We start from the raw sequence: 230,686 nt of genomic DNA on the forward strand, positions 1-230,686 counted from the left end.
ACCGCCGTCTTCTGGCGATCGCCCTCGCCTGCCTGCTCTGGTTCTGCGGAATTTCTCCCACCCGCGCTCAGGATCTTGCGCCCGTGCTAACGCTCGACCCGCCGCCGCCCAATACGGAATTTTACGAATATCGCGTGCTGCACAATCCCGACGGCATTGGCAAATTTTACATGGGGCGAGAAATCGCGCAGGTGATGGGGCATCAGGGGGCGGCGTGGCTGGAGCGGCCGGGGCGATCGATCCAAGAGCAGCCCGACAAAGTGCTGCCCGCCCTCAACCTAAAGCCAACCGATGTGGTTGCCGATATCGGCGCAGGCACGGGCTATTTCAGCTTTCGCCTAAGTCCCCTAGTGCCCCAAGGCAAGGTGCTGGCAGTAGACATCCAGCCAGAGATGATCGATATTCTTGAATTCTTTAAGCAGGAGGCCGCAGAAGCGGGCACACCTGCCGACAACGTGGAACCCGTGCTGGGCGAGCCGGATAATCCCCAGCTTGCGCCAGACAGCATTGACCTAGCGCTGATGGTCGATGCTTACCACGAGTTTGAATATCCCCGCGAGATGATGGAAGCCATTTTCAAGGCGCTGAAACCGGGCGGCCGCGTGGCGCTGGTGGAATATCGCGGCGAAAATCCCTTCATCTCTATCAAAGGGCTACATAAAATGACCCAGCGCCAGGTAAAGCAGGAAATGCAAGCGGTGGGGTTGGTCTGGCGAGAAACCAAGGGCTTTTTGCCGCAGCAGCACTTTATGATCTTTCAAAAACCTGCATAATGCACTGGCACATCCGCGATTTGCAGCCCGATGAACCCGACACGATTCAGCAATTGGCAGCAATGCTGGTGGATGCCTTTGGCCAGATGGAGCATGGCTGGCGCGATATGCCGTCTGCGGTGGCAGAGGTGGAGGAATCGCTAGAGGGCGATCGCCTCAGCCGGATTGCCGTATTGCTGACGGGTGAAGTGATTGGCTGGATTGGGGCGATCGCCCAGTATGGCGGTTCTGCTTGGGAGCTACATCCGCTAGTGGTGCAGCGCAACTGGCGCGGGCGGGGTGTCGGGCGATCGCTCGTACAAGACCTAGAACAACAAGCCGCGGCGCAGGGTGTCCACACCCTGTATCTGGGCACAGACGACGAACTGGGTCAAACCAGCCTGTTTGGGGTTGACCTCTACTCTGACCCATTTCAGCACATCGCCCAAATTCGCAATCCCGGCAACCACCCCTACGAGTTCTATCAAAAGATGGGCTTTCAGATTGTCGGTGTGCTGCCCGATGTCAACGGGCCCGGCAAGCCCGACATCCTCATGGCAAAACGGCTAGTGCAGGATTTCCTGACCTGAAGTCGTACCTACTCAATGCCTGTGAGAATGCTCACCGTGGGAAGGCTGGTGGGAATGGTTATGCGTATGTCCGTGGGCATAACGATGCTCAGGCGGGTGAGCATGTCCAGAATCATGCGAGTGGGAATGTCCGTGGGAATGCCCGTGGGAATGCCTGTGGGAATGTCCGTGAGAATGTCCGTGGGAATGTCCTTGGGAATGCTCGTGGTGATAGTGATCTGCATAGGACTGGGCCAGGGCGATCGCCAGCGATGGATTCACCGCCAGCGCCTCTGCCTCCAGCAAGTCAGCAATCTGCCCATCAGCCCAGTCTGCTGCCATTTGCAGAAAGTCAGGGTGGTCATTGACGCAGGGCATCTGCACGCAGGTCACTTCGGGATGGCGGCGACGCAGCCCGTGGATGATGTGATCCACATCCAGCAAGGTTTCGTGGTTTTCGGTGGCAAAGCCAATGGGCATGAACACCAGCGCCGTTGCGCCCAAGTCGATTAGGTTTCTGGCAGCCAGTTCGGCATTGGGCTGGGTCCACTCGATTAGCGGTGTTTGGTGATTCAGCCAGCCCACGGAAATCAGCGGATAGCGGTGAATCAGCTTTTCGCGCACCCGCTCATAGAGCGCCTGACTTTCGTCAATGCCGGAGGTAAAGCCCTTGGCCTTGTGAGGGCAGCCGTGATTCATCAGCACAATGCCCGTCTGTGACGGCAGGTGCGCCACCGCTAGGTCAGCGTGAATCTTGTCTTCGACCAGCCGCGCCATCAGGTCGATGTATTCTGGCTCGTTGTAGAAGGAGGGAATGTAGCGCGTGCCTTTGAGCCAATGCTCGGAGCCAACAAAGGTTTTCGCCAGGGCTTTGTTAACCTGCTCCACTGCAATGCCACTGGTAAAGATTGAGTCCACCACCAGTAGTGGATAAATTAGCAGCTTGTCGAATCCCTCTGCCTGGATTTGCGCCAGCACTTGCTCCGGTAAAAACGGGGCGCAAAAGTTGAACGCCTTGAAGACCTTGATGCGATCGCCCCATTTTTCCTTCAGCCGCGCCTCGATACCCGCCCGCTGCTGCTCAAAGATGGCGTTGTGCGGCGAGATAAAGTGATCGTGCTGATGCTGCCACTCGTGTAGGTCAAACACGGCCAGCAGCTTGGCCAGCGGCGGATAGATCCATGTGGGAACGGGGGCAAATTTTGCCGTCAGCAGGTTCAGCGCCTGCTCGTTGTAATTGGCGAAGTCTTCGTAGCTCTCGACCTCGCCGTAGCCCATCAGCAACACCGCCACTCGGCTGGACGGGGCCACGCCGGGGGAAAGCTCGGTGGGAGTTTGCTCAAGTCGTTCGGGAGTAGCAACCACGCGATACACCTACCAGTTAACGTATGGGGGCAATGTGATAAGGAATACAGGGATACATTGAAGCGGTTCCCAGCATCCTCCATAGCCTAGCATCCCCCTACCGGGTATGGGCATTTTTTTCCTGCAATCTCTAACATTTTACCGCTGCGACGATCAGCGTTGCTGAATAGCGACAGGATTTACGCACTTGCAACAGGATTTCTGGATTTTGGACAATTTCTCGCGGTCGCAGATCGCGAGAAATTGTCCAACTGCGTAAGTTCTAAGCTGAATAGCTAAATATGAATTAGGACTGACCCCAAACTGCCCTCACCCGAACGCCCTCTCCCGGACGGTATTGCCGAACCATTTACGGCTCCACCCGAAAGAAAAATGCAGATTCGCTACTCAAAAAGCCCTTAATCTCTATCCGAACGTCAACACCCCAGGCGACCCAGTGCCGCCCATAGCCAGTCTTCTCCTCGATTGTGGGAACCGCGTCGGGTGGCAGGCAAAACTGCCAGGTGTGTTCAACCTGCATCAGCCCAGAGGGCAGGTCTTTGTCAGGTAGATTTTCGATCCAGAAGGGTGAAGCGCGATAAGTTGATGTCTCATCGGTAGTATCTTTCTGCACGTCCAGTCCAAAGGCCATTGCCGAAACTTTGCCGGGGTTGCTGCCCGACGGGGTTTTGAAGCGGCGAGAAAATGTCACGGTTACCCAATCGCCGGGATGGAGGGGATAGGGCGAAACCCGAAGCTCAGCGGGTTCTGCCCGCCGGGTCGCCTGAAGCTGAAGAATCATGCGCCGAATTATCCCAATGCCGCCCAGCAGGGCGATCGGCCCCAAGACGAAAAACAATCCCCGCAGCAACAAGCCAGTCCATCCGGGTCTAGTTCCCGTGATCGCCTGCCCCAGCATCCCCAGCCCAATCAGCATCACAAGCCCACCGACGAGGGCTTGCACGGTAGGTTTGATCCCTACCCGCGTGCCCAGCGGGTCAAGCAGGACGGTTTCGCCATTGCGCTGCTCCAGGCAAATCCCGTGTCGGTCGAGCTGGTCTGCCAAATACAGCGATCGCCCTGAGCCAAACCTGGCAAGTCGTTCATCGGTCATGCTTTTCCCTCCACAATCACTACGCTTCCAAGCTAGCCTTGCTGGGATCTGAGCGGCAAATTTTTGCGACGGAGGCATTAACCCCAGAGGCGGCGACGCGGCGATCCGCCCAGGCGGCGATGGGCATCGCGCAGCAGAGTGGGAATGTCTAGTGCTTCGGGACATCGCGGCAGGCAGTCGCCACAGTCGGTGCAGCGATCGCCCCGGCGACCAGGAAACCAGTGTCCCGCGTTTTCAAACATACCGTAGCGGTAGGTGCCGTATTGGGTCATGTCGTAGGCCACTGCCAGGTTTCTCAGCCGCAGCACTTCGGGAATATGGATGTCTTCGGGGCAGGGCAGGCAGGCATAGCACTGGTTGCATTGGTCGGTTCCCAAGACGGCAGATTGGTGCGATCGCAGCCGTTCCAAAATCTCTACCTCTGTGTCTGTGAGCGGGTGCGTTTGGTCTGCCATTTCCAGGGGCCAATCCAGTTCCTCTGGTCTGGCTGCGCCCAGGCTGAGGGTGGTGATGCGCGGGTCGCTGAGTAGCCAGCGATAGCCCAGGTGCAGCGGCGATTGGGGGTGGCATAGCGTGTCCAATCGTTCTGGCGGCGTGTAGAGCAGGCCGCCTTTGTCCGCTGGGGAAATGATGAACACACCCATGTCCTTTTGGTGCGCCAGTTCAACTGCGGCTGCGTTGCGCTGGAACAACCAGTTGTAGTGCAAGTTCACAAACTGGAACTGGTCGGTGGCGATCGCCCCCAAAATCACATCCAGCGGCCCATGCGTCGAAAAGCCCACCCACCGCACACGCCCATCGGCGATCGCCGCCCGCACCGCCGCCATGCAGCCCCTTTCCACCGTCAACATTGCCAGATGTTCTGCCGTATTCACCCCATGAATCGCCAAGCAGTCTATATAGTCCAGCCCTAGCCGCGCCAGCGATTCGTCAATGCCCCGCGCCATTGCATCAGCATCGATGGTGGGTGGCAGCTTTGTGGTGATGATCAGATCTTCCCGCTTTGCCCGCTCTTCCCGCCGCAGCCCCGCCAGCGCCTTGCCCAGAAAGATTTCGCTGTTGCCATAGCCCCGCGCCGTTTCGATGTGGTTGATGCCGAGGGCGATCGCCCGCTCCACCGTCTGCCGCGCCGTTTCTGCCGAGGCCAGATAGCGCATCGTCCCCAGCGAGAAGACAGACAGATGCAGATGGGTTTTCCCAAAGCGGCGATAGTGCATGGCTGCGAGTTACGCTTGCGAGTCGCCCTCATGCAGGAGCCAGTCTACTGTCTTCACTACCAGCCGCGCCGAACCGAGGAAAAACGCTGTATTGAGCGTGTCGGGGGTGTCGCTGGGCTGGTGATAGTGGGGATTGCGGAAGTTGGCGGTGTCGGTGAGCAGCACTGCGCTGATGCCCGCTTTCCAGAAGGGGGTGTGGTCGCTGCGGAGGAGGTCGGGAGTGAGGTCGCCCAGCAGCGGCACGGCCAGGCTGAGGACGGGGGGGACGGCGGCAGACGGGGTATCGGCAATCTGGTGAAACGCCTGGATGAGCGGGGGGCGATGCCCGTAGGGATTGTGTTGCAAATCGCCAAGCACCGCCAGAAAATTGCCCCGATCCGTCGGTGGGGCGATCGGCAGCATCGCCGGATAGGACTGGCAGCCCGCCACGTCGCAGCCATAGCCGATCATGTCCATCACCACCGCGCCCCGCACCCCCTGCCGCCGCGCCGCCTCCGCCACAAACGCCTCGCTGCCCTCCAGCCCCGCCTCTTCCCGGTCAAACAGCACCAGTTCCAGGCGGGCGGGCGCGTCCTGCGGGTCGAGCAGCCGGGCCGCTTCCAGCACGGTTGCTACAGCCGTCGCATTGTCGTCGGCTCCGGGGGAATTCTTTACCGTGTCGTAGTGGGCCGCCAGCAGCAGTTTGGGACGATCCGGCGGCGCGTCTGGGCGGGTGGCGATCAGGTTCTCTCCAGCGATTTCGCCTGCGCCGAAGGGCTGACGCGCTACCTGCCAGCCCGCTGCGGTCAGCGATCGCTCGATATATTCTGCTGCTCGCTGGCGATCGCCCGCTTCGTATCGCACAAAGCTGAGCGCCTGCACATCTCTCAAGAGCCGTTCGGGGTTGATGTCAGGCGTAGACAGGGCTGGTCGCAAAGCGATGGGCTGTGGGCGGGAGTGCGATTCCCCCAGAAACCCCGCTGGCAGCAGCCCCGCTACTAGCCCTACCAGCAGCGCGATCGCCAGCCACAGCCCCACCCAACGCCGTCGAATTCGCATGGTGAACGGTTCAGCGTTTTGCAAAATGAATCCCCAATCATCCTAGCGCCATTGCCGGGCCTTGGGAAATCGCGGCAGTCTTGGGCAAAACCCGCAGAATTCCTGGCCCGATTGCGGGCGATCGCTGCCATGATGGAGCAAAGCGTTTCGCAACTCCGCGCCACCCTATCATGAGAGACCGCATCGAACAGCTTGTAGAAAATTTGGGACGCACCATCGTCGGCAAATCGGAGGCGATTCGGCTGGTGCTGGTGGCGCTGTTTTCGGGCGGCCACGCGCTGCTGGAGGACGTGCCGGGGGTGGGCAAAACGCTGCTAGCCAAGTCCCTGGCGCGATCGATCGACGGCCAGTTTCAGCGGCTGCAATGCACGCCCGACCTGCTGCCGTCGGATGTCACCGGGACGAATATCTGGAATCCCCGCAGCGGCGAGTTTGTGTTTATGCCGGGGCCCGTGTTTGCCAACGTGGTGCTGGCCGACGAAATTAACCGCGCCACGCCCCGCACCCAGTCTGCTCTGCTAGAAGTGATGGAAGAACAGCAGGTGACGGTGGATGGCGTGTCGCGCCGCGTGCCCACGCCCTTCTTTGTCATCGCCACGCAAAACCCGGTGGAATATCAGGGCACCTTCCCGCTGCCCGAAGCCCAGATGGATCGCTTTGCCCTCTCGCTGAGCCTGGGCTATCCGACGGAGCTAGAAGAATTGCAGATGTTGCAGCGGCTAGATGGTGGTAGTGTGCCCACCGAAGCGCTGCGCCCCTGCCTGTCGCTAGAGGAGGTGCAGGCGCTACGACAGAAGTGTGCGGCGGTGCATGTAGAGCCGCATTTACAGCAGTATATGCTGAGCTTGGTGCGGGCGACGCGGCAGGATGAGGAGATTTTGCTGGGCGTGAGTCCACGGGGGACGGTGGCGCTGCATCGGGCCGTGCAAGCGATCGCCTTTTTGGAAGGACGCGACTACGCCATCCCCGACGACGTGAAGTATCTGGCCCCGTTCGTGCTGGCTCATCGCCTGATTCCCGCAGGCGGACGCAAAGCACGGCTAATCGTCGATCGTCTGCTGCACACGGTGGCGATTCCGTAGCAGCGATAAGGGGAGGGTTGGAATGGTGGAGGGAGGAAGAAGGAGAAATGAAGAACGAAGAACGAAGAGGGAAGAGGGAAGAGGGAAGAGGGAAGAACGAAGAGGGAAGAGGGAAGAACGAAGAGGGAAGAGGGAAGAGGGAAGAGGGAAGAGGGAAGGGGTTCTGGTTTTCGGTTTTCGATCTTTCCGTCCCTTTCGCCTGTCACCCAAATCACCCCGTCACCCAAATCTCCCTACCAGTGCGCCCAAGGGTGCCGATTCCGGCTAGATTGATGTTAAGGAATATTTTCTTTTTGGTTTTTCCGTTTCATCCTCTGAATCTGCACTGAAGGAGTCCGTTGTGCCGTACTACTACTCAAGCGCTCCGTATTTTTTGTTTGTGGCGGGGCTGTTGGCGGGGCTGGCATCGGGTGCGGCCTTTTCGGCAACCCTCAAGCAGCAAGTCAACGAATGGGACAAAAACCGCTCGACCCGCACGCTGGCAAATATGCAGGGGCCGCAGCTTTTGGTGCCGTTTTTAGGAATTTCCGGCGGCGTGTGCTTCTTTCTGGCGGCGGGGCTGGAAATTTTTGGGTTTCCCACCAAGTTGGCCTACGCGGTTGCCATTCCGCTGACGGTTCTGACTGGACTGCTGGTGTGGACTCAACTGGCACGACTGCTGGAGCAACTGGAGCGTGGCGGCTCTAAGGCGCTCGATCTGGACTCTTTTGGCTAAAGTGAAGGAGTGGCTAAAGATCGTATCTCGACCTCTACGCCAAACCTCTATTCCTTAACCCCTAAACATGGTCTACCTCTACTGGATTCTTGTTGCGGTGATGCTGGTGGGCGTGATCGGTTCCATTGCGCCTGCGATTCCGGGAATTGGGCTGATTGCGCTGGCGATCGCCGTTTGGGGACTTGTCAATGGATTTACCGGCCTGGGCATTCCCCTGACGGTGGCAGTGGTGTGCCTACTGGTGGGCACGGGGGTCGATTTTCTGGCCACCTACTTGGGCGCGAAAAAAGCTGGCGCTAGCAAGTGGGGGCAAATTGGTGCAGTGGTGGGGCTGCTGCTGGGCTTGTTTGGGCTGCTGCCTGCGCTCCCCTTTGGTGGCCCGTTTTTGGGGCTGATTATCGGGCCGATTGTGGGCGCAATTTTGGGTGAGCTTCTGTTTCGCAGAAACCTGAGGCTGGCGATTAAGGCCGGTTTGGGGATTGTGGTGGGGTCGCTGATTGGGCGGCTGATGCAGTTCATTCTGGCGATCGCCACCTTTGCGGTTTTCCTGTGGACGACGCTGCCCACTGTGACAGCAGTTCCGGGCGCTGCCTGATCTTGGCTATTGGTTAGAAGAGAGTCCTGATATTGGTTGGAAGAAATACAGCGTGTGCCTCTAGGGTTCGCGCCGCACTTCTTCGACTTGGCTGACGGACAGAATCAGCGTCATGGGTCGTCCCAACTCTCGGCTCACAAATTCTTCCAGCAGTTCCACCTGGCGCGGGGTGACAGGTTCTCGGCTCCTCACCGTCAGCCGTACCTCTGGCGGCTGAGTATACCAGTTGATGTCGCTATCGACCAATTGCACGCGCTGAAAGGTTTCTGTGCGCGTCAGCAGCGCCCGTTTTAGGGCGGTCTCAAGCTGGTTTTGCTGCACCATTTGCACAAAGCTGACCCCCAGCGGAATCAGCAACAGCCCGGTAAAGGTGAAGGCCCACAGCAAAGCTCTTTGCGCCTGTTCGATAGGCGTATAGCCCGCTAGCAAAAAGGTCAACATGCAGGACAGCGTAATCCCCAACAGGTTGGTGAGATAGAGCAGCGTCGCCCCCAGGCTGAGATGCCAGTCGCCCTGGGAGAGGCCTAGCCCAATCACGCAAACGGGCGGCATGAGTGCGACGGCGATCGCCGTTCCGGGCAGCGAGGCCGACACTTTGGGATTGATCTTGGCGTAGCCGCTCACCCCGCCAGCCGCCACGGCCACCCCCAGATCCAGCAGGTTGGGGCTGGAGCGGGCCAGCACCTCGCTGCCGAAGCTGGCAATGCCCACAACGCGCCCCAATAGCCAGGCGATCGCCATGGCCAGCAGCGTTCCCAGCAAAACCGACGCAGCCGCTCGCCGCACCAGCAGAATGTTCCCCTCCAGCGCCCCAAAGGCCAGCGCCCGAATTGGTGACATCAGGGGAGCGATAATCATTGCGCCGATGATCACAGCCGCGCTGTTGGACAGCAGCCCAAAGGTGGCGATCGCGCAGGATGTGACGACCAGCACCAAGTAGGGCGTATCCGCAACGGACTCGCTCAGCATGTCGCTGTGCAGGCGCTCCAGTTCCGAGAGGTTGATCCGCCCCCGCTGGAGCGTTTTCACCGTCTCCCAAAAGTTCGCCATGAATAGCGCTATCCGTCTTCGCCTCATCGTTCCTCCTCCCTGCTGAGCGATGCAAGCAGATGGTCATCCCCGTTCAGGAGACGCAAGTCCTTTCAGACGCAAGTTTTAGAAGCAAGTCCTTTCAGACGTAGCCTGCCGCATCGCAGATATTACGCTTACAGGGACTATCATTTCAGATGATGGAGCCAGATGATAACAGGACTTACGCACTTGCGATAAGCTCCTTGGGTTTTGGACAATTTCTCGCGGGCTGCGCCCGCGAGAAATTGTCCAACCGCGTAAGTCCTAGATAAATCAACTTCGCTACAGTCGGGCGGCTCTTACGGCGGCCCCGATCAGCCCGACCTGAGGATTCAGCACTACATGCACCGGGACTTGCTCCAGCAGGGGACTCATGCGCCCCTTGTCAAGAAACGCCTCCATAAAGCCGCCCGCCTTTAGCACGTCCAGGTTTTTGGCCGCGATGCCGCCTGCGATGTAGAGGCCGCCAAAGGGCAGTAGCTTCAGCGCTAGGTTGCCTGCTTCGGCTCCATAGGACGAGGCAAAGAGGGTCATGGTCTGCTGGCAGAGGCGATCGCCCGCATGAGCGCCCAGGGAAATCACCGCGCCCGGATCGACGGATTTTTCTGCCTTGCCCGCCTCGCGCTCCCAGGTGAGGATTTTTGCGCCGATGTCGGGTGACTCTTCGGCAAGCTGGCGATCGCGCAAAAACTGATAAATTGACACAATCCCCTGCCCCGACACAATGCGCTCGGCCGAGAGGCGATTGATGCTGAGCTTGTCTAGCAAATATTTCAGCAGTTGAAATTCCAGTTCTGAACGGGGCGCAAAATCAGCGTGTCCCCCCTCCGACGGGTAGACGTAATACACGCCCCCTTGAGGAATCAAGAAGCCCTGACCTAGCCCTGTGCCTGCGCCAATGACGGCGATGGGGGCATTGGGCTGGGGCTTGCCGACCTGGAGCGTGTAATAGTCGTCTTCACCCAGGCCTAAAATGCCGTAGCCGACGGCTTCAAAATCGTTGATCAGGCTGATATTGGGAATGTTGAGTTCGCGGCTGAGGCGATCGCCCTCCAGGGTCCAGGAGAGATTGGTCAGCACGGAGGTATTGTTGACCACGGGGCCGGCGATCGCAAAGCAGGCTTTCTCGATTCCAGGAGCGCAGCCCATGCAGCTTTCTGCATCTGCCAGAAACGCCCGCACCATCGGCACCAGGTCGAGATATTCCGCACTGACATAGCGCATCTCATGGAGCGTTTGCAGCTTAATCGGGCCGTCGTCGCTGTGGACTTCTGCCAGCCGCAGAATGGTCTTGGTGCCGCCGATGTCGCCTGCCAAAAGTCGAGTCATGATGCGATGTCATCCACAAATAGGGGGTCTAGAACGGGCTGGGGGGCTTCGTCCGCGTCGTCGTCCTCAACGTCCTCAAAATCATCGACATCGACATTGTAGGCGGGATTGTAGTCGGGTTCCAACTCGGCTGCCGCCGCTGCCCAAATTCCTTCGGAATCTTCATCGTACTCGTCGTATTCATCATCCTCTTCAGATACTGCGGCAGGGGCGATCGCCCGGTTGGCCACCGTGCCGATAATGGGCAGGTGAAATTCCTCCAGCTTTTTCAGCACCTCTTTGGTCTTGGAATAGGCCGTCTGGCGCACTGCCAGCACCAGCAAGATGCCGTCTGCCTGGGCCGCCAAGAAGTTGGCATCCACCGTGCTGCCCAGGTTGGGCGTGTCGTACAGGATCAGGTCAAACTGGGCATCAAACGCCGCCATCAGGTCTTTCATCTGGGGCGAGGCCAGCATTTTGGTCGTGCCGGGGGGCGTTTGCCCTGCGGTGAGGATGCACAGATGCTCCAGGCTGGGGCACTCTTGGATGGCATCTTCGGGATAGACTTTTTGCGCCAGCAGTTCACTCAGCCCGCATTCATTCGGCAAGTTCAGAATGCTGTGCAGCTTGGGCGATCGCAGGTTAGCATCCACCAGCAGCACGCGCTGCCCCGCCGCCGCCGCCGTCTGCGCCAGGTGGAGGGCAGTGGTGGTCTTGCCGTCGCCCGCTGCAGGAGAGCAAACGACGAGCGATCGCACCAGGTTGTTGGGGTTCAGGAACCGCAGGCTGGCGTAGAAATTGTTCACCGCGTCCAGAAACGGGAAGGCATCCTCGCTCAGTTCCCCACTGCTGGGCGCAATGCTAAGCAGGCTGCCGCAGGGGTCGGCCGTGGCGCAGGCCGGCAGCACCCCCAGCAGAGGCACGGGCACGGCATCTTTCACATCTTCTGCGCCGAAAAAGATGTTTTGCCGCTTTTCAATCAGCACTGCCGTTCCCAGTCCCAATGCCAGCCCAGCCACCATGCCCATCATCAGCTTCTTGCGAGAGCTATTCGGATCGGGAATGGCAGCGCCGCTAGGATCACGAGGCAGCATGGGTTCTGAGATTAGTTCCCACGGCACTTGCGTCTGGGCGGCTTCTACTCGCAGCGTCTCGCGCTGCCCCAGCAGTTGATCCAGCGTGCGGGTGGCCACGCCCAGCTCGCGCTGAATCTCGGCATACCGACGGGCGATCGCCGGAAACTGCTGCACCTGGCGCGAAACCTCTGCCTGTCGCCGCGCCAAAAACTGATCCCGCATCTGCAACACCTGCATCTCGTTCGCCGTCGTGATCAGTTGTTGAATCAGCCCCAGCCGCAGCGAGTCTTGATAGGTCAGCGAATCCGCCTTGCGGGCAAGCTGTGGTCCCAAAATGCGATTGGCCTGCTGCCCCAGCACGGTCGTCAAATTGGCCTGCCGCTGTCGCAATCGCTGAATAATCGGGCTTTCGTCGGTAAAGCGACTCGACTCCAGCGCAATCTGGCTGTCGATTTCATTGATGCTGCTGAGCAACTGCTGATAGCGCGGATCCTGGCTGAGGGCCGAAGCGGCGATCGCCTCATTGGGCGACAGACCCAACTGCCGTTGCAGCGTGTTATAAAGCACGCGCTGTTCTTGAATCTGCTGCTGGGTTGCGACTTGCTGCTCCGTCACCGTCTGGAGTTGCGAAAAGATTTGCCCCCCCTGCGAAGATGGATCGATGAGTTCGTAGGATTGCTGCAATTCCTGGAGTTGTTTTTCTAGCTCAGCCACCCGCCGTTGCAGGCTAGGAAGCTGATCTTCGATGAACTTCACCCCCTCACTAATGCGAGACTTGCGATCCTCCAGGCTATAGCGCAGATACTTACTCGCCAGCTCATTCAGCACCATCTGCACCAGTTCCGCATCAGAGCCAGAGTAGCCCACCTGCAAAATCTTCGTTTCCGTTGTGCGAGTATTGCCAATTCGCCCCAGCTCCAACCCCTGGATGAGCTGAGAGTAAGTAAACGCTGGGTACTTCGCCTGAACCTTTTCATACACCTCTTCCAGCACCTTGGGACTCCGCAAAATTTGCAGTTGCGTCGGATAGTCCAGGCTGAAAATGTCCCGACTGGGCACACCGCCCGCAGAACGGGTCAACGCCGTTGGCTCGGCAATCCGCGCCTCCGAGGTCACAGGCTCCACCAGCAGTTGAAAGTTGCCGCGATAGGTGGGCAGATCAGAGGCAGTGGATAACCAGGCGGCGATTGACAATGCCCCCGTCATTCCTCCAATGATCAAGATCTTCCGCTTCACCATGCGGATCAGTCCGCCGATTGGCAGTCCGCCCTTTTTCGGAGCGCTGGCTTCTCCAGGCTCATCGAGGGCTTGCATATCCAAATCCTGATCCATAGTTTTCTCGCTGTGATGTCTCTCGCAATGCGGGGTCATCCATTTGCCTATGGAAACCGCTAGGGCTTAAAGGCTGATAGGAACCCCTGAATTTTTTGCTTAGAACCTTGAGAATCCGCGCTTAAATTTCAGGTTGAACGCCCCACTCTGAAAGGCGTTTTTTGAAAGGCGTTTTTTGAAAAGCGGCTCTAGAATGCACCCCCAACCGAACCAGCCATGCGTCTTCGCCAGAAATTGCCCAAACCCTGAGCCATTTGGGTAGCTCCCCTCTGCTCTAGGGGTTCCGAGGAGACGGGGCCAGGAGATTGCCCAGCCCATCAAACACGCGAAAAATGGAAAACACGCCGTTGAGCGGGCTGAGCAGCGTATTTAGAAAATCAGAGGTAGATGCGAGGGACGATCGCCCGACTACGATAATGTCGTTACTGCGAAGCGGCGGATTGGTGGCATCGTTCAGGCTGGCCGCAAAATCAATCTCTACATCGCGCTTCGTCACGGTTCCGTCGGGATTTAGCCGGATCAGGCTGACTTCGCTCTGGCGGGCCCGCTGTCGATTGAACCCGCCCGCCGCCATGATGGCCTGATTCAGCGAGACATTCGGCGGCAGCGCAATAGTGCCCGGTCGCATCACCTCGCCCACGATGTTGACGTTAATCGTAGCGGGGGAAAAGCTGGCGGCGGCAATCTGGGCGGATTCTGCCGGGTCGATAGTGTCGGCCTGAGGAATGACCACCGTATCACCATCTTGCAGCGCAATATCTTGAGAAATGTCGCCGGCCTGCAAGAATCGCCACAGATCAACCGTAATGCTCTGCTCTCCGCTGGGCGTGGGGCGGCGTACCTCGATAGCCCGCACGTTGGCCAATTGGGTGATGCCACCTGCCGCCTGGATGGCGGTGCTGACGGTTTGCTTTTGGGAGGTTGCGCCCGTTGCTGGGTTGACGGTGTAAATTCCAGGGCGATTCACCTGACCGATAATCCCAATCCGCATGGGCCGGGGAGCCAGCAGCGTCACGGTAATCAGCGGATCGTCGATATAGCGGGCGTAGCGCTGAGCTAGGGTGTTGGCGGCCTGCTCCAGCGTCATGTTCTGCACCGATACATTGCCAATCCAGGGCAGGTTTAGAGAGCCATCCGACAGAATGGTGTACTGCCCATTCTGCCCGCTGAATTCTGGCACGTCGAAAATATCAATGCGAATCGCGTCGCCTGCGCCCAGGATGTAGGTATCGCGGCCTTGGGCGGCGGGTAGGGGCTGTTGGAGGGCGAAGGGCGAGTCCGTTTGGGGTGTGGCGGGCAGGAGCGGCATCAAGGGCTGCAACCCCGGTTGGGGCGAGGGTTGTCCCTGCGCTGGGGCGTTTGTCATCGGCGCAGCAGGAGAGGTCGGGGTTGCTGTCCATCCTGTCGAAGACGTGCCTGTCGAAGACGTTTGCGCGGCAACAGGGAGGGCAGTGGCGCTAATGACGGACAGGGCAATAGTGCTAATGAAAACTGTTAATGCCGTATTAACACGGATATTGTTGCGGTGGGCGATTGGACGGACACGCTGCGGCACAGGAGGGCAGAGAGCGTCGGGAAGATGAGTCGCAACAGTCTGGATTGGGGGTGTCATAGACGCTGATTTTTAAGTGAGACGCATCTTTGCGATCGGTGCAGTTTGAATTGGGCTTAGGTGAATGAGCGGGTTTTCAATTTTGGTGCTGTTCGGTGCTGGATTCGACTCTGGTAAAGGCAGAGCGGGCGATCGCACGCTGCGTTGATTCAGAAACTCTGGCTTTAGAATGCCCAACTGCTGGCTCTCAGTAACGCCCGCAAGTCTAGTCAAAATTGCGGAGATTGCCAGGATTTGCTTCGGCTTTGATGCATCTTGGCGTGCTTAAAACCGGGACGATATTGCCCCTCAATCCGGTTTCAGTCCAGCCGTTGGAAGTTTCTGCAACGCATACTTGGCGTGGCAAATGTTACCACCTCATCCCGGATGGGCACACTGGATTGGGGCGCAGCCTCAGCCCGCCCCTAGCACATCACCCCTGCAAAAGCAGCCATGACGATTGCGTATCTGGTGAATCAATATCCCAAGGTCAGCCACAGCTTTATCCGGCGAGAGATCCTGGCGCTGGAGGCGGCTGGCACGCCCGTTGCTCGCTTTTCGGTGCGCTCCTGTAGCGGCGAACTGGTCGATCCTGGTGACCAGGCAGAGCTACACAAAACTCAGGTGATCTTGTCGCGGGGTGTTTCTGGCTTGCTGACCGGATTAATTCAAACGGCGTTGGCTCACCCCGGACAGTTTCTAAAAGCACTTGCCTTTACGCTAAAGATTAGTCGTCGGGGTCAGCGCGGGCTGGCTCATCATCTGGCTTACCTAGCAGAAGCCTGCATTTTGCGACGCGAGTTTGAGATCCAGGGAATTACGCATGTCCATGCTCATTTTGGTACGAACTCCACAACCGTAGCCATGTTGTGTCACGCGCTGGGCGGGCCGACCTATAGCTTTACGGTGCATGGCCCCGAAGAATTTGACCGACCAGAGGCGCTGCTGCTACCCGAAAAGATCCGGCGGGCGGCAGCGGTAGTGGCGATCAGCGCCTTTGGCAAAAGTCAGCTCATGCGCTGGTGTGAGGCTGCCGACTGGCGCAAGATTCAGGTGGTTCACTGCGGCGTAGATGAAGAATTTCTCACTCAGGCGGCGACCCCGGTTCCCGAAACGCAGCGGTTGGTCTGCGTGGGGCGACTGAGTGAGCAAAAGGGACACCTGCTGTTGCTGGAGGCGATCGCCCCCCTGGCGGCCGAGGGTATTCCCTTCAAGCTCGTGCTGGTGGGCGATGGCGAACTGCGTCCCCAGGTAGAGGCGGCCATTGCTCAGTATGGTCTGGAGTCTTACGTCGAGATTACGGGCTGGGCCAGCAGCGCAGAGGTGCGGCAGCAGCTTCAGACTGCCCGTGCGCTGGTGCTGCCCAGCTTTGCAGAAGGGCTGCCCGTCGTGCTGATGGAGGCGCTGGCGCTGGCGCGTCCGGTTGTCAGTACCTACGTAGCGGGGATTCCCGAACTGGTGGAGCCGGGGCGATCGGGCTGGCTGGTGCCGCCGGGTGCGGTAGAAGACCTGACGGCGGCGCTACGGGAGGTGCTGCAAGCAGACACAAAGACGCTCAGCGCGATGGGACATCATGGGCGATCGCGCGTGGTTCAGCAGCACAACGCCGCCACCGAAGCTCGTAAGCTGGCCGCCCTATTCCAGCAGATTGAAGCCGAAGCGCGATTGTCTGAGGCGATCGCCCTACCTGACCTGTCCCAACCGATCCCCGAAGGCTAGGCATTGCCTGTGGTTGCTCCTATGCTGTCTGCCCCAACCTCATCTGCTGCCTTCGCTCAACAGCATCTAGCCTGCTTGGAACGCGACCAAACGTCTCTCTGCCCCTTCTCATGGAATTCGCATGGCCTCTTCTGCCTCTCTCAACCGACTAGCCCTCAGCGGCGTGATCTGGACTATTGCAGGCTACGGAGCCAGCCAGGTCATGCGCTTTGGCGGCAACCTGATCCTGACGCGGCTGCTGTTGCCGGAATATTTCGGACTGATGGCGCTGGTGAATATTCCCATCATCGGGCTGCAACTGTTTTCCGATGTGGGCATCATTCCCAGCATTGTGCAAAACAAGCGCGGCGACGAACCCGCGTTTTACAACACGGCCTGGACGCTGCAAATTGTTCGGGGCTTTGGGCTATGGCTGTTTTGTCTGGCGATCGCTTATCCCACGGCCCAGTTCTACAACGAGCCGCGCCTGCTCTGGCTAATTCCCGTCGTCGGGCTGACCACGATTCTCAATGGGTTTGAGTCCACCGCCGTTGCCACCCTGCGTCGCCACGTTGACCTCGCCAAAACCATCAAATTTGACGCGCTAATGCAGGCGGCCTCCCTAATTTTCATGATTATCTGGGCCGGATTCAGCCCGACGATCTGGGCGCTGGTGGGCGGCAACCTGGTGGCGGCAGCCCTGCGAACGGCTCGAAGCTTCTGGCTGATTCCGGGCTATCGCAACCAACTGTGCTGGGACAAAGACTCGCTGCGAGATCTCTTTAGTTTTGGCCGCTGGATCTTTATCTCTACCGCGCTGACCTTTCTGGCAACCCAGGCTGATCGTCTGATTCTGGGTAAATACATCTCCATCACCATGCTGGGGATTTACACCATTGCCTTTACCCTGTCGGACATTCCCCGGCAGGTGATTGGTGCATTGGGAACCAAGGTGATTTTTCCCGTGGTGTCGCGCACGGCAGATCTGCCCCGGCCTGAACTGCGGGCCAAGATTTTGAAAAAGCGCTGGCTGCTGCTGATGGGGTCGGCGCTGCTGCTGTCGGGCGTGGTGGGCTTTGGCGATTTATTCATCCTGACGCTGTATGACAACCGCTATCGGGATGCCGCGTGGATGGTGCCTGTGATGTCCTTTGGGCTATGGCACACGCTGCTGTATAGCACCATGAACCCCTGCCTGCTGAGCGTGGGCAAATCAGTTTACGGCGCTTGGGGTAATCTGCTGCGGTTTGGGGCGATCGCCCTTGGGATTCCCTATGGGTTTGATGCGGCGGGGCTATGGGGTGGCGTGCTGGCCATCACCTTTAGCGATTTGCCGATGTATGGCGTGGTGCTATACGGACTGGAAAAAGAGCGGCTGGGCTGCTGGCGGCAGGATGTGCAGGCGACGGCCGTGTTTTTGGGACTGCTGGCGGCGGTGCTGGGGCTGCGGCTGGCGCTGGGTTGGGGGCTGCCTGCCTTTGGCGGATCGGTGTAAATCCTGAGGAGCGATCGCCATGAGTCCAACAGTTGCCCTGGTGATGTACGGCTGGATTCCCATCGTGCTGTACCTGTTCACGCGCTATTCCCCCCCGCGGGCCGTCATCATCAGTTTTGTAATCGCGTGGCTATTCCTGCCGCAGGCGGCCATCGTGCTGCCCAGCATTCCCGACTACACCAAAATGTCGGCGACTTGCTATGGCATTTTGCTGGCAGTGTTTGTGTTCGACTCAGGACGATTTAGCACCTTCAAACCCGGCTGGATCGACGGACTGATGGCGCTGTATTGCATCAGTCCATTTGTCTCGTCAATGGCCAATGGGCTGGGGGCCTACGACGGCGTTTCCAGCAGCCTGGAGCAGGTCGTGAGTTGGGGGCTACCCTACTTTTTTGGGCGATTGTACCTGAGTAACCTGGCGGGCATGAAGCACTTGGCGATCGCCATCTTTGCGGGTGGCCTAACCTATATTCCCTTCACCCTCTACGAATCGCGCTTTAGCCCCCAACTTCACCGGATGGTCTACGGCTATCACGCCCGCGCCGACTTTTCTCAAACCATGCGGATGGGCGGCTATCGCCCTACGGTGTTTATGTCCCACGGGCTAGCGGTGGGAGCCTGGATGATGGCGGCGGCGCTAGTGGGCATCTGGCTCTGGAAAAGCGGCGTGCTGAAAAAGTATTGGGATCAGCCGATGAAAACGCTGGTGCCCGTCATGGTGGTCAGCTTTCTCAACTGCCGATCGACGGGAGCCTACCTACTGCTGGTGTTTGGCCTGATCATCCTATTTCTGGGCAGCAAGCTGAAAACCTACATTCCGCTCATCTTCCTGGTCGTGTTCATCGGCACGTACCTCTACATGGGCGCAACGGGCTACATCACGCCCGATCGCCGCGACAGCATCGAAGAATTTGTCACCAAGACGCTGAATGCGGAACGCGCTCAATCGCTGATCTTCCGGTTGGAAAACGAGGAACTGCTGAGCGAGAAAGCCCGCCAGCGGCCTGTGTTTGGCTGGGGCGGCTGGGGGCGGGCCCGCGTCTACGATGACTACGGCAAAGACATTTCTGTGACGGACAGCCTGTGGATCATTGCCTTTGGGAATCAGGGCGCGTTTGGGCTGATCACGCTGTTCAGCACCATGATCGTCCCGTCGTTTCTGCTGTGCGTCAGTCGCTACCCGCCAAAAGTTTGGGCCCACCCGCTGGCGGCTCCTGCGGTCTGCGTGGCAGTCGTCACGATTCTGTTTGCGCTGGACTGTGTGCTAAACGCCATGCCCAATCCCATTTTTACTCTCTCTAGCGGCGGCATTGCGGGGCTGGTGCTGAAACCGGAGCCGCTGCGAAAACGAGTGCCCAAACGCAAACCCGCGGGGCGATCGCTCCCACGTCGAAGGCAGAGCATACCGCTCGCTTCACCCTAGATTTGGGAACGCTAATTGAAAGACTTGCGATGTGCTGCGACTCACTTTTTTGCTGCTCTTGAGGTTATTTTCATGCAAAAGATGATGCCATCATCTCTGCGCGTTTTGTACGCGGCTGGGCCCGGTAACGTGATTGGTACGTATCAGCACTGGAGCCAGCAAAAAGATGACCCATCGCAGGTGTCTGTGACGTACTCCGGACAGTTCTTTGAAGTCTGTCGCGAACTCAATGCGAATGCTTATGTGATTTCTTCGTGTCGAGATAAACGAACGCTTCGGGATGGCGCATTTATCCTAGAACATCGACCCATTCCCTTTCGGAAGGCAACGGGGCTGCTCTACCACGCAGGGCAGATTTGGTATGGGCTGCGGCTGGCGATTACAGCTGTGCGGTTCCGCGCTGATGTGGCGGTTGTGGCTGATGGCACCACCCACTGGTTTATGCTGTCGCTGCTGCCCCGGCTGGGGGTGCAGGTAATCCCATCGCTGCACTGTGTCCTGTGGCGCAAGTTTTTGCCCATGCGAAAACTTGAAAAGACCGCGCTCAGGTGGGGAAAACGCTTGTTTCAGCGGGATTGTCGCGCAATTTTGGCGATTTCTGATGATATCGCTGAGCAGGTCGCCATGATCACCCATCGTCAGCATCGCACCATCTCCATCTTTACCCCTGTTTATCGGCGGGAACAGTTTGCCCTGCTGAAGCCGCCTGACGAAGCGCGATCGCCCTTCCGCGTGCTGTTTGCGGGACGCATCGAGCCAGAAAAGGGCGTGTTTGACCTGCTGGACATCGCCAAGCAAACGCGCAGCCTCAGCCCCAATATCGTATTCGACCTGTGCGGCGATGGCTCGGCGCTGGATGCCCTGAGACAGGCAGCGGCCACAGCGGGATTGGCGGATTCCTTTATCTGCCACGGCCACTGCGACCAGTCCGCTATGCGGCGGCGCTACGAAGCATCCCATGCCGTCATCGTGCCCACCCGCACCGACTTTGTGGAGGGCTTTAACAAAGTGGTGGTGGAAGGGGTGCTGGCGGGTCGTCCGGTGGTCACGTCCGCTGCCTGCCCTGCCCTGTCTGCTGTGCGCGAGGCGGTGGTCGAAGTGCCGCCAAACGATATCGCAGCCTACGCCGAGGCGCTGGTGACGCTGATGGGCGATCGCGCTTTCTATCAGCAAAAGCAGCAAGCCTGCCTCAAGCTGCAAGACCGTTTCTATGACCCCAAGCGCGGCTGGGCTGCCCGATTGAAAACGCTGCTGCTGACTTGCAAATCGCAAAACTATGGTGCGAGTGCGCTGCAACCCGAATATCGCGAAACCTGACCGCAGTCTTGGGAATCGAATCCGAACAGCGCAAATCCAGAACCAAAGCACACTAAAGCACATTACGGAGCAACCCTATGTCATCTGTCGCCCATTTGCCTGACACGCCACCGGACACGCTACCGAACACGTCTTTGCCGGATAGAACCCCGGACATCACCCCGGATATCACCTTTGTCTGCTGCGTCGAGTCGGGCTGGCTGGAAACCCAGACCGTGCGGATGGTAGAGAGCCTGCGGCGCTGGGGCGGGGCCTTTGCCGATGCGCCCGTGGTGGCAGTCACGCCCCGCTTTGGGCCGCCGCTGTCGGGCAAGACGCTGCGGGCGTTTGACCGCCTGGGTGTGGAATACCTGCGTTTTCGCGCCCCCAATCCCTACGCCTGGAAAAGCTTTTTGAACAAGCACTACGCGATGGCGGCGGTTGAGGAACGCTGCACCACGGAGTTTCTGGGCTGGTTGGATAGCGACCTGCTGATTTTGGGCGAACCCGACCAGCTCCGCCTGTCCGACGACGAAGACTTTGCCGCCTGCGCCCCCGACAAAAACATCGGCACATCGGGCCCGGACGACCCGTTTGAACCCTACTGGCGCGAAGCTTGCAAGGTAGCAGGGCTGGAGCTATCCGATTTGCCGTGGGTGGTGACGGAGCGCGAGGGCATCAAAATCCGCCTGTACTGGAACAGCGGCGTGTTTGTCTATCGCCGCGCCACGGGCTTTTCCAAAGTCCACCTGGACACGACGCTGAAGCTGCTGGATGCTCACATTGCCTCCGCCAAGGCGGGCGTGTATTTCACCCAGCACACCCTGGGCATGACGATGGTGAAGATGGGCCTGCGCTGGCGATCGCTCCCCCATTCACACAATTACGGCATGGGCACCAAAACCCATGCCCAGTGGTATGACCCCGAAAAGCTGCGGCAAGCCAAGATCTTGCACTATCACGATGCGATGTGGATGCCGTTTTGGGACACGTTTCTGCAATGCCTGAACGACACGCATCCCGATGTAGGAACCTGGCTGGCAGCGCAGGGGCCCCTGGTCAACAGCGCCCCGCCCCAGTGGAAACTGCTGAGCAGGGGGCTAAATCGGCTACGCCAGCAAAAGGCCGCCGAATATCAAAAGCTCTGTACCGTGATTTGACGGATGAGTGGATTGATACCGTGATTTTAGCCGCTGTGTGATTTAATCTCAGTGGATCGAAAAGGACGGGTTCCGGTGCATTGATCGACCCATCGCTAGCCCAAAGCAACCCAGTTGTGCGCGTTTTTGATCAACCCCTATGACTCAATCTTTACCCCTGACCCCAGCGACCCGCCTGCTGGTGGTGATTGTGAACTATCGAACGCCCGACCTGACCATCGACACGCTGCGATCGCTCGTCCCCGAAATTCAGGCCATGCCCGATACCCGCGTGGTGGTGACCGATAACCTCTCGTCAGATGACTCGGTCACAAAAATCGGAGGGGCGATCGCCGCTGAGGGCTGGGACTCTTGGTGTACCTTTATGCCCCTCCCCAAAAACGGTGGCTTTGCCTATGGCAACAATGCGGCGATTCGGCCAGCGCTGCAATCAGAACACCCGCCAGACTATGTGCTGCTGCTCAACCCAGATACCATCGTTCGTCCGCGGGCACTGCAAGTGCTGGTGCAGTTCATGGACGAGCATCCCAGCGTGGGGATTGCGGGCAGTCGGCTAGAAGATCCAGACGGTACGCCCCAGCGCTCGGCCTTCCGGTTCCACACCCTGCTGAGCGAAATCGACAGCGGGCTGCGGCTGGGCGCGGTCAGCCAACTGCTAAACCGCTGGACCGTTGCGCCGCCTGTCTCAGACGAGACGTTTCAAACCGATTGGGTCGCTGGAGCCAGCATGATCATCCGCCGCGAGGTCTTCGATGCCGTCGGGCTAATGGATGAAGAATATTTCATGTACTACGAAGAGATGGACTTTTGCCTGCAAGCCTATCGCGCCGGGTGGCCCTGCTGGTATGTGCCAGAGAGCCACGTCGTGCATCTGGTGGGGCAAAGCTCCGGCGTGACCAACCAAAAGCAAGCGCCCAAGCGTCGCCCGCAGTATTGGTTCGATTCCCGCCGCCGCTATTTCGTGAAAAACCACGGCTGGCTCTATGCCGCTGCCACCGATGCCGTATGGGCCAGCACTTTTGCTCTCTGGCGGCTGCGGCGCGTCCTCCAGCAAAAGCCCGATGCCGACCCGCCCAATTTCCTGTCTGATTTCATCGCCAACAGCGTGTTTTTGAAGGGCGCAGATATTAAGCCCGCCCGCTGTTCCTGAGATGGCTTCGGCGGAAAGTCTGGCTGGGTTTTTCAGGTAGCGTTGAAAAATAGCGTTAAAGCGCTAGTCCCCCAAAAAAACTCTTTGAAGGGCTACTGCATACACACAAGTCTTCTACGCTTGAGCGGCGATGTGTTGATCCCCCCTGACCCCCCTTGAACGATCCCCCTTAACCCCCCTTGAACAAGGGGGGAACTGAATCTCTCCTAACCCCCTTTAAATAAGGGGGGAACCGAACCTGGAGTGCCCCGAAGCAAGGAGAACTGGCTTGGAAGTCCCCCTTATTAAGGGAGATTTAGGGGGATCTTTCAGAGCCTGACGCAAAAAGATGGTGTACATAGTCGCTTGCTAAGGAGGGAGTCGAGCCGCCCGATCACAGTCCCCCTGATGAAGGGAGATTTAAGGGAGATCAAACGCCGACTTCCTAAGCCGACTGCCTAAACAGAACCCTCACTGCATACCCTAACCCCAAATTTCATCTATGGTTGCTCATCCCGACCCCTCTATCCCCTCGATAATGTCTGCTGCTTCGGATGATGCGCCGCTGTCGCTGTGGCAGCAGATCAAAGAAGACTGGATCGCCCACGGCCGCGACTGGACGAAGCCGGGATTTCGCGCAGTGGCAGTGCATCGCTTTGGCGTGTGGCGCATGAGCATCAAGCCGAAGCTGCTGCGGGCCCCCTTCAGCATTCTCTACCGGGCCATGTTTCGCCATGTTCGCAATGTCTACGGGATCGAACTGCCTTATACGGTGCAGCTTGGGCGGCGCGTGATTATTGAACACCAAAGCGCAATCGTGATTCATGGGCAGACGGTGATCGGCGACGACAGCGTGATTCGTCAGGGCGTGACGATGGGCAACCGCTATCTCGATCGCCCCACCGAAGCGCCCCGCCTCGGCAAGCGGGTGAACGTTGGCGCGGGGGCGAAGATTCTGGGTGCGGTGACGCTGGGCGACGATGCTAATGTGGGCGCAAACGCCGTGGTGTTGAAGGACGTACCCGCAGGCAAGACGGCGGTGGGCATTCCTGCCAAGATTATCGACTAGCGGGGGCAAGGGCTAGCGGGGGCAAGGGCTTGGCAGCCAAGTAAGGGACGGGCTGGTGCAACGGCGATCGCCCCTAGTCTGATAGGCTTGAGGGAATTGTTTTAGGGCTTCGGGGGCCGCTGAGCCGTGCCATCGTCTGATCTGGAAGAAAAATCTTCACTGCTGCCGCTCCAGCGCGTTTTGGGCAGCTTGCGGCACTATCCCTGGCTGACATTGGGCGGGCTGCTGAGTGCGCTGCTGCTGATTGCGGCCTACGCAGCAACACCGCAACTCTTCCGCTGGGCCATTGACCAAGGGGTCGCGCAGCGCAATCTGCGCGTGGTGCTGTACGGGGCGGGTGGGCTGGTGGCGGCGGCGATCGCCCGGGGCGTGTTCAACTTTGGGCAAAGTTTCTGTGCCGAGGCGCTGTCGCAGGGGGTCGCCTACGATCTGCGGAACCGTATTTTTCAGAAAATTCAAAACCTCAGCTTTAGCTACCACGACCAAGCGCAGACCTCGCAACTGCTGACGCGAGTGACCAGCGACATCGAGCAGGTGCGGACGTTTCTCAGCACCAGCCTGATTCAGGTGATCAGCGGCGTGGTGACGCTGGTGGCGATCGCCATCATTCTGCTGATTATGAACTGGGAACTGGCGCTGATCACGCTGACGGTCGTGCCCGCGAGTAGCTGGCTGATGGCGCGGTTTTTGCGGCAAAACAGCAGCCTATTTCGCCAAGTGCAGGAACAGTTGAGCAATCTAAACGCCGTGCTGCAAGAGAACCTGATCGGCGTGCGCGTAGTCAAGGCGTTTGTACGCGAGGACGTGGAAACGGAGCGCTATTCCCACCTGAATCAAGACCTGGTGGCGGCGAACCTGAAAACAGTGCGGTCAATTCGCAACACGTTTCCGTTTATCTTTTTGCTGAGCAACCTGGTGACAGTGGCAGTGATCGGCTATGGCGGCGCGGCTGTGATTGGCGGCCGTTTTTCGGTAGGCGAACTGGTAGCGTTTAACTCCTACCTGCTGCTGATTTTGCAGCCGATTTTGCTGATTGGCTTTGCGGCCCCGGCGATCGCCCAGGCAGCGGCTTCGGCAGAGCGCGTGTATGAAGTAGTGGATGCTGAAATCGAAATTCGCGATCGCCCCAAAGCGGTTCCGTTTGTCACCTGCGGCGGCCGCATCACGTTTGAGAATGTGTCGTTCCGCTATCCCGGCTCTAGCACGCCCGCCCTCCGCCATGTGTCTTTCGAGACCCGGCCCAACGAGCTAATCGCCATCCTGGGCATGACCGGATCGGGCAAAAGCACCGTGGTTAACCTAATTCCCCGATTTTACGACGTGACAGACGGAGCCGTGCGGATTGATGGGCGGGATGTGCGCGATTTCACGCTGCAAAGCCTGCGATCGCGCATCGGCATCGTGTTTCAGGAAACGACGCTGTTCTCCGGCACAATCTTGTCCAACATCACCTACGCCAAGCCCCACGCCACCCTAGAAGAGGCGATCGCCGTGGCAAAAACAGCGCAAATTCACGACTTTATCATTAGCTTGCCGGAGGGCTATCACACCCTCGTCGGGGAACGGGGCGTGGGGCTATCAGGCGGGCAAAAGCAGCGATTGGCGATCGCCCGCACACTGCTGACCGACTACAACATCCTAATCCTGGACGACAGCACCTCGGCCGTGGATGCCAAGACCAGCGCCGAGATTCAAGCCGCCCTCGACGACCTGATGCGCCGCCGCACCTGCACCTCCTTCGTAGTAGCCCAGCGCATCAGCACTGTCCGCACTGCCGATCGCATTCTGGTGATGGACAAGGGGCGACTGGTGGCCCAGGGCACCCACGAGGAACTGCTGAAAACCAGTCCGCTTTACGGCGTGATTTTGGAATCCCAGGTGAAGAAATCCGTCGTAGCCTCCGCCTAAACTGCCCATCTCAACTATCTTGTCCAATGCTTTTGCCCCGCCCCCCGTCCTGACACCCAGATCAATCCCAGATCAATTCTTACAGCGCTTCTCACAAGCGCCAATGCCCGGAGACCTCATCAACGCCTAGTCTGGCAATCCCCAATCCAAAATCCAAAATCCCCAATCCAAAATCCGAAATCCCCAATCCAAAATCCAAAATCCCCAATCCAAAATCTCCAACCTGTCTCCAAATGGGCATCAGCGGGTAAATTGGGAGGGCAGATAGTCGTTTGGAGCCGCGACGGATAATCGCGAAGCCGAATTGCAAGACTGGGAGGACAGGGAGCGATGGAACCACTCAACGCCGCACAGCGCAGGGCATGTTTTCAACAGGCGGGCGATCGCGCTGGGGTTCATGCGCCGCTGCTGGCGGCCCTCCACGCGGTGCATCAGGCTCCAACCCTGAGCGATGGTGAAGTCGGCCTCGGCATCTCGCCTGCCAACCAGGTGGCGCTGACAGAGGTAGAAACGCTACCTGGACAGGCGCAGGTCGTCGCCAGCACGGTTCGCAGCATCACCGATCGCCTGATTGCTCAGGGCTGGCAAAGCGCTGACCTGTGGGACGTGGATCGGGGGCGCTATGGCGATCGCTTTTTGACCGCCTTGGCGGAGGGCTATTTGCCGCCGCCCAACGACACCCACGCCGCCCAGCTCGAACCCTGCGACGGCGGGGCGCTGCTGCGGGCCTATGTCCAAAGGGTGGAAGCAGACCATCTGGCGGCGGGTTTGCCGTCTAACCTGGCGTTTGTGGATGGGGCGCTGCTGAATTTCCTGGAACAAGTGCCTGCAACCTATCGCGGGCTAAGCCACGAGCGAGACGGACTGCTGGAGGCAGTGCGACTCTGGCGGAAGTTGGACAGCCAATCAGCCGCCATTCACTCGCTCTTGCCCCGTGGGTCAACCTCTGAGCCAGACGCGCTGCCTGCTACGGACCGCCTGGACATCGCCTTGCAAGACCTGAGCCGCCGCCTGCCGCTCAACTACGCGGGCTATCCCCATCAGCGGGAGGCGCTGCTGCGGCTGGTGCAGTGCTGGCGACAGTTGCCCAGCCGAGAAGCGGCGATCGCCTCTCTAGAAAAGAAAGATCCCCTTTCCCCAGATTTGACCACGCTAGACCCGGCGCTGATGGCTTTTGTGCAGCGGCTTCCGGCGCATTACCTGGGCAAAGGGGAACAGCGCAATGCCCTGACGGAAACCTTTCGCCTATGGCAAGGCCTGGATTCGCGCACGACAGCCGTGCGGACGCTGGGTGTAGATCCAGAATCCTTGATGAGCGCCAGCCCCGCTGCGTTGCTGGATGCTGCTCGCCAGCTTGATCAGCAGCTTCTGCGATTTGTCCAGCGGATTCCCGCTGCCTATCGCCAAACCGACGCTCAGCGCGTGGCCCTGCTGCATCTGGTGCAGACCTGGCGGGGGCTGGAGACAGGCGAGACCACCGTGCGATCGCTCGTGGATGACCTGCGGCAGTTGCAATCGGCACGTCCCGGCTCTCCAGACGCAACGCCTGCACCCGTACCCGACCTGCTGCCCGTGCTGCAAACCGAGTGGACGCTAGACACGATTCAACTGCACGGGGCGATCGCCCCTGGCGGACGGCTGACCTGGGCGGAGGCGACCCAAGGCGGGCTGTACCTGCCGAAAAATCTGGCGGCGATGCGGGCGATCGTGCAGTTGGCGACGGCGATGGAACAGGTGGCCACGCGATTAGGGCGATCGCCCCATATCATCGCATGGCACTGTTCTCCAGAGGCAGCCAGAGCCTTGCCTGGCCCCAGTCCAGAGCAGCATACGCTTGGCAGTGCCCTGCTGTTCTACTGCGACGGTCTTACCGGGCAGCAGATTTACTGGACGCTCGATCCCTGGTGGACAGGTGGGCTAGGGCGGTTTACCCAATATCCAGCGCTGGTCTACCTAGAGAGCAGGGGGGCGATCGCCAGCCCAGAGCCAGATCACCGCGTCCGCTGGGTTTACTAGAATCAAGCGCTTCTAGAGTTAAGCGTTTCTAAATTAGGCTTTTCTAAATGCCCAGCATCAGGCATTTCCAGTCAACAGCACCAGCCAAAGTCAATCAGACGCTCAGGACGCTTTGGTGGACTTGGTGCTGCGCGTGGTGGATGCCGCTTTTTGGGTTGTGGACTTGGCAGGGGTGGATTTTGCTGCCGTTTTTTTGGCGGGCGCTGGTTCGGTTGGCGTTACCTCAGCTTCGGCCTCCGCCGTCGATTTAGCAGATTTGGTTGTCTTCTTCGCAGCGGCCGCCTTAGTTGTGCTGGATTGAGCCGTGCTGGATTTAGTTGTACTGGATTTAGCCGTGCTGGATTGAGCCGTGCCAGCCTTTGCGCGGGTTGTTTTGGTGGTTTTGGTCGCTGTCTTGGTGCCCGAAGTCTTCGTGCCTGCGTCGCCAGTTTTGCTGGAACGGCGCGAGGTTTTCTTGGTGGCGGCTTTTTCTGCCAGCGCTTTCAGGGCCGCTTCCATGCTGATGGACTCGGCTTTTTCGCCTTCAGGCAGGGAGGCGTTAAGTTTGCCGTGCTTGATGTAAACGCCGTAGGGGCCGTTGTAGAGGTTCACGGGTTCGCCGTCTTCCGGGTGGGGGCCTAATTCTCGAATCGGAGCCGCGGCCCGTCCGCGTCCGCGCCCTGCCTTCGGTTCTGCCAGCAGTTCCAGCGCTCGCTCCAGGGTAATCGTCAGCACGTCGTCGTCGCCTTTGATCGAGCGGTAGTCCTTGCCGTTTTTGCCCTGGTCGTGGACGATGTAGGGCCCAAAGCGACCCAAGTTCGCCTGAATCTTGCAGCCCGTTTCCGGGTGCATCCCCAGTAAACGCGGCAGCGCCAGCAGGTTCACCGCCTGCTCCAACGTTACATCTTGGGGCTGCACGCCTTTGGGCAGCGAGGCGCGCTTGGGCTTGGGGTTTTCATCCGTTACATCGCCAAGCTGCACATAGGGGCCGTAGGCTCCGATCAGCACGTAAATCGGTTCGCCCGTTTCGGGGTGAAATCCAAGCTTGTCCGGCCCTTCGGTTTTTTGACGCAGCAGCACTTCGACCCGCTCGGCATCCAGGTCAGACGGCGTAAAGTCTTGGGGAATGGTAGCTTTAACCGGCCCCTCCTCGGTTTCGGTTTCGATATAGGCTCCGTAGCGGCCAATGCGGACTTTGGCATCCAGCCCCTCCAGATCCACGCTGCGGGCTTCGGCAGGGTCGATCTGGCTCTCGCGCTGCTTCACCTGCCCGTCTAGCCCGGTTTCGCCCAGGTAAAACTGTTGGAGATAGGGCAGCCAGTCGGCTTCGCCCGTGGAAATGTCGTCTAGCGTGCGCTCCATGCGAGCGGTAAAGCTGGTATCTACCAGGTCGGGAAAGTGCTTTTCGAGCAGGCTGGTGACGGCAAAGGCAGTGAAAGTGGGCACGAGACTGTTGTTCACCATTTGGGCGTAGCCCCGGTCGATGATGGTGCCGATGATGCTGGCGTAGGTGCTGGGGCGACCGATGCCTTCGCTTTCCAGCGTTTTCACTAGGGACGCTTCGGTGTAGCGGGCGGGCGGCTGGGTTTCGTGGGCGATCGCCTCCAACTCCTGACAATTTGGATGGTCGCCCTCCCGCAGCACAGGCAGGATCACTTCCTGGTTTTCGATTGCCGCATCGGGATCGTCCGATCCTTCCACGTAGGCCCGGAAAAAGCCGGGAAAGTCAATGCGTTTGCCCGTAGCGCGGAATCCCGCATCTTCTGCCTGGATCTGCACGGTGATATTCGTCTGGCGAACTTCTGCCATCTGGGTGGCCACCGTGCGCTTCCAGATCAGGTCATAAAGCTGAAACTCGCGCCCGCTCAGGCCCGTTTCCTGGGGCGTGCGGAAGGTGCTACCTGCGGGACGGATGGCTTCGTGGGCTTCCTGTGCGCCCTTGCTCTTGGTGGAATAGCGGCGCGGTTCGGGGCTGAGGTATTCGCTGCCATACATCTGTTGAACGCAGCTTCGAGCGGCGGCGATCGCCTGTTGCGACAGATTCACCGAGTCGGTTCGCATGTAGGTGATATAGCCCTGTTCATAAAGGCTCTGAGCCACGCGCATCGTATCACGGGCCGACAGGCGCAGCTTTCGGTTGGCCTCCTGTTGCAGCGTCGAGGTGGTGAAGGGCGGCGAGGGCTTGCGTGTCGAAGACCGCTCTTCTAGTCCTGTGACAGTCCAGGTTGCCGACTGGAGGCGATCGTGCAACGCCTGGGCCTCTGCCTCACCCAGCAGCAGCACATCGCGTCCGGCGATGATTTGTCCCGTCGATTCGTCAAAATCTGCCCCCGTGGCAATGCGGCAGCCACCCAGGGTCACCAGTTTCGACTCAAAGCTGCTGCCGTCTTTCTCCAGCGTCGCCTTCAGATCCCAGTAAGACCCTTTGCGAAAAGCGCGGCGCTGCCGTTCGCGGTTGACCAATAGGCGTACTGCAACCGACTGAACTCGCCCTGCCGATAGACCCCAGGCAATTTTTTTCCACAGCAAGGGCGACAGCGTGTAGCCCACCAGCCGATCTAGAATGCGCCGAGTTTCCTGGGCATGAACCAGTTGCTCATCCACATCGCGGCAGTTTTGCAGGGCCTCGCGGATGGCTTCCTCGGTGATTTCGTGGAACACCATGCGCTTCGTGGGCACCTTGGGCTGGAGCAGTTGCAGCAGGTGCCAGCTAATGCTTTCTCCCTCGCGGTCTTCGTCCGTCGCCAGGATTAGCTCGTCGGCCTGTTTTAGAGCCTCTTTCAGAGCCTTGACGACTTTCTTCTTGTCCTGCGGCACGATGTAGAGCGGCTCAAAATCTGCGTCTACGTTGACCCCAAGTTTTGCCCACTCTTCGCCCTTGACCGAAGCGGGAATGTCGCTCGCCGACTGGGGCAAATCTCGCACATGGCCCATCGATGCCTCGACCCGATAGCCCGGCGGCAGGTAGTTGCGGATGGTTTTCGCTTTGGTGGGGGATTCGACAATGACGAGAGTTGACATGGATCTCAGTCGTGCTAAGAAAAAGGACGCAGATGGAGAACGTATCGGTAACGCTTCGATCTGGTGGGGGACGGGCGAGGACGAGACAGATAGGCGATTACAGACAGGCGATTACAGTCTGTTTGACTGATGCCTGTTCTCTACTTATAGACCATAGCCTTGAAAAGTAGGGAATCTCAAATCGTAAGGATTTTACAAGAAGGAAATCTTTTGGGGGCTATTAGGAGAAACAACGGGGATTATCGGCCGAGCCGCACGTAGCGCACAGATTTGCGCGGTATGATCCATTAGAAATGGAAGGAAATGGAACGAGCCTGACCTGCAATGCAGGCGGTTAAAAAGCAGTTTGCCCACAGAAAGCGGATTCGGCAACCACGTTTGAACGTTTTTTCGGTTTGAACTTTTCGGTTTGAACGTTTTGTCGAGTGTTTCGTTCAAGCGCTTTTGTCTAAACTGCCCATGATTCTGATAAGGTCGTCTTGTTCCGTCACGTTTTCAACTTTGCGCCGTTTACGCTAGACCCCCTATGGACTTTTCCACGCTTGTCGGCCAGCTTAATGCCGGAACCATTCTGCCGGAAGGGATTGTGATTGCCACGCTGATGGTGGTGCTGATCGGAGACTTGATTGTGGGGCGATCGTCGGCTCGATGGACTCCCTATGTGGCGATCGCCGGACTGTTGGCGGCCGTTGTGGCGCTGGTGCCGCAGTGGGATATCGCCGAACCCGTTTCGTTTTTGGGGAGCTTTAGCGGAGACACCCTGAGCGTCGTGTTTCGCGGCATCATTGCCCTGTCGGCGGCGCTGACGATCCTGATGTCGGTGCGCTACGTAGAGCAATCGGGCACATCGCTGGCCGAGTTCATCGTGATTTTGCTCACGGCGACGCTGGGCGGCATGTTCCTCTCTGGGGCCGATGAACTGGTGATGGTGTTTGTGTCGCTGGAGACGCTGAGTATCTCGTCTTACCTGCTGACGGGCTATATGAAGCGCGACCCCCGCTCCAACGAGGCGGCGCTGAAGTATCTGCTGATTGGCGCGGCCAGTTCCGCCATTTTCCTCTATGGCTCGTCGCTGCTGTATGGGCTGTCGGGTGGGGAAACGCGACTGGGGGCGATCGCCACCAACGTTGCGATCGCCGGGCTAGAAGACTCCATTGGCATTGTGATCGCCTTGGTGTTTGTGATTGCGGGCATTGCCTTCAAGATTGCCGCTGTTCCCTTTCACCAATGGACCCCAGACGTGTACGAGGGGTCACCAACGCCCGTAGTCGCGTTTTTGTCAGTGGGTTCAAAGGCAGCGGGCTTCGCTTTGGCGATTCGCCTGCTGGTAACGGCCTTTCCTGCTGTTTCCGATCAGTGGCAGTTTGTGCTGACCGCCCTGGCAATTCTCAGCATGGTGCTTGGCAACGTGGTAGCTCTGGCACAGACCAGCATGAAGCGACTGCTGGCCTATTCCTCGATTGGTCAGGCCGGCTTTGTGATGATCGGGCTGCTCGTGGGTACTCAGGCCGGCTATTCCAGCATGGTGTTCTACCTGCTGGTGTACCTGTTCATGAACCTGGGCGCGTTTTCCTGCATCATCCTGTTTGCGCTGCGGACGGGCACAGACGAAATTACCGAGTACAGCGGTCTGTACCAAAAAGACCCGCTGCTGACGCTGGCGCTGAGCATTTGTCTGCTGTCTCTGGGGGGCATTCCGCCGCTGGCAGGCTTCTTTGGCAAGATTTATCTATTCTGGGCAGGCTGGCAGGCTGGGGCCTATGCGCTGGTGCTGGTCGGCCTGGTGACGAGCGTGATCTCCATCTACTACTACATCCGCGTGGTGAAGATGATGGTGGTGAAGGAGCCGGATGAAATGTCTGAGTCGGTAAAGAACTATCCGCCAATCCGCTGGACGCTGCCAGGAATGCGCCCGCTCCAGGTAGGCATCGTCACGGCGCTAATCTTCACCTCGCTGGCGGGCATTCTGTCCAATCCGCTGTTTACGCTGGCGAATGACTCGGTTGACCGCACGCCGATGCTGCAACCCGCGCTACGGGTTGAACGGGCCCTGATGGCGATCGCCCATCCAAATCCTGTGGAGTAGGGCTGCGTCCGCACTCCGATGGAAGGGGAAGCGCGAAAGAGGAACAAGGAAGAAGGAAGAGCGAAGAGCGAAGAATGAAAAGTGGGTGGCTGATCGCTTGGCGATTGGCCACCTGCTTTTTGTGGTTACGGTTTTTCGGTTACGGTTTTGCGATCGCAGTGCGAGACCGCACAAGATCTGCAAAATACAAAAATTACACCAGGAAAATCACACGACGGTCAGGTCGCCCTGCACATCCAGCCGCTTAAAGTTGCCCAGCGTTAGGTAGCGTTCGGTCAGCGTTTCGGCGATCGCCGGGGTCACCCAGCCGATCTGCTTGAGCAGGTGAACCGCGACGGCATACTTGGCCCGCTTGGCTCCGTCCATCACCTTGATCGCCAGCCCCATGCCTTCGCCCACGCGACCAATGCACTGAATCCCCTCTGCACCCGACTTGCTCACCAGCGCCCCTTCCGACAAGCGCATCACTTCTGTATCAAATTCGCCCTCGCCTGCCACCAGAATGGGGTGATGGGTCATCGCTCGCACAATGCGTTCCAGATCCAGGCTGCTGCCCGACGCAAGCTGGGCAAACAGCGTCGCCATCTGCCCCAGTTGCATAAAGTAGGTGGGTGCGCCGCAATCGTCGTGGGCGGAGATAAATTCCGCCGCAGGCATCCGCAGCAGTTCTGATACCTTGGACAGGATCAGCGTCTGCACCGGGTGGTTGCGCTGCAGATAGTCGGAGGTGGGATAGCCAAGCTGGCGGCAGACTGCTAACATGCCCGCATGTTTACCAGAGCAGTTATGCTCTAGCGGGCTACGCTTGCCATCGGGAATGGGGCATTGCAACATTGACGGGTCAACGTCGCAACGCCAAAGAATGTTGAATACCTGACGCACCTGCTCAATCGTGCCGCGATGGGAACTGCACATAATCGCCAGATCGCGATCGCTCAACCCAAAGCGCTCCAGCGTGCCCGTGCTGGTCACTGCCATCGCCTGAAACGGCTTGAGCGACGATCGCACAAAGGAAGCCGTCTCCGCACTGCCCGCGACGGACAGCACGCGACCACGATTGTCTGCGACTGCCGCCTGCACCAGGTGCCGCGACTCGATAATGCCCTCTCGCAGCAGCCGAACTTCTAGCTCTGCGGTCTGTACTCGTTTTCCCCTAGTCATTCCTGGCCTTAGCCATTTCCAGTAAATAAAGTCCAGCGTCTTCCGCCTCTAGGACTGTGACACACTGCGTCCACCAGCGCAATAGAAACGCCATGATGTGTCATGAGATGGCTTGACAGCAGGTGTGGTGGACGGCAGATGTTTTGGATCGAGGCGATGCCAGTCAACGATTCTCGCGAGGGAGTCACGTCAACGAGCTACGATGCGAAAGAATGCCCCAGATAATGCTACTAAGAACCAGCAATAGCCCAAAGATGGCAAACGTGCGCCAGAGCCGCTTCATAATAGGCTGAATTTGGTAGCTCACGATCAGGCGATCGCGCTGCAACACCTCTTCGGGCTTCGTCCAGGTCTGTCCGTCATACCAGCCCGATTCTTCATAGAACACGGTTTCCTTGGAAAGGCGATCGCGCACATACCACCAGCCCAGCGTCAGCCGCACTAGCGCCAGCAGCGGAATCACGCAAGCCCCTACCGCCGCGCTCAGGGCAAACAGCGCTGGATATTTCGCGGGCGGAAAGCTGACCGCCGCCACAGGCCCAGACACCGCCCAACTCAAGCTCCAGAGAATCAGAATCGGCTTGATGTAGTGCCAGAGGTCGAGCGTCGCCCAGCGAAAAAACCAGGACTCCTGCAAGTCCTGAAACTCATTGATGGGTTGCTGCTCGGAGGGAACCGGGCAGACGGGCAGAGAGGATTTCATGGGCAACAGTTGGGCTGCATCCTAGCGCGAGGTGGGAAACGGTGAACGAAGTGCGCTGACTTCTCGCGTCATCCGCACTGAGTCTGGTTCCAAATCGGATTCTGAAAACAATCCTGAATGCAGTCTACTGTAATCCACGAATCTGGTGTAGCTAGGAGCAGACAGAAGGCAGGAGGCGGTGCCAAAAGTCACGCTGCACAGGGCTTTTGTGATTTCCAGGCTCCTCGCTACCTTGTTTAACCCCAGCCGCCTAGGACAGAGGGCACTCGACCCAGCGAGATTCTAGTTAAATGCTCCGGACTGAAAGACGCGGGTCAAATGCCCCTTCTCAAGGCCGGCCGTCAAACGCTCCCCTAGCCTTTTGCAGAGGGGCTTGCGCTTTGCAGTGCCGCAAAAGACAGCCGCTCGGCGTGTCCCCAAAACGCTTCCAGGTTGTAGAACTCGCGGTCTTTTTCAAGGAAGATGTGGGCAATCACATCGCCGTAGTCGATGAGTACCCAATTGCCTTCGGCTTGCCCCTCGATTCGCACGGGCACTCGCTGGAGTTTTTCCTTCACCGTTTGCTCAATGCTGTTGGCGATCGCCCTCACCTGCACATGCGAAAAGCCCGTCACCAGCACAAAATAATCTGCCAGGTAAGACACATCAGCCACCTTCAGCAGCACAATGTCGCCGCCTTTGCGGTCGTCGGCGGCCTGGGCGATCGCCAGCGCTAGGTCATCGCTGCTGGAGTCGGTTTCGAGGGTGAGGTGAGGGGCGGATGCATCGGCAGCCAACCGAGTAGAAAGCAGGGCCTCTAGCGGAGATTCATGGGTCATCAAATGTTCAGTACCTCTAGGTTTGATAGGACAGGGTTTGATAGAACCGGGTTTGATAGAACCGGGGATTCAAGACTGGCTAAATCGAGATTGCAGGCAGGATAGCAAAAAAACAAAGTTTTGCATTGTGTGATGAACAACGAAGCAGCGGGCAAAAAATCAAGTTGCGGTAAATCTTGGAACCGATCAAGTTGCAGCGCGATATGCCTCGGCAGCGGGGCTGCGCCATCGCCCCGAATCTGCCTGGAGAAACCAGTTTCGGGTTTGCAGGGCGCGGGGATGAATTAAATGTCCAGCGTCCAGCAGGTGTTTGAAGGTATAGTCGCAGGTCATCCAAACTGCTTGCGTTAAATTTTGCTGACTCACGGTTCGCAGATGACGCAGTTCGTCGGTGTTGCCGCGACCCGGTTCTAGCGTGTCTGCCAAAAACACAACACAGCTAAGGGCGCTCATGCCGGGACGACCGAGAGTATGGTTGGCGATCGCCGCCAACACGTCGGCATCGGTCACGCCAAATTCTCGCTGCGCCACGATCGCCCCCACGTCGGCATGGAGCAGGTGGGGATTGGCTTCATCTACCGGATCGAGCGGCAGCCCCGCCTCGTCCGCAATGCTCAGCAGCGTTTGGGGTTTGAAGTATTTCGCCAAATCATGCAGCAGTGCTGCCAGGGCTGCCCGCTGTGGATCGAGATTATGAACATGGGCCAGGGCGATCGCCATCTGCTCGACCCCAAGCACATGCTGCACCCGCGAGGCTGGAACCTGCGCCTCTAGCCAGCTCAGGATGCGGCTCCGCAGCGTGTCGTCGTCTAAATCAACCATGCTGGATTCATGCTGCTTGAGGATGCATAGGAATGCATAGATTTGCTCACTGTCCCCTGCCAGATGAGTCACCAGATGAATCAATTGTAGCGCAGGTTACGAGATGGCTGGCTTACCGCTAGGATTGGCGACGGGCTGGCTCGGTGGAATTCGTGGGGCTGTCAGACGTTGATCCGCTGGGCATGGAACCGTTAGCGGTTGAACTGTTAGACGTTGAACTAGGTAGTGAATTAGGCACTGAACTAGGCACTGAACTGGGTGATGAACCATTGGGCAGCAGGGCGGCGGGTGGCGTGGCAGTGGGCGTAGGGGGTGGGGCGATCGCCGCTGTTCCTGGCTCTGTCAAACCGGTCAGCGAGTGGAATAGCTGTTCATAGGCGGCGATCGCCTGCTCAAAGCGATAGTGCTGGAGGGCATACTGTCGCCCTTGGTGAGCCCACGCGGCCCGCTGCGGCGCATCGTGATAGACCGAGCGCAGCATTTCTGCCAGTTGCTCTGGCTGCTCCGGCTGCACGACCGTTCCCGCCTCGCTGTGCAGCACGAGTTTTGCCAGCTCACCCTCCATCGGGGCCGAAGCCACCACTGGGCAGCCGCTGGCCAGCAGCAGTTGAAACTTCGACGGCATGTTAAAACTCACCACATTTTTGCGCTGCACCACCAGCCCTACATCGGCCGCTGCCATCAGATGGGGCAATTGTTCTCGCGGCTGAAAGTCAAAAAACTGCACGTTGTCTGCATGGCACTGCCCCGCATAGTCCTGCAACTGCTGACAGGCTTCGCGCTCGCCCACAATCGCAACGATTAAATCGGGCAAATCGCGCAGCAGCGCTGCGGCCTCAACCACCGTTTCCATGCCCTGCGTCAGAGCAATGTTGCCTGCATACAGCACGATAAATTTTTCTTGCAAGCCGTGCTGCCGGCGGAATCGGTTCTCGGCTGGCGGCATCGGGCGAATAAAGTTTACGTCTACCCAATTGGGAATACAGGTTAACTTTTGGGGCGACACGCCCTTGTTTATCAGGTTTTGAGCAAAGCCGTCGGCAATCACGGCGATCGCCGTTGCGGTGCGGTAGGCAAATCGCTCAAGCGCCTCGAACGCGCGAATGGCCAGCCGATTTTTCACAATGCCCAGCCGCACCGCCGCTTCCGGCAAGATATCCTGCACGTTTAGCACCACCGGACAGCGGTAAATCTTCCCTAACAGCGCCGCAGGCACGCTGACGGGCAGCGGCGGAGTGGTCAGCAGAATTACATCCGGTCGAAAGCCCCATAGCGCCTGCACGACGCTCGTAATCACAAAGCTGCCATCCAGCAGCACCCGCCCCAGCAGCCCCGGTCGCGGCCGAATCCAGACATAGCAGCGCTGTACTCGCACGCCGTTTTCTACCCGCGTTTGATACAGCCGTCCGCGATAGCCAGGGTAAATGCGCCGCTGCGGATAGTTGGGCATCCCCGTCACCACGCGCACCTCATGTCCTCGCTGTACTAGGCCTTCGGCTAGCTCGGTCATCAGCGGCGCAATTCCAATCGGCTCTGGAGAATAGTTGTAGGAATAGATCAGAATTCGCATGTAGCCAAAAGCGCCAGCAGAATGAGCATCCTAACGCAGAAGCCAAGGAGACTGAAAAACTGCTGTCAGGGATAAATAGCTCTCAGGGATAGATAAATCAAGGTTGCCCACGCGCTGTATTCAGGCGTGCTTTCTGGGATTCGATACAAAGATTCAATGCAGGAAGATTCAATACAGGAAAATCAAGACTGAGGCGATCGCTAAAATCAACTTGCAATCTGGCGATTTGCCTACCGCCTTAGCTCAAAGCCCCGTAAGTGTTCCGGCGATTCATATTGCACTGCCACGTCTTTTACGACCGCTGTCGGTGGCCCCTGATGGCACCAGCGAATCATTTCCTGAACGCGATCGCCCGGCCCCTCAAACACGGCCTCAACGCGCCCATCTGCTAGATTTCGCACCCAGCCGTTGATCTTGAGCAGTGTTGCCGTATCACAGGTCGAAAAGCGGTAACCTACCCCCTGCACTTTGCCCGAAATCCAGACATGGGCCCGCACCCAGTCGCCTACAGCCCTCACAGCCCTTGGTGGTTGTGCATGTGTCATTGGTTGGTTGCTCCTCATCCAAAACCCTTGTGAGTTAGCCAGGGTTGACCTGATAAAGAACTACTTCATAGAGAACTACTTCAACCCTCTGACAACGCGCTCCTGATCCCAATCCCGAACCCTCAATTGCCCTCGCGTTAGCAATTGCCATACCCCAACCTCCAACCGCTAGTTCGGGAACCCGTACACCCCAAAAAGTTGCAGAGGGGCCCACCTGCCAGGTAAATTAGCACTCAGGAGTTGAGAGTGCTAAATTCTCGACTCGATAGCAACGGCTCGATTGCAGATTGGCATAGGGCAGACGGCTTCTGCTGAGCTTACGGAGCTTGTTTCCCGATGGGCGATCGCTCTGGCAAGTGTCCGGTTCAGCCTTTCAATATGAACGGGAATGCGGAGCGCGTCAAGGGCAAAGTCCTTGCAGCAGGTCTGTCTGGTCAAACAAGCCAGCAATTGAGCAAGATTCTTTCAACCTAACTGCAACTTTATCGTCTGGAGAGACTATACGTATGGCTGCTGTGTCCTTGAGTGTTTCCACCGTTAAGCCATTGGGCGATCGCGTGTTTGTAAAGGTCAGCGCTTCCGAAGAAAAGACCGCAGGCGGCATTTTTCTGCCCGACACCGCTAAGGAAAAACCTCAAGTCGGCGAAGTGGCGCAGGTGGGCCCCGGCAAGCGCAACGACGATGGCACCCGCCAAGAGCTAGAAGTGAAGGTGGGTGACAAAGTGCTGTACTCCAAGTACGCAGGCACCGACATTAAGCTGGGCGGCGAAGAGTACGTGCTGCTGAGCGAGAAAGACATTCTGGCGATCGTTTCCTAAATTTTGGATTTTGGGTTTTGGACAGGCGGCTGCGGTTGCAAGCCGCATGTGTTCCGAGGCCTAGCCCGAAATCGAATCTGTTCAACTGTAAATTCTCAATCGCAAATCCAAAATCGAAACTATGGCTAAGCGCATCATCTACAACGAAAACGCACGTCGCGCTCTGGAAAAGGGCATCGATATTTTGGCAGAAGCCGTCGCAGTCACCCTCGGCCCCAAAGGTCGGAACGTGGTGCTAGAGAAGAAGTTTGGCGCACCCCAAATCGTCAACGACGGTGTGACCATTGCCAAGGAGATTGAGCTAGAAGACCATATCGAAAACACGGGCGTTTCTCTCATTCGTCAGGCTGCATCCAAGACCAACGATGCTGCGGGCGACGGAACGACCACTGCGACCGTGCTGGCCCATGCAATGGTGAAAGAAGGTCTGCGGAACGTGGCGGCGGGGGCCAATGCAATCTCGCTGAAGCGCGGTATCGACAAGGCTTCTGCGTTCCTGGTAGACAAGATTGCAGAACATGCTCGTCCGGTGGAAGACTCTAAGGCGATCGCCCAGGTTGGCTCTATCTCTGCGGGCAATGACGAAGAAGTTGGCGCGATGATTGCCGAAGCGATGGACAAAGTGGGTCGCGAAGGCGTGATCTCGCTGGAAGAAGGCAAGTCCATGACGACCGAACTGGAAGTCACCGAAGGGATGCGCTTCGACAAGGGCTATATCTCGCCATACTTTGCCACCGACACCGAGCGCATGGAGGCCATCCTGGATGAGCCGTTCATCCTGCTGACCGACAAGAAGATTACCCTGGTGCAGGATCTGGTGCCCGTGCTGGAGCAAGTAGCCCGCGCTGGTCGTCCGCTGCTGATCATTGCTGAGGACATCGAGAAAGAAGCCCTGGCAACGCTGGTGGTGAACCGTCTGCGGGGTGTGCTGAATGTGGCTGCGGTCAAGGCTCCTGGTTTTGGCGATCGCCGCAAGGCCATGCTGGAAGACATTGCCGTGCTGACGGGTGGCCAGGTGATCACCGAAGATGCGGGTCTGAAACTGGACAGCGTGAAGTTGGAAAGCCTGGGTAAGGCTCGCCGTGTCACCATTACCAAGGACACCACGACCATTGTCGCCGAGGGCAACGAGGCTCAGGTCAAGGCTCGCTGCGAACAAATCCGTCGTCAGATCGAAGAAACCGATTCTTCTTACGACAAAGAGAAACTGCAAGAGCGCCTAGCCAAGCTCTCTGGTGGCGTGGCTGTGGTCAAGGTCGGTGCCGCAACCGAAACCGAAATGAAGGATCGCAAGCTGCGTCTGGAAGATGCCATCAACGCAACCAAAGCTGCGGTAGAAGAAGGTATCGTTCCTGGGGGCGGCACTACGCTGGCTCACCTGGCTCCCCAATTGGAGGAGTGGGCTAAGAGCAACCTGACGGCGGAAGAGCTGACGGGTGCGCTGATTGTGGCTCGTGCCCTGTCTGCGCCGCTGAAGCGGATTGCCGAAAACGCAGGTCAGAACGGCGCGGTGATTGCTGAGCGTGTGAAGGAGAAGGACTTCAACGTGGGATACAATGCCGCTACGGACGAGTTCGTGGATATGTTCTCTGCGGGCATCGTCGACCCTGCGAAAGTGACCCGTTCTGCGCTGCAAAACGCCGCTTCGATCGCGGGCATGGTGCTGACGACCGAGTGCATCGTGGTTGACAAGCCCGAGCCCAAGGAAGCGGCTGGCGCTGGCGCTGGCGGCGGCATGGGCGGCGACTTCGACTACTAAGTTCGTTCAACGACTCAGTTCAACGGCTTAGTTCGACGAGTTAGTTGGAACATTCCCAGGCGCTACGCTGCTGGTGTAGCGCCTGGGAGCCGGACTCAGAGTTGGAGGTCAAGAACATTCAGCGAAAAGTTCACTTATGTAATCTTAGGCGAAGCTTGTATAAACCTCAGAGTTGGAGGTCAAGAACATTCAGCGAAAAGAGCGATCGTTCCAAGCGGGCGATCGCTCTTTTCTTAGTTTTCTTCTAGTTCTCCTTTAGTTCTCCTGCCATGCCCTATTCCTGCACGCGCGGCAAACGCGAGGGCGACAGGCGCTCCACCCAGGCTTCGAGATAGGCCCGGTTGGACTGTTGCTGGGCAAGATCGGTTGTATCTAACGGATGCGGTAGCGTGCCCAAAATAGCTGCCGTCGTCACGCAAAACATTGATTTTTGGAAGCTGAGACAGATCTTCACCCGCAGGTCATCTTCGCCGCGCAGCCCTTGCTGATAAATTTTGTGCAAGTAATCAGGCAGAAAATGGCGCATATCCTGCATCAGCAGCGTGGGCGGAATGCCTCCACCCCCAATGGGCAGCGGATCGGCAAACAGCGCTCCATAGTTAAAGTCTGCCTGGTTGGCTGAAATTTGGTGCGCCTGTGCGTTGTAAGACACCGTGCCAAAGAAGGGAAACGACCGGAGAAACACCGCTTCCACATAGGGCAGCGCGGTATCGGGCAAAAAGGTCAACCCAGCGGAAGCTGGCAGCAGGTCGTAGGATTTTCCGTCAATATTGACCGCATAGGTGATCGGCAGTGCGGCTGCATCGACTAAGCCCTGCTTGACATGCGCCACAACATCGGCAATTGTCTGGATTTCTCCCCGGTCGTAGCGATCCGAAAGCGTCAGGAACATCGGACTCATGACCCGCCAAAACTGCCCTAGCCCACTGTAGTAGCAAAGCTGCCGCACCTGTTCTACCAGGAAGTCGGGAAATATCTGATTGAGGCCGCTCATCAACGGATTGGACTTGACCTTGGCGCGAATCGCCGTTTTCGCCAGGTTCACAAACTCCGGCGTGTCGAGAAATGCATCCAGCCCGCCGCCACCGTGCCAGAACATGCCTTTCATGCAATATTCGGCAAATTCGTAGTTAATCCGGTCGTGCCACCAGTGGCGCAGCAGCTTGGCTGTTGTGATTTCGCCGTTGAAATATTTGAAAAACGGAAACAGCACCAAAAACTGATGCTCTGAAATGTAAATCAGGTTGCGCCAGTAGGCATCCAGCACCACGCCATAGCTCTTGAGAATGCCCACCACTTCCACGACGTTTTCCGGGGTGTCGGGCAGCAGCGCACCGCCAGATTCAATCCGGTCCACGATGTAGGCGAGGGGATGGGCGGCGGGAGGAGGTGCGGTTAGCATAGCAGGAGCTTCAGGATCTTATAGAGCAAGGGGGTTGGGTGTGGGGTGGTGGGATGGTTGCGTAAGCTGCGTGATCCCTGATCTTTAAGGATGTTTAAGAAAATTACTCAAAAATTACTCAACGCTTCGGCGGAGGGGGCGGGGTGCCAGCGCAGCGGCGATCGCCCGGTCGTCTAGCGTGCCCAGCGACAGGGAGGTGAGTTCACTCCAGCGGGTCATCCAGTTGGGCTGAAGCCCCAGGAAGATGACCAAAACGACGACCACAATCGAAGGAATGCGGTCTTTCCAGTAGATGGCCGGCAGGTTCGCTAGGGCATCCGGCAGCCGTCCAAAGAAGACGCGGTTAATCAAATTCAGGAAGTATACGGCTGTTAGCCCAACGCCGAGCATACACAGCAGAGTCTGGATGGGGAAGACCAGCAGGCTGCTGCGGTAGATGATGTACTCAGCAATAAAGCCCACCATGCCGGGAATGCCCGCGCTGGCCATGACCCCAGCAATCATTAGGGAACCCACCAGCGGTAGACCTCGCTCTGGGGTCAGCAGGCCCCGCAGCACCGTCACATCCCGCGTCCCGGTTTTGGCATAGACCACGCCCACCAGGAAAAACAGCAGCGCGGAAATTAGCCCGTGGCTGACCATTTGGGCGATCGCCCCGGCGATGCTCAGCGGCGTGGCGGCGGCGGCGGCTAACAGGATATAGCCCATGTGCCCGATGGAACTGTAGGCGACGATTTTCTTCATGTCGGTCTGGGCGATCGCCACAAAGGAGCCATACAGCACATTCACCACCGCCAACCAGGCCAGCCACGGTGCGACGACTTGCCAGGTTTCAGGAAATAGCCCCAGCCCAAAGCGCACAATTCCGTAGGTTCCCAGCTTCAGCAGCACACCCGCCAGCAGCACCGAGGCTGGCGTTGGCGCTTCGACGTGGGTATCTGGCAGCCAGGTATGCAGCGGCACAATTGGAATCTTGATGCCGAAGCCAATCAGCAGCGTAATCAGCAGCACCAACTGAGTGGCAATCGGCAGCGCCGGGTTTTGCAGCGCCGCATAGTCAAAGCTGCCTGTCCCACTGAGCAGCGCCAGCCCGAAGAAAGCAGCCAAAATCAGGATTCCAGACAGGGCAGTGTAAATCAGAAATTTGGTTGCCGCATAGCCTCGCCGCGCACCACCCCAAATTGCCACCATCAGATAAAGCGGAATCAGTTCCACCTCGTAGAACAGGAAGAACAGCAGCAGGTTTTCTGACAAAAACGCCCCCGCCACGCCCGCTTCTAGCAGCAGCATCAGGCAGTACCAGAGCCGGGGACGGTTCAGATTCGCATCGGTGCTGTAGATTGCCAGCCACACCAGCAGGCTATTCAGCACCAGCAGCGGCAGCGACAGCCCATCCATCCCTAGCTTGTAGCTCAGCCCAAGCTGCTCAATCCACGTCAGCGATTCCTGAAACTGAAATCCAGCCGCACTCGTGTCAAACTGGCTGACCAGCACCCCAGTCCACGCCAGAACCATCGTTGCAAACACCAGCGCCACCTGGCGACCCCGCTCTGCTGCCTGCGCCTGGGGCAAGAAGCTGATGATCAGCGCACCAATGACCGGAAACCAGATTAGAACACTCAGCATGGCGAATCGGAAGGGTTGGATGCTTGGGCGAGGGTTTGGGTAGAGGGTTTGAATGAAAAGTTTGGTTAAAACGCTCGGATGACAGCTTTTTCTTTTAGACGTTTTGGCGACGGGCGTTTTGAATTCAGCAATAGCGATTTAAAACATCCAGCCCAGCCAGGCGATGCCCAAAATGACTCCGATAAACACGGTCAGCAGGTAGTGTCTGGCGCGTCCTGAGACGGTGTATTTCAGGCTCTCGCCACCAATCAGCGAGGCAACGCCAAGGAGATTCACCATGCCGTCTACCACGTATCGGTCAAACCAGGCCGTGAGCCGCGACCCCTGAGCCACAGCAAACACGACCGTCAGCTTGTAAAGCTGCTCAATCCGAAAATCGTGGGCCAGGAAATCCTGGAGCGATTTCCAGCCCAGTCCTCCTGGCTGCGGCAGGGGGCGAGATCCCATGTAAAAGAAAACACCCAGCCCACAACCTGTGATGCTGGAGGCAAATAGCGCCCCGGCGATCGCCAGATTCACGTCTCTCCAGTCGGGCAGCAGTCCCCAGTTGTGGAGCATGACGGGCACAAGCAGCGTGGCGATCGCCACCGATACCATCGGCACTGCAATCGGCCAGGGTGCTTCAGGAGCGCGTCGCGTTTTAGGCTTTACCTCACCACAAAAGACCAAACCAAACACTCTCGTTAGCCCAAAAGCCGTCAGTCCATTGACGATCAGCAGCACCGCCAGCAAACCTGGCGAAGACCGCCACACCGGCAGCGCCCACTGATACATCGCCCAAAAGCAGCCCATCGGCACCAATCCCACAGACCCTAGCGCCCCGATAATAAAAGCGCTAGCGGTTGCAGGCATCCGCGACCCCAGGGCCCCCATTTCTCGCAGATCTTGAGTGCTGGTGGTCAGAATCACTGAGCCAGTGCACATAAACAGCAGTGCTTTGGCAATTCCGTGGGTTAGCAGCAGCAGAAGTGCAGTGTCATGCTGCTGTAGCCCTACGGCCAAAAACACCAGACCCAGGTAAGCGCTCGTGGTGTGGGAAAGGGCGCGTTTGATGTCGATTTGGGCGATCGCCACCAGCGAAGCCCCAACCGCCGTCACCGTCCCCAGCACCATCAGGGTCGTCAGCGCCACAGGCGACAGCACCACGATCGGCTGCATCCGAATCAGCACGTAGGCTCCGCAGGCCACCACCACCGAGTTCCGCAGGATCGAAGCCGGGTTTGGCCCCTCCATTGCCTCATCCAGCCACAGGTTCAAAGGAAACTGGGCACACTTGCCGACCGGGCCCGCGATCAGGGCCAGACCCACCAAATTTGCCACCAGCGGCGACAAATTCGCTGTTTCAGCCCAGGCTTCTAGATAGGGAAAATCTAAATCACCCGCCAGTAGACCCACCGCAACCACGCCCATCAGCAGCAGCACATCGCCCACGCGCTTGGTCAGAAAGGCATCACGAGCCGCCGTGACCACCAGCGGTTGGGCATACCAAAATCCCACTAGCAGATAGGTCGAAAGCGTCAGCATCTCCAGCAGGGCATAGCTGAGGAACAGCGAGTTGCTCAGCACCAGTCCGCTCATGGCTCCCTCAAAAAAGCCCATTAGCGCGTAGAACCGGGCCAGCGCCCAGTCTTTCTCTAGGTATCCCAGGGCAAACACTTGGGCAATCAGGCTCAAGGCCGTAATAATCAGTGCTGCGCCAACGCTGATTCGGGATAACTCTAGCGATAGGGTAATGTCCAGATCTAGCACCGACAGCCAGGGTAGCGGCTCATACTGGGGCGGCATATCCCAAACGGCCCACAGCAGCAGCGCACAGTGAACCAGGGCCAGCAGCGTCATCAAAATATTGAAATAGGCCGCTGGCCGGGGACCCGTTCGCCGCACCGCCCCCGCAGACCAGGGCAACGTCAACAGCGCCCCCAACAGCCCATAGCCTGGTACCCACCAACTGGTTTCAATTAGAAACTGAACCATCGATACCATCCCCTACGCGCGTTACACATACCAAGATAGGTGCCAAATAGGTGCCAATATTTTGGGCTGTCTCTTGTCAACTCGTAGACATGCCATAGTGGCTCAAACGTTTCCCTAGCGAGCCTGAGGCTACTCTACCGCAGCAAACCCTATAAGCCTGACTAATTTCAGACGAATCCAAACCCTGAGCCTAGTAGGTTCGTGCCCTTGTCCAAACCAAAGTGGTCTTAGCCAAGGTTTGAACTAGCTTGAACCCATTGGTCTAGAACTATTTGAGCAACTTGAGCGATTCTCGCATCGCTGCTAATGCCAGATCAAGCGAACCGAGGATTTTCCTGGATGCTGGCGGGTTGCGACGTGCTGTTGACTCTGTTGACTTGGTGCTAAGTTGACTTGGTGCTAAAAAGGCGATCGCACTTTTCTCTAGAACGTGCGATCGCCGCTACACAAAGTTTTTGTAATAAGGACTATAGCATTACCGCCGCAAAAGCTAAAAAAAGCAAACAACTTGTTGACCCTCTGGCTTCACACGATTGACAACGTTGAAATGTAAATTATTGTGTTGATTCTCAATCAAAAAACACAAAATATTAAATCCCCTCAAGGTTTACGAACTGTTTTCCTAGAATAAAACATTGGCTCTCGCTTTCCTCATAGAATATAGGGGCCATTACAGGATAAGGAGTTAAAGGTTCAAGGATCTGGCAACTTCCGAAACAGCACTTTTCGGTAGGTGTGCCTGTCCTTGGTATTGTTCACAGATATTTGTCAGATAGTTTGTCAGATATTTTTTGTAGGTATTGCCACAATGCACAGGATGTGCGGTTCTATGTGCAGCTTTGCTCACACCACGCATTACACTACAAGCCTTTGCGCTCTGTTCTTGGGTCAAGCCTGTTAAGGAGCAGATTGCCAACGGATATAACGCTGAGTTATATAGACCATAAAAACAATTACTTTGGTTTATATTGCCAAAGCGTCCAACCCCCTTGTATTCTGACAATGGGAATTCCGTCGTGCTTTTCCAATCTATTTCTTGTGATGCAAATGCCGAGTTTGTTTGCTCATTTAGAGATTTTTTGGACATCTTGTGATATCGGCTGAATCTAAATTTCAGCACTTTATCTAAGGATTTGAAGCCGTACAGGTTGTTGACTATGGCTAGATCTCCTCAGAGGTTCCTACAGGAAACTCCAGAGTAATTGCTCTATGCCCATGTTGCACGGTTGTTCTGGTTTGAAGCACGCTGAGGATGATGGTTGCCGGGTTGGCTAACCGCAGCTTGTATAGCTGAGACAAAGCGTTATCGCTTGCGTCATTTCCCACACCTATGGTCGCTTAAGTCCATTCTGCAAGACTGATGGAAGGTTGAAGCAGAGTCGTTATATCTAAAGTCGCTGCTGGCTGTTACTTAGTTGCACATAACTTGTCATAATTAACAGTTGCAGACAGATTGACGGTGTTGGGCTGGTGAATAAGGGTTCTGGACGAGTTTGCTGGCCCAGGCTGCGAGTGGCGATGAATGGCGATCGCAGGTTGTAGTTTTGTTTGAGTACCGTTTTTTGGAAGGGAGAAAACGATGGCAATTGCAGTTGGAATGGTAGAAACTCTGGGCTTTCCTGCCGTGGTCGAAGCGGCGGACGCAATGGTGAAAGCAGCACGGGTGACGCTAGTTGGCTATGAGAAAATCGGCAGTGGGCGGGTGACCGTGATTGTCCGTGGCGACGTGTCCGAAGTGCAAGCTTCCGTGGCAGCTGGGATTGAAAACGTGAAGCGAGTCAACGGCGGACAAGTGCTGTCCACTCACATTATTGCTCGTCCTCATGAAAACCTGGAGTACGTGCTGCCGATTCGCTATACCGAAGCCGTTGAAGCCTTCCGGGAAAGCGTCAGCGGGATTCGCCCCGTCAACCGTCCGTAGTAGCCGCTAGATGCAGATTGCCAAGGTTTGCGGTACGGTCGTTAGCACTCAAAAAGAGCCTAGCTTGCAGGGGGTCAAGTTTCTGTTGTTGCAGTTTGTCGATGTGGAGGGAAACCTCTTGGCAGACTATGAGGTGGCAGCAGACAGCGTAGGGGCCGGGCTAGATGAATGGGTCTTGGTCAGTCGAGGCAGTGCTGCGCGTCAGACCCCTGGCGGAGAGTCTCGTCCCCTGGATGCCCTAGTGATTGGCATTATTGATACCGTGAGCGTGGAGAATCTCATGCTTTATCGCAAGCGGGATCAAGATCGATGATTGTCAATGGTTGTCTAAGAGGGCTGTCCAGCAGTGGTTCCGATTCTAGAGTTCTAAGTTCTAGCGTTCCGATTCTAGAGTGGTGAGGGCGATCGCCCGTTGAGTGCTGTGGGAAACCGAGAGCCTGACCATGTGTTTCAGGCTCTCGGTTTACGGCTGATCGGGGTCGATCGGGCTGTGAGGGTGGTGAAAGGTTTGGATTGACCTTGCTCGATCTGTGTCGGCCGGTTTTGCGGGTTGATCGGCCTGTTAATTTTGCCGGTCACGGTTCGAGTTTTGTTGCTGGGTCAGGAGAGCTGTGGTCATGGTTGCTCAAAGCTCCGTTGCTGCTACACCCTGGGCAAAGGGGGTAACGCAGCCCAAGATTCATGAGACTGCATACGTTCACTCCTTTTCGACAGTGATGGGAGATGTGCAGATTGGTGCAAACGTACTGATCTCACCGGGCGCTTCCATCCGAGCAGAGGAGGGCGCACCCTTTTATGTCGGTTCGGGCAGCAGCGTTCAGGAGGGGGCGATCGTTCACGGGTTGCCGCAAGGGCGCGTGCTGGGGGATGATCAGCAGCCCTACTCAGTCTGGATTGGTCAAGACGCTTCTATTACCCACATGGCGCTGATTCATGGGCCGGCCTATGTGGGCGATCGCTGCTTTATTGGCTTTCGGTCTACGGTGTTCAACGCCCGCATCGGCGAGGGCTGCATTGTCATGATGCACGCGCTCATCCAGGATGTGGAAATTCCGCCGGGTCGGTATGTTCCCTCTGGGTCGATCATCACCACCCAGCAGCAGGCCGACCGCTTGCCAGAGGTTCAGTCGGTTGATATCGAGTTTGCTTCCCAAGTCGTTGGTTTCAACGACGCAATGCGGTCTGGTGGGGGGGGCGCTGGTTCTCCGGCCCGCTCCGAATCAGCCCGCCTTCAGCAGCCGAGCGATCGCGCTGCCGAGTCCTCCTATCGTTCCAGCCAAAATCCTGAGATGCTGAATACTCAATTAACTCCAGAAGTTGTCGAACAGGTACGCCATTTGCTAGCCCAGGGCTATCGAATTGGCACCGAACATGCGGATACTCGCCGATTCCAAACCAGTTCCTGGCATAGCTGTGCGCCCATCCAGTCTTCCCGCGAGGCAGACGTGCTGGCGGCGCTACAAGCCTGTCTGACGGAGCATAGTGGCGAATACGTGCGGCTGTTTGGCATCGATACTCACTCCAAGCGGCGCGTCGGGGAACTGATCGTGCAGCGACCGGGCGATCGCACCAACGGAAACGGCGCATCGACCAGTGCTGCCAGCTATTCCAGCCAAAGCTACACTAGCCAAAGCTATAGCAAGCCTGCTGCGTCCTATGGCAGCACAAACCCGTCTGGACTGTCGGCGGAAGTGGTGGAACATGTTCGTGGGCTGCTGTCTCGCGGCTTGAAAATTGGCACCGAACACGCCGACAAGCGCCGCTTTCAAACGAGTTCCTGGCATACCTGCGCTCCCATCCTGGCAACCCGCGACTCTGAAGCGATTTCGGCACTGCAAGCCTGTCTGGCAGAGCATTCGGGTGAGTATGTCCGGCTGTTTGGCATTGATCCCAAGCTCAAGCAGCGGGTTGGAGAACTGATCGTGCAGCGTCCTGGCAATGGGCAAAACGGCAGCGCTCCTGCCCCTAGCTACAGCAGCAGTGGCTTATCCTATCAGCAGCCCGCCGCCAGCAGCTTCAACGCAGGCCATAGCTCTGCTACTTCGAGCCAGCGCCTCAGCCCCGAAGTCGTCGATCAGGTTCGCCACCTGCTGGCTCAGGGCTACAAGGTTGCCGTAGAACACGCCGACAAACGCCGCTTCCAGACTGGCTCTTGGGAAAGCTGCTCGCCGATCGAGTCGGGTCGCGAATCGGATGTGCTGGCAGCTTTGGAGCGCTGCTTGGGAGATAACCAAGGGCAGTATGTCCGGGTTTATGGAGTCGATACTCAGTCCAAGCGGCGGGTTGCAGAGACGATCATTCAGCGTCCATAGACCCTCTAGCCATTTTGTGTAGCTGCCGTGTAGCTGCTCTATGGCGTTGCGGCTCGTTGATCGGGTGGGGTCAGGTTTAACGACAGATTGGTTTATACACCTTTAGGGCAATGCAGAGGTCATCGCTATCGTCAGTTGAGGGCAGCCCTGGGCTGACAAGTGGCGATGTGGTGATTGAACCCGGTGCGGCGATCGCCCCTGGGGTTTTGCTCCAGACTGATCCTGGCAGTCAGATTACGATTCGGGCAGGGGTTAGCGTTGCGGCGGGGGCTATCTTGCACGCCCACGGCGGCCCGCTGACGATCGAGGCAGGCGCGACGATCGGTTCGCGGGTGCTAATCATTGGGGCGGGACACATCGGCGCGACAGCTTGCATCGGTGCTGAGGCGACGATTCTGAATCCGGCGATCGCCCCCGGCGAAATAGTGCCACCCAGGGCATTGCTGGGAGACACGAGCCGTCGGGTTGACCTGGATACTCCACTCGTATCCGCGATGCCAGACTTCAGCGGTGCGGTTCCATCTATACTTCCATCCATACCGCTGTCTACTCCACCCTCCACGTCTGCTGCTGGGCCCGGGCCCGATGCGCTGAGTGAGCATCGCTCTGTGGGCAGACTCTCGACCACTGCGCCGATTAGTCTGTCCACACCCCCGGTCTACGGACGGGAGGCACTTCAGCAGCTTCTAGCAACCATGTTTCCCTATCGGCAAGCGGAGACAGATGGCGCTTCGCCGCCTGATGCTGGCTGAATCATTTGGTTTAATGTTGTACAGAATTGTGCAGAAATATTGTGCAGAAATCATGCAGAAATCGCGCCAGTGTCTAGCGCAAGTTGGGCAGTGCGAGCCAAAAGACCGCCAAGCCGAGGGCGTAGTGTTAAGCTGAGAAGGCGATCGCCAATCTGAGCATCAAACCCTATGGACGCATCCGGCAAACTTCAGGTTGGAACGACCCCGCCCCGGCGAGACTTTGGAGACAGCGCTTTGGGGTTAGTTTGCACGCGCAGCTTTCCCGCCATTGTGGGCACGGCTGACATGATGCTGAAGTCCTCCGGCGTGACGCTGATTGGCTATGAAAAAACAGGCAGCGGCTATTGCACTGCCGTCGTGCGGGGCGGCATTTCCGATGTCCGCATTGCTGTGGATGTGGGTGAAGAAACGGCGCGACGGTTCGACCAGTTTATTTCTAAAACCATTATTGCTCGCCCCTCGCCCAACCTCGAAGCCGTGCTACCCATCGGCAGTCGGCTGGCAAAGTTTCTCTCCGACCGGGGCTATAGCCGCCTCAGCAAGCAGGCCGTAGGGCTTCTGGAAACACGCGGCTATCCGGCGATGGTCGGCGCAGCCGATGCCATGCTGAAGGCGGCCGAGGTGCAGCTTGCGGCGTGCGAAACGATTGGCGACGGACTGTGTACTGCAATTATTCGCGGGCGTGTGGCGGATGTGGCAATGGCCGTAGAAGCCGGGATGCACGAAGCCGAGCGGATTGGTGAACTGCACGCTGTGATGGTGATTCCGCGCCCGCTAGATGATTTGGAAGAAACCCTTCCTCTGGCTAGCTACTGGATCGAGAGGCCGCAGCCGATCGCCCTGCCGCTTGATCTAAAAGCGCCGCAGAAGGAGTTGGCGGCACCAGAACAGCCCGAAGTTGAAGTGCAAAAGATAACCGTACAAAAGACCATCGAGTCGGCGGAGCCGCTGGAACCCGAAGCGCGATCGCCCCACGCTGCTCCCCCTCTTGCCGAACCGATTCCCCTGCCAGAGCTAGCCCCCCTGGCTGATCAGCGTCCCAAGCGCCTGGAAAATCCTGAAGAATAATCAAATCAGAATCATCTGACTTTCCCCAGTTCTAAACTCGCTCTCACCTTTCAACATGCCTCCAGTTCTGGATTTGCCCACCCTGGCCCGGTGGCTTGCGGGCGAGTTTGACAATCGCGCCCAGTCGCTTGACCAGCCGGCCTGGTTTGTTCACCTGCGGCTATGGCACCGCCCCCTGCCCATTCGGATAAATGGATGCCTTGCGCTGTTTGCGGAACAGGCCAACGCGCTGTATTTGCAAAACCCCTACCGACAGCGGGTGCTGGTCTTGCAGGAGAATGACGACGGGAACACCGATGCGGGCGGTGGGGACGACGGCAAGCCTGCTGTGCAATATACCGTGCAATACTGGGCCTTTCGCCAGCCGGATCGGTTTCGGGGCGCGGGCGCACGACCGGAGCTACTGTCTGACTTAGCGCTAGACGACTTGCAGCCCCTACCGGGCTGTCGGCTGCGGCTGCGGCCTCAGGGAGACGGGGTGGCCGCAGAACCCATCGAGGGCGATCGCTGCTGTTTTCAATACAATGGCGAAACGCGCCAGGTTGTGCTGGGGTTTGAAGCCAGCCCAGGCCGCTTTCGCAGCTACGACAAAGGCGTTGACCCAGACACCGGCCAGGCGCTTTGGGGAGCGCTGATGGGCCCTTACGAATTCACCAAACAGGTGGACTATCCCCTCTGAAACGCCAGCAGGAGTGCCAAGATCGCCTACCAGGGATGACCCAAACCCCTGCAAAAGAAACATCGTCAATCTTCCCAATGCGATCGCTGAGGGCTTTCGGCTTTTGCCGCCGAGGAGTGACTTCACCCAATCAGAGGATTGTGGAGCGTCTGAAAACAAGGGTTCCTAATTGATTCTCTATAGACCCATAGAAGAAATGAATATTGCCGCCTGCATCCGGGATTTTGAGATGCAAGACTGAAGGGATGAGCTAGGATGTGTTTCGACAGATAAGTTGCTGGCTGAGTTTGAGTTGATCTGTTACCCAAGTGCGGCCGATTGAGCATCGGCTGATTGAATTGAACCGCTGGGTGCGGCTGTGGCTCCGCGCTGCTAGACTCCACGCTGCTGAGGGAGCGCTCTGCGAGGTCAGGATAACTTTTACCCTAGAGGAAATTTAACAAGTTAATTATGGTGAATCGTGTTGTTAGCCCGGATTTGCATCCGATGGTGAAATTTCAGCGTCAGGTGAAATCGCTCGTAGATTCAGATATTCTGAAGCCGAGCGATCGCCTTTGGAAGATTGCGCTGCTCTATGGCGACGAGTGGGCCTACTGGAAGCGCGAACTGGAGGACTTCGACTTTTCCATGCGAGATCCCGTAGCCGACTTGCTTGCTGTAGAGTCCTGGGACGAAGATTAATGAGCAATTAGGTTGCGATCGCCTATCCGCGCTTCATCAGGTCTAGATTTGGACGCACGCGGGCATGGATGGCGATCGCCGTGATGTTGTCATGGCCATTATGCTGATTTGCCAGGTCGATGAGCATGTTCACACCGTTATCTAGGCTCACCTGCCCGTCGAGCATTGGGTCGAGGTGGCTCTCGACATGGGTTTCCAGCAGGTCATTATCGGTCAGCCCGTCGGAACACAGCAGCAGCAGCAAATCCTCAGTCAGTTCGACAAACTGCACATCGGGATTGACGAAATGCTCGTCTCGCGGGCCGAGGGCTTGGGTTAGCTGGTAGGCATCGGGGCGACCGTAGGCGATCGCAGGCTCCACACCCCGCTGAATCTCTCGCTGCCCCACCTCATGATCTACCGTCAGCTGCTCCAGCCCACGACGGCGACTGTAGCGATAGAGGCGGCTGTCTCCCACATGGGCGATCGCCGCTTCGGTGTCCTGGATGAGCGCCAGGACTAAAGTTGTACCCATGCGACCGCTGCCCGAACTGGCATTTTCCTGGTTCAGCGTGTAAATCGCCTTGTTTGCCAGCAAAATGCCATCTCGAATGGTTGCCTCGCTGGGCAGTCCATCCTTCCAGTGATCTTGAAAATACTGCTGGAGCGTACTGGCAGCCAGGGCGCTGGCCACCTCGCCACTGGCGTGGCCACCCATGCCATCGCAGAGAATGTATAGCCCTTTCGCCTTGAGCGATCGCCCGTTCTGGCTTTCCAGCTTTTTCACGTCCACCTGGATGGCGTAATAGTCTTCGTTGTGTTCTCGCTGGCGGCCAATGTCGCTCCGTCCTGCATCTTCCAGCCCAATCAGCTTCATCGGCAGCACCACCGTTGGCAGGTCGTCGCCTTCGGTCTCGCTGTCTTCGTCGGGACTGCCCAACTCTAGGCGGGTGGGGCTGGACGACACGCTGATATCTGCCATCCGCGACACCGTGGGAAAAAGAATCTCCGTTGTTTCCGATTCAGCCGAATCAGACATCGGCAAGGCTTCTGAGTTGGTCGCCGGGGCCGGCGCAGGGTTGGCAGCAGCAGATTCTGCGGTGATGGGTTCCGCTTCCATTGCGGCAGGTTCTGCGGCGGGTTCCGACGCGACGAGTTCTGCGGTGATGGGTTCGTCTGTAACTGGTTCGCCCGTAATCAGTTCGGACGGGATTCGCTCACCGGTGATGGGTTCGTCTGTGGCTGACTTCGGAGGGGCTGTGTCAAGGAGGCTGGCGGTAACCCCACCGAGCAATACCGCTGTCGGATCGAGGGGGCGATTGGGATGATTGGCAGATGCAGCGTCGGCCGGCGCGGTGTCCTTTGCGGAAAGCGCAGGGGGAAGCACGATCGTATCTTCTGCCTGTATATCATCTGCTTGCAAATCAGGTGCTTGCAAATCAGGGGCCGTTTCGTCAGCCGCTTCAGGCTTATCGAGGGCGATCGCCTCTGTAGTCGCATCGAGGGCGATCGCCCCTGCATCAGGCAATTCCTGCTCTCCCTGCAACAGATCCGCAATCATGCTGAGGCAGTGCTGCAACACATCCACTGTGGCGATTGTGCCCAGTTCCAAATCCTGACAGACCTGCACCAGGGGATTCAGATTTTCGTGGCTGGGCTGTTGCTGCAACAGGAGTTTCCAAACGCGGCCCAGGTCGCGGAGCTGGGGGGACGCGTCGGGTTTATCCTGATAAAGCCGCTGAAGATAGAGCAACTGATCTTCATCGACCTTCAGGTTATTGAGTTCTAGCAAGCTCTGGGCATAGCCCACGGGTTGCAGTGCGTTCCACAGTTCCGTCATCTGGTGGAGCAGGTGGAGAATCTGGAACGGAGGCAGCACCTCCGACGCGCCCAGTTCTGCCAAGGAAGGTAGGCTGCTCCGGTCTTCCAGTAGCACCACAATTTGCCCATCCTTCTCCCAGGCATCGTGAATATGGGGCAGAGACGGATAAAGCTGCTGTTGCAAATCCAGATAAGTCTGGGCGATCGCCGGAATGGTGTTCTTGCTGCTCTGGGCGATCGCTTCATCACTCCGTGCTAGCCCCGCATCAGGTGCATCGGGGTTCTGGCTATAGAGCATCTCCAGCGGCGACAGGCGAAACGGCTGGCAGTCCAGTACGCGCACCTCAGCCCCCACCAAAGAGAGCGAAGTTGCAGACAGCGCCTCCAGCAGCCGATAGCGATGTTGCAGATCCAGGTAGGGCAGGGCGGGCAACACGAGCGGCCAGCCGACGGCTGCATCAACGGCGGCAATAATGGCTCGCCAGGACGTTCCCGCCGTTGCGCCGCAGGTCGGGCAAAGTTCCACATCAAAGGGCACCGACGACCCGCAGGCAGGGCAGGCGATTTCCTGGAGGGAAGCCCCACACTGCTGACAAAACTTGTTACTGTCGGGATTCTCGAATTCGCACTGAGGACAAACAAGCATGGGGGAACTTCCTTCACTCCCGTAGGCGGCAAGCCGGACTGGGAACTCTACTGAATAGCTCTTGAATCACTCTACTGAATCACTCTGCTGCCGTTGAAGCTGGCTTTGGCGACCTGACTCGGCTTTCGTGACCTGACGAATCGGCCGCTTGACTAAAAGGTTACACGATCCATTCTCGACCCGCACCCCCAACTCTACGGGCGTGGGCGCGATCTTGGAGACAATCTTGCCAATTCAGCCAATTCATCAGGTGTGAGATCGCGCCACTGGCCCGGCTGCAACCCGTCCAACCGCAGATGGGCGATCGCCACTCGCACCAGTCGCAGCGTCGGAAACCCCACTGCCGCCGTCATCCGACGCACCTGGCGATTGCGCCCCTCCGTCAGCGTTAGCTCTAGCCACGCCGTTGGCACGGTCTTGCGGAAGCGAATCGGCGGATCGCGCGGCGGCAACTCTGGCTCCTGGGACAAGATTCGAGCCTTGGCCGGGCGCGTCCGGTAGTTTTGAATTACCACCCCCTGACGCAGTTGTTGCAAGGCAGCCTCATCGGGCGATCGCTCGACCTGCACCCAATAGGTGCGAGGATGCTGAAACCTGGGGTTCGTTAAAACATGCTGCAAGCGCCCGTCGCTGGTGAGCAACAGCAGTCCTTCGCTGTCTCGATCTAGCCGACCCACTGGATACACCCTTGGAACCGGGATGTAGTCCTTGAGCGTGCGATAGGCTGGCGCAGGGTCGGGCAGTTCGCTAGGCTGCCCAAACTGGGTCAGCACATCGTAGGGTTTGTAGAACAATAGATAGCGATGAGGCACACGGTCGATCCAGGGGTGTAATCAGGCGGAGATGGGACAAGCCGATCCTAGCGAACTTCGGCTCCTGGAATGTGACTCGATCGACTAGCTAGACAGAGCAGCTAGACAGAGCAGCTACGCAGAGCAGCTAGGCAGAGCAGCTAAACAAAGCAGCCCGCTACCCAGCCCAACTGATTTCTATCAAGCTGGTTGAAGGCTCCTGGCGCGAAGGATGGCCAGAGGCGAGACTGATTCACCACTTGATGCCAGAGAATACCATCGGCGTAGCTCACCAATCCCGTCAGCAGCACCCATTCCTCATGCGGCACGACACCCCGAATGCCGTGGTTTGCCAGCCCCGGATAAGCTCGAAAGTTTGCCGCTGCCGGATAGACTGTGCCGCACTCAACGATTTGAAAGAAGCCACGTCCGTAGCCATAGCTTGGGTCTGGTGCCAGCGTGGAGGTGGAGGGGCCACCCACAGACAGCGGCAAGTTGTTGGGCCAGTCAGCGGGAAATTCTTCTGCGGGTGGCATGGGATCGGCAAGGGCGATCGCCGGGTTGATGTTGATGTCTGGCAGCATCACTTTCAGCGCCAAACTTGCGGCAATTGAAATTGTGGTGATGGTCACCACAGTCTTTCCAGCGTCATTGGAGGGGGGTGGCGGCTCCTTGTCTTTCACGAGCCGCAATTCCATATGATTTTCGTAATTCAGCATTGGGCAAGTCATGGCGTTGTGTGGAGTTCACTGGGTTATTCGCTGGGTTCGCTGGATTGCGAGTGGTATCTACTCTCCGAAGCAGAGCTACGCATGAAATGGCTGGAAGCCCCGTAGACGCTTTGGCTGGCGACCCAAAATCGCAAATCCAAAATCGCAAATCCAAAATCGCAAATCCAAAATCGAGAATTGATGGAGATCTGGAATGCAAAACGGGCGCAGCACACTGTGCGGTGTAGACGGATGTTCTACATCGTGTCAGCCGTTGGAAGCGGCCTATTCCGGTATCCCGAATTTAGATATCAATTTTTGATATTGAATTACTGATATCGTAATCTGGTATCGGAAAATATGCAAGAAAAATTCTGGGCAAAGTTTTTTGTGAATCTAGTTTAGAAATCTTCATGAAAACTAGGCATAAAATGGGGCGATCGCCCACTCTGCTGAAGATCCAGCAAAAGACGGGCGATCGCCTTGACATTGATAGCTTATCTTGATAGCGTAAAACAGGCTCTACAACCGCCCTCTCAAAGAACGTCTTAGATGTTCCGCAGCCCGTTTTTGGCTCCTATTCTGGAAGCGATCCGGCTGGCTGAATATTTGAGCAAGCTTTGTCAGGACAATGATTTCCGCTACTCTAGGTCTGGAGCGGGCTGATTTCCCTAAGCCCCAATCGGATATCCAGGGTAGGATATGGAAAATTCTGAAATCCATCCGCCAGAGGTTTCGCTCTGGTTAATGGGGTTGGGTTTGCGGTTCCAGAGTGCATCTCCATGACGGCCAGTGACGACCATCAGCAGACGTATCAGGCAATTTTTGAGAACCCCCCTCGGCCTGATATTTCATGGGAGAAGGTTTTGGATTTGCTTTGCGTATGCGGAGCGAAGCTGTTTCAAAACGGTGGCAACGACGGTCAATGGATTCAAGTCTGGTGTGAGACGCGCCGAGCCAACGCGATCTTCCATCGGCTAGACCATCAGCCCTGCCTCGCCCCATTGATGGTGATCGAAGTCCGTCGATTCTTGATCGCGTCAGGCATACAACCTCCCCGCACGAACGAGTAATGTTATGAGTACTTTGCTGAATTACCGAGGCTACACCGCAAAAGTAGATTACGACCCTGAAGCTGAGGTCCTTCATGGAACGGTTTTAGATTTGCGAGATGCTATCGTCTTTCAGGCAAAGGAAATAAAGGACGTTAAGCGCAATTTTCACGACGCGGTTGATCAGTATTTGAGTTTGATGGAGCGAACGGGGCAGGAACCCGAAAAACCGTTCAAAGGCAACATTGCGTTTCGTACCTCATCGGCAACCCATAAGAAGATTTCCCTGGCCGCCGCCCGCGCTGATATGAGCATCAATGCGTGGATGGATCAGGTATTGAGTGAAGCGGCCGATGCCGAGCTAAAGGGCTATCGCTATGAGCGGGGCAATGCCGGACATTTCAATCAGCTTGTGGCTGTGCCGCTGGAGCAGGCGGTTGCGACTTCTTCTGCGGTTTTGTTGACTGAGGTTCTGCGCCAGGATGGAGCGATCGCCCCTCAGTTGGTTAGCGCCTTCAACCCCTACGCCAGCCGCAAAGACCCCCACGCCAGCCTAGAGATTATGAAGTCTCTGGATCTGATTCTGCGAGGCATCGCCATTGATCGCGCTCAAGTTCAAGAGGGCATGGCAAAACTTTTAAGTCTCACCAAGTCGGATGATGTCGCTGAGGTGCCGCCCTTTGTGCTGAGGGCGATTTCAGATCAGATGTTGAGAACAATTAATCTAGACCCTGCTGCACCGGCGAATGTTAATTTTTCGCTGCATCCTGAAAATACACCCGTAATTAACACCTGAGCCGTGGTATTGGCATTGGAACTGCCCGATACCCTGGGCAATCTCTTTCCCGTGCTTCTCTGTTGACGCTTGAACTCTGACGCTTGAACGTCTGACGCTTGAACCCCACTTGCTGACCCAAGGCGCTGACCCAAGGCAAGGATTCTCGAACCCGGATGAGTTTGGGGCGATCGCTATGATTGCTCTGCACCAGTTGGGCGGGTTAGCATTGGCCGGGTTCATCTGGCAAAACTTCAACTGTTTACCCATCTATTGACCCATCTATGCAAGAAGCCGTTTGGGGTGCTTCAATCTTTTTAGGCTGATCAAGTAATTTTTTGAACGTTGTGCCCACACCTGGCAACTGGTGTCAGGCTTTTATCAATCGTCGCAATAGTCGCAAGAGTCGGAAGAGACAGTTCTGAGAGGGAGCGCTTTCAACCCCGCTAGGTGGAGCTTTTTCCAGGGTTTGAACCTCTAAGCTGTGCCACTTTTTAGAGTGGAACTAGTCCGGTTAAGCTACTGGCATAGGTGGCCGCATCCCCCAAATAGATGAACCTATAGACTACTACTGGTTTTAGCTCCCCTCAGGAAATTTCTCGTGAGTCCTGCCCGCCCCCCTCACGTTTCGCTGGTTTCCTCGACTAGCCTGCCCGCTGCGATTTTGGCTAGCGAGGTTTTTGCGTTCCTGTATCCAAGCGCAGAGATTGACTCTTTTATCGTCGAGCTGCAAAAGCAGGCCCACAGCATTATTCAAGAATTAATTCGCACTCGCATCCCGGTGGTGGTTCTAAAGCCAGGGCTAGATCGAGTTTTGGACGTGATTCGCAGAGAGTATCAACATCCAGAACTGGCACAGCGAATTGAAGACCTGATTGACCAAATCAACCTCTGCCTGGTGCCGCTGCCAGAGGGGCATGAGTGGGGAGAGGATCACGATTCCAAGCCACATGAGTTGGCGATCGCCCAGCGGGATAGGTTAAGCATTGTTGCATTCATACCTGGAAACTACTTCAATTTTGATGGCAGCATTCAGATCCACACGGCCAGCGACTTCCTCAAGTGGTTGCAGCAAATACCCCACCCTGTCGATGAACCTAGCGAAACGCCAGTCGCGGAAGAGTCCAGCCCGGCCCTAGAAACCGATGCTCCCACCGCTTCAAAATCGGTTTTGCCCTGGATCGGGCTGAGCGTTGCAGGGCTGTCGTCCCAATTTTTGCGATTTCACTCGGAAAGACCAGAGCAGACCGAAGCCCTTGTCGCGCTACTGTTGTACCACCTGCTGTCTACTGAGGCGCATCGCTGGAATTCTGCCAAGCCTGTGGAACTGGCCGAAAGCCTCGACTGGCTCCGCCGCTGGGCCAATTTGGATCGATTGGTCAGAGCAGAAGACGCACCTAGAGGCGGCGGAAAGTTTGACGATCTCGTAGCATTGCACGTACTAGGGCAGACAAGTGGGTCTGCTGTAGATGGGGCGCTGGATGGGGCGATCGCCCCAGGTGCGCTGCGTCCTCAAGAGACTGCTCTACCAAAACCCGCCATCCCTGCGGAACCAGACGAAGATCATAGCCCCAGTCTGCCAAAAGCTGGCGGGAAGCGATCGCAGTTTCCGATTCTTGACGGCGAAACTTGGCCCGACGACGGAGCCGGAGATCCGCCCGCGTCCGATCTAGACCCCACGAATGGCGGAGAGCCGACGCGCCCAACCCCTCCACCCATCTTTGAGTATCCAACCTTAGACCTTTCCGAACCTGGAGCGGATGGGGCAGGAGGCGATCCCGTTGTCGGCGATTTGGATGGCGACGATCCGGGAAGTCCTGGCAGCGACGATGGCGGTAGCGATCCGGGAAGCCCTGACAATGGGGGCGGCGGGGGCGGCGGCCAGCCAAAATCACCCAGAACTCCACACACTCCCCAGCCGCCCATCGATAGCCCGCCTGGAACAGATTCCCCAAACATCCCGGAACCCCCTGCCCCTCCACCAGGGCCAACCCAACCGCCACCCAATTTGGGTAATCCAGGCGATACCCCCGGTGGTGAGGTGCCAGGTAATAATGCGCCAGGTGATCATACGCCGGGTGGCAATGCGCCGGGTGGCAATGCGCCAGATGGGCCGGGTGGCAATGCGCCGGATAACAATACGCCGGATAACAATACGCCAGGTAATCACGCGCCGGGTGATCATACGCCAGGTGGCAGCAATGGTGGCAATAGCGGAAACAGTGGCGACAATGACGGACTGCCTGAGCCGCCAGGACTGGGAAATGGCGACGATGAGCTTCCTAGCCCGCCCATCGTTCCGCCCAATCTGCCAGAGCCGCCAATCGGGCCGCCCCCACCCAATTCTGGCGGCGCAGACGGGCCCCCACCGACCCAGCCGACTCCGCCGGATGAATCGGGTTTGCCCGGTAGCAGAGAGAACGACCAGCCAGGCGACGGGGAGTTACCCAACCCGCCGGACAATGTGCCTGTGTCGCCGACACCCCCTCCTGCGATGCTGGATGGCGCAAGCGGCAACAAGACTTTTGTGCTGCAACTGGGTCACCCTGAAGCCCTAGTGAGTGCTGGAAAAGAAACCCTCTCAGTCTCGGTGGGCCGCGAAGTCGTGATTGCGAACTTCAGCGGCGTGGGCACAGGCAGCATTACAGCGGCGAATCCGGATGAGCTGGATATGATTCAGCTGGTGGGTACGCCGTTCACTGCAAGAAACATGCTGCTGACCCAGGTCGGGGCTGACCTGCTGATTACTTTTGATGGCGCGTCCGATTTCACGATTCGCCTGAAGGACTTTGCGCTGAAAGACCTCGACAACTTTGTTGGGAACGGCAACCTGCTGTTTGACGGACACACGGCGATCGCCGATGACTTTGATGTCATCCACTGGCGCGAAGACCTGACTGTCTTCCGGAGTAACGTTGTCACCTTCCTCAATGACTATGACAACCGCGTTACAGGCCGCGACAACTCCAACGACACGATTAATGGCATGGGCGGCAACGATGTGCTGCTGGGGCTGAGTGGCGATGACCTGCTGCGCGGCGGCGATGGCAATGATCTGCTAGACGGCGGCATCGGCAACGATACGCTGGTGGGCGGTGCTGGGCGAGATACCTTCGTGCTGGGCCTGCGGCCGGGCGTGGATGCGATCGCCGACTTCGAGGTGGGGCTAGACAAACTGCGACTAACGGGCGGCCTATCTCCTAGCCAGTTGACCTTTAGCGCCAGCGGCAGCGATACCCTCATCCGCTATGGAAGCAGGACACTGGCAATTTTGCAGAATGTGCAACCCAACAGCCTGGACTTTAGCAACCTGTTTGATCCAACGAGCAATGCCACGGCGACCTAACCTATCGTCCTGCCCGCAACTGGTTCTGCCTGCAACTGGTTCTGCATACCAGTCGTTCCACCCACAACTGCTGACCTGCCGCGCTAAGATCGAAATCGCCTAAAAGCCTGGAATCCTCGACTTGGCGATCGCCCACAGCATGAACCATCGAGGAATTTCGAGGGTTGGGCTGTGAATCTGTCCGGGTTTCGGCGTTTTGCTGATGAAACAGACTAGAGGCGGGTGATAGCACATCTTGCAATCGAACTTCTTGGTATCTTATTGCGAAACCTGATAGGCTTTTTCAAAAGTTCATCCGGTCTAGGATAGATTCGTTCCCAAACGTTCTTTCATTAAGCTTGCTTGCAGATTTGTAAGTTTGCTTGCAGAAGTCTTTTGCTTGCTCGCGGCTGCGTTTCAGCCCTGTGGCGATCGCCCTGATTTTGGCGACCTCCCCAGGGCTGAGCCAAGATTCCCTCCTTTGAGGAACGCCACAGCAGCTAGTTCTCAACTAAGGTAGAAGCTTCAGTTGAGTCTGAGTTACTGAGTCTGAGCTGCACGAATCACGCTGATGATGGGTTTGGGTCAAGATCGACATGCTGGAATGCAAGATGTTGGAACGCAACATGTTGGAATACAAAGGCTATACAGCAGAGATTGAGGTGGATATTCAGGCCGGCGTGCTGCATGGTCGCGTCCGCGACATTCAGGATGTCGTGACCTTTGAAGCCGAGACTGCGGCTGAGCTAGAGCGCAAGTTTCGCCGCTGTATTGATGTATACCTAGAATTTTGCCAGGAAACTCAGCAAGAACCCGATCGCCCCGGTCTTCAGCTTGATTCCAAAACTATCGCCTTAAAAGCCACGCCCGATTTGTGCCGTGCCGCCGACCACGCAGGCAAAAGCATTGATTCCTGGGCGCAGGATGTCCTCTCTGAAGCTGCTCGTCGCAGCTTGGAACCCTTTGCTTAATGGGCGTACCTAAAGGTTGCATGAGAATTTAGGGAATTCTAAGTAACGCCACGTTTTACGGTAACGCTGCGTTTTATAGTGGAGTTGCTGCTCATTCCTTAAGCAATTGTGAAAGCGATTACTCTGCTTGGCTCCACTGGCTCCATCGGCACCCAAACCCTGGACATTGTGAGCCAATATCCCGACCAGTTTCGGATTGTGGGGCTGGCGGCGGGGCGAAACGTAGACCTCTTGGCTCAGCAGATTCGCCAGTTTCGCCCCCAAATTGCTGCAATTTGTGATCCGGCGCTGTTGCCCCAGGTGAAAGAGGCGATCGCCGACCTCACGCCGCAACCCATCCTGCTCGCGGGCGAAAATGGCGTAGTCGAAGTCGCCCGCTATGGCGATGCCGAGGCCGTGGTGACGGGGATTGTGGGATGTGCGGGGCTGCTGCCCACCATTGCTGCCATCGAAGCGGGCAAAGATATTGCGCTGGCAAACAAGGAAACCCTGATCGCGGGCGGCCCGGTCGTGCTGCCGCTGGTGCAAAAGCATGGCGTGAAGCTATTGCCCGCAGATTCTGAACATTCCGCCATTTTCCAGTGCCTCCAGGGGGTTCCAGAGGGCGGGCTGCGGCGCATCCTGCTGACGGCATCGGGCGGCGCATTCCGCGATTTGCCGGTGGAAAAGTTGGCCACTGTTAAGGTTGCCGACGCGCTCAAGCACCCCAACTGGACGATGGGGCGTAAAATCACCATCGACTCTGCCACCCTGATGAACAAAGGGTTGGAAGTGATCGAGGCGCACTTCCTATTTGGGCTGGACTATGACCACATCGAAATCGTCATCCATCCCCAGAGCATTATCCATTCGCTGATCGAGCTAGAAGATACCTCCGTGCTGGCACAGTTGGGGCTGCCCGATATGCGCTTGCCGCTGCTCTATGCCATGTCCTATCCCGACCGGGTGCCGACCCAGTGGGAACGACTCGACTTGGTGAAATGCGGCGATCTTACCTTCCGCGCCCCCGACCATCAGAAGTATCCCTGCATGGGGCTGGCCTATGCGGCGGGGCGGGCAGGGGGTTCTATGCCCGCTGTGCTAAACGCTGCCAATGAACAGGCGGTGGATCTGTTCCTGCGGGAAAAAATCCAGTTTCTCGACATTCCCCGGCTGATTGAGCAAGCGTGCGATCGCCATCATCCGCACAATCTGCCCCAGCCCACCCTCGACGACATCCTTGCAGCCGATCAGTGGGCGCGGCAGGCGGTGCTGTCGGCGAGTCAGCGCTTGGTAGCGTGATGGGGGATGCAGGGTGGCGGAGATTCAGAGATGATGGGATGGGGGGATAGGATGCGCGAGTGGTCGTCTGCAACACGCCAAACCCGCAATGCTCGTCCCCGTTACGCCAAAACGCTCACAGCCCAACATTCCCTCACTATGTCCAACCCCCTCCGCCGAATCAAGCAACTGCCCTGGCTGCCGCTGTTTCAGACGGCGGGCTATGCCGTGATTGGACTATTTGCGGTGGAACTGTTGCTGTGGTGGGGCGGTTCTCGACTGCCGTTTGTGGCGCGGACGAATGCCCTGATCTTTTCGCCGCCGCTGGATTTGCTGATTGTGCTGTCCATTGCGATTGGCGTGGGGGCTTTGGCGGTGCATTTGCTGGATCAGTTTCAGCGGCAGATTTTTATTAACCTGGGTGTTCTTTGGGGGCTGATTGCTTGCTTGGTGGTGATGGTGTGGGTGCGATCGCTCTCTGGCATCCCCTCGCTGCTGCCGCCCAGCCAGCCTGCATTGATGGGCTTGATTATCGGCGTGTTTTGGCGCGGCAAAAATCACTGGCGCTGGTAAACTGGCGCTGCTAAACCAGTTTGGCAAATTGAGCCTTTGGGGGCGATCGCCTTTGGTGCTGAATCCCACAGAATAGAGATAGATCTGCCCCTTCTCGCCCCAACTTGCCGCCATGCCTGCTTCTCCTCAAACTGTGGGGCCAACTTTGCCAAACGCAGCCGATAGCGCGGCTCCTGCCAAGCCCCTGCGCCTCAGTGCGGTGCTAACCCGGTTTCAACCCACGCCCGATTCCCGGCTGCTGGGGCTGGCGCTGCTCATTGGCACGGGTGCAGGGCTGGGCGTGGTTACGTTTCGCTATCTGATTCACCTAGTCAACCAACTCATGCTGGGGCGCGTGGCGGGCGTGCTGTCCGTTTGGGGACACTGGACGCTGGCGCTGCTGCCGATTTTGGGTGGGCTATTGGTGGGCGGGTTGCGCTGGGGTGTGCAGGGCTTTGGGCCGGGCCTGTCGGCGCTGATGGAAACGGTACAGGGCGGCAAGGAACTGGCCCCGCTCAAGCCCGTGAGCAAGATGGTGGCGGCCGCAGTATCGCTGGGCAGCGGTGCGTCCCTGGGGCCAGAAGGTCCGAGTGTGGAAATTGGCGCAAATTTTAGTCTGCTGTTGGGGCAGGCGCTGAAGGTGTCGCAAGCGCGGCAGTTGTTGCTGCTGGGGGCGGGGGCGGCGGCGGGTTTGGCGGCGGGGTTTAATGCGCCGATTGCAGGGGTGTTCTTTGCGCTGGAAGTGGTGCTGGGCAGCCTGTTTGCCCCGTCGTCGGCGAGTGTGGTGCTGCTGTCGGCGGTGGTGGCGGCGTGGATCGCACAGATTGGGCTGGGGGCAAAGCCTGCCTTTGCGCTGCCGGCCTATGAGGTGCGGAGTCTGCTAGAACTGCCGCTGTATGTGGGGTTGGGGGTGTTTGCTAGTCTGGTGTCCATTCTCTATCGGCAGGCAATGGCGATCGCCCAGCAGGCGTTTCAGGGGCAACTGCCGGGGACGCAATGGCTGGCGAAAATTCCCAATCCGCTGCATCCGGTGCTGGGTGGCATTGCGGTTGGGGCTGTGGCGCTGTGGTTTCCGCAAATTCTGGGCGTGGGCTACGAAACCATCGAGTCCATTTTGCAAGATGTGCAGTTTCCGCTGCGGATGGTGATCGCGCTGCTGGGGCTAAAGCTGGTGATGACGGCGGTGAGCTTTGGCAGCGGGTTTGTGGGCGGCGTGTTTGCCCCGGCGCTGTTTTTGGGCGCGTCGCTGGGGTTGGTGTATGGCAAAACATTGGCGATCGCCCTGCCCGTGCTGCATCCCTATATGGCCTCGCCGCCGGCCTATGCGATGGTGGGCATGGCAGCAGTGCTAGCAGGCAGCGTCCGCGCCCCGCTCACGTCCATCCTGCTGCTGTTTGAGCTAACGCAAGACTACCGCATCATTTTGCCGCTGATGTCGGCGGTGGGGCTGAGCATCTGGCTGGTGGAAACCCTGCAACCCACCAAACTGATGGACTCCGACGGCGAACAGCAGGAAGCCCCAGAGGAGACAATTGCCGGAATCTCCGTCCCCGCATCGCTGTTGGTGGTCGATGCTTTGCAGCCGATCGCCCTCAAGCTGTCTGCGAACCTGCTGCTGGCACAAGCCGCCCGCACCCTGATCGACCAGCGGGCCACCTGCGCCTTAGTGATGGACAACCTGGCCGGGCTAGATAACGTAGATCACCTGAATAATTTAGACTATCTGGGCGGCGACGAAACACTAGTGGGTATCCTGACCCTACGCGATATCAACCGCTTGATTCTCAAGGCTGAAGAAGCCCCCGACCTGCTCCAGCAACCCATCCGCGACCTCTGCACCACTCATGTCCTGTTTGCCTACAGCGACGAAACCGTGAAAGAGGCGATCGCCCGCATGGGCACTCGCGGCTTGCACCAGATCCCCGTCGTCGAGCGCGACCACCCCACCCACGTCATCGGCCTGCTCACGGAAGAGAGCATTACCACCGCCGCCCGCCTGGCCCGCATTACCAAAGCCCTAGGCGACAGCGAGGAGTCGTCGGAAGATTTTCAGGCTGACCTGGCAGAACGAAACGGAAAGGCGATCGCGCCGCCAGAGGAAAAAATCGAGATCGAGAGCCAAATTCTGCCAAATTCTCTAACAGTTGATGACTCTCTTGATGCCGAGAGCCTTGGTAAAGTTAGATCCTAATATCCATCATTCGCAATCCTTCCACCGCAATTTTTCCGCTATGAGCAATCGTAGTGTTATCACAATCAAGCCTGATGAGCATGGCGATACTCCATACATTCGCCACACACGTATCACGGTGTATGACGTTTTGGGCTGGCTTGCCGATGGACAATCCATCGCTGAAATTGTCAATAAATTCCCAGAACTGACAGAAACCGATATCAGGGCTTGCCTGGAATTTGCAGCCGATCGCAGTCATTACGGTTCATCTATTTCTAGACCTGAAGCCTCTAGAACTGAAACCCTCTCTTCGCCAATTCTTCACTCCATCAGCCCCGCCTATTCCGAAACCTCGATCAACGCTCAGCAGCATGTCGATGATCCAGTTTCGTCCCAAGAAATCGATCAAACTCCGCCTGCCCCGCAGCCCAGCGCCTTGCTTAAACCCTTTGTCTGGATGGAGAAGCGGATTTGGGAGCCGCTACTTTCCTGGGGAGAAAATCAGGCCTTAATCAGCCTGCTGGGGTTATTGGGTAACCTTGGTCTCATCATTGCCGTCGTCAGTTACATCGGCTTAGAAAAACAGCGGCGCGACGATCAGGTTTATGCAGCTTGGCAGACCATCACCAACGCCCAGGGACAAAGCGGGAACGGAGGACGCATCCTGGCTCTAGAGTTTCTGAATGCTTCGCCAGGGGCAAACTGGCGTTTGCATTTTCCCTGGATTTGCATCTCTGAAGATTGGCTCTGTTCCAAGTGGGAACCGGAAAGCTTGGACGGGGTGGACTTGGCAAAGGCCTACCTAGCCGGAATTCAGCTACCCAAAGCCAGCTTGGTTGAAGCGAATTTGGAAGGCGCAGTTCTATGGGGAGCCAACTTGCAGGGGGCAAATTTGGAAGAAGCGAATTTGAGAGGGGCAAAGTTGGGCGCAGCCAATCTACAGGGGACAAGACTGGATGAAACCAACTTTCAAGGAGCCTTTTATTCTGACGAAAAAACGTCCAGGAGTTTGTGTGTAGATATTACCTATCCGCCCATTTATCCCTGCCCGACTCAATTTCCAGAAGGCTTTGATCCAGAATCCGCCGGAATGAAACCGCTTCCCTAGCAGTCTATTCATAAACAGTCTATTCCAGAAGTGTTGAATTGAGACATAAAACTTTACATTCAACCCTACGAAGCTCCTACGAGTGTCTCTGGCAGCAGATCGTAGCTCCAATGGACAATCGAACAACGACGACTCAATTCAAGTTGCAAATAGCGCAACTTATCTAGTAATTGATGACCATAAAACTCTGGAATTTCTATCAATTGCAGAATCAGATAGGCAATCAACACCATGTAGATTTGAATGGTGACTCCATTGACACTCTTAGAGATTAGTTTATCTAGCTTCAAGTGCATCTTTAGAAACTTCCACAGCACTTCTATCTGCCACCGATGGCGATAGACTTCACTAATCTCTTCATTCGTCATCAGTTCTACATTGGTCGCCAGCCGAAACTCCGTTTGGCTCTCTAAGTCACAAAACCAAACCACTCGATATCGCTCATGCTCAAACTCGGTCTTCATCGTGTTCTTAAGGCGGACAACAAAGCGAGTCTGATCCTGGCTTAATTGGTCAAGGAAATCCCAACTGGCAAAGCCTCTATCCATGACGCCGATGGCATCTTCAGGAATCATTCCTGTCACTCTGTCAGCAAATTTTGCGTCATGTCCTTGACCAAAATGAATCAGGCATTCACTGGGATTACCTTGCGTTAAGTTGACTCCATTAAGCAATTTGACTTGATGATAGCCTTGCATCCAGAACAACTTGCTTGTCAATGTGATGACCGTTGAATCAATGGGAAACAGCATCTGTGCTGTCGCTGGATTTTTTTGTTTTAGCTGTCTTATGAGCTCAGCGTAGATGCGACAAAAGTGTTCATCCTGTCGAGTCTTGCAGGCTTTAGAAAAGGTGGAAATATCAACCTTGATTCCTGCTTTGTTGAGACGATAAAACAGGCTTCTCATGCTCGTTAAACCCTGGTCTAAAACGAAGGTCAACCAGATTTCAAAGAATAAGCGAGAGTTCAAAACAGGATAGTTATGTGGGCACAACTGCTTGAGTATCGGTTTGACAAGCGCAGGAAATGACACTAGCATCTTAAACATTGTTTTTGTTTGCTGGGGGCTAGAATACAATATTCTGCCCCCATTTTTTGTATGTTGAGCTATCTTTCAACACTTCTGAGTCTATTCATAAACAGCTTATTCATAAACATTCATAAGTATGTGATTGCTTTATTGCCGAATATGGATTGCCAAAGAGAGCTAATCCGAGGGGCTAAAGCGATTTGGTCTGGACTGGTTGTTATCAGTCATGGTTTGATTTTCAAAATCTTTGTGATTTCCTGGATGACGAAGCTCGAAAACGCTTGTGATTATAGAAGTGCGAATAGTGTGACTATAGAAGTGTGACTATAAAAGATAGTGGTGCTTCATTGAGAACTGGCATCACCTGTTGGCTTCACGCTTGAAAAACAGAGGTCACGATCCGAATCAAGACGCTAAAGGAGCAAACATGAATTCGTTGGGTATTTTGAAAATGGCTCAAGGGGTCGTGGAGCGATTGGGCGATCGCGCGAAGGTTTACATCGGCGCGGGGCTGGTGGGTCTTGCAGTGTTGGCGATGCTGCTGTTTTCGCTGTTCCGTCCAGCCCAGATCATGACGACTGAAAGCGTGCGAAACCTGATCTTTAGCGGTGTGGAAAATGCCAGCGAGTTTGTGGCCGCCACGACGGACAGCTATGCTACGGTCAAGGTGGAAGAAGTCGCCAAAAAGTTGGGCATTCCTATTGGAAAAACCAGCCTGATCTATGAAGGCGTGGGCACGGTGCAGGCAGGCTTTAACCTGAAAGACTTGGTGGTTTCAGATCTCGACTTCAAGAATCGCGTCATCAAAGCCGAATTGCCCGCTCCTCAGATTTTGAACATCAATCTCGACATTGCGCGGAGTTCAAAAATCGACGACTACCGCTCGTGGTTTGGCCCCGCGGCGACCGCCGATCTATACGAAGAAGCGCAGCACGAAGCACTCGCCATCATTCGCGAAAAAGCGTGCAGCGGCAACCTGTTCAAAGCCGCCAATAGCAGCGCCAAAGAGCAGATCAGGACGATTCTGAATAAAGCTGGATTTAATACCGTGACGGTTGAAGTGGAGTCTGGAAACTGCGCCGCCTAGCGTTGCAGCCGCCTTAGCTTGAATCAATCGTGAATAAACCGGCATGAATAAACCGGGCAGGCTGGATGGGGCGATCGCCCTCTCCAGCTTGTTTATTTCTCCCCTATGCCGCTTGCTTTTTCTCGCTCACCTGTGGCACAAGGGCAGTAGACCGTTCGTTATCGTTCCAACATCGCGTCGCCACCCAACCCCCAACATGCTGTATTGGCTTATCTGGCTCGGCTTTATTGCCTACGCCGCCTTCCTCGCGCCGCCCGATCGCCCCGAAACGCTTAGCCTGATTCAGAACCTCTCAACGGGCCAGTGGGATGGCATCAATCCCCTGATTATTGCGCTGTTTAATCTAATGGGCATCTGGCCGCTGATCTATAGCGCGGTGCTGTATGCCGACGGGCGCGGGCAGCGGGTGCGGGCGTTTCCCTTTGCGGCGGGTAGCTTTGCCGTAGGTGCGTTTGCCCTGTTGCCCTATCTGGCACTGCGAAAGCCGAATCCCACTTTTATCGGCGAAACGTCCTGGCTGATTCGCATCTTGGATTCCGTCTGGACGGGGCGCGTGCTGCTATTGGGGGCGATCGCCCTGCTGGTCTACGGCTTCACCCAGGGCAACTGGGCTGATTTTGTGCAGCAGTGGCAAACCAGCAAGTTTATTCACGTCATGAGCCTGGATTTTGTTGCCCTGTCGGCGCTGTTTCCGGTGCTGCTGCGCGATGATCTGGCACGGCGGGGTCTGGGAAGCCGCTGGTTCTGGGCGATCGCGCTGGTTCCCCTGCTGGGGCCGCTGGTCTACCTATCCATCCGCCCGCCCCTTGCCCGTGCCACCGAATTTGCCACCTCAGAAATTGCCCCAGAAACCGCCCCAGAAACCGCCCCGGAAGTCTCCCTAGAGGGATAGCTGCAACAATGGGCGATCGCAGCTTAATATCCCTGCGGAATGAAGTTTGCTGACATGTGATCTCGTAACATTCAACATATCAAGCAAGTTTGCAAAACTAACAGGGGATATCGAGCGATCGCCCTGTGCAGTGTTTTTGATTTTCTAAGAGCTAATTTATGAAGCAAATCTTAAGAAGCCTGAAACTCTTGGCATGTGTGGCTTTGAGGTCATGTTTGCCCAGGAAAAGCGGTTTCTCGGAAATCCTTGATTAACAAGGCTTTCAGGCTCCTTTACAAATTAGCTCTAAAGCGGGTTATGCGTTGTACCGAAATATTGGGTCAACGCACTGCTTTCCGTGAAATTAAACGCTTCTACGGACCGAGTAGGTTCGTCGGCTGTTGAGATCAATTTGTTCTTTAATTTGTTCTTTAAACTGTGGGAGAAAGATCATGGCTAATCTATTGACTTGGCTGTTGTTGGGCTTTATCGCGGGCGCGTTGGCAAAGCTAATTTATCCAGGACGGCAGGGCGGCGGCATCTTTGCCACAACGCTACTGGGTATTTTGGGTGCAATGGTGGGCGGATGGCTGGGCACGGTGCTGTTGGGAGGAGCCGTTACAGGGCTGAATCTGACCAGCATTATCCTGGCAGTGATTGGGGCAATGCTGCTGATCTTCCTGTGGGGTGTATTTACTCGCGCTGCCTAACTCATTTGAAACAGCAAGGGGAACCTCGAAAATTGATATGATTCCTGCAATTCACTTCTGTCTCATCTGAGACTGTGATCGGGTCAAATTCAATCCATCGAGGTTCCCAAAGATTCATTCAAAGTTGAATAGGCAGGAACCCCTATTTACCCAAAGGGTATGACTATCTGCGCGATCGCACGACTGGGAACATCATGCCGCCGCTGGAACAGATAGCGAAGCGCAACCGAAAGATTTACGACTTTGGCGTTTGGTCTTCCATCAGCTTTTCCCAGGCAGCTTTGGCCGCCTCCGAAAGGCGATCGCCCAGTTCGTTGACCTCGCTCACCAGCGCATTCCAGTTTTTCTCCGCTTCCTTTTGAATCGAGTCGATCGACTGCTCCAATTCATCAGGCTTGAAAAGCTGGTTTTTCTCAACGGCCTCGCGGGCCTGGCGCACCACCTTGAGATAGGTTTCGCGGGTAAACTCCCCTGCGGAACGGGCTTCCTGTTGGGCGCGGTGCGTAATGGCATCAATCAGCGCCTTGGTTTCTCGCTGAATTTCATCCAGCCCTTCCAAGGCAGAGCCGTGGTCGCCCGTAGCGGGTCGCGCTTCCAGGACGATTGGCTCTTGGTCAGACCCGTTCGGTGAATTTGGATCAAAGCTCATCGCGTTGCCTCCTAAAAACCTAAAACTATAGCGGGAGAGTCGGATTGCGGCAGGCTCAAATGACAGTCTCAGGAAATGACAGCCTCAGGAAATGACAGTCTTAGGAAATGACAGCCTCAGCGAAACGTTAGAGTCCAGACGACTTCAGCGTTGCCGAGTCTCCTGCCGCCAAAAGCTCTTGCTCGACCCGCAGCAGATTTTCGATGCGGGCTTCGGTGGTTGGATGGGTCGAAAAGAGGCTGGAGAGAAATTGTTGAGGAATGGCGTTCATAATCAGCAGTGGCTCGAACGCAGGATTGGCCCGCAGCGGCATTTGTCGGGCGCTTGCCTCCAGCTTTTGCAGCGCGCTCACCAAGGCACGGGGATTGCCCGTCATCCGGGCAGAGCCAGCGTCGGCTTCAAACTCGCGGGTGCGAGAAATCGCCATCTGAATTACGCTGGCGGCCAGCGGCGCTAGAAGAACGGTGAACAGCAGGCCCAGGGGATTGCCGCCGCCCTCACGCTCGTCGCGACTGCCCATGCCGCCAAACATCAAGCTGTACTGCATCATCTGCGCCAGCCAGGAGATTGCCCCAGCAACCGTTGCAGCTACAGCTTGGGTCAGCGTGTCGCGGTTGCGGACATGGCTGAGTTCGTGGGCAATGACGGCTTCTAGCTCCGGCTCTGTGAGCATTTGCACGATGCCCTGCGTAACGGCGATCGCCGCATGTTCTGGGTCGCGCCCGGTGGCAAAGGCGTTGGCTCCTGGAGAGGGAATGACAAAGATCCGAGGCATCGGCAGGTCTGCCCGCTCACACAACCGCCGCACCATTGCATATAGCCCCGGTGCTTCGGCTTCAGTAATCGGTTGGGCCTGATAGGCAGCCAGCGCAATCTTATCCGACGAATACCAGGACATCAGGTTTGTAAAGGCGGCGATCGCCAGTCCAATCAGCGCCCCGCTGGAACCACCCAGCATCCAGCCAATGCCAACCAGCAGCCCACTCAACAGGCTCAACAGCGCCAGGGTTTTTACTTGGTTCATATCCGGCTCCTATCGCAACTCACCCGCTATTTTGCACTCAAATTGTACGAGTCGGGGATCGCCAATCGTGAGGAAAAAACCGTTAAAGTTGGGGCGGTTTTCCGTATTGGGCAGTGTTAGGACTTACGCAGTTGGACAATTTCTCGCGGGCGCAGTCCGCGAGAAATTGTCCAAACCCCAAAGAGATGATCGCAAGTGCGTAAGTCGTGAGTGGTTAGATTTGGAGGAAAAAGGATCACGATTCTGGAGCGGAGTGCCACTGGCGGTAGGGATGCTTCACTAGCGCCGCGTTGAAATAGCGCGGGTCGTGGGAGACTTCTTCGCCAATCCAGTCGGGAAGTTGCACCGTCTGGTCGGGGCTAGAGAGTTCCACTTCGGCAACAATTAGCCCGTCGTTGTCGCCCCAAAACTCGTCCACTTCCCAAATCAGCCCTTCGTAGGGAATTTTGTAGCGAGTTTTCTCGATCAGCGGGCGATCGCACAGGGTATTCAGCAATTCTTCCGCATCCGCCAGGGGAATTTCATACTCAAACTCGCTGCGCGATACTCCTTCCGTCGCACCCTTAATCGTCAAAAAGCCCCGCGTTCCTGCAATCCGCACCCGCACCGTCCGCCCTGCCCCCGACAGCAGATAGCCCTGGCGATAGGTTGTGCCTTCCGCCAGCCCACGCCAGCGATCGCCCACCACGAGAAATTTTCGCTCGATTTCCTGCGCCATATCGATTTTGGGTTTGAGATTACTAATTTTGGAGCCAGGGTTCGGTCTCGCGTCCAGCGACTTCATGGGCAGCAGTGATCCCGGAACCACCAGGTAGTCTACGTTGAAACCCAGAACGCAGACTCGGAAGCAGCCCACGAAATGCCTGCACAGGTTCTATCACAACCAAAGATTGGCCTTGGGTTGTTCAGATTACGCTGGGGACGCAAACTTGATAGGGTTATAAAGGAGGATCGGTCGCTAGAGGTTTGCTGGAAAGAACTTGGAAACCATCCAAACCCCGCGATTGAACCTTGAACCCGAACTCCTGAATCCTGATTAAAGTCCAACGTCTACGCACCCTATGTGAGGGGTGGAACGCTTATGCAGTCTGTTCGCAACGTGGTGAATGTGGTGATTATGTTCATGCTGTTGGCGTTTATTGCCAGTAGCCTGTTTCGGCTGGGTATATTCTTTTTGGGGGATGGCTTGTCTGCGTCTTAGAGGATGTTTGAAAAGTCCTACTGTTTGTAGCAAAGCGTGCAAGATCCCCCTGAGAGCTAATTTATGAAGCAAATCTTAAGAAGCCTGAAACTCTTGGCATGTGTGGCTTTGAGGTCATGCTTGCCCAGGAAAAGCGGTTTCTCGGAAATCCTTGATTAACAAGGCTTTCAGGCTCCTTTACAAATTAGCTCTGAATCCCCCTTAAAAAGGGTGACTTTAAGGCGGTTTTCCCCCCTTTTTAAGGGGGGCTTAAGGGGGGGATCTCTGAGTGCTTAACATTACAGGCAATACCTTTTCAAACACCCTCTTAGCTTGTCTGCGTCTTCAATTAAATCTATGCCTTAATCTATTGGCGGCAAGCCAATTCCCTCAAACCTCCCTGGCAAGGAACCCTTGAGGAAAAAGGAACCTTTGAGCCAGGTTTTCCTGCTTCCACACGCACTGTTTTAACCTTTAGTTTGGACTAATGGTGAAGAGGAAGGCAGTCAATGAGAAGCACCGACTGCCGTAAGGTCAATGAAGTACAACCAACATTGACCCCATGATTTTCAACGAACTTCAGCAATTTCGCCAAACGTTGTATGCCAGCTTGGGAAACGCCAGAGATGCCCTGTTTGATCTGATGGATGCCGTGTTAGTGAGTGCGTGCATCGTGTCGTTTGTGAGGCTATCGCAGAGTCCTGTCTTTCGTCGCCAGTGGTCGAGCACCTATGAAGCGTTGCGCGATAGCCGCCTACCCCGATCAAAGGTGCTGAAGCTGTTGGTGCAGCAGATACCGACTCAGCAGCAACCGTTGTTGGCAGGTGATGCGAGTCGGTGGAACCGTCCTGCTGCCAGGCGTTTGAAAGACCGCACCTTATCAGGCAGAACAGGACATGCCCCGATAGCCGGACAAAACTACAGTACCTTAGCCTGGATTGCTGAAGACAGGGGCAGTTGGGCATTACCATTGCGGCATGAGCGCATCACCAGCTTTGAAACACCCGCCAGTAAAGCGGCATTCCAACTCAAACAAGTGACTCGGCAGTTAGCGGTGCGTCCGTTGGCGATCTACGACCGAGGGTACGGCAATGCCAGTTTTGTCAACCAAACGGCAGGGATTGAGGCAGACTTGCTGCTGCGGGTTACATCCAATCGATGTGTCTATGGCGCGCCCCCAGCGTATCGAGGGCGAGGCGCACCTGCCAAGCATGGACATAAGATGAAACTCAATGACCCTGACACTTGGAGTGTCCCGGTCGAAACCGTTGAAGTCGATGATCCCAACTGGGGACGAGTGCGGGTCAGTCGTTGGAGTGCATACCATTTCCGCAAATCCCCAAACGGGCAATGGAAGTGTTGCGCGTGGAGGTGCTGGAGACACAGAGCAGCACGCGACGCTTGGCTCCTTTGTGGTTAGTTTGGCTGGGTGAGCAGATGCCTCCGTTAGAAACCCTGTGGTTGCACTACCTCCGTCGCTTTGCCATTGAACACTGGTATCGCTTTGCCAAGCAGAGGCTATATTGGACACATCCCCAGTTCAGTTCTGTATCGGCAACCGAACAGTGGAGCAGCCTGATGCCGTTGCTCAGTTGGCAGTTGTGGTTAGCGCGAAAGGACTGTACTGACCACCCCTTGCCCTGGCAGGCACCGCAAGAAACGTTGACTCCGGGTCGGGTCGCACAAGCGTTTGCAGGCATTTTGGCAGCGATTGGCACCCCTGCTCCTGCGCCTAAACCTCGTGGTAAATCGCCAGGACGAGGCAAGGGGCACAAGCCAACTCCTCGTCCCTGCTATCCGATGGTCAAAAAACGAGCCTCGAAACGCAAGACATCCGAACAATCCCTGAACAGTCCGGTTGCAACAGCAGCTTAACTGCGAGCAGGATTGTATCCAATTCCTTAAGTTCAACTGTTATGAACGGTTGAGCAGATTCTTTATGGCATCCTGTTGAGCATTATTGTGATGCCAGTTAGTCCAAACTAAAGTTTAACCCTCCAACCCCCTTAACCTCTCATGGCCGACATCCTCTCTCCTGCAATCAGTGAGCGCATTTGCAAGCACATGAACGAAGACCACGCCGACGCGGTGTTGCTCTATGCCAAGGTCTACGGCGGGGCAGTGGCGGCCACGGCGGCGAAAATGGTGTCGATTGACCCGGAGGGCATGACGCTAGAAGCGGAACAAGCCGGGACAGCAACCCCCGTGCGCGTCACCTTTGACCATCCGCTGCAAGACTCGGAAGACGCGCATCAAACGCTGATTGCAATGGTGCGCCAAGCGCGATCGCAGACACCCGGAGAATGAGGGGGCACTGCGCCTGCTAGCCCCGCACCTTAACGCTGACTTTGCCAGCCGGGGGGCGGCGGGCCAGGCGAACGGTGTTGGGCATGACACCGACCATCAGCGCGAAGGATTCGTCAGGAATGCGAGCAATAGTAGGCGCGTCGAAGTAGGTTTCAAACTGGTTCAAAATCTTTTTGGCCCGCTGAATCGCCTCGGAGGTGTCGGTGAACTGCTGCGTCAGGCGAATCCACTGTCGCCGAATTAGGTACGCTTCTTGGCGCTCTTCGTGGGTTTCTGGAGCCACCAGCGACAAGTTGCCCACCGGGATCACCTTCTTGCAGTCTGCATCAAACACGCCGCCGACCGCTGCACCAGGCCCAGCGAACTCAGCATGGAACTGTTTGTAGAGAACGAGTCCGTTGCGCCTGCGCTTATTGACCGCAAGCACGCGCCCTTCTTGGATGTAGCGCAAAAGCTCGTCTGGATTTGTGCAGTCAATAATTTGCACGGAGGTGTTTGCAGCGGATTCGTTAGGGGATCGCTCAGCCGAGGCCAAGCCAGAGGACGATTGGAGACTCTCTTTAGAAGAATAGTCTGAACCTGTGGGATTTGTGCGATCGCCCTTCGCAATAGGCTGAGAAATCTCCGCATGATCCAGCAACCCATTCTGCTGAGTTGTCAGGCGAGGGGATGAATGGTGTAAATCGCGATCGCTGATAGCAGCAGACTCTTGACGAGCAGAATCTTGACGGTTCCCTTTAGCGGTATCTAGCATGTTCCCACGAAGCTCTGAGGACAGACGGCAGTCCGTATCTAGAGTTAATTCTAAGGGCAGCAAATCCAGAACGCATCGGAACCCACAATGGCTTTATAAAGCCCCAGTAAAAGTTGGATGCGACAATTTAAACCTCTCGTAAAGTTGCGTTAGCGCTGTCCAGCCAACTCTCCTGAAAAGTCCTCATAATCCTCAATCGCGCCGGATTGGCCGGGCGATCGCAGATCAGCCAACAAACTTCAAAGATGTCAAGAAGAGTAGATTGTTCCACCGTTGCGATCGGCACCTCTCCGCTGGCATAGAACTGAAGGTAGAACCGATGGTAGAACTGATGCGATGCATTTACTCAATACATTCTATAAGTGCTATCCCTGTAGCTGTGACCTATCCCTGTGGCTGTGACAGGCGTTTTTGCAAGAAAAGCTGCTGGGGTTGCCCCACTGCCCAAGTGAACGGATTCCACTCAGATTTACTAACGTGATAGCCTGCCTTTTCATACAGCAGTCGGGCTGCCGTATTGTTTTCCAGCGTGTGCAAATAGAGTGCTGCAAAGCCCCACTCGACCGCAATGCGATCGCACGCTTGCAGCAGTTGCAGCGCAATGCCCCGCCGCCGATAGCCCGACCGCACCGCTAGGTTGGAAATATAGAGATAGCGATCGCCCACCACATTCCAAAATGCAGGACGATGCAGATTCATCTCCAGCGTGCCCACTACACGCTCGGTCAGGGTGTTGTCGCTGCCGTGTTGTTCAACGGCGACCAGGCAGGTATAGTGTGGCGTTTTGCGATGCAGCCGGCCGCGCAAATCGTCCAAAATACCCGCTCGAAACAGCGGATAGGCCCAGCCCAGCAGCCCGTCTGGATTGTGAAAGCTGCTCGCTAGCACCTCGGCTAGATCGGGCAGGTCGCGCGATCGCGCTGTTCGGATTAAGATCGTTCCAGGTTCATCTACTTGGGATATCCCACACGGCTTATCCATCCACCCAGCCAGCAACGCCGATAAAAACACGTCTCGACCCACGGCCACGCCCGTAATCACTGCATCTCCCCATTCTAGACCGAGCGAAAACCGAGAACGAGCGAAAACGAGTCGCATCTACCCTGCCTTGTCTCATCTACCTTGTCCCATCTGCCTTGTATCAGTATTCCCCCACTATTGCGCGTCTGGCATTTACAGTTACATCTATTGCTAGATTGGGAACGCTAAGAGTCAGGTAAGTCCGTGGTGCATTTGGTGTTCACAGTTTGGCAGCACGTTGAATTCTATGCGGCACATTATTTCTAGCCGTCCCTTGAGAGCGATGAACTCCCGGCAGGAGCGCGATGCATGGCGGCGATAAATCCCAACAAGCCCAAAATTCTGGTCGTCGATGACGAACCCGATAATCTAGACCTGCTCTATCGCACCTTTCACCGCGAGTACAAAGTGCTGCGGGCAGAGAGCGGGCCAGAAGCGCTCAACATTCTGGCCAGCGAAGGTGGCGTGGCGGTGATCATTTCCGACCAGCGGATGCCGTCTATGAGCGGTACAGAATTCCTGAGCCTGACCGCAACCCAGTACCCAGACATTATCCGGATTATCCTCACGGGCTATACCGATGTGGAGGATTTGGTCGAAGCCATCAACTCCGGCAAAGTCTTCAAGTACGTTACCAAGCCCTGGGACGATGAGGAACTGAAGGGCGTGGTGCGACAAGCCGTAGACACGCACAATGTCCTGAAAGCTCGCACTCAGGAATTGCAGCGATCGCTCCGTCAGGAATCTTTGCTGAATGCCGTCACCAACACCATTCGCGGCGCGTTGAACTATCGGCAGATCCTTCAAACCATTGTGGAAACCGTCGGCCACATGTTTGAGGTGGACTGCTGCCTGCTGCGGCCGGTTCACGATAACCGCCTGGGGAGCGAGGTGTTTGTCTATCGCTCTCGCAGCGTCACCGAAGCCGAGGAACACACCGACCTGGCCCACCGACTGGATGATGTCAGCAGCCTCGCCCACACCGTCTGGGAAACGCGAGACGTGCAGATAATCTACGATGCCCGCGCCGAAGCGGAACTGCTGGCCACCTGCCCTACCGAAGCCGGACAGCAGGCCTATCGCGCTGCTAACATTGCCTCTAGCCTGGTGGTGCCGCTGATCTGTCAGCAAGAACTGATGGCAGTGCTGGCGCTGCATCAGTGCGAAATGCCGCGCACCTGGCAAGACGACGAGGTGCAACTGGTGGTGATGGTGTCGGATCAGGCAGCCCTGGCGCTGTCGCAGGCCAAGGCCTATGAACAGGTGCGATCGCTCGCTCGGCGAGAAGCGCTGGTGAACACAATCACCACTGCCATCCGCTCTAGCCTCGATCCCCAGGATATTTTCTCTGCTATTACCCAAAAGCTGGGTCAGGCGATTCATGTAGACGGCTGCGCCCTGTCGCTGTGGACGGAGGGCAACGAGTTTGTGCAATGTGTTGGGCTGCACGAGCTGACCCACGACGGCAAAGAGGTGTCCTCTGGGCTACCGCTAGATGAATGGGGGCGGAGTGACCCCAGTTCACGCCACCAGTTGCCGCTGTCGTTGGTTCCCATTTCGGGCAATCCCGTGCTGCAACGGCTGCTGTCTACCCAGGCTCCGGTGGTGATCAACGATCTCAGCCAGCATCCAGAGCTAAATGTCCCTGACCTGCCGCTGCGATCGCCCGCCCGTGCCCTGCTGGTTGTGCCGCTGCTCAGCGATGGCCAGATTATCGGCAGTATTTCACTGCGCCAGATGCACCAGCCCCGCCAGTGGTCGGCGGATGAGATTGAACTGGCCCAGGCCGTGGCAGCGCAGGCGGCGATCGCCGTGCAGCAGTCTCGCCTTTATCAAAAAACGCGCCAGCAAGCAGAACAGCTTTTGGAACTCGATCGCCAGAAAACCGAGTTTTTCCAAAACGTATCCCACGAATTTCGCACCCCGCTGACCCTCACCATCGGCCCGCTAGAGTCGGCCGTGTCCCAGCAGCAGGGCCTCAGCTTCGAGCAGTCGCAAATTGCCCTGCGAAACTCGCGCCGTCTGCTGCGACTGGTGAACCAACTGCTCGATCTCCAGCGGCTCGATGCGGGACGAATGCAGCCTAGCTTCCGCCCCTGCGACCTGCGCGACTTTGCCAGCCAAATCATCGACAGCTTCCGCCCCTATTGTGAAAAGAAGCAGATTCATCTGATTACCCACCTAGAGCCGTGTCCCCCGGTGTACCTGGATGTCGAAAAGTTCGACAAGGTGCTGTACAACCTGCTGTCGAACGCCATGAAGTTCACGCCGTCGGGCGGCACAATTACCGTCACCGTGGCTCCAGCAGGGGATCATTGCCAGATTCGGGTGCAGGATACGGGCATCGGCATCCGTGCTGACCAGATTCCGCATCTGTTTGAGCGATTCCGTCAGGCCGACGGTTCTGCTAGCCGCAGCTACGAGGGCAGCGGTTTGGGACTGGCACTGGTGAAGGAACTGGTCGAAATGCACGGCGGCCAGGTAACGGTGGAATCGGTCTATGGCGAGGGTACGTCCTTTATCGTGTGGTTGCAAACCGGACTGACCCATCTGCCGTCCGACCAGGTGATCGAGATTCCCGCTGAGTTGGAGCATAGCCGCTCTACGGTGGAACTGGCGGATATTGAGGGCGATCTAGCGCTTGCCCAGGATACAGAGCAGCGACCCGTGGCGATCGCCCCTTCCCCCAACGCTCCCCCGACCCAGATTACGGGCGCACCGGCCCTAGAGTCGCTGCCCCTTGCCCAAGCTGCTGCCACTTCACAAAGCACGGTCTTGGTGGTAGATGACAACGCCGACATGCGCGGCTATGTGTCCAGCGTCTTGCAGCAGGCGGGCTATCAGGTGATTACTGCCCGCAACGGAGCCGAAGGCTTTATGACGGCCCAGGTGCATCGTCCGCAGCTCATCCTGACCGACCTGATGATGCCGCTGGTGTCGGGGCTGGAGTTAATCCAGATGGTGCGCCAGGACGACGACCTGAGGGGCACGCCCATCGTGCTGGTCACTGCTAAGGCCGACGAAGAAACCCGCATTGAAGGAGCCGAAAAGGGAGCCGACGGCTATCTTTCTAAGCCGTTTAACGCACGGGAACTGGTGGCCGAGGTGCGGAACTTGCTGGCGCTGAAAGAGAGCGAACGGCGCGTGGCGGAGCTAAATACCTATCTGACGGAATCGGTGCTGAAGCGATTTTTGCCGCCGTCGCTGGTGGAAAAAGCGGCACGGGGCAACCTGGCGCTGGATTTGCGACCGGAACCGCGCATGATTACGGTTCTGTTTAGCGACATTATCGGGTTTACGCAGCTTTCCAACACGCTGCGATCGCGCCGGGTGGCCGAACTGCTGAACGAGTATCTGACCGAAATGACCCACGCCATTTTTGAGCATGGTGGCACGGTTGATAAGTTCATGGGCGATGCGATTTTGGCGATCTTTGGTGCGCCAGAGGAAATTAGCCCCAACGAGCAGGTGAAGCGGGCGATCGCCGCTGCCCAGCAGATGTATCGCACCCTCGACAAGCTCAACGAGCGCTGGCAGGCTCAGGGCATCAGCCGCGTCCAGTTTCGCTGCGGCATCCACCAGGGAACGGCCGTCGTCGGCATGTTCGGCGGCTCCGAACGCACCGACTACACCGCTATCGGCCCCAGCGTTAACATTGCTGCCCGCATCCAGGAAGCCGCCGAACCCGATACGATTCTGGTGTCTGCTGCCGTGGCCGATTACCTGGATCAGCACACGATTACCAAGTTCAGCCCGCTGGAACTCAAGGGCGTAGATGAGACTGTGCTGACCTTCGCCATTCGCATCGATCACCTAGACGAGGCGATTGCCAAGACACAAGGATAAGATAATCCAAGTTGTCCAGCCAAAATCGCTTATCCAAAATCACCCAGCTAAACTCTAAAATCGCCCCAGGCCTTGCCGGATTTCTTGTCCCAAGCTTGCGCCTGTGATCAGGTTTCGAGACAATATCCTAGATATTCTAGAAAGATTCAAAGGAAGAAGTCGGCTTGACCTAATCCTGACGCAATTTTTGAGACCCATTATCACATCTCATCACATGCAGATTCGGGTTCAGCCGTTTACCGTCCACAAGCGAGTCCCGCTCACCATTAGCCGGGGAACGACGGCCGAAAGCACGAACCTGTGGCTAATTTTGGAACACGACGGGATTGAAGGCTGGGGCGAAGCGTCGCCGTTTGCCGCTGGGCGATCGCCCCAGACGACCAGCACGATCGCCGCCGCCCTGGAAGCCGCCGCACCACACCTGGCAGACTATACGCCCTACGACCAGCAGGCGATCGCCGCTCGTCTGGGGGAGCTGCACCTGCCCTCGGCGGCCCGGACTGCGCTGGATCTGGCGCTGCACGACTGGCTCGGCAAACGAGCGGGGCTGCCGCTGTGGAAGTTGTGGGGATTGGAGCGCGATCGCATCGTGCCCACCTCCATCACCATTGGCATCAACACACCGGAGTCCGCCCAGCAGCGACTCCGGGGCTGGCTGGAGCTAACCCAGGTTCACGCGGTGAAAATCAAGCTGGGCAGTCCGGCGGGGCTGGAAGCCGACCGCGCCATGTTTTCGGCGGTGCTGCAAGACGTGCCGACGGGCGCAAAGGTGAGCGTGGATGCCAACGGCGGCTGGGATTTGCCAGGGGCGATCGCCATGAGTCACTGGCTGGCAGAGCGCGGGGTCACCTATCTAGAACAGCCGCTCGCACCGGGACAGGAAGCCGATTTGCCAAAGCTCTACCGCGAGTCGCCGCTGCCGCTGTTTGCCGATGAAAGCTGCTTTGACCGCGCGGATATTCCCAAGCTGGGCGATCGCGTCCACGGCATTAATATCAAGCTCATGAAAGCGGGCGGGCTGAGTGAAGCGCTGGCAATGGTACATACGGCCCAAGCTCACGGCTTGCAGTTGATGTTTGGCTGCTATTCTGACAGCACGCTGGCCAACACCGCCGCCGCCCACCTCACGCCCTTTGCGACCCACGTCGATCTGGATAGCCACCTGAACCTGCTGGATGACCCGTTTCTCGGTGCGGAGATGCAGGAAGGACGGCTGATACCGGGCGATCGCCCTGGATTAGGAGTCTACTGCTAGGGATGCACTTCGATGATGCCGCCGCCCAAGACGCGATCGCCCCTGGCCGCGTCCTGCCCGTCGCCGTCATACCACACGGCCGCTTGCCCTGGGGTAATGCCAAACTGCGGCTCGTCGAAGGTGATTTTCAGGCGAGTCGCGTCGTCGTTGAGCGGGACGAGCATGGCGGGGACGGGCGTAGCGCGATAGCGGGGCTGCACAAAGGCGCGAATCGGGCCGCTGGGCGCGGCAATCGACACCCAGTTCACCCGCTGCACGGTGCATTCTGGCTGGTGAACACTGGCGCGATCGCCCACAATCACCTGATTCCGCCCCACGTCAATGCCCACGACATACAGCGGTTCCGCCGCCGCAACCCCGATACCCCGGCGTTGACCGATGGTGTAGTGGTGAATGCCGTCGTGCTGACCCAACACGCGACCCGACTGATCGACAATATCGCCCGGTTTAGGAGCCAGATATTTGTCCAAAAAATCACGCATAGAGCCGTGTGCTTCAATCAGGCACAAGTCCTGGCTTTCGGGTTTTTCGGCGGTGTGCAGGTTAAACTCGGCGGCCACCCGGCGCGTTTCGGTCTTGGTCTGGTCGCCCAGGGGAAAGTGGACGTGGGCCAGCACGTCTTGCGGCAGGTCGTAGAGAAAGTAGGACTGGTCTTTGCTCAGGTCTGCGGCGCGGCGTAGCTCATAGCGCCCAGTTTCGGGGTTGTGGCTGATGCGGGCATAGTGCCCTGTGGCGATCGCGTCGATGCCCAGTTCCTCTTTTGCATAGCGCAGCATCGGGCCAAACTTCACCGCCCGGTTGCACTGCGAACAGGGCAGCGGCGTAATGCCCGCGCCATAGCCTTCCACCAGATAGTCCACAATATTTTCCTGGAAGAGATCCCGGCTATCGACAATGTGATGCGGGATTTCCAGTTCCTCACACAGCCGAGCCGCGTCCACCATGCCCTCCGAGCAGCACTGACCTTTGCCCTTCATCAGCCACAGCGTCACGCCCACCACCTCATAGCCCTGGTGGTGCAAAATGGCAGCAGCGGTGGAACTGTCTACGCCGCCGGAGAGGCCGACAACAATTTTGGTCATGCTTGGATATGCGGGTGAGAAGGGCGTAAAAAATATCGGGCTTGACAGCTTTTCTTGACAGCTTTTAAATTCTAGTCCAAAACGCTGGGTGGCTGGTTTGGGGTGAGGCGCGTGCTGGGGGCGCATGGTGGAGGCGTATAGTGAGGGCGATCGCCCCGTCCTTCAAACCGCAAGCGATAATGGAAAGCGTGCCAACTTTCTGCCCTCTGCCGCCCTGATGCCATCCATTCACTCCGACTCTTCCACGCTGCCCGCCGATCTGTCATCGGCTGAAGCTGCCGAATCCACTGCTGCACCTGCGGCCGACTCGCTCCAAGCACCGCTGCTGGGCCAGTCGCTCGACCAGTTGACCGCGTGGGTGCAGCAGCAGGGACAGCCCGCCTATCGCGGCAAGCAGCTTTATCAATGGCTCTATCAGCGGGGAGCGCGATCGCTCTCGGAGGTGACCGTGTTTCCTAAGGCGTGGCGGGCCGAGGTGGCAGATTATCCCATCGGGCGATCGCACGTCCACTATCGCGCCACGGCTCCAGACGGCACGGTGAAGTTTCTCCTGCGCCTGGGCGATGGGCACATCATCGAAACCGTCGGGATGCCGACCTATGCCAGCCCGCTTGATCCCCCTAAATTCCCGCGCTTACACGCCGCTCCGCTAGAAACAAAGGGGACTTCCGAGCCTCAACACCTCAGTTCCCCGACTCCCCTCTCGCGGCTGACGGTCTGCGTCTCCTCCCAGGTGGGCTGTCCCATGGCCTGCGACTTTTGCGCCACGGGCAAGGGCGGCTTTTTGCGAAACCTGGAAGCGCATGAAATTATCGACCAGGTGCTGACGGTGCAGGAAGACTTTGGGCAGCGGGTCAGCAATATCGTGTTTATGGGCATGGGTGAGCCGCTGCTGAATACGGACAATGTGCTGGCGGCCGTGCGATCGCTCAATACCGACGTGGGCATTGGTCAGCGCACGATGACGATTTCCACCGTGGGCATTCCCGGCCACATCCGCCGCCTGGCCCAGCACAAGCTCCAGGTGACGCTGGCCGTCAGCCTGCACGCCTCCAACCAGCCCACCCGCGAAGCCCTCATCCCCAGCGCCAAGCATTATCCTCTGGAAGCATTGCTCGACGAGTGCCGCGAATACGTCCAGCACACTGGGCGGCGCGTCACGTTTGAATACATCCTGCTGGCAGGGCTGAACGACGAACCCGAACACGCCGAAGATCTGGCGCACCACCTGCGCGGCTTCCAGAGCCACGTCAATCTAATTCCCTACAACCCCATCAACGAAGTCGATTATCAGCGCCCCGACGAGCGGCGGATTAAAGCATTCGTGCGATCGCTCCAGGATCATCACATCGCCGTCAGCGTCCGCTATTCTCGCGGGCTAGAGGCGGATGCGGCCTGTGGGCAGTTGCGGGCCAGGAGGGGGTAGGGGAAGAGGAAAGAGAGAAGAACGAAGAGGGAAGAGGTTTCGTTTTTCGTTCTTCGTTTTTCGTTCTTCGTTTTTCCGTTTTTCCCTCAACCTCCCCACACCTTGCTCAACACCGTCTTCGGGTCAATATCAGCCATGTTGCCTGTGGGGGATTTGATGCCTGCGAAGCGATCGCTCTTGGGCAGCAGCTTTTCGGGATCGGTGGGGCCAAACAGGGCGAGGGTGAAGACCTTCAGCGCCACGGCCAGGTGCATGGGGGCGCTGTCGGTGCAGAGCATCAGGTTTGCCCCGGCAATCATGGCGGCCAGTTTGCCAATGTCCGGCGGCGAGGTGATTTTGATACCGGGGGCTGCCTGAGCCAACGTCGCCACAAACGCCTCATCCTCTGGGCCCTTCACCACTACGATCGGCAGGTTGGGCTGCTTGGTCTGAAAGTCTTGAATAATCGCCTGCCAGCTTTCGACGGGATAAATCTTGTCGATGCCCTTAACCTTGGCAAGCTGGCTAGAGCCGCCGTGGATCAGCACATAGCCGCCGCTGCCCAGTCCCAGCCGGGCCCGCTCGGCCTCGGCCCAGTCCAGATCTTTTTTGGGAATGCTGATGGACGGATCGGGGCAGGGCGTGTCGATGCCTAGCCCCTTCAGCAGGTCGTGGTACATCGCAGCCGCATACTGGTCGGTGTTAAGCGGCACTGCATCGGTGAGAAACAGACCGCTCGAACCGCTCTGATAGCCGATGCGCTTGGGCGTACCCGTCAGCCACAGCAGCAGCCCCACGCCCCAGCGCTGCCCCAAGGAAAGGGCTACATCGTAGTAGCGATCGCGCAATACGCCCAGCAGGTTTGCCCAATCCGCCGGGCTATTGTTGTCTTTGAAGTCAAAGGACAGCACATCGCTGACTGACTTGCTGACCCGATAGGCACTTGTTGCCCTGGGTTCCACCACCACATCAATATCCGCATTGGGATAGGCTTGCTTCAGGTCATCCAGGGTGGGGAAGAACAGGATCTGGTCGCCAATTCCCCCCGGAACAAGGGCCACAACTCTCATACCACTTGGTTACTCATACATCTCCCCCAAAAGCTTACAGCAAGACGGCAAGGGGCGATCGTATCCAGAGCATCGGAGTCGCACCAGAGTTTGAGCAAACCCAGACACGCGCCGCGTCTTATAGAATGGAGCGGGATTTGCACGCGCACCCGCCTCGATCACCGTAGTTCTTCATGTCGCATATGTCGCATTAGTTCTCCTAATGCTGTGGCGCTTGATGTAGCGTTCCGAATGAAACTACCAGAAGCCCCCAGAAGCTCGACTCGGCAATCCAAAATCACACAAAATCGCAAATCCAAAATTGCAAATCCAAAATTTATGATTGACCTCTACTATTGGCCAACCCCCAACGGACACAAAATCACCATCTTTTTGGAAGAAGCGGCGCTGGACTATCGCATTGTGCCCGTCAATATCGGCGCAGGGGATCAGTTCAAGCCTGATTTTTTGAAAATTGCGCCCAATAATCGGATGCCTGCCATTATCGACCCAACTCCGTCCGATGGCGGCGAGCCGATTTCGGTGTTTGAATCGGGGGCGATTTTGCTGTACCTGGCGGAAAAGACGGGGTTATTTCTGCCGAACACCCTGCGAGGGCGCAAGACCGTCACCGAATGGCTGTTTTGGCAGATGGGCGGGCTGGGGCCGATGGCGGGGCAAAACCATCACTTTTCGCAGTATGCGCCAGAAAAAATTCCCTATGCGATCGCCCGCTACGTCAACGAAACCAATCGGCTCTACGGCGTACTCGATCGACAACTCCGGGGGCGTGAATATATTGCTGGGGACTATTCCATCGCCGATATGGCGTGCTATCCCTGGATCGTGCCCTACGAGCGGCAGCAGCAAAACCTGGAGGACTTTCCCCACCTGAAGCGCTGGTTTGAAACCATGCGCGATCGCCCTGCCGTCATCCGCGCCTACGAACGGGGGCAGCCCTTCAGCAACACGCCCACCATCAACGACGAAAGCCGCAAAATCCTCTTTGGGCAAACCGCCGCCTCGATCTCGCAACCTGGAGAGTAGACAGCTTCACTCGTTTCTCCGAACTCCATCCCGCCTCACCTCTCCAGCCAACTGGAGGGTTTATCATGGGCATAAGAGTTTGGCGGAATTGAGTATGCTCACGCGCGAAAAAACAATGCGAATTGGTGAAGTTGCCAGAGTCAGTGGCCTGCCCATTAAGACGATTCGCTACTACAACGAGTTGGGCTTGCTGAAAATCTCTGGCAGAACCGAAGGCGGCTATCGGCTCTTTGACCCAGACGTGTTGGGTCGGCTTCGCTTCATCAAACACGCCCAGAGCCTTGGGCTGAGCCTGATGGAAATCAAGGAATTCCTGGCGGTCTATGACCAGGGAAACTTACCTTGTGACCATATTCGCGAAAAGCTGGAAGATAAGTTACTTGAAATCGAGCAGCAGATTCAACAGCTTCAAATTCTCAAGCAAGAACTGGGCGGGCTGCTGTCTGGCTGGCAGGCAGCGCCAACTGCTTCGGCGGAAACCATTTGTCCAATTATTCAGCGGAGTTAAGGGGAGTTGGGGATGATAGTCTGATGTCCTTCGTTCGCGGAGATAAACGGGAAAGCCATCAAGGTCTAAAGCAGGGCTGAAGCAAGTGTCTGAACCGTCAAAAGTCGAGGACTGGTGGGGGCGATTGATCGGGCAATTGACGGGGGCGATCGCATCCCTTACAATCAACCATCAAGCTGTGATGATGCCAAGTCAGCGCGGCTTGACTTTCCCCCCGAAACTTTGGTCGTTTAGTCATTTACGGCGTTGGTAGATGTTCCTAGCATCTACCAACACCTGACCCCTGGACAGGTATAGTCTGTCTCAGGGCTGCGTCCATTTTAGGCCGCCCTGTCATCAGCGCTTCACGTCTATGGGCGGCCAACTTTTCGGGGTTTCCTACCCCTCTTTAGTTTGGACTAACTGGCATCACAATAATGCTCAACAGGATGCCATAAAGAATCTGCTCAACCGTTCATAACAGTTGAACTTAAGGAATTGGATACAATCCTGCTCGCAGTTAAGCTGCTGTTGCAACCGGACTGTTCAGGGATTGTTCGGATATCTTGCGTTTCGAGGCTCGTTTTTTGACCATCGGATAGCAGGGACGAGGAGTTGGCTTGTGCCCCTTGCCTCGTCCTGGCGATTTACCACGAGGTTTAGGCGCAGGAGCAGGGGTGCCAATCGCTGCCAAAATGCCTGCAAACGCTTGTGCGACCCGACCCGGAGTCAACGTTTCTTGCGGTGCCTGCCAGGGCAAGGGGTGGTCAGTACAGTCCTTTCGCGCTAACCACAACTGCCAACTGAGCAACGGCATCAGGCTGCTCCACTGTTCGGTTGCCGATACAGAACTGAACTGGGGATGTGTCCAATATAGCCTCTGCTTGGCAAAGCGATACCAGTGTTCAATGGCAAAGCGACGGAGGTAGTGCAACCACAGGGTTTCTAACGGAGGCATCTGCTCACCCAGCCAAACTAACCACAAAGGAGCCAAGCGTCGCGTGCTGCTCTGTGTCTCCAGCACCTCCACGCGCAACACTTCCATTGCCCGTTTGGGGATTTGCGGAAATGGTATGCACTCCAACGACTGACCCGCACTCGTCCCCAGTTGGGATCATCGACTTCAACGGTTTCGACCGGGACACTCCAAGTGTCAGGGTCATTGAGTTTCATCTTATGTCCATGCTTGGCAGGTGCGCCTCGCCCTCGATACGCTGGGGGCGCGCCATAGACACATCGATTGGATGTAACCCGCAGCAGCAAGTCTGCCTCAATCCCTGCCGTTTGGTTGACAAAACTGGCATTGCCGTACCCTCGGTCGTAGATCGCCAACGGACGCACCGCTAACTGCCGAGTCACTTGTTTGAGTTGGAATGCCGCTTTACTGGCGGGTGTTTCAAAGCTGGTGATGCGCTCATGCCGCAATGGTAATGCCCAACTGCCCCTGTCTTCAGCAATCCAGGCTAAGGTACTGTAGTTTTGTCCGGCTATCGGGGCATGTCCTGTTCTGCCTGATAAGGTGCGGTCTTTCAAACGCCTGGCAGCAGGACGGTTCCACCGACTCGCATCACCTGCCAACAACGGTTGCTGCTGAGTCGGTATCTGCTGCACCAACAGCTTCAGCACCTTTGAGCGGGGTAGGCGGCTATCGCGCAACGCTTCATAGGGGCTCGACCACTGGCGACGAAAGACAGGACTCTGCGATAGCCTCACAAACGACACGATGCACGCACTCACTAACACGGCATCCATCAGATCAAACAGGGCATCTCTGGCGTTTCCCAAGCTGGCATACAACGTTTGGCGAAATTGCTGAAGTTCGTTGAAAATCATGGGGTCAATGTTGGTTGTACTTCATTGACCTTACGGCAGTCGGTGCTTCTCATTGACTGCCTTCCTCTTCACCATTAGTCCAAACTAAAGTACCCCTCGTTTCCTGGAGGAAACCCCAAATGCTACACATTCAATATGTCTGGTCGTCCCCATTGTCGGAGGCGACCCAGTTTTCGCTGCCGCCGCTGACCTGCGAGCTGCCGCACCGTCGCCGTCTGCGCCACTACCTCGTCGGCCTGCCCGAAGATGCCCAGATGGCGATCGATCGCCTGCACCTGCTCCACTACGCCGAGCGCTTCGAGTGGACTCGCGCCCTGCAAGTCCCCCAAAACGGCATCGTCATCAACTCCCGCCCCGGCGAGGTGCTGCGATACTTGCATCGCGATGTGTGAAGTGATGCTGCGGCGAATGAGTAACTGCTGACTGAAAGCGTGGGCGATATTGCTCTGCAAGACTTTGCCCACGCTTTCTTATGCGCTTAAAGATCAAGGAGAACGATATTGCTCCGCAAGGCTTCGCCAACGCTCAACTGCATTCCATGAGTTTTCCTTATCTAAAGATTTACTGAAGTTGTCTGCCTAATTCCCGGAATCAGGGGTATTATGCAGATTATAGCGTTTTTCATTCTGGCGAGGCATAGTAACAGCAATGGGAGAACCAATTCTGTAGGTCATTCAATGACACTTGGGAGAAGGACTCCTCAATGGCTTTGTCTAGATCAAGATAGCTCCGTGCCCCAAGGGAGCGCAGAATACTCTTAATCTTTGAAAAGCAATTCTCGATGGGTGAAAAGTCCGGCGAGTACGGCGGTAGAAACATCAGTTTAGCACCTGCATCCTCAATCAACCTCCTAACTTCTTCACCAAGATGAATCGAGCAGTTATCCATGATGACACATGCCCCTTTCCACAACTTAGGAACGAGTCTCTGGGAAATGAAGGCTTCAAAGGTAAGTCCATCGACTGAACCGATGAGATTGGAATAGGTAATTACCTTTTTAAGGCTAATTGCACCAAGAATCGAGACCCGTTTCCCTCGTTTGCTGGGACGCTTACCATGGGCTCGTTTTCCTGTCGGGGCACGTGCCCGGAGTCGAGCCAAAGCCAGGTTCACTCCTGATTCGTCAATAAAGATTAAGTCTTGAGCCAGGAATCCTCGAACCAGTTGCCAAAATTTGACTCGTTCGATTTGCACCCGTTCAGTTTCCTTTTTGTCGGGATACAGCGTTTTTTTTAAGGGTTAAGTTCAGTTTCTCTAACATACGAAACATCGTCGAAACGCCAATCCGAACACCGACCCTTTGTTCCAGCAAGTCACACAACTCTGCCAATGTCGCGTCATGATTTGATTCAGCAATCGTTTTTAGGATCTCTAGTTGCTCATTACTTAATTTGGTTGGCGTTTGCTCAGTGCGGCGTTTGGGGGCAATCTCACCTGTTTCCCGATATTGTTTGATCAGCTTTCGCACGAAACTGTAAGCAACTCGAAATTGTTGAGCGATTTGACGTTGCGACGTATTCCCTTCAATGTAGACATCAATAATTTTTTGTCTAAGATCTAGTGAGTAGGGTCGCATTTGAGTTAAGGGTAAAGTAAATTCACTGAATAGATTATATCAAAATACGCCTCACTAGGCTAGAAATTGCTATAGCGTCAGCCTAATTGCCCTTCTGGAGGTAGATAGGCAGACACGATCAGTCTAATTACTAGTTAGACTACCAGTCTGTTCTACGGTTCTAGCCGAATACAAAACCTGTAATTTTTGTTTATTCAAAGGGAAATCTATAGCCCAAGCCATATAATGTTTACTGATTCCTTTCCTAATTCTTTCCGGATCAAAGAATTGGTCTTATTGAGAGGTAAGAAACATGAGCTTTGGTAAATTGCTTTTAATGGCGGTTGTTATTGGGTTCGTTTCAATATCTAAATGTGCTGATGGTATTGCTCAGGATAGGGTCAATAGTGAGCAAAGTAGCCAAGTAGATGCTGAACCCTCAGAATTGGAAGTACGCCTTTCAGGAAAAGAATTATATGATGCTTTAGTTTCTCAGACTGTCAGCGAACTTGACAGATTAGCTAGAGAACGTGAAGCATTGCGTTGGACTATTGTTAGTATTATCACAGCATTACTGGTAGGTGCAATTACTGTTGCTGGAGTTGCAGGATATAAGGATTTGCAGAAGAAGATATATGCACAACTCAAGGATGAAATTAACATCAATGAGTCGATTAAAGCAGCTATAGAAGAAAATGTACGCAAAGTTGCGTTGTCAAGAATTGATGAAAAAGTAGAGCAGCTAAACAAAGAATTTGCATTTTATAAATTCTCTAACCTAGCTTCGGATTTATCAGATAAATCTAGAGATAGTTTCTCCAATGCAGAGCGAGATGCTGTCATGGAAGTCGTTGATATCATAAAAGATTCTAAAGAAATTACGAGTAGACCTGAGTTTTTAGCTTCGTTAGAAAAAGTCGTAGATGTTTTTATCTCTGCTGATTTAGACGATTATATTGACGATTTAGAAGGGGTGTTGGAGGCGATAATAGGAAGATATCCTGGAATCGTCTATTCCTTGATGAACCAGTATGGTATGCGTGTTCTGGGTGATACTGAAGTTAGTGATGCTACTAAGGCGAGATTCTTCAAGTATGCCTATGCTTGTAAACATCACCGAATTTGGGAGATAGCCTTACCTTGGCTTATGGTGTACGAATTTAGCAACCAGCTTAATGGATGGGAAAAGAAAATCGAAGAGTACTTCATAGATGCACAACAGCTAAATCCAAATGATAAACAGAGATTCCTTGATGTTTTTGAACGATATACAGATCCTTCAAGATACAGAAGATCAACAGGGCAGATAATTCGATTTACCTGTAAATTTCAAGAATTTATCAAACACTATGAAGAGAAAATAGCTGCATTAAATCTTGCAGCTTCAACTTAGTAGAGGCTAAATATCTGCTTGACTGACAAAACTAAGAAGCTGGAATACGGCTGAGGACAGTGAATTCACGCTTTAGGGAGTCATCGTGTTGTCGCCTTGATGCGATGGCAGGTTGAGGGTCAGGTGAACAGGAGAGGAACTGATAAACGTGAATCTTCCACTGGTGAGTGATAGCCAGCCGAATCCAATTCCAGCCCAGCTTGAGATAACTCATGCCGCGCTTCCAGTGAGCATCGACTTGGCGACGCTTGCCGGATGCGACCACTTGCACCCCTTGGAGAACTAAGAACAGCATCGTCAAGGCGATTACCCCACACAACTGGGAAAGGGCAACCTTGTCTCTGAGTCTGGAGGCTTCGAGATTAAACCCGTTGGACTTCAAATCCAAAAACGACTCCTCCACCTGAAATCTCAGTCGATATTGGGCAAACGTCTGCAAGTTCGTCGGCTCATCACTCACAATTGTCCAATTCTCGCTGCTGAGTTTGTCGTGGGCAAAGGCAAGGTAAACATTGTCGTAGGGCTTTGTTCTACCCACCGACACTGCAGGCGTAAAGTAAGCTTGTCCTGGTTGCAATTGAACCGACGATACCTGGCGCCACTGCCCTTGGTGCTGAAATTGGAAGGAGCGTTTGATGCGGATGCGGAAATGCCAACCCAGATTCTCCCGGAGGTATTTCATCAACTTGCCATCGGCAAACCCTCGGTCTGCCAAACGGACAATCGCGACACCTTCGGGCATCAGCCGTTGCGCTTGCCGCAGTACCCGTTGAATCGTCCACAACCTGACGGTGCTGCTTGATTGCGCCACCACTTTCCAAGCGACCGGAACCGTTCTTCCTCGGTACACCACTGCGACCCAGACGATGCAGAAACAATTCCATACGACCGTTGTATCGAGGCTTAAGTAGAGTCGTTGGGTCTGCCAGTTGGACAGAGCCTGCCCAATCAGCGCATGATGAGCGGACGCGACATTGATCCGCCGATTCGACAACCAGCGGCGAAACCGGCGTTGGTGGGATTGAGCCATTTGAGCGCGACTCCTCACATACACCCCAAATCCATTGAGATGAACGTTTTGGCTTCCAATCATGCCAATGATCATCCAGCACAGTGTTTGCAGATGGCGAGCATCCTGCCACTGAATGTCGCATTGACGCAGAAAATCATTCAACGCATCATAAAGACGGGAAGTCGGTGACATTGATTTGACTGGTTTGTGTGGTTACTTCTCAGCCTAAATCATGCTCTGCTTCCCGCATGGCTTTCGTTCCAGCTTTAACCTGTTTTGTCAGTCAAGCAGGGCTAAATATCTCAAAGATTTAGTAGTCTAACATAGGCCCTGAGGGAGACGGAGTCAACAGTCAGCCGTAAAGAAGCACTGAGTAAATTGATGCACAGATTCTAAATGCAGCAGACCATAAGCCATCCTGAGGTTGGCCACATTGCATTCTTAAAAGCGTTCCGTTCGTTGAATTGTTGCGTGTGTTTTAGTGTGATCTAAACCCTAGAATTACTGCACTCACCTCCTGCACTCGTCGTCACTTCAGCAGCGCTTTGAACTAGCATCGCCGCTAGCGGCGACTTCTTCCGCTGGAGCGCCGCCAGATAGCGGTCTTCATCATAGGGCACTCGGTCTTGCCAGCAGCGCCAGAGAATTCGTCCCCACTTATACGCCAGAGCGCGAATCGCTTTGGGATGACTTTTGCCCGATCGCCGCTGCTGCTGATAGAACGCATTGGCCCACGATGAGTGCCGCCGCGACTGGTCAGCCCACTCTACAAAGGACTGCCGCAAGAACTTTGGACAACTCCAGCGCCAATGCGTCCAACGTTTCTTGCCACTCTCCTCTTTGACCGGTGCAATGCCGATATAGCTCATAAACGCCTGGGCGCTGCCGAAGCGACTGCGGTCATCGCCAAACGCAATCAGTAGCCGGGGCGCAAGATGGGGTCCTGCTCCGGGTAAAGCATCGAAAAACGCCGCATCTGGCAAAGACTGAAACAATTGCTCAATCGTTTGATTTAACTCATCGAGTCGATGCAACAGCGCCTTGAGCTGAATCACCAGCGTTTGCACCAGCCATTGCATCGGTTCAACAATCCCTGGGTCTTCTGTCAGGGGGATGCCAGCGGTTTGGATTTGGTGAATGCGCCGCTCAATGGCGCTCCGGCGGATGACTCGATGAGACTGGAAGAACAGAGTCAATTCCTCAGCCGAAACCGCTTGGGCAGAGTGGAGGTCAGGGTATTGAGTGATAAAGTCACAAAACACTTGAGTATCTTTATCCTCAAACCACTCCAGCACTTGAGGATAAAAGTTCTTCAAAGCAGCGGTGATGCGATTGGTCAGTCGTACCTTCTCTCCCACCAGCATGCGGCGGGATTCACTCCACTGCCGCAACGCTCGCAGTTCACAAGATGCGGCTTGCCACGGGGGGATCTTGTCTGGGTGCTTGAGCAGCAGCTCAATCAAAATCTGGGCATCTACGGGGTCTGATTTTGCTCGTGAGGGCTGAAAGGCTCGTCGATAGTTAGAAACCGTGCGCGGATTGATGGGAAACAGCACTAGGTTGTCGTACTGGCACAGCGCGTAAATCAGGGGTCCTCGCTTTTGCTCCAGGCAGATGGCAATTGGGCTGTTGCCGTATCGCTGTTGCAAGGTCGCAACCCAGTTGGCAATCTCTTGCGGTTGAGCGCCAATCACGCTGTATTCTCGCTGTGCGCTCTCGGGGTCGTACAGACAGATGTCGTGTTTGCGATCTGACCAGTCAATGCCGATGTAGGCGACAAAGGTTCTTTCCATCAGCTAAGTTGGGGATAGTTTGTTGTCTGGAACTGGGCTGCCTGCTTCTGAGCGAAGAGATTATGGAAGGTGTCTGTCACCACTCCCTGAGAATTCGTTGAAGGAAGCTGGTCAAGGTTGAGGCGATGCAATATGTTAGTAGACATCGAGATGTCTGACGTTGGATGGTCGTCCTCAATCCCTAGCCCAGTTCCTTTTCCTATTACCATTTCTCTGGCTCTTAGCGATCTCTATGAGAGGAGCGAAGCGATATGTTAGTAGACATCTGACTGTCGCTCACTGCATGGTCGTCTCCTCTCTGTTGCGGTTCTGTCTCCCCATAACTGCGCTGCAACGGACGGAGCAGAGATCTTGACTGGGACTCAAAGGTTGTCTGCCGCCGTTGAGCTTCACCGTTAGCCGTCTTAGGCTTCAGCCTCGCCCCCTCTGTCCCTCTTGAAAAAATGCTGGAGTTAAGCGACAAGCTCAGGCTATCGTGATAAACTGCTGCAAGATCATTTGTTCTTGCATGATGATGGCGAATCTACCCCACTTCATTCAATATCAAGGCAGCAAGAGGAATCTGGCAAAGCACATCCTCCAGTTTTTTCCAAAAAATCTCAATAGGCTGGTAGAGCCTTTTGCTGGAACTGCTGCGATTAGTGTTGCTACGTCTGCAAGTCAGATTACCCACAGTTTTTGGTTGAATGATCTGAACAAGCCGCTAATCGAGCTACTAGAACTGTCTATAGAAAGACCAGACGAAATAGCAAATTTTTACTTGGAGCTATGGAATGAGCAACATACTAATTCTGTAGCCCATTATTTTGAAGTTAGGTCAAAATTTAATGAGACTAATGATCCAAAATTGTTCCTTTATCTACTAGCGAGATGCGTTAAAGGTTCGGTTCGCTACAATTCTGAAGGATTGTTCAACCAAAGTCCGGACAAAAGACGCAAAGGAACACGACCTGAAACAATGAGAAAAAATATAGCAGGTGTATCTAGTTTGCTCAAAGGCAGATGCAAGTTTACGAGTTTGGATTATCGAGAAGTATTAGAGCAAGTCCAAGAAGATGATTTTATTTATATGGATCCTCCGTATCAAGGTGTATGCGGAAATAGAGATTCAAGATATCTGTCTGGGATAAATTTCGATGATTTTGTGTTAGCTCTTGAACAATTAAATCGAAAAGGAGCTACATTTGCTATCAGTTACGACGGTAAATTGGGTGATAAGGCTTTTGGCAAGATTCTTCCTAAAAGCTTAAATCTTGAAAGAATCGAAATCGAAGTTGGCAGATCTTCACAGTCTACATTATTGGGCAAGGAAGAAACTACAATTGAGTCGTTGTACTTATCGCCAAGTTTATCCAAAAGCTTAATGAATACTAAGATCATAGATTTTAGCTATGTTGGAAAGAAACCAAAGCAGCTAACCCTCTTGGAAAAGCATGGAGAATTCGCAGCAGCTACCCGATGACTTCTTAGAACTTTGTCGCTCTGTAACAGCAAAGAGACCGAAGGCAGTCATTGATCACATCTTGCAACACGGATTTATTACAACTGAGGAGTTGAAAGAAACCTACGGTTATAACCATCCTCCAAGAGCAGCTAGAGATGTCAGAGAGAATGGTATCCCGTTAGAGACTTTTCGTGTTACTGGAAGTGATGGCAGAAAAATAGCTGCATATCGGTTTGGAGATATTAGCAAGGCAAGATTCACTCGCCTTTCTGGAAGAACAGGTTTATCCAAGCAGATTAAAGAGGCACTGATTAGTAGATACGGATGTAAGTGTTTTATTTATCTTGAAGAGGTAGATGAACGCGAGTTGCAAATTGATCATCGTGTTCCTTTTGAAGTTGATGGTGAGCCGGATCTAGCCCCGGAAAACTTTATGTTACTTTGTGGCTCTGCCAACCGGGCTAAATCGTGGTCATGCGAACATTGCGAAAACTGGAACAACATTAAGGATCAGAAGTGTTGAATCTTGATGGTAAAACTTTACAAAAAGCACTCTCAAGAGGCGGATTATTGAGAATGGAAGCAATAAGTAGGTCATTACAGGCAGAATTATAGATCTTTTGTACTGGATTCAGCTATGAACTTGCCCTGCTAACATTGCGTTCAACACTTCTGATTAAGGATAAGTCTATTTGTCTATCCTGCTACTGGGCGTATCCGGAAAGCTATGAGCATATTGCAATGCGGCAAATCAGAAGAATAGATCTGCTTTGGGAAGGAGATGACATTGAGATTTATGAAAGGCTCAAGCAAAGGGCTGTTAGCGTAGAAAAGGAACTGCCTGAGTTTGTCAAAGAGATTATTGAGCGTGAGATCGAACGTAATGGCGACGGCTAACATAGGCCCTGAGGGAGACGGAGTCAATAGGTAGCCGTGAAGAAACATTGAGTCAATGGATACACAAAATCTAAACGCAGCAGATTATAAGTCAGCCTCATGCTGACTGCATCACATTCATCGCCACATTCCCAAAAGCGTTCCGTTCGTTGAACTGTCATGTGTCTTTTAGCGTAACTTGAACCCTAGAATTACTGCACTCACCTCCTGCACTCGTCGTCACTTCAGCAGCGCTTTGAACTAGCATCGCCGCTAGCGGCGACTTCTTCCGCTGGAGCGCCGCCAGATAGCGGTCTTCATCATAGGGCACTCGGTCTTGCCAGCAGCGCCAGAGAATTCGTCCCCACTTATACGCCAGAGCGCGAATCGCTTTGGGATGACTTTTGCCCGATCGCCGCTGCTGCTGATAGAACGCATTGGCCCACGATGAGTGCCGCCGCGACTGGTCAGCCCACTCTACAAAGGACTGCCGCAAGAACTTTGGACAACTCCAGCGCCAATGCGTCCAACGTTTCTTGCCACTCTCCTCTTTGACCGGTGCAATGCCGATATAGCTCATAAACGCCTGGGCGCTGCCGAAGCGACTGCGGTCATCGCCAAACGCAATCAGTAGCCGGGGCGCAAGATGGGGTCCTGCTCCGGGTAAAGCATCGAAAAACGCCGCATCTGGCAAAGACTGAAACAATTGCTCAATCGTTTGATTTAACTCATCGAGTCGATGCAACAGCGCCTTGAGCTGAATCACCAGCGTTTGCACCAGCCATTGCATCGGTTCAACAATCCCTGGGTCTTCTGTCAGGGGGATGCCAGCGGTTTGGATTTGGTGAATGCGCCGCTCAATGGCGCTCCGGCGGATGACTCGATGAGACTGGAAGAACAGAGTCAATTCCTCAGCCGAAACCGCTTGGGCAGAGTGGAGGTCAGGGTATTGAGTGATAAAGTCACAAAACACTTGAGTATCTTTATCCTCAAACCACTCCAGCACTTGAGGATAAAAGTTCTTCAAAGCAGCGGTGATGCGATTGGTCAGTCGTACCTTCTCTCCCACCAGCATGCGGCGGGATTCACTCCACTGCCGCAACGCTCGCAGTTCACAAGATGCGGCTTGCCACGGGGGGATCTTGTCTGGGTGCTTGAGCAGCAGCTCAATCAAAATCTGGGCATCTACGGGGTCTGATTTTGCTCGTGAGGGCTGAAAGGCTCGTCGATAGTTAGAAACCGTGCGCGGATTGATGGGAAACAGCACTAGGTTGTCGTACTGGCACAGCGCGTAAATCAGGGGTCCTCGCTTTTGCTCCAGGCAGATGGCAATTGGGCTGTTGCCGTATCGCTGTTGCAAGGTCGCAACCCAGTTGGCAATCTCTTGCGGTTGAGCGCCAATCACGCTGTATTCTCGCTGTGCGCTCTCGGGGTCGTACAGACAGATGTCGTGTTTGCGATCTGACCAGTCAATGCCGATGTAGGCGACAAAGGTTCTTTCCATCAGCTAAGTTGGGGATAGTTTGTTGTCTGGAACTGGGCTGCCTGCTTCTGAGCGAAGAGATTATGGAAGGTGTCTGTCACCACTCCCTGAGAATTCGTTGAAGGAAGCTGGTCAAGGTTGAGGCGATGCAATATGTTAGTAGACATCGAGATGTCTGACGTTGGATGGTCGTCCTCAATCCCTAGCCCAGTTCCTTTTCCTATTACCATTTCTCTGGCTCTTAGCGATCTCTATGAGAGGAGCGAAGCGATATGTTAGTAGACATCTGACTGTCGCTCACTGCATGGTCGTCTCCTCTCTGTTGCGGTTCTGTCTCCCCATAACCATCACATCGGGGTACGACTGCAACAGCCGATGGGCTAACCGCAGCATGGGGAGGTATCGCTTCGTGCTGACGGTGGCACTGGGATGCTCCAAAACCCGCCACAGCAGCGGCACCGCTCGTCCGCAACAGGTAACCGTCAGGTGAATCCTGCAGTAGCGATTCCACAACACCGTCGTATCGAGCGCCAGGTAAAGCCGCCGACCTTGCCAGCGATGGATGGCGGCTAGCACCAGCGGCACGTACAGACTTTTGACCCGCACCCGGCGATTGCCTAGGAAGCGCTGCCACCGGCGTTCGGTGCTTTGCGCCTGACGGGCCCGACTGGGCACATAGGCTTCCCACTGCGGCAGGCTCAACCGACCGCTGCACACCAGGGCCGTCACCATCCACGCCAGCGCTTTGAGGTGGCGCAGGTCGCGGGCATTACTGGATTGACGCAATAACGACAGCACTTGATCATAGAGGCAGGTGGTGGCTGGCATGATACAGACCCTGAGATGACGCAAATTTCAGCGTCTCATGTCAGCTCACCTTTTCCCTCTGTTGACGAGGTCTCAACTCTTTCAACCACTTGTGTCAGGCAGTCAGGTCCATAGCTCCTGAGTTGGAGCCGGAGGGCTTGGTCAGAGGAGCTTTTGGGCCAGCGTCCCCTACGAGAAATCAGGGGTTTCCAGAGATGTGTCAGGCAGTCAGCGCTGTACCTTATGTATCCTGCCGCTCACTAATCCAAGTAGTAAAACAAATACACTACAGTTGCCCAATTGTCAGACAGCATTGTTAAAGATTTGTCTATCGATAGAGTGACCTCTCTTGTCTAAGGGGTGGTTAATATACTGTTGGTGGTGTGGTGTTTCTAGATAAGTCTTGTTCTAGCTGATGTTGGTCAGGGCTGCTGAGATTTTGCATCATACGCCTCCATTACCTTAAAGGTTCGGTCGATCCTTGGGGAACTTCTTCATCAGTTCTCAGGATGCCGTCTGAACAGTTGGGTTGTCCTCTTTGCATCTGAATGGTTTTATGGTGTTTGATTCTGCTTTTCTGACAAACATTAGTACTCAGTTGGGAAGTTTTTTGCCCAGTCTGCTGGGTGCAGTCTTCATTCTTATTGCCGGTTGGGTTCTGGCGGCGATCGCAGCTTCGATTACCAAGCGAATTCTGCTGCGAACGAACCTAGACAACCGACTGGTCTCTACCTTTTTACCCGCCGGATCAACGGCTCGTCCCCATGTAGAGCAGTGGGGCGCGGCGCTGGTGTTTTGGATCATTATGATCTTTGCTATCGTGGCGTTTCTAAATGCGCTGCGGCTGGATGTGGTTTCGCAACCTTTGAATAATTTCCTCCAGCAGATTTTCAGCTATCTGCCTCGGCTGGGCGGTGCTGCAATTTTGGTGGCGTTAGCCTGGGTTTTGGCAAGTCTGGTTAAAGCCTTGGTAACTCGCGGATTGGCTCGATTTGGATTAGACGAAAAGCTAAATGTTGCCCCAAAAGAGGCAGAAACGGGGATGGCTGATCCCAATGTGGCTGCAAGAAGCGCAGAGGCAGGCGTGGTCGATCCATCCCGACAGCCCGTAGCCGAAAGCCCGTTTCTCTTGAGTGAAACGCTGGGCAATGTGCTGTATTGGTTTGTCTTTCTGTTTTTCTTGCCGCTGATTTTAGATGTGCTGCAATTGCAGGGGCCGTTGCAGCCTGTGCAGACCTTGCTCAATGACTTTTTGGTGATTTTGCCGCGAATTTTGAGCGCGATCGCCATTGGTGCGGCAGGCTGGTTCATTGCCCAGGTCGTGCGGAATATCGTTACGAATCTGCTGCGGGCAGCGCGGGTCGATCGGCTGGGCACTCAGTTCGGCCTTTCCCGCACTCAGGGGGCGCTGTCGCTTTCTAGCTTGATTGGCACGCTGGTTTATGTGCTGATTTTGATTCCGACGGCGATCGCCGCGTTGCAAGCACTGGGAATTCGGGCGATTTCCGATCCGGCAGTCGCCATGCTGAACGACATTCTGACCGCGTTGCCTCGCATCTTCACGGCGGCAGTGCTGCTGATCGTGTTTTATGTCATTGGGCGATTTATTGCAGACTTGGTGACGAACCTGCTGACCAGCTTCGGCTTCAACAATGTGTTTGAGTGGATGGGGCTGCCTAGACAAACGGTGGCCACGGTTTCGCCCTCGCCGTCCAGCTCGCCCTACGATGCAACGCCGGGAGGAGAACCCACGGTCGTCCAGCCTGCTGCGACGCTGCCTCGGCGCACCCCTTCGGAAATTGTCGGCATTTTGGCGCTGGTGGGGATTATGCTGTTTGCCGCCGTGGCAGCGGCTGAGGTCTTGCAATTCCAGCAGCTAACGGCCATTGTGAATGGTATTTTGGCAGTGTCGGCGCGGGTGCTGGTGGGGGTTATTGTCTTTGGCGTGGGGTTGTACCTGGCGAATTTGGCCTTCAATCTCATTGCGGGATCGGGCGGTCGGCAGGCGCGAATTTTGGCGCAGGCGGCTCGGATTGCGATTATTGCGCTGGTTTCTGCGATGGCGCTCCAGCAGATGGGCATTGCGACCAATATTGTGGCGCTGGCGTTTGGGCTGCTGCTGGGGGCGATCGCCGTGGCGCTGGCGATCGCCTTTGGGCTGGGCGGGCGTGAGGTTGCCGCGGAGCAGCTTCGCGAATGGCTGGCTTCCTTTAAGCAGCAGTCCTAGGGTGTGCTAAACCGTTTGATCTCCCCTAGCCTCCCTTAGATCCCCCCTAGCCCCCCTTAGAAGGGGGGGAAGCTGAGCGGCACTGCTTTAGGAAGGGGGGGACTGGGCTGCAATGCTCCGGAGGTCCCCCTTTCTAAGGGGGATTCAAGGGGGATCGACCAGGAAATTCCTGCGTGAATCGTTGTGTAGTAACGCCGCGCAACGATTCACGGCCTCAAAGAGGTCTTCGTGCAGGAGGTCTAACATGGATTAGGTGTATGGATTAAGTGCGAGTGTCTGCCAATGACTGAGCCTGTATCCAAACCTGCATTCAAAAGAGTTAGCGCCATGAATCCACTGCGATCGCCAGCAATTTCACGCTCCCCAGTCCGCAGGCTTGCGCGATCTCGGCGAGAAGTCCTTGGCTTTTTGGGCAGCGTTGCGGGTACGGCGCTGTTTGGGTGTTCCCGTCAGCCGGAGGGGTTGCCGCCCATTGCGTCTTCTGGCTCGGCGCAGGCGGAAGCCCTGCTCGATTGCATTGTGCGGCCTCAGCAAACGGCAGGGCCTTTCTTTGTCGATACGCAGCTCAATCGGGTTGATCTTCGCACTGACCCTGCCACAGGGCAGATCAGTGCGGGAGTGCCGTTGGGGTTGCTTTTTCAGGTCTTTCAGGTGGAAAGCTTTCAGCCAGAAGGCCCCCGCAGGTGTGTGCCGCTGCCCAATGCTGTGGTGGATGTTTGGCAGTGTGATGCAGCGGGCGTATATTCTGGCGTGCGCGATCGCCGGTCAGACACCACAGGTCAGGCCTTTCTACGGGGCTACCAGCGGACTGATCAAAACGGTGTGGCTGAGTTCCTGACTATCTATCCGGGTTGGTATCCTGGCAGAGCCGTTCATATTCACTTCAAGATTCGCACCGGGTCTCCCTCAGGGGCGATCGCCCCAAGCAGCTATGAGTTTACCTCCCAGCTTTACTTTGACGATGCCTTGACCGATCGAATTCATCGCCAAACGCCTTACACAGCTAGGGGGCAGCGGGCCCAGCGGAATCATCAAGATGCGATCTTCCAGTTTGGCGGAGCGCAACTTCTGCTGCCTGTAGCGCAGACCGATTGGGGGTATTTCGGCAGATTTGGGATTGGATTAGAGATGGGCTGAACCAGGGCTAAACCAGGGCTAAACTAGGGCGGGTAGGGCGATCGCATCTCTGCAATAGCTGGCTAGATGGGGCGATCGGTAGCCCTCCTGCGTCCACAGGATGGGGAAGAAGGATTCATCCAGGGTGCTGTCGTTAATCCGCTTGTAGCGACCGTAGATATAGCCGGGGGGAACGTCGCTAAACCGTGCTTCAGAACTGATCGTGTGAATGCCCAGGCTGCGGCGCGGGGTGGTTTCACTCAGGTTTTTGCCAGAGCCGTGCCACAATAGCCCGTGATGGAAGGCGCAGCCCCCGGCGGGGATTGTCAGGGGCACAATGTCTGGCTCGCTGACTCCGGCTGCTTTTGCGGTTTCCAGCATGGCCCAGCGATAGTCTTTTTGGGGCGCATGAAACTCTCCCGCGACCTCAAGCAAGGGCCAGCGGTGGGACCCTCGCACATACTGAAGCGTGCCCGTTTCCAGGCTCACATCATCCAGCGCAATCCAGCAGGTGACCATTTCGGCGGGCGTGAGATAGTTGATGTAGGCTCCGTCCTGATGCAGGGCAATCTCCTTGCCGCCACCGGGTGGTTTATACCAGAGGCTATCCTGGCCGATGCGTGCCCCTGGCCAGCCCGCCAGTTGGGCGCTGATGCGGCCGACCTCTGCTGATAGAGCGACACTGGCAATCGTGCGATCGCTCTTCCACGCATTGCAAATTTCGCGGGTCACGTCTGGCAGGCTCAGCCCTGGTCGCCAGTGCCACTCGTCGGGGTAGACCGTCGTTTCAAATTCACCCCGAAACAGCGGCTCGATGCGATCGCGCAACTGCTGCACTAGCTCCAGATCAATAAACTGCTCCAGAATGATAAACCCGTCTGTCTGAAACCGTTGAATGTCGTCCTCAGTAATCTGAAGGGGAGAATAAGCCATACCGCAGAAATTCCGAGTGAAACGTGGGGGGAATCGAGCCTGTTTGGACAACCAGCAGGACAGGCCCCCGGCATCGAGGGCCACTGTAGCGCTGCCTGCCCACTCTATTTGTGAAATTCGCTACGGTCTGCGGAGGCCAAGTTCCGCACAATGGGGTGCGTCTGTTTGTGCAGGATTATGGAATTTTCAACGCTAACGCCGGGGCATCTCACGATCGCCGCCAGTGATTTTGATGCTCGCCCAATGAGCTACCTTGAAAACGGCGAGCGGCTGGGGTATGAACCCGCTGTGGCGCGGGCGGTGTGTGCCAAGCTAGGGCTGGTGCCCGTGTGGCAAAATTTGCCCATGTCTGAGTTTTATTCCACACTGCACGCGGGCCAGTGTGATGTGGTGTGGTTTAACCAGGCGGTGACGGCAGAGCGCCTCAGCCACAGCCGCTTTACTCGGCCCTACGGGATCTATGACGAAGCGGTGATTGTGCGGGCCGATAGCCCCATCCACACGGCGACTGATCTTCAGGGCATGAAGCTGGGCGGGCTGGCGGATAGCACAAACCTGGCGCTGGGGGAGCAATTTGCCGACGTGACGCTGGTGCCGTTTCCGGGGAGCGATCAGGTGTTGCCGGAGATGCTGGCGGCGCTGCGGGCGGGCGAGATTGACGCGCTGGTGGATGATGAACTGGTGCTGATCACGGCGGCCGAGGCTGACCCGTCGCTGCGGCTGGCGTTTACGGTGGAAACGCGGCATCCGTTTGCGATCGCCCTCCGACCGACCGACGAAGACCTGCGACAGGCGCTGGATCAGACCCTAGAGGCGCTGCTCAGCGACGGCACGCTGGCGGCGCTGTGGGGCCAGTGGATTCCCTGGCGACCGTTTCCGTTTGTGTAGTGGAGGCTATGTAGTGGGGGCTGTGTAGTGGGGGCTATGATGCAGCAGGCTTGGGTGTCCGCGCCAGACCGCTATGATGACCTGCCCGCGCCCCTCGCGTCTGTTGTGGCAGAGTATCGGATTGCGCCCGGAACGGCGATCGCCTATCCGGTCAAAGCGGGTCAATTCATCCAGATTATCGACGTAGACGGCAGCCAGTGTTCAGATTTTCTGGCTTTTGCGGGCGAGGGCTATGGGGAGGAACTGGACGGCACTGTGACGCGGACGCTGCTGGGCTTGGCGATGCCCCAGGTGGGTTTGTTCGGCCACTATTTTTCTCAGCAGATGCGGCCGCTGGTGGAAGTGGTGCAGGATACCTGCGGTCGCCATGATAGCTTCATGCTGGCCTGCACTCGCCGCTATTACGAAGATGCAGGCTATCCAGGGCATCCCAGTTGCAGCGAAAATTTTAATCAGGTGCTTGGGCCCTACGGCATTGCGCCCCGGCTGGGCTGGCCTGCGATCAATTTCTTTTTTAATACTGAGGTGGATGGCACGGGCGCAATTATCGCCGGAGAAGCCTGGTCGCGTCCGGGGGATTATGTGCTGCTGAGGGCGCACCAGGACTTGCTCTGTGCTAGTTCGGCCTGCCCCGACGACATCGACCCTGTAAATGGCTGGAACCCTACGCCCATTCACGTCCGCATCTATGGGGCAGAGTCTTCGTTCCCCAGGCTGAGGGGCCATCGCGCTGCGCCCAGTCTGCCGCTGCGCCTGACGCAAGACAGCGCCTTCACGCCGCGCATTCGAGACCTGACGCGGCATCTGGCAGACTACAACGGCTTTTGGGTTCCCCTCTCGTATCCTCAGCAGGGCAAGGCGGCGGACTATTGGGCCCTGCGGGAGCGGGTGGCGGTGATGGATCTGTCGGCGTTGCGAAAGTTTGACCTCACTGGAGCAGATGCGCTGGTGCTGCTCCAGTGGGTGTTTTCGCGCAATGTGGCTCAACTGGCGGTGGGGCAGTCGGCTTATGGCTGCTTGCTGAATCCCCACGGGGGGATCGTGGACGATGGGATTGTGTTTCGCTTGGGGGAGGCGGCTTTTCGCTATGTGGGCAACTGCGACACCGATGCCCTGTGGCTGCACACCGTGGCCCAGGAGCGGGGCTTTGCGGTGGAGATTCTGCCGATGAGCGATCGCCTCCATAACTTATCCGTGCAGGGCCCCTGCTCCCGCGATTTGCTGACTCCGCTAATCCGGTTCGACCCCCAGTGGGGCCTCTCGACGCTGGCGGAACTGGGCTACTTCCGCTTTGCCACGGGGACGCTGGAGGGCATCCCGGTGTTTATTTCGCGCACGGGCTACACGGGAGAGTTGGGCTATGAACTGTTTGTAGACCCCTGCGACGGACTGGCGCTGTGGGATGCCGTGATGCAGGCGGGCAAACCTTTTGGGCTGTTGCCGATGGGGATGGAAGCGATCGACTGCGCCCGCATCGAAGCTGGGCTGCTGGCGGCTGGTCGCGAGTTTAGTGATTTGATCTCGCCGTATCAGGCGGGCATTGGCTGGAGTGTGGCGCTGAAGAGTAAGGGCGATTTTATCGGTCGGGCAGCTCTGGAAGCGCTGCGATCGCGCCCCCCCTTCGTCGCGGTTGGGCTAACCCTGGCGGGGAATGAGGTCGCCTGTGGCGGGCAGGGGGTCTATGCCGCAGGGCAGCCCTGGCGGATTGGGCAGGTGACGAGCGGGACGTTTTCGCCTGTGCTGAACCGCAGCATTGCGATCGCCCAGATTGCGCCGGACTATGCCCAACTGGGGACGGTCGTTGAGGTTGGCTTTTTGGATGGCATTAAGCGGCGCGATCGCGCAACGGTCGGCCCCCTTTCCCCCTACGACCCCACCAAAAGCCGGGTCAAAGCATAGATAGCCAGCAGACTCCGACTTTTGGTGTTCCGCAACGCTTGTATCTCTACCTCCGTCTCCACCTTTTGGCGTTCCGCAACACTTGTATCCCCATCTCCATCTACGCTGCGTTCTATGCCCCTCGCCCCCTCGACCGATCGCACGCTCTGGGACTTTGCTGGAATTGACGGGCTGCAAGTCGCCCGCCACCTGTTTGGTGAGTCCATTGCCCACATTAGCCCGTTCCAATCCCTGACCACGGCGCTGCAAGGCTATCCCTGCGCTGTGCTGCGGCTGTGTGAAAACAACTTTCGGGTTGCCTTGCCCCAGGCGTTGGCGCTGAATGAGCTGATTCGTCCGCTGCCCTGGCGGGTCTGGGTGGCGCGATCGCCCTACCTGACTGCACTCACGCTGCCTGTTGGGCCGGGCCTCTCCTGGCTCTATCGGCGGGCCACGACCAAGCCGCTGTATACGCTGCAACCGCTGCCGGGCGATCGCGCGGTTCCTGCCCGACTGGATGGCATTGCTGTTCTAATTTGGCATCACGAGTGGTTGGGGCAACCCCGGCTCGACCTCCACCTGGCCACCGCTGATGTGCCCCTGGTGCGGGCGCAGATGGCGGACGCGGGGATGGAGGAAGACCAGCGGGCGATCGCCCCTTAGAAGCGCCCTACAACGAAGCCCAGAACCCTGACCCAACGAAGCCCAGAACTCTGACCAGAGGAAAACATTTCTGCTCACCCGATCCAAACCCCATCGAACCTGGTCAAAATTCACAAAGTCCCGCCCAGCAAGCACCCCAGACCGAAGGACTGCCCCCCTCTGCTCCTGCCGACGGCATTCAGTATCCGCTTTAGCAAAATCAGCTTGTCGGAACAAGCTATAAACCCCAGTATTTGGAGCGGGCGATCGCTCTAGGCTCAGAGCGTTAATCTCAGCTCCAAACTGTCGGGCAAAAGAGGTGAAACCAAACGATGACTCCTCGCGTGGCAATCATTGGGGCGGGCCCTTGCGGACTCTCTCAGCTTCAAGCCTTCGAGCAGGCGCGGCTGAAGGGGGCCGACATTCCAGAAATCGTCTGCTTTGAAAAGCAAGCCGACTGGGGCGGGCTGTGGAACTATACCTGGCGCACTGGGCTGGACGAGTATGGCGAACCCGTCCACGGCAGCATGTATCGCTACCTCTGGTCGAATGGCCCCAAGGAATGCCTGGAGTTTGCGGACTACACCTTTGACGAACACTTCCAGCGCCCAATTCCCTCGTTTCCGCCGCGCGAAGTGCTGTACGACTACATCACCGGGCGGGCTAAGAAGAATCATCTCCGGCGCTACATCCGGTTCAGTACGGTTGTGCGGCAGGTGGAGTTTACCGAAGGACAGTTTCGCGTCCGCGTCAAAGACTTGGTGGCTGACCAGGAGCGCGTTGAAACCTTTGACTTTGTGGTGGTTGCAACGGGGCACTTTTCAATTCCCAACCTGCCCAAGTTCGAGGGGATTGAGCAGTTTCCCGGCCGCGTTCTGCATAGCCACGACTTTCGGGAAGCCCGCGAATTTGCAGGGAAGGATTTGCTGGTGGTAGGCAGCAGCTATTCGGCCGAGGACATTGCGCTGCAAACCTATAAGTACGGCGCGAAATCGGTCACCATCAGCTATCGCACTGCGCCAATGGGGTTCAAGTGGCCGGAGGGCATTGAAGAAGTGCCGCTGCTGACCAAGCTGGAGGGCAAAGTGGCGCATTTCCAGGACGGCAGCAGCAAAAAGGTGGATGCTATCGTATTCTGCGTGGGCTACCAGCACAACTTTCCGTTTGTGGAAGACAGTCTGCGGCTCAAAACCAAGAACCGACTCTATCCCGGCTCCCTCTACAAGGGCATTTTTTGGATGTCCAATCCCAAGCTGATGTATTTGGGAATGCAGGATCAGTTTTATACCTTCAGCATGTTTGATGTGCAAGCATGGTATGCGCGGGATGTGATGCTGGGGCGCATTGCTTTGCCGTCTTATGAGGAGATGGCTGCCGACATTGCCCACTGGCAGGCGCGGGAAGAGAGTCTGGCCAATCCCTTTGAGCAGATTGACTTTCAGAAGGATTACATTGTCGATCTGGCGGATCAGGTGGACTATCCTTCCTGTGATTGGGAACTGACGACGGAGCTATTTAAGGTTTGGGAACACGATAAGGAACAGAGCATTTTGGGCTATCGAGATAAGGTGTTTCGATCTCCCTGCACGGGGACGGAAGCAACGGTACACCATACCCCGTGGATTGAGGCGATGGATGATTCGCTGGCTAGCTTCTTAGGGAACTAGTTGGGGAACTAGTTAGGGAACTAGCGTCCCGGTTCCTGATGCTTCGCTGCTTGTGTCGAACTGACTTGAGACCTACCAGAACTGACCTGGATTTTGCACTAAGATTTTGCACTAAGGAGGTTGACCCGTGACTGCTCTCGTTCCCAAGCCAGAAACCCTGACCCACCTAGAAGCCTACGTCGCTCAGCCGGGGCGTGCAGACCTGGTGGCCCAAGTTCGCGCCAAGATTGATGAACTGGGTATCCAGTACATCTATTACCAGTTTGTGTCGGTGACGGGGCGGATTACGGGTAAGGGGGTTCCTGCGGCCCACTGGGAAAGCGTTGCAGAGCGCGGCATCCAGCTTGTGTATGGGGCGATGGCCAATCTGTTTCTCGACCGCTACGGCAACTATATTGGCTACGGGCCCGAAGCGTCGGAACTGGTGGCGATTCCTGACCCGGATACCTTTTGCCAGTTACCGTGGGACAAGCGGGTGGCTCGTGTCTTTTGTACGTGCTTCCGCAACCGCGAGGAGCCGGAAGCGCCCGGATCTTATCTGACGGCTGACTGTCGCGGCAATTTGCGCCGTATCCATGCCCAGTTTCAGGCGGATCATAACGGGCTGCACCTGCGTCATGGCACAGAGCCGGAGATGATGTGGCTGAAGAAGGGGCCAGATGGCAAGCCGGATGGCGGAGTGACGAAGCCCAACTGCTACCATATCCACCAGTTTGAGGAATTGCGGCCGGTGGTGCTGCGGGTGATTGAGTATGCGAATGCGATGGGGCTGGATATGATTCAGGGCGATCATGAGGATGCGCCGGGGCAGTTGGAGCTGAATTTTATGTTTGATGAGGCGCTGCGGACGTGCGATCGCCTCACGACCTATCGCCAGATCTGCGCCCAAGTGGCCCGCGAATTCAATCTGATTGCCTGCTTTATGTCGAAGCCGTTTATGGGGCTATCGGCCAACGGCTGCCACCACAACCTGTCACTATGGTATGGCGGACAGGATGAGGTCAATGCCCTGGGGCTGGATTCGCTGCCTGGAATGCCTGGTACGTTTAGCTATCGCAAGGGCGGCGAAAACACCTTCCTGCCCGACCCCAGCCTCAGCAAGACCAAGCCTGGCCCGATCGGGCTACAGTCGATTGGCGGCGTGATTGAGCATTTGGGGGCGTTGACGGCGATTGGCTGCTCTACGGTCAACTCCTATCGCCGCCTGTGGGATAAGGGACTGTGGGCCCCGGTCTATGCGGATTGGGGCTTTCAGAATCGTACCTGCGGGCTGCGAGTCTCGGCACCGGGTCGGTTTGAGTATCGCGCGGTGGATTCGATGGTCAACCCGTATTTGATGGCGGCTGCTCTGCTGAAGGCGTTTGATGATGGGATTCGGCGCAACCTCGATCCGGGTGAGCCGGAAAGCCGAAACCTCTATGAAGCGATGGAGGCTGGAAAGCAGGTGAAGAAGCTGCCGATGTCGCTGGGGGAGGCGCTGGTACGACTGGATGAGGATGAGGTGATTCGGTCTGCGCTGCCGGGTGAGATGTACAAACTCTACGCCTGGTACAAGCGAGATGAATGGGAGAAGTTTCTGGCGACGACCTCAGACTGGGATGTGGAGATGTATCTGGATTGCTTGCCGTAGGGTGTTTGTGAACCGTTTGGAACTGCCGACAGGGTGACTGGGTTTGAGGGTGTGTATCTGGATTGCTTGCCGTAGGGTGTTTGTGAATCCTTTGAAGATTAGTTACTTGAGGTACTTTACTTGAAGTAATTTACTTGAAGTAAATAAGCAAGTTTAGCCCCGGAATGGTGCGCGAGAGTGTCCACAGCAACAGGCCGGTGTAGATCAGTCCAAAGGCCCACTGATACCAGACCAGGGTGGTGATTAGCCCCGGCAGATGCTCGTCGCGCAGGCGGATGTCGTTGAACCCGAAGCGCAGCAGGTTGTTGGCGCTGAGGTCGAGATAGTTGAGCCAGTTCCAGCGGCGATCCCACAGTAGCGGTGCATAACGTTCCCGAAACATGGGGTAGCGGGGAATGGTGGGCAAGCGTCCGATGAGAATCCGCAACTGGCGCAGCGTGCCTTCTTCGACGAAGTAGCTCACGTCCATTTTGGGATGGAACCGCCCGCCGCGATAGAGCAAAAACAGCAGGATCGCCGGGACGGGAATGATGACTGTGCCCAGACAGGCGAGGGTGAGCCAGGGTGATTCTGCGAGCCGAAAGACGATGGATAGTCCGACGGTGGCCAGTAGCCCGGTGCTGCTAAGCATCCACACGGCTTCGGTGGGGGTGGGCAAGATGGGCTGGGGATGGAGCCGCCGCACGCGGTCTACTAGCCAGAATACGAGCGCAAAGTAGGCGACGGCAATTAGCCCCACGCCGAAGGTGAGTCCGGAACTGGTGCCGTAGCGGGTCAGGGTGAGCAGGAGCGCTAGCCCGACCCAGTTTAGCGCAGTGCCCAGCCAGCCAAAGATAGAGCGGGGTTCGCTGGCAACGACGCGATCGCGCACTTTGACATAGGTGGCCAGGTCGATGCTGTCGAGTTTGAGCAGGTCGCCCAGGCTGCGAAAGGGGTGCTGGGTGCGGGAAAGGGCGATCGCCTCGGCCTGTTTTGCCGAAAAGCCAATCTGCTGAAGCTGTGCCTGGGAAGCGGTGTTCAGGTTCAGGCCCCAGAGGGAGCGCTCGATTTGGCGCGATCGCAGTCGTTGCGCCAAGTAGCCGATCTGGTTGGCATCGTCAATTTGCTCGATGGAGCGGAAGTTTCGCACTAGGTTTCGCAGAATGGTTTCGTTGCCTTGCAGGGTGGGCACGGAAATGGCCCGGCCGATCTGCCCTGGACTGCCGAGGATTTTGGCGCGATCGGGGTTGAATTGTAGCCCTGCAACGTTGAGATAGGCCCCTGGGGCAAAGCTGGCATCACCAAAGTCGGTCTGCGCCTGAATGACTGCGCCGCGCAGATTCACGGGCTGCCCAAACTGCACTTCGCGGAAGGTTGCTGCCTGCTCAAACACTGCATCCGAGAGGAATAGCGACTGGGCAAACTGGCTCTGGTTGAAAATTGCCGCTGCTTCCCAATGGGTTTGGGCAAAGTCGGCATTCCCCTGCCAGCGCACCCGGCTGAAGTTGGCGACTTGCTGGAACGTCGCCCGATTGAAATTTGCTGCGCCCTGAAACTCGCTGCTTTGGAAGGTGGCTGCGCTCAGGAAGCGCGATCGCCCGAAGGTGGCTCGCTCAAAAAAGATGACGCTGCGAAACCGGGCCTCCTGACGAAAGCGAGCATCGGCAAAGCTAGTGGGCTGCCCAAAGCGGGCATCGGACCAATCTGCTTCTTGGCTAAAATCGGCTCCGGCGATGTCTACTTTGCCCAAAAAAAATGTGTTGCTGAAATCTGCTACACCCTCGATGCGCGCCTGGGCCAGCAGCAGGGGGCCGCGCAGTAGGGTCAGCTTAAGTACGGGGGGTGGGTCCTGGGTGAGCAGGGATCTGGATAGCTGGCTGAGTTGGGTAATTCGACGGCGATCGCGCTTGAGTTGGTTTTGCTCGTCTTCCGTTAGCAAATCGGATAGCTCGTCGCCAAAGACCGGAGCCTGCAAGCCCAGTTGGGCGATGTCGAGCTTGCCCTGGATGAGGCTGTTGCTGAGGTCGAGGCCGAGGGGTGTGGGCGATCGCCGCAAGGTTGCCTGCACCAGCCGATAAAACTGGTCGCGGAAGGCGATATTTTCCGGCCGCAGGTCGATCGCTACATTCCGCAGATCAATTGCTGCGCCATCGTCCAGGGTCAAGGGCTGTTTGAGCCGCTGCTGCAATAGCTCCAGCGTCAGGGGCTGCTGATCTTGTAGCGGGGCTGCGGCCTGGGCGGGAGGCATCCATCCCAGCGCAATCGCCAGCACCAGCAACGCCACCGCCCCGACCCATCCCAGCCTCCGCAAGCCTGCCCACGGTTGCTTCAGTTGCCTGCCCAGCCGCGCCTCCACGTTTTGCCTGACCCCCATCTACCGGTCACAAGGTTCGCCACAGCGTTTGCCCTTGCATCATCCCACGCACCCGCCACCAGATTTGCCATAGCCCGTTAGTCTAGCCGTGCCGCTGGATTCGGCGGTGTTCCCCGTTTTTCGCCTTTCGCCAAAATCACCAGGGCTTTTTCAATATCCTGCACTTTAATCGCCCGCACGGCCCTCAGCAAAGCGCGAATCAGTGCCACTTCATCGTCAGACGAGACCACCATTTGCTGAAGCTCCGTTGTTAGTATTTACCAAGTCTCTGCATTATTGTACAAAAGCAAATAAGCAGTTAAACGGATAAGCAATTCTGCCAAAGCGCATATTGCCCTATGACAGAATTGCAATAATGTTTATCTGTCTTCGCAATGGTTAAGGTTAAAACTGTTCAGTTTAGAGCGCAGGTTCCACAGGATATTGATTTCCTGATTCGGGCGATCGCCCCCTTCAAAAACGCAGGGAAAGACTGGACGCTCAGTGATATTGCAGTGGAAGCTCTGACAGAGTGGCTGCAAAAACCAGAAAATCGTGAGTTGGTGGAGGCTCACAACATTCTGGAAGGATTAGAGCGTAGAGGCTTGACTAGCAATATTTTTTGAACCCTCTATGCTTGAGTGGCGATGCTTTGATCCCCCCTAACCCCCCTTAAACAAGGGGGGAATCGAACCCGGAGTGACCCGAAGCAGGGAGAACTGGATCGAAAGTCCCCCTTGTTAAGGGGGATTAGGGGGATCTTTCAGAACCCGGAGTGACCCGAAGCAGGGAGAACTGGATCGAAAGTCCCCCTTGTTAAGGGGGATTAGGGGGATCTTTCAGAGCCTCACGCAAACTATCGAGATGTGTATACACAGTAGCCCGCTCTGGGAGAGGGTTTAAAGCCTTCGGCACACCAGAAAAGGGTGAGGGAGATTGGCAAAGTTGCACATTGCGTTGCACATTGCATGTGACCTTGCATTCCGAACCTCCCTTATTTCCCTGCCCGCCTAGAATAGATGCATTCGAGAGATACATTCGAGGACGTTTGAGGTTTCGCTATGCTGCCGATTGACCTACAGCATTTGCCCTCCAGCGAAGAGCTACCTTGCTCGGATGATACGCCCGTGGACAATGAAGACCAGAATCTTTTGCCCAATATCCTGCTGTTTTTGCTCAACTCGATTTGGGCGAACCGCAACGATTGGTACTTTGGCGTGGACATGGGCATTTATCACACGACGGGCAAGAGTCCGAAGGTGCCTGTGATTCCGGATGGTTTTTTGAGCTTGGGGGTTGAACGTCGCAAGCCGAGCCGCAAGGGACGAGGACGGCTCAGCTATGTGCTGTGGGAAGAGAACAATATTCCGCCGATTTTGACGCTGGAGCTGGTTTCCCACAGCTATGGCGGGGAGTATGACGAAAAGATGGACATCTACGCCCGCCTGGGAGTGCTGTACTATGTCATCTACAATCCAGAGTTTTGGCAGCGGGACGGGCATCAGCCCTTTGAGGTGTACAAATTAACCAATGGGCAGTACGAGTTGCAGATTGGGGAGCCGTACTGGATGCCGGAAGTTGGGCTGGGAATTGGGCGACATCAAGCGCTGTTTGGCAATCTGCCGCAGGAGCAGTTGGCGTGGTTTGATGCGAAGGGCGATCGCTACCTGAGTGAAGCTGAAGCCGAACGGCGGCGGCGAGAACAACTGGAGGCGTTTTTGCGATCGCACGGCTTTGATCCAGACCAGTTGCCGCCTAGCTAAGTGCCTGAACAATAGGGGCGACGGAGAAGGGGGTTTCTTCAGCAAAACCCGGTTCAAGGCCTAAGCGCTACGCCCCAGCTCCTAGCTTGGTTAGCAGCGCTTGGGTAGCTTGGGTCGGCTGCTGCGCTTGCATGATGGCTCGCACGACGGCAACCTGGGTTGCGCCAGCAGCGATTACGTCGCCCAGATTTTCGGCATCGATGCCGCCGATGGCAAACCAGGGTATGGGCGAATGGGCTGCGGCGTAGCGCACGTAGTCCAGCCCAGCAGCGGCTTTGCCCGCTTTGGTTGGCGTTTCGTATACGGGGCCCACGCCGATGTAGTCTGCGCCTTCGCTAAGGGCCCGCTGCATTTCGTCGGGGTTGGTGGTGGAGCGGCCGATGATGCGGCTGGAACCTAGGATTTGCCGGGCCAGGGCGATGGGAATGTCCTGCTGACCCAAATGTACACCGTCGGCATCGACGGCCAGGGCAATGTCTACCCGGTCATTCACCAAAAACAGGGCATCGTAGCGACGGCAGAGGTGACACAGCTTTTCGGCGATCTGGAGGCGGGTGGGGTCGTCGGCATTCTTATCACGATATTGCACCAGGCTCAGCCCGCCCTGGAGCGCGGCTTCCACGATGGGCAGCAGGTGTTCGTGGGGCGAGGTGACGAGGTAGAGAGGCGATCGCCGCAGTTTGTGCATCCGTCCGTCGTGCGATCGCCCCATTAGCTGGCTGTCCAGCGCATAGACGCGATAGCGGAGTTGCTTGCAGGCGGCGGCCATCTCTGGTCGATCGAGCTTGCCGTATTCTTCTAGCACTCGCAGCGCCTCTTGCACCCGGCAGAGGTTGGCTTGTAGCAGCGCACCCAGGCTGGGACGCTCCATTTCGGCAGTGTGGGTCAGGTCGGTGCCGGGGTCGCCGGGGGTGTCGCGGGCGGCTCGCAGGTCGGCGGTGTGCCACTGGGCGAGGTGCTGGCGCAGGTCTTTGCATTCTGCGGTCAGGCTGGCATCGTTCAGCCCAAAGCGGCACCATTCTTCTACGATTCGCAGTCCCTCGCGGGCCCGATCCAGGTTGGCATCCAAAATGCGGTGAATCGCGGTGAGGGGGCGGTCGGCTGGGTGGTTCATACGATAAGGGATGGGGGTGGAAATGATGGGCTTTAGAGGGGGGTAGGCGGAATCGGGGAGCAAGTTGCAGCAAAACAGAGCCGAGAGCCATGCCGAGAGCGATCGTAGCGAATTTGGGTAGCGGGGGCAAAGGCGGGAGGGGAAGTGTGAATGTTGCTGGGGAGAAATTGGGGCAGAGGGCGCTAGAAGGAGCGGGGGAAATGATGGGGGCGATCGCCAGAAGTTGTCTTTATTCGACCGGCTTCAGAACTTTTTTACATAGAAAAGTGAGCAGTTTTTGAGAGATTCGCTAGTATGAATGGCTGAATTTCTAAACACCATAACCCCGTCAGAATTTCCAGCTTTTTTGGGAGGGCAACGATGACTCTAAAGGGATGGGTACGGCCGCCAGTTGGGATGCGAGTGCAATCTATTCGGTCGATTCGGCAATCTCCAGCGACTCTGCACATCCAGCAGTGGAGCCAGTTGGCTGTTCTAATGTTGGGGCTGTTGGGGACGTTGGGAGCGCTGGAGGGTGTGCCTCGCCGATCTGCCCAGGCCAATGAACCTGTGGTGCAAGCGGCCGTTTCTCAACTGATCTTTGTGCATCCGGTGCTGGGCAGCGATGCCACGGGAGACGGATCGCCGCGATCGCCCTTCCGCACGATTACCCACGCGGCCCGACTTGCGCCGCCCAATACGGTCATTCTGCTTGCAGCGGGAACCTATGCAGCGGCTAACGGGGAACGGTTTCCGATTTTGCTGCCGCCGGGGGTGGCGGTGCAGGCAGACCCGACCACGGGCGGCGAGGGGGTGGTGATTCAGGGGCAAATCGCGCAGGGCGGTGCGACCCCGATGGCTGTGACTGCTGCCCCTGCTGCCCCTGCTGCAACTGCTGCCCCTAATGTTATGCCGCGCCCAGCTACGCCGCGCCCAGCCGCCCAGTCTGCTATGCCAATTGCGCCGCAGGCGAGCATCAGTGCTGAGGTTGTGGAAGAACCCGCCGTGCCGTTTCCCTTTGCAGCAGCGGGCGCAGGGTTTTTGCCAACCACGCCGACGGGCGATTTTCCGGTATCCAGCGGGCTGAACCCGCAGCGAGGAGCCACCCCGCGCACGTTTGGGCGGGCGGCTGGAGGGCGATCGCCCTCGTCTGCCAGTGCATCCGCAGCGCCGATGCCAACGCATGGGTCTATACCAATGCAGGGTTCGATGCCAACGCAGATTGCGCCCCAGTCTCTCCAGGGCATTCCCATTTCCGTTGCGCCGCCTGCGGTGATCTACCCGCAACAATCTCACGCTGGAGATGGCAACAGCCCATTGTCTAGTCAGTTTATTGGCCAGCCCATGCCTAGCCAGCCCCTTTCGTCCGGGGGCTTTGCTGCGCCGACTCCTGTGCGGCGGCCGGTTGAGCAGCGTGCCTTTCGTCCTTTGCCCCAGCGCACCTCCCAGGGTGGTGCAGTGGCGCTCTCGCCGTCTCGTCAGGAACCCGTTGCGAATTTTCAGGGCGTGATTGAGATTCCTGTACCGCCGCCAGAAAGCTCTGGACGTGTGGCTCCGCGCCAGTCTGGGGGAACAGTGCAGCGATATGAGCGGCCGCCTGCGGCGGGGCGATCGCCCGTCGCTGTTCCGCCTGCCCCTCCCTACACGCAATACACGCTGCTGCCCGTGCCCGACCCCAATGCGCCGATTGGCAATGTCGGCGGTGTGCCCAGTGTGCCTGTGTCTGGCGCTCGTCCCCGCCCCACTACGCCCGTTGCCAGCCGCGCCAGTGAGCTAGGGCTGCGCTATCGGGTGGTGGTTCCCGCTGCCAGTGCGGCTGTGCAGGATCGCGTGCTGAGCGTGTTTCCTGGCGCGTTTCTCACCTACGATCGCCGTCAGTCGGTGGTTATGCAGGTGGGCGCGTTCAATAGCGAAGCCAATGCTCAGGAAGTGATTGATATTCTGCGTCAGAACGGGGTTCGCGCCCAAATTGAGCGAGTGGACTAGGCGGGGTTTTGGATTTTGGATTTTGGATTGCCGATTAAGCTTTTGGGCAGCTTTCAGCGATTTTATTCGCAGCGCTACGGAGGATGGATTGGGCGTTTGTCTGGTTTCTGCGTCTAGATTAAACCTCATTAAACCTTGCTTACAATCCCAAATGTTTTTGCACCTGCCGCAGGGTGCGCTGCATGTCGGGGAGGCGTTTCCAGGCGGCGGCGATGCGGCGAAATTCGGTGGCGGGCATGGCGGGTGCGCCCATGATGATGCTGTTGGGCGGAATATCGGCGTGGATCATGGATTTCCCGGCAATTTGGCTGAAGTTGCCGATGTGTATTTGGTTATTGATGCCGACCTGTCCGCCAACGATGACGCGATCGCCCAGGCTGCTGCCGCCGGCCATGCCTGTTTGAGCGGCGATCGCGCAGGCTTCGCCAATGGTGCAGCCGTGACCGATCTGGACGAGATTGTCGATCTTGGTGTTGCGGCGGATGCGGGTTTCGCCGACGGCGGGGCGATCGACGGCACTGTTGCAACCGATTTCTACGCCGTCTTCGAGGACGGTGCGGCCGGATTGCTCCATCTTGAGCCAGCCGTCGCGGGTGGGGACGAAACCGAAGCCTTCGGAACCGATGACTGCGCCGCTGTGGATGACGCAATCTGCGCCGATTTGGGTGCGCTCGTGGAGGGTGCAGTTGGCATGGAGGATGGTGCGATCGCCCACGGAAACGCCGGGATACAGCACGACGTTGGGATGGATGCAAACGTGGTCGCCAAGGACGCAGCCTGTCTGGATCACCACATTTGCGCCGATGGAGATATGCTTGCCGAGGGTGGTGGTGGGGTCGATGATGGCGCTGGGGTGAATGCCGGGGGCGGGCTGAAAGGGTTGGTAAAACAGGGCGATCGCCTGGGCAAAGAGGAGGCGCGGGTTGGGGGTGGCGACCCAGGCGATGGAGCGATCGCTGGCGGCCTGTTGCAGGGCGGCATCCTGGGGCAAGATCAGGGCGCTGGCGGCGGTGGTGGCGACCTGCTTGGCAAATTTACCGCCTTCGATGTAGCTGAGGGTGCCGCTGGGGGCCGATTCGATGGGAGCGATCGCGCTGATCTCTGGGTCAAGGTCGGGCTGCTGGGGGAGGCTGCTATCCAGGGTGTGACCTGGCTTGCCAAGCTGGTAGACAATTTCGCTAAAGCGCATTTTGACAGTCTCTTCGACAGACTCTTAGGGGTGGATCTATGAAGGGTGGGCATCGTTGGGCTGCACCGGGCTGACTTTGGCTCGAAACAGCAAGCGATCGCCCCAATAGTATCCAGCAAAGCGCACCCGAATGCGATCGCCCGGTTGCACTGCTGTCCTGGAAGCCTCCATCAGCTCGTGCTTTTGGGGGTCATAGCCTGCTTCGCTGCCAATCGGCGCAATGGTGGTCACGTCCCAATCGGTGAGCAGTCGCTCAAGCGGGCGCAAGTGGGGCACGAGTTGCCGAGCTGGAAAGTCGGGGTTTTGCTCAATCACATTCAGGAAGACGGGCAGTTTTTCGAGCAACGGCTCTAGCTGCAACAGCGCGGCCCGCTGGCAGGACTGGACGGCTTCGGCGGTCTGCTGTTCGACCTGGCGCTGCAACCGCTCATACTCTTTTTGCAGAGTCGTATTTTGCAGAGTCGTATTTTGCAGAGTCGTATTTTGCAGGGTCGTAGGCGATTCGGATCGAGCAGCTTTTGAAGTGGACTGTAGGTCTGGACGTGCGACGGGCGAAGAACCCGAAAAGGTGGCAATCAGGTTGCTAATCGAGGTGTCTAAGGCGTGGCTGAGTCGGGCGATCGCTCCCACGCGCAGCTTTAGCACGCTACCGCGCCGCATTTGGTCGATTTGCCAGGTGGACACGCCTGCTTGCTGAGCTAGGGCGGCAAAGCTGGGGATGCCAGCCTGCTGCATGAGCGATCGCAACTGCGGCGTATAGGGAAACGAATCTTTAGACGAAGCCATGCGGTGAGCCAAACACGCGGTGAGCCAGACGCTATGCCAAGTGCATCTTAAGAATCGACGGAGAGGCCCGCCGCACCTTGCATAAAATCGTCTCATGTCCCAGGCGCGAACAGGCCTCAAAACGGTGGCAGCCTGAAAATCCGTAATATTGCCCGTCTACTTCTAGTACGTCAATCGGCTCCTGGAGTCCAATTTCTTGGATGGATTCCATCAGCGCCCGGACTTTTTCTTGGTCATTTTGGCGAAAGAGCGGTCGCTGGATTAAGCGAATGGGGATTGCTTCGATTCTCATGGCAGTGAAAAGGGTGGTGGAACGTCGTGTGCAGTGCAGTTTGTGCAATGTAGTTTGTGCAAGGCAGGTCTGGTGAGGCTGCATCTGCACCAGCAGCCTTGGCTGCCTGACACAAGTGCCTCAAGTGGGGGAAGTACGTAACGTAGTTTCAAGGATTTTAGGAGATGTGTCAGGCAGTCAGCCAGCAGCCTGCTTCTCTTAAGCATACTCATAACGAGTATGACTTGCAAGCAATCGCCCTGGAAACTCGCTAGACGGGGCTTTGCGGCTTGCTTAGGTGTTTTTCGGACTTTTTTAGAGCTAATTTGTAAAGGAGCCTGAAAGCCTTGTTAATCAAGGATTTCCGAGAAACCTCTTTTCCTGGGCAAACATGACCTCAAAGCCACACATGCCAAGAGTTTCAGGCTTCTTAAGATTTGCTTCATAAATTAGCTCTTAATACTTCTTCACGGATTCTTCATGATTTTTCTGCGTAAGTAGCGCTGCAGGAACCGCGTTTCTGATGAAAATATTGTAAATTATGCTAGCAATATAAAAACTTGAGAGGGAGCATCCCACTTTCGCGAAAACAGTGCGAAGGGTGAGAATGGGAGGGTAGCCCCAGGGATGACTCACCATGACACCTGAAGACCAAAAGCGATTGGAAGCTTGTACAGCAGAGATCGCCGAGATTTTGTATCGCAATAGCAACCGAGAGGGGCTCGATAGTCTAGAAGGCATCGAGCAGACTGTACGACGGCAAATGCTAGAGGAGGTGAGCCCTCGAGTTGCCCTTTTTTTGTCAACCAGAAAGCCTACCCCGCCCGAGGCCGGGTTCGCCGATTGAAGAGTTTGGTAGGTCCTTGAGATTCGTCAAAGTCAGGCAGAACGGTTAGGCGTAAAGGCTTACAGCCGTCTCAGTGGTGGCCTAGAGAAAGCCAACCTACGCTTAAGTGCCAACGAATCGTTTCAAGATGCAGAGGATGACATCGTAGCCCTGACCGGGATGCGGGTCGGGCACTCGACCCAACAACGTCTGGTGGGGCGTCAGTCGTTCGAGTCTGCCGAGGCTAAACAAGGCGTCAGTGAGGTCAGCATTGATGGCGGCAAAGTCCGTCTGCGTGACCTGCTAGAGTCCGATAGCCCGTGGCGAGACTACAAAGCGGTGCGGGTGGAGGGGATTTATTACAACGCCTTCTTCCAAGACAATGACAGCTTGATTGATTATCTCAGCGCTCAACGCTTGCTCTCCCCACTGGTCTGTCTGGGCGATGGTCACGCTGGGGTGTGGAATCTGTTTGCTCAACTCACTACCGTTGAGACCCGTTGGGAAATCCTCGATTGGTACCATCTCAAAGAAAACCTCTACAAAGTCGGTGGGTCGCTCAAGCGCTTAGCAGCGGCGGAAATGCTGTTATGGCAAGGTCAAGTGGAAGCCGCCAGGGCCCTCTTTGCCGACTGTCGGCGCAAGCAAGCCCGCAATTTTGAAGCCTATCTGAGCACCCATCGCTCTCGCATCGTGAATTATGGGTTCTACCAGGCTGAGCAACTCTGTTCTATTGGATCAGGAGCCGTAGAATCGGCTGTCAAACAGATTGGGCGACGCCTCCAAATTTCGGGTGCTCGCTGGAATACGGCCTCCGTTAATGCCATGTTGAGTCTGCGCTGTGCCTACCTCAATGGACAGCTCGCCAGTTGACTGTTTCATCGAAAGTGGGATGCTCCTAACTTGAGAACAAGGCTCTCGAATGTAACCTAATATTTCTCTGTTGGCTTTATTTAGTTAATGTTTTTCGCTTTATTAATAGCTGATAGGCCTTCGTATTGTGGCTGTAGATTGTGGCTGTAGATTGTGGCTGTAGATAGTAAGGCAACGTTTTACAGCGATGTCGTATTGGTATTCTTCGGGCTAACAATATCTTGATTTCTATCTTCTAAAACTCTTAGCTGTTGCTGTATATGGGGCTGAATCTCTACGTCTTGTCTGAAAATTCTCCTGATAATCAACATGTAGGTTGGTCAGTCAGTCAGAATCTAGAAGAAGTTCTATCCAGTGTTTTTAAGCCTGTCTTTCTCTACCCCACTCATAACCAGTCAATTCGGCTGGGTTCGCTGAAAGTTTCCGATCGCTATGTGTCTTTTACTCGACGATATCGGCATCGCCTGTTTCGCTCCTGGTATGAGTTAGAGCAGTTGCCCAGTTTGGATTCTGGGATAAATGTATTGCTTATTGTAGGGCTTGGGTCGCAGTTCCTACTGTCGATGCATACGCTCGGCCCTCTGCTGAAACGGTTTGATGTCAGAATTGGTTACCTGTTGGATGGGTTTAGCGCAAATCACCTCAATCCTGCCGCCATTTCTTGCCTGGACTATCTGTTTACAATCAGTCAGGATATGGCTGATTCTGTGAGAGAGACGCACGGCATTAATGCGATGTACTTGCCGCTTGCGACAAATACGTTGAGGGTGGAACTCAATCGGCAGCATCGCTGGATTGATATCTTGAGCTATGGTCGGCGAAATGAAGCGATCCATCGACAGCTTCATGCGCGATTTGGAGGAGCAGAGAGCGATCGCTTTTATTTGTATTCCACCTTTTCCAAGCCTGATCTGCTTGACCGAGGCGAGCATGTGATGCTCCATTCGAGGTTGCTCAATCATGCAAAAATCAGCCTTTGCTTTGAGGAGCATCCCACTTTCGATGAAACAGTCAACTGGCGAGCTGTCCATTGAGGTAGGCACAGCGCAGACTCAACATGGCATTAACGGAGGCCGTATTCCAGCGAGCACCCGAAATTTGGAGGCGTCGCCCAATCTGTTTGACAGCCGATTCTACGGCTCCTGATCCAATAGAACAGAGTTGCTCAGCCTGGTAGAACCCATAATTCACGATGCGAGAGCGATGGGTGCTCAGATAGGCTTCAAAATTGCGGGCTTGCTTGCGCCGACAGTCGGCAAAGAGGGCCCTGGCGGCTTCCACTTGACCTTGCCATAACAGCATTTCCGCCGCTGCTAAGCGCTTGAGCGACCCACCGACTTTGTAGAGGTTTTCTTTGAGATGGTACCAATCGAGGATTTCCCAACGGGTCTCAACGGTAGTGAGTTGAGCAAACAGATTCCACACCCCAGCGTGACCATCGCCCAGACAGACCAGTGGGGAGAGCAAGCGTTGAGCGCTGAGATAATCAATCAAGCTGTCATTGTCTTGGAAGAAGGCGTTGTAATAAATCCCCTCCACCCGCACCGCTTTGTAGTCTCGCCACGGGCTATCGGACTCTAGCAGGTCACGCAGACGGACTTTGCCGCCATCAATGCTGACCTCACTGACGCCTTGTTTAGCCTCGGCAGACTCGAACGACTGACGCCCCACCAGACGTTGTTGGGTCGAGTGCCCGACCCGCATCCCGGTCAGGGCTACGATGTCATCCTCTGCATCTTGAAACGATTCGTTGGCACTTAAGCGTAGGTTGGCTTTCTCTAGGCCACCACTGAGACGGCTGTAAGCCTTTACGCCTAACCGTTCTGCCTGACTTTGACGAATCTCAAGGACCCCTACCAAACTCTTCAATCGGCGAACCCGGCCTCGGGCGGGGTAGGCTTTCTGGTTGACAAAAAAAGGGCAACTCGAGGGCTCACCTCCTCTAGCATTTGCCGTCGTACAGTCTGCTCGATGCCTTCTAGACTATCGAGCCCCTCTCGGTTGCTATTGCGATACAAAATCTCGGCGATCTCTGCTGTACAAGTTTCCAATCGCTTTTGGTCTTCAGGTGTCCTGGTGAGTCATCCCTGGGGCTACCCTCCCATTCTCACCCTTCGCACTGTTTTCGCGAAAGTGGGATGCTCCCAGACGGATGCTTTTCCCAATGGGATGGTTGATGATAGAAATGGGAGCTTGTGAGGCGGGCAAGTTGCTGGATGTTCTGCGCCAAATTCCCCAATCTCCAATCCCCAATCCCTCATGACCCTACCAACGATTGAATTTTTTGAAGGCATTCCCGAAGACCTGAGCGGCGTGAGCCTGAGGCGCGATCGCACGACAGGCGCTCAGTTTGTCGTGATGACGTTCGAGCAGCTCAAGTCTATCGAGCGGTTCCAGAGCTTCACTAACCGCTTTAATAAAGCCCTCTGCCTGACAGATGAAGAAGGCCGCATCGAGATCGAACCCGACAGCATAAAGTTTATCTTTGGCGGCGACGAGGGCGACGAGCTAAAGCGGGTGGAATGCCGCTTTGAGCTAGTCCGCGAGGAACATTGGGCGCGGTTTATGCGGTTTATGAATCGCTATGCCGAAGCGAACGGCATGGAATATCAGGGCAAAGAGACTAACCGCGAAAACTAGCTGGGCGGCGATCCTCCCTGGATTCCTTTTGATACAAAAGGGCTGCGTGAATTAGCTCACTTGCTTAGCTTGCAGACCCACTAAGTCCGCAGGTTTCACCACGCCATATTCGGTGATGATGCCCGTAATTAGCTCCGCAGGCGTGACATCAAACGAAGGATTGTAGTAGTCCAAGCCCTCCGGCGCGATAATAGTTTCGCCGATTTGATAGATCTCGATGGGGTCGCGCTCCTCGATGGGGATTTTGCCACCGTCGCTGAGGCTGAAGTCCACCGTGGAGAGCGGCGCAGCGACATAGAAGGGAATATTGTGGGCGCGAGACACCAGCGCCAGACTGTAGGTGCCGATTTTGTTGGCGGTGTCGCCATTGGCGGTGATGCGGTCTGCGCCCACCACGACGGCATCCACCAGCCCGCGCTGCATACAGTGCGCCGCCATGCTGTCGGTGATCAGCGTAGTGGGGATACCTTCCTGCACGCATTCCCAGGCAGTGAGGCGGGCCCCTTGCAGGCGGGGGCGTGTTTCGTCGGCATAGAGCCGCTCCAGCCGATCTTCTCGCCACACGGAGCGCACGACCCCCAGGGCCGTGCCGTAACCTGCGGTGGCCAGGGCCCCGGCGTTGCAGTGGGTCAGCAGGCGCAGCTTGTGGGGCGTGGTAGGCAGGGCGGCTAGTCCGTGGTCGCCGATCGCCCGACAGGTTTCCAGGTCTTCGGTCTGGATTGCCTGCGCCGTTTGCAATAGCGCTGTTTTGAGATAGTCCACCGGGCCGATGGTCTGCCGTGCCACCTTCAGCATCCGCTCTGTGGCCCAAAACAGGTTAACGGCGGTGGGCCGGGTAGCCCGCAGCTTCATCGCCACAGACTCTAACTCGCGCAAAAACTGATCGCGATCGCCCGTCTCGATTTCTCTGGCTCCCAGATACATCCCGTAGGCAGCCGCCACGCCGATTGCGGGGGCCCCGCGCACGATCATGGTTTTAATGGCGATCGCCATGTCATCACAGCGGCTAATCTGCACCAGGTCATATTCAGTCGGCAGTCGGTTTTGGTCAATCAGCCAAACATGGTCGTCTTGCCAAATCACAGGATAGACCTGCGAGGTTGGGAGGTTCATAGGACAGGGTCAGGGGGGTAGAGGTCTAGCTTTGTCCTAAATTAACCCCCCAGTGGGCCGAAACGCCAGAGGCCAGACCGTCTGGGCGTAGCCCACAGAATTCAGGAACATTTTCCAAAACGAACCAGGAGCGCAGGCCCCCGGTTCTGGAATTCCCTAGCGGCGCGATCGCCGGGGTACAAGCGTCAGCGTCAGAGACGCAGGATCGACCGGGCTGGACAAGCTGCTGCTGGCGCGGATGGCGCTGCTGGTCAGGATTTGGCGCACCTGGGCATCGGTCAGGCTGGGGTTTGCCTGACGCATCAGGGCGACCACACCCGCGACGTGGGGGGTAGCCATCGACGTGCCGTTCAGGGATTGATAGCGACCGCCCGGACGAGTCGAGAGAATATTCACCCCTGGGGCTACAACATGCTGCATTCGGCTATCGGTTCCGGCGCGATTGGAGAAGGATGCCAGGTTGCCGCTGCTGTCGATTGCCCCGACGGAGACACCATACTGAATCGCAAGGCTGGCCGGGTTGCTGGGGCGGGCTGCGCCTTCGTTGCCTGCCGCCATAACCACGATCGCCCCTCTGGAAACGGCATGGGCGATCGCCGACTCAATGTCGCTGCTATAGCCACCGCCCAGGCTCAGGTTAATCACGTTTGCCCCGTTGTCGGCCGCATAGCGAATCCCCCGCGCCACGCTCAGGTTTGTGCCCGATCCGTCGTCTCCCAGCACCTTCACAGGCATAATCTGGGCATTGTAGGCAACTCCGGTAATGCCTGTGCCGTTGTTCTCTGCGGCAATCGTCCCGGCAACGTGGGTGCCGTGCCCGTTCACGTCCATCGGATTGTTGTTGCCGTTGGCAAAGTTCCAGCCGCGCACATCGTCCACAAAGCCATTGCCGTCATCATCGATACCGTTGCCCGGAATTTCCCGCGTGTTGCGCCAGATGTTGGCATCCAGGTCGCTGTGGGTATAGTCCACGCCCGTATCCACCACAGCCACCACCACGTTGCGTCCGGTGTAGCCCTGTGCCCAGACCTCTGGCGCATTCACCAGGTTATTGCTCCAGCTATGGCCTGCGTCTGCCACTGGGGTATACGGCGTGCGACCGATCGACTGCGCGACGGCCGCTGCGGCATTGACCAGGCCATAGCCATAGGTGCTGTTGAACCCGTTGGCGGGGGGCTGAGCATTGGGCGTACTCAGCGTCAGCGAGTAGTTCCCCGTTTCATTGGCCCAATAGCTGGTCACGCGGACGATATAGCCAACCCCTGCTTGCAGATTGAGCGTCAGGCGGGCGTTTGTGCCGCCGCCCCCGTCATCGTTTGCGGCGATGACCCTACCCGTGCGGCTATCGACGATTTGCAAGTACGCATCAAACGCGCCAGAGGTCAGGTCTAGCTGTACCTGTCCGCCCGTTGTGCTTTGCAGCCTGTAGTCATCTTTGTAAGTATTGGGGCGAGTGGGGTTGCGGGCATCCCAGCGTGAAAGCGATTCGTGGATGGTTTGCTGAGCATTCACGCCGCCCGATCTGCGGTTTCGGGTGGCTGTGGCGACTAGGCTTTCATCGTCTGCGAGTCCCGTGAGCGCGTCTGACTTTGAGGTATGGCGCTGGCCGGGTTGGGAATTCGCGAAAGACGGGCGATCGCCCCCCTCCTGTCCGTTAAAAGATCCGCTGAAGAGAGAGCCGGATGCAAACCGAGAACTATCCCAAATACTTGAACTCGATATGGATAAATTAAACGATAACGAACGGCTTCTTGAACCTGAGATTGAATCAATATCGGATAAGTTTTTGAACGTATCCTGATCGTATCTGGCACTGAAGGCAGTCTGCTGCGGGTATGCTTGGCTGCCGAGGCGACTGAAGCCATCGGTTGTGCCTGCTAGTCCAGACAAGTGAAAGCCTGAAGACAGGCCGGGCAAGTCAGCACTTAAGGTATCGGGCAATGAAGCGTAAGTAAGGTCTGGCATTACTAATATCCATCTGAATTAAAATTATCCGGGTCGCAGCTTAGGCTGCACAAACAGACATAATTCAGACGCAGCAAGACGTATGCAAAACCAATGCAGAGTTGACACAAAACTGTTGACACAAAACTGACGCAAAGTTGATGCAGAGCAATGCAAAGCTCTACGCCAGACCGTTGTACCAAAATGCGCTGGGCGATTGCCGTCTTTCAGCCAACGCCCGACCATCCAGAATCTTCAGCAACCTGAGCAGATGGACTTCTGGATAATCCTTAAAAACCGCAATCCGAGTTACTTGGAGTCCCCTCTGGATACAGATGCACCCTGATTTATAATCAGTTTCTACTGTGGCTACTGTGGAGCCTTACTCCCCGAATCCTAATCCTCAAAACCTGATTCCTATGAACCCAACGTGCGATCGCCCTTATACCGTAATGCTGATTGTGCCGACGGGGGTGGGCGCAGCAATCGGCGGCTATGCGGGGGATGCGCTGCCCGTGGCAAGGGCGATCGCCCAGGTGGCCGATCGGCTGATTACTCATCCCAACGTGCTGAACGGGGCACAGTTGTATTGGCCGCTGCCCAACGCGCTGTACGTAGAAGGCTATGGGCTGGATCAGTTTGCCGCCGGACAGTGGGGGCTGCGGCCGGTGCGCCAGAACCGAGTGGGGCTGTTGCTGGATGCGGGCATCGAGCCGGAACTACGCTGGCGACACTTGCAGGCGGCAGACGCAGCGCGGGCAACCCTAGGGCTGAGCCTGACGGAGTATGTCGTGACGGATGCGCCGCTGGGTGTGAGCCTGCAAACGGCAGCTTCCGGCGCAACCTGGGGCACGCTGCAACATCCCGATAGCCTGCTGCGCGGGGTAGAAACGCTGATTACGCAGGTCAGAGCAGAGGCGATCGCCGTTGTGGCCCGCTTTCCCGACGACGAGGGCAGCAATGCCTTGCAGGACTATCGCCACGGGCAAGGAGTCGATCCTCTGGCCGGAGCCGAAGCCGTCATTAGTCATCTCGTCGTCCGAACCTTCCAAGTTCCCTGCGCCCACGCGCCCGCCCTGTCGCCGCTGCCCCTCGATCCGACGCTTTCTCCCAAGTCTGCTGCTGAGGAATTGGGACACACGTTTCTTCCCTGCGTGCTGGTCGGCCTCAGCCGCGCCCCGCAGTTTGTTTGCCAGACGAATCAGAACCCACTGAGCCAGGACATCTGGGCCGATCAGGTTGATGCGCTGGTGATTCCTGCCACGGCTTGCGGCGGCAGTGCTGTCCTCAGCCTGGGGCAAACCCACACCCAAATCATCACCGTGGCGGACAACACCACGCGGATGCAGGCTCCTGCTAAGGCAATGGGCATTCGGGCGATCGCCGTCCAGTCTTATCTGGAAGCCCTCGGCGTGCTGGTCGCCCACCGCGCTGGCCTCAACCCCGCTGCTCTATCGCCAACGGTGGAGACTTTGCGGGCGATCGCCCCTTCCGCCAGCCTAGAATCCCTCACAGCAAACCTCCCCAAAATGCTAGCCTGAGAGAATTAGGCAGCAGGCAGACGGGATGGAGTGATAGAAAGAATTGGATACGGGATGTGCAACTTTCAATCTGCCCTCATCCTCCAAACCCTTCTCTCGACCTGGGAGCAGGGGAGCAAGAGAGGCTTGAAGTCCCCCTCCCGCTCTGGGAGAGGGATTGAGGGTGAGGGCGATCGGCAAAGTTGCCCATTGAGAATTGGATAGTGCGAATTGGATAGTGCGAATTGAATAGTATGATCAAGCGCAACGGAATGATCACAAGCCCCTGGGTAAACCTTACCCTCCAAAACCCCAACCCTTGAACCCCTAGTCCTTCAGCACCCTAGCCCTTCAGCACCGTGCCCACCCCCACCCAACCCCAACTCGAACCGCTCGATCGCACCCAGGTGCTAACGGCAATGGGCATTACGGCGCTGGTGCTGCTGATTGCGTCCCGGTTTTGGCTGGCGTTTGACACGGTGGACATGCTGCCCGTCAGCGTTCGTCCGTCTGCGGTAGGGCTTGGGGTGGCGCTGGCACTGGGTATTAGCCTGGCCAGTGAGGGAGCCTATCGCCTCTGGCCGGCCTATCGCACCAGTGCAGACACCTACCTGGCGCTGGTCATCAAGCCGCTGACCTGGGTTGACCTAATCTGGCTGGGGCTGCTGCCGGGGCTGAGTGAGGAGCTGCTGTTTCGCGGCGTGATGCTGCCCGCCATCGGGCTAAATTGGTTTGGTGTGCTAGTCAGCAGCCTGTGCTTCGGCGTGTTGCACTACAGCGGGTCGCAACAGTGGGCCTATGTAGTTTGGGCAACAGTGGTGGGCGCGGCGCTGGGGGCTAGTGCGCTGCTGACGGGCAACCTGCTGGTGCCGATTGTGGCGCATATCGTGACGAATCTAATTTCTAGCGGCACCTGGAAGCTGAAGCAGCTAGAGGTCAGCGGTTAGGGGCAGTCTCAACTTTAGTTTCTGTTTATGGAGTTTCTTGTTTACGGAGTTTCTAGAGCGCCTTTTGCAAGTTTTGGTAGTCTTTGAGTTCCCCTTGCACGTTCCCTAGCCCTTCCCAGCAGAAAAGATCGCGCTTGCCCGGAGCCGCAGATTTGGGAAAATGGTTGAGCTTAAGTCGTCATCTTGATGAAATAAGCGCTTTTGATAGCGATCGCCCTCTAGTTGACCAATGGTGATCGTTGGCTGCTTGGGAATTCCGATATAATCTCGACCTCCCAACCCCAGGTAATCCGCAATCCAATCCTCAGGCACTCCCAGTAGCGCGTAGTCTTCAGTCTTCCGAGCATAGTCATTTTGCCAGTTTGTACTCACTACTTCAGCAATCAGCTTAATTGCCACACCTGATGTAATTACTGCTTGATGCCGCCACAGCAGTTCATGGACCAACTGCGTCTGATCAAGAACAATTACATCTGGGCAAAACGCTGTGCTGTCAGAGATGCAGATCAGGCAACGATGGGGAATCACATAGGGCAAGTTTAGTTGGTCAATTTCAACACTGAGTTTCCGAGCGATAAAGCCAATCCCCTGTTTATGTAACCCTGTTGGCTCCAAATCAATTAGCTCTCCATCAATCAACTCATAGGAATCCCGATCGCCACACTGTGCAATAAATTCGTCTGCATGAAGTCGAGCTAAATTTATTTGAAATTTGAACCACCGATTTTCTCCTGACCTGATTCCTGAAATCTACAAAGGTCAGGACTTACGCACTTGCGATATACTTCCTGGATTTTGGACAATTTCTCGCGAGCTGCGCCCGAGAGAAATTGTCCAACTGCGTAAGTCCTAAAAGATCTACAAGTTTCCCAGGCAAAGCTGCCATTGGTTTATGTGCAGTTTACATGCAAAAGCCGGGCGATCGCCTCACCTGCGCGGTGAAAGCAAACGTCCGGCTACAAACTCGGCGGCTGACCCAATCTCCCGTCATACTCTAGGCAGTGAGCATATCCCAAGCGGTGAGAGCGGGACAACTCAAGGTGGTGGGAGCCGATTACGACCTATCGACTGGAGCGGTGGGCATCCGGGTCGATTGAGTGGAGACTAAGTAGAGACTCTGTATAGAGAGTATAGAGACTCTGTGCAAGCAGCGCCTCCTGAAAGAAAAGCGCTTAAATCAACGCTGACTCCAGATTGCCAGCCTACAGACCTTGGCGAGACACAAACTTCTCGAAGTCGGCCTGCGTCTGGTGCAACAGCTGCTGACGGCTACCATCGGTGCTGTTTAGGTTGGGAACCAGCTTACGGGCGTGCAGGGCCATGTGAAGTTGAAGATGTGCAACGTATTCGCTGAAGTCTTCCCTCAGGACGGGAGCGGCGATGGATTCAGTCGAAGAAATTAGAATGTTCTCCTTCATGTGCCTGCGATATCTCAAATACATGTGTTTAATTAACAGTATCGACCGTAGCATGATGGGTTTACACAGTTTGCGAATCGCAATGAAGTGTAATCTATGCAGCAGAGTAGCGTTGGGAATCGGGAAGGACTCGGTTTTCGGCTTGTTAGGGAGAATGGGCTGGAGGCCTCAAGGGGGTGTTTGAAAAGGTATCGCCTGTAATGTTAAGCACTCAGAGATCCCCCCTAGCCCCCCTTGAAAAGGGGGGAAACCGCCTTAAAGTCCCCCTTTTTAAGGGGGATTTAGGGGGATCTTGCACGCTTTGCTACAAACAGTAGGACTTTTCAAACATCCTCTAAGGGCCTGAGGCTGACTTGTTTGGCTTTCTTGGGGCAGGTTGTAGAACGCTATGGGGAATGGATGGTGGGCGATCGCCCTGTTTGCGCCGATAGTCATCACGCCATCTGCCGCCAGGGGTTTCGATCTGGCAGGCAGCGGGGGAACGCTCCTGCACCCGACGGAGCCAATCCATATCGCCCAGCGTTCTCGCGAGCCATCCCGGCGCGTGCCGCAAACCCGCTGTCCCGACACGATCGAGTCCTTGATGCCGCTGCTGCTGCGTGATTTGCCCAGCTATGCCAATCGCGTTATTGCGCGATCGCGCTCCCGGAGCCGCGCCACCGACCTGCCGCCCAGCTACGTGCTGCTGGCGGGGCCGCCCGACTATCGCCCCCTGCCTGCAAATCTGGAAGCACTGGGGCTGGCAGAATATCAGGCGATCGCCCCCGACGACCAACCCCAGCAGGTCTTTTTCACCACGCTAGAGCGGCAGTACGGCTACGGCGGCTATACCCGACTCCAGGGATTTTACTGGGTTTTTCTAACGCAGCAGGCAAACCAGTGGCACCTGGCAGGTGTGCTGTCGAGTGTGGGTGGCTATCCCCAGCGGCAGCCCGCCAGCCCGCCCCGCGACGGCAGCGAAGGTGTGGTCGCGCAGGCGATTCGACTGTGGCTTCGGGATTGTCATGCCGGATCAATCCGAGTCGGTCTATAAGTTGATTCCTAAATTCCTAATAAGTTGATTCGTGGGTTAATCAAACGCCCTGATTAAATGCCCAGATCGTTCAAATCAAGCTGGGGTAGGTCAGGCGGCACCACCCGGCGCGACTGGACGACCTTGCGGCTCTCGCGCTGGGTAGACATTTCGACGGCGATTGCCTCGAATTGCGTTTCCACGCAGCCAAAGGGCACCGTGACTTGGGTGTAGGCAATCTGGTAGCCCTGGCCATCGGGTGCAAAGTTCATCACCCAGCGCGGCCCGTCCAAAATCGTGCGAGATTGGCGATCGCGCAGCCACAGCTTGATGTAAAAGCGCGGCTCCAGATCGGGTAAGGCAATACCAATTTCAATACGCTGGCCAGAGGTGAGTTCGCCCTGAGGCACGTCCATCACAGGTGAGGGCACAGGCTCTTCCGCAGGCAACACCACGGGCGGCAGCTCTGGTGCGTGTTCGGGGCGATACAGGCTGGAGCGCTGGGGCGGCGGCAGGGGCGCATCTTCCACCACGATTTCGTCCGTGGTCAAGTCCAGGTCACGTCCCAGCGGCGGCGAACCCGGCTGCATCAGCGTCCCCAGCTCTCGATCGGTCGCCAGCGCCGTCAGCCGAGACAAAAAGCGACGCTGCAAGTTCAACGCCTGAAAGGCCCGATCCTCCGGCGACAAAAAGCGGGGTGTGCCGTTGGGCAAGGGCGCAGGCTGCCCCAGAGAGAATGCTTCGTGGTTCCACTCCAGCGGGGTATCTGCCGAATCGGCGATCGCCGGAGTCGGCTGCGTCTGGTCGGGCTGCGGCTCTGAAACTGTGGCTTCCAGGTTTGCAGTTTCGGAACTGCCTGCCTCCAAAGGGTCGGCTGCTGCTGGGGACACTTCTCGGACAGCGGCTCTGGGTTCGTCCGGGGGGATTTCGACGGGCGGCTTTGAGCGACTGGCGCGATTGACGTGAGTCAGGTAAATCGAAAGATCGGCATCGTCTGCTGCGGCGAGGGGCGGGGGAGGCGATTCTGGAGCTGCCGCGTCGGAGTCCGCAAAATTTGCAACCTCCTCAACCCATGCTGCTTGATCGTCGGGAAGCAGGCGATGGGTCAATTCGCCCTCGGTTTGATCCGCTGTCGATTGGATTTCGTCCGTTTGGGATGGATCGGGCGGCGGGGCGCTGCTGTCGAGGCGAGTGACGGGGGTTTGCCCAGTCGAAACGGCGGCTGCCAACTGCCAGAGGCTCATGCCGTTTTCAAAGCCAGGCAGCGGGTTGCCCCAGGGCGGTAGCTCCACAGGCTTGGCGGTCGGCGCATCGGCGGCCGCTGCTGGCTGAAAGATCTGCGGCGGTAACACCTGATCGCCTGCTGGACGGACTTCTGGCAATGGCGCGGCGGAGACGGGTGTGCCATCCACCAAGTTGAGCAAGGACAGATCTAGGTCTTCTTCATCGACAAACGGCGAGGTGAGGTCGCCTGGAAAATCGTTGGCGATCGCCTCCAGCAAATCATCCAGCGCCGCCGTCACCGTGAAGCTCTGGGCCGCCAGCAAAAATGGCTCCTGCTGTTCTCCTTGAGGCGCGGACAGCGTTGCTTCGCCCAGCATCAGCCGGGTGGTGTCTACATCGGGAATGTCGATCGCGCAGTCTATGGGGCAGGGCAGGGTTCCATCTGGCAAGTGATGCCTGACTTGCACCAGCGGTTCGCCGCTTTGCGGATCGCGCAGGATCAGATCCAGAGACAGGGCGGGAAGCTCTGGTCGGGAGCCTTCGGCCCAGTCGGGAGTCGCGGCGACCACCTGGCCAGTGATCCGCAGCGCACTGCCCCACTGCGCGGCATAGTGGTCGGGCTGTAGCACCAGGCGCAGCGGCGGCAGGTCGGCGGGGGAGAGGATCGCTGCCGCCAGAGTCGGGTCAAGTTCCGACGGCTCGGTTGGACGGTGTGAAACTTCTGCACCTGCTGCCGCACCAGCGTCTGGTAAGTCTTCCGCCTCAGCCTCGGCTACCGTTGCCCCAGATTCAGACGCTTCGGGGGGTTCCGTCTCGATCGCCTCTAATGCTGCTAGAAAGTCGTCTGCTGCCGAAACTGGCTCGGTAATGGCGGGTTCGGTAACGGCTGGCTCGATGACTGGCTCGGTAATGGCGGGTTCGATCGGAGGTGAGGCTAGGGGGCGATCGCCCAGATCCTCTAGCTCCAGGAAACCTTGGGCGAAACTTTGGGCTTCTGGCAGTCTTTCAGGCTCCAAAGGCTCATCCGCTCGATCTGGGGCTGAATCTGCCACCTGATCGGTCACTGCAATGCGGCTTTGCCAGTCCGTCGGCGACAGGTCATCGTCTCCGTCTGCCTCCATCTCATGGCTCAAGACCTGGAGCTTGACCCCATAGCCCCAGCCCTCACCCACCAAGTCAGACATGAGATCGCCAACGCAGCGCAACTCCCATGCCCCCGGCTCCAGCCGAGTAAAGGGCAACACCACCAGCAGCCCGTCAGGATTGGTCTGCCCCATCCGCTTTTGTACGCGCCGTCGGGGCGGATGCTCGGTGGTGATGGTCTGGATAATAGAAATTTCGACGGGTGTATTTACCCGGCTGGAGCGGGCCACGACCCGATAGCGCCCTTCTAGAACCTCCACATCGGGAGACTCTAGGGGCAACCAAGAGCGATCGCCCTCCTGCTGAATCAGAAATTCCCAAAACGCCATCAGAACCTCTTGCCAGGACTGGGAAACGCAAAATACTAATTTCGGTCAGCTTTCGGTCAGCTTTCGGTCAGCTTTCGGTCGGCACTCAGTCCAGCATCACGCCCTGAAAAACAGGCTGAAACAGATTTGCTGAAACATGTGCTGAAACAAATGTTTCGAGATGTCTTCAGCACTCGCCCAAGCTGGATGATCACCGTGCTTCTTTAATTACACAAATACACAGTCCAATACACGGTTTTAGTGTATCGAATTACTACAGAAGTGGAACCACCAGCCTGACTTGAGCAGATTTTGTTAAAAATTCTTAGCGTTTCGACATTGCAGCACAATTCGCAGTACATTCGGTTCTGAACCGCTTGTAGTTCCCGATAGGAAATTTGATATGGCAGCTTCTTATTTGCCTTCCATCTTTGTTCCCATTATTGGTTGGGTGTTTCCCGCTGTGACGATGGCGCTTTTGTTCATCTACATCGAGCGTGACGAGTAATTCACTCTGCCCGACTTTGCCCGATCCTATCTGAGGTTTTCTTCTCCTCATTCTCAGATATCGCAACGAACCGTTACAAATTTCTTGGAGATTCTCGAACATGACAGACGTAGTGCAGCCCGCTGGCGATCCCCAGATCGGCAACCTAGCAACTCCGATCAATTCCTCCGGCTTTACCAAAGCGCTGATTAATAACCTGCCTGCTTATCGTCCTGGGCTGTCGGCTCAGCGTCGCGGGCTAGAGGTGGGCATGGCGCATGGCTACTTGCTCTTTGGCCCCTTTGCTTACACCAGCCAGTTCCGCAACTCTGGCGTGGGCGATCTGGTGGGGCTGATCGAAGCCGTGATTCTGGTGGTGATTCTGACGGTATGCCTGTCGCTCTACAGCAGCGCTGGCGTGAAGAAGCCGATCGCCACGGTGACCACGCCCAACCCGCCGGAAGCTCTCTCTACGTCTGAGGGCTGGAGCGAGTTTGCAGGCAGTTTCCTGGTGGGCGGCATCGGCGGCGCAGCCTTCGCCTATCTCGTGTTCCAGGTGTTCAAGTCGGGCGTGTTTGAAACGTTTGGCAACCTGGCAGGCTAGAGGGTTGGGGGTTAGGCGTTTGGTTCTGGTTTGAATCTGCGCGAACCCGTGTGTTAAGCCTGCAATCGGCTTGGCCTTTCCTGGGATTCTTTGACTAAACCTCTACCTAAAATTTTCAGAGGGGGCGTGGATCGGTATCCGCACCCCCTTTTGCGTTAGAAAGTTCTACTGGATTCTGGATGTGCATCGCCGCGAAGTGCTGGTGTTTCGGGAGCCAACTCCAGACGACTATCGGCAATTGAACACGCAACCAGGGAATGCGGCGATCGCCCCCCTCGCTTTTCCAGATATTAGGATTCCGATCACTCAGTTGTTTCTACAACAGATGGGGTAAAAAGCATGGGTGCATCAGATTGCTGGGTAAATCGCAGGTCGGCAGCCCGCCAGGACGCTGTGAAGCTGGACGACGTTGCCGATGACGGCGATCGCCGGAGCCTCGAAGCCGGTTTCTTCGACCTGTTGGGCGATCGTGCCCAGCGTGCCCAGCAGTTCTTCCTGGTCGGGGCGCGTGCCCCAGCGGACGAGGGCGATAGGCGTGTGGAGGGAGAGTCCGCCAGCCTGGAGTTCTGCGACGATGTGCGGCAGGTTGTGAACGCCCATATAGACGACGATGGTTTCGCTGCCCTGGGCGATCGCCCGCCAGTTTACCTCTGGGCGATATTTGCCCGCCGACTCGTGCCCCGTGACGAAGGTAACAGAGGAACTGTAGCTGCGGTGGGTCAGCGGAATTCCAGCATAGGCCGGCGCGGCAATTCCCGATGTCACCCCCGGAACCACCTCCACAGGCACACCCGCATTTACCAAATCCTCCATTTCCTCGCCGCCCCGCCCAAACACAAACGGGTCGCCGCCCTTCAGTCGCACCACAATCGCGTGGGTCTGTGCCTTTGCAATTAGCAGGCGAGTCGTTTCTTCCTGCACCAGCGAATGCCGCCCGCGCCGCTTGCCTGCGTTGATCTGCTCCGCCTTCGGGTTGATCATCGCCAAAATCTGCGGACTCACCAGCGCGTCATACACCACCACGTCTGCATGTTCCAGCAGGGTCTTGCCCTTCAGGGTAAACAAGCCCGGATCGCCGGGGCCCGCGCCAACTAGGTAGACTTTGCCGAGGGGAGTTTGCATAGAAGAAAGAAAGGAAATGAGTGAATGAGGGGTTGGAGGGTTGGCGTAAGCGACCTGACTCCTGTTTCCGTCAGTGTATCGTCTGTCTTTGGCGAACAGAGAAGCGCCATGCGGGAATCATCGCTTTACCATGCACAGGGTGCATTCCGTACCTTTTGATACATTTTTTGATAGTAGACCGTCGGTTGGATTCGATTTAGAGGATGTTTGAAAAGTCCTACTGTTTGTAGCAAAGCGTGTAAGATCCCCCTAAATCCCCCTTAAAAAGGGGGACTTTAAGGCGGTTTCCCCCCTTTTTAAGGGGGGCTAGGGGGGATCTCTGAGTGCTTAACATTACAGGCGATACCTTTTCAAACACCCTCTTAGCCGTTTGGCTCAATACCGTTCGGATCAATTTGCATCAATCATCAATTCATCAATCATCAATTCATCAATATCGAATCATCAATATCGAATGCGCGGATCGACCCAGGCGTTGAAGATATCGATCAGGATGGAGGCGATCGCCACAATCACTCCAAAAAACACCATAATTCCCTGCACGACGGGATAGTCCCGAAATTCGATCGCTTGGTAGAGCCGATTTGCCAGCCCCGGCCAGGAAAAGGTCACCTCCGTGAGGATTGCGCCGCCCAGCAGCGAGGCCACCATCAGCCCCAACACCGTGATCACAGGAATCATGGCATTTTTGAGCGCATGTGCTGTAACGATTCGCACTTCTGGCACACCCCGCGCCCGCGCCGCCTCGACATAATCCGACCGCAGCGTCTGCTTCAGGTTGACCCGCACGATCCGCTCAAACACGCCACTGAGCAAGATCCCCAGCGTCAGGCTGGGCAGCGTCAGATAATAAATCGTGGTGAAGAAGTGCCCCAGATTTCCCTCTAGCAAACTGTCGAACAGGTATAGCCCCGTGATGCGCGGCGGCGGGGTCGCTGCCAGTGGAAAGCGCGTGCCGATGGGAAACCAACGCAACTGCACTGCAAACAGCAATTGCAGCAGCATCCCAAACCAGTACATCGGCACCGCGTAGGTGAGGATGCCAAAGAGCCGCCCGCCCGCATCCAGCGGAGAGTTGGGGCGCGACGCGGCCAGCGCCCCAATGGCAATTCCCACCAGCGCCGAAACCACCATGCTGCATACGGTTAGCTCTACCGTGGCGGGAAAATGCTGCTGGATAATCTGCCAGACGGGTTGCCCCTGCGTGGTCAGCGAGGTGCCCAGATCCAGCCGCAGCAGACTCCCCAAATAGTTCACGTATTGCAGCCAGAGCGGGTCGTTTAGCCCCAGTCGGGTTCGCATGGCTTCTTTCACCTCGTCCGGTGCCCGTGCCCCCAGGATTGCGTCCACCGGGTCGCCGGGTGTGGCCCGCAGCAGCAGAAACACCAGCGTCGTGATGGTGAGCAGCATCAGCGGAGCCAGCAGCAGGCGCGAGAGGACGTAGGTGCGGAGGGCGGAGGAACGGGACATTCAGAATCGGGGGTTCGAGTTGGGCTGGGAATAATTGAGGCGGGATAGCGAGATATCTTTATATCAGCAAATCGTCATCGGGGTCTTCATCTGCAAAGGACGGTTCTGATTTTGCGGGTTCTAGATCCTCGGTCGTTTCGGCAGCGTTGGCGTGGGAAATAGCCGCTGCTTCGTTGGGTCGCTGCTCGATGGGGTCTGCCAGCGCTGGCGATAAATCAAGGCGCTCAATGGAGACAATTACCGCATTTTCCCCAGCATTTTCCGGTTCGGGGTCAAAATCGTCGCTGAAGTCGTCGTCGAACTCGTCCTGCCAGTTTTGGGCGATCGCCCCGGCCTCGTCTGTCCAGTTTTGCAAATCTGAGTCTTGCAGATTTGGCGCTGGCAAATCCGGCGCTGGCAGATCTGGCGCTGGAGAGCCTGACCCCGGCGAGTCTAGTGACGGCAGTTCCCAGTCAAACTCCCAGGCTGCGTCTTCGGGCTGAGCAGGCAGCGGCTGCACATCGAGCGATCGCGGCGCATCCAACAATTCCTCTATAGGCAATTCCTCCATAGGCAATTCCTCCACAGGCGCATCCAGACGCGACGAACCAGATTCAGGCTCCGTTGCCAACTCGAATAACCCATCGGCGGATTCAATCAAGTCCTGAATCTGAGGCTGGGGCTGATTCTCAGTCTGAGAGTTTTCAGGCTGTACATCAGTCCGCAAATCAGTCCGCAAATCAGTCCGCACGTCAGGCTGCACATTAGCCCGAACATCAGATAAATCTGATGGATCTGATAGACCTGAATCTGGTGAATCTGGCAGAGGTGCTAGAGAACTGGGCTGCATGGTTCGCGCATCAGGCTCCAGTTCAAACGTCTCTGGCTGCCGCTCAACCCGCACTTCGGGCGCAGCCGAGAAGGGAATAGGGGTATCAGTAGGGCTGCGATCGGCAGGCACGTTAACAGACATTTCGCCCGACATTTCCCCGGTCGCTAGCTCTACTAGCACCTCGTCCAGCGTAAACGAGTCCTCGGTCGCAGGCCGGAATGCGTCTGGAGAAGCCGAGTTTGTTGAGTCTGTTGAGTCTGTGGCCAGTTCTGCCCACGCTGCTGGCTCCGAGGTTTCGTCAGCAGCGACCTGTTCCAGAGTCCTCCCAAGTTCAGCATCGGATGCAGGATCGGATGCAGCGATGGCGGTCGATGGGATAGTCGATGGGGCAGTCAATGGGACGGTGGATGGGGCAGGAGCGAGGGGATCAGATACGGCTGGTGCTGCCTCCGACTTTGTAGGCGGGGCGGTCGATGAAACGGCTTGGTCTGGCGGCTCAGCCCCTTCGACGGATGGGGTCGGCGATTCCTCAGGCATAGTTGGTGTAACGCTGGGGGCAGCGGCCGCAGGGGTGGTTTTGGCTGGGGGGCGAGGTTGTCGAGTTCTGGCAGCGGCTGGGGTAGCGAGCGCAGGGGTATCGCTGGACGCATCAGCAGGCGCGGGCTGGGGTGGAACGGTTTTGGGGCTGGCTTTGGGGAGCGATCGCGCGGGTTTGCCCGCCAGCTTGGGTGATTTGCCGACACGACTCGTCACCTGACTCATCCAGCCCGATGCTTGCTGCGGCAAAGCCTTGAACTGGGTCTGGAGGCGGCCCGGCAGTTCCTCGGCTGCCAGTTTTAGCAAATCGCCCAAGTTGCGCGATGATCCGGGCAACCGCGTTTGCTGGTCGTAGGGTGTAAGCAGTCGCCGCGATTCGATCAACTGCCAGCCCATCCAGCCCAGCAGGGCGACGCTGGCCATCTGTCCCAGCAGCACGCCGCCCGTGATGCGACCCGCGCACACCCACAGCACCAGGGCATAGAACATGCCCACGCCGCTCCAGACAAAGTCGTTTTTGCGGTAGACCTCCGGCAGAAAAAACGCCGACATATACAGCCCAAAGCTGCCCAGGGCAACGACTAGCGCCAAAATGTGGGACATTGTTTCTGCCTCCCGTTTGAGGACTACTTCTATATTTTGCGTGAGATTGGAACCTGTGCGAGATTCGGGTTCTCTGGGCCGGAGCCACGCGCTTTTTGAACCGCCGGTCTTTCTGATTTCTGCCCAGCCTGGGTTCTCGCGCAACTCGGACGATTTCTTTGGGCTGATTTTTCGAGCTTAATTTTTCAGGCTCATTTTTAAGGCTTATTTTTCAAATGTGTGACTCAAATGACGCGCGATCGCCGTAAACTAATGTAAATTTCCGAATGAAGGGTGGAAAAAAGCCTGCCCGTCTGTATTATTTGTGGTGTGACGTTTGCTTACGATTTCTGGATTCGTCGGGTTTGAGTTTGAAGTTTGATATCAGCTTCTAGATTTTTGGCTCAAATCGTGCTTTAGGCATTACGCTGAGTAATCCAGAATTAAATAACTCTTCTGGGGTTTAAGTTCTCGAAACGTTTCGGTAGTTTCTAGGCGAAAGTAGGTCGCCTTGGCTTCTGAGTCCAGGTTTTGAGGGTTTGAGTAGCAAGAAGAGGCTGTGGTGAGGAGTGAAGGCGCAAACTGTGGATGCAAAGATTTCTCCAGGTCGGTCAATTTCAGTAACGGGGCGCACCTTGCTCCTGACGTTATCCGCGATTCTGGTCTGTCTGATGGCGGCGCTGGATGTTGCTGCGGGGCGATCGCCCTGGCAAGCGGCTAGTCTGACGTTGCCCTTTGCCCTGTCTGCGGCGGGGGTCGGAGCGTTGGGCTATGCGGCCGTGCCACAACTCCGCGCATGGAAAGCGGGCCAGGTGATTCGCGAGGATGGCCCCCAAGCGCACCTGAAGAAGGCAGGCACTCCGACGATGGGCGGCATTTTCGTTGTTCCTGTTGGCGTGGCGATCGCCCTGCTGCTCTCCGGGTTTCACCCGACCGTGGTAGCGGTTGCGGGGTTGACCCTTGCTTACGGATTTATTGGCTGGCTTGACGACTGGCAGATCCTCCGCCGCAAGTCGAATAAGGGTATTTCTCCCCGCACGAAGCTGGCGCTGCAACTCGGCTTTGGGGGGCTATTTTGCCTCTGGGCTTTTAGCCACTCGTTTCCAGGTATGACCACGGTGCTGCTGCCCTTTGGACTGGCGCTACCACTTGGGGCGCTGTTCTGGCTGGTGTCGTGGTTTGTGCTGGTGGCCGAGAGCAACGCCACCAATCTGACCGATGGGCTGGACGGGCTGGCGGGGGGCACAGGGGCGATCGCCCTGCTTGGTCTGGCGGCACTCGTTGCCCCGGCTCACCCTGAGCTAGCCGTTTTCTGTGCGGCGATGGGCGGCAGCTACCTGGGCTTTTTGGTACACAACCACAACCCCGCCCGTGTGTTCATGGGCGATACGGGTTCCCTGGCGCTGGGTGGAGCGCTGGCGGCTGCGGCGATTGTCAGCCAGTCGCTCTTTGGCCTACTAATTCTGAGCGGTATCTTCCTGGTCGAAACGTTGTCCGTCATTGCTCAGGTCGGCTATTACAAAGCCACTAAAGACGAGAACGGTATCGGCAAGCGTCTCTTCAAAATGGCTCCGCTGCATCATCATCTGGAACTGGCGGGCTGGTCAGAAACTCAGGTGGTTGGGCGATTCTATCTAATTGGCGTGCTGCTGGTTCTAGTTTGCTTGTCGCTGTTTCAGGGCTAAGGCTAGGGCTAAAGCTCTGGCGCTTCCTGTAAAGAATGGTAGCGAACGCAACAAAAAAAGCCTTGGATTTCCTATGATTGAAGTGGGGCAAGTTAAGGATAGTTTATATTTCCTTTTGATTTCCGCTCTATCCAGGTGACTCGCTCCTCGTTCACTCGTTGCTGAGGCCAGCGTATATGAATCTTTTTAAGGTCATTGGACAGGCAATTCAATTCCTTACCGAAGGAGCATCGGAGATTTTCAGCCCTGACCGAGACGAATATCCCAAAACGGGCGTGCAGCCCTACGAAGGTGATCCGCTGTCTGAGCGCGTAGAATCCACTAAATAGCCGCTAGATCATTCGCCGACTGTCATTTCTGAACGAATCCGGCTGGCTAATCAATCGGTTGACTAATCGAAAAATTCCTCCTCTATGCTGTTATTGGCTAAGGGGGGATTTTTGTAGGGACGCTGCTAGGATTGAAGCGCCACGAAGCGATCGCAGGCGATCGCCCCTCCCTGCATTTTGCTCTACCCCACAAGCCATCGCCCCTATGAATGCATCGACCCACGAAGCGACGAATGGATCAACCAATGCTCCTACCGACTGGTACATCGTCAAGCAGCCCGAAGGCCACTGCGATATCGTGGCTGCGGCTGATCTGAACCCCGAACTTGCCAGCCCGTCGCAGACCGCAGAAGATACCGAAATCCAGCAGTGGGGGCCGTTTGCGCCCCAAAGCGAGGCGATCGCCCGTCGGGTGGGGCTGATTCGCGCTGGAAAATGCCTGCCGCGCTAAAAATAGTCAGATCGAATGGATCGCTGGATCGAGTAGTTGAAATCGAGTAGTTGAAATAGTTTGGAGCGCAAAGCGTCGCACTAGGGCAGCGATTCGGCTCGGCGCTGCCGATGGGCCGCAATTTCCTGCCGCAGGGCCTCCAGTGCCCGCGCATATTGCGGATCAGCCAGCGTACCGATTTGATCCCGGTTTTGGCTGAGGGTTTCCCGCTGTTCGTCGGTCAACTCGACCAGCACGTTGGGTTCGATCCCCTGCTTGTTAATATCGCGCCCGCTTGGAGTCAGATATTTGGCAACCGTCACCGCCAGCCCAGAGCCATCGCCCAGCCCCCGCACCGACTGCACCAGCCCCTTGCCAAACGTCTGCGTTCCCACCAGCACCGCGCGACCATTGTCTTGCAGCGCACCCGACAAAATCTCGCTGGCGCTAGCCGAACCGCCATCCACCAGCACCACGAGCGGCTTATCTGTCAGAGCGCTGCCGTTGGCCCGCTCCTGTTCTGCAATGCCCTGGCGGTCTACGGTAGACACGATCACGCCTTCATTTAGCCACATGCGGGCAATGTCGATGCTGGCATAGAGCAGCCCGCCTGGATTGGAGCGCAGATCCAGCACGTAGCCCGTTGCCTGCTGCTGCTCTAGATCTTGAATTGCCTCTTTCATTTCTTCTGAGGCGTTGGCGCTGAACTGGTTGAGGCGGATATAGCCGACCTTGCCCAGCGAGGAGTCTTGCAGAGAGTACCTAACTGGATGTAGCTCGATCCGGGCCCGTTGCAGCTTGAACTCTAGCTCCTGATCGCCCCGACGAATGGTAAGCGTAACCTCGGTGCCGACCGGGCCACGAATCAAGGACACCGCCTGGTTCACATCCATGCCCTCAGTCGTCTGATCGTTGATTTTGGTAATGACATCTCTAGCCAGAATGCCAGCTTGAGACGCAGGCGTGTCTTCAATCGGCGCAACAACCACCAGTTCCTTGGTTTCTTCGTCTTGGGAAAGCTGGATGCCGACCCCCGTCAGTTCGCCCGACGTATCCACCTGCATATCCCGAAACTCCGCCGGGTTCATAAATCGCGTGTAGGGATCACCCAATAGCTCCAGCATTTCGCGGATAGCGGTGTAGGCTTCTTCGCGGCTTGTGTAGTTTCGCCCTAAATACTCCTGTCGGACGGACTGCCAATCCACCTGATTAAACGTGGCATCGACGTAGGTGCGATTGATCAGTTGCCAAACCTCGTCAACTAGCTCCTTTGGGCTTTCTTGAAAGAACGCTTGGCCTTTGGACAGGTGCATCCCCGCCCCGGTAACGGTCATTGCTGCGACAGCAAATGCCGTGCTGCCCAAAACGAGTCCGCGTTTTGTAATATCCATAGCGATAGGAGGAGAAGGTCACGACGAGGGTACGCCCAATCTAGCACAGGCATCTTGAGTCGGGCTGCTTAATCATTACAGAAGCACAGAAGCATTGGCAACAGAAGCATTAACGAGAAAATCCCTGTGTCAAAGTTCGCGTGTCAAAGTTCGCCCAATCAGAGTGAGGAACTGAGCAACACCGACGTTGGCTGGGATGTCCAGGGTGGAACGAGGGCGATCGCTCTCTAGACCCTACGGCTCAACCCAGCGTCCATCTGCCTTGATCAAGTTAATTAACTCCTGCACACCCTGATCTTCCGGAACGCGCTTAATTTCTTCACGTCCCCGATACAGCGAAATGTAGCCTGCCTGCTTGCCCACATAGCCATAGTCGGCATCAGCCATTTCGCCCGGTCCGTTGACGATGCACCCCATCACGGCGATATTCAACCCAGTCAAGTGGTTTGTAGCAGCGCGAACCTTGGCCAGCACCTCTTCCAGGTTGAACAAGGTGCGTCCACAAGACGGGCAGGCAACATACTCCACCATCGTCCGCCGCAGCCCCAGCGCCTGCAAGATGCCGTAGCAAACCGGAATCTCCTTCTCCGGGGCTTCCGTTAGCGAGACGCGGATTGTGTCGCCGATGCCCTCGGCCAGCAGCGTGCCGATGCCTGCGGTGGACTTGATGCGGCCGTATTCGCCGTCCCCGGCTTCCGTCACGCCTAGGTGCAGCGGATAGTCCATGCCTAGCTCGTCCATGCGCTTTACCATCAGGCGGTTGGCAGCAATCATCACGGGTACGCGAGAGGCTTTCAGCGATAGTTCAATGTTGTAGAAATCCAGCGATTCGCAAATGCGGATGAACTCTAGCGCCGACTCGACCATGCCTTCGGGCGTGTCGCCGTAGGTGAATAGCATCCGCTCTGCCAAAGAGCCGTGATTCACGCCAATCCGCATGGACTTGTTTTGGTCGCGCAGCTTGACAACCAGTGGCTCTAGGGTTTCGCGTATCTTTTCGCCAATTTCAGTAAATTCGGCGCTGGTGTATTCCGTGCGATCGCTCTTGGGCTTTTCAAACACATACAGCCCCGGATTGATCCGCACGTTGTCCACATAGTTTGCCACTTCTAGGGCAATTTTCATGCCGTTGTGATGCACATCGGCCACCAGTGGCACGGGCTTGTAGGACTTGTAGAGGCGATCGCGGATTTCCTCCATCGCCTTGGCGTGGGCCATGCTGGGCACGGTCACCCGCACAATTTCGCAGCCAATCTCGTGCAGCCGCCGAATTGCCGCAACGGAACCCTCAATATCCAGCGTGTCTTCGTTAATCATCGACTGCACCGCCACGGGATAGTCGCCGCCGATGGTGATGTCGCCCACCGGAACCGGGCGCGTTTTGCGACGCACAATGCCTACGTTGGCATCGGCAGGGGCAGACGGAGCAGTGGGCGCGTTGACAGGATTAGGAAGCGTTTGCATACCCTTGGGCCTGAGTAGAGATGGGCGATGAAATACGAGATGGGCGATAGAGTATCCGAAGAGCCAAAGCTGCGGCTACGAAACAGCATGAGAGCCACTTAGAGCGTTACTAATAGCCACTCAGAGCGTTACTAAATAATGCTCTACAACAAGGCTCTACGTTCCAGAGTGCCATAAACGGGGCACGTTTGGCGGTTATGGACAGGTTATGGAGGTCAGGGATTTGGTGTCAGGGGATGATCGGGGTCGAACCTAAAGCCTGACCCCCGATCCCTAGCGTCTAGTCAATCTGAATTGATGTGGGGCGGTTGGCGCTACTGCTGGCGCTGGGGGTTCCGGTTTTGCGGAAGTCGGCGTAGAGGCGATCGCGCCATTCAAAAAACGGCGCAAACGTGCCCACATCGGCAATGCCCGGAACGCCTTTGCCCTTGAGCGGTTGGGGAATATCCAGGTAGTCGCCATCGGGAAACTTGACGTACATCGTCAGCCCCGCCACAGCAAAATCTGCCAGGGTGGGATGGTCGGTGATCAGGTAGGGCTGATCGAGCAAGATAAAGCAGAGCGCCGCCAGATCCCGCTTCATGGATGCTTCGGCTGCTTTGATGGCATCCGGGGTCAGTCCCACGCCCAGTTCCAGCACGCTGAATAGCTCATTGGGCATAGAGCTAACGACTGTTTTTAGAAAATCAGGAATCGTATTCGGGAGAAACGACTGGCGGAAGCTCTGGTCTTTGCCCAGTGCGCCAATCATGCATTTGCGGGCATTTAGCCCAATGGATTCGTCGGCCCACTGCTCCATTAACAAACACAGCCCGCGCTGTTTGGGATCGGTGGGAATAATCGGGCGATCGGGATAGGTCTTTTCCAGATACTCGGCAATTTCGGTGGAGTCGGCAATAGCTGTGGAGCCGTCTTTCAGCACGGGCACTTGGCGCTGGCCGGACATCCGAAACAGGTCAAGCTGGCCGACACCAGGGGTCACTTCCACCTTGCGATAGGGCAAGCCCTTGTAGTCCAAAATTAGCCGAATCTTTTCGCAGTAGTGGGATAGCTCAAATTGATAAAGCTCTAGCATGGCCTGCGTCCTCGGTGAGTAGGGCGGAGAAATGGTTGATTGTGTGAATGGGGTGCGGCAGGGAACTGGGTTGTCGAGTGGTTCAGATTGCCCCTAGTCACCATACCCTGAGTCTGTCGGCTCTACAAAGCAAGTAGGCTGCAAATCATCGGCAAATAATCGGCCATCTTGCAAATGAGCGTCCCTGAAGGATTCGCGTATGATGGCTAGTGTCTCCTGCAAATTTTCTCTGCAAATTTCTTTGCTGTATGACTGGAACCGCGATTGGTAGCTACGCGCCCGACTTTGAACTGCCCGGTGTAGATGGCGAGGTGCATCATCTCGCTCGGTATCTTGAATCCCATCGGGCGGTTTGCGTGGTTTTTATGTGCAACCACTGCCCCTATGTGCGGCTGTATATTGATCGCCTCAAGCAAATTCAGGACGACTTTCAGGGGCAGGGCGTGACGTTGATCGGCATCAATCCCAACGACGACACGCGCTATCCTGACGATAGTTTCGACAAGATGAAGTCCTTTGCCATCGAGCAGGCGATCAACTTTCCCTACCTGCGCGACGTGACGCAAGAGGTGGCGGAAGCCTTTGGCGCAGAGCGCACACCGGAGATTTACCTGCTGGATAGCGAAGGGATTCTTCGGTATAACGGGGCGATCGACGATAGCCCGCAGAATCCCGACGGGGTGCAGAAGGCCTATTTGAGGGAGGCGATCGCCAGCATTCTCTCCGGCACTGCGATCGCCGACACCCACACGCACACCATCGGTTGCTCTGTAAAATGGCGACAGCCGACAGAAGGATAGCGAGAACGTCCCGTGTCGGCCGTGGCCGATCGTTTGCCTTAGCCAATCATTATTTAGCCGAGCATTATTAGGAAATTAGGAACCGCGCTACAGCAATGCCTGAATATCAGCCTCCAGATCTTCTGGTTTGGTGGTGGGCGGGTAGCGCTTCACGACGTTGCCCTGGCGATCGACCAGGAACTTGGTGAAATTCCACTTAATCGCCTCCGTGCCAAAGATACCGGGGGCAGATTTCGTCAGGTATTGAAACAGAGGATGGGCGTTGCTGCCGTTCACGTCTACTTTTTGGAATAGCGGGAACGACACCCCAAACCGGGTTTCGCAAAATGCCTGGATTTGATCTGCTGTCCCCGGTTCCTGCTGTCCAAACTGATTGCACGGGAAGCCCAGTACCACCAGGCCCTGATCGGCGTATTTGCTGTAGAGGGACTGAAGCCCCTGATATTGGGGCGTAAAGCCGCACTGGCTGGCCGTGTTCACAATCAACAGCACCTTGTCTTTGAACGCATCGAGCGATACGGGCTTGCCGTCGATGCTGGTGGCTGAAAAGTCGTAGATAGAGGCAGAAGCGGCAGTCATAGTATTAACCCAGGATTAATCTGAAGACTCTGAAACATTACTTAACAATTTTAGCGAAATCCCTGGGGTCGAATGCAGGGTTTGCGGCCTTCGCGATACCCTTTTGCGATGCCCTTTTGCGATGCCCTTTTGCGATGTTCTTTTGCGATGCCCATCTGTCTGCTAGAGCCAGTGGCAAACCGGCCGCTTGGCGCTGACGGATTTTTCCGGTCTACTGCTATCTTGGGTTGGAAACAATTTTAAAGTTCTAGAGAATTGTCACGACCTATGGGGAATACGTATCGGCGGGTTTTGCTAAAGCTCAGCGGCGAGGCACTGATGGGCGATCTCTCCTATGGGATTGACCCGGCAGTGGTAGATGCGATTTGTGCAGAGATTAAAGATGTGGTGAATACGGGCGTAGAAGTTGCGGTTGTGGTGGGCGGCGGCAATATTTTTCGCGGCATCAAGGGCGCAGCGGCTGGGATGGATCGGGCAACGGCGGATTACATCGGCATGATTGCCACCGTGATGAACGCGATGACACTGCAAGACTCGCTGGAGCGAAAGGGCGTGCAAACTCGCGTGCTGACGGCGATCGAGATGCAGGAAGTGGCAGAGCCGTATATTCGTCGCCGCGCCATTCGCCATTTGGAAAAGGGGCGAGTGGTAATTTTTGGTGCGGGGTCTGGTAATCCTTTCTTTACGACGGACACGACGGCGGCGCTGCGGGCAGCAGAAATTAGCGCAGAGGTCGTGTTCAAGGCGACAAAAGTAGATGGCATTTACGACGCTGACCCGAAGGTGAATCCCGATGCCCGCAGGTTCCAAACGCTGACCTACAGCTATGCGCTGGAAAAAGACCTGCGGGTGATGGATGGAACGGCGATCGCCCTGTGCAAAGATAACAATATCCCTATCATGGTGTTTAACCTGGCGGTTGAAGGCAACATTCGCCGCGCCTTGATGGGTGAACCCATTGGCACACTTGTTGGAGGCTCTTGTGGAATTAGCTGAAATTGAAGGCAATATGCAGAAGACCATTGAGGCCACTCAGCGGTCGTTTAACACCATCCGCACAGGACGGGCAAATGCGAGCATTCTCGACAAGGTGCAGGTGGAATACTACGGTACGCCTACACCGCTGAAGTCTCTGGCCAACATCAGCACGCCCGATGCCAGCACCATCTTGATCCAGCCCTATGACCGGAACACGCTGAACCTGATCGAAAAGGCGATTCAGATGTCTGATGTGGGGCTAACGCCGAATAACGATGGTTCCGTGGTGCGGCTGAATATTCCGCCCCTGACGAGCGATCGCCGCAAAGAATTGGTAAAAATCGCCGCCAAATACGCCGAAGAAGGCAAAGTTGCCCTCCGCAACATCCGCCGCGATGCTGTAGACAGCGTTCGCAAGCAAGAAAAAGACGGCGACCTGCCCAAAGACACTGCGCTGGATTTGCAAGACAGCATCCAAAAGCTGACCGATAAGTACGTGGCCAAAATCGACGCGCTGCTCAAAGAAAAGGAAACCGATATCACGACGGTCTAGCGTTAGATTTACGCTAGATTTGCGTCAAATTTGCCTCCGGCTTGCATCAGGGTTCTGAGCGGTGCATCGAGGTTGGGTCGAGCTTTTGGCATCGCGCTCAGCCGTGATCTAGGTTTGATCTGCGTTTGATCCTTTAGTTTGTGACCCGCGTTCAGGAGTGACCTGTTCATGTATGACTGCATCATCGTGGGCGCTGGGCCTGCGGGCGCAAGTGCTGCCTATCACCTGGCAAAGCGCGATCGCTCGGTGCTGCTTTTAGAAAAGGAATCCCTGCCCCGCTACAAACCCTGCGGCGGCGGCGTATCGCCCCAAGTGGCCGAATGGTTTGATTTTGACTTTGGCCCGGCGATCTCGCTCAAGGTCAACACCCTCCGCTACACCTGGAACATGGACGATCCGGTGGTGGCTCAGCTTGAAAACCTAGAGCCGATTTGGATGGTGCGGCGCGACGTGTTCGACCATTTCCTGGTCAAAAAAGCGCAAGAACAGGGCGCAATGCTCAAAGACCGTACCGCCGTATCGGGTATTGAATGGCGAGGCAACGGCTGGCGGGTCAACACCGCTCAGGGCCCGTTTCTAGGAACCTATCTAATCGCCGCTGACGGAGCAAAGGGCTTCATGGCAAAGTGGCTGGGATTTGGCGATCGCAAGCGGAAGTTGGGCGGTGCGCTGGAGGCGGAGGCCCGTCAGCCCATTGCCGATGCCCAGACCATCCACTTCGAGTTTGGCATGGTCAAAAACGGCTATATCTGGAACTTTCCCAAGGCAGACGGCTATTCCATTGGCATTGGCACCTTTCGCGGTGGCGAAGCGCAAGACTTCAAGCGCATCCTAACGGAATATTCCAAGCTGTTTAACGTCGATTTTGCAACCACCGAGCAGCACGGGCATCCCCTATGCCTGTGGGATGGCGACCAGACCTTGCATACTCAAAATGCGCTGCTGGTCGGCGAAGCCGCCTGCGTGGTTGATCCCATGACAGCCGAAGGGATTCGCCCTTCGATCTTTACGGGCGTGAAGGCGGCGGAGGCAATTCATGCAGCGCTGAGCGGCGACTTGGACGCGCTCGAAGGATATACCCACACCATTCAGCAAGAGTGGGGCCAGGAAATGATCTGGGCAAAACGGCTGGCCAATGCTTTCTACGCGGCTCCCAGCCTGGGCTATCGGCTGGGGATCAAGCGTCCCTCTGCCACGGAGCGGATGGGGCAAATTCTCTGCGGCAAGCTAGGCTATCGCGATGTGGCCAACCGCGCTATTCAACGCCTCAGTGCCGGGTTGATCCCAGGAATGTAGAGCCGACTCGACGGGCAGAATTCTCCACTGCAAAATTCTCCACTGAGAAATGCTCAATCTCAACTAGAGATTGCTCAGCCGTGCCCTGCTAGCGAGACGGAATTTTGACCGTAAAGCTCGTCCAGCCGTCGGCGCTGTCGGCGCTGATCGTGCCGCTCAGTTGCTCCACCAGCTTTTGCACCAGCGCCAGCCCCAGCCCGGTGCCGCCGTGCTTGTAGCGATCGACTTGCAAGACGCGATAGAACTTTTCAAAGATATGGGGCAGGTCGGCATTGGGAATTTCGGCCTGATTCTGGAGTCGGAAAATGGTGTAGGCTGTGAACCCGTTCTCCTCGGTGGGCGGCTGGAGCGATACGTCTAGCGCAATGCTCAGCCCCTTGGGCGTATACTTGCAGGCGTTGTTCAGTAGCTCTGCCAGAATGCGCCGCAGGATGGTCGGGTCGGTCACCAGCGGCGGCAAATCTTCAGCGCAGGAGACTTCGAGGGTTTGCTGGGAGTTGGCGATGCGGGTGCGGAAAGGTTCCACCAGGGCGGGCAGCCAGTTGGGCGGGTCGATGCGCTCGACGGTGATGGGAAAGACGGATTCTTCTAGTCGCTGCAAGTCCAGCAGGTCGTTGATGAGTTCTTCCTCTCGCGCCAGTTCGCTTTCCAGGATGCTGAGATACTGTTTTTGCTTTTCTTCGCTGGGGGCGGTTTTCAGCATGTGGATCGCCATTTTGACGTTGGCGATGGGGGTGCGTAGCTCATGGGAGACGGTGCTGAGGAACTGATCTTTGAGCTGGTTGAGCCGCTCCAGTTCCGTGACCTGGGCCTGGGCTGCCTGATAGAGCCGGGCCTGGCGAATGGCGATCGCACACTGGTTGGCCACCTGCTGCACCATGCGAATCTCGAACTCGTTAAACACGTACTCTTTGCGGTGAATCAGCCAGAGGTCGCCTAGCACGGCCTGCTCCATACCCTCGGACGAGTTGGCATCGACAAAAATGGGGCAGGCCAGCATGGACACCCGTCCCCGCTGGGGGTTGGGATAGAGCGAGCAAAACTGGAAATACAGCCCCTGCTTGAGCTGGTGGTAGATATCCGGCGAGTCGTCCATCTGGGCCACACGGCCGTAGAAGGTGGGAATCGAGTGGGTATATTCGTAGCGGATGGTGGACGTGCCTTCCTCTAGGTCGTACAGCGCCGAGTTGCAGCCCGCCAGCCCCAGCACCAGCGTTAGCTCCTGCACAGCCGCCTGCAAGATCTGGCTTTCGTCGAGGCTGTCGCGCACCTTGTCGGTAATGCGCTTGAGCATGGATTCGTATTTCAGCACGCGCTCCATCTGCTCGGCGCGGCGCACGATTTGCTGCTCTAGGTCGGCATTCAACTGCTGCGCCTGTTGATAGAGGCGCGACTGTTGGAGGGCGATCGCCACCTGTTCGCTGAGATAGCGCAGCAAATCCACCTCGTGGGGCTGCCAGTGGCGGATACCAGAACATTGATGCACCGACAGTAGCCCCAAAAGCTGGTCATCCCGCAGGATCGGCGCGACCAACACCGCCCGCGTCTGCTGTTGCCGGAAGAGTTCTAGCAGTTCCGGCGAATAGTCGCCTGTTTCGATGTCATCCACAATCCGGTAGTGGCCCTGGCGAAAGTAGGCAATTCGCTGTTCGGCGATCGCCTGACTAACCCGCTCTCCCAGCAGCGATGGCCACGGGGCAACCACCGACTCTGCCACAATCACCGACCCGGCATCATCTTCAAAGCTGTGAATCACCACCCGGTCTGCCTGGAGCGCTTGCTGCACCTCGATCACCGTGCTGTTCAAAATTTCGCCCGGATCAAGCGACTGACGAATTCGCTGGGTGATGCTGGCAACCGAGTGCGATTGGGCTGACTGCTGCTGAATTTGCTCAACCTGATGATCGTAGCTATCTAGCACTCGCGATAAATTGGCACGAATCTGCAACAGCGCATCGGTCAGTCCCGCATCCTGAGAGGTGGCTGGCGCAGGAGACTGAGCAGATGACCTGGTGGATTTATCGGAGCTAGATCCGGTACGAGGAGATTTGGGATTAGAAGATCGGTCGCCAGCAGACTTCGCATTGGATGAATCATGGGATGGATCACGGGAGGGGCGATCGTCCCGATCCTCCTGCCGATCCTCCCCCTCAATAACGCGCTCTAGCGACAGTCGCGACAGCAATTGCTCAACCTGATCCAGCGCCGCCTCCAACTCTGTGTATCCTTGGGGATGCTTGTTGGCTGGGCGTGCTGAAACCGAAGGCTGCGAATTCTGAGGCAAATTCCCTTGACTCACTACACGGACTCTCCTCAGCACATAACATCGTTGCAGCCGATCGTCCAGCGAAGCAAATATGCCCAAAATCTGGAAACCCTACCGTAGTACCCAACACTCATCAGACTTCGGTAATTACGCAGGTGAGTTGACACGGGAGCACCGCGATCCCAAATCGAGCAGTGTTCAGATGGCTTGCGTGGCAAAGTGCCTGTGAATCTCAAGCTAGCATCCCTCAGATAGGGCGCTCCCAGACAGTTTCGTAATGCTCGATACAGAGTTTTCATCGGAACCCCGAAGCCGACACTCAGTTTGCCAAGAACACACGAATATCATGGTCTGGGTTAGCATCCACAAGAATAGCAGTTTTTTTGGAGGGACGCTTTTAGGGAATTGGGGTGCAGGAATAAGGCTGGGAATAAGGCTCAATCAACCCCGGCACTCCGTTACCTTGCTGCTCCTATCACCTGTGTCACCGCTGTCAACTGTGTCACCGCTGTCACCTGTGTCACCGCTGTCAACTGTGTCACCGCTGTCACCTCACCCCGTCACTCCGTTATCTCCGTTATCTTATGTATACCCCGTTCCTCTACGATCGCACTCGTCCTGTCGGCAGCTTTTGGGAAACTACAGTAGACCCGGTGGAAGGGGTGGCGCTGGCGGGCGATCGCACTTGCGACGTGGCGATTATCGGCGGCGGCATCACGGGACTCTCGGCGGCGCTGCACCTGGCGCGGGCGGGCGTGGAGGCGTGCGTGCTGGAGGCGGGAATACCAGCCTGGGGCGCGTCGGGGCGGAATGGCGGCTTTTGCTGTGTTGGGGCAACCTGGCTCGACCCGGAAGCCCTGCTGAACCAGTTTGGGCACGAGGAAGTGGGGCGATTTTTTCGGCAGCAGCGCGAGGGCACAGAGCTAGTGTGCCAGATTGCCCAGGAGGAAGGCATTGACCTAGACGCGCAGGGGGACGGCGAGATCGAAGTGGCCCATCGCCCCAACCGATGGCGATCGCTCGAAGCGGCCTACGAATTTTTTAGCGACATTGCGGGCTATCCCTGCCAGCTCTGGTCGCCCAAGGAACTGACCGAACGGGCCTACCATAGCCCCGAAGCACATGGGGCGCTGCATGTCGGCGTGGGCTTTGGGCTGAACCCGATGAAATATAGCCGGGGACTGGCGATCGCCCTCCAGCGGCAACCCGTTGCAGTCTACGCCCATAGCCCCGTTCAGCGCTGGGAAACAGACGGGCGTGGACATCGGCTGCACACGCCAGGGGGAACCCTGCGGGCCCAGCGAGTTATTATCGCGACCAACGGCTACACCGAAGACCCCCTCCACCCGGCCATGTCTGGCCGCCTGCTGCCCGTCGTTTCCAATATCATTACCACGCGCCCCCTCACCGCCGCCGAACTCGCTGCTCAGGGCTGGAAAACCGAAACCCCCATCTACGACACGCGCAATCTGCTGTTTTACTTTCGCCTGCTGAAAGATGGGCGCTTTCTGTTGGGGACGCGGGGCGGCACACGGGGCACCCCGCAAGAAGCCGACCGCTATCGTCAGTGGATGGGGCGACGGCTGGGCACGATGTTCCCCGCCTGGCGCGACGTGGAAATTTCCCACTACTGGAGCGGGCTGCTCTGCGGCTCTAGGGCGCTCGTGCCCCATGTCGGGCAGCTTGCCGATGATCCCACGCTCTTCTATGCGCTGGCCTATCACGGCAACGGCGTGGCCACCGCCACCTGGAGCGGCCGGGCGATCGCCCATCTGCTAATCGGCAAGATTTCAGAAACCGATCTGGCAACCCCCTTCCGCCAGCCTCTCCGCCGCTTCCCGCTGCCCTACCTGCGCCCGTGGTATCTGCGGGGGATGTTTAGTCTATATAGCTTGCAGGATGCCTGGTAAGCGGGCGGGAAATGCTGGTAAGCGGGCAGGAGATATTGGAGTAAAGCGACCCTATCTTTGCATTATTCGCACTACTCTAGTATTTGCACTATTCCATCGCAGCACAGGTCAGCGGCGAGCCGCCAGGATTGGTCGCAGCGCGAGCAGCCTGGGCAACGCGAAAGTCGAGATTCGTCAGCCCGCCTGCGTCGTGGGTGGTGAGTCGCAGCGTGACGCGGTTGTAGGCAATCGTCAGGTCGGGGTGATGGGCGGCGGCTTCGGCGGGTTCCACTAGGCGATTCACAAAGGCGATCGCCTCCACAAAGTTCCCAAATGAGTAAGTGCAGGAAATTTCCTGTCCTGCCAGGGCCCAGTCAGATAGATCCTGCATTTGTCGGGCTATCTCATCACTGCTGAGCAAGACTGGGAGGGCGATCGCCCCCCGCGCTCCGGTTGCCATTGCCAGCACCAGTCCCAGCCCAGCGCCCAGTATCCAATTGCGCCGGGGTGCGAGATTTCTATGCATACGAAACTCCATTTTGATGGACTTGTTTAATGGGCTTAGAGGGACTCATCTGACTGCCTCAAAACTGCCTCAAACTTGTTCTCCTAGTATCACAACCTCTGGGCGATCGCCGCGGCCCAAGGGATCGAACCGTGTTTCTTAAAAAAGCTTTACGCAGAAATTAAACAGTTCCGTAAGCTGGTACTTTTGTGGTTAAATTTTGCAGTCTTGTTTTCTAGACTGCTGCAAGCTTCGCAGCAAATATTTAAGGTTGAAACATATTGGCGCACCCAGAGGTCATCACCAATGGGCGCTTTGCTGTTTTCTTGGCTTTGCTGTTCTGATTGCTGCTTTTGATCGCGGTCGATTCAGCTTGGATCGGGCGTGATCTTGTTTCGGGTGCGCTGGAATGTCGTTTCGGCTCGCATATCCGTCTGGCAGCGTTCCAATATGAATGGTTATGAAATGCTTTTCAGCGTTTTGCAATTTCAGCGCCTTGCGTGCAGAACGCATTCTTAAAAGCATTCCTGAACGCATTCTGTAACTGTTCTGTACCTGTGGTGTGACGTAGCGTACTCTCCTATGATTCAACCAAACTCATTCCCTAACAACCCTCTTGATCCTCAAGATTTTAATCTCCAAACATTTGCCAAGCCAGTTCCCCGAATAGATGTACAAAACCTGACGCAGAGGCTGTTTCGGCAGCAGCATCTTGTACCTGGAAAGCCCGTTGTGGTTTCCTGCGGGCTGGTGGCATGAGGTGTCTAGCCTCGGAACCGATGCCGTCTGTTCGGTAAACCGATTTTGGAACGTGTTGCCGTTGTCGCGGGCGCTGACGAACTGGAGTAAGTGGCGTGTTCACTTGGGATTTGTGATGGCGATGCCTCATCTGCTGGGCAATCTGGCAGGGGCGATCGCCAGCACAGATCGCGAGCAGTCCTTTCGTAAAATCATGCAGCGGATGTGAGGAGAGAGGATGAAGTGAGAAGGGTGGGGTGATAATGGAGCAACTGTGCCATCCACACTCCATCCCTCTTAGGCTCCCCATACTCAAATCCCCACCCCCGTTATTGTGACTGCGATCGCCCCTGTCAAAACTGCTCCCCCGCGCCGCACCCGCCGTCCGGTCGGGCTATATGCCTCGCTGCTGCCGCCGCTGGTATGGACGACGCTGCTCTATTTTGTCCCTTTGGCGCTGCTGATTTCCTACAGCGTGTGGCGGCTGGAGGCGTTTGATATTGTCAAAGAGTTCAGCCTGGTCAATTTCAAAACGATTTTTACGAATGCCGCCTATCGCACGGTGATTTTGCGAACCGTGGGCACGGCGCTGGGAGTGACGCTGATTGATATCGTGCTGGCGCTGCCGCTTGGCTATTTTATTGCGCGGTTTGGCGGCAAGTGGCGATCGCTCCTGACGATCCTCGTCATCCTGCCGCTGTGGTCAAGCTATCTGGTGCGGGTGTTTGCCTGGAAAATCATTCTGGGCTATAACGGCGTGTTGAATACGGCACTGCTGTCGCTGGGCATTCTTCAGGAACCTAGCACGGTGTTCCTCTACAACCAGTTTTCGACCATGCTCACGTTTGTTCACGTCTGGCTACCGTTCATGATCTTGCCCATCATCACCGCCTTCGAGCGATTGCCCCAAGACTTGCTGGAAGCCTCCGCCGATCTGAACGCACCGCCGCTCACAACTTTTCGCCGAGTCATTCTGCCCCTGGTGAGACCGGGCGTATTTGCGGGTTCTATCAGCGTGTTTGCGCTGACGATGGGCGACTATATCACGCCGAGTCTGGTAGGCAGCCCCAGCGGCATCATGTTGGGTAACGTCATCTCATCCCAGTTTGGTGTGTCCTACAACTGGCCGCTGGGCGCAGCGTTTTCGCTAGTGGTGATGCTGATTGTATTTGGTGGACTGGCGATCGCCCTCCGCCAGGGAGCCTTGGAAGCCTAAGGTTTGAAGCCCAAGCCTGGAAGCCTGAGGGTTGAAGCTGGGTGGAATAAATGCGATTTTGGATTTTAGTTGGTGTCCCGATTGATTCGCAGTTCCCTTCGGAGAATGGAGACAAGTCATAAAGCAAGTCATAAAAAAGGCACTGACATACTTGAGAGGGTGTTTGAAAAGGTATCGCCTGTAATGTTAAGCACTCAGAGATCCCCCCTAGCCCCCCTTAAGAAGGGGGGAAACCGCCTTAAAGTCCCCCTTTTTAAGGGGGATTTAGGGGGATCTTGCGCGCTTTGCTACAAACAGTAGGACTTTTCAAACATCCTCTGAGACATCAAACTGATTGCCCTCATCCCCCAACCCCTTCTCCCCGCTTGGGAGAAGGGGAGCCAGCTATGGGTTTGAAGTCCCTCTCCCGCTCTGGGAGAGGGATTTAGGGTGAGGGCTGAAATTGCTGCGTGAAGTACATTAGTGACATAAAAAAGGGATGAAAGCATCGCTCTCACCCCCCGCAATCTCTAGGAGACATCAAATCTAGAAACGAAACATAAAGCAAAGCACAGACACTGAGCCAATCTGCCCTAGTTCAGCGGTTGGCGATCGCCCGCAGGCGGCAAGCCACGTTCCGACGCAGGCGGCAGGTAGCTATCGTCAAACACTTCGCCAATCGGGGGTGGAGTCACTTCAAACACGCCAGCCACCTGCTTGATCGTCTGCTCAAAGCGAGCCGGATCGATGCCGCCCAGACCGTTCGCCTCAGTCTCCGGAGTGACCCACAGCCGCTCTAGGGCAATCTTTAGGCGCTGCTTTTCTGACACTTCCTCCATCAGGGAATCGCCCGCCTTCATCACCGATGCCAGCCCCGCAGCCGGGTCTTTGATCACGTCCTGCATTCCTCGGAAATAGGCCCGCAAGAAGCCCCGCACCACGTCGGGATTCTGCTCCAAGAAAGACTTCTTGACCACAATGGCATTGCCATAGAGATCCAGCCCAAAGTCGTTGTAGTAGAACATTGTCAAGTCAGACTCTTGCTTGCCTGCCTTGGCAAGCGCAGGCAAGATGCTGGTCGAAAACCCGCTGACGGCATCGACATCGCCCTTAACCAGAAACGTTTCCCGTAGTTTTGGCTCCATCGTAATCCATTCCACCGAGTCGGCAGGAATGCCCACCTGTTCTGCAAACACAGGCCAAAGCTTGCGCGGCGCGTCTCCGGCAGGTGCGCCCAGTTTCTTGCCCTGGAGGGCTTTGGGATCAGCAATGCCGTTGGTGGACAACGTGGCGATCGCAAACGGAGAGCGGTTGTAAGGCACGGCCACCGCCACCACCGGATCATTCGGATTCTTCGCGTTGAACTCGATCATCGAGTACATATCGCCAAAGCCGATCTCCACCGTCCCCGCTGCAACATCAGTGATGGTCTTCGCAGAGCCATAACCCCGCTCAATCACCACGTTCAGCCCTTCCTCTGCAAAGTAACCCTTCTCGCTGGCCAGCGTGATCGGCGCATTGTCTCCTTGCAGGAGCCAAGAGGGGTTGACCTTGATCGTCCGCAGTTCGTTCGGAGCCGTCGGGGAAGAAGCCGCCGTCGTCCCTGGCAATGCCTCTGGAGCAGTCGCCTCTGGGGTAGGCGTTTGGCAACTGCTCAGCAGCATGGGGGAAGCAACCAGAGCAATGGAGAGAAATCGAGCCAGCCAATTAAGTTTCATAGTGCGCTTTGAGAGTTGATCTGCACCAAGCAATGCTTCAAGTTGTTTACTACAGGGTGTCCCTAGCAACGCTGAACCTACCTCAACAACTGAGCTTGCGCTGTCGAGAATCCTGCATCAGTCCTGAAAAGTTAAGCGCATTGCCTGCACAGATTGCCTGCACAGATTCAGTTCAGCTCAACAAATCATTTAAGCGATAGCAGGCGAAACAGCGCAAAATCAATACTCAGCAAACCTAATGAGGACACTGCTGGAAGGGCGCAGGTGAGCAGTGCCCTTGGCTTAGTTTGGTTCAGCGTAAGGTGTACTGTATACACATCCGAAGCGGCGAAACGTGACCCAGGCTACAATTTGCGATCGCCAACTTTTGAAAATTCATTAAGAACCTTGTCAAAACTGGCAAAACTACCGTCTTAAAAACTCTTTGCCTTAATTCCCAGGTTTTGTGTCAAGAACTACAGAATCCCTTCCTGCTTAGCTGCCCAAATGGAGGGCATCTTGAATGCGTCAAGGGTTTTCTCATCATGGTTCAATCCGAAACAATCGACAGCGCTGCAAAAACCGACAAGCCTGTCATTCTGGAGTTCGATCGCATTGGTCTGCAATACCAAGTCGATGGCAATCCGCGACGCATTATCGACGAGATTTCGCTGAACATTGCCGAGGGCGAGTTTGTGTCGTTTGTCGGGCCGAGCGGCTGCGGCAAAACATCGATTCTGCGGATGGTGTCGGGTCTATCGCCCGCGCCCCTGGGAGAAATCCGATTTCGCGGAAAAAAGATTACCCAACCGCTGAAAAACGTTGGCATTGCCTTTCAAAACCCGGTGCTAATGCCCTGGCGCAATACGCTGGCAAACGTGATGCTGCCGCTGGAGGTAGTGGAGCCGTATAAGCAAGAAATTCGCAATCCCAGCCGCAAGGCAATCCACGCTCGCGCTGCGGAAGAGCTGCTGGCTACGGTGGGGCTGAAGGACTTTGCGAAGCAGTATCCCTGGCAGTTGTCGGGTGGAATGCGCCAGCGGGCTTCGCTATGTCGGGCGCTGATTCACAAACCTGAAATTTTGCTGCTCGATGAGCCGTTTGGGGCGCTGGATGCCTTCACTCGTGAAGAGATGTGGGTGATGCTGCAAGAGCTATGGATGCACAATCGCTGCACCTGCATTTTGATTACCCACGACCTGCGAGAAGCGGTGTTTTTGTCTGACACGGTGTATGTCATGGGGCCGCGACCTAGCTCGATTATTTACAAAGTGGACGTATCGCTGCCGCGCCCCACTACGCCAGACATGATGCTATCGGACGACTTTAACCACATTGTGGCCGACCTGCGTCGCCACATTCATCGCAACTAGCGCAGCATCATTTTTTCTATTCTCATTTTTCTATTCTGCTTTATATTCCGCTTTGCCTCCGCAATCCCTGCTTTTACCATTCTTCTGGTTATCATGACTACGTTCGATCGCCTTGAAAAATTCTCTCGTACCAAATCTGCCAGCATTATATTTCCAGCGGTGGCAACCGTGCTGCTGTTTGTGTTTTGGGAGCTGATGGTGCGGTTGTTCAATATTCCCAGCTACAATCTGCCAGCCCCGTCTGCAATTTTGCAATCGGCGATCGCCCGCAGTTCGGCTTTGTGGGAGAATTCTATGCAAACGCTGTTCACGACCTTGGCAGGGTTTCTGCTGGCGATTCTGGCGGGTGTGATTCTCGGTTTCATGATTGGCTATTCGCGGCTGGCATACATTGTGCTGTACCCGCTGCTGGTTGGGTTCAATACCATTCCTAAGGTGGCGCTTGTTCCGCTATTTGCGCTGTGGTTTGGAATTGGCACGATTCCGGCCATCCTCACAGCGTTCCTGCTGGCATTCTTCCCAATTGCGGTCAACGTGGCGCTGGGGCTGGATACGGTGGAACCAGAGATGAAGGACGTGATGCGATCGCTCGGCGCATCTCAGCTCGAGATTTTTCAGAAAATCGGCTTTCCCCACGTCATGCCCTATGTCTTTGCATCGCTGAAGGTGGCAATTTCGCTGGCGTTTGTGGGGGCAGTGATTTCGGAAACTGTCGCTTCCAACAAGGGCATTGGCTACCTCATTGTCACCGCCAGTTCCAACTTTGACGTACCACTGGGGTTTGCGGGTCTGATGGTGCTGGCAATTATGGGGACTGCGCTCTACGGATTCTTCGCGGCGGCTGAAAAATACCTAATCTACTGGGCCCGTTAGATCGGTGCTGCTCGACCACCTGCCGAAAATGGGTCACGGTGTCCGTCGTCTCCCAGGGAACAGCGCCCTGCGGCCCAAACCAGCGCTCAAGCGACTGTGTCGCTGTCGTTTCTCCCGTCAGCACGCCTTGCATAAAGCGAATCAGGCTTTGATTCACCTGGGCACGAAACGGCAGATCCTGTTTGGGTAACAGACAACCATACACCTCGCGGCTAAAAGGCTGGGGAGGAATGACTTCATAAGCGTCGGGATCGGGGAGCGATCGCCGCAATCCCTCCAGCAAGATGCCGTCGCTGGCCAGCGCGTCAATCCGTCCCTGTTGTAGCAAAGACAGCCCCTCAGCGCGATCGCCCACGGACACAATTCGCGCCAGCGGCAGCCGCCTGCGAATTAGCTCTGCGTTAGTTGTGCCCGATACGCCGCCAACTCGTAACCGATTGCCCGAAAGCCCCTGCCCCCGCGCCAGCAAAAACTGCGTCCCTGTCACGAAATAGCCGACCGAAAAATCCACCATCGACTCGCGGCTGAGGGTAATGCTGCTTGTGCCACAGGCTACGTCCAATGCGCCCTGGCTAACCTGGGCAAACTGCTCTGCTGCCGTCGTAGGCACCAGTTCTAGCTGAATCCTCTGCCCCAAGCTGCGAGACAAATCCGCCTGCATTCGCCGCAGCAGGTCAACCGAATATCCCATCGGTTCGCCCGACTCATCCAGCGTGCCAAACGGTGCAGCATCCGTACGAACCCCCGCCCTCAGCACGCCCGTCCGCTGAATTTTCTCCAGACGCGCCTCTGCCCAAGCGGGAGCCAGCATCCCCAGCCACAGCAGCAGCCCCAAGCTCGCCAATCTACCCCGCCTCGCAGTCCTGCGTTTGTTTCGAGACATCCGCCTCTCCTAACTCCAGTCCTCAACCTTACTCCAATCCTCAACCTTTCGCCAGCTTCAAAATTTTCTGGGCAACCGCCTCGTCTACCGGCATCACCGATAGGCGATTGCCCTGGCGCACCACCAGCAGTTCCTCTGACGAAAAGGTTTGCCGCAGTTGTTCCAGCGTCACTATCTGAGGAAACTGCTCCACAAACTCGACCTGCACCGTGCGCCAGCGGGGATTGTCCTGCGGCGACTTGGCATCGTAATACTTGCTCTTGGGGTCAAACTGCGTCGGGTCTACGATATCCGGCTGCGACACCTGCATCAGCCCCACAATTCCCGGCGGCGTGGCGTTGGAGTGATAGAAAAACGCGCGATCGCCCACCTCCATTGATCGCAAGAAATTTCGCGCCTGATAGTTTCGCACGCCATCCCAAATCGTCTGGCGATCGCGCTCCAGGTCTTCAATGCTATACACATCTGGTTCCGATTTCATCAGCCAATAGCGCATCAGTGGTTCGAGGTCAGGGGTTACGGGTTAGGGGTTAGGGGAATGCAAAGCAGGGAAAAAGCGTATTCCCGCAATGCTTTGACCCTTCATGACTGCAACGCTCCCCCACGGCAACGCTCCCCGACAGCAACGCTCCCTCACGGCAACGCCCCCTCTACCCCAGTCTCCGGCAGCGGCCGCACGATGGTTCCATTGGGGGGTGCTTCAGGATTCGCGTCAACAGTGCCATCGGCAGGAGTCCCATCCACCGGAGCCTCTGCAAAGATGGCATCGAGGGCCTGCTGGAGCGTTTCCGCCATAACGATGCGGTTTCCATAGGCCACGATGACCCTTGTGAGGGTGGGCAGACGGTTTTGATCTGCCTGGAGGTACAGCGGCTCGACATAGAGCAACGAGTCCTCCACGGGGATCACTAGCAGATTACCCTGGATCGCCCGCGAACCCTGCCGATTCCACAGCGAAATCTGCTGAGAAATCAGCGGATCTTGGTTAATGCGGGCTTCGATTTGCTCTGGGCCAAAGATCAGCCGCTGCTTGGGGAAGCGATAGAGCAGCACTTTGCCATAATTTTCACCATCGGAGCGAGCCGCCAGCCAGCCAATCAGGTTTGTGCGCTGGGACGGCGTGAAGAGGCGCAGCAGAACAAATTCTTCCGCATCGGCGATGGGCAGCTTGGTAATCAGGTAATAGGGCGCAACAATTTGCGACTCGTTAGCGTAAATTTCATTCGGTTCGCGCCATTCGTCTTCGCGGTTGTAGAAGATTTGCGGATCAGTCATGTGGTAAGTCATGAGCTGGTTCGACTGCACCTGATAGTAGTCCTGCGGATAGCGAATGTGATTGCGGAGAGCCGGGGGCATGGAGTCGAACGGGCGGAACATCTGAGGCAGCAGACGGCTCCAGGACTGGATGATCGGGTCGCTGGGGTCGGCAATATAGAAGGTGACGCTGCCGTTGTAGGCATCGACGACAATCTTGACGGAGTTGCGAATGTAGTTGAAATCGTTGTTGCGCGGGTCGGAATAGGGGTAGCGATCGCTCGTCGTGTAGGCATCAATAACCCAGTACAGCGAACTGGGCGGCGAGTCGGTGTTGCTAATCTTTTCATCTAGTTCAACTGCGACCGGGTAGGGGTCACGGTCAAACCGCAGGAAGGGGGCGATCGCCTGCACCCGCTTGACGATATTGCGGCGATAGAGCAACTGCGATTCTCCCGTCAACTGGTCGCTAAACAGCATTCGCCAGTCGTTGAGATGCCGCGCAAACAGCAGTCGCCGCCAATAAGACCCGATGGGGATGCCGCCACTGCCGCTGTAGGTGTTGTAGACGTTTTCGCCGCCGCTGGGATAGTCCAACTCTAGGGCGCGAGTGCGCGTCAGCACGAAGTTATTGGTCAGTTCGCCAAAATAAATGCGGGGATTGTCGGTCGGCAGCAGGGCAGGAATGCGCGGATCGCTTACAACTTGCTCCACGCCTTCGACAAAGTAGCTGGGTAAGCCACCCTCATCGGCGGTGTTCACTGGGCTGACCGTAAAGCCATAGCCGTGGGTGTAAATGAGGTGTTGGTTTACCCAGGTTTGGGCATCGGCGGGCACGCCGCTATAGTCCAGTTCGCGGGCCGCGATCAGGACTTGCCGTAGGCCAATCGTGCCCTGAGTGGTCGGCAGCTGGTAACGGTCGAGGTCGGCATCGGGAAATTCGTAGTAGGGGCGGATGCGCTGAAGCTGGCGGTTCGTCTCCAGCAGCGGGCGCGAGTCCCATAGGCGGATGTTGTCGATGGTGAGGTTGTTAGCTTGCAGATCCTCCCGCGTCAGGTCGGTCTGGGGGTCAAAGATATCGTCCTGAATGACCTGTAGGTTAAACGCATCTCGCGTGAGGGCGATGGTGCGCTGAATGTAAGGCGTTTCCAGCGCCAGTTCGTTGGGCTGCACAACGAAGCTTTGCACTACAAAAGGAATCAGCGTCGTGGCGATCGCCGCAACAGCCAGATGCAGCATCGGCCCCCAAAACAGCGGCGGCACTCGACGCGGCAGCAGCGCCACGGTTTCCTCCGCCCCCAGCCCAGAGCGCAGCGGCAAATCAACCGCAGCCCCCGACCACTGGGCATATTCTGCAATTCGCTCTTCGCGCGATCGCCAGCCCCGGAGCGATAGAGCAGAATCCGCCGAAGCCGATGGGACGCGACCGCGAGACTGCGAAGCGAACGGTGGCAACCCTGGTGTCGCTGCGGTTCGAGAAACAAAGCCCCGATTCGGCAGACTGGCCGCCGACCCCCGCAGCGGCGCAGCCGACACCGCCGGAACCGCCCGCCAGCGCTGCGAGGCGATCGCCTGCCACAGCAAAATCACCCCCAACACCAGCGCCGCCACTGCTAAGATGCTGTGAATCGGCAGCCGCACATGGACATTGGTAAAGCCAGCCCCGTAGGCCACGCCGCTGGTGGAATACAGCAGCCCGTAGCGATTGAGCCAGTGAGCCAGGGCGATCGCCAGCATCAGCACCCCACCCAGCCCACAGAGATGACGCAACTGCGGCAGCGACCAGCCCAAAAATTTCCCCTCGCTGAGGCTGTCGCCCGCCAGCAAATAGACCAGCACCACCGACAGCAGCCCCAGCAGCGTCAGCCCCATCGCCCAATAGGACAGCAACTCCAGCGCAGGCAACCGAAACACATAAAAGCCAATATCTTGACCAAACAGCGGATCGGCTCGGTCAAAGGGCGTGGGCGAAGCGGCGAGCAGCAGTTTGGCCCAATATTCCGACAGCACCAGCCCAAAGCCCAGACTGGTGAGCAGCGCCCAGCCCCACAGCAGCACTCGCGGATACACCAGCAGCCCCACCGCCAGCCCCAGAATCATCAGCGCCAACCACGGCTGCTGAAAGCTCTGAATCAACAGTTGCCCTAGCACCTCAGCGCGAAATCGCACTGGGACTTGGACGGCAGGGGTATAGACGCTGAGGGCTGGCCGCCAGTGGCTAATCGCCACGCCCGCGTGATAGGCCAGCGCCGCACTCATCAACAGGCTGATGCCCGACACCAGCACCGCCAGTGGACGCAGCCGCAGCCCCCCAAACCGGGGAATCGCAGTCAGGTTCAGGTGTGGGTCAGAATGTCGATGGGCGATCGCCAAATTTCCCCACAGAAACACCAGGCTCAGCCCAAACCCCAGCAGCCCCAGCCCTCCCTGCACACCCAGCCGCAGCCAAAACACCCGCAGATGCTCCACCCGCTGAAACCACAGCCCCTCTGCAACCAGCAGCCGCAGCAAATCGAGCAGCAGCAGACCTCCCACCCCGGCTAGCGGGATGGCATAACGGCGCGGGAGTCGGAGCCAGCAGGGAAGGGGCATAGGAAAGAAGCGGGAGAACCGAGAGAGGCAGCAAGGGATCGGGTGTCAGAAGACTCGACCAGAATCCTGGGGTGGAATCCTAGTCTTGAACTAATCCTCATGCTGCCAGTCGAGGAGTTGTCGCCATTCGCGGACGGCAAAGGGAGGAATCGTCAATTCGAGCGATCGCCCCTCTTCTAACGGTAGCGCCAACCGCAGGGGCATGTCGGTTTGCAAGCGTAACATTGTGTCTCGAAAATCGTACTCGCCAACATTTCCTGCCAAATCATCATTCAGGCGAGACGTGCCAAAGACATCGGGAGCAGTCCACTGTTCACCGCTCCCGGTGGAAATGCTGAGCGGCTGGGCATGGGCCAAGTAGGCCGCCCCTGGATAGCCCACCAGCCGCAGCCGAAAATCCACGACCTGTCCATCGCGCACCCGCTTAAACAGCACCGCCTGCCACGCATGATCCGACTCGTCTCGCAGCGTTTGGAGCGATCGCACCATCACCTGCCCCCCACCCTCCAGATAGGGATGAATCAGGGCAATCGCAGGCAACGCCCACCCCAACCACAGCACTACGCCGCACAACAGAACCAGACCCCAACGCCCCAGCCGTTGAATTTCCATAAGCCAACCTTGCATGATGCTCTGGTTCTTATATAGCAGGGAGCCGGAGATTCCGGGGGGATTGATGCCGCCGTTCATGAATTCTCCCAACAACGGAATCTCGATTTTAGATTTCAGATTTTCGTTCTTCCTTCTTCGCTCTTCGCTCTTCCTTCTTCGTTCTTCCTTCTTCGCTCTTCGCTCTTCCTTCTTCGTTCTTCGCTTTCGCTCTTCGCTCTTCCTTCTTCCCTCTTCCTTCTTCCCTTTTCCACCAACCCCCTCCCCTCCCTCAGCCTTCCAAATACCGTTCCCACATCTGCTCGTAGGCGCGTTCCATGTCGCGGGTAAACTGGCGGGCATTCCACAGCGGCGAGGTCTGGCGCGATCGCCGCAATTTGGCCTGAATCTCTTCGCGCAATTTCGCATCCTTGCCCAGTCGCACGCCCCATTCCACATACTCTTCCGGCGTATGGGCGATGCCTTCGGTAATGCCTGCGTTCATCATCATGCCGTAGCTGTTGCGGCTGGCAAACTGTTTGCCCACCTGCGTCACCATTGGAATGCCCATCCACAGCGTTTCCATCGTGGTCGTTGCGCCGTTGTAGGGGAACGTGTCAAGTACCACATCGGCGATCGCCAGATTGGCCCGGTGGTCTAGCTCTGTCTTGTCGCGGCTGAGGAAACGGAGGCGATCGCCCGCCACACCCTCTTCTTCCGCAATCTGTAAAAACAGCGATCGCACCGACTCCGAATCCCCTGCCCCCTTAATTAAAAAGTAGCTATTGGGAACCTCGCGCAAAATTTGCATCTGCCGCCGCACCGTTTCGGGATGGCGCTTGTAGGCAATCTGAGCGCTCAGGTAAATAACGGCATGGCTGGGAATGCCCAAATCGTCGCGCCGCAGCGTCGGCACACCCACCTCAAAGCCGTCCACCGCCAAATACGTCTGCGGCAAACGCCAGATGGTCTCGGCATAGTATTCGTCGGCATCGTCAGGCACGACGTAGGAATCGGCAATGAAGTAATCCACCGCCGGTAGACCCGACGCATCCATCCCCAGCCACGTCACCTGCACGGGCGCAGGCTTCAGCGCCAGCACGCCCATGTTCAAATCAGACGTAATGCTATCTAAATCAACCAGGATGTCGATTTCATCTTCACGAATAGTCTTGGCAATGCCCAGAATGTCGCCTTCGATGGCGTAAGCGCTGTCGGCTTTGCTGGCAAACCATTCGCGCCCAAAGGCCCCTGGTTCGATTTGCTGATTAAACAAAACGTGTATGTCAAAGCGGTCGTGGTCATGATGATGCAGCAGCCAGCGGCTCAGCCAGCCGACCGAGTGCGCCCGCATACAGCGCGAGATGTATCCTACTCGCAGCTTTTTGCGCTCGACGCTCCGCACCAGCGGCGCTTGCGGATACGGGATGTAAAGATCGCTTTTCTGCTTAACAGATGCCGTGAGATCGTCTTGATAGAGCTTGGCCACTCGATTTTGCAGCGATCGCGTCTCTCTGGGCGAATCGCTAACATACGGGTAAAAGTACATCGACGCAGTTAAGATCGAAGCGTCCAAGAGCTGATCGTCTTTAAACTCGTACTCAGCGAGAAAGGTTTCTGAAAGCGCCGTGATGTCTTGCAGCGTCGCCGTCACCCGTTCCCACTGTCCGCCGCGAATCATCAGCCCCCGCAGCAGCATAGCAGTCCCCATCCAGCGCTGTAGTGTTGTTTGAGTGCCCGCCAAAAACCGCTCCGCAAAGTCGATTCCCTTGTCGTATTGCTCACTGTCCTGGTAATAGGCGCTCAGCCGCAGCAGCGTGGCGGAATGATAGGGGTCAATTTGATGGCATAATTCCGCATAGGGAATGGCGCGACTGTAGTTGATGATCTTGGAAGAAATGTTGTAGGCTGCCGCCAGCAGCGGGTCGATCCAGTCAGCTGGCTGCTCCACTCGTGGAATAAATGCCTGCACCAAGGCAATCACAGCAGTTTCGTAGGGGATGGTTTCCAGCAGTTGCTTGACGAGGGTAGACAAATGCTCCATCTCTGCGGCGGCGGGCTGCTCCGTCCGGAGCCACTCAATTAAGCCCAACTCCTCCAGACTGTTTGCCTGGAACTGCTTTAGCTCTAGCTCAAGTTCCACCAGGTGCAGCGCATTTTGCCAGTCTGCTGGATTGACTTCCCGCAGATGGCGGCGAATCAGCCAGGCCGCTTGCGCCTGTCCTTTGCGCTGCTGGCGCAGGGCCTCGGTGTGCAGGAGGTTTGATAGCTCTGTCGTCCAAGGCTCAAGCTGGTCTGGCGCTGCCTCAGACATCATCATTGTCCAAAGCAGTTGCGCTTCTTCTTCCTGTTTTTGCAACAGCCGCACCAAGCCCAAATGCCAGACTGCCGAGGGAATTGCAGCGTTTTCCTCGATCAGTTGCTCCAGCGCAACGGCGGCTGCATCATAGCGCTCAGCCCGAACCAGGGCGATCGCCTCTTGCAGCCTGGAATCGACAGGGGCGGCGCTATCAGACACAGGCTCGGAACTCAAAGTCAGCTCTGTCATAGGAATCGGGGGGTATCTTGCAAGGGAAAAAGCTGGGGCAGATGCAAACTTGCAGGGATTTAGAGAGCGATCGCAATGCTGACTCTCTGTTCGATTAGGTTACCCAATCCTCCCGCAAAAATCGAAACGCTGGCGCACTCTGACGCACTCTGACCCACCCTGACGCACTCTAAAACAAAAGGCTGTCAGGAGATTCTCCCAACAGCCTTCTGTAAAAGAAAAGAGAACGTAGCACCAGTTGCGAGTTGAGAGAAAAACAGCGCTACGGCTGACTCCTCTCCATCGCAGTCCGGCTTACATCCAAATCCTACGGGCAGACGGTACCTGCGATCGTGGGGACGCTACCAATGCCGCCTTCGCACAGCAGCGCTAGGGTGGTGGCGCTACCATCGTTTGCGGTCGCAACCCACACCTTGCCAGCGTAGCCCTTCAGCGTTGCGGTCGGGGTAGCGGTGGTGGTTGCCACAGCAGCCGCGCCCGAACCTGCGGCGCTAGAGGCGTAGGTGTAGTTCTTGGTGTTGCTGATGCCCAGTTCCAGGTTGCTCAGCGCACCAAAGGTGTTCTTCTCCAGGAAGTAGGCTTGCTGACCCCGGTTGATAGAGCCGACGTAGGTTTGAGCCTCAGACTGGCGAGCCTTGTTGGCTTGGTTCAGGAAGGAGGGCAGCGCGATGGCAGATAGGATACCGATGATGATGATCACCACCAGCAGTTCGATCAGGGTGAAGCCTTCTTCGCCGTTTTTCTTGTCGATCAGGTGCTGCAAAAATTTTGCCTTCAGTTCAGTCTTCATAGGGTAGAGTCTCCTTGAGGTTGCGGGATACTGGGTTTCTAACTCCTAGCGTTAATTTGCCCAGCTTGCGTCAGTTTCATATCAGGGGTCTCAAAAATTTTCTGGGATTTTCCGAAGGGCTGAAAGCCTTGCAGTGTCAGGAATCTAACTCAGTGAGTACGTATAAAAACGCATCGAGTCGGTTCAACAAATTTTGTACCCTGGCAAATGCCGTGTTCTCACTGAGTGGCTCCAGCGTTGCCCAGTCTGTGGGCTGGATCTGTTGCCAGCGCTGGGCTAGGGCTGCCACGGTCTGAGCGCCCTCCCAGAGGGGCAGCAGGCAGGCGGTTTCTAGGGCCGTCAGCAAGACGGGGCCCATTGCAGGCAGGTCGATGTAGCGGGTTAGCTCGAAGGGTTGGCTGGTTTCAATCTGGGCGATCGCCGCTTCTCGGATCGGCGCAGCCCGCAACACCGGATGCAGATGCACCCTTGCCTCCTGCCATGCTTCATCATCCCAGGCATCGACAGGAATCCCCGGTGGGTCCGCATCCGCCCGCACACACCAAAAATCCATCAGGCGATTGACCGGATGTAGCAGTTCATACATACGTAATTGCGCTGGCGGATCGGCGGTCATCAGGCTCATGCCCCATAGCGCGGGCAGGTCGTCGCCGTCCTTAAACAGGTCGGGCACTTGCCAGTGTCGCCAGTTCACCATGCTGAGAAATTCCAGATTAGCCGCGCCCAGCAGGTCAAACACGTCGGGAATCGTGAAGCCTTTGTCGCCCACCAGCAGATGATTCGCCAAAATGCTGCCGTCGCTTTCGGGCCGTTCATATTCAGGCTTCCAGGCGTGCTGCTTTAGCACTACGTCTGGCTTTAGGGCTTTCATCGTGTTGATCACCACCTGCACGGCTTCGCTCTGGGAGGTTTCCGGCTTCATCAGCCCGATCGCCCGAAAGAGTTCCTGCGCTCGATAAAACGCATGGCGCTGGAGGGCACTGTGCAGATTGACCCGCAGGATGCCGTCGGGCTTGAGAACGCTGGTCATGGCCTGTAATGCTGCCAGCGGATCGGGCACGAGATACAGCGTCTCATCGCAGTTGATGTAGTCAAAGTGCATCCCCAGGCTGGGCAAGTCTTCGATCAGCAGCGTATAGAACTCGGTGTTGGGAATTTGGTGATAGTCGAGCCGCTGCCGCGCCAGCTTGACCGACGCTTCCGACAGGTCAACGCCGATGATCGTGGCACCGGGATTGGCGATCGCCAGCAGATGCGCCTTATAGCCCGTCCCACAGCCCGCGTCCAGGATCACCTTGCCTACGGTATCCACTGCTCGCCGATAGCGCAGATAGTAGGGCGTGACCATGCTATGCACAAACTGCATGTCATAGTCCGCCAGGGGTGACTGGTCGAGCGGAATCCGGGGATAGGGCGCGTTGTCGAACTGGGCGCGGAGCTGGTCGAGGGTAGAAGAGGACATTGGGGTCATGGGGGAACGGGATAATCGCTCAGATGATTCAGATGAGTAAAGGGGGCGTTGATGTTGTTCGTTAATGATGTTGTTCGTTAATGTTGTTCGTTGATGTCGTGGCATCACGCCATTGCGCTAAAGCTCAACTAGGACAAACAAACACCGCTCCAGCCGCTTGATCAGTTCAACCGCTTGCCCCAAGGCAGCATCCGGGGTCATCGGTTCCAGGCTGGGCAGTTGGACGGGGTGGAAGCGCTGATACTGATGGGCGATCGCCGCGATGGAGTGCGGCCCGTCCCACAGCGGCAGCAGCGAGAGTGCCTGACTGCTGCTCAGCACCACGGGCGTTGGCGAAACCTGGCTGAGGTGGCGACTTATTTCAAACGGCTGAGAAGCCTGACACGCCGCCAATAGTGCCTGACGCACTCGCTCGGTGCGGAGTTGGGGATGCAGGTGCAGGGTCGCCCGCTGCCAGTCGCTCAGCGCCCAGTTTTGAACTGTCCGGTCTGGGCGAGAGTCGGGCGGTTCCGCTTCGGTGGCAACGCCGCACCAGGCATCCAGCAGGCGATGCACCGGATTCAGCAGTTCGTAGAAATAAAGCTGGTCTTCAATCGAGCAATTGGGCACCAGTTGATCCCACGGCTCTGGCAGCGCATGAGGATTTTGGAACAGGTCGCGCAAATCCCAGTGCAGCCAGTTCACCATGCTGACCAGCTCCAACCCCGCCTCGCGCAGCAGCCCAAACAAATCGGGAATCGTGTAACCCTTGTCGCCCACCAGCAGGTGATCCACCAGCACACCCTCTGGCTGCTGATCATAAATTGGGTGCCAGGTGGTGGTTTTCAGCACGACGTGATCCTGGAGGGCGTTCATGGTTTCATGCACCAGGCCCACCTCCAAATCCGTTGGATTGTCGTCCATCAGCCCCAGCATCCGAAACAGGGCTTGCGCCTGATAGTAGCGGCGGCGCTGATAGGCGCTGTGCAGGTTTACCCGCAAGATGCCGTCAGGTTTTAGCGCCGATCGCATTGCCTGCAAGCCTGTCAGCGGGTCGGGCAGCAGATACAGCACCTCATCGCAGTTGATGTAGTCGAACTGTATCCCCAGGTTGGGCAAGTCTTCGATCAGGCCGGCGTAGCACTCTACCTGATCAAACCCGTGATGCGCCAGCCGTTGCTGAGTCATCTCTACGGATTTTTCCGACAAGTCCATGCCGACAATCTTTGCGCCCGGATTGGCCTCCGCCAGCATCAGGCACTTGTAACCACTGCCGCAGCCCGCGTCCAAAATCAATCGATCTTGTGGGTCGATGACGCGACCATAGCGACGGTAGTAGGCCGTCACCAGGCTGTGTTTGAACAGAGAGTTTGGATCGTCCTTGGGCGACTGCTCCAGCGGCACACGGGGATAGGGCGCATGGTCAAATTGCTGGCGGATTTTGTCCAGGGCTTCGGGGGAGAGCATGGGTGGGAAGAGGGAAGAGGGAAGAGGGAAAAACGAAGAAGGAAGAACGAAGAGGGAAATAGGAAGGATTGTGGAATTTGCGATTGTGTCTTCTGTATGAGTATGCCCATCTACGAGACAGAGTTACCTGGGCAGCGTGACCTACGCGGGCGATCGCCCTTTTATCCCAAAATCACCCAACGTCCATCACTCCGACTCCTGATCGGCCAACCGCTCTTCTCGCAGCGCCCGCAAAATCGGAATCTGGCGGTATTGATCGGGCTGGACGGCGGCCCAGTCAATTCCGGCGGGCTTGGGGAATGTGTGGCGAGTGGCGATCGCCCCTTCTGGCGTGATCACCCAGTCCAGCGGCCAGTCGTGCGGCTCTACGGGCAGTTGGGCTGCGTCCACCAGTTGCAGCGCGTGGATCGTGGTGACGATTTGCGTATCGGGCTTTAGCAGGTTGAACTGTTGCAGCATCGCCAGTTCCAGGTCGGCGAAGCCCGCGCCCTTGCCCGTGCGCCCGCCCGCGGCTGTGGCGGCGACGCTGCCCACGACGACCAGATCGATGGGCTGCATCTCTTCAAAGCGGACGAGGCGACCGTGGATGAGCGCCTGACGCATGGCGGCAACCTGCTTGAGGGGAATGCCCCGCTGCTGCAAGTCGGCCGGGTCGAGTTCGACGAAACACTGGCGGCGGGTGAGGCGCGGCACGGCCATATAGAGGCGCTTGCCGTCTTGCAGCGCCCGCAACCGCACGGGGGCTTGGGGACGGTCGGGGTTGCACTTGACGACCCGGGCCTGCTGCCAGCCGGGAAGCGCGGCCAGTTGGGCAGCGGCGGCATCAGCTCCAACGAAGTGGGGAATATGGCACACCGGGTTGCGGAGGGCTGCGCCGCTGTCCTTGAGGGTCTGCCAGACTTGCATCCGCAGGTGGGCTTTGGCGGGATGGCGATCGCCCCATTCCACCGCAGGCGGGTGGGCATTTGGATCGGCGGGCGGGCCTGTCATCCGTTCAGCCCTAAGGTGATGATGATTTGGATGCCGGAGCCATCAATCTGGTCGCGCAGGGCCTTCATGGTTTTGAGGGTGACGGGTTCCACCCAGTCGGGCGCGATTTCCGCCAGGGGCCACAGCACGAAGGCGCGATCGCGCATCCGGGGATGGGGCAGTTGCAGGGTGGGCGTGTTGACCATGCGGTTGCCGTAGAGCAGCAGATCAAGATCTAGCAGCCGGGGGCCCCAGCGCTCTCGCCGCACTCGCCCAAACTGACGCTCAATTTCGAGCAGCGCGCTCAGCAGCGTGTCTGGCGGCAGCAGCGTATAGACCAGCACGCAGGCGTTGATATAGTCTGGCTGGGGCGGGCCAACGGGGGCAGTTTTGTATAGGTGCGATCGCTCGATGAGCTGCACACCGGGAACGCGGGCGATCGCCTCAATGGCCGACTCGACAATCGCGATCGAATCACCCAGGTTGCTGCCAAGGGCGATCGCCGCCCGCACCGCATTCGGCAGCTCAAATTCATCAATCATGGAAAATTATGGAAAGTAATCAGGAGAATTACCAGGTGGGATCCACGTAGAGGTTGATGGTGAGCTGGGTCGCCCCAGCGGGAACTGCACTAATGCAAGCGCACACCGACTCGTCGCCATTCACCTCCACTTCGCAAGCATGACAAGACCCCATCAAACAGCCTGTAGGAATCATCACACCCGCCCGTTCCGCCACCTCCAGCAGCGGCTCGCCGGGGTCTGCCTGCACCGTCACATTGTCGGGCAAAAAGTGAACTTCTACACTCATTTCTAAATCATGTCTAAACTCATGGGCGACGCAGATCAGCTATCCAAAGATCAGCTATCCAAACCAAAGATCAGCCATCCAAATAAGACGACAGCGCCGATAAATCCAGGTAAGACTCAAAGGCATCAGCCAGAGAGTCTAACATAGACTCCCGCTGCTCTCGATAGTTGGAGACACCCGTTGGCAGCGACTTGAGTCCGCGCTGCTGCCGCAGTCGGTTCAGCCAGGCCCGCCGCCACGCGCCATTGTCGAAAATACCGTGCAGATAAGTGCCCCAGAGCGACTGGGTAGAGTCCACCACGCCCAAATTGCGATCATCAAACAGCGGCTTGAACACGGGCCCCTCCGGCTCTTGGTCGGCATCGGCCAGATGGGTGCGTCCCTGGTGAATTTCATAGCCCAGCACCGGCAGCCCCACCTGCGGAAAATTAGACGTGACCTGTCGCTGCCGCGCCACCTTTTGCCCTGTAATTACCGTCTTAATCGGCAGCAGACCCAGCCCCTTGTAACGGCCTTCTTGACCTTCCACGCCCTCCGGATCGGCTAGCATCGTGCCCATCATTTGATAGCCGCCGCAAATGCCCAACACCGTTCCGCCCGCAGCAGCGTATTTCTGAATCGCCTCAGCCAACCCAGTGCGCTGGAGGGCAATCAGGTCGGGAATGGTCGTTTTGGAACCTGGCAGGATGACGGCATCGGGATAGCCCAGGGAATCCTTTAGCCCGATATATTTCACTGAAACGGTAGGTTCCGCCTCTAGCGGGTCAAAATCGGTAAAGTTTGAAATGCGCGGCAGGCGAATCACAGCGACCGTCACTTCGTTGCCGCCGCTCTGTTGCCCCCGATCAAACAGCGAGAGCGAGTCTTCTGCCGGAAAGGAATGCTCCATCCAGGGAATCACCCCCAGAACCGGAATGCCCGTCCGCTCCTCTAGCCAGGTGAGTCCGGGGTCGAGCAGCGCCTTTTGTCCACGAAACTTGTTAATGATGATGCCTTTCACCAGAGCACGCTCCTCTGGCTCCATCAATTCCAGCGTGCCGACAATCTGGGCAAACACGCCGCCCCGCTCAATATCGGCAATCAGCAGGGTCGGCGCGTTGAGGTGGGTGGCAACGCGCATATTGGTCAGGTCACGCTCTTTCAGGTTCACCTCGACCGGGCTGCCTGCCCCCTCACACACGACCAGGTCGAATTCTTCGCTCAGCCGCGCCAGAGATTCTTCGATCGCCTGCCAGCCTAGCTCGAAATATTCGGCGTAATAGTCAGCCGCACTGACGCGCCCGACAGGCCGTCCCTTCAGCACCACCTGCGAAGTCATATCGCCCTGGGGCTTGAGCAAGATAGGGTTCATCTCCACGCGGGGCGCAACACCCGCTGCCCAGGCTTGCACTGCTTGAGCATGACCAATTTCTCCACCCGTGGCGGTAACGTAGGCATTGAGCGCCATGTTTTGCCCTTTGAAGGGGGAAACTCGCCAGCCCCGGCGACTCAGGATGCGGCACAGGGCCGCCGTCAGCATAGACTTTCCGACATGAGACGCAGTTCCCACCACCATGATGGCTTTCATCCAAGACCTCCGAAAGAACGTAGGCGAGCAGGGGCGATGTGCATGAGCAAGGTGCGAAGCAGGTACGGGCGCAGGAATAGATAGTTTCTTTCGAGATGTTTTGACTCGCTGTTTTGATTTACAGCCTATGAAGCAAGAAAACCTGAAAGACTGGCGGAAATTTCAGAGTAGAAATGAGCTACTGAAGCCAGGCAGGTGGACGAAACCAGCGAGATAGCAAATTGGCAAGGCGATCGCCTAGGGTTGGTGCGGGAATCCAGTTGCGCTCGACCCACTGGTCTACCAGAATGCGGCCCAACGGCGTAAGCCGAAAGCTATCGGTGAGTCCCTGTCCATCGACCTCGCGCCGCAGGACACCCACATCGATGAGCCAGAGCAGCGCATCTTCAGCAGCCAGTTCCGCCAGCGGGCGGCGAGTATAGCGCTGCTGCACACCCGATGATCCGGCGATCGCCCTCAGCGACACTCCCTCCTGGCGCATCGTGGCGAACAGCGGCAGCAAAAAGGGGGAACAGGCGACTGCCCGGCGGGCCCGCTTAAGCGTAGACAGCGGATACCTTGGAGCAGATTGATCGGGGGTCGCAGCGCGGTCGGGGGGCTGAATCGCAGTCATAGGCGCAAAAAAGGCTAGACGCAAAAAAGGCAGGGGCGAAACACAGAGCAAGAGAACACGAGGCAGACTGACAAAGGTCGGAATGCGGCACTCTGCGTGAGATGACGGGCGGGCAGTAACGGGCGTGAAATCTACGAGTCTACGACTCAGGCAGGATGATGGGCTAGCAAAACCCAGAGCATCCTACCAGAACCAGGCTCGAACGTGGCTTTTGCAAACAACGCTTCGTTTATTCTAGGGCCGATAGAAAGGACGGGGCGATCGCACGACGGTCTGACTTCCAGAATGCCCCAATTTGCCCTGAAAGCAACAGAAAAACAGGACTGGCAAGTTTGGAGGGTTTCGCCACTGTAGCCCAAAAGAAACCGATTCACTCGATTCACCAGTCCTGCCAATCTTGAACTGACTACAGGCGTTCAAGCCCAGTATCAAGAGACATAAACAAAAGGGTTGACGGATTTAGTACATAAATACTATTTTGAGCTACCATGAGGGATATGCAGAAGGAAGTACTTACGTACTAACTCGGATCATCTTTAATTTTAGTGCATTTGATTTAGCGCATGATTTAGCGCATCTGAGCAAGCGCTCCGAATCAACGGAGCAAGACCTGAGCAAATCGACCCGCTCGCTGCTCTGCGCTATCCCAGGTTCTCAGACTGTCAGCACGCTTCAGGAGTTGAACGCATGAAGGAATCCCCCGCCGCCCAACCCACATCCATGCCCGCTAGCCAGGTCGAGATTCGCGCAATTCAGGAGCGGCTCCAGGCCATTCGGGCTGGACAAGTCGCTGTCTCGTCGTCCCCTGCCTCCCGCATGGTAGAAATGTTTCCTGCCAAGAGCGCAGCTCCAGGACGGATGAGCGCGAATCGCGAAGCGATCCCTACGGGAATCGCCCCTCCAGAACGCCCTCTAGAGCGCAGTCGTGCTGGTGTTGCGGCGCAAAATCGCCCTACGGATGCCGACGTGACTGCGGCCGTCCGCATAGCCGCCGCCGAAGCCCAGCAAGCCGCCGAATTGCAGCAGGCTGCCGAGTCGCTGCGGGCCATGTCAGCAGCGCTGACCTCAACCTTTGTGCCGTCGGCTCCGTCTGGTGTGCCGTCTGCGTCGTTTGCGGCGGGTGCTGCACCTGTGGCCGCTGCATCGCCCAAAACCCCGATTGCCGCTGCATCAGGGCGCAGGTCTCACCCTGAAGCGCCGACCCGTCCTGAGTTCCCGGCGGCGGAAGTGATGCGCTTGCTAGAAGTGAAGGCAGACGAAATCAACCAGCTTTCTGCTGCCCAAGAAGCCGCTATGCTGGAGCTAAAGGCGATCGCCCAAAAGCTAGAACGCGACTGGAAAGCCCTGGACACCCAGCAGTACATCTTTGCAGGCGAGGCGAGTGACCTGCCTGCCCTCTGCGAATACCTAGACCCTGAGGTTCCCCTCGTGCAGCGAGATGACAGGGGCGCATTTGTGGTCACCAAGCGTCCGGTTGACCTATTCCAGGCAGAGCGCGATGCCGAATGGATGGCCCAAAGTCTGCGGCATCGAGGTGATGGGCACAGCAGCGGGTCGGTTGGTGGGGGACGGCGACATCGCTCCACGGGGCTTGCGCCAGCGCCCTCCTCGTCGGCGATCGCAATCGCACTTACGGCGGCTCAGCGGACGCTGCGGGGCTTGATGGCGCTGGTCAGCCAGGTGCTATTGCCCAGCGATCGCCAGCGGACGGCCCGCTCGATGCAGCGGCAAAGCACCCCTGCCACAGCAGGGCGGCCCCCCATGACGGAAGCACCCTCGATGCAGACCTCTGCGGTGCTGCTGATTGGCGCGGCGATCGCCCGTATCGGCGCAGACTGGCTGCTGGCGGTGAATGCGGGCTTCTGGCTCCCCGTTGCGCTGCTGATTGTCGCTCCGGCGGCCCTGGCAATCTATCGCACAACCGTCGCCCCACACACCAGCGTCACCTGGGGCTATCGGATTTTCCTCATTTTCCTGGGGCTGTTGATCGGAGGGCGCGTGCTATGACCTCAGTTTTACTTGGAGCGATATGGCTCCTGATTGTCTTCAGCGGCCTGGTGATGGTTGGGGAGGGCGGCAACGATGAAGCGCCGTGATCTAGAGCGTCATAATCTGGAGCGTCACCCTCTAGAGCGTCACAGTCTGGATCGACCCACGCTCAACCCGGTGCTGGTCGGCGGCATGGTGATTGCGATGGCGGGGCTGCTGGTAGATTTGCGCGGCATGGTGTCGCCGGTTGCCTCCGGCAGCCATCACGAAGCCTGCCAGGGCACGGTCAATCAGCAGGTTACCCTCTCCCGTGAACAGCTTGCCCAGTTGCTCACGGTGCCCGAACGCGACAGCCGCGATCGCATTACGCAAATTGCAGGCGCTCCCTATTGCCAATTGCAAAACATTCAGGTGAGGGCGGGCGTGGCCGCCGAGCGCCAGGTCTATCCGCTCGCTTTTGACCCGCAGACTCGCCTCGTCATTCTCTACGAGGGCAACGAGTATGCTGGGTATCGCTTTAGCTTCCAATAAGCCTCCTATTAAGCCCCCCTTACAGAGGTGCTGGCGCAACGCCTGGACGAGCCTGATGGCGATCGCCCTGCTGGGGTCTGCCTGCTCCCAAGCCCCTCGCCCGGTGCGAACCGTGCCAATTCAGCAAAGCTGGGAATTGCAGCTTGGCAGTACCGTGGGCAAACACCGCATCGCGGGCGGGCTAGGCGACATCTCTATCGAGATGAAGGGCGATCGCGTCTATATTCCCTTCGACGGCGAGGTGCAGTCCAATGACATACCGGGCTGCTATATCTACTCCACGCCCGACGTGCCTGCCTACCTATTTCGCCTCTGCGGCCTCAAGTCTGGCAAAACTGGGCGAGTCCGCAGTGGCGACTCCCTTGGCTCCGCCGACTATCTCCACTTCGCCGCCCTCCGCCGCCAGCCCGACGGCACCTGGGCCCTGGTAGAACCCTCCAAGGAAATGCTGGAGCGGATGATCAGTAAGTAGCGGTAAATAGCGGGAGAGCGCGGACAGAGGCAAAACCCCTGGGATTCCAACACTCCAAACAAATCTGATTTTCCTTTTCCCCTTATGAACCGTACCCTCTTGCTGCTGGGCGCGGTGGCGATCGCCCTGGGTGACTCGACCGCCGCCCATGCCGATGACCTGGCGCTGAATTTTGAGATGGCGGTGGTGCAGCCGTCGTCGGTAGAGCCGTCTGCGAGCGCAACTCCAACGGCCATGCTGGAGCCACCGCTGGATGTGCCCCTGCAAGTGCCCGCGAATGCGACCGAGCCGCCCATGCAAGAGGCTTCGCGGGCCAATCCGGAGTTGCCGCCCCCGCCGCCGAGGGGTGGCTTCGAGGCAATTGCCCAGCCCTTTCCCCAAACCTTTCCCCAGTCCTTTCCCCGACCTGCGCCCCCCCGTCCGTCTGCGGCTCCGGCCCTGGTGGCGACGAGTCAGCCCGCCTCTCCTGAAGAATCTCTGACCCTATCCATTGCGCCATCGGGGTCAAAATCCGTTGAACTACGATTCGATGTGCCCGCTGGTCATCTGGCCCAGGCAAAAGCCGAAGAACCGCAGCCTTTCCCAGTCAATCAGGCAGTAGGTCAAGCGATAAACGGTGCAGCGCGGCTACTCGGCCTTGCTCCGCCAGTTCCAAAGCCTGCCAACGGCGAACTGGAAGCCCTGTTTCACGGCGGCGCAGACTCGCTGGTGGCGAGGGTTGTGGGCAGCGCCGAAGGGACTCGCGCCGCCGACGGCCAGCGCACCAAAGCCTACTACGGCCACACCGACCCCGGCAACGGCGTGTGGAATCTGGGCAGCTTTTCCTATCAGCACGGCGCAAGTTCCCCAGAGGAGGCCGACGAACGCCAGCTTCGACGGCTGCAAAAACAGGCCGACCTGCTCCAGCGCAAGGCAGCCAGCCACGGCATTTCTCTCACTCTGGAGGAATTGCTAAACGGCATCGACCTGGCAAACCAGGCCCCCATGGCCGCGCTCGATCGGGGCGGCTATATCGACTGGCTAGCCGAAGCGCGGCGGCAGGGAATGCAGGGCGAATCGGCAATTCTGTGGGCCCGCACCCGCGCCTTCATCGACCCCGATACGCAGCAGTGGAATGCGCCCGGACTGGGCAACACCGCCGACAGCATTTCCCGCGACCAGGATCGCCGCATGAGGGCGATCGCCCGTGCCTACGAACACTACCGCACCCAAACGAGCCAGCCCGTTGCCCTCAATTCGCCTACGCCGCCGCCCACCGCCCCAGCCACCAACCTAGCCGCCAACCTAGCCGCCAACCTAGCCGTAGGTGGCGATTTGCCCAGCCCTACCAGTCCCTCCCTCGGTCAGGCCCCACCGACTGAGAAATCGCCTGAAACATCGACTGAGAAATCGGGCGTTCTCGACTCGCTGTTCAGCATTAACCTGCCAGAATTCGCCTTTTAGCTAGTCTTAGAAGGGCTAACTTGTGGGGCGATCGCCCGATCGATTGGGGACTTGCCGGAATTCACCTCTTAGCAAATTTCGCAAGTTTCAGAAGGGGCAGACCTGGGCTGAACCCTAGCCCAAGCGGGGCTGACCCGCCTTTTCATCGCCCCAAGCTTCGCTTCGTCGCAGGGCCGCCTCCACCGCCATCTGCTGGTCGCGCCGGGTAATCCAGCGGTGATAGGTGCGCGTGTGAACGGCGACGGAGTGGCCCATCATGCGAGCGGCGACGGTATCGGGTAGCCCCACATGAATAGTTCGCACAGCCCAGGCGTGGCGCAGGTCGTAGGGCGAAAAGGGCAGGTCATAGCGGCGAAACTGGGTAGCGACCTGCTGCCCAATGCGCTGGAGCGTCGTCTGGCGAAGATCGGTGGTGATTGGCGGCAGCATTACCTCGCGCAGGCTGAACCGATCCACCCACTCTACTGGAAATGGCCAGACCTGGTGCGCTCCAGTTTTCGTGGTATCTTGCACCTCGATCACACCGCTGGGGTCGCCCTGCCGCAGCGCATCATAGTCGCAAAAAAACACCTCGTGGTTTCGCAAGCCATAGGTCGCCATGATGCCAAACACGAAGCGCCAAGCCGGGTTGGGGATTTGCTCGTAGGCGGCGAGGATATCGGCTTCGGTCGGCAACTGGCGCAGTTGGGTTTTGCTGTTGCCGTAGTTGCCCCAATAAGTTTTTAGGTCGATGGGTAGCTCGACATGCAGGAAGTCTGCCAGTGCGCCAAGGGCGGTGCAGCAGATTTGGCGGCTGCGGGTGTTGGGCTGGGTGGCTTGCACCGTGGCGTAGATGGCTTCGGCAAGGCTGAGGTTGGGGCGAGCTTGGGCGATCGCCTCTAGCTTTTTCAAATACGGCGCGTAGGCCTTCTCCCACGTCGTCCGCACCGAAGCGGGATTTGCTGCACCCTCTTGCCGCGTCCAAAACTCCTGCTGAAACGCCGCCAGCTTTTCTGACAAGTCCATCTGGCTCAGCCGTCCGCCGCCCTTCACAGGCAAATAATTGTGCCAATCGAAGCAGTTTTGCAAAAGCTGGGCAGCGATAATTTTGGCTTCGGCTTCCGCTTGCTTCAGTCCATCATGGGTGGCAGGCAGGTTCAGGCTGATGCGCTGCTGGTGCGGATTCAGCCGATGGCTGCCCGGGCGCGGCGGCAGCGTCCCCCGCAGGCTCAGCTTTTCTCCCCGCCGCTCGATTTGTAGCCCCAGTCGTGCTGCCCTGAGGCGCTGGTTGGTTTGCAGGATGCGATCGTCGAGGCTGGGCATGGGAAAGTCAGAGAGGGGAGGATTTTTGGGGTTTTGGATTTTGGGTTTTGGCAGCCGGGTGCAGTGCTGATATGGCGGTTCCGAAATCACCAAGCTAAAATCGCCAAGCTAAAATCGCCAATCCAAAATCGCCAATCCAAAATCGGTTGGACGATTGGAGCATAAGCCGCTAAGTTTCTTATATACCGTGCAGATCCAAACTGGGATTTGCAGGGGACGCTAGTTACAGCTTCAGCGACAGCCTCAATAGACAGACTTGAGACAGACTTGTTATAAACATTACGAAAGTTTAAGCTTTTGGGGTTCGGCGTAGTTGAGAAAGTCTCTCAGGTTGAATCGTTGTTAAAATCAGTAACAAATATTAAAGCCAAGGGAAGCCGTAGTCACTATGGGTCGTGTTGGGGTTTTGCTATTAAACCTGGGAGGGCCGGATCAGCTAGAGGATGTGCGCCCGTTCCTCTATAACCTGTTTTCCGACCCGGAAATTATTCGGCTACCGTTTCCTTGGCTGCAAAAGCCATTGGCGTGGCTAATCGCCAACAGCCGCACCCGCAAGTCTCAGGAAAACTATCGCCAGATCGGCGGCGGTTCTCCCCTGCGGCGGATTACTGAGGAGCAAGGGCAAGCGCTGCAAGCTGAGCTTCAGCAAAAAGGACAGGAGGCGCAGGTCTACATTGGGATGCGCTACTGGTATCCCTTTACGGAAGAGGCGATCGCCCGCATCAAGCGTGATGGGGTCGATCGGCTGGTGATCTTGCCGCTTTACCCGCAGTTTTCCATCAGCACTAGCGGTTCCTCCTTCCGCCTGCTAGAAAAAATTTGGTCAGAAGATCCCGCGCTGCAACGGATCGACCACACGGTAATCACCTCCTGGTACAAGCGCCCTGGCTACCTGAGGGCAATGGCGGATCTAATCGCTCAGCAGTTGGATCAGTTTGAGAATCCTGACGCGGTTCACATCTTCTTTAGCGCCCACGGCGTGCCGCTGAGCTATGTCGAAGAGGCGGGCGACCCCTACCAGCGCGAAATTGAGGAATGCACGGAGCTAATCTTGCGGACGCTGAATCGTCCTAATTCCCATACGCTGGCCTACCAAAGCCGCGTGGGCCCGGTGGAGTGGCTACGGCCCTATACCGAAGATGCGATCGCCGAACTGGCTGCCCAGGGCGTTCAGCATCTTCTGGTCGTGCCCATCAGCTTTGTGTCAGAACATATCGAAACGCTGCAAGAGATTGATATTGAATACCGCGAGATTGCTGAAGAGGCAGGGATTCACAATTTCCAGCGAGTGCCGGCGCTCAACACCCATCCGGTCTTCATCAACGACCTGGCCGAGATGGTGGTAGACGCGCTGAATTCTCCCAATCTGACCCTGGATCAGATTGCCCGCCCCGCCGAAACCACCAAGATCTACCCACCGGAGCGCTGGGAGTGGGGCATGACGACGGCGGCGGAGGTCTGGAACGGACGGCTGGCGATGCTGGGTTTCTTGGCGCTGCTGGTGGAGCTAATCAGCGGCCACGGCCCGCTGCACTCGCTGGGGCTGCTGTAGCTTTAAGGCGCTCAGCCGTGCAAAATTGGCGATGCAATCTCTTCTCTGAGTTCGACCTTGCGCCGACTCGCCTCGCACAGCAGATTCAGTTTGTTCTAGAAATCGACAAGCTGAAGGGCGTGCTGCGCCAGACCTTGCTAACTGATGCCTCGCGCCGTGAAAATAGCGCCGAACACTCCTGGCATCTGGCGCTGATGGCGATCGCCCTGGCAGAATACGCACCCGCCTCCATCGACCTATCGCGGGTGGTGCAAATGCTGCTGCTGCACGACCTGGTAGAAATCGACGCAGGCGATACCTTTGCGTTTGACATCCAGGCCAATCAGGACAAAGCTGAGCGGGAACAAGCCGCCGCCGATCGCCTGTTTGGTCTTCTGCCGCCCGACTTGGGGCAACCCCTCCGCGCCTGCTGGGAAGAATTTGAGGCGGCGGAGACCGTGGATGCCCAGTTCGCCCACGCCCTCGATCGCTTCCAGCCGTTTTTGCACAACCTGCAAACCGAGGGCGGCACTTGGCGGCTGCATGGCATAACGTGCGATCGCGTCTTGGGGCGAATGCAGCCTGTGAAGCAGGGCGCTCCCGCACTCTGGCCGATTGTGGAGGCTTTAATCCACCAGGCGGTTGCAGCAGGCTACTTGCTGCCAGACCCAGACACCACTCCTCCCTCTGACAGATCGTACCCCGACAGATTACATCCTGACTAATCACATCCTGACTAATCGCCCCCCGACAGATCGCCCCCCGACTGATAGAGCGACATCACCTGCGACAGCGGCAAGCGAGACTGTACGCCCAGCGTCAGCGGCGAGGTGTGCCCGTGCTTCAGGTGGTCGGCAGCGGCGCAGGCGATCATGGCGGCGTTGTCGGTGCAAAACTTGAGCGGCGGAAACAGGACGCGCAGATTTTCGCGCTCGGCGGCCTCCTGGAGGCGGAACCGCAGGCCGCTGTTGGCCGCCACACCCCCGCCAACAGCGATCGCCCCCAGTCCATAATCTTTGGCGCAGGCGATCGCCCGTTTGGTGAGCGATCGCGCCACCGTGTCTTGAAAGCTGGCGGCCAGGTCAGCCACGGGCAGCGGTTCAGACGATTCCTGCAAACTTTGGGTCAGCCGCAGCATCGCCGTCTTTAGGCCGCTAAAGCTGGAATCGTAGGGATGATAGCCGCCCTCTGGCAGAGAAATTTTGCCGTCTGGCAGCACAAACGCCATCGGATTGCCGTCTTTTGCCAGACGGTCGATCACGGGGCCGCCCGGATAGCCCAGCCCCATCAGCCGCGCTACCTTGTCAAAGGCTTCTCCGGCGGCATCGTCGCGGGTTTCGCCCAGCGTTTCATACTGGCCGCAACCTTTGACGTAAATTAGACTCGTGTGCCCACCCGACACCAGCAGACAAAGAAACGGCGGCTCTAGCTCTGGTTCGCTGAGATAGGAAGCGTAGATATGGCCTTCGAGATGATGCACACCGAGAAATGGCTTATGGTGCAGCATGGCCAGCGTTTTAGCAGCCGTCAGCCCCACCAGCAGCGCCCCCACTAGCCCCGGCGCACAGGTCGCCGCTACGCCGTCAATCCCTGCCCAGCCCAGCCCACTATCGGTCAACGTCTGGGCGATCGCCCAGTTCATTGCCTCTAAGTGCTGCCGCGAGGCCACCTCCGGCACCACGCCGCCATACTGCTGGTGAACCTGGATTTGCGACGACACCACATTGCTTAACAGGTGGCGATCGCGCACCACCGCCACAGCCGTTTCATCACAACTTGTCTCTAACGCTAAAACCGTCGGCATCTCAAGCTTGGTTCCTAACTCGAATACTCAACTTCCCGCCCAACCTCAAATCCAACCTCAAATGTAGAGTTCTTTGAACTTTTGTAGCGCCTGTACCCGCTTCAAGCTAATATCAAAAGTCGTCAAGAGCTAATCCTATCAAGGCTTCTGGCAATTGCCAGCGATTTTCCTTGAGCGCTTGTCAATTTTCTAAAAGCTTAACGTGGTCACGCTTCGCTTGCGGAGTATGATCGCTCCAAAGCGTGAATGCTGTTCTAAAAGCATCTTAATTGTTTGTAATAAGTCGTTGCATTTTGTAACAAGGGAAGCAATTCCATGCGCAAGTTGTTTGCTCAGCTATTTGCCCTCGTATTGGCGGTTTCCTTGTGGGGAGGGTTTGCAGCCCCCGCCTCCGCCTATAACCTGACTCCCTGCGCCGATTCGCCAGCGTTTCAGGCGCGTGCTGCCAAGGCTGTCACTGCCCAAGCCAAAGCCCGATTCCAGTCCTATTCCTCCGTCCTGTGCGGCGAAGACGGCCTGCCCCATCTAATCGTAGACGGCAGCCTCTCCCATGCGGGCGAGTTTCTCATTCCTAGCATTTTGTTCCTCTATATTGCCGGGTGGATTGGCTGGGTCGGTCGCGCCTACGTGATTTCGGTGCGTGGCGACAAAGAGCCTGAAATGGCTGAAATCATCATCGACGTGCCCCGCGCGGTGAAATTCATGACGACCGGGCTGCTGTGGCCGCTGGCTGCGGTGCAGGAGTTTACCACGGGTAAGCTAACTGCCCCCGACAACGAAATCACGGTGTCTCCTCGCTAGGCGCTTTCGCCTTGGTGCGGCCCGCGCATTTCGCGTTTTTACAGGATTTCAACCAAGTTTTCAACAGTCTCTCAAGCTAACGTCTCTCACGTTTCGGAGCATTGTTCATGCAGTATTTCTTGAAGTACCTCTCGACGGCCCCCGTGCTGGCAACGATCTGGATGTTCATCACGGCTGGCATCCTGATTGAGTTCAACCGCTTCTTCCCGGATCTGCTGTTCCACCCCTAGTGCGGATCTTGAGTAGAGGCCTGTGGCGCTCGATCGTTCCAGGCCTTGCTTTCGACCCGTTTGCTACTGCGGCTCGTGCGATCGCACAAAGGCTAAACCGCCCAAGATCACCCGCAGGGAACCCAACGTTGAGGCCGCTTTCTGCTGAGGAAGCGGTCTTCGTTTTTATCTGTTGCGGTAAAATCTGCATTACATCCCTGCTAATCGGCTGCGTTGCTTTGATGAGTCGTATCTAGAGTCCGCTTGCATGGCTGCACCACTGTCTTGGCTGCACTGCTGTCTTGGCTACGCTGCTGTAACGCCTTGTGGGGTAATGGGAAGCAGTCAATTTGGATGGGGGCATTTATACTGAGGTGCATGGCGCTTGTTCTGACACATCTCGCAGACTGGAGCGTCTTACCCAGAGCTTGCTTAGGAATAGTGTTCGGAGCAATGGTATGTCGGAGCAACAGTATCCGGAGTGCTGTGAATTTATCCGGAGCTTTATGCAGTCATGTCATAAAGTCAACTGGATGGACGGGTAAATCTGTGCATCCCATGAGCCAAACTGGTTAAATCAGGGAATGCTAAATCTATCGCTGAGGCTTGACTTGGGTGAATCGGTCTGGGGCGATCGCCCACTGAGGCTCGACTCATGACCCAACTGCTCTAGTGCGACACATCCTCTGCAAGGCCCGTACGTTTGACCTCCCATGTCCGGTTCTAATGTTTCTTCGGTTGGTTTTTATGCGGTCGCGGACACCCCTCAACTTATGCAGATAGACCCCCAAACCTTTATGGTCAAATTTTGGGGCGTTCGCGGCAGTGTGCCCACGCCAGGTGTCGAGATGGTGCGCTATGGAGGCAATACGCCCTGCGTAGAGATGCAAGTCGCCGGGCAGCGGATTATTTTCGACGGAGGGACGGGGCTGCGCCTGCTGGGCAAGCACCTACGCGATGAAATGCCCGTCGAGGCGCACCTGTTTTTTACCCACACGCACTGGGATCGTATCCAGGGGTTTCCCTTTTTTGCGCCCGCTTTTGTGCCGGGAAATTGCTTCTATATCTACGGGGCGGCCGGTCCAAATGGCGCGTCAATCAAACAGCGCCTCTCAGACCAAATGCTGCGCCCCAATTTTCCCGTGCCGTTGCAGGTGATGCAGGCGGAGCTGAAGTTTGTAGATATCGTGCCGGGGTCGGTGATTCCGATTGAGGATGTGACGGTGGAAGCGGTATCGCTCAATCGACCCAATGGGGCGCTGGGCTATCGCGTAACCTGGGGCGGCTATTCGGTGGTCTATGCCACAGATACCGAGCGATCGCCCGATTCGGTGGAGCAAAACCTGAAGTATCTGGCGCAAGATGCAGATCTGCTGATTTACGACGCAGCCTACGTCAGCGACCACGCTCTAGTTGACCCCGAAGCAGCCACTGGGGAGCAGAGCCACGGCTGGCAGTCGGGCATCGATTTGGCGATCGCCGCTAGGGTCAAACAGGTCATCATGTTCCACCACGACCCAGCCCACGAGGACGATTTTCTGGACAGCATCGAGCAGGATGTGCAGTCTCGCTATCCCAATGTGAAGCTAGCCCGCGAGGGCATGGTGCTGGACGTGACGCGATTCGGGAACAATCTTTCGGCGTAGATTAGAACTCCGGCATCATAAGTCGGCATAACGATCGACCGCGACGCGCAACTTTCAATCTGCCCTCACCCCCCAACCCCTTCTCCCAGGTGGGGAGAAGGGGAGTAAGAGAGGCTTGAAGTCCCTCTCCCGCGTTGGGAGAACACTTAAAGCCTTCGGTAAAGCCTTCGGCAGACCAGAAAAGGGGAAGAGAGATTAGCAAGGTTGCACCTTGCATAGTTACACCTTGCATAGTTACACCTTGCATAGTAGTTGCACCTTGCATAAAGGTGGACAACGCGATGCGCTGCCCATCCTTATGTCTTCAGGGCATCTTCACGATTGGCCCCAATCCCTAAACATGAGTCAACTGCCGCTTCATTTCGTCGGCATACTGATCCGCATTTAGCCCCACCAGCACATGTAGCTTGTGGTCGTTCAGATGCATCACGCCGTTAGCACCAGCCGCACTAAGCGCAGAGTCATCCACTACGCTGTCGTCTGCCACCTCGACCCGCAGGCGCGTCAGGGCAGCAGGTTCCACGCTACGGATATTGCGGCGACCCCCAAGGGCAATGATCAGGTTTTCAGCCTTCTCGGCGGCCATCGGGTCGCGGGCCGGAGCGCCACTGCCCACAGCCGCCTCTTCAGCAACTTCGGCTTTACCCGCCGCCGGAGTGTAACCCAGATCCGCTTCCGGGCCAGCGGTTTTCAGATACTCGATCATGTCAGTCTTGAGGTTTTCTGAGCGCGGGCCGAAAATCGCCTGCACGCTGTTGCCCACCTCCAGCACACCAGATGCACCCAGCGCCTTCAGTCGCGCCTTGTTCACCTTGCTCTTGTCTTTGACGGTAATCCGCAGGCGGGTGATGCAAGCGTCCATCACCTCGATGTTGCTGCGCCCGCCAAAGGCCTGCACCAGACCCAGCGCCATGCCGCCTGCCGCTGCGGGTGCTACGGTCATGCCTTCGGGCAATTCTTCTTCAACTTCGCGACCCGGCGTTTTGAAGTCAAACAGGCGAATCGCCGCGCGGAACACAAAGTAGTAAACCGCCGCTGCCACAATGCCGCCGCCGACAATTAGCTTCCACACGTCGCCCTTATTGCCGTTCCAGTTGCCAAGCTGGTTGAACAGGGCAAAGTCAATGAATCCCTGAGAGAAAGTGAAGCCCATGCGCCCACCCAGCGCCACAAACAGGAAGTCGCAAATTCCCGCCATGACTGCGTGAATCGCATAGAGCGCCGGAGCTACAAACAGGAAGGAAAACTCCAGCGGCTCGGTGATGCCTGTCAAAAACGAGGTCAGCGCCGCAGACACCATCAAACTGCCGGTAACGGCGCGGTTTTTGGGCTTTGCCGATTGCCAGATAGCCATAGCCGCCGCGGGCAGCCCAAACATCTTAAACCAGTAGCCGCCGCCCAGGATGCCCGCTGTGGGGTCACCTGCAAAGAAGCGGTTGATGTCGCCCCGTACTAGTTGGTTTGTCACCGGGTCGGTGTAGGAGCCGATCTGGAAAAAGAAGGGCACGTTCCAGACGTGGTGCAGACCAAAGGGTAAGAGCGATCGCTCAACCAGCGCATACAGTCCAGCCGAAAGTGGAATGTTATTTCCACTGGCGGCGGCGTTGGCAAAGCTGTTGATTGCGCCGCCGATGGGGGGCCAGATCAGGCTCATGAGGGCCGCAACGGCGATCGCCACCAGGGAAGTAATAATCGGCACAAACCGCTTGCCCGCAAAGAACCCAAGGTATTGCGGCAGCTTAATTCGGAAGAAGCGGTTGAACAGATACGCCGCAATACAGCCCATGATCAAGCCGCCAAACACGCCTGTATCCAGCGTCAAAATGCCCAGCACAGGCTTCATCCAGATGTTTGGCGTATCCTGCCCCTGCTGGATCAGGTCTTGAATCTGCGCCTCGGTGACAAAGCCCCGTGCCGAGCCAAACGCACCCAGCGCCGCAATGAACACCATAAAGCCCACCGTTGCCGCCAGCGCCGAAACGCCGTCGTTGCCTGTGTAGGCGATCGCCACTGCAATGGCAAAAATCAGCGGCAGCACGCCAAAAATCGCGTCCCCCGACGCTTTCATGATCGTCGCCAGCCACTCCGGGATAAACCCAAAGGTCGTTTTCGTAATCGTGCCGCTGGCCAGGTTCTGAATCTCAATCAGTCGGGCGCTGCCCAAACCCAGCAGCAGCCCCGCAATCGGCAAAATCGACACAGGCAGCATCAGGGCCTTGCCCATCTGCTGCGCGAGCGCGAAGAATTTTTTCCACATAGTTTTTTTGAAGAGAAGAGGGGAGGTCTATCGATTCTCGATTTTGGATTTGCGATTTTGGATTGCCAGTTTTGGATTGCCAGTCGAGAATCTACGCGGCTTCCGGCAATTTTATTCGCAGCACCATTGAGGAGAAATGGATATTCGAGGAATGGCGTTGATAGGAATGGAGGGGTAGGAAATTAGAGCAATCGGGCAATAGAGCTATGGGGGATTCAATCCCTGCGCTCCGTCCCTCCATCCGCCCAGCGCCTAATCCTCAGTCAGGGGCACGAGTTCACGCACGGCTTCGGCCGTATCTGCCGCGAGGGCTTGCTCTGCAAGGCGCTGACAATCGGCGAGGCTGAGCGTGCGGATTTGGGCCTTGACGCTGGGAATCGTGGGAGCGCTGACGCTGAGTTCTTTCACGCCCAGACCGATCAGAATCGGCACGGCCTGCGGGTCGCCCGCTACGCCGCCACAAACGCCGCACCACTTGCCGTACTTATTTGCAGCGCGGGCCGCCATGCCAATTAGCCCCAGCACACCAGGACTTAGCGCATCAGCGTAGGGAGCCAGCTTGGGATGGCCGCGATCCATCGCCAGGGTATATTGCGTCAGGTCATTGGTGCCCACGGAGAAGAAATCTACCTCGCGGGCAAACTGCTCCGCCATGACTGCGGTTGAGGGCACCTCCACCATGATTCCAGCTTCAATGGGCGCAACGCCGAGGGACTGGCGCTCCTCCTCCAGCATTTGCTTGGCCATGTGCCATTCTTCCAGTCGGGCGATCATGGGGAACATGATGCGAACCTTGCCCGCCTCGGAGGCGCGGAGGATTGCGCGAAACTGGGTGCGGAGAATCTCTGGACGATCGAACCCAAGCCGAATACCGCGTTCCCCTAGGAAGGGATTTTCTTCGTGGGGAATAGGCAGGTAGGGTAGGGGCTTGTCGCCGCCTACGTCCAGGGTGCGGATGATCAGCGGGCGACCCTCCAGCGCTCTGGCAGCAGCACTGTAGATGGCGGTCTGCTCGTCTTCGTCGGGGGCGCTGTCGCGTTCCATAAACACCAGTTCCGACCGCAGCAGGCCCACGCCCTCGCCACCAAACTTGACCGATTTTGCGCCTTCTTCAGCGTTGCTGATGTTGGCCACGACCTCGATGCGGTGTCCGTCTGTCGTGATTGCAGGTTCAAACGCAGTTGCCAGTTCTCGCTGGCGGCGTTCTTTAACGCGGGCAATCCGCTGCTGGGTGCGCTCCATTTCCTCCGTCGAGGGATTTAGCCGCAGCCGCCCCTTGCTGCCGTCCAGAATCGCCGGGGTTCCTTCCGGTAGCTCCAGCACTCGCGGCTCTGTGCCTGCCATCGAGGGAATGTCCATCGCCCGCGCCAGGATAGAGACGTGGGAGGTTGCGCCACCCGCCACCGTGCAGAAGCCTGCGATCTTCGTCGGGTCTAGCGTGGCCATGTCCGATGGGGTGAGGTCTTCGGCCACCAGGATGGTGTGTTCGGGATAGGTGACGACTTCGGCCGTAACTCCAGTGAGAATTCGCAAGACGCGATCGCCCACATCCCGCAGGTCATTGGCTCGTTCTGCCAAAAGCGCATTATCCAGCTTGGACAGCATTTCGGCTTGGCTTGTATAGGTCTGCTTCCAGGCGTAGGCAGCGCTCTTGCCCTTGTCAATGGCGCTGGCGGCCGTGTCCATTAGCTCCGGATCGTCCAGAATTTCCTGATGAGCGGCAAAGATGGCGGACTTTTTCGGATCGCCCTGGCCGTGAACCTTTGCCCGCAGCGCCTCTACATCTTGCGAAGCCTTGGCGATCGCCTGCTCCAGCTTGCGACGTTCTTCATTGGGTGCGCCACCATGCTCCGAAACAGTGATTTCTTGCTGCTGCACCCGACGCAGATAGCCGACCGCCACCCCAGGCGACGCAGCCACTCCCAGAATGACGTTCGGATCTTCCGATCGGGGCCGGGGCGCGGGCTTCGAGATTTCTGGCTGTTCGATGCTGGCCGCCACGGCCACGGGTTTTGCGCCTTCTTCGCCCAGGCCGGTGCGGAGGGCTTCGCTGAGTTCGGCGATCGCCGCTTCGGCATCGGGGCCGCTGGCTTCCAGTTGCACGGTCGCGCCATTGCCCACCGACATACCCATCAGCCCAATCACGCTGCGGGCGTTGGCCGACTTATCGCCATACTTGAGGCGGATATCGGACTTATACTTTTTCGCCAGCGTAGACAGCACCGCAGAGGGGCGGGCGTGTAGCCCCGTCGGGTTGGGAATGACGATCGGCTCCGAGGCAACCGTCACCCCGCCAATGACCGTCCCATCCTCCGAAACGTCGCCCAGCGCCAGATCCAGCGCGATGTCCTGGCCGCCCACGACCGTTCCCAGGCGTGGCTCAAACTTGACGACGCGATCGCTGTTGGTGATCACAATCTGGGTCAGCAGGCTGCGGGCGTGCGTGGCCACGAAATCTGCGTCGAAGTTGATCAGCGGGTCGCCCACCCGGACGCGATCGCCCACCCGCACTCGCGGCACAAACCCTTCACCGCGCAGCGTCACCGTGTCCAGCCCGATGTGCATCAGCACTTCCAGCCCGTCCGGTGTTTTCACCGTCACCGCGTGGTTGGACGGGTGAAGCTGGATCACCTCGCCATCGCAAGGGGCTAACAGTGTCTGGCTCGTGGGGTCAATCGACACGCCATCGCCTACCATTTTTTGAGCGAATACCGGATCGGGCACCTGCTCAATCGGAACCAACTGACCCGACAATGGGGCAACCAGCGCCACCATGCTGCGAGTCTCTGCTGGCGCTACAGCATAGCTCATTCGTCAATCTCCTGATTTGATATCCAAGATGAAATGTTTTGAACCGTAAAGAACTTCTCAGTATTCCAATCCACACAGCCCAAAGCGGGCGATCGCAACCCGATGACTCTTTGAAAGACAAAATTGCAAAGATAAAAAACTGCACTCACACCGAATACAGCCCGTGAAAAATCACACGCAAAGAATCACCCGCGAGAAATCACACGCGATTGCAGACCTGTGCAGACTTTCAACTCCTGGCTTGCCAGGAACCAAACGATAGACCTTATCCTCACAGGGATCAGCAAGGTGCTGGAATTTACGAATTAAAAATTTAAGCTTTGAGCCGCCAAACGTTACCAAACGCTTTACAAATAAGGGCGATCGCCCATTTTTGGCAGTTACGCAAAATACATCGGCAGCCAGGTCGGGATCAAGAGATTTGGGATTAGAAGCTTTGGGATTAGAAATTGGAGTTCGACCCCGAACTCTACTCTACGTGCCCACTCTATATGCCTACCCTGCGTGCCTACTCTACGTGATTAAACACCGTCATCATGAGCAACAGCGCAACCCCCACCAGCACTGCGCCCTGGAGATTGACGCGGGTGGGCGATCGCCGATAGGGCGGCTCTAGCCAAAAAGCCAGCAGCCGCGACACCAGCGGCATCACGCCCCAGGTCAGGATCGAGCTAGTAATCAGGTTATTCACCAGCATGGCGCTGCCCGGCGGCCAGTCTTGCATAATGCCCAGCGCCCCAAACACCAGCGATTGAATCATCACCGTAGGGTATAGCCCCATCACCACCGACAGCACTTGTTTCCAGGGCGCAGGGCCCAGCGCGGGGCGCTCCGTGCCCGATGTCTGCGAAAACCAGCCCTCTAGCCCTGTGGTAAAGGATTTAAAACGATATTCCTGCAAAAAGCTCTGCCCCGCGATGACCAGTTCTTTGCGATCGCTCGACTGCACCCACTCGTTCAAATGCTCTGGCGTATCAAAGTGCATCACCGAATACCACTTCACCACGCCATCCCGACACACCAGCGGCGGGCAGAGATCCGTCCGAATGTAGCCCGGAAACTGCCGAGCGCGATGCAGCAGTTCTGCGTGCCATCGCCGAAACGGCAGTTCCTTGCTGCGGGGCACAATGTGTTCAATCATGACGCTGGAATAAAAGACCGGATCGGCTTGCAGGTCTGACATGAGTCACGGTTGGGGTAGAGGGACAGGGCAACCGAGAATCATTTACGCATATCCGCAGCAGCGATAGCGTCTGTCGCAATGCCAAACTCCAAATACTCAGCGGGGTCTATCCCACTTTTGTAACCCTCACCCTAAATCCCTCTCCCAAAGCAGGAGAGGGACTTCCAATCCGGCTCCCCTTCTCTCGTTTTGGGAGAAGGGGTTGGGGGATGAGGGCAAACTTGCAGAACTGGGATGCGCCCTACTCAGTGCCTATCCGGGCACATCCTATCCCCTCACTTGCGCTAGCGTAGAGTTGATGAGTTTTCAGCCAGTGAATCAAGCCTGTGACTGTTGTGCTGAGGGGAAAACAAATCGCCATCGGGCTGCTAATTAGCACGGTGCTGCCGCTGGCGGCTTGCAGCGCCGAGTTTCAGCGTCGCCTTGCGCCTGATCCAGCGCTGATCAATGGCCCAGGGCAGGAATCGGGGCTGGCCAGTCCGCCTGCTTCGCCGGAGGCCACGCCCTCGCCTAATGCGCCAGAATCTCCAGGGGCGATCGCCCCGCCTGCCTCCCCGTCCGAATCGCCCGCCACCTCGCCATCGCCCCGCCCCGCCGCAAACTGGCGACCCGGCCAGCCCAGCGCAACGACCAGTAGCCCAGGCACACTCCGCACCGCGCCCCAGCGCTTCACCGACCTAGCCCAAGCCCCAGCCGATTTGCAGCCTTACATTACCGACCTGGCAGAGTTGGGCGTTCTCCAGATCACCCCTGCTGCGTCCGAGTTCAAGCCCGGTCAGCCCATCACTCGCCGCGAGTTTGCCCGCTGGCTGATGGCCGCCAACAACGAAATTTTTGCGAACCAGCCCGCCAACAAAATTCGCCCCGCGTCTCCCTCAGAAACACCCGCCTTCCAGGACGTGCCCAGCAGCGATCCAGATTTCGCCGCAATTCAAGGGTTAGCCAGTGCTGGCCTCGTGCCCAGCCCGCTATCGGGCAACAGCACCATCGTCACCTTTCGCCCCGACGCGCCCCTCACCCGCGAAGACCTGATTTTGTGGAAAACACCGCTGGATCTGCGCCGTTCGCTGCCCAACGCCACCCTAGAAGCCGTGCAGCAAACCTGGGGCTTTCAGGATGCCGCCAGCATCGATCCCCGGGCCCAGCGGGCGGTGCTGGCCGATTTCCAAAACGCCGATTTGTCGAACATCCGTCGCGCCTTTGGCTATACCACCCTGTTTCAGCCCAAAAAGCCCGTGACGCGGGCAGAAGCGGCGGCCGTCCTCTGGTTCTTTGGCACCCAGGGGAACGGGCTGTCGGCCCGGGAAGCCGGACAGCAGGCAACCGAACCCACCAGCAGCCAGACTGCTGAACAAGTCGGGGGACAGTAGCAAGCAATGGTCGCCCTATCGGAACAGCTTGTATTGCAGCCGTCTGCTCTGTGGCGATCCGCATGGCGGCGATTTCGGCGAAGCTGGACGGCGATGCTGGGGCTGGGGCTGCTGAGCCTGCTGGGACTGGCGGTGCTGGTGGGGCCATGGGTCTATCCCGTCTCGGCAACAGCGATTGACTTTGGACGAGCGGCGGCTCCGCCCAGCCTGGCTCACCTCTTTGGCACCAACGATCTGGGTCAGGATCAACTGGCGCGAGTGCTGGTGGGTGGCCGCATTTCTCTGGCGGTGGGCGTGGCAGCAATGGCGCTGAGCATTGGGCTGGGCGTGGGCATTGGGGCGATCGCCGGGTTCTATGGCGGACTCCTCGACACGCTGCTGATGCGCCTCACCGACCTGTTTCTGGCGCTGCCCCAACTGCCCCTGCTGCTGCTGGTCGTCTACCTGTTTCGCAGCGCCGCACAGGCGATCGCCGGCCCAGAGTGGGGCATCTTCCTCCTCGTCGTCTGCGTCATTGGTGGGCTGAACTGGATGAGTACCGCGCGGCTGGTGCGGGCCGGGTTCCTCTCCTTGCGAAACCGCGACTTTATCGCCGCAGCGCGGGCAATGGGGGCGCGTCCGGGCCATCTCATCTGGCATCATCTGCTGCCCAACGTGCTGAGTCCGGTGATTGTGTCGGCTACGCTGGCGATCGCCACTGCCATCCTCACCGAATCGACCCTCAGCTTTTTGGGACTTGGCTTTCCGCCCGACGTGCCTACCTGGGGGCGAATGCTGTTCGATGCCTACAACCGCATCGAAACCGCCCCCCACATTGCCGTCTTTCCAGGTCTGATGATTTTCCTCACCGTCCTCAGCATCAACTACATCGGCGACGGCTTGCAGGATGCGCTCGATCCGCGCCGGGAAGCATGAGGCAGCGCGTTTGAGGGTCAGAAAAAGCTCGTGAAGCCATTCCAGCCCTTGCCATCCCGTTCCTTACTTTTCGTCAACCGCAACCATCCTTCCCAAATGCCCAACCCCTACGACGACCCCTACGATCCCCAGCAGCTCAAGCGAATTCGCATGTTTGTCTATCTGGTGCCCGTGCTGGGCGTAATTCCAGCGATGTGGGCGCTGGCAGTGCGAAAGGGCGATTCGCGCGAACGGCAGGCGGCGCGACTATCCACGACGCTGGGGCTGGGCTGGCTGGTGGGCTATGCGGCGCTAGCGGCGGGGGCCCACACGGCTGACCCTTCTGCAATTCCGCTTCTCGTTGCCAACAGCGCCCTCACCTCCGGCTATTTCGTCGTCATGCTGTGGCTAATGCTGCGGCTGTGGCAGCGCAGGCCCTTGCGGCTACCGGGCATTAGCGACGTGAGCGATCGCCTGCCGTAGCCCAGTTCCAGAAATCTAGATCTACCCACAATCAACTCACACCCCACATCATCCATTCTGCAAAATCGTTGCTAAGATGCTGCATGAAGCGTCGGAACTCACCCCACCACCACAGTCGTCAACGCTTTCAGCCACGTCTTTCACCTCTAGACCCGTTCTCCCTTAGCAACCCCTCGTGACATCCCCAAAGGCTCGATCTTCTTTGTCTCCTCAAACCCAACCCCTGCCCCCTCGAAAAATCAAACTCCCCTGGCTGTTGCTAGGGTTGCTGGGTGTGGCAACCGTTTCCGCGGGGGCAGGAGCGCTGCTTGCTATGACGCTGGCCAGCACACCGCTATTGCAAAGCAGGCTTTCGCCAGAAGAGTCCAAGGTTTTTGGTCAGGGGGAAATCGCGACCGGCCTAAACTTTCGCCTGCCCCGGCTGACCCGCCCCGTCAATATCATGGTGCTGGGAATTAAGGTGCTGAGTTCTGATGTGGACAACCCGCCGCCCGAAGTTCGCGATCTGGGCTATCACGCACTGGTCAACTCCTTCGATGGGCTATCCGACACCATGCTGATGCTGCGGTTTAACCCCGAAACGGGCAAACTCGTGGTGCTATCGGTGCCGCGAGACACACGCACCCGCGTCGCTGGGCTGGGCGTAACCAAGCTGAACGAAGCCAATGCTTACGGCGGCCCGGCGTTGGCGGCTCAGTCAATTAGCAATTTACTAGGGGGTGTGCCCGTTGATCGGTATGTGCGGATCAATGTGCAGGGGGTCGAAAAGCTGATTGATGCGCTGGGCGGCGTGACGGTCTACATACCTAAGGACATGAAATATACCGATCATTCCCAGCATCTCTATATCGACCTGAAGCAGGGCGAACAGCACCTCAACGGCGAACAGGCGCTGCAATTTCTGCGGTTCCGCTACGATGCCTACGGCGATATTGGGCGGGTGCAGCGGCAGCAAATGCTGATGCGGGCGCTGGTCGAGCAGACCCTCAGTCCGGCCACACTCACGCGCATTCCACAAATCCTGTCAGTGATTCAGGAAAATGTCGATACTAACCTGACGGTTGAGGAACTAGTGGCGCTAGTGGGCTTTGCAGCGCAGCTCAAGCGGGCCGACTTGCAGATGCTGATGCTGCCAGGAGAGTTTAGCGGGGCGGGCGACTATGAAGCCAGCTATTGGCTGCCGAGTTACTCTCGCATTCAGGAGATGAGCAGCCAATACTTTGGACTCAATCCAGCCTCAAGCGAATCGGTTGCCGATCCATACGCCGAGCCAGGGGTCGATTCGGTTCCCGCAGAAACAGACTATGGCATTGAGATCGCGATTCAAGACTCCACAGGTAACCTTGCGGCGGCCGAGCAACTGATGTTCGCGCTGCGAGAGGCTGGGTTTTATAACGTTTACATTGACGAAAACTGGAGCGAACCCCTGCGCGAAACCCGCATTATTGCCCAGGGCGGCGACCTTGCAAAAGCTGAGGCGGTGCGGCGATCGCTCGGACTTGGCGAAGTGCGTGTCGAAGGAACTGGCAACCTGCAATCGGACGTGACGGTTCAGGTGGGCACAGATTGGCGGGTGGAGTAGAAGAGGGTGGAGTAAGGTAGGGTCAGCGTATCGGGGCAAGCCCATGCCATTACGCCGCTACTTCTTCTCTCCCTCTTCAAGCGCCACTAGCGTTACGTCCGGCGCAAGCTTCCGCAGTTCTGCTAGCAGGTGATGGGCTGGATAGTCGTAAAGCTGCAAATAGATCGTGCCGGGCAAGTTTTGGGCAAAAGCGTTGGCGGTGTTGAGGTTTAGCCCGGAGATGCGGTGCAGGGTGGTGCCAATCTCGCTGAGATTGCCCCGATTCAGGGGCTTGCCCATGCTGAGTCGCCAAGTTCGGGGGGGACGCATCTGCCCACGCTCAATGCGCCGCAGTCCGTCGATGGTGGACAGGACAATGAGGCGATCGCCCGCTTTCAGCATCCAGGTTTCCGACGGCATCAGGCTGTCGCTGCTGTCGAGCGTCCGCCGCTCGCTGTTGCGTTCATAGAAAATCGGCACCACACCATAGCCATAGGACACCTGCGAAAGCAGCTTGCCCACCAGCGTATCGCCCGCTTCTACCAAAAATTCCGTCACCAAGATCGTCTGTTCATTCAGCCGAAACAGGCTCAGGATATTTTCGCCAAAGGCCGAACCCACAAACGCTTCGGCGGCCAAGGCCGACACAGCCATCACGCGAGCGTTGGGAATCAGCGCGGCCAGACTGGCGCTAAACCGCTGGTTATAGGAACGAATCACCAATTGCAACGACTGCTTTTGCTGGCGGGTCAGCTCTCGCGCCGTAAGCGCCACCTCCAGATTTAAGATTTGGTCGTCCGTGACGACGACTAGGCTTTTGGCGGTTTCAATATTGGCGTGGCGGATCTGTTGAATCGGATTCCCCACGATGATCGGGATTTTGGGAAACAGCGCCAGGTTGTCCGCCACATCTGTCAACACAACAAAGGGCTGGCGAAACGTCTGAAGCCAGGTTGCTACCTGCTGGCCAACGCGCCCAAGCCCAACCATCACCACATGCCCCTGTTTGGGCATCGGCGACCGCCGCTGGAGGAAGCTAAATCGGGCGCTGAGCAAGTTATCCGCAATAATACCCACCACGCCCAACACAAACAGCAAGCTGATGATCGTGATCAGCAGGCTGACAAAATAAACCCAGCCGGGAACGGGGTCGTTCTCTAACCCGCCAAATACGTCGCCATAGCCCCCTAGCAGCAGCACTGCACCAGAGGCGATCGCCTTTGTCCAGGTTAGCTCTGGCACCGTCATCTTGAGCATGGTCGCCCCTAGCACCCACAGCACCAGTGCCGTGATCAGACCCATCGCGATGAGTGGACGAGTTCGATTGGCCTGCATCCACGCCCGCACTCGCTGAACCCACTGCAATGGCTGCTCTTTCAGCACGGCTTGCAGTCCAGCCTGCCAGCGCGATCGCCAGTCGCCGCCTGCCTGATGCTGGGTATAATCCGGCGCGTCTGCGATTTCTATGTAGGCAATGGTGTCGCCCGCCCGAATGCGGGTGTCTATCTGCCAGTGATAAAACGCCCGGTTTGGCAAGGCAGGGATTTCTGCCTGGGGGCGGTGGCTGAGCAGTCGGTAGGATTTTTTGTGCTGAGCCACCGCACGCGCATCATCAAACCGCGGATCGCGGGGCTGCACGGTTTGTTCCACCACCTGCAAGCGCGTGTCCCCAATGTTGAAGCTGCCCAGTAGCCCCACCTGTAGCCCTGCCATCGCAAAAGCAAAAGCAGGCATCTCCATCGGGTCGTAGGCGTTGAAGTTGCCGAGCCGCAGCTTGAGCAGTTCGTTGAGGCTTTGGCGAGACGAGCGCACCACCAGGCGCACCTCTGGATTGAGCCGACGAATGGCGATCGCCGCTTCGATATTCACCGTTTCGTTACTTGTGACAATTAGCGCCGCACGGCACTGCTGCACCCCCGCCTTCAGCAGCACGGGTTCATCCCGACAATCACCAATCAGCAGATCCTCCGCCAGCAAATCGGTCAGATTTTCGACCTCCCATTCTTCTGGGCGCTGTCGGTCGATTGCGGTAACAGAGACCACTGTCCCCTCGGTCGCAAACCGCTGCAAGTGATAGACGCAATATTGCCCCAGGCTACCTAGCCCGCAGACCAAAAAGCGATCTACGCGCGGCGAGGAACCCATTAGTCGCTGCACACAAAGACGCTCTCGCCATCCATAATGACGCGGCTGCACCGGGGGCTAACGCCGCGCTCACCCACCACCTGGCTAAATTCGCTGCTCTCCATTCCGGCGAGTTCTGCCGCCTTGGCAAAGGACAGCATTTCTTGCGCGTAGAGGGCGATCGCCAACTCTTTGAGCAGCGCCTGTTCAAGATGCTGCTCCGGCAACCGCATCGACTTGAGAACAGAATCTGGAATCGTCAGTTCAACACTCATGGACTGTCCCACTCGTTCACTCAACAAAATCAAAAAACGCTTAATTAACTACCTTAGCGAAACCCAGCAAACACAGCCTTGACACAGGTATCCTGGCTCTCGCTGAAATCCTGGCGCTATGAGAACCTGGCATTTTTGCGACCAGTCCAGGAAGCTCACCCCCGCCCTCACCCTGCGTGCCCCCTTAGAATCTAACGTTCCCCAGATGGAACAAAGATTACTCAGCGCTGTATCAGCCAGATGCAATCAGCGATCGCCCTATCGCCACCGCCCCCGCTCCAAAAGCCACTTGCTCCGAGCAGGTGGCGGCTGCCCAGTTTTGCCATCACACATCACTGCCCATGTAATCGGTGTCACCTCCCCCGTTGCCTCCAGATGGTGCGATCGCTGAAACGCCAACACTGCATCCTGGGTGTCACGGTCGAAGCAGTCTGTGCGACGAACCCGATAGCCATAAACCTGCAACAGCCCTTGCAGTTCCCTTACGTCTGACCCACAGTAACCCAGCCGCATCGTTCGCGCCCCTGGCTTTACCTTCGAGAGCAAAAGCGCCCAAGTGCGATCGCCCACAATGCCATCTACCCGTAAGCCATTGCGCCGCTGAAAATCACGCACCGCCGCCTCTGTAATCCAGCCAAAATCCCCATCCGTCCTCAGCTGATAGCCACAGGCACCCAAAAGCTCCTGCAAGTGGGCAACCAGCGGCCCCTGACTCCAAGGATAGAGACAACTCAGATCGATGCGGTCGTCATTAGGAGAATGTGCAAACTTTGGTGTCGCGTCCATGCGCCTTTCGCTCAGCCTTAGCTTTAATCATAGAACTTTGCCCCAAAGATGCCGAAGAGATTTAGATTTCGATCCAATTTCCCAACACTTCCTCCCCATCTCCCAAAGCAGGGTCATGCACCCAAGTTCAATCATTCAACCCAAGTCATCAATCCCCAGTTTCATTTCGACAGTTTCATTCCGACAATTTAATCGACTGTTGTGCCCAATACTTTCCATCTCTAAAGCAATCTGCGACTATCGTCTTGCCTATTGTTCTTAGAAATTAAAGAACACCTTTTTGGCTGAAATCTGTCTCCAGGTATCCCCTGGCACTCGTCCGTTCTGCAAAAAGTTGGATTACCTGTTTCTTCAAACTTTTCTGACATTCTTAAGATTTGACAGCATTTCACTATCAAGCGCTCTCAATAGCTTTCATGCTTTCACCGCTATAGAGCCTATAGAGGCTACCGAAAATCCTCTACTCCCAAACCCCTTTAGCCGCCTGGATGTTCTAAAAGCGGTGCTGTTTCAGAGAGTCGGAAAAGCAGTTGAAACATAACCGAATTGGAAAGTGGCTGGATTAGGCATACGTTTGAGTTTCAACCAATCCTCTCAGCGAAAACCTAAAGAGATGCTGTGTAATCTAACGATCCGTGGATTTTTAGCTAAGAGTTATTTCATCTGAAGTTTCGCTTGCTTTCAGATCCTCACTTGACCGTACTTGTCTTGCTTCACAGTTCAATGCGTTTGAGAGATAAACGAGATTATGGTAGCTTCCTCCGAAAGACCGACCGTCGAAACCTCAATTAGCAGCTTTGGCCTAGCCCGCTCTACGGTGCAGGGCACTCCCCTCAGCCCTGATGAGCTGTGGAAGATGCACGCCTTTTGGCGAGCCGCAAACTACTTGGCGCTGGGCATGATTTACCTGCGCGATAACCCACTCCTCCGGGAACCCCTCAAGGACGAACATATCAAGCAGCGCCTTTTGGGTCACTGGGGATCTAGCCCTGGCATCGCGTTTCTCTACACCCACCTCAACCGCATCATCAAGAAGTTTGACCAAGATATGCTGTTCATGGTCGGGCCCGGTCATGGCGCACCTGGCTTCCTTGGTCCCTGCTATCTGGAAGGCACCTATTCCCACTACTTCAGCCATTGCACCGAAGATGTCGAAGGAATGAAGCGCTTCTTCAAGCAGTTTTCCTTCCCCGGCGGCGTCGGCAGCCACTGCACTCCCGAAACACCCGGCTCCATCCATGAAGGCGGCGAACTGGGCTACAGCATTTCTCACGCTTTTGGCGCAGCTTTCGACAATCCAGACCTGATTGTGGTGACGATGCCTGGAGATGGTGAAGCTGAAACCGGCCCCCTGGCAACCTCCTGGCATTCCAACAAGTTCCTCAATCCGATCCGCGATGGCGCAGTGCTGCCCGTGCTGCACCTGAACGGCTACAAGATTAACAACCCGACCATCCTGGCGCGGATTAGCCACGAAGAGCTAGAGTCGCTGTTCCGGGGCTACGGCTGGACTCCTTACTTCGTCGAAGGCTCTGAGCCAGAATCTATGCACCAGGCGCTAGCGGCTACGCTGGATCATTGCGTGTCTGAAATTAAGCGGATTCAGCACGAGGCCCGCAGTAGTGGCGTTGCAACTCGCCCCCGCTGGCCGATGATCGTGCTGCGAACCCCCAAGGGCTGGACTTGTCCTGGCGAGATCGATGGGCACAAGGTCGAAGGCTTCTGGCGATCGCACCAAGTTCCGATGGGTTCTATGCACGGCAATGAAGAACACAAGCGCATCTTCGAGGAATGGATGCGGAGCTACAAGCCGGAAGAACTCTTTGATGAAAACGGCAAGGTCTTCCCCTACATCCGTGAGGTCGCGCCTGAAGGCAATAAGCGCCTTGGCTCGACTCCCTACGCCAACGGCGGTCTGCTGCGGCGTGAGTTAAATATGCCCGACTTCCGTCAGTACGGCATTCCGGTCGATCGCCCCGGTGTGGTCGAAGCCGAAAACACTCGTCCGCTAGGCGTGTTCCTGCGAGACGTGATGAAAAACAACATGAATAACTTCCGCATCTTTGGCCCCGACGAGAACACATCCAACAAGCTGAACGCGGTCTACGATGTCAGCAAAAAATTCTGGATTGCAGAATTCTTGCCTGAGGATTTGGATGGCGGTGAGCTATCCCCTGACGGTCGGGTGATGGAAATCCTCAGTGAACACACCCTGGAGGGTTGGCTGGAAGGCTACTTGCTCACAGGTCGCCACGGCTTTTTCTCTACCTATGAGTCCTTTGCCCACGTCATCGACTCGATGGTGGGTCAACACGCCAAGTGGCTGGAAATCTGCCGCCACATTAACTGGCGTGAAGAGGTGTCATCGCTCAATCTACTCATCACCTCCACAGTCTGGCGGCAAGACCACAACGGCTTCACTCACCAAGATCCGGGATTCTTGGACGTGATTCTAAACAAGAGTCCAGAAGTGGTGCGAATCTACCTGCCGCCGGATGTCAACTCGCTGCTGTCAGTAGCAAATCACTGCCTGCAAAGCGAGGACTATGTGAACGTCATCGTATCCGACAAGCAAATGCACTTGCAGTATCACGACATGGATGCTGCTGTTCGCAATTGCACCAAGGGCATTGATATCTGGGAGTGGGCTAGCACCGATGCGGGCGAAGAGCCGGACGTGGTGCTGGCGACGGCGGGCGATATTCCCACGAAAGAGTCTCTGGCCGCCTCGGTCATGCTGCGGGAAGCGTTCCCAGACTTGAAGATCCGCTTTGTCAATGTGATTGACCTGTTCAAGCTGACCCCTGCCACGGAGCATCCCCACGGGCTAAGCGACAGCGACTTTGACAGCTTGTTCACAACGGATAAGCCGATTATCTTCAACTTCCACGGCTACCCCTGGCTAATTCACCGCCTCACCTACCGCCGCACCAACCATGAAAACCTGCATGTGCGCGGCTACAAGGAGAAGGGCAATATCAACACGCCGCTGGAACTGGCGATTTGCAACCAGATTGACCGCTTTAGTATCGCAATTGATGTGATTGACCGAGTACCCAAGCTGAAGAATGCAGGGGCCCATACTAAGGAGCAACTCAAGGATGAGCAAATTGCCTGCCGCAACTATGCGTTTGAGCATGGGATTGACCGTCCCGATATTGTGAACTGGAAGTGGCCTTACTAGGTTCTTCGGGTTGATGCTGAACGGTCTATTGCCTACCGATTAAGTGTTCTGGGCAGTAGACCGTTTGTCTTTAGTTTTGAGATTCCGTACTGTTGGGAGTGCCATCTTGAAATGTTCTTAGAGTGAGCGATCGCCCCATCCGCAACCTTGCTTGCTAGCAGCATTTTCCGAACTTCAGGACTTCGTTCCCTTGGAGTTCCTTCTTGATCCCTACGAGCCTTAGAAATATCCAACTCATCCAGGATTTTTACCATGCAGACGTTACCCACCCCTCCTTCCGGCTCAGTGCAGATTGAAGACGATCGCACTGGGCTATCGATCGAAACCCTAAAACGGGCGTTTCTGGACAACCTGTTCTATATCCAGGGCAAGTTTCCAGCCCTCGCCAGCAAAAATGACTACTACATGGCGCTGGCCTACACCGTGCGCGATCGCCTCCTGCGCCGCTGGCTCAACACCGCCGAAACCTACACCAACACCCAGGCCCGCACCGTCTGCTACCTCTCCGCCGAATTCCTCATGGGCCCGCACCTGGGTAACAACCTGATTAACCTCGGCATCTACGACCAGATCAATCAAGCCATGACCGAACTGGGGCTAGATCTCAACGAACTACTCCAGCAGGAAGAAGAACCCGGTCTGGGCAACGGCGGTTTGGGTCGTCTCGCCGCCTGCTATCTCGACTCTCTAGCCACGCTAGAAATTCCCGCCCTCGGCTACGGCATTCGCTACGAATTCGGCATCTTCGACCAGGAAATTCGCGACGGCTGGCAGGTCGAAATCACGGACAAATGGCTGCGCTACGGCAACCCTTGGGAAATTGCTCGCCCAGATTGGGCTGTTGAGGTGAAATACGGCGGACACACCGAGTCCTTCATCGATGAGCATGGTAACTACCGCGTCCGCTGGGTTCCCTTCAAAGTCGTGAAAGGGCTTCCCTACGACACGCCGATCCTAGGCTACAAAGTCAACACTGCCAACACCCTCCGCCTGTGGTCTGCTGAAGCAACCGAATCCTTCGACTTTGGTGCCTTCAACTCCGGCGATTATTTCGGCGCAGTCCATCAAAAGAGCAACTCCGAAAACATCTCCAAAGTCCTCTATCCCAACGATGAGCAGTATCAAGGCAAGGTATTGCGGCTGGAGCAGCAGATGTTCTTCGTCTCTTGCTCTCTGCAAGACATGATTCGCATCCTCCAGATGCAAAATATGTCGCTGGAGAAGTTTCCCGAAAAATTCTCGGTGCAGTTGAATGACACCCATCCGGCGATCGCCGTCGCAGAACTCATGCGTCTGCTAATGGACGAACACGGAATGCAATGGGACAACGCCTGGAACATCACCACCCGCACCTTCGGCTACACCAACCACACCCTCCTCCCCGAAGCCCTAGAGCGCTGGCCCCTCAAGCTCTTCTCCGAACTGCTTCCTCGCCATATCGAAATCATCTACGAAATTAACCGCCGCTTCCTCGATGACGTACGCATCAAATTTCCCGACGACCCTGGCCGCCTCAGCCGCCTATCGCTTATCGACGAAAGCGGCGAAAAGTACGTCCGCATGGCAAACCTCGCCTGTGTCGGCAGCAGCGCCATCAACGGGGTCGCCGCACTCCACAGCGAACTGGTCAAACAGACCGTGCTAAAAGACTTCTACGACATGTACCCGGAGAAATTCACCAACGTCACCAACGGGGTCACTCCGCGTCGGTTCGTAGTGCTAAGCAATCCCCGCATGACCAGCCTCATTACCAGCAAAATCGGAGACAACTGGATTAAGCATCTCGACGAACTACGCCGCATTGAGCAGTTCGCAGACGATCCCGGATTCCGCTACGAATTCCGACAAATCAAACAAGCCATCAAACAAGACCTGGCAAACCACATCAAGTCGGAAACAGATGTCGAAGTCGATCCCTCATCTTTGTTCGATATTCAGGTAAAACGGATTCACGAATACAAGCGGCAGCATCTCAACGCACTCCACATCATCCACCTCTACAACCGCATTAAGGCAAATCCCAGCGCTGAAATCACGCCCCGTACCTTCTTATTCGGCGGCAAAGCAGCTCCGGGATACTACATGGCGAAGCTCATTATCAAATTCATCAACTCCATCGGAGAAGTGGTTAATCGCGATCCTGATGTCGCCGGACGGCTTAAGGTCGTTTTCCTCAAAGACTACAATGTAAAATTCGCCCAGCGAGTCTATCCAGCCGCCGACCTCTCAGAGCAGATTTCCACCGCAGGCAAAGAAGCCTCAGGCACAGGCAACATGAAGTTCTCCATGAATGGAGCGCTTACAATTGGCACGCTAGACGGCGCTAACGTCGAAATCCGTGAAGAAGTCGGAGCCGAAAACTTCTTCCTATTTGGTTTAACCACAGAAGAGGTCGCCGCCAAAAAAGCAGCAGGCTACAGACCAATAGACTACTACGAGAGCAATAACGACTTGCGCCAAGTCATCGACCGGATTGCCTCAGGCTTCTTCTCACACGGAGACACAGGTCTTTTCCGTCCGCTTGTAGACAACTTGCTCCACAAGGACGAATACCTACTCCTAGCAGACTATCAGTCCTACATCGATTGCCAAGAGCAAGTTAGTCAAGCCTATCGAAATTGGGATCACTGGACTCGCATGTCCATCCTCAACACAGCCCGCATGGGCAAATTCTCGTCCGATCGCTCGATCCGTGACTACTGCCAAAACATCTGGAAAGTGCAGCCCGTTCCCATCGAGCTAAAAGACTACACTCAAAGCTAATCAAACCCTGACAAAGCTCCCCGACTTCTTGTGGAGGAGCTTTGTTCAGAAAAACAAACACCCCCTCGGGTGATTACATCCGAGGGGGGTTGTATTATCGCCCTGGCACCGAGCTATTTTTGCAGGCAGCTACCCACCAACTATCTTCGCCGCAGGTGCGTTTCACAACTCAGTTCGGGATGGATGAGCGTGGTTCCACACCGCCATAGGCACCAGGAAACTCATTGGGCTGTCTAGACTCTCTTCCACGCGAGAAATCTTCTTTCCAGAAGACCCCGCTAAAAGAGGGAACCCAGAAGGCTGCATAGAAAATCGTCTAGACACACACTTAAATTCAAGACACGAAACAGAGGTCAAGCCCTCGGTCTGTTAGTACTCCTCGACTTCATACATCACTGCACTTCCATCTAGAGCCTATTAACCCGTGTTCTGCGGGTGACCTTACTGGCTTTTGCCATGAGAGTACTCATCTTGAGGTGGGCTTCCCACTTAGATGCTTTCAGCGGTTATCCGCTCCGCCCATGGCTACCCTGCGTCTACCGTTGGCACGATAACAGGTACACCAGCGGGGCGTTCCTCCCGGTCCTCTCGTACTAAGGAGGAATCCTCTCAATACTCTTGCGCCTGCACCGGATATGGACCGAACTGTCTCACGACGTTCTGAACCCAGCTCACGTACCGCTTTAATGGGCGAACAGCCCAACCCTTGGGACGTACTACCGCCCCAGGTTGCGATGAGCCGACATCGAGGTGCCAAACCTCCGCGTCGATGTGAACTCTTGGCGGAGATCAGCCTGTTATCCCTAGAGTAACTTTTATCCGTTTAGCGACGGCCCTTCCACACAGTGCCGTCGGATCACTAAGGCCGTGTTTCCACCCTGCTCGAGATGTTCCTCTCGCAGTCAAGCGCTCTTCTGCCTTTACACTCTACGGCTGATTTCCAACCAGCCTGAGAGCACCTTTGCGCGCCTCCGTTACCATTTAGGAGGCGACCGCCCCAGTCAAACTGCCCGCCTGAAACGGTCCCTCTCCCCGTTGAGGGGCTAAGGTTAGAATTCTAGCCTCACCAGAGTGGTATCTCACCGTTGGCTCCACACTCCCCACAAGGAATGCTTCATCGCCTCCCACCTATCCTGCGCAAGCAAAGCCCGAACCCAATTCCAGGTTACAGTAAAGCTTCATAGGGTCTTTCTGTCCAGGTGCAGGTAGTCCGTATCTTCACAGACACTCCTATTTCGCCGAGCCTCTCTCCGAGACAGCGCCCAGATCGTTACGCCTTTCGTGCGGGTCGGAACTTACCCGACAAGGAATTTCGCTACCTTAGGACCGTTATAGTTACGGCCGCCGTTCACCGGGGCTTCGGTCGCCAGCTTTGGGTTTCCCCTAACCGACTTCCTTAACCTTCCGGCACTGGGCAGGCGTCAGCCCCCATACCTCGTCTTACGACTTTGCGGAGACCTGTGTTTTTGGTAAACAGTCGCCTGGGCCTCTTCACTGCGACCCCCTCGCGGGGGCACCCCTTCTCCCGAAGTTACGGGGCCATTTTGCCGAGTTCCTTAGAGAGAGTTATCTCGCGCCCTTTGGTATTCTCAACCATCCCACCTGTGTCGGTTTCGGGTACGGGCAATAGTGAATTAACGTGGTTCGGGCTTTTCTAGGAAGCCTGACATCACACACTTCGGAGACGTATCTCCTCGTACTCACGCCTCAACTCGGAACGTTTTCACCGCTCCTCATCGCCTCGGACGCTTGAACCAGTAACCAACCTCTGGCTGTGTTAGCCTTCTCCGTCCCTCTGCACAACTACACATCGGTACAGGAATATTAACCTGTTGTCCATCGACTACGTCCTTCGACCTCGCCTTAGGACCCGACTAACCCTCCGCGGACGAGCCTTCCGGAGGAACCCTTGGGATTTCGGGGCATTGGATTCTCACCAATGTTTGCGCTACTCAAGCCGACATTCTCACTTCTGCTTCGTCCACACCTGCTTCCGCTGATGCTTCTAACTACTACAGAACGCTCCCCTACCGATACATCGATAGATATATCCCACAGCTTCGGTACATCGCTTAGTCCCGTTCATTTTCGGCGCAGGAGCGCTTGACCAGTGAGCTATTACGCACTCTTTTAAGGGTGGCTGCTTCTAGGCAAACCTCCTGGTTGTCTATGCACTCCCACCTCCTTTGCCACTTAGCGATGATTTGGGGACCTTAGCTGGTGGTCTGGGCTGTTTCCCTCTTGACGATGGAGCTTATCCCTCACCGTCTCACTGGCAGAGTGTACACGGGGTATTCAGAGTTTGACTCGATTTGGTACCGCTCTCGCAGCCCGCACCGAATCAGTGCTTTACCCCCCCGCTATAATCTCTACCGCTGCGCCTCAACACATTTCGGGGAGAACCAGCTAGCTCCCGGTTCGATTGGCATTTCACCCCTAACCACAGCTCATCCGCTGATTTTTCAACATCAGTCGGTTCGGACCTCCACTTGGCTTTACCCAAGCTTCATCCTGGCCATGGTTAGATCACCGGGGTTCGGGTCTATAAACACTGACTGTCGCCCTTATCAGACTCGCTTTCGCTTTGGCTTCGCCATTCTCGGCTTAACCTGCCAGTGCCTATAAGTCGCCGGCTCATTCTTCAACAGGCACACCGTCACCCGTTTAATCGGGCTTCGATTGCTTGTAGGCTGACGGTTTCATGTTCTATTTCACTCCCCTCCCGGGGTTCTTTTCACCTTTCCCTCGCGGTACTGGTTCACTATCGGTCACACAGGAGTATTTAGCCTTTCGAGGTGGTCCTCGATGATTCAACCGGAATTCCACGTGCTCCGGCCTACTCGGGATTCAGCTAGTATCTTTAAGCTTTCGACTACAGGACTTTCACCTTCTCTGGTGCAGTATTCAGCTGCTTCGTCTAGCCGCTAGAGTCCATGTCGCTGTCCCACAACCCCAGGAGTTAAAACCCCTGGTTTAGGCTCTTCCCGCTTCGCTCGCCGCTACTAAGGGAATCGAGTTTTCTTTCTCTTCCTCCAGCTACTAAGATGTTTCAATTCGCTGGGTTCGCTCTTTCCACCCTATGGATTCAGGTGGTAGTACTTGGGGTTGCCCCATTCGGAAACCCACGGATCAATGCTTGCTTCCAGCTCCCCGTGGCTTATCGCAGGTAACCGCGTCCTTCTTCGCCTCTGTGTGCCTAGGTATCCACCATCAGCCCTTTGTAGCTTGACCACTTTTTCGCTTTCGTCTTGCTTACATTGGTGTCTGTGATAGTGACAGCTTTAATTGACAGCAGGCTGTTATTCTTCCGCCAACTTTCGCTGTCTGCTACCTGACAATTTTCTATGCAGTTTTCAAGGTTCTGGCTGGTTTAATCCAGCAGGCTCTCTTGGTCTTCCTTAACTCGGTGAACAAGATAAGTTGCTGAACTAAGTAAGCGGACTACTAAACAAACTGCCTGCTAAGCAAGCTGCATTCTAAGCAAGTTAACTAGCTATCGCCTCATGAGGATTCAAGATTCCTCAGTGGAGGTTAGCGGACTCGAACCGCTGACATCCTGCTTGCAAAGCAGGCGCTCTACCAACTGAGCTAAACCCCCATACGAAAATCAGAGAATTGAAGAACGAAGAAAAAATAATAAAAGAACTAGAGCAAAAGCTGAAACCTAGTGCAACCTAAACAGTTCTTAAGGCTCCAAGCAAAACTTAAAGACCCGTTACAGAACAGACTTCGTTACAGAAAAGGCTTCGTAGACTTCGTTACAGAGGCTTTGCTTGCTCTTATCTCTTTTACCTCTTCATTCTTCGCTTTTCCCTTTTTCAAAGGTGGGCCATCCTGGACTCGAACCAGGGACCTCACCCTTATCAGGGGTGCGCTCTAACCACCTGAGCTAATAGCCCATAAACCGAACCAGTATAGTTTGGAAGCCTATCTGTAATCCGAACGACCTTGGGATGACCGACTTTGAATCTATTTGCACTGTGCGTTCGACTCTAAAGTGGGTAGGTCTCCCTTAAAGGAGGTGATCCAGCCACACCTTCCGGTACGGCTACCTTGTTACGACTTCACCCCAGTCATCAGCCCTGCCTTCGGCGTCCTCCTCCCGAGGGTTGGAGTAACGACTTCGGGCGTGGCCAACTCCCATGGTGTGACGGGCGGTGTGTACAAGGCCCGGGAACGTATTCACCGCAGTATGCTGACCTGCGATTACTAGCGATTCCTCCTTCATGCAGGCGAGTTGCAGCCTGCAATCTGAACTGAGCCACGGTTTATGGGATTAGCTTGCTCTCGCGAGCTTGCAACCCTTTGTCCGCAGCATTGTAGTACGTGTGTAGCCCAGGACGTAAGGGGCATGCTGACTTGACGTCATCCCCACCTTCCTCCGGTTTGTCACCGGCAGTCTCGCTAGAGTGCCCAACTCAATGCTGGCAACTAACGACGAGGGTTGCGCTCGTTGCGGGACTTAACCCAACATCTCACGACACGAGCTGACGACAGCCATGCACCACCTGTGTTCGCGCTCCCGAAGGCACCTCTCACTTTCGCAAGAGTTCGCGACATGTCAAGCCCTGGTAAGGTTCTTCGCGTTGCATCGAATTAAACCACATACTCCACCGCTTGTGCGGGCCCCCGTCAATTCCTTTGAGTTTCACACTTGCGTGCGTACTCCCCAGGCGGACAACTTAACGCGTTAGCTCCGGCACTGCCCGGGTCGATACGGGCAACACCTAGTTGTCATCGTTTACAGCTAGGACTACAGGGGTATCTAATCCCTTTCGCTCCCCTAGCTTTCGTCCCTCAGTGTCAGTTCAGGCCCAGTCACGCGCTTTCGCCGCTGGTGTTCTTCCCAATATCTACGCATTTCACCGCTACACTGGGAATTCCCGTGACCCCTACCGAACTCTAGTCAACCAGTTTCCACTGCCGATATGCGGTTAAGCCGCACGCTTTAACAGCAGACTTGATTAACCACCTGCGGACGCTTTACGCCCAATAATTCCGGATAACGCTTGCATCCTCCGTATTACCGCGGCTGCTGGCACGGAGTTAGCCGATGCTGATTCATTGGGTACCGTCAGTGCTTCTTCCCCAATAAAAGAGGTTTACGACCCAAAAGCCTTCCTCCCTCACGCGGTATTGCTCCGTCAGGCTTGCGCCCATTGCGGAAAATTCCCCACTGCTGCCTCCCGTAGGAGTCTGGGCCGTGTCTCAGTCCCAGTGTGGCTGATCATCCTCTCAGACCAGCTACCGATCATCGCCTTGGTAAGCTCTTACCTCACCAACTAGCTAATCGGACGCGAGCTCATCTACAGGCACATTAAGCTTTTACCTCTCGGCACATCCGGTATTAGCAGTCGTTTCCAACTGTTGTCCCGAACCTGTAGGCAGATTCTCACGCGTTACTCACCCGTCCGCCACTAGGCTCCGAAAAGCCCCGTTCGACTTGCATGTGTTAAGCATACCGCCAGCGTTCATCCTGAGCCAGGATCAAACTCTCCATGGTGTTGTCCATTTAGAGTTTTTTGGCTCCAGAACTCTCGTTCCGGTTTGAGATTATCTAAATAATCTCCTTGTGTTTCGTTAATTCAGAAAAGTCATTCCCTCGTCTCTCGACTCTTCAGGCAAAATCAATCCCTAAAAACTAGTTCAAGAACTAGTCCCTAAATATCAATTTCCCTGAAAAATCTCTGAAACCTCAGAAATAACTCCCCCAATATTTGCATTAACGGGTCACAGATGCTATTCTGGCTTCCAAACTATTATCTTTTCTAGGTTCGGGCGGCGAGACTTTAGCCTTGCTTCGCCTTCACTCCGCTTCGGCTGTCCTCCCGACCGCTTTACTAATGTAGCCCTATCTCCCTATAACTGTCAACTACTCTCTCAAAAAAAACTCCCAAAACTTGAAAGCCCCAACAAATAAGGGGTTGAGGAGGCTAGTACGGGGCGATCGCCCCTGATTCCCGTCTTCATCTTCAAAAAAATCCTCAAGAAATCTAGGAGCGGATAGTTAGGCTCACATTTTTTCTATGCTCTTGCCAAGGTTTTAAGCCGAGTTCCCTGAAGAAGGGATTGGGGTGAGTGGTCATAATGCAGAAAACGGCTGGATAATCCCAGAGCTTATCTGGTTCTCCAGCCGCCTCAAGCTTTGTGCAGGCAATGTGATTAGAAGAGATTAGAGCAGGCTATTTAACCGTTGCACTTGAGTATCCATCTTCCGCTGCTTGATGTAGCGATAGGTTTCTGCAAGTTCCAGGGCGAACTGATCTTCGATGGCTTCGGCAGCCTGACGATTTGGGTAGGCGATGAAGATTGCGGCTCCTCGTTCTGACTGGAAGAGTGTGGTTGACAACTCTTGAAGAAGAGGCTCGTCGAAGGCTAAGCAGCCAATCCCCATTGATTCGGCCTCTAAGACTCTCATTTTGGCTTTGTGTCGAATAAATGCTCGAACTGGGTACGAATCGCTAGCAAGTTCCATAGGGCGTGAGGAGGGTCTGTGAAAATGGCTGTCGCGTTAGGATGCAGATGCTTCAGCTTGAGAGCTAGATTTTCTATCGCCTCAGAATGAGTAGAGAATTCGCGCGAAGAAAGAGCACTCTAAAGTGCTGCAATACCTTGATCAATAGCTTAAGAGAAGCTTAAGAAGTGACTAGGATAACAGCTAGATTGCCCCGTGTGTAGATGGCGATCGCATTCAGACATAAAAATTAATAGTCATGTCTTGTATTAGTCTTTACAAAAAATTTGCTCTTATGTCGCTCCTCTCTCATGTCTGGCTCTGTTTTTAGAGCAAGGTCAAGCCTCAACCCCAGCTTTACCAATCCTTATCTACAGCCTTAAGTTCTCCGCTTGAGGTGTGGCCAATTATTCACCAGCCACAACATGTAGTTTGATCGTATGGCCGCAAAAAACTGGTAGGTCACGAAGACCTACCAGCGAGTTCAAGCTTCAGGAGTGACCCTAGAGCAGGTGGCTAGCTCACATGCTCTGGGGAAATGGTACGAACCAATCGTCGCTTAGACCTCTTTGTAGACTTGCAGCAGCGTGCCAGAGATGTAGCCGTAGCCCAAGATGAACTGGCTGCATTCGTGTTCGGCAGGGCCAATTTCGGCTGTGGCGGAAACCACATACAAACCGGGGGTGAGTCCTGCTTTTTTGGGCACTTCAGACAGCTTCACTTCGTACTCATAGACATCCTTCTGGGTTGTAATTTCCGCTAGGAGGTCAATTTCCGTAGCCTTCCGGCCTTGGCCTTCAAAGTGGAAGTTCATCGAGATTTGGGTGCCCAGGCACATCAGCAGCGATGATAGGGGGGTTCGGTTGAATACGATTTTCACGCTTGAAACGAACTCTTCATCAGCCGCGATGATGTACGGAGACTGTCCAGGAGCGACGTAGGTGGGGGGCACAGGCAGATCGGCCGTCCCTTCTACACGCAGCTCAGACAGTTCAAACATCACTGGGCCCAGAATGCTACGGGAGTAGGTTTCTGTTTCTGCGTATTGGGGAGGTTGGGCCCCGACCGGAGGCGCAACAGCCGCAGCAGCTTCAGCACGCATTGCTTTGGAGGGAGAACAAACAGTAGCCATAATTAAAGTTCCTCAACAGGTTGATAGTGTGTGGTTGAAAGCCTTGGCAGATAAACGTTCTGACGTTTTTCCTTGGCTTACTCAACTGAAACCAATATGGCACTGACGGTTGGGCGATACAGTCCCCTGGCAAGGTACTTTTTTGGGTGTGCAGTTTGGAGTGCAGTTTTAGGCGTGTAATTTTGAACGAGATTTCGTAAGCTTTCGAGACGTTTCGAGGGGGCTACTGTTTTCAATCCAGCCGAAATCGGCTAATTATTAACGAGTGTTGATCTGCGTTGACGAAAGTCAACGAGCGTGGATTAGCTTGCAGTCTGTTCCAGATTGAACTGTGATTAGCTTTAAAACTTCTAACTCTGTGGCGGCGATCGCCAGCTTTTTTCTCTCTCTGCCTGTCGCTGGTTTGGTCAACCCTCCTCTGGCCATCGCCCAGATTGAAAATTCTGGCACTACGGCCCGACAACTGACTCCTCAGCAGCGACTAGAGCAAAGTCGGCGGGTAAATGAACTCGTACGGCAGGGGCGCGACCTGATGCGATCGCGCAATTTTAGCGAGGCGATCGCCATCTACGAGCAGGCCGCAGCACTAGAACCAAACAACGCCCGCATCCACTCTGCGATTGGCTTCGCTCATGCCCAGGAGCGTAACTATGCGGCAGCCGTGTCGGCCTATCGTCGGGCGATCGAGCTAGATGGCAACAACGCCAACTTTCACTACGCGCTTGGCTTTTGTCTGGCCAACCTGGGGGACAACGCAGGGGCCGCTGAATCCTATCGTCGAGCCGTCGCGCTGGATTCTAATAACCTAGACGCGAATTTGGGTCTGGGCGTGGTTTTAACTCGCCTGCAAGACTATGACGGAGCGCTAGCCGCCTATCGACGAGCCGCGACGCTGCGCGGCGCAAACAGTGCCCGCATTTATGAATCGATGGGTGAGGTACTGCTGCTGGCTGCCCGCTATCGAGATGCCGCAGAGATGCTGCAACAAGCCGCCGATTTGGCTCCTAGGCGGGCTGAGGTACAGGCCAATTTGGGAGTGGCACTGGTCAACTCAGGACGGGTGCAGGATGGGCTGAATGCACTGCGTCGAGCCGCCGAGCTAGAACCTCGAAATGCTGATATTTATCTGCAAATCGGGGACTTGTATCGCGCCCAAGGCAATATGCAAGAGGCGATCGCCTTTTATCAACGGGCAACTTTTGCCGAGCCGAATTCAGTCGATGCCCATTCGACCTTGGGCAACTTGCTGTTGGAACAGGGGAATTATCTCCAGGCAATCATTACATTTCGGCGGCTAACAGAACTGGAGCCAGAAAGTGGAGATGCGTTTTATAGGCTTGGCGTGGCGCTAAAGGAGCGCGATCGCCGGAACGAGGCCCTTGCCGCCTTTCGCAGTGCCCTCCAGCTTTACGAGCAGCAGGGCAACGCAGAGGGCGCGGCACAAGCCGAATCTATGATCAAAAAGCTGGATTGACGCGGCGCAACGTTCTTAGTGTAAAACTTAGTCGAGTTGTCAAGCCAGACTACCTTCTCATTGCCCTGGTCACACAACAAATTAAACCTTTAATCAGAAAGGGTGGGACGCAGTGCGCCTCACCCTTTTTAACTCGTTAAGCTTAACTCGCTAAGCTCTGAATTTATCCAAGACGATGGACTGAACACCTTTGATAAATACCCAGTTTTGCCTCAAGACACCGCGCCCGATAGCACGGTCTGATCAAACGCTTCCCGATTCGGAAATACTTCAAACACCTGATCCATACTGGTCAGCTCAAACAAAATCTTAACTTGTTCGCCAATCGAGCAGAAAGACAGCCGCTTACCAGCAGCCCGCACCTTTTTGTGGGCGCTTGCCAAAGCACCCAGCCCAGAACTATCCATAAACGTCACTTTCTCTAAGTCCACCAAAATGACGGAAGCGCCGGTTTCCAGAGCCTCACCAATTTGCTGATGGAAGGCATCTACCTGGGTGCCATCTAGAATGCCAGAAAGCTCAATAACTTTAATCATGTTTCCAGTTTGACAAGGGTTTAAGGATTGAGGCGTGCGGCTGCCAGGATGTTAACCAAAATGCACATAGCCTCTGCACGTTCTATGAAGATGCAGAGCCAGGGCATTAAATTTTGGTGAACCCACGCTGCAACCCCAGCATATGCAATGGGTGAGCGCGCAGACCCATACGGAGAATACGGATCTATGGCTACGCGGCTTATTAAGCACTCCTCTAAACTGGCATAGCTGTGAACGAATTGCCACTAAGTTAGATACAGTCCCCTACGTGTTGCTACCAAAATGATTTTTTAGTGACGGTCAAATGCTTGATGGACAAGGCGATCGCTAAAATTAAAGAGTTGGTGAATAGACCTTCAAATTTATGATGTTCAAGGATGTGGTGTGGACGATTGACGCAGGTTGGAAGCGGTGGCTCAGGGCGATCGCCCTGCTTTTTTTGGTCGGCTTATTAACCGGGTGCAGCGCAACGGCTGCCTCTGGCCCAGAGTCTTCCAGCGTACACACCACCACCCGTCAGGACTCCTCTCATCTCCCATCATCCCCCTCTCGCTCCTTTGGAACATCCACACCGCTCCCGGCAGAAGTCGCAGCCCGCATCAAGACCACGCTAGCGGAGAAAACGGGTCTTTCAACAGCGCAAATGACGCTGAGCAACGTCAGCCCCCAAACCTGGAATAATGCTTGCCTGGGTGCCGCAGAACCTGACGAGGTTTGTGCTGAGGTCATGACTCCTGGCTATAGGGTCACAGTTTCCACACCTCAAGGGAAATATCACGTCCACACCGATCAATCTGGCAGCAGGGTGCGGGTTGAATGAATCTGACCTGGGAGATATGCAGAGCAGAGATATACATAGCAAGGTGCATGAGCAGCAAGGTGCATGAGCCAAACGCAGCCCATGCACCTTGTTATAGATTTATTTGCTATAGATTTATTTTGCTGGAGCCTCTTTAGGGCGTGATAGGCTGCCCGCCGTTAGACGGTGCAACAGGAACCACGTCGGGAACGGGAACGGCCGTCGTCCTCGGAGGCACAGCACTCGGATAGGCAATGTCGGGAATGTCAATGACTGGACGATCCAGCGCGATCATCAGTTGAGAATCGGACTGGGAAATCACGTTGACATGCGGGGAAAGATAGCTCGGAGCCACCACCGTCGTCACTGCGCCTGCAAACAGCGCTGCTGCCGCCGCCATGCCGCCCCAGGCCACAGTACGCTTTGGCTTACGCTCCAGCCGCTTCATCACCTGGCTGACCGTCTGTTCGACGGGGCGCTCGGCAGGAACAGGGAGGGTGCGTAGCCCATGCAACCCTTGACGCAGCTTGAGGAGGCGAGCATAAAGCTGTTGTGCAGAAGCGTCGCTGGCAAGCCATGCCTCAATCTGGCGGCGATCGCTCGCAGAGACTTCGCCATCTAGATAGGCGCTCAATAACTCAAAGCGATCGCGCTTCAAATGGTCAATCGGCTCTACAGGTGAACGATGCGCCCATTCTGGGGGCAGACCGCTCCCAGAGGCAGGGCGAGAGGCACGCTGCCGGGGAGTTTTACCGTCGTTAATATCAGGCATCATGGTCAAATCAATCAAGGACTCAGAATCGAGAGCAAACCGCTAAACCGATGAGTCAATGCACAGGGCTAGTGTGCAAAGGTTATGCACAATCGCGAGAGGATAGAGTTCCAACATTGAGTTCAGACCTTACTCAGATCATAAGGGGAATCATAAGGGAAATATAGTAAAACCAGCCTCAGCCTCTAGTTGCACACACTACATGCCGAACCAGAACTTCGACGCGATCGCCCATTGTTTCCCTCAATCCTCCACAACACGGGTGGAGAGATATCCCTCAGCTGTCCAGATAGGTCTGGAGCTGATACTGAAGCCGCTGACGCGCTCTGGCAATTCTAGACTTCACCGTGCCCAGAGACACACCCGTAATTTCAGCGATTTCTTCGTAGGCCATGCCTTCAATTTCCCTCAGCACGATTGTGGTGCGGAAGACTTCTGGCAAATCGGCGATCGCTGCCCGCAATTGGTCATAGAACTCGCGTGTAACCAAATCTTCGGAGGGCCCTGGCCCGTCCGACGCAAGCTCCCAATCCATCTCGCCATCGTCTAGCGTGCGCGGTGCGTCTAGCGAGAGAGGGCTATCGACCCGCTTCCGCTTCCGCAGTTCGTCATAAAACAGGTTGGTGGCAATTCGGCTGAGCCAGCCCCGAAACTTTTCTGGCTCTTGCAACCGACTAACGTTGCGATAGACCCGAATCCACACCTCCTGCGCCAAATCGGCCCGGTCTGACCAGTCGGGCGCAAGGTGATACAACACCTTGTCCACATGAGACTGATAGCGCCGAATTAATTCCGCAAACGCCGTCTTGCTTGGCCGTAGCCCTGCCTGACATTGCAGAATCAAATCGTAGTTCGACAGAGACTCTGCCGGAACCTTGGCCTGGGGCGCAGATGCCCCAACGGCAGACCAGGACGCAGACATAGACTCGCTCATGGGCAACGCTTGGCTTTGGGAGATGACACTTCTAGATGACGCTTGCATATCGGTGATGTTCCTACCGGAGTTGCAAAAGTTGCTTTGGCTTGGGTCAGGAGTGCAGGGTTCCACAGGCAAAGCGGTGTAAAGGGCAGCGATCGCACTGGCTTCAAAGTCCTTGTATAGCAACGACTGTCGCCTTCGCAGCCTAAATCTACCGCGATCGCCCCTGGCACAATTGGCCAGATGGACGGATTTTCAATCTGCACAACCCTGGGGCCCAATTCGCATTTCTTTTTCATCCGCACCGCTGTTTGTCAAAACCGGATCATTTTAGAGATAACGGCTTCTCTCCATTCCGCCAAACAACATCCCCCTGGAAATCGCCCCACGCCCGATAAATCGGTGAATTGGCAATCCAAAATCCAAAATTCAAAATCACCCCCAGTCCCTTCATTTCAAAGGCCCAGCTTCAGGGTTGGAGATTTTTCCTTGGGCATCGGCAACCATAGGACAGCGCCCCCCGCTGTCCCAAGGTTTAGGCGACATTCACTTCTCAGCAAAGATACCAACCATGCAGTATCAATTGCTGCGAGACAGCATGATAGAAACTTGCAGAGGGAATTTTCTATGTGTCGCCCATCTGACTCTTTTTAATAGCGCTAATAGCTCTAATAGCGTTAATAGCGGGGAATGGTGGGGTCAACGGCAATCGCATAGGCTTCGATTCCACCCGTTAGATTTTTGACATTCTGAAAGCCCTGCGACAGCAGCCAGCCGCACATCTGCGCCGACCGCATCCCGTGGTGACACATAACGATGGTTTCTGCCTCCGGATCTAAGCGGCTGTGGATATCGGTTGACCATTCGCCATACTGACTCAGCGGCAGGTTGATGAAGCCGTCTACCTGGGCGATCGCCAGTTCCTCCGGTTCGCGCACGTCCACCAGTTGCAGCCGCGCTCCCTGCGCCAGCCGTTCGGCAAGTTCCGTTGGGTGGATATGAGGCAGTTGAGACATCGAGTGCATCGTAGGATAAAGCAGTTTTGCAAAGGGGAATGACTGCATGATCCCACAAACACCGACCGACTCGCCGCTAGACAACCTGCACATTCGCCCTGCCACTGAGGCCGACGTACCTGGCATCTTGACAATCTATAACGACGCGATCCTGCACACGACTGCGGTTTACGACTACGAGCCACATACGCTGGAAATGCGTCAGTCCTGGTTTGCCGCCCGCCAAACAGAGGGCTATCCCATTCTCGTTGCCGTTAATGCCGCAGCCGCATCAGCCGCAACCGATGATGCCGCAACCGATGATGCCGCAACCGATGATGCCGAGATTCTGGGCTACGCTGCCCTCGGTCCCTTCCGCGCCTGGGCCGCCTATCGCTACACCGCCGAAAGCTCAGTCTACGTCGCAGCCCCTGCCCGCGGTCTCGGCATTGGTCAGCGCCTCCTTGCGCCCCTCATCGAAGCGGCCAAAGCTCGCAGTCTGCACACCCTAATTGCGGGAATTGATGCCGACAACGCCGCCAGCCTGCGCCTGCACCAGCGCTTTGGCTATGCAGAAGTCGGGCATCTGCGACAGGTGGGCTACAAGTTCGATCGCTGGCTAGATTTGAAGTTTTTGCAGTTGTTGCTATGACTGGCGCTTCAACCCGGCATCACTTCAGCACAGTATCACTGCAACCCGGTGTCACTTACCCGGCATCACTTCAGCACGGCATCACTCTACCGCGCCCAGCATCCGCAGGGTGGCCCGCTGTGCGTCGGTGAGTCCTGTGACTTGGGCGATCGCCATTCCTTCGTAGGGTCGCGGCACGCGCAGCACCCAGGAAGCTTCGGGTTGCCGCAGGTGCGAGGCTGGCGGACAAGCGCTTAAGGACGTGCCTTCCCCGCAACACCCCTGATCCTCAAATCCCAACTCCCAGAGGCGGATTGTTTCATCCTGCCCGCAGCTTGCCAGGGTGTTGCCATCGGGGCTGTAGGCCAGGAAGCGCACCCAGCGGTGGTGTCCGTGGAGCGTGTGCAGGCAGGTGGCAGCACCAGAATCCCAGAGCTTGAGGGTGGTGTCGGTGCTGCAACTGGCGAAGTGGTTGCCGCTGGGGTGAAAGGCGATCGCCAGCACGGGCCCCCGGTGCGCCTTGAGGGTGGCAACACAGACTCCATCCTGCACACGCCAGAGCTTGATCACGCCGTCGGCGCTGCCGCTCGCCAGGAGTTGTCCATCGGGGCTGAGGGCGATCGCCCGAATCCAGCTCGTGTGCCCCGTTAGCGTTTGCAAACAGCTTCCATTCTCTACATGCCACAGGCGCAGGGTCTGATCCTGGCTGCCGCTGGCCAGCAGGCGACCGTCGACACTCAGCGCCAGACACCATACGCCGCCCTCGTGGACAGCCAGCGTGCGACGACACAACCCTATTGGGGCATCCCAGAGCTTGATTGTGCCGTCAAGACTGCCGCTAAGCAGCGTTTCCCCAGTGGGGCTGTACAGCACCGAAATCACTGCGTCGCGGTGTCCCTCCAGGGTTTGCAGCAGGCGTTGCGTCTGAACATTCCACACCTTGATGCTGTGGTCTTCGCTGCCGCTGGCTAGGAGGGGCTGCTTTGGGTGAAACGCCACCGACCAAATCCAGCGCGTGTGGCCCTGCAAGCTGCCGAGGAGTTGTCCCGACTGCCGATCCCACAACCGCAGGGTGCGATCTTGGCTGCCGCTGGCAAGAATGCGCCCATCAGGAGAAAACGCCACCGACCACACGCCGTTGCTGTAGCCCTGGAGCGTCCGCAAACACAGACCCCGCCCGTCCCACAGGCGCACAGACTGGTCTTCGCTGCCGCTGGCGAGAATGCCGCTGTCTGGACTGAAGGCGATCGCCGCAATCCAGCTTCGATGCCCAGTCAGCACACGCCGACAATCGCCCTGACGATAGTCCCATAGGCGCAGACTGCCGTCATCGCTGCCGCTGGCGAGGGTGCGCCCATCGGGGCTAAAGGCGATCGCCCGCACGGGTTGCCGAGAGCCTTGCAGGGGGGGGTGCGTGGTCGGGATTACAGCCCTCGAAGATCCGGCCGATTCCACCGTCCACAAGCACACCGTGCCGTCGTCATTGCCGCTGGCAAGGGTGTGGCCGTCGGGTGAAAACGCCACTGACCAGACCCAGGGTAGCGCCCCTGTTGCAGGGGGATCTGGATGCTTCAGGGTGGCAAGGCACGCACCGCTGCTGACATTCCACAGGCGCACCGTTCCGTCGTAGCTGGCGCTGGCCAGCAGAAAGGCAGAAGATTTGGATACACACTTCGCGGTCGGCCCCTGCCGCAGCGGGGCAGGCGAAAAGGCAACGGAGCGAACTTCATGGGTATGGCCCGCCAGAGAATGCAGCAGGGTTCCCGATCGCACATTCCAGACGCGCACCCAGTGGTCTTCGCTGCCCGTCGCCAGGTATTGTCCATCCGGCGAAAACGCCACCGAAAAGACGCGATCGCTATATCCGGGCAGCGTTTTCAGGCAGGCCCCGGTTTGCAAATCCCACAGGTGAACGCTGCGGTTGGCGCTGCTAGCGAGGGTGCGTCCGTCCGGCGAAAACGCCACCGACCAGACCCAGCCTTCATCAACCCGCAAGCTGAGCAGTTGTTTCCCATCTGACACTTGCCAGAGGTGGATTTCGTGGTTTATATCGCCCGTGGCCAGCAGCTTGCCATCGGGACTGAAGGCGATCGCCAAAATTTGGCTAAAGGTTTCGGTAAAGCCCGATCGCACCAGATTCGCCCCGGTGAAATTCACCCGATGCAGATTCACACCGCGCAGATACGCATTCCACACGGCGAGTTCCGAAAAGTCCCAACCCGTCAGGTCTGTACCCAGTTGCACTAACAGGTTCAGCAGGGTTCCTGCCGTATAGCCAGACCGAGCTTGAGACGTGCAGCGGAGGTGCTGGAGGTGCGATCGCACTCGTTCTTCTAGCTGGGTCTGGGTCTGGTTTTCCAGCAGGCGCTTTGCCAGGGGCGCAAGGATCATGCGAGTCTGCGTTTCGCGGATGTAATCCTTTGCCTGGGGCTGGAGGACTGCGTGGGTATGCAGCAGGTTGCTTGAAATCACAGAAGGGCCACTCGCACATTCAGCTTGAGCAGCACCAACGTGACCAATCTCCTGCTGAAGCCGTTCAATAAGTTGTTCCGTCACATACTCCATCACGGCAGGCTGGAGCGTGAACCTTGCCTGCGATTTTTCAGTGAGACGGGGTGCGGTTTTCTCAATCAAACAGCGCCGCTCCAGGGAACAAATCGCCTCCAGCAGCGCCCCCAGCGCCACAGGCGGCACCAGCCACGATCGCAGGTTGGAGAGGGTTACAGGCTTGCGGGCGATCGCCAGCCAGTCCATCACCTGTTGCTCCAGCAGCGAGAGGCGGTTTACCTGCTGCGCCAATAGATCGCGGATATCGCCAAAGACCGAGGTTCCTGTTTCCAGACAGTCCAGAAAGTCTGTAAGTTGCCCGTCGAAGAGATCCTGAATCACCGAGGCAACCATTTGCAGCGCCAGAGGATTGCCCGCATAGTGGCTTACCAGCGTTTGCCATTCGGCATCCGTGCCGCTAAATTCGCCCTTCAGCGCAAAGAGTTCCTGCCCAATGTTTGGCGGCAAGCCCGACAGCCGCAGCGAGCGAATCGGGAGATGCGACCCTTCACGCACCGCCAGGTTTCCCGGCTTTTCGCGGCTGGTGAGGAGGACGGTACTCTGGTGTTCTGCTTCGCCCAGGGCTTGCAGGAGTTGACCATAGCCCTCGTAGCCAGGTAAGTAGCCGCCGCCGCGATCGCCCTGGCGCATCACCGTTTCGCCGTTATCCAGAACGATCAGACAGCGGTGCTGCCGCAAATAGTCCAGCAGGCGACGGATGCGCCCATCCAGCGAGTCGGGCAGGTCGGCATCCCGGCGATGGGAGAGAACCTGAATGAGATCTGCCAGCAGTTCCAGGACAGGCGGCGCATTGCGGAGCGATCGCCAGAGGGTGAACTGAAACGGTGCATCGCATCTGCCCGGTTCAGCGGTTTGCCGCTCCGATAGCCGTTTTGCCAGCTTGACGGACAGCGTGGTTTTGCCGATGCCCCCCATGCCCAAAATCAGGATCAGCCGACAGCGATCGCCCAAAATCCAGTCTGCGACCTGCTGCAACTCGGCATCGCGACCATAGAAGGCAGGCAGATCGACCGCATCGCCCCAGTCGGCCACGGGCGCAGGGAGGGAAGCAGCCGCGGGAACGGGAGGGGCGATCGCCACGCGGGTTTCGGGCAAGGTGGCGACCGGAGCAGACAACAGCAGAGCAGAATTTCTCAGCAGCGTCTCTCGATTTGCGCTGGGTTCGGCACGCTGCTCCAGCACAGCCGGCGGCTCTGAAATTATGGGTTCTAAAGCAACGGGTTCTAATCGCTCTGGGTCTGAACCCGTGGCTTTGACCCGTGGAGCCTGCCGCTTCAGCACGACCTGCAAATTGTGCTTGGTGACCTTTTCCTGGAACGTATCCGACAGCAGTTGCCAGAGTTGGGAACCCGTCTGTTTCACATAGCCCAACTCATAGCCATAGCGACGAGCAATTTCTAGATAAGATTGCTCCTCCCATGCCTGACAAAATACCGCACGTTGCAGCTTGCTGAGGCGATTGTCCCGCAGGGCGAACTCAACTATGGCTAGGGCTTCTTCGGAGTTCATAACTGTTTACAAAAAAGACTCAAACAGGACTTACCTTGCGATAAGTTTTCTGGGTTTTGGACGCTTGCTTGCGGGCTGCGCGCGAGAGAAAGCGTCCAACTGCGTAAGTCCTATCGAAATTGCCCGCTATCAGGGCGATCGCGCTCATTGCTCCCCATTGCGGCTCCCCACTGCGGCTCCCCACTGCGTATCAGCGATGCTAACGGTTTGGGCGATCGCCCTTTGTAGCCCAAGGCACATTCTGTTTGACTCAGATCGAACCTTTTGCGAACCTTTCCCACACCTTTTAGAACCCCGTTTCCGGCGCGGCTTTGATAGGCTTTGGTCTAACTTCTAATCGCCCCAGTCAGGACGGCTTCAGGGTTTTTCGAGCCGCCGCAATCTGGGGATTCAGAGTTTCAAGAGTTTCGAGATTTTTGAGATTGGGATTTCACCGCAGAGGTTTCGTCACCAGGTTTTGTCGCTAAGGGAGCTAGCACTGTGAGCAAAGAGATGGGCAGGAAACGAATTTTGAACGTGTCTCGTCGGCAGGTGATTCGAGGGCTGCTGGCCACCAGCGCTTTTGGTCTCACGGCGAAGTTGGGAACAGCGTGCAGTCCTTCTGGCACAGGCGGAACAGATGCCGCCGCCGAAGGAGGCGCATCAGGCAGCGGCGACCCGCTCACCATCGGCTTTATCTACGTCGGGCCGAAGGACGACTACGGCTACAACCAGGCCCACGCCGAGGGCGCAGCGGGCATGGCAGCCAAGTTCAACTGGGTGAAGCTGGTGGAAGAGGCAAACGTGCCCGAAACCACCGCCGTTGCCGAATCCATGCGGAGCATGATCGACATCGACGGCGCAAAAGCCATCTTCCCCACCTCGTTCGGCTACTTTGACCCGCACATCCTGAAGCTGGCGGAAGAATATCCCGATGTCCAATTTTTCCACGCGGGCGGACTGTACCAGGAAGGCAAAACGCCAAAAAATATTGGCAGCTACTTTGGCTATATCGACGAGGCGCAATACGTTGCGGGCATCGTCGCAGCCCTCACGTCCAAGAGCGGCAAGCTGGGCTTTGTGGCCGCGAAACCAATCCCCCAGGTGCTTCGCAACGTCAACAGCTATACCCTTGGCGCTCGCAGCGTCCGCCCCGATGCCACAACTCAGGTTCTCTTCACCGGAAACTGGGCGGAGCCGATCAAAGAGGCAGAAGCCACCAACAGCATGGTGGATCAGGGCATTGATGTTGTCACCTGCCATGTGGACAGTCCGAAGGTGGTGATGGAAACAGCGGAACGGCGCGGCATTTTTTGCACAGGCTATCATGCCAACCAAGCGGCCCTGGCTCCTAAGGGCTACCTCACCGGAGCCGAGTGGGACTGGACGAATATCTACTCCAAAATTGCCGAAGACATCTACGCGGGCAAGTCGCTGCAAGACGGCACAATTGACCACATCCTGCGCGGCGGCTTGCAGGACGGCTTCTGTAAGGTATCGGACTACGGCCCGGCAGTCAGCGCCGAAGCCAAGGCCGCTGCGGACGCAGCCAAAGCCACGCTGATGGACGGCAGCCTCGTCATCTATTCCGGCGAAGTGAAGGACAACAAGGGCGGTGTGGTGGTCGGGGCGAACGAAAAGCTGGAGCAAAAAGATCCCAAGCTGGAGCAGATGGATTATCTGGTAGAAGGCGTAATCGGGTCGGTGGGAGGCTAGAGAACAATGGCGCTTTCACAAACCTGGCGCAGGACGCTGGAATCTCTCTGTCTGTCGTTTGGGGCCATTCTGGCCGGAATCTTGCTGTTTGGAATTTTTTGTGCGCTGGTGGGAACGAACCCCTTCGCGGTGTATGCCTCGATCTGGAAGGCTGCCTTTGGCAAGTGGAGCACCTTCCAAAATACGCTGGTGCGGGCGGCTCCGCTGATGCTGTCGGCCCTGTGTACGGCGCTGCCCGCCCGACTGGGGCTGGTGATCATTGGCAACGAAGGCGCACTGGTGGTTGGTGGACTGGC

Annotated in this window: 178 protein-coding genes, 2 tRNA genes, 3 rRNA genes and 6 pseudogenes (2 of these 189 only partly in view); 98 read left to right on the top strand and 91 right to left on the bottom strand. The window is 56.6% G+C overall.

Annotation, left to right across the window (positions count from 1 at the left end; translation table 11 throughout):
• Both JTM80_RS16580 and JTM80_RS16585 read left to right on the top strand, forming a co-directional pair.
• A protein-coding gene (locus JTM80_RS16580) for a class I SAM-dependent methyltransferase (RefSeq protein WP_205369868.1) crosses the window boundary here: on the top strand, positions 1-773 show its 3' portion. The gene continues 40 nt to the left of window position 1, outside the view; the window shows 773 of its 813 coding nt (coding positions 41-813); the start codon falls outside the window, past its left edge; the stop codon is at positions 771-773.
• On the top strand, positions 773-1,342 hold the full coding sequence (locus tag JTM80_RS16585; RefSeq protein WP_205369870.1) for a GNAT family N-acetyltransferase: 570 nt from the start codon (positions 773-775) through the stop codon (positions 1,340-1,342). The genes JTM80_RS16580 and JTM80_RS16585 overlap by 1 nt, the downstream gene beginning before the upstream one ends.
• Positions 1,343-1,354: 12 nt before the next feature.
• Here the strand turns inward: JTM80_RS16585 and JTM80_RS16590 are convergent, their stop codons facing one another.
• The 4 genes from JTM80_RS16590 to JTM80_RS16605 all read right to left on the bottom strand — a co-directional run bounded on the left by JTM80_RS16590 (position 1,355) and on the right by JTM80_RS16605 (position 6,034).
• Positions 1,355-2,686 carry a ferrochelatase gene (locus tag JTM80_RS16590; RefSeq protein WP_172356414.1) on the bottom strand — a complete coding sequence of 444 codons (1,332 nt, stop codon included), beginning with the start codon at positions 2,684-2,686 and terminating at the stop codon, positions 1,355-1,357.
• Between the two features lie 349 nt (positions 2,687-3,035).
• A complete protein-coding gene (locus tag JTM80_RS16595; protein ID WP_172356412.1) occupies positions 3,036-3,779 on the bottom strand; it encodes a hypothetical protein in 744 nt (247 codons plus the stop codon).
• Positions 3,780-3,856: 77 nt separating this feature from the next.
• Positions 3,857-4,996 (bottom strand): aldo/keto reductase, encoded by a 1,140-nt coding sequence (locus JTM80_RS16600; RefSeq protein WP_172356410.1) that lies wholly within the window; start codon positions 4,994-4,996, stop codon positions 3,857-3,859.
• A gap of 9 nt (positions 4,997-5,005) precedes the next feature.
• The gene (locus tag JTM80_RS16605) at positions 5,006-6,034 is read right to left on the bottom strand and encodes a M28 family peptidase (RefSeq protein ID WP_172356408.1); all 1,029 of its coding nucleotides are present in this window, start codon (positions 6,032-6,034) and stop codon (positions 5,006-5,008) included.
• A 170-nt stretch (positions 6,035-6,204) separates the two neighbouring features.
• On the opposite strand from JTM80_RS16605, the gene JTM80_RS16610 reads away from it, so the two are divergent.
• The 3 genes from JTM80_RS16610 to JTM80_RS16620 all read left to right on the top strand — a co-directional run bounded on the left by JTM80_RS16610 (position 6,205) and on the right by JTM80_RS16620 (position 8,426).
• Complete coding sequence (locus tag JTM80_RS16610) at positions 6,205-7,116, top strand: MoxR family ATPase (protein ID WP_172356404.1); 912 nt, start codon at positions 6,205-6,207, stop codon at positions 7,114-7,116.
• A gap of 340 nt (positions 7,117-7,456) precedes the next feature.
• Positions 7,457-7,831, top strand: a complete 375-nt coding sequence (locus JTM80_RS16615) for a hypothetical protein (protein ID WP_172356402.1) — start codon at positions 7,457-7,459, stop codon at positions 7,829-7,831.
• A gap of 67 nt (positions 7,832-7,898) precedes the next feature.
• Positions 7,899-8,426, top strand: a complete 528-nt coding sequence (locus JTM80_RS16620) for a DUF456 domain-containing protein (RefSeq protein ID WP_172356400.1) — start codon at positions 7,899-7,901, stop codon at positions 8,424-8,426.
• Positions 8,427-8,486: 60 nt separating this feature from the next.
• Here JTM80_RS16620 and JTM80_RS16625 read toward each other — a convergent pair whose 3' ends face one another.
• The 4 genes from JTM80_RS16625 to JTM80_RS16640 form a co-directional block, all read right to left on the bottom strand.
• Positions 8,487-9,476 carry a DUF389 domain-containing protein gene (locus JTM80_RS16625; RefSeq protein WP_172358940.1) on the bottom strand — a complete coding sequence of 330 codons (990 nt, stop codon included), beginning with the start codon at positions 9,474-9,476 and terminating at the stop codon, positions 8,487-8,489.
• 303 nt (positions 9,477-9,779) lie between these two features.
• Positions 9,780-10,826, bottom strand: coding sequence for a glucokinase (locus JTM80_RS16630; protein ID WP_172356398.1), 1,047 nt, complete (start codon positions 10,824-10,826; stop codon positions 9,780-9,782).
• Complete coding sequence (locus JTM80_RS16635) at positions 10,823-13,213, bottom strand: tyrosine-protein kinase domain-containing protein (RefSeq protein ID WP_172356396.1); 2,391 nt, start codon at positions 13,211-13,213, stop codon at positions 10,823-10,825. The genes JTM80_RS16630 and JTM80_RS16635 overlap by 4 nt, the downstream gene beginning before the upstream one ends.
• Positions 13,214-13,487: 274 nt before the next feature.
• Positions 13,488-14,825, bottom strand: a complete 1,338-nt coding sequence (locus tag JTM80_RS16640; RefSeq protein WP_172356394.1) for a polysaccharide biosynthesis/export family protein — start codon at positions 14,823-14,825, stop codon at positions 13,488-13,490.
• A 432-nt stretch (positions 14,826-15,257) separates the two neighbouring features.
• Here JTM80_RS16640 and JTM80_RS16645 point away from each other — a divergent pair, with 432 nt between their 5' ends.
• From JTM80_RS16645 to JTM80_RS16685, 9 genes are all read left to right on the top strand, one after another.
• Positions 15,258-16,523, top strand: a complete 1,266-nt coding sequence (locus JTM80_RS16645; RefSeq protein ID WP_172356392.1) for a glycosyltransferase — start codon at positions 15,258-15,260, stop codon at positions 16,521-16,523.
• A gap of 121 nt (positions 16,524-16,644) precedes the next feature.
• Positions 16,645-17,997: an oligosaccharide flippase family protein gene (locus tag JTM80_RS16650; RefSeq protein ID WP_172356390.1), complete on the top strand. Its 1,353-nt coding sequence runs from the start codon at positions 16,645-16,647 to the stop codon at positions 17,995-17,997.
• Positions 17,998-18,016: 19 nt separating this feature from the next.
• Complete coding sequence (locus tag JTM80_RS16655; RefSeq protein ID WP_172356388.1) at positions 18,017-19,420, top strand: O-antigen ligase domain-containing protein; 1,404 nt, start codon at positions 18,017-18,019, stop codon at positions 19,418-19,420.
• 72 nt (positions 19,421-19,492) lie between these two features.
• Positions 19,493-20,737: a glycosyltransferase family 4 protein gene (locus JTM80_RS16660; RefSeq protein WP_205369872.1), complete on the top strand. Its 1,245-nt coding sequence runs from the start codon at positions 19,493-19,495 to the stop codon at positions 20,735-20,737.
• Positions 20,738-20,814: 77 nt separating this feature from the next.
• Entirely contained in the window at positions 20,815-21,876 is a 1,062-nt protein-coding gene (locus JTM80_RS16665; RefSeq protein ID WP_205369873.1) for a hypothetical protein, read from the top strand.
• 139 nt (positions 21,877-22,015) lie between these two features.
• A complete protein-coding gene (locus tag JTM80_RS16670; RefSeq protein ID WP_172356386.1) occupies positions 22,016-23,026 on the top strand; it encodes a glycosyltransferase family 2 protein in 1,011 nt (336 codons plus the stop codon).
• A gap of 517 nt (positions 23,027-23,543) precedes the next feature.
• On the top strand, positions 23,544-24,074 hold the full coding sequence (locus JTM80_RS16675) for a serine O-acetyltransferase (protein ID WP_205371439.1): 531 nt from the start codon (positions 23,544-23,546) through the stop codon (positions 24,072-24,074).
• Between the two features lie 126 nt (positions 24,075-24,200).
• Positions 24,201-25,982 carry an ABC transporter ATP-binding protein gene (locus JTM80_RS16680; protein ID WP_225906661.1) on the top strand — a complete coding sequence of 594 codons (1,782 nt, stop codon included), beginning with the start codon at positions 24,201-24,203 and terminating at the stop codon, positions 25,980-25,982.
• Between the two features lie 330 nt (positions 25,983-26,312).
• Positions 26,313-27,998, top strand: coding sequence for a peptidase M15A (locus JTM80_RS16685; RefSeq protein ID WP_172356382.1), 1,686 nt, complete (start codon positions 26,313-26,315; stop codon positions 27,996-27,998).
• 102 nt (positions 27,999-28,100) lie between these two features.
• On the opposite strand, the gene topA is transcribed toward JTM80_RS16685, so the two are convergent.
• The gene (gene topA / locus JTM80_RS16690) at positions 28,101-30,998 is read right to left on the bottom strand and encodes a type I DNA topoisomerase (protein WP_172356381.1); all 2,898 of its coding nucleotides are present in this window, start codon (positions 30,996-30,998) and stop codon (positions 28,101-28,103) included.
• Between the two features lie 526 nt (positions 30,999-31,524).
• Between topA and JTM80_RS16695 the strand changes: the two genes are divergently transcribed.
• Complete coding sequence (locus tag JTM80_RS16695; protein WP_172356379.1) at positions 31,525-33,084, top strand: NAD(P)H-quinone oxidoreductase subunit N; 1,560 nt, start codon at positions 31,525-31,527, stop codon at positions 33,082-33,084.
• Between the two features lie 207 nt (positions 33,085-33,291).
• On the opposite strand, the gene JTM80_RS16700 is transcribed toward JTM80_RS16695, so the two are convergent.
• The 6 genes from JTM80_RS16700 to JTM80_RS16725 form a co-directional block, all read right to left on the bottom strand.
• Positions 33,292-34,245, bottom strand: a complete 954-nt coding sequence (locus tag JTM80_RS16700; RefSeq protein WP_172356377.1) for an asparaginase — start codon at positions 34,243-34,245, stop codon at positions 33,292-33,294.
• Positions 34,246-34,429: 184 nt separating this feature from the next.
• Positions 34,430-34,948 (bottom strand): CGLD27 family protein, encoded by a 519-nt coding sequence (locus tag JTM80_RS16705; RefSeq protein ID WP_172356375.1) that lies wholly within the window; start codon positions 34,946-34,948, stop codon positions 34,430-34,432.
• Between the two features lie 353 nt (positions 34,949-35,301).
• A complete protein-coding gene (rsfS, locus tag JTM80_RS16710) occupies positions 35,302-35,766 on the bottom strand; it encodes a ribosome silencing factor (RefSeq protein ID WP_172356372.1) in 465 nt (154 codons plus the stop codon).
• A 186-nt stretch (positions 35,767-35,952) separates the two neighbouring features.
• On the bottom strand, positions 35,953-36,588 hold the full coding sequence (gene yqeK, locus JTM80_RS16715; protein WP_205369875.1) for a bis(5'-nucleosyl)-tetraphosphatase (symmetrical) YqeK: 636 nt from the start codon (positions 36,586-36,588) through the stop codon (positions 35,953-35,955).
• A 118-nt stretch (positions 36,589-36,706) separates the two neighbouring features.
• Positions 36,707-38,158, bottom strand: a complete 1,452-nt coding sequence (locus tag JTM80_RS16720; RefSeq protein ID WP_172356370.1) for a glycosyltransferase family 4 protein — start codon at positions 38,156-38,158, stop codon at positions 36,707-36,709.
• 230 nt (positions 38,159-38,388) lie between these two features.
• On the bottom strand, positions 38,389-38,703 hold the full coding sequence (locus JTM80_RS16725; protein WP_172356369.1) for an acylphosphatase: 315 nt from the start codon (positions 38,701-38,703) through the stop codon (positions 38,389-38,391).
• 506 nt (positions 38,704-39,209) lie between these two features.
• Between JTM80_RS16725 and groES the strand changes: the two genes are divergently transcribed.
• The gene (groES, locus tag JTM80_RS16730; protein ID WP_172356367.1) at positions 39,210-39,521 is read left to right on the top strand and encodes a co-chaperone GroES; all 312 of its coding nucleotides are present in this window, start codon (positions 39,210-39,212) and stop codon (positions 39,519-39,521) included.
• 121 nt (positions 39,522-39,642) lie between these two features.
• Positions 39,643-41,280: a chaperonin GroEL gene (gene groL / locus JTM80_RS16735; protein WP_172356365.1), complete on the top strand. Its 1,638-nt coding sequence runs from the start codon at positions 39,643-39,645 to the stop codon at positions 41,278-41,280.
• Positions 41,281-41,554: 274 nt separating this feature from the next.
• On the opposite strand, the gene JTM80_RS16740 is transcribed toward groL, so the two are convergent.
• The 3 genes from JTM80_RS16740 to JTM80_RS16750 all read right to left on the bottom strand — a co-directional run bounded on the left by JTM80_RS16740 (position 41,555) and on the right by JTM80_RS16750 (position 46,282).
• The gene (locus JTM80_RS16740; RefSeq protein ID WP_205369877.1) at positions 41,555-42,682 is read right to left on the bottom strand and encodes a CO2 hydration protein; all 1,128 of its coding nucleotides are present in this window, start codon (positions 42,680-42,682) and stop codon (positions 41,555-41,557) included.
• A 114-nt stretch (positions 42,683-42,796) separates the two neighbouring features.
• Positions 42,797-44,308: an NADH-quinone oxidoreductase subunit M gene (locus tag JTM80_RS16745; RefSeq protein WP_172358069.1), complete on the bottom strand. Its 1,512-nt coding sequence runs from the start codon at positions 44,306-44,308 to the stop codon at positions 42,797-42,799.
• 138 nt (positions 44,309-44,446) lie between these two features.
• Positions 44,447-46,282: an NAD(P)H-quinone oxidoreductase subunit F gene (locus JTM80_RS16750; protein ID WP_205369879.1), complete on the bottom strand. Its 1,836-nt coding sequence runs from the start codon at positions 46,280-46,282 to the stop codon at positions 44,447-44,449.
• A 1,579-nt stretch (positions 46,283-47,861) separates the two neighbouring features.
• Here JTM80_RS16750 and JTM80_RS16755 point away from each other — a divergent pair.
• The 7 genes from JTM80_RS16755 (at position 47,862) to JTM80_RS16785 (ending at position 53,695) form a co-directional block, all read left to right on the top strand.
• Positions 47,862-48,203, top strand: a complete 342-nt coding sequence (locus JTM80_RS16755) for a carbon dioxide-concentrating mechanism protein CcmK (protein WP_068507759.1) — start codon at positions 47,862-47,864, stop codon at positions 48,201-48,203.
• 10 nt (positions 48,204-48,213) lie between these two features.
• Positions 48,214-48,516, top strand: a complete 303-nt coding sequence (locus tag JTM80_RS16760) for a EutN/CcmL family microcompartment protein (protein WP_068507758.1) — start codon at positions 48,214-48,216, stop codon at positions 48,514-48,516.
• Between the two features lie 304 nt (positions 48,517-48,820).
• Entirely contained in the window at positions 48,821-50,515 is a 1,695-nt protein-coding gene (locus JTM80_RS16765) for a ribulose bisphosphate carboxylase small subunit (RefSeq protein WP_172358071.1), read from the top strand.
• A gap of 110 nt (positions 50,516-50,625) precedes the next feature.
• Positions 50,626-51,267, top strand: coding sequence for a hypothetical protein (locus JTM80_RS16770; protein ID WP_205369881.1), 642 nt, complete (start codon positions 50,626-50,628; stop codon positions 51,265-51,267).
• A 168-nt stretch (positions 51,268-51,435) separates the two neighbouring features.
• Positions 51,436-52,335: a carbon dioxide-concentrating mechanism protein CcmK gene (locus JTM80_RS16775; RefSeq protein WP_172358073.1), complete on the top strand. Its 900-nt coding sequence runs from the start codon at positions 51,436-51,438 to the stop codon at positions 52,333-52,335.
• Between the two features lie 55 nt (positions 52,336-52,390).
• Positions 52,391-53,014 (top strand): chromophore lyase CpcT/CpeT, encoded by a 624-nt coding sequence (locus JTM80_RS16780; RefSeq protein ID WP_172358074.1) that lies wholly within the window; start codon positions 52,391-52,393, stop codon positions 53,012-53,014.
• 450 nt (positions 53,015-53,464) lie between these two features.
• The gene (locus JTM80_RS16785) at positions 53,465-53,695 is read left to right on the top strand and encodes a DUF4327 family protein (protein WP_172358075.1); all 231 of its coding nucleotides are present in this window, start codon (positions 53,465-53,467) and stop codon (positions 53,693-53,695) included.
• A 22-nt stretch (positions 53,696-53,717) separates the two neighbouring features.
• Here the strand turns inward: JTM80_RS16785 and JTM80_RS16790 are convergent, their stop codons facing one another.
• From JTM80_RS16790 to JTM80_RS16800, 3 genes are all read right to left on the bottom strand, one after another.
• Complete coding sequence (locus tag JTM80_RS16790; RefSeq protein ID WP_205369883.1) at positions 53,718-56,141, bottom strand: serine/threonine phosphatase; 2,424 nt, start codon at positions 56,139-56,141, stop codon at positions 53,718-53,720.
• Positions 56,142-56,335: 194 nt separating this feature from the next.
• Positions 56,336-56,953, bottom strand: a complete 618-nt coding sequence (locus tag JTM80_RS16795; protein WP_172358077.1) for a pseudouridine synthase — start codon at positions 56,951-56,953, stop codon at positions 56,336-56,338.
• A 140-nt stretch (positions 56,954-57,093) separates the two neighbouring features.
• On the bottom strand, positions 57,094-57,630 hold the full coding sequence (locus tag JTM80_RS16800) for a hypothetical protein (protein WP_205369886.1): 537 nt from the start codon (positions 57,628-57,630) through the stop codon (positions 57,094-57,096).
• A 1,089-nt stretch (positions 57,631-58,719) separates the two neighbouring features.
• On the opposite strand from JTM80_RS16800, the gene JTM80_RS16805 reads away from it, so the two are divergent.
• The 8 genes and pseudogenes from JTM80_RS16805 to JTM80_RS23520 all read left to right on the top strand — a co-directional run bounded on the left by JTM80_RS16805 (position 58,720) and on the right by JTM80_RS23520 (position 68,858).
• Positions 58,720-59,490, top strand: coding sequence for a type II toxin-antitoxin system HicB family antitoxin (locus tag JTM80_RS16805; protein WP_205369888.1), 771 nt, complete (start codon positions 58,720-58,722; stop codon positions 59,488-59,490).
• Between the two features lie 580 nt (positions 59,491-60,070).
• Positions 60,071-62,815: a hypothetical protein gene (locus tag JTM80_RS23360; protein ID WP_304941110.1), complete on the top strand. Its 2,745-nt coding sequence runs from the start codon at positions 60,071-60,073 to the stop codon at positions 62,813-62,815.
• Positions 62,816-63,405: 590 nt separating this feature from the next.
• Positions 63,406-63,765 carry a type II toxin-antitoxin system HicB family antitoxin gene (locus tag JTM80_RS16815; RefSeq protein ID WP_205369890.1) on the top strand — a complete coding sequence of 120 codons (360 nt, stop codon included), beginning with the start codon at positions 63,406-63,408 and terminating at the stop codon, positions 63,763-63,765.
• 108 nt (positions 63,766-63,873) lie between these two features.
• Positions 63,874-65,046, top strand: coding sequence for a 1-deoxy-D-xylulose-5-phosphate reductoisomerase (locus tag JTM80_RS16820; RefSeq protein ID WP_205369892.1), 1,173 nt, complete (start codon positions 63,874-63,876; stop codon positions 65,044-65,046).
• A 51-nt stretch (positions 65,047-65,097) separates the two neighbouring features.
• A complete protein-coding gene (locus JTM80_RS16825) occupies positions 65,098-65,598 on the top strand; it encodes a peptide chain release factor 1 (RefSeq protein ID WP_205369893.1) in 501 nt (166 codons plus the stop codon).
• A gap of 112 nt (positions 65,599-65,710) precedes the next feature.
• Positions 65,711-67,768, top strand: a complete 2,058-nt coding sequence (locus JTM80_RS16830) for a chloride channel protein (RefSeq protein ID WP_172358081.1) — start codon at positions 65,711-65,713, stop codon at positions 67,766-67,768.
• Between the two features lie 40 nt (positions 67,769-67,808).
• Positions 67,809-68,009 (top strand): annotated as a pseudogene (locus tag JTM80_RS23515) (DUF433 domain-containing protein); the annotation flags it as partial.
• 198 nt (positions 68,010-68,207) lie between these two features.
• A complete protein-coding gene (locus tag JTM80_RS23520) occupies positions 68,208-68,858 on the top strand; it encodes a pentapeptide repeat-containing protein (protein WP_172359050.1) in 651 nt (216 codons plus the stop codon).
• A gap of 65 nt (positions 68,859-68,923) precedes the next feature.
• On the opposite strand, the gene JTM80_RS16845 is transcribed toward JTM80_RS23520, so the two are convergent.
• Positions 68,924-69,898, bottom strand: coding sequence for a transposase (locus JTM80_RS16845; RefSeq protein WP_205371237.1), 975 nt, complete (start codon positions 69,896-69,898; stop codon positions 68,924-68,926).
• Between the two features lie 418 nt (positions 69,899-70,316).
• Between JTM80_RS16845 and JTM80_RS16850 the strand changes: the two genes are divergently transcribed.
• The 3 genes from JTM80_RS16850 (at position 70,317) to JTM80_RS16860 (ending at position 72,557) form a co-directional block, all read left to right on the top strand.
• Complete coding sequence (locus tag JTM80_RS16850; protein ID WP_172358082.1) at positions 70,317-70,976, top strand: DUF4230 domain-containing protein; 660 nt, start codon at positions 70,317-70,319, stop codon at positions 70,974-70,976.
• Positions 70,977-71,172: 196 nt separating this feature from the next.
• Positions 71,173-71,868 carry a DUF2834 domain-containing protein gene (locus JTM80_RS16855; protein ID WP_205371447.1) on the top strand — a complete coding sequence of 232 codons (696 nt, stop codon included), beginning with the start codon at positions 71,173-71,175 and terminating at the stop codon, positions 71,866-71,868.
• A 431-nt stretch (positions 71,869-72,299) separates the two neighbouring features.
• Positions 72,300-72,557 (top strand): GlsB/YeaQ/YmgE family stress response membrane protein, encoded by a 258-nt coding sequence (locus tag JTM80_RS16860; protein ID WP_172358083.1) that lies wholly within the window; start codon positions 72,300-72,302, stop codon positions 72,555-72,557.
• Positions 72,558-72,792: 235 nt separating this feature from the next.
• Here the strand turns inward: JTM80_RS16860 and JTM80_RS16865 are convergent, their stop codons facing one another.
• From JTM80_RS16865 to JTM80_RS16875, 3 genes are all read right to left on the bottom strand, one after another.
• Entirely contained in the window at positions 72,793-73,206 is a 414-nt protein-coding gene (locus JTM80_RS16865) for a hypothetical protein (RefSeq protein WP_172358084.1), read from the bottom strand.
• A 127-nt stretch (positions 73,207-73,333) separates the two neighbouring features.
• Positions 73,334-74,230, bottom strand: a complete 897-nt coding sequence (locus JTM80_RS16870) for a M48 family metalloprotease (RefSeq protein WP_205369894.1) — start codon at positions 74,228-74,230, stop codon at positions 73,334-73,336.
• A 235-nt stretch (positions 74,231-74,465) separates the two neighbouring features.
• Positions 74,466-74,948: a CYTH domain-containing protein gene (locus tag JTM80_RS16875; RefSeq protein ID WP_172358086.1), complete on the bottom strand. Its 483-nt coding sequence runs from the start codon at positions 74,946-74,948 to the stop codon at positions 74,466-74,468.
• 1,024 nt (positions 74,949-75,972) lie between these two features.
• Here JTM80_RS16875 and JTM80_RS16880 point away from each other — a divergent pair.
• A pseudogene (locus JTM80_RS16880) lies at positions 75,973-77,285 on the top strand (NF041680 family putative transposase).
• A gap of 141 nt (positions 77,286-77,426) precedes the next feature.
• A complete protein-coding gene (locus tag JTM80_RS16885) occupies positions 77,427-77,717 on the top strand; it encodes a DUF2470 domain-containing protein (RefSeq protein WP_172358087.1) in 291 nt (96 codons plus the stop codon).
• A 16-nt stretch (positions 77,718-77,733) separates the two neighbouring features.
• Here JTM80_RS16885 and JTM80_RS23185 read toward each other — a convergent pair whose 3' ends face one another.
• Entirely contained in the window at positions 77,734-78,471 is a 738-nt protein-coding gene (locus JTM80_RS23185; RefSeq protein ID WP_228721656.1) for a hypothetical protein, read from the bottom strand.
• 384 nt (positions 78,472-78,855) lie between these two features.
• Complete coding sequence (locus JTM80_RS16895) at positions 78,856-79,569, bottom strand: GNAT family N-acetyltransferase (RefSeq protein WP_172358088.1); 714 nt, start codon at positions 79,567-79,569, stop codon at positions 78,856-78,858.
• A gap of 231 nt (positions 79,570-79,800) precedes the next feature.
• Between JTM80_RS16895 and JTM80_RS16900 the strand changes: the two genes are divergently transcribed.
• Complete coding sequence (locus tag JTM80_RS16900; protein WP_172358089.1) at positions 79,801-83,337, top strand: response regulator; 3,537 nt, start codon at positions 79,801-79,803, stop codon at positions 83,335-83,337.
• 214 nt (positions 83,338-83,551) lie between these two features.
• Positions 83,552-84,592, top strand: a complete 1,041-nt coding sequence (locus JTM80_RS16905) for a dipeptide epimerase (protein ID WP_172358090.1) — start codon at positions 83,552-83,554, stop codon at positions 84,590-84,592.
• Here the strand turns inward: JTM80_RS16905 and mnmA are convergent.
• A complete protein-coding gene (mnmA, locus tag JTM80_RS16910; protein ID WP_205369895.1) occupies positions 84,589-85,674 on the bottom strand; it encodes a tRNA 2-thiouridine(34) synthase MnmA in 1,086 nt (361 codons plus the stop codon). The genes JTM80_RS16905 and mnmA overlap by 4 nt on opposite strands.
• Before the next feature lie 124 nt (positions 85,675-85,798).
• Between mnmA and rlmN the strand changes: the two genes are divergently transcribed.
• Positions 85,799-87,100 carry a 23S rRNA (adenine(2503)-C(2))-methyltransferase RlmN gene (rlmN, locus tag JTM80_RS16915; RefSeq protein WP_216655288.1) on the top strand — a complete coding sequence of 434 codons (1,302 nt, stop codon included), beginning with the start codon at positions 85,799-85,801 and terminating at the stop codon, positions 87,098-87,100.
• A gap of 86 nt (positions 87,101-87,186) precedes the next feature.
• On the opposite strand, the gene JTM80_RS16920 is transcribed toward rlmN, so the two are convergent.
• On the bottom strand, positions 87,187-88,149 hold the full coding sequence (locus tag JTM80_RS16920; protein WP_172358092.1) for a glycosyltransferase family 9 protein: 963 nt from the start codon (positions 88,147-88,149) through the stop codon (positions 87,187-87,189).
• Positions 88,150-88,467: 318 nt separating this feature from the next.
• On the opposite strand from JTM80_RS16920, the gene JTM80_RS16925 reads away from it, so the two are divergent.
• Positions 88,468-89,175 (top strand): glutathione binding-like protein, encoded by a 708-nt coding sequence (locus tag JTM80_RS16925; RefSeq protein WP_172358093.1) that lies wholly within the window; start codon positions 88,468-88,470, stop codon positions 89,173-89,175.
• Positions 89,176-89,269: 94 nt separating this feature from the next.
• The gene (locus tag JTM80_RS16930; protein WP_172358094.1) at positions 89,270-89,683 is read left to right on the top strand and encodes a heavy metal-responsive transcriptional regulator; all 414 of its coding nucleotides are present in this window, start codon (positions 89,270-89,272) and stop codon (positions 89,681-89,683) included.
• Between the two features lie 499 nt (positions 89,684-90,182).
• Here the strand turns inward: JTM80_RS16930 and JTM80_RS16935 are convergent.
• Positions 90,183-91,495: pseudogene (locus JTM80_RS16935) on the bottom strand (NF041680 family putative transposase).
• Between the two features lie 119 nt (positions 91,496-91,614).
• Between JTM80_RS16935 and JTM80_RS16940 the strand changes: the two are divergent.
• The gene (locus JTM80_RS16940; protein WP_225906662.1) at positions 91,615-91,887 is read left to right on the top strand and encodes a hypothetical protein; all 273 of its coding nucleotides are present in this window, start codon (positions 91,615-91,617) and stop codon (positions 91,885-91,887) included.
• 229 nt (positions 91,888-92,116) lie between these two features.
• Here the strand turns inward: JTM80_RS16940 and JTM80_RS16945 are convergent.
• Positions 92,117-93,071, bottom strand: a protein-coding gene (locus tag JTM80_RS16945; protein WP_205369896.1) for an IS630 family transposase whose coding sequence is annotated in 2 segments (ribosomal slippage) — positions 92,117-92,729 and positions 92,728-93,071 — 957 coding nt in all. Because the reading frame shifts where the segments join, the coding sequence is not laid out codon by codon here.
• 292 nt (positions 93,072-93,363) lie between these two features.
• On the opposite strand from JTM80_RS16945, the gene JTM80_RS16950 reads away from it, so the two are divergent.
• Positions 93,364-94,443, top strand: coding sequence for a hypothetical protein (locus JTM80_RS16950; protein ID WP_172358095.1), 1,080 nt, complete (start codon positions 93,364-93,366; stop codon positions 94,441-94,443).
• A 31-nt stretch (positions 94,444-94,474) separates the two neighbouring features.
• Here JTM80_RS16950 and JTM80_RS16955 read toward each other — a convergent pair whose 3' ends face one another.
• Both JTM80_RS16955 and JTM80_RS16960 read right to left on the bottom strand, forming a co-directional pair.
• Positions 94,475-95,647 (bottom strand): transposase, encoded by a 1,173-nt coding sequence (locus JTM80_RS16955; RefSeq protein ID WP_205369897.1) that lies wholly within the window; start codon positions 95,645-95,647, stop codon positions 94,475-94,477.
• Positions 95,648-95,943: 296 nt separating this feature from the next.
• The gene (locus JTM80_RS16960; RefSeq protein ID WP_205369898.1) at positions 95,944-97,248 is read right to left on the bottom strand and encodes an IS110 family transposase; all 1,305 of its coding nucleotides are present in this window, start codon (positions 97,246-97,248) and stop codon (positions 95,944-95,946) included.
• 514 nt (positions 97,249-97,762) lie between these two features.
• Between JTM80_RS16960 and JTM80_RS16965 the strand changes: the two genes are divergently transcribed.
• From JTM80_RS16965 to JTM80_RS23525, 3 genes and pseudogenes are all read left to right on the top strand, one after another.
• Entirely contained in the window at positions 97,763-98,710 is a 948-nt protein-coding gene (locus JTM80_RS16965; RefSeq protein ID WP_172359054.1) for a DNA adenine methylase, read from the top strand.
• Positions 98,682-99,197, top strand: a pseudogene (locus JTM80_RS16970) (HNH endonuclease); the annotation flags it as partial. The gene JTM80_RS16965 and the pseudogene JTM80_RS16970, both read left to right, overlap by 29 nt.
• A 173-nt stretch (positions 99,198-99,370) precedes the next feature.
• Positions 99,371-99,589: pseudogene (locus JTM80_RS23525) on the top strand (HNH endonuclease); the annotation flags it as partial.
• Between the two features lie 157 nt (positions 99,590-99,746).
• Here JTM80_RS23525 and JTM80_RS16975 read toward each other — a convergent pair.
• Together JTM80_RS16975 and JTM80_RS16980 are read right to left on the bottom strand one after the other, a co-directional pair.
• Complete coding sequence (locus tag JTM80_RS16975) at positions 99,747-101,072, bottom strand: IS110 family transposase (protein WP_225906663.1); 1,326 nt, start codon at positions 101,070-101,072, stop codon at positions 99,747-99,749.
• Between the two features lie 276 nt (positions 101,073-101,348).
• The gene (locus JTM80_RS16980; RefSeq protein WP_205369762.1) at positions 101,349-101,879 is read right to left on the bottom strand and encodes a hypothetical protein; all 531 of its coding nucleotides are present in this window, start codon (positions 101,877-101,879) and stop codon (positions 101,349-101,351) included.
• A 535-nt stretch (positions 101,880-102,414) separates the two neighbouring features.
• On the opposite strand from JTM80_RS16980, the gene JTM80_RS16985 reads away from it, so the two are divergent.
• Together JTM80_RS16985 and JTM80_RS16990 are read left to right on the top strand one after the other, a co-directional pair.
• Positions 102,415-104,085 (top strand): mechanosensitive ion channel, encoded by a 1,671-nt coding sequence (locus JTM80_RS16985; RefSeq protein WP_172358096.1) that lies wholly within the window; start codon positions 102,415-102,417, stop codon positions 104,083-104,085.
• A gap of 327 nt (positions 104,086-104,412) precedes the next feature.
• The gene (locus JTM80_RS16990; RefSeq protein WP_172358097.1) at positions 104,413-105,222 is read left to right on the top strand and encodes an intradiol ring-cleavage dioxygenase; all 810 of its coding nucleotides are present in this window, start codon (positions 104,413-104,415) and stop codon (positions 105,220-105,222) included.
• An 18-nt stretch (positions 105,223-105,240) separates the two neighbouring features.
• Here JTM80_RS16990 and JTM80_RS16995 read toward each other — a convergent pair whose 3' ends face one another.
• Positions 105,241-106,134 carry a phytanoyl-CoA dioxygenase family protein gene (locus JTM80_RS16995; RefSeq protein WP_172358098.1) on the bottom strand — a complete coding sequence of 298 codons (894 nt, stop codon included), beginning with the start codon at positions 106,132-106,134 and terminating at the stop codon, positions 105,241-105,243.
• Between the two features lie 177 nt (positions 106,135-106,311).
• Between JTM80_RS16995 and JTM80_RS17000 the strand changes: the two genes are divergently transcribed.
• From JTM80_RS17000 to JTM80_RS17020, 5 genes are all read left to right on the top strand, one after another.
• Positions 106,312-107,022, top strand: coding sequence for an ABC transporter substrate-binding protein (locus JTM80_RS17000; RefSeq protein ID WP_172358099.1), 711 nt, complete (start codon positions 106,312-106,314; stop codon positions 107,020-107,022).
• Between the two features lie 36 nt (positions 107,023-107,058).
• Positions 107,059-108,921, top strand: coding sequence for a DUF1989 domain-containing protein (locus tag JTM80_RS17005; protein ID WP_225906664.1), 1,863 nt, complete (start codon positions 107,059-107,061; stop codon positions 108,919-108,921).
• Positions 108,922-109,035: 114 nt separating this feature from the next.
• On the top strand, positions 109,036-109,563 hold the full coding sequence (locus JTM80_RS17010; RefSeq protein ID WP_172358100.1) for a hypothetical protein: 528 nt from the start codon (positions 109,036-109,038) through the stop codon (positions 109,561-109,563).
• 311 nt (positions 109,564-109,874) lie between these two features.
• Positions 109,875-111,209 (top strand): NAD(P)-binding domain-containing protein, encoded by a 1,335-nt coding sequence (locus tag JTM80_RS17015; RefSeq protein ID WP_172358101.1) that lies wholly within the window; start codon positions 109,875-109,877, stop codon positions 111,207-111,209.
• Positions 111,210-111,366: 157 nt separating this feature from the next.
• Positions 111,367-112,839, top strand: coding sequence for a glutamine synthetase family protein (locus tag JTM80_RS17020; protein ID WP_172359056.1), 1,473 nt, complete (start codon positions 111,367-111,369; stop codon positions 112,837-112,839).
• 130 nt (positions 112,840-112,969) lie between these two features.
• Here the strand turns inward: JTM80_RS17020 and JTM80_RS17025 are convergent, their stop codons facing one another.
• Together JTM80_RS17025 and JTM80_RS17030 are read right to left on the bottom strand one after the other, a co-directional pair.
• A complete protein-coding gene (locus tag JTM80_RS17025) occupies positions 112,970-115,192 on the bottom strand; it encodes a pentapeptide repeat-containing protein (protein WP_205369903.1) in 2,223 nt (740 codons plus the stop codon).
• Positions 115,193-115,269: 77 nt separating this feature from the next.
• Positions 115,270-115,425, bottom strand: coding sequence for a hypothetical protein (locus JTM80_RS17030; protein WP_172358102.1), 156 nt, complete (start codon positions 115,423-115,425; stop codon positions 115,270-115,272).
• A gap of 141 nt (positions 115,426-115,566) precedes the next feature.
• Between JTM80_RS17030 and JTM80_RS17035 the strand changes: the two genes are divergently transcribed.
• Positions 115,567-115,797, top strand: coding sequence for a hypothetical protein (locus JTM80_RS17035; RefSeq protein WP_068514778.1), 231 nt, complete (start codon positions 115,567-115,569; stop codon positions 115,795-115,797).
• A 435-nt stretch (positions 115,798-116,232) separates the two neighbouring features.
• Positions 116,233-116,934, top strand: coding sequence for a Uma2 family endonuclease (locus JTM80_RS17040; RefSeq protein ID WP_172358103.1), 702 nt, complete (start codon positions 116,233-116,235; stop codon positions 116,932-116,934).
• A gap of 67 nt (positions 116,935-117,001) precedes the next feature.
• On the opposite strand, the gene JTM80_RS17045 is transcribed toward JTM80_RS17040, so the two are convergent.
• A complete protein-coding gene (locus JTM80_RS17045; protein WP_205369904.1) occupies positions 117,002-118,048 on the bottom strand; it encodes a thiamine phosphate synthase in 1,047 nt (348 codons plus the stop codon).
• A gap of 396 nt (positions 118,049-118,444) precedes the next feature.
• Here JTM80_RS17045 and JTM80_RS17050 point away from each other — a divergent pair, with 396 nt between their 5' ends.
• Positions 118,445-120,013, top strand: a complete 1,569-nt coding sequence (locus JTM80_RS17050) for a DUF1565 domain-containing protein (RefSeq protein ID WP_205369905.1) — start codon at positions 118,445-118,447, stop codon at positions 120,011-120,013.
• 139 nt (positions 120,014-120,152) lie between these two features.
• On the opposite strand, the gene lpxD is transcribed toward JTM80_RS17050, so the two are convergent.
• From lpxD to JTM80_RS17065, 3 genes are read right to left on the bottom strand one after another with little or no spacing between them, the layout of a single operon-like run.
• Positions 120,153-121,202 (bottom strand): UDP-3-O-(3-hydroxymyristoyl)glucosamine N-acyltransferase, encoded by a 1,050-nt coding sequence (lpxD, locus tag JTM80_RS17055; protein WP_205369906.1) that lies wholly within the window; start codon positions 121,200-121,202, stop codon positions 120,153-120,155.
• 36 nt (positions 121,203-121,238) lie between these two features.
• Positions 121,239-121,988: a nucleotide exchange factor GrpE gene (gene grpE, locus JTM80_RS17060; protein ID WP_205369907.1), complete on the bottom strand. Its 750-nt coding sequence runs from the start codon at positions 121,986-121,988 to the stop codon at positions 121,239-121,241.
• 31 nt (positions 121,989-122,019) lie between these two features.
• Positions 122,020-122,280: a sulfiredoxin gene (locus tag JTM80_RS17065; RefSeq protein ID WP_172358108.1), complete on the bottom strand. Its 261-nt coding sequence runs from the start codon at positions 122,278-122,280 to the stop codon at positions 122,020-122,022.
• Positions 122,281-122,896: 616 nt separating this feature from the next.
• Between JTM80_RS17065 and JTM80_RS17070 the strand changes: the two are divergent.
• A pseudogene (locus JTM80_RS17070) lies at positions 122,897-123,958 on the top strand (ISKra4 family transposase).
• Positions 123,959-124,239: 281 nt separating this feature from the next.
• The gene (locus JTM80_RS17075; protein WP_205369908.1) at positions 124,240-124,992 is read left to right on the top strand and encodes a hypothetical protein; all 753 of its coding nucleotides are present in this window, start codon (positions 124,240-124,242) and stop codon (positions 124,990-124,992) included.
• On the opposite strand, the gene JTM80_RS17080 is transcribed toward JTM80_RS17075, so the two are convergent.
• A protein-coding gene (locus JTM80_RS17080) for an ISKra4 family transposase (RefSeq protein WP_205369909.1) occupies positions 124,970-126,009 on the bottom strand; the annotation gives its coding sequence in 2 pieces (ribosomal slippage) (positions 124,970-125,877 and positions 125,877-126,009; 1,041 coding nt in all). The two genes, JTM80_RS17075 and JTM80_RS17080, sit on opposite strands and share 23 nt — an antisense overlap.
• Positions 126,010-126,217: 208 nt before the next feature.
• Between JTM80_RS17080 and psb28 the strand changes: the two genes are divergently transcribed.
• On the top strand, positions 126,218-126,598 hold the full coding sequence (gene psb28, locus JTM80_RS17085; protein ID WP_172358110.1) for a photosystem II reaction center protein Psb28: 381 nt from the start codon (positions 126,218-126,220) through the stop codon (positions 126,596-126,598).
• Between the two features lie 51 nt (positions 126,599-126,649).
• Here psb28 and mtnA read toward each other — a convergent pair whose 3' ends face one another.
• Positions 126,650-127,711, bottom strand: a complete 1,062-nt coding sequence (mtnA, locus tag JTM80_RS17090; protein WP_172358111.1) for an S-methyl-5-thioribose-1-phosphate isomerase — start codon at positions 127,709-127,711, stop codon at positions 126,650-126,652.
• Between the two features lie 156 nt (positions 127,712-127,867).
• Positions 127,868-129,223 carry a S8 family peptidase gene (locus tag JTM80_RS17095; protein WP_205369911.1) on the bottom strand — a complete coding sequence of 452 codons (1,356 nt, stop codon included), beginning with the start codon at positions 129,221-129,223 and terminating at the stop codon, positions 127,868-127,870.
• A gap of 851 nt (positions 129,224-130,074) precedes the next feature.
• Between JTM80_RS17095 and JTM80_RS17100 the strand changes: the two genes are divergently transcribed.
• Both JTM80_RS17100 and JTM80_RS17105 read left to right on the top strand, forming a co-directional pair.
• Positions 130,075-131,196 carry a DUF3326 domain-containing protein gene (locus tag JTM80_RS17100; protein ID WP_172358113.1) on the top strand — a complete coding sequence of 374 codons (1,122 nt, stop codon included), beginning with the start codon at positions 130,075-130,077 and terminating at the stop codon, positions 131,194-131,196.
• Between the two features lie 338 nt (positions 131,197-131,534).
• Complete coding sequence (locus tag JTM80_RS17105; RefSeq protein ID WP_290427086.1) at positions 131,535-132,122, top strand: CPBP family intramembrane glutamic endopeptidase; 588 nt, start codon at positions 131,535-131,537, stop codon at positions 132,120-132,122.
• A gap of 105 nt (positions 132,123-132,227) precedes the next feature.
• On the opposite strand, the gene JTM80_RS17110 is transcribed toward JTM80_RS17105, so the two are convergent.
• Both JTM80_RS17110 and JTM80_RS17115 read right to left on the bottom strand, forming a co-directional pair.
• Positions 132,228-132,761, bottom strand: coding sequence for a Uma2 family endonuclease (locus JTM80_RS17110; RefSeq protein WP_255548797.1), 534 nt, complete (start codon positions 132,759-132,761; stop codon positions 132,228-132,230).
• Positions 132,762-133,324: 563 nt separating this feature from the next.
• Positions 133,325-133,540 (bottom strand): hypothetical protein, encoded by a 216-nt coding sequence (locus tag JTM80_RS17115; RefSeq protein WP_205369913.1) that lies wholly within the window; start codon positions 133,538-133,540, stop codon positions 133,325-133,327.
• 388 nt (positions 133,541-133,928) lie between these two features.
• Here JTM80_RS17115 and JTM80_RS17120 point away from each other — a divergent pair, with 388 nt between their 5' ends.
• A complete protein-coding gene (locus tag JTM80_RS17120) occupies positions 133,929-134,573 on the top strand; it encodes a hypothetical protein (protein ID WP_172358115.1) in 645 nt (214 codons plus the stop codon).
• A 53-nt stretch (positions 134,574-134,626) separates the two neighbouring features.
• Here the strand turns inward: JTM80_RS17120 and JTM80_RS17125 are convergent, their stop codons facing one another.
• Positions 134,627-137,248, bottom strand: coding sequence for a hypothetical protein (locus JTM80_RS17125; RefSeq protein WP_205369914.1), 2,622 nt, complete (start codon positions 137,246-137,248; stop codon positions 134,627-134,629).
• A gap of 382 nt (positions 137,249-137,630) precedes the next feature.
• On the opposite strand from JTM80_RS17125, the gene psaI reads away from it, so the two are divergent.
• From psaI to JTM80_RS17140, 3 genes are all read left to right on the top strand, one after another.
• A complete protein-coding gene (psaI, locus tag JTM80_RS17130; RefSeq protein ID WP_172358117.1) occupies positions 137,631-137,735 on the top strand; it encodes a photosystem I reaction center subunit VIII in 105 nt (34 codons plus the stop codon).
• 100 nt (positions 137,736-137,835) lie between these two features.
• On the top strand, positions 137,836-138,318 hold the full coding sequence (locus JTM80_RS17135; protein ID WP_172358118.1) for a photosystem I reaction center subunit XI: 483 nt from the start codon (positions 137,836-137,838) through the stop codon (positions 138,316-138,318).
• A 181-nt stretch (positions 138,319-138,499) separates the two neighbouring features.
• Positions 138,500-138,652: a Uma2 family endonuclease gene (locus JTM80_RS17140; protein ID WP_172358119.1), complete on the top strand. Its 153-nt coding sequence runs from the start codon at positions 138,500-138,502 to the stop codon at positions 138,650-138,652.
• 14 nt (positions 138,653-138,666) lie between these two features.
• On the opposite strand, the gene cobA is transcribed toward JTM80_RS17140, so the two are convergent.
• The 3 genes from cobA to JTM80_RS17155 all read right to left on the bottom strand — a co-directional run bounded on the left by cobA (position 138,667) and on the right by JTM80_RS17155 (position 142,861).
• Positions 138,667-139,440 (bottom strand): uroporphyrinogen-III C-methyltransferase, encoded by a 774-nt coding sequence (gene cobA, locus JTM80_RS17145; RefSeq protein WP_172358120.1) that lies wholly within the window; start codon positions 139,438-139,440, stop codon positions 138,667-138,669.
• Between the two features lie 444 nt (positions 139,441-139,884).
• Positions 139,885-140,910, bottom strand: a complete 1,026-nt coding sequence (locus JTM80_RS17150) for an ABC transporter permease (protein WP_172358121.1) — start codon at positions 140,908-140,910, stop codon at positions 139,885-139,887.
• A 58-nt stretch (positions 140,911-140,968) separates the two neighbouring features.
• Positions 140,969-142,861 (bottom strand): Ycf66 family protein, encoded by a 1,893-nt coding sequence (locus JTM80_RS17155; RefSeq protein ID WP_205369917.1) that lies wholly within the window; start codon positions 142,859-142,861, stop codon positions 140,969-140,971.
• A gap of 563 nt (positions 142,862-143,424) precedes the next feature.
• On the opposite strand from JTM80_RS17155, the gene mraY reads away from it, so the two are divergent.
• The 3 genes from mraY (at position 143,425) to JTM80_RS17170 (ending at position 145,305) form a co-directional block, all read left to right on the top strand.
• Entirely contained in the window at positions 143,425-144,525 is a 1,101-nt protein-coding gene (gene mraY, locus JTM80_RS17160) for a phospho-N-acetylmuramoyl-pentapeptide-transferase (RefSeq protein WP_172359059.1), read from the top strand.
• 176 nt (positions 144,526-144,701) lie between these two features.
• Positions 144,702-144,854, top strand: a complete 153-nt coding sequence (locus JTM80_RS17165; RefSeq protein ID WP_068509430.1) for an isochorismate synthase — start codon at positions 144,702-144,704, stop codon at positions 144,852-144,854.
• Between the two features lie 205 nt (positions 144,855-145,059).
• On the top strand, positions 145,060-145,305 hold the full coding sequence (locus JTM80_RS17170; protein WP_172358122.1) for a DDE transposase family protein: 246 nt from the start codon (positions 145,060-145,062) through the stop codon (positions 145,303-145,305).
• Positions 145,306-145,385: 80 nt separating this feature from the next.
• Here the strand turns inward: JTM80_RS17170 and ctpC are convergent, their stop codons facing one another.
• The 3 genes from ctpC to JTM80_RS17185 form a co-directional block, all read right to left on the bottom strand.
• Complete coding sequence (gene ctpC, locus JTM80_RS17175; RefSeq protein ID WP_205369919.1) at positions 145,386-146,675, bottom strand: carboxyl-terminal processing protease CtpC; 1,290 nt, start codon at positions 146,673-146,675, stop codon at positions 145,386-145,388.
• A gap of 234 nt (positions 146,676-146,909) precedes the next feature.
• Complete coding sequence (gene ispG, locus JTM80_RS17180) at positions 146,910-148,139, bottom strand: (E)-4-hydroxy-3-methylbut-2-enyl-diphosphate synthase (protein ID WP_205369922.1); 1,230 nt, start codon at positions 148,137-148,139, stop codon at positions 146,910-146,912.
• A gap of 280 nt (positions 148,140-148,419) precedes the next feature.
• Positions 148,420-149,214 (bottom strand): glutathione S-transferase family protein, encoded by a 795-nt coding sequence (locus JTM80_RS17185; RefSeq protein WP_205369924.1) that lies wholly within the window; start codon positions 149,212-149,214, stop codon positions 148,420-148,422.
• 248 nt (positions 149,215-149,462) lie between these two features.
• Between JTM80_RS17185 and JTM80_RS17190 the strand changes: the two genes are divergently transcribed.
• Positions 149,463-150,014 carry a thioredoxin family protein gene (locus JTM80_RS17190; protein ID WP_172358125.1) on the top strand — a complete coding sequence of 184 codons (552 nt, stop codon included), beginning with the start codon at positions 149,463-149,465 and terminating at the stop codon, positions 150,012-150,014.
• Positions 150,015-150,101: 87 nt separating this feature from the next.
• Here the strand turns inward: JTM80_RS17190 and JTM80_RS17195 are convergent, their stop codons facing one another.
• Positions 150,102-150,593, bottom strand: a complete 492-nt coding sequence (locus tag JTM80_RS17195; RefSeq protein WP_205369926.1) for a glutathione peroxidase — start codon at positions 150,591-150,593, stop codon at positions 150,102-150,104.
• Between the two features lie 267 nt (positions 150,594-150,860).
• Between JTM80_RS17195 and pyrH the strand changes: the two genes are divergently transcribed.
• From pyrH to JTM80_RS17210, 3 genes are all read left to right on the top strand, one after another.
• Complete coding sequence (gene pyrH / locus JTM80_RS17200) at positions 150,861-151,589, top strand: UMP kinase (protein ID WP_172359061.1); 729 nt, start codon at positions 150,861-150,863, stop codon at positions 151,587-151,589.
• Positions 151,576-152,124, top strand: coding sequence for a ribosome recycling factor (gene frr, locus JTM80_RS17205; RefSeq protein ID WP_172358127.1), 549 nt, complete (start codon positions 151,576-151,578; stop codon positions 152,122-152,124). Before pyrH ends, frr begins: the two co-directional genes overlap by 14 nt.
• 168 nt (positions 152,125-152,292) lie before the next feature.
• Entirely contained in the window at positions 152,293-153,420 is a 1,128-nt protein-coding gene (locus JTM80_RS17210; protein WP_205369928.1) for a geranylgeranyl reductase family protein, read from the top strand.
• 88 nt (positions 153,421-153,508) lie between these two features.
• On the opposite strand, the gene JTM80_RS17215 is transcribed toward JTM80_RS17210, so the two are convergent.
• A complete protein-coding gene (locus JTM80_RS17215) occupies positions 153,509-155,704 on the bottom strand; it encodes a GAF domain-containing sensor histidine kinase (protein ID WP_205369929.1) in 2,196 nt (731 codons plus the stop codon).
• A 566-nt stretch (positions 155,705-156,270) separates the two neighbouring features.
• Between JTM80_RS17215 and JTM80_RS17220 the strand changes: the two genes are divergently transcribed.
• Positions 156,271-157,596, top strand: a complete 1,326-nt coding sequence (locus tag JTM80_RS17220) for an FAD-binding oxidoreductase (RefSeq protein ID WP_205369930.1) — start codon at positions 156,271-156,273, stop codon at positions 157,594-157,596.
• Between the two features lie 88 nt (positions 157,597-157,684).
• On the opposite strand, the gene JTM80_RS17225 is transcribed toward JTM80_RS17220, so the two are convergent.
• Entirely contained in the window at positions 157,685-158,035 is a 351-nt protein-coding gene (locus JTM80_RS17225) for a 4a-hydroxytetrahydrobiopterin dehydratase (RefSeq protein ID WP_172359063.1), read from the bottom strand.
• 757 nt (positions 158,036-158,792) lie between these two features.
• Between JTM80_RS17225 and JTM80_RS17230 the strand changes: the two genes are divergently transcribed.
• Both JTM80_RS17230 and JTM80_RS17235 read left to right on the top strand, forming a co-directional pair.
• Positions 158,793-159,047, top strand: a complete 255-nt coding sequence (locus JTM80_RS17230) for a hypothetical protein (protein WP_205369931.1) — start codon at positions 158,793-158,795, stop codon at positions 159,045-159,047.
• Positions 159,048-159,152: 105 nt separating this feature from the next.
• The gene (locus JTM80_RS17235; RefSeq protein ID WP_205369932.1) at positions 159,153-160,034 is read left to right on the top strand and encodes an ABC transporter permease; all 882 of its coding nucleotides are present in this window, start codon (positions 159,153-159,155) and stop codon (positions 160,032-160,034) included.
• Between the two features lie 572 nt (positions 160,035-160,606).
• Here the strand turns inward: JTM80_RS17235 and JTM80_RS17240 are convergent.
• Entirely contained in the window at positions 160,607-161,731 is a 1,125-nt protein-coding gene (locus JTM80_RS17240; RefSeq protein WP_225906665.1) for an ABC transporter substrate-binding protein, read from the bottom strand.
• A gap of 524 nt (positions 161,732-162,255) precedes the next feature.
• Between JTM80_RS17240 and JTM80_RS17245 the strand changes: the two genes are divergently transcribed.
• Complete coding sequence (locus JTM80_RS17245; protein ID WP_172358131.1) at positions 162,256-163,083, top strand: ABC transporter ATP-binding protein; 828 nt, start codon at positions 162,256-162,258, stop codon at positions 163,081-163,083.
• Positions 163,084-163,176: 93 nt separating this feature from the next.
• Positions 163,177-163,956 carry an ABC transporter permease gene (locus JTM80_RS17250; protein WP_172358132.1) on the top strand — a complete coding sequence of 260 codons (780 nt, stop codon included), beginning with the start codon at positions 163,177-163,179 and terminating at the stop codon, positions 163,954-163,956.
• On the opposite strand, the gene JTM80_RS17255 is transcribed toward JTM80_RS17250, so the two are convergent.
• The 13 genes from JTM80_RS17255 to JTM80_RS17315 all read right to left on the bottom strand — a co-directional run bounded on the left by JTM80_RS17255 (position 163,889) and on the right by JTM80_RS17315 (position 179,487).
• Positions 163,889-164,800, bottom strand: coding sequence for an amino acid ABC transporter substrate-binding protein (locus JTM80_RS17255; RefSeq protein ID WP_172358133.1), 912 nt, complete (start codon positions 164,798-164,800; stop codon positions 163,889-163,891). The genes JTM80_RS17250 and JTM80_RS17255 overlap by 68 nt on opposite strands.
• 79 nt (positions 164,801-164,879) lie before the next feature.
• Complete coding sequence (locus JTM80_RS17260; protein ID WP_172358134.1) at positions 164,880-165,335, bottom strand: EVE domain-containing protein; 456 nt, start codon at positions 165,333-165,335, stop codon at positions 164,880-164,882.
• A 137-nt stretch (positions 165,336-165,472) separates the two neighbouring features.
• Positions 165,473-168,685, bottom strand: coding sequence for a UPF0182 family protein (locus JTM80_RS17265; protein WP_205369933.1), 3,213 nt, complete (start codon positions 168,683-168,685; stop codon positions 165,473-165,475).
• 90 nt (positions 168,686-168,775) lie between these two features.
• Entirely contained in the window at positions 168,776-169,312 is a 537-nt protein-coding gene (locus tag JTM80_RS17270; RefSeq protein ID WP_172358135.1) for a DUF3122 domain-containing protein, read from the bottom strand.
• Positions 169,313-169,565: 253 nt separating this feature from the next.
• The gene (locus tag JTM80_RS17275) at positions 169,566-171,821 is read right to left on the bottom strand and encodes an O-linked N-acetylglucosamine transferase, SPINDLY family protein (RefSeq protein ID WP_205369935.1); all 2,256 of its coding nucleotides are present in this window, start codon (positions 171,819-171,821) and stop codon (positions 169,566-169,568) included.
• 307 nt (positions 171,822-172,128) lie between these two features.
• The gene (locus JTM80_RS17280) at positions 172,129-172,611 is read right to left on the bottom strand and encodes a type IV pilin-like G/H family protein (protein WP_205369937.1); all 483 of its coding nucleotides are present in this window, start codon (positions 172,609-172,611) and stop codon (positions 172,129-172,131) included.
• Between the two features lie 136 nt (positions 172,612-172,747).
• Positions 172,748-174,082, bottom strand: coding sequence for a class I SAM-dependent methyltransferase (locus JTM80_RS17285; RefSeq protein WP_205369939.1), 1,335 nt, complete (start codon positions 174,080-174,082; stop codon positions 172,748-172,750).
• 117 nt (positions 174,083-174,199) lie between these two features.
• Positions 174,200-175,528 carry a methyltransferase domain-containing protein gene (locus JTM80_RS17290; protein WP_205369941.1) on the bottom strand — a complete coding sequence of 443 codons (1,329 nt, stop codon included), beginning with the start codon at positions 175,526-175,528 and terminating at the stop codon, positions 174,200-174,202.
• Positions 175,529-175,714: 186 nt separating this feature from the next.
• A complete protein-coding gene (locus JTM80_RS17295) occupies positions 175,715-176,518 on the bottom strand; it encodes a 5-formyltetrahydrofolate cyclo-ligase (RefSeq protein WP_205369943.1) in 804 nt (267 codons plus the stop codon).
• The gene (gene folK, locus JTM80_RS17300) at positions 176,515-177,039 is read right to left on the bottom strand and encodes a 2-amino-4-hydroxy-6-hydroxymethyldihydropteridine diphosphokinase (RefSeq protein WP_172358141.1); all 525 of its coding nucleotides are present in this window, start codon (positions 177,037-177,039) and stop codon (positions 176,515-176,517) included. The genes JTM80_RS17295 and folK overlap by 4 nt, the downstream gene beginning before the upstream one ends.
• Before the next feature lie 28 nt (positions 177,040-177,067).
• A complete protein-coding gene (locus JTM80_RS17305; RefSeq protein WP_172358142.1) occupies positions 177,068-177,307 on the bottom strand; it encodes a 2Fe-2S iron-sulfur cluster-binding protein in 240 nt (79 codons plus the stop codon).
• A 70-nt stretch (positions 177,308-177,377) separates the two neighbouring features.
• A complete protein-coding gene (gene cobQ / locus JTM80_RS17310) occupies positions 177,378-178,874 on the bottom strand; it encodes a cobyric acid synthase CobQ (protein ID WP_172358143.1) in 1,497 nt (498 codons plus the stop codon).
• Between the two features lie 178 nt (positions 178,875-179,052).
• Positions 179,053-179,487, bottom strand: coding sequence for an Npun_F0494 family protein (locus JTM80_RS17315; protein WP_205369944.1), 435 nt, complete (start codon positions 179,485-179,487; stop codon positions 179,053-179,055).
• 687 nt (positions 179,488-180,174) lie between these two features.
• Between JTM80_RS17315 and JTM80_RS17320 the strand changes: the two genes are divergently transcribed.
• From JTM80_RS17320 to JTM80_RS17335, 4 genes are all read left to right on the top strand, one after another.
• Positions 180,175-181,494, top strand: a complete 1,320-nt coding sequence (locus tag JTM80_RS17320; protein WP_205369945.1) for a hypothetical protein — start codon at positions 180,175-180,177, stop codon at positions 181,492-181,494.
• Positions 181,495-181,569: 75 nt separating this feature from the next.
• The gene (locus tag JTM80_RS17325) at positions 181,570-182,007 is read left to right on the top strand and encodes a hypothetical protein (protein WP_205369946.1); all 438 of its coding nucleotides are present in this window, start codon (positions 181,570-181,572) and stop codon (positions 182,005-182,007) included.
• Positions 181,979-182,479, top strand: a complete 501-nt coding sequence (locus tag JTM80_RS17330; RefSeq protein WP_225906666.1) for a hypothetical protein — start codon at positions 181,979-181,981, stop codon at positions 182,477-182,479. The genes JTM80_RS17325 and JTM80_RS17330 overlap by 29 nt, the downstream gene beginning before the upstream one ends.
• Positions 182,480-182,563: 84 nt before the next feature.
• Positions 182,564-183,922: a hypothetical protein gene (locus JTM80_RS17335; protein ID WP_205369947.1), complete on the top strand. Its 1,359-nt coding sequence runs from the start codon at positions 182,564-182,566 to the stop codon at positions 183,920-183,922.
• Positions 183,923-184,036: 114 nt separating this feature from the next.
• Here JTM80_RS17335 and JTM80_RS17340 read toward each other — a convergent pair whose 3' ends face one another.
• Positions 184,037-185,224, bottom strand: coding sequence for a site-specific integrase (locus tag JTM80_RS17340; protein ID WP_205371452.1), 1,188 nt, complete (start codon positions 185,222-185,224; stop codon positions 184,037-184,039).
• A gap of 388 nt (positions 185,225-185,612) precedes the next feature.
• On the opposite strand from JTM80_RS17340, the gene hemH reads away from it, so the two are divergent.
• A complete protein-coding gene (hemH, locus tag JTM80_RS17345) occupies positions 185,613-186,776 on the top strand; it encodes a ferrochelatase (RefSeq protein ID WP_172358148.1) in 1,164 nt (387 codons plus the stop codon).
• A 17-nt stretch (positions 186,777-186,793) separates the two neighbouring features.
• Positions 186,794-187,480, top strand: coding sequence for an HD family hydrolase (locus JTM80_RS17350; protein WP_205369948.1), 687 nt, complete (start codon positions 186,794-186,796; stop codon positions 187,478-187,480).
• Positions 187,481-187,491: 11 nt separating this feature from the next.
• On the opposite strand, the gene tsaD is transcribed toward JTM80_RS17350, so the two are convergent.
• Positions 187,492-188,559 carry a tRNA (adenosine(37)-N6)-threonylcarbamoyltransferase complex transferase subunit TsaD gene (tsaD, locus tag JTM80_RS17355; RefSeq protein ID WP_172358150.1) on the bottom strand — a complete coding sequence of 356 codons (1,068 nt, stop codon included), beginning with the start codon at positions 188,557-188,559 and terminating at the stop codon, positions 187,492-187,494.
• A gap of 315 nt (positions 188,560-188,874) precedes the next feature.
• Here tsaD and JTM80_RS17360 point away from each other — a divergent pair, with 315 nt between their 5' ends.
• The 3 genes from JTM80_RS17360 (at position 188,875) to JTM80_RS17370 (ending at position 191,215) form a co-directional block, all read left to right on the top strand.
• On the top strand, positions 188,875-189,360 hold the full coding sequence (locus tag JTM80_RS17360) for a Photosystem I reaction center subunit III (protein ID WP_068509541.1): 486 nt from the start codon (positions 188,875-188,877) through the stop codon (positions 189,358-189,360).
• Positions 189,361-189,467: 107 nt separating this feature from the next.
• Positions 189,468-189,590: a photosystem I reaction center subunit IX gene (psaJ, locus tag JTM80_RS17365; RefSeq protein ID WP_068509544.1), complete on the top strand. Its 123-nt coding sequence runs from the start codon at positions 189,468-189,470 to the stop codon at positions 189,588-189,590.
• A gap of 776 nt (positions 189,591-190,366) precedes the next feature.
• A complete protein-coding gene (locus JTM80_RS17370) occupies positions 190,367-191,215 on the top strand; it encodes an MBL fold metallo-hydrolase (protein WP_306466878.1) in 849 nt (282 codons plus the stop codon).
• A 334-nt stretch (positions 191,216-191,549) separates the two neighbouring features.
• On the opposite strand, the gene ptsG is transcribed toward JTM80_RS17370, so the two are convergent.
• The 3 genes from ptsG to JTM80_RS17385 all read right to left on the bottom strand — a co-directional run bounded on the left by ptsG (position 191,550) and on the right by JTM80_RS17385 (position 197,466).
• Positions 191,550-193,472 (bottom strand): glucose-specific PTS transporter subunit IIBC, encoded by a 1,923-nt coding sequence (ptsG, locus tag JTM80_RS17375; protein ID WP_205369949.1) that lies wholly within the window; start codon positions 193,470-193,472, stop codon positions 191,550-191,552.
• A gap of 252 nt (positions 193,473-193,724) precedes the next feature.
• The gene (gene ptsP, locus JTM80_RS17380; protein WP_172358154.1) at positions 193,725-196,283 is read right to left on the bottom strand and encodes a phosphoenolpyruvate--protein phosphotransferase; all 2,559 of its coding nucleotides are present in this window, start codon (positions 196,281-196,283) and stop codon (positions 193,725-193,727) included.
• A gap of 508 nt (positions 196,284-196,791) precedes the next feature.
• Positions 196,792-197,466 (bottom strand): hypothetical protein, encoded by a 675-nt coding sequence (locus JTM80_RS17385; protein ID WP_172358155.1) that lies wholly within the window; start codon positions 197,464-197,466, stop codon positions 196,792-196,794.
• 326 nt (positions 197,467-197,792) lie between these two features.
• Here JTM80_RS17385 and JTM80_RS17390 point away from each other — a divergent pair, with 326 nt between their 5' ends.
• From JTM80_RS17390 to JTM80_RS17405, 4 genes are all read left to right on the top strand, one after another.
• Complete coding sequence (locus tag JTM80_RS17390; protein WP_255548801.1) at positions 197,793-198,836, top strand: S-layer homology domain-containing protein; 1,044 nt, start codon at positions 197,793-197,795, stop codon at positions 198,834-198,836.
• Between the two features lie 6 nt (positions 198,837-198,842).
• Positions 198,843-199,751, top strand: a complete 909-nt coding sequence (locus JTM80_RS17395; protein ID WP_205369951.1) for an ABC transporter permease — start codon at positions 198,843-198,845, stop codon at positions 199,749-199,751.
• 96 nt (positions 199,752-199,847) lie between these two features.
• Positions 199,848-200,213 carry a hypothetical protein gene (locus JTM80_RS17400; RefSeq protein ID WP_172358157.1) on the top strand — a complete coding sequence of 122 codons (366 nt, stop codon included), beginning with the start codon at positions 199,848-199,850 and terminating at the stop codon, positions 200,211-200,213.
• A 274-nt stretch (positions 200,214-200,487) separates the two neighbouring features.
• Positions 200,488-201,795, top strand: a complete 1,308-nt coding sequence (locus JTM80_RS17405; protein ID WP_290427087.1) for an LCP family protein — start codon at positions 200,488-200,490, stop codon at positions 201,793-201,795.
• Between the two features lie 57 nt (positions 201,796-201,852).
• On the opposite strand, the gene JTM80_RS17410 is transcribed toward JTM80_RS17405, so the two are convergent.
• The 3 genes from JTM80_RS17410 to JTM80_RS17420 all read right to left on the bottom strand — a co-directional run bounded on the left by JTM80_RS17410 (position 201,853) and on the right by JTM80_RS17420 (position 204,959).
• Positions 201,853-203,919: an NAD-binding protein gene (locus tag JTM80_RS17410; RefSeq protein ID WP_205369954.1), complete on the bottom strand. Its 2,067-nt coding sequence runs from the start codon at positions 203,917-203,919 to the stop codon at positions 201,853-201,855.
• A complete protein-coding gene (locus JTM80_RS17415; RefSeq protein ID WP_172358159.1) occupies positions 203,919-204,173 on the bottom strand; it encodes a UPF0175 family protein in 255 nt (84 codons plus the stop codon). The genes JTM80_RS17410 and JTM80_RS17415 overlap by 1 nt, the downstream gene beginning before the upstream one ends.
• A gap of 258 nt (positions 204,174-204,431) precedes the next feature.
• Positions 204,432-204,959, bottom strand: coding sequence for a peptidoglycan-binding protein (locus tag JTM80_RS17420; RefSeq protein ID WP_172358160.1), 528 nt, complete (start codon positions 204,957-204,959; stop codon positions 204,432-204,434).
• A gap of 748 nt (positions 204,960-205,707) precedes the next feature.
• On the opposite strand from JTM80_RS17420, the gene JTM80_RS17425 reads away from it, so the two are divergent.
• Complete coding sequence (locus tag JTM80_RS17425; protein WP_172358161.1) at positions 205,708-208,143, top strand: phosphoketolase; 2,436 nt, start codon at positions 205,708-205,710, stop codon at positions 208,141-208,143.
• Between the two features lie 252 nt (positions 208,144-208,395).
• The gene (locus tag JTM80_RS17430) at positions 208,396-210,906 is read left to right on the top strand and encodes a glycogen/starch/alpha-glucan phosphorylase (RefSeq protein ID WP_172358162.1); all 2,511 of its coding nucleotides are present in this window, start codon (positions 208,396-208,398) and stop codon (positions 210,904-210,906) included.
• Between the two features lie 100 nt (positions 210,907-211,006).
• Here JTM80_RS17430 and rrf read toward each other — a convergent pair.
• From rrf to JTM80_RS17465, 7 genes are all read right to left on the bottom strand, one after another.
• A 5S ribosomal RNA gene (gene rrf, locus JTM80_RS17435) occupies positions 211,007-211,123 on the bottom strand.
• A gap of 132 nt (positions 211,124-211,255) precedes the next feature.
• A 23S ribosomal RNA gene (locus JTM80_RS17440) occupies positions 211,256-214,137 on the bottom strand.
• Positions 214,138-214,431: 294 nt separating this feature from the next.
• Positions 214,432-214,504, bottom strand: a tRNA-Ala gene (locus tag JTM80_RS17445).
• A gap of 227 nt (positions 214,505-214,731) precedes the next feature.
• Positions 214,732-214,805: transfer RNA gene (locus JTM80_RS17450), tRNA-Ile, on the bottom strand.
• 115 nt (positions 214,806-214,920) lie between these two features.
• Positions 214,921-216,409: ribosomal RNA gene (locus JTM80_RS17455) — 16S ribosomal RNA — on the bottom strand.
• Together the 16S, 23S and 5S rRNA genes with 2 tRNA genes alongside form the textbook arrangement of a ribosomal RNA operon.
• 669 nt (positions 216,410-217,078) lie before the next feature.
• A complete protein-coding gene (locus JTM80_RS17460; RefSeq protein ID WP_205369955.1) occupies positions 217,079-217,255 on the bottom strand; it encodes a hypothetical protein in 177 nt (58 codons plus the stop codon).
• Positions 217,256-217,919: 664 nt separating this feature from the next.
• Positions 217,920-218,492: a hypothetical protein gene (locus JTM80_RS17465; RefSeq protein WP_225906668.1), complete on the bottom strand. Its 573-nt coding sequence runs from the start codon at positions 218,490-218,492 to the stop codon at positions 217,920-217,922.
• Positions 218,493-218,823: 331 nt separating this feature from the next.
• Between JTM80_RS17465 and JTM80_RS17470 the strand changes: the two genes are divergently transcribed.
• Positions 218,824-219,966, top strand: a complete 1,143-nt coding sequence (locus JTM80_RS17470; protein ID WP_172355019.1) for a tetratricopeptide repeat protein — start codon at positions 218,824-218,826, stop codon at positions 219,964-219,966.
• 212 nt (positions 219,967-220,178) lie between these two features.
• On the opposite strand, the gene JTM80_RS17475 is transcribed toward JTM80_RS17470, so the two are convergent.
• Complete coding sequence (locus tag JTM80_RS17475) at positions 220,179-220,502, bottom strand: STAS domain-containing protein (protein WP_172355021.1); 324 nt, start codon at positions 220,500-220,502, stop codon at positions 220,179-220,181.
• A gap of 364 nt (positions 220,503-220,866) precedes the next feature.
• On the opposite strand from JTM80_RS17475, the gene JTM80_RS17480 reads away from it, so the two are divergent.
• Entirely contained in the window at positions 220,867-221,322 is a 456-nt protein-coding gene (locus JTM80_RS17480; protein WP_172355023.1) for a hypothetical protein, read from the top strand.
• Between the two features lie 133 nt (positions 221,323-221,455).
• Here JTM80_RS17480 and JTM80_RS17485 read toward each other — a convergent pair whose 3' ends face one another.
• The 3 genes from JTM80_RS17485 to JTM80_RS17495 form a co-directional block, all read right to left on the bottom strand.
• Positions 221,456-222,076: an anti-sigma factor gene (locus JTM80_RS17485; protein ID WP_225906669.1), complete on the bottom strand. Its 621-nt coding sequence runs from the start codon at positions 222,074-222,076 to the stop codon at positions 221,456-221,458.
• Positions 222,077-222,350: 274 nt separating this feature from the next.
• Positions 222,351-223,007 (bottom strand): sigma-70 family RNA polymerase sigma factor, encoded by a 657-nt coding sequence (locus tag JTM80_RS17490; RefSeq protein ID WP_172355025.1) that lies wholly within the window; start codon positions 223,005-223,007, stop codon positions 222,351-222,353.
• Between the two features lie 662 nt (positions 223,008-223,669).
• Complete coding sequence (locus JTM80_RS17495) at positions 223,670-224,008, bottom strand: rhodanese-like domain-containing protein (RefSeq protein ID WP_225906670.1); 339 nt, start codon at positions 224,006-224,008, stop codon at positions 223,670-223,672.
• A 46-nt stretch (positions 224,009-224,054) separates the two neighbouring features.
• Here JTM80_RS17495 and JTM80_RS17500 point away from each other — a divergent pair, with 46 nt between their 5' ends.
• Entirely contained in the window at positions 224,055-224,639 is a 585-nt protein-coding gene (locus JTM80_RS17500) for a GNAT family N-acetyltransferase (RefSeq protein WP_172355029.1), read from the top strand.
• Between the two features lie 81 nt (positions 224,640-224,720).
• On the opposite strand, the gene JTM80_RS17505 is transcribed toward JTM80_RS17500, so the two are convergent.
• The gene (locus tag JTM80_RS17505; protein ID WP_172355031.1) at positions 224,721-228,695 is read right to left on the bottom strand and encodes an AAA family ATPase; all 3,975 of its coding nucleotides are present in this window, start codon (positions 228,693-228,695) and stop codon (positions 224,721-224,723) included.
• 492 nt (positions 228,696-229,187) lie between these two features.
• Here JTM80_RS17505 and JTM80_RS17510 point away from each other — a divergent pair, with 492 nt between their 5' ends.
• Together JTM80_RS17510 and JTM80_RS17515 are read left to right on the top strand one after the other, a co-directional pair.
• Positions 229,188-230,390 (top strand): BMP family ABC transporter substrate-binding protein, encoded by a 1,203-nt coding sequence (locus tag JTM80_RS17510; protein WP_205369956.1) that lies wholly within the window; start codon positions 229,188-229,190, stop codon positions 230,388-230,390.
• Between the two features lie 6 nt (positions 230,391-230,396).
• On the top strand, positions 230,397-230,686 hold the beginning of the coding sequence (locus tag JTM80_RS17515) for an ABC transporter permease (RefSeq protein WP_172355033.1). Its footprint extends 829 nt past the window's final position; 290 of the gene's 1,119 nt are visible here — the first part of the coding sequence; it begins with the start codon at positions 230,397-230,399; its stop codon lies beyond the right edge, outside the window.

This window comes from Thermoleptolyngbya sp. PKUAC-SCTB121 (assembly GCF_016919485.1).
GTDB lineage: Bacteria > Cyanobacteriota > Cyanobacteriia > Elainellales > Elainellaceae > Thermoleptolyngbya > Thermoleptolyngbya sichuanensis.

Coding starts and splice junctions, on each gene's coding strand:
- JTM80_RS16585 (WP_205369870.1), top strand. CDS start 773: ATGCACTGGCACATCCGCGATTTGCAGCCCGATGAACCCGACACGATT.
- JTM80_RS16595 (WP_172356412.1), bottom strand. CDS start 3,779: ATGACCGATGAACGACTTGCCAGGTTTGGCTCAGGGCGATCGCTGTAT.
- JTM80_RS16600 (WP_172356410.1), bottom strand. CDS start 4,996: ATGCACTATCGCCGCTTTGGGAAAACCCATCTGCATCTGTCTGTCTTC.
- JTM80_RS16605 (WP_172356408.1), bottom strand. CDS start 6,034: ATGCGAATTCGACGGCGTTGGGTGGGGCTGTGGCTGGCGATCGCGCTG.
- JTM80_RS16610 (WP_172356404.1), top strand. CDS start 6,205: ATGAGAGACCGCATCGAACAGCTTGTAGAAAATTTGGGACGCACCATC.
- JTM80_RS16620 (WP_172356400.1), top strand. CDS start 7,899: ATGGTCTACCTCTACTGGATTCTTGTTGCGGTGATGCTGGTGGGCGTG.
- JTM80_RS16625 (WP_172358940.1), bottom strand. CDS start 9,476: ATGGCGAACTTTTGGGAGACGGTGAAAACGCTCCAGCGGGGGCGGATC.
- JTM80_RS16630 (WP_172356398.1), bottom strand. CDS start 10,826: ATGACTCGACTTTTGGCAGGCGACATCGGCGGCACCAAGACCATTCTG.
- JTM80_RS16635 (WP_172356396.1), bottom strand. CDS start 13,213: ATGGATCAGGATTTGGATATGCAAGCCCTCGATGAGCCTGGAGAAGCC.
- JTM80_RS16640 (WP_172356394.1), bottom strand. CDS start 14,825: ATGACACCCCCAATCCAGACTGTTGCGACTCATCTTCCCGACGCTCTC.
- JTM80_RS16645 (WP_172356392.1), top strand. CDS start 15,258: ATGACGATTGCGTATCTGGTGAATCAATATCCCAAGGTCAGCCACAGC.
- JTM80_RS16650 (WP_172356390.1), top strand. CDS start 16,645: ATGGCCTCTTCTGCCTCTCTCAACCGACTAGCCCTCAGCGGCGTGATC.
- JTM80_RS16655 (WP_172356388.1), top strand. CDS start 18,017: ATGAGTCCAACAGTTGCCCTGGTGATGTACGGCTGGATTCCCATCGTG.
- JTM80_RS16660 (WP_205369872.1), top strand. CDS start 19,493: ATGCAAAAGATGATGCCATCATCTCTGCGCGTTTTGTACGCGGCTGGG.
- JTM80_RS16665 (WP_205369873.1), top strand. CDS start 20,815: ATGTCATCTGTCGCCCATTTGCCTGACACGCCACCGGACACGCTACCG.
- JTM80_RS16670 (WP_172356386.1), top strand. CDS start 22,016: ATGACTCAATCTTTACCCCTGACCCCAGCGACCCGCCTGCTGGTGGTG.
- JTM80_RS16675 (WP_205371439.1), top strand. CDS start 23,544: ATGTCTGCTGCTTCGGATGATGCGCCGCTGTCGCTGTGGCAGCAGATC.
- JTM80_RS16685 (WP_172356382.1), top strand. CDS start 26,313: ATGGAACCACTCAACGCCGCACAGCGCAGGGCATGTTTTCAACAGGCG.
- topA (WP_172356381.1), bottom strand. CDS start 30,998: ATGTCAACTCTCGTCATTGTCGAATCCCCCACCAAAGCGAAAACCATC.
- JTM80_RS16695 (WP_172356379.1), top strand. CDS start 31,525: ATGGACTTTTCCACGCTTGTCGGCCAGCTTAATGCCGGAACCATTCTG.
- JTM80_RS16700 (WP_172356377.1), bottom strand. CDS start 34,245: ATGACTAGGGGAAAACGAGTACAGACCGCAGAGCTAGAAGTTCGGCTG.
- JTM80_RS16705 (WP_172356375.1), bottom strand. CDS start 34,948: ATGAAATCCTCTCTGCCCGTCTGCCCGGTTCCCTCCGAGCAGCAACCC.
- rsfS (WP_172356372.1), bottom strand. CDS start 35,766: ATGACCCATGAATCTCCGCTAGAGGCCCTGCTTTCTACTCGGTTGGCT.
- yqeK (WP_205369875.1), bottom strand. CDS start 36,588: ATGGTTGATTTAGACGACGACACGCTGCGGAGCCGCATCCTGAGCTGG.
- JTM80_RS16720 (WP_172356370.1), bottom strand. CDS start 38,158: ATGCGAATTCTGATCTATTCCTACAACTATTCTCCAGAGCCGATTGGA.
- JTM80_RS16725 (WP_172356369.1), bottom strand. CDS start 38,703: ATGACACATGCACAACCACCAAGGGCTGTGAGGGCTGTAGGCGACTGG.
- groES (WP_172356367.1), top strand. CDS start 39,210: ATGGCTGCTGTGTCCTTGAGTGTTTCCACCGTTAAGCCATTGGGCGAT.
- groL (WP_172356365.1), top strand. CDS start 39,643: ATGGCTAAGCGCATCATCTACAACGAAAACGCACGTCGCGCTCTGGAA.
- JTM80_RS16740 (WP_205369877.1), bottom strand. CDS start 42,682: ATGCTAACCGCACCTCCTCCCGCCGCCCATCCCCTCGCCTACATCGTG.
- JTM80_RS16745 (WP_172358069.1), bottom strand. CDS start 44,308: ATGCTGAGTGTTCTAATCTGGTTTCCGGTCATTGGTGCGCTGATCATC.
- JTM80_RS16750 (WP_205369879.1), bottom strand. CDS start 46,282: ATGGTTCAGTTTCTAATTGAAACCAGTTGGTGGGTACCAGGCTATGGG.
- JTM80_RS16755 (WP_068507759.1), top strand. CDS start 47,862: ATGGCAATTGCAGTTGGAATGGTAGAAACTCTGGGCTTTCCTGCCGTG.
- JTM80_RS16760 (WP_068507758.1), top strand. CDS start 48,214: ATGCAGATTGCCAAGGTTTGCGGTACGGTCGTTAGCACTCAAAAAGAG.
- JTM80_RS16765 (WP_172358071.1), top strand. CDS start 48,821: ATGGTTGCTCAAAGCTCCGTTGCTGCTACACCCTGGGCAAAGGGGGTA.
- JTM80_RS16770 (WP_205369881.1), top strand. CDS start 50,626: ATGCAGAGGTCATCGCTATCGTCAGTTGAGGGCAGCCCTGGGCTGACA.
- JTM80_RS16775 (WP_172358073.1), top strand. CDS start 51,436: ATGGACGCATCCGGCAAACTTCAGGTTGGAACGACCCCGCCCCGGCGA.
- JTM80_RS16780 (WP_172358074.1), top strand. CDS start 52,391: ATGCCTCCAGTTCTGGATTTGCCCACCCTGGCCCGGTGGCTTGCGGGC.
- JTM80_RS16785 (WP_172358075.1), top strand. CDS start 53,465: ATGGTGAATCGTGTTGTTAGCCCGGATTTGCATCCGATGGTGAAATTT.
- JTM80_RS16790 (WP_205369883.1), bottom strand. CDS start 56,141: ATGCTTGTTTGTCCTCAGTGCGAATTCGAGAATCCCGACAGTAACAAG.
- JTM80_RS16800 (WP_205369886.1), bottom strand. CDS start 57,630: ATGGAATTGCGGCTCGTGAAAGACAAGGAGCCGCCACCCCCCTCCAAT.
- JTM80_RS16805 (WP_205369888.1), top strand. CDS start 58,720: ATGAGTACTTTGCTGAATTACCGAGGCTACACCGCAAAAGTAGATTAC.
- JTM80_RS16815 (WP_205369890.1), top strand. CDS start 63,406: ATGTTGGAACGCAACATGTTGGAATACAAAGGCTATACAGCAGAGATT.
- JTM80_RS16825 (WP_205369893.1), top strand. CDS start 65,098: ATGCGCGAGTGGTCGTCTGCAACACGCCAAACCCGCAATGCTCGTCCC.
- JTM80_RS16830 (WP_172358081.1), top strand. CDS start 65,711: ATGCCTGCTTCTCCTCAAACTGTGGGGCCAACTTTGCCAAACGCAGCC.
- JTM80_RS23520 (WP_172359050.1), top strand. CDS start 68,208: ATGGAGAAGCGGATTTGGGAGCCGCTACTTTCCTGGGGAGAAAATCAG.
- JTM80_RS16845 (WP_205371237.1), bottom strand. CDS start 69,898: ATGCTAGTGTCATTTCCTGCGCTTGTCAAACCGATACTCAAGCAGTTG.
- JTM80_RS16850 (WP_172358082.1), top strand. CDS start 70,317: ATGAATTCGTTGGGTATTTTGAAAATGGCTCAAGGGGTCGTGGAGCGA.
- JTM80_RS16855 (WP_205371447.1), top strand. CDS start 71,173: ATGCTGTATTGGCTTATCTGGCTCGGCTTTATTGCCTACGCCGCCTTC.
- JTM80_RS16860 (WP_172358083.1), top strand. CDS start 72,300: ATGGCTAATCTATTGACTTGGCTGTTGTTGGGCTTTATCGCGGGCGCG.
- JTM80_RS16865 (WP_172358084.1), bottom strand. CDS start 73,206: ATGAGCTTTGATCCAAATTCACCGAACGGGTCTGACCAAGAGCCAATC.
- JTM80_RS16870 (WP_205369894.1), bottom strand. CDS start 74,230: ATGAACCAAGTAAAAACCCTGGCGCTGTTGAGCCTGTTGAGTGGGCTG.
- JTM80_RS16875 (WP_172358086.1), bottom strand. CDS start 74,948: ATGGCGCAGGAAATCGAGCGAAAATTTCTCGTGGTGGGCGATCGCTGG.
- JTM80_RS16885 (WP_172358087.1), top strand. CDS start 77,427: ATGGCCGACATCCTCTCTCCTGCAATCAGTGAGCGCATTTGCAAGCAC.
- JTM80_RS23185 (WP_228721656.1), bottom strand. CDS start 78,471: ATGCTAGATACCGCTAAAGGGAACCGTCAAGATTCTGCTCGTCAAGAG.
- JTM80_RS16895 (WP_172358088.1), bottom strand. CDS start 79,569: ATGCGACTCGTTTTCGCTCGTTCTCGGTTTTCGCTCGGTCTAGAATGG.
- JTM80_RS16900 (WP_172358089.1), top strand. CDS start 79,801: ATGGCGGCGATAAATCCCAACAAGCCCAAAATTCTGGTCGTCGATGAC.
- JTM80_RS16905 (WP_172358090.1), top strand. CDS start 83,552: ATGCAGATTCGGGTTCAGCCGTTTACCGTCCACAAGCGAGTCCCGCTC.
- mnmA (WP_205369895.1), bottom strand. CDS start 85,674: ATGACCAAAATTGTTGTCGGCCTCTCCGGCGGCGTAGACAGTTCCACC.
- rlmN (WP_216655288.1), top strand. CDS start 85,799: ATGGTGGAGGCGTATAGTGAGGGCGATCGCCCCGTCCTTCAAACCGCA.
- JTM80_RS16920 (WP_172358092.1), bottom strand. CDS start 88,149: ATGAGAGTTGTGGCCCTTGTTCCGGGGGGAATTGGCGACCAGATCCTG.
- JTM80_RS16925 (WP_172358093.1), top strand. CDS start 88,468: ATGATTGACCTCTACTATTGGCCAACCCCCAACGGACACAAAATCACC.
- JTM80_RS16930 (WP_172358094.1), top strand. CDS start 89,270: ATGCTCACGCGCGAAAAAACAATGCGAATTGGTGAAGTTGCCAGAGTC.
- JTM80_RS16940 (WP_225906662.1), top strand. CDS start 91,615: ATGCTACACATTCAATATGTCTGGTCGTCCCCATTGTCGGAGGCGACC.
- JTM80_RS16950 (WP_172358095.1), top strand. CDS start 93,364: ATGAGCTTTGGTAAATTGCTTTTAATGGCGGTTGTTATTGGGTTCGTT.
- JTM80_RS16955 (WP_205369897.1), bottom strand. CDS start 95,647: ATGTCACCGACTTCCCGTCTTTATGATGCGTTGAATGATTTTCTGCGT.
- JTM80_RS16960 (WP_205369898.1), bottom strand. CDS start 97,248: ATGGAAAGAACCTTTGTCGCCTACATCGGCATTGACTGGTCAGATCGC.
- JTM80_RS16965 (WP_172359054.1), top strand. CDS start 97,763: ATGGCGAATCTACCCCACTTCATTCAATATCAAGGCAGCAAGAGGAAT.
- JTM80_RS16975 (WP_225906663.1), bottom strand. CDS start 101,072: ATGGAAAGAACCTTTGTCGCCTACATCGGCATTGACTGGTCAGATCGC.
- JTM80_RS16980 (WP_205369762.1), bottom strand. CDS start 101,879: ATGCCAGCCACCACCTGCCTCTATGATCAAGTGCTGTCGTTATTGCGT.
- JTM80_RS16985 (WP_172358096.1), top strand. CDS start 102,415: ATGGTGTTTGATTCTGCTTTTCTGACAAACATTAGTACTCAGTTGGGA.
- JTM80_RS16990 (WP_172358097.1), top strand. CDS start 104,413: ATGAATCCACTGCGATCGCCAGCAATTTCACGCTCCCCAGTCCGCAGG.
- JTM80_RS16995 (WP_172358098.1), bottom strand. CDS start 106,134: ATGGCTTATTCTCCCCTTCAGATTACTGAGGACGACATTCAACGGTTT.
- JTM80_RS17000 (WP_172358099.1), top strand. CDS start 106,312: ATGGAATTTTCAACGCTAACGCCGGGGCATCTCACGATCGCCGCCAGT.
- JTM80_RS17005 (WP_225906664.1), top strand. CDS start 107,059: ATGATGCAGCAGGCTTGGGTGTCCGCGCCAGACCGCTATGATGACCTG.
- JTM80_RS17010 (WP_172358100.1), top strand. CDS start 109,036: ATGCCCCTCGCCCCCTCGACCGATCGCACGCTCTGGGACTTTGCTGGA.
- JTM80_RS17015 (WP_172358101.1), top strand. CDS start 109,875: ATGACTCCTCGCGTGGCAATCATTGGGGCGGGCCCTTGCGGACTCTCT.
- JTM80_RS17025 (WP_205369903.1), bottom strand. CDS start 115,192: ATGGGGGTCAGGCAAAACGTGGAGGCGCGGCTGGGCAGGCAACTGAAG.
- JTM80_RS17030 (WP_172358102.1), bottom strand. CDS start 115,425: ATGGTGGTCTCGTCTGACGATGAAGTGGCACTGATTCGCGCTTTGCTG.
- JTM80_RS17035 (WP_068514778.1), top strand. CDS start 115,567: ATGGTTAAGGTTAAAACTGTTCAGTTTAGAGCGCAGGTTCCACAGGAT.
- JTM80_RS17040 (WP_172358103.1), top strand. CDS start 116,233: ATGCTGCCGATTGACCTACAGCATTTGCCCTCCAGCGAAGAGCTACCT.
- JTM80_RS17045 (WP_205369904.1), bottom strand. CDS start 118,048: ATGAACCACCCAGCCGACCGCCCCCTCACCGCGATTCACCGCATTTTG.
- JTM80_RS17050 (WP_205369905.1), top strand. CDS start 118,445: ATGCGAGTGCAATCTATTCGGTCGATTCGGCAATCTCCAGCGACTCTG.
- lpxD (WP_205369906.1), bottom strand. CDS start 121,202: ATGCGCTTTAGCGAAATTGTCTACCAGCTTGGCAAGCCAGGTCACACC.
- grpE (WP_205369907.1), bottom strand. CDS start 121,988: ATGGCTTCGTCTAAAGATTCGTTTCCCTATACGCCGCAGTTGCGATCG.
- JTM80_RS17065 (WP_172358108.1), bottom strand. CDS start 122,280: ATGAGAATCGAAGCAATCCCCATTCGCTTAATCCAGCGACCGCTCTTT.
- psb28 (WP_172358110.1), top strand. CDS start 126,218: ATGACCCTACCAACGATTGAATTTTTTGAAGGCATTCCCGAAGACCTG.
- mtnA (WP_172358111.1), bottom strand. CDS start 127,711: ATGAACCTCCCAACCTCGCAGGTCTATCCTGTGATTTGGCAAGACGAC.
- JTM80_RS17100 (WP_172358113.1), top strand. CDS start 130,075: ATGAACCCAACGTGCGATCGCCCTTATACCGTAATGCTGATTGTGCCG.
- JTM80_RS17115 (WP_205369913.1), bottom strand. CDS start 133,540: ATGAAGGAGAACATTCTAATTTCTTCGACTGAATCCATCGCCGCTCCC.
- JTM80_RS17120 (WP_172358115.1), top strand. CDS start 133,929: ATGGGGAATGGATGGTGGGCGATCGCCCTGTTTGCGCCGATAGTCATC.
- JTM80_RS17125 (WP_205369914.1), bottom strand. CDS start 137,248: ATGGCGTTTTGGGAATTTCTGATTCAGCAGGAGGGCGATCGCTCTTGG.
- psaI (WP_172358117.1), top strand. CDS start 137,631: ATGGCAGCTTCTTATTTGCCTTCCATCTTTGTTCCCATTATTGGTTGG.
- JTM80_RS17135 (WP_172358118.1), top strand. CDS start 137,836: ATGACAGACGTAGTGCAGCCCGCTGGCGATCCCCAGATCGGCAACCTA.
- cobA (WP_172358120.1), bottom strand. CDS start 139,440: ATGCAAACTCCCCTCGGCAAAGTCTACCTAGTTGGCGCGGGCCCCGGC.
- JTM80_RS17150 (WP_172358121.1), bottom strand. CDS start 140,910: ATGTCCCGTTCCTCCGCCCTCCGCACCTACGTCCTCTCGCGCCTGCTG.
- JTM80_RS17155 (WP_205369917.1), bottom strand. CDS start 142,861: ATGTCCCACATTTTGGCGCTAGTCGTTGCCCTGGGCAGCTTTGGGCTG.
- JTM80_RS17165 (WP_068509430.1), top strand. CDS start 144,702: ATGAATCTTTTTAAGGTCATTGGACAGGCAATTCAATTCCTTACCGAA.
- JTM80_RS17170 (WP_172358122.1), top strand. CDS start 145,060: ATGAATGCATCGACCCACGAAGCGACGAATGGATCAACCAATGCTCCT.
- ctpC (WP_205369919.1), bottom strand. CDS start 146,675: ATGGATATTACAAAACGCGGACTCGTTTTGGGCAGCACGGCATTTGCT.
- ispG (WP_205369922.1), bottom strand. CDS start 148,139: ATGCAAACGCTTCCTAATCCTGTCAACGCGCCCACTGCTCCGTCTGCC.
- JTM80_RS17185 (WP_205369924.1), bottom strand. CDS start 149,214: ATGCTAGAGCTTTATCAATTTGAGCTATCCCACTACTGCGAAAAGATT.
- JTM80_RS17190 (WP_172358125.1), top strand. CDS start 149,463: ATGACTGGAACCGCGATTGGTAGCTACGCGCCCGACTTTGAACTGCCC.
- JTM80_RS17195 (WP_205369926.1), bottom strand. CDS start 150,593: ATGACTGCCGCTTCTGCCTCTATCTACGACTTTTCAGCCACCAGCATC.
- pyrH (WP_172359061.1), top strand. CDS start 150,861: ATGGGGAATACGTATCGGCGGGTTTTGCTAAAGCTCAGCGGCGAGGCA.
- JTM80_RS17210 (WP_205369928.1), top strand. CDS start 152,293: ATGTATGACTGCATCATCGTGGGCGCTGGGCCTGCGGGCGCAAGTGCT.
- JTM80_RS17220 (WP_205369930.1), top strand. CDS start 156,271: ATGTATACCCCGTTCCTCTACGATCGCACTCGTCCTGTCGGCAGCTTT.
- JTM80_RS17225 (WP_172359063.1), bottom strand. CDS start 158,035: ATGGCAACCGGAGCGCGGGGGGCGATCGCCCTCCCAGTCTTGCTCAGC.
- JTM80_RS17240 (WP_225906665.1), bottom strand. CDS start 161,731: ATGAAACTTAATTGGCTGGCTCGATTTCTCTCCATTGCTCTGGTTGCT.
- JTM80_RS17245 (WP_172358131.1), top strand. CDS start 162,256: ATGGTTCAATCCGAAACAATCGACAGCGCTGCAAAAACCGACAAGCCT.
- JTM80_RS17250 (WP_172358132.1), top strand. CDS start 163,177: ATGACTACGTTCGATCGCCTTGAAAAATTCTCTCGTACCAAATCTGCC.
- JTM80_RS17260 (WP_172358134.1), bottom strand. CDS start 165,335: ATGCGCTATTGGCTGATGAAATCGGAACCAGATGTGTATAGCATTGAA.
- JTM80_RS17265 (WP_205369933.1), bottom strand. CDS start 168,685: ATGCCCCTTCCCTGCTGGCTCCGACTCCCGCGCCGTTATGCCATCCCG.
- JTM80_RS17270 (WP_172358135.1), bottom strand. CDS start 169,312: ATGCAAGGTTGGCTTATGGAAATTCAACGGCTGGGGCGTTGGGGTCTG.
- JTM80_RS17275 (WP_205369935.1), bottom strand. CDS start 171,821: ATGACAGAGCTGACTTTGAGTTCCGAGCCTGTGTCTGATAGCGCCGCC.
- JTM80_RS17280 (WP_205369937.1), bottom strand. CDS start 172,611: ATGAAGACTGAACTGAAGGCAAAATTTTTGCAGCACCTGATCGACAAG.
- JTM80_RS17285 (WP_205369939.1), bottom strand. CDS start 174,082: ATGACCCCAATGTCCTCTTCTACCCTCGACCAGCTCCGCGCCCAGTTC.
- JTM80_RS17290 (WP_205369941.1), bottom strand. CDS start 175,528: ATGCTCTCCCCCGAAGCCCTGGACAAAATCCGCCAGCAATTTGACCAT.
- JTM80_RS17295 (WP_205369943.1), bottom strand. CDS start 176,518: ATGACAGGCCCGCCCGCCGATCCAAATGCCCACCCGCCTGCGGTGGAA.
- folK (WP_172358141.1), bottom strand. CDS start 177,039: ATGATTGATGAATTTGAGCTGCCGAATGCGGTGCGGGCGGCGATCGCC.
- JTM80_RS17305 (WP_172358142.1), bottom strand. CDS start 177,307: ATGAGTGTAGAAGTTCACTTTTTGCCCGACAATGTGACGGTGCAGGCA.
- cobQ (WP_172358143.1), bottom strand. CDS start 178,874: ATGAAAGCCATCATGGTGGTGGGAACTGCGTCTCATGTCGGAAAGTCT.
- JTM80_RS17315 (WP_205369944.1), bottom strand. CDS start 179,487: ATGACTGCGATTCAGCCCCCCGACCGCGCTGCGACCCCCGATCAATCT.
- JTM80_RS17320 (WP_205369945.1), top strand. CDS start 180,175: ATGAAGGAATCCCCCGCCGCCCAACCCACATCCATGCCCGCTAGCCAG.
- JTM80_RS17325 (WP_205369946.1), top strand. CDS start 181,570: ATGAAGCGCCGTGATCTAGAGCGTCATAATCTGGAGCGTCACCCTCTA.
- JTM80_RS17330 (WP_225906666.1), top strand. CDS start 181,979: ATGCTGGGTATCGCTTTAGCTTCCAATAAGCCTCCTATTAAGCCCCCC.
- JTM80_RS17335 (WP_205369947.1), top strand. CDS start 182,564: ATGAACCGTACCCTCTTGCTGCTGGGCGCGGTGGCGATCGCCCTGGGT.
- JTM80_RS17340 (WP_205371452.1), bottom strand. CDS start 185,224: ATGCCCAGCCTCGACGATCGCATCCTGCAAACCAACCAGCGCCTCAGG.
- hemH (WP_172358148.1), top strand. CDS start 185,613: ATGGGTCGTGTTGGGGTTTTGCTATTAAACCTGGGAGGGCCGGATCAG.
- tsaD (WP_172358150.1), bottom strand. CDS start 188,559: ATGCCGACGGTTTTAGCGTTAGAGACAAGTTGTGATGAAACGGCTGTG.
- JTM80_RS17360 (WP_068509541.1), top strand. CDS start 188,875: ATGCGCAAGTTGTTTGCTCAGCTATTTGCCCTCGTATTGGCGGTTTCC.
- psaJ (WP_068509544.1), top strand. CDS start 189,468: ATGCAGTATTTCTTGAAGTACCTCTCGACGGCCCCCGTGCTGGCAACG.
- JTM80_RS17370 (WP_306466878.1), top strand. CDS start 190,367: ATGGTCAAATTTTGGGGCGTTCGCGGCAGTGTGCCCACGCCAGGTGTC.
- ptsG (WP_205369949.1), bottom strand. CDS start 193,472: ATGTGGAAAAAATTCTTCGCGCTCGCGCAGCAGATGGGCAAGGCCCTG.
- ptsP (WP_172358154.1), bottom strand. CDS start 196,283: ATGAGCTATGCTGTAGCGCCAGCAGAGACTCGCAGCATGGTGGCGCTG.
- JTM80_RS17385 (WP_172358155.1), bottom strand. CDS start 197,466: ATGTCAGACCTGCAAGCCGATCCGGTCTTTTATTCCAGCGTCATGATT.
- JTM80_RS17395 (WP_205369951.1), top strand. CDS start 198,843: ATGGTCGCCCTATCGGAACAGCTTGTATTGCAGCCGTCTGCTCTGTGG.
- JTM80_RS17400 (WP_172358157.1), top strand. CDS start 199,848: ATGCCCAACCCCTACGACGACCCCTACGATCCCCAGCAGCTCAAGCGA.
- JTM80_RS17410 (WP_205369954.1), bottom strand. CDS start 203,919: ATGGGTTCCTCGCCGCGCGTAGATCGCTTTTTGGTCTGCGGGCTAGGT.
- JTM80_RS17415 (WP_172358159.1), bottom strand. CDS start 204,173: ATGAGTGTTGAACTGACGATTCCAGATTCTGTTCTCAAGTCGATGCGG.
- JTM80_RS17420 (WP_172358160.1), bottom strand. CDS start 204,959: ATGGACGCGACACCAAAGTTTGCACATTCTCCTAATGACGACCGCATC.
- JTM80_RS17425 (WP_172358161.1), top strand. CDS start 205,708: ATGGTAGCTTCCTCCGAAAGACCGACCGTCGAAACCTCAATTAGCAGC.
- JTM80_RS17430 (WP_172358162.1), top strand. CDS start 208,396: ATGCAGACGTTACCCACCCCTCCTTCCGGCTCAGTGCAGATTGAAGAC.
- JTM80_RS17465 (WP_225906668.1), bottom strand. CDS start 218,492: ATGGCTACTGTTTGTTCTCCCTCCAAAGCAATGCGTGCTGAAGCTGCT.
- JTM80_RS17475 (WP_172355021.1), bottom strand. CDS start 220,502: ATGATTAAAGTTATTGAGCTTTCTGGCATTCTAGATGGCACCCAGGTA.
- JTM80_RS17480 (WP_172355023.1), top strand. CDS start 220,867: ATGATGTTCAAGGATGTGGTGTGGACGATTGACGCAGGTTGGAAGCGG.
- JTM80_RS17485 (WP_225906669.1), bottom strand. CDS start 222,076: ATGATGCCTGATATTAACGACGGTAAAACTCCCCGGCAGCGTGCCTCT.
- JTM80_RS17490 (WP_172355025.1), bottom strand. CDS start 223,007: ATGAGCGAGTCTATGTCTGCGTCCTGGTCTGCCGTTGGGGCATCTGCG.
- JTM80_RS17495 (WP_225906670.1), bottom strand. CDS start 224,008: ATGTCTCAACTGCCTCATATCCACCCAACGGAACTTGCCGAACGGCTG.
- JTM80_RS17500 (WP_172355029.1), top strand. CDS start 224,055: ATGATCCCACAAACACCGACCGACTCGCCGCTAGACAACCTGCACATT.
- JTM80_RS17505 (WP_172355031.1), bottom strand. CDS start 228,695: ATGAACTCCGAAGAAGCCCTAGCCATAGTTGAGTTCGCCCTGCGGGAC.
- JTM80_RS17510 (WP_205369956.1), top strand. CDS start 229,188: ATGGGCAGGAAACGAATTTTGAACGTGTCTCGTCGGCAGGTGATTCGA.